We start from the raw sequence: 230686 nt of genomic DNA, 5'->3' as shown, positions 1-230686 counted from the left end.
ATAATCAATACGTTATACATGACTACTTCCTCCCCGGGGAATTTGCATTCTCATTTCCGTTCCCGTTCCCGTTTCATCCGTAAGTATGAATAATCCTGCCTGATCTCCATACAAAAGCTTCAACCGTGTGTTCAGATTTTTCAAACCAATATGCTCGCTCTCCCGTTCTTCCCATTTTTCATGGAATGAATCCAGCACCATTTTCAGCTTGTCCTCTGAAATTCCAGGTCCGTTGTCCCTGACTGTAATTGTGGCATTTGTAGAACTCGATTCGGCTGAAATGACGATCAGAATATCGCTTGATACTTTTTCCAACGCATGCTTGATAGCGTTTTCCACCAACGTCTGCACAGATAATCTCGGAATCGGCAGCTCCATCAGCGTTTCTTCCCATACCACTTCGACCCGCAGTCTCGCTCCGAACCTTGCTTTTTGCAGACCTATATACCGTTCAATGTGCTTGAGCTCTTCGCGGGCAACTACGATATCCTTGCCGTTGATGGAATACCGCAACGTTTGGGCCAACGCATCCACCATATCCGCCATGTCGAACATCTCCCGCTTTAATGCCTGCGTGGATATGGCTTGCAGGGCATTGTACAGAAAATGAGGATTAATTTCAGCCTCCAACGCCTTGAGTATGGCGTTCTTTTCGACCAGCTTCATGCGATAGCGCTCATTAATAAGTTCTTCGGTTCTTTGGACCATTTCGTTAAAATGCAGCGACAAATATGCAATCTCGTCATGTCCCTTCACAGGAGCTGCTGCTCCAAAATCTCCGGTGCTAAACCGCTGCATCTGGGTGGACAGCTTATGTAAAGGTCGGGTAATGGCGTTCGAGGTCAGTGTCACTAATATAATAGACACACCTAAAAATAAAGCCCCGATGGCATAGCTCCAATTCCGTGTTGTCGTAGCTGCTTCATAAATCTGGCGGTATGGGATGGGCTTAATGAGCTGCCACCCATCTTTTTCGCCAGTATCATAGACGACCAAATACTCCTGATTGCCACTGCTATCTGACCACGTTACTCGCCCGCTTCCTCCCTTGCCGATCTGTGCCAACACTCCGGAATCACGCATCCGCTCATATAGCGGAAAGCTGTTCACATAAAAGGGAACCCCTTTAGGGCTCATTAGCATCAATTGGTCTCCTTTGCCCAGTGGAATGTTCTGCATGATTTCGTCCACGGCGCTCGTATTGTAATAAAAGGACAGCACCGCCTGCGGATGGCGGGATGCAATCGACCTCAGCACTCGATGGTATGCCATAAAGCTGGCTTGTGGCGCCACATAACCCATATCAGAGCGGGACCCCACAAAGGATTGAAATGATTCGTTCGTGGTACTAGCCATCGCCTCTTTATACCAAGGAAGCTTGGGAATATCTGTGTTTATTCCTTTGCGCACCGTAATGTTGTACGTCTCCCTGGTAACCACATAGTATTGATGTCGGTCCGCCACATACAGATAGATCGCTTCCAGATCATTACGTGAATAAAACATGCTGCGCAAGTAATTTTCAATGACCATTCTCGAAGCATAGTCCCGGTTCTCATTGGCAATGGCGTTCATGATATCGTTATAACGAAGCTGCGGAAGGGCCAACTGCTGCATTCCCTCCAAGTAATCCTCCAAATTCTGATTGACCAGCAACAGATTATTGGTCGTGCTGGCGATGCTATGGTTAACCGACTCCTTTTCAATCATCTGATAGGAAATAATTGTGAGTGAGCCCACCACCAGAATAATCACCGAGGTAAAAAGTAGAATGAGCTTGTTCACTAATTTTTGCGTGATCCTCCTCCACATAGAGCGAAGAAACGTTCCTACACGCTCTGACATCATGATAACCGCCCCTTTTGAAAGCGTACACATTTTTACCCTCAACTGTTTTCTTAAATCCATTGGTCCGGCCCTAGGGGCTATCCTATACTTTCATTATATCTTAAACAGCTTGGAGCGAAAGAGCGGAAAATGTTGAGAAAAAGAGGTGCGTTATGCTGAAAAAAAGGGGAACTTGGGGCGACAAGGGCAGTAAACTGGAATTCGGTTTATTCACACTGCCCGTAATCCTGTGCATTACGATTGCATTTTATATTCCGTTTTTGATGACGATACGCTATTCCCTGACCAAGTGGAACGGCATATCCAAACATCCGAAATTTGTAGGTCTGGATAACTTCAAGCAAATCCTGCTTGGGGACGCCAATTTTGCACATGCAGCCTGGTTTACCGTCAAGTATGCCATTCTTTACATTGTATTGGTGAATGTGCTGGCCATTTTGCTGGCGCTCGTTCTCGATATGAAGCTGAAAAGCTCGGCTTGGCTGCGGGCGGCTTTCTTTATCCCGTATATCCTCAGTCTCGTGATTGTCGGCTTTATATGGAAATTCATCTTCATGCAAGGCTTTGAGTCACTGGGACACAGTACAGGCTGGGGCATCTTCCAGCTAAGCTGGCTGGGTGAGGAAGGGCTCGCGTTTATTTCCATTTTGGCGGTATCGATCTGGCAATCCATTGGCTTTTACATGGTCATTTATATTGCAGGTTTGCAATCTGTGCCAGAGGATTTAAAAGAAGCTGCCATTGTCGATGGCGCGGGGCCGATTCGGAGATTTTTCAGTATTATTCTACCGATGCTCGCACCTTCCATTACGATCTCAGTCTTCATGGCACTGACCAACTCGATCAAAGTGTTCGACGTCATTTTATCTCTGACCGGCGGCGGGCCAGGTGGTACGACATACAGTATTGCGTATGATATTTACCGGGACACGTTCCAAAACAATCTGTATGGCTACGGAACAGCCAAAGCATTGATTTTATTCGTTGCAGTCCTGGTCATTACGATTATTCAATTGTCTATTTTCAAACGCAGGGAGGTTGAAGCCTGATGCAACGCAGCCGTACGGGACGTATTTTGCTAGAAGCGGGCATGATTGTATTATCACTGTTATTTTTGTACCCGCTGTTTCTCGCCATTAACAATTCGTTCAAAAGCTTCGCTGAGGTCATGACCGACGTTATTGCGCTGCCCAAGCAGCTTTCGCTGGATAACTATGTATATGTATGGAAATTCATTGACTATCCACGCTTATTTCTGAATAACACCATTATTACCGTGGTCGGCCTGGCAGGTATCGTGCTGATATCTTCCATCGCCGCCTACAAACTGGCAAGAACCAAAAGCAAATGGAGTTCCGTGATTTACATGCTGTGCATTATGCCGATGCTGATCCCATTTCAGTCCATCATGCTCACTGTCTTGCGACTGGCGAAAGACTTGAATTTGGCAGACAGCACTTGGGGACTTGGCTTGCTGTACTGGGGCTTCGGCGCACCGCTGGCAGTGTTTATCTATCATGGTTTCGTTAAAGGTATTCCTGCCGAGATTGACGAAAGCGCCAAGATCGACGGAGCCTCGGGCTTCCGGCTTTTCTTTTCCGTGATTTTTCCCTTGCTGAAATCGGTCACCGCCACCATTGTTATTATCGACGTGATGTGGATTTGGAACGATTTTCTGCTTCCGCTACTTATGGTTAATGGCTCACCCAGCACCAAAACGCTTACGCTGGCCGCCTACACCTTTGTCGGACAGTATACGTCAGACTGGCAATACGCCATGACCGCGATGGTAATGGCTGTGCTGCCTTCGATCATCGTATTTATTTTTCTGCAAAAATACATTGTTAAAGGCGTCGTCGCTGGAGCCGTCAAAGGCTGAGTCAAATATTCGAAGTTTATAAAATAAAAAGCGCCTTAAGTGAGGAATTCCCCCCTCTTAGGCGCTCTTATATTATTTATGCTTAACCCATTGTGCGCTATCCACCGGCCAAAAAATCACATCCGCACGGCCAACAATATCTTTAATAGAGACAAAGCCAATAGCACGACTATCCCTACTATTATTGCGGTGGTCACCCATCACAAAAATATACCCCTCAGGTACCTTGGAATCGGTTATGGTTCCATTTGGAAAATCAACATTGTTATATAGTTCTCCCTTGGCGTGCGCATCCTGAATAGCTCCCTGAATGTATGACTCCTCTACTTTCTTACCGTTCACATAAAGATTGTCGCCTTGATACTGAATCGTATCTCCAGCCACTCCAATAACACGCTTAATAAAGTCTCTTTGTTCCTTTCTCACATGGAATACAACAACCTCACTCGGCTTGGGATCACGAAAATCGTAAATCACCTTGTTCACGACCACTCGTTCATCTGTCTTGAAATTCGGTTCCATGGATGCTCCCTCAACAATAAATGGCGCAAATAATAGCCAACGTATAATGAACACGAGCACAATGGCTACAATAATGGCCTTAAGCCAATCGATCATCTCATTTTTCACTCGTGGCTGCTTTTTCTGCAATTGTTCGACAGTTGAATCCGTCAAATGATTTCCACTCTCCATGCACTAAACCCACCCTTTCTCACAGTTTTCATTCCTATTATATGTATAATGTTTAAGTATAATCAAATTTTCCCAGTCTGGCAAAATTGCATTTTTAGTTGAAACAAAAGTGTGAACTTTTTTTCACAATATCAAAAAAACAGTAAAAAACTGTTGATGCAAACGTTAACATATATTACACTGTGCATATACTTCTTAGAGCGTTTTGGACTAATAGTAGATCAATCTGTTCCCCCAGGAGGTGTCCTGTTTTTAGTGGAAAGACAGCATGAGTCACTTTTATAGATGCTATCTTCTTTTAAAATATGAGCTCAAATAAGGAGGAAATTACATGTATAAACGAAATGATCGTCCAAAAACCGGCTTTAACGCTCTAAGACTCGGTGTTTCTTTTGTTTTTGCTTCTTCTTGCCTTATTGGAACCGCTTACGCAGATACGTTATCCAACGACATCCCTTCTTCCGCACTCACAGAAGAGGCAGTTAGTACAACCGACTCAACCACCGTCTCCACAACTTTAGCGGCAGGTGATTTGTATGTAGCGCCAAATGGTAACGTGTCCAATCCGGGTACAATATCCAGTCCTACCACGCTCGAAGCAGCACTTACACAAATTGCTCCTGGTAAAACCATTTACCTGCGCGGTGGTAACTACACCTACTCCTCAACGGTTACAATTCAGCGTGAAAATAGCGGCAATAACGGCTCACTCAAAGGGTTGGTCGCTTACGGTAGTGAAAAGCCGGTACTTGATTTCTCTGCTCAAGCCTTTGGTTCAGCGAATCGTGGACTTCAGCTTAACGGAGACTTTTGGCTGGTAAAGGGCCTTGAAGTAAAGGGTGCCGGAGATAATGGTATCTATATCGGCGGCAGCAATAACCGAATCGAAAATGTGGAAACCCACCACAACCGGGATACTGGACTTCAGCTTGGACGTTACTCCCCTAACGCTTCCACTAGTGAGTGGCCATCGAACAATTTGATTTTGAATTCTTACTCTCACGATAACGCTGATCCCGATAATGGTGAGGATGCCGATGGCTTCGCTGCCAAATTGACTGTGGGATCAGGCAATGTGTTTGATAACTGCTTGGCTGCGTACAACGTAGACGATGGCTGGGATTTGTATAGCAAAACCGAAACGGGTCCCATCGGTGAAGTAACCATTTTGAACAGTGTGGCCCACCACAACGGGCAGACCGCAGATGGAACGTCTACCGCGAACAGCGACGGCAACGGATTTAAGCTGGGTGGAGACAAAATCAAAGTCAACCATATCGTGAAAAACAGTATTGCTTTCCAGAACAAAAAACACGGCTTCACCTACAATAGCAACCCCGGCAGCATTACGTTGACCAATAATACCTCGTGGGACAATGGACAAAGTAATTTTGCTTTTGACAAGGGTGATCACGTGTTCATTAACAATCTTTCCTTTGAGGGAAGCGCCAGTGACAAAACAAGCGGTACAGATCAAGACAACTCTAGCGTTTGGTGGAAAAACAAAAAATCGACGAATGCCAAAGGTCTGGTAGTCAGTGCAGACGACTTTGTTAGTCTCACGCCTTCTATCACTCGAAGTGCAGACGGTTCCATCCAGCTAGGTGATTTCCTTAAGCTGGCCAAAGGAAGCGATCTGATCGGCTCGGGAACACCGAGCGGCACTAATATAGGGGCACGCTAAACGCCCCTTCCAACTCAGGACGCCCTGGCCCATCTACCAACTTAGACAATTCTGCATAATATAGCGACCGGTGATTGTCCTCATAACCAGACAAAATATGAGGTGAACAGATCATGGAACGAAGAATCACACTGAAACATACACTCGCCTATGGAAGCGGTAACATGCTGGGAAGTGGCGCACTTGCTATTAGCGGTGCGTGGTTAATGTACTTTTATACAACCTTTTGCGGACTGTCTCCCGTTCAGGCCGCGGCCATTTTCTCTGTTGCCAGCATCATAGATGCGGTCAGCAATCCGGTCATGGGCTTTATCAGCGATAACTTTCACCGGACCCGCTTGGGCCGTAAATTCGGCAGACGTCGCTTTTTCATCATGATGGGTATCCCGCTGATGCTCGTGTATCCGATGCTTTGGGTAGATGGGTTGGGCTTCTGGTATTACCTGAGTACGTATGTGCTGTTTGAACTGGTGTATACCTCTGTCATGGTGCCGTATGAAGCACTAGCGTCGGAGATGACCCGGGACTTCGGCGCACGCTCCAGATTGACCGGATGGAAGGCCATGTTTGGCAAAATTGCCAATTTTGCCGCCGCTTTTATACCTGGTCGCTTTATTGCTGAGTATGGCAAAGACTCTCCATTGCCTTTCTTTTATACCGGTCTCGTTTTTGCAGCTATTCTGCTGATTGCGATGGCATTCTTGTACAAAAACTCCTGGGAACGTCCAAGTGAGGAACTGCAAAAGGAACTGGAAGGTGAAGCTCCGCTTTCCTTTATAGATTCGATGAAAAAGTTGTTTGTCGACATTTCCTCTACCTTCCGAGTCAAGACGTTCCGTCATCATCTCGGGATGTACCTGGGCGGCTTTTCAGCTGAGTGGCTGTTTACTTCTGCTTTTACGTACTTTATTGTCTTCTCCTTGTTCCAAAGCTCGGAGATGGTATCCAATTTGAACAGCTTTAACTCTGTCATTCAATTGATTTCTACCTATTTCTTCATCCAATTCTGTGTGCGTAAAGGGTTCCGTATGCCTTTCATCGCCGCACTCGTTGTCGTTTGCTTTAGCGTAGCAGGTTATGGCCTGCTCTATATAACGGGAGCCTCGAATACGATGGTATGGCTATATGTCATCACACTGTTCATGGGGCTTGGTACTGGGGGCGTCTACTACATACCTTGGAATCAATACACGTTCCTTGCCGATGTGGATGAAGCGTTGACCGGCCGTCGCCGGGAAGGTATTTATGCAGGTATGATGACTTTTGCCGGAAAAATGGTGCGGGCCGTTGTTGTCTTCATTCTCGGCTGGGTGTTACAGCATTTTGGCTTTGTATCCGGGGCTGATAGTCAGCCAGTCGCTGCTCAGCACGCCATCTTTTATGTACTCGTAGTCGGTACCATCGTTCTCGCGATCATCGGTATGATTGCTTCTGTCGTGATGAAGCTGGATATTGACAGCCACAAGAAGCTGATCGCCGAAATTGACCGTCTTAAAAATGGCGGCTCCATGAAATCAGCCAAACCGGAAGCACGAAAGGTATTCGAGGAACTGACAGGTTTCCATTACGATCGGTGCTGGGGCAACAATAATGTGGGCTTTAAGAACAAACCTGTTGACCCTAAAACGCACACTCCGTCTATGTAATAACAATAACAAATGCAGATTAAACATTTACTAAAGAGGTGACTGTATCATGGCAAATCCAACATCACAACCGACAACCAGTCCTACAAAAACAGATTCTTGGGCTGTACGTATGAGCGATTCCGTTCTGCAACGGAGTCCGGAATTTTATGAAAAATGGGAATATGACCACGGTGTCATTTACAGAGGTCTGGAATGGGTTGGCGAACTGACAGGCGATCCCAAGTACATGGAATTTATAAAAAAACATATGGATCATTTTGTTGACGAAAATGGCGTTATTCAGCGCTATAAAGTAGATGAGTACAATATTGACCATGTGAATAACGGTAAGCTGCTCTTCTCTCTGTATCGTGCTACAGGAGATGAACGATATAAAAAGGCAGCCTACCAATTACGCAGTCAGCTGGAAAAACACCCACGCACAAGCGAGGGTGCATTCTGGCACAAGCAAATTTATCCGTATCAAATTTGGCTCGACGGCTTGTACATGGGTGCCCCGTTCTATGCTGAATTTATCCGCGAATTCGGAGATCCGTCAGAGTTTGACGATGTTACCTTGCAATTCAAGCTCTGCTACGAACATACGCGTGATCCTGAAACAGGCCTGCTCTACCACGCTTGGGATGAGAAGCTTGAACAGCCTTGGTGCAACCCGCAAACAGGCTGCTCCAAGAACTTTTGGGGACGCTCTATGGGCTGGTTCGTTATGGCACTCGTTGACGTGCTGGACTATATTCCAGAAGATCATGCAGATCGCCCTGCCTTGCTCGATATGCTGACGGAAACACTGGAAGCCCTGCTGAAAGTACGTGATAAAGAAAGTGGAGTCTTTTATCAAGTGCTCAACCTGGGCCATGTGAAAGGCAACTATCTGGAAGCCTCTGCTTCCTGCATGATTCTTTATGCTATTGCCAAGGGCGTTCGCAAAGGCTATCTGCCAGAGCAATATCGTCAAGAGGCAGAAATCATCCGTAAGGGAATTATCGATGAATTTATCACGATCACTGAAGAAGGACTCGTGAATCTGAACAAAACGGTGCAAGTAAGCGGTTTGGGTGGTAAAGATCGTCGGGATGGTACCTTCGCTTACTATATCAGTGAGCCGATTATAACCAACGACCCCAAAGGTATCGGAGCTTTCATTCAGGCGATGGGTGAAGCAGAGCGCATCTAAAACACGCGAACGATATACCTTAATAACAAAAAGGACGGTGGTCATCAGCCCCGTCCTTTTCTTATATATAAACATATCTCTTATTTCATAACCTTAAACTCATATCCCTGTTTTTTTAGATATTCTATAATTTGCGGCAAAGCTTTTGCAGTTTCTTCTTTACCATAGGTGTCATGCATGAGTATGATGGCTTTTTCTCGACCTTTCACTGATCTCTTAAATTGGTTGATTAGTCCAGGGGCTTTCTTGGATGCTCCCTCTGCATCCTTCGTTAATACATTCCAATCTACCTGGTGATAGTCCTTTTGCAGTAAGACTTTATCCAAAGCAGCCATCCCCTGTGGATCTCTTCTATTCCATGTCATGTGGCCCCCCGGAAACCGGATCATTCTTGTGGTGAATTCTGGCCCCAGAATACTTTTTAATACCTTATTGTTCCTCTCAATATCCTGCATAACATGGTCCGTGCTTACCCGCCTGTTAGGATATAAATACTTATAATTATGAGAGTACGTGTGGTTTCCTATCGCATGACCCTCTTTAACAATTCTTTTGATAATGTTCCTGGTATGTTCATTTTCATCGGCTTCTTTTCCTACGATAAAAAAGGTTGCCTTGACCTTCTGTTTTTTCAGAATGTCCAATATTTTAGGTGTTACCGTCACGGATGGACCATCATCAAAGGATAAGTAGGCCACTTTTTTACCATCGGCTCCATCGGGCATCTGCCCTAGCATTTGCTGCTTTAAATATTTTTCGACAAAGGCACCATCTTCTACTTCGGGGTCGCTTTTTGGAGAGACCGCTTTACCTTTTGATGAGTCCTTGGATACGGAATCTGTTTTTTTAGCAATCTCCTGTGTTGGCGCATGTGTTTTGTTATCTGAGACCTTTATTGCAATGAAAGTAATACAACCTGCCACAAATAATAAAATAGCAATCCAAATGAGTCTTTTTCTGTTCCTCTTCAAGCGGTGCTCCATTGTCCTACTATGTGAATAGCCCTTTTCCATTAGCTTATGTACCTCCATACTAAAATAAGAAAAACCACCGGATCAGGGTTGATGTACACACCTTAGAATAGACATTGGAAAAACCCTTAGGTTTAGCCGATGAAAATTTAGGGATGTGCTTCAACCAGAGGACAACCTACTCCCGGTGGCTTTCTTGTCTTGCATTTACATAATTTATGAGTATCATTGCAGTTTATTACGATTGCTTCGTTAAGGCCTGAGCCAACAAGGACGCATAAGCTTTAGCACCTTTAGGTTTTAAATGTACTCCGTCATGCTCGAAATATGAATTTTTACCAGAACTGGCTGCATACCAGTCAATCATTGTAATTCGCGAATCCTGGGACGCTGCTTCGGCAAGATGCTTGTTCACAATGCTCTCCCATGGCCGAGGTACACGGGTATTCACGAGTATAATACGCTTCGCATCCTTCAGGCTAGCCAACAGATCGGATAACTGGTCCTTGGTGAAAGCGCCGTTCGTGCCCAGCTCAATAATAACCGTCTTACCCAACTGTCCGTTCTGTCTTAGCTGCTCCAGTACGGCAGGCGCCTCCGCCATCTGACGGCCGATCCGCCCATCTACAACAGCTCCCGGGAAGGATTCCTGAATGTACGACTGTACATCCAACATGACAGAGTCTCCAATGGCGGTAACACTCGAGCCATCACCTGTCATAGGCGTAGCTTCTTTGGGTTTGTCCGAAGGTTCCGACGGTTTCGTAACATCGTCCGTAGTACCAGCCTGGACCGCCGTATTCTTAGGCGTCTGGGTTTGAGACGGGACTGGGGTCTGCGCCTTGCTGCTCTCGGCCCCTTGCAGCTTGATGGCTTGGGGCTCCTTGGAAGCCACGGATACCGTTCCGTGAAGTGGCGGCATCGCCTTTGCCTTTGCGACTGGATTCTCATCGCTTGATGCCGCCTGAATAGTTGCATCAGGAGAAGCCACGTACAGGTGGACGGCACCCACGAGAATACCTACAAACAGCACAGCCGCTGTAGTTGTAGGCATCCATCTCCACCGCGCCTGTCTACGAACCGCAGAACGGATTCCTATGATCCAGTGGCGGAATCCTCCATGGCGGATCGGCTCCTCGATATATTTAAACGAGAGAGACGCCAGCAATACGGTAGCTAGCAATTGTAAAATGATGCGCAGCACATGCACGCCATCGGTATCTACCTGAGGCGTCGTTAGCGTGATAACCGGAACATGCCACAGATACAGTCCGTAGGAACGAGCTCCAATCCAACGTAGCGGCTTGATTCCAAGCAGACGACCAAGGTGGCTTACCGGATGTGCCAACGCTGCGACCACAATAGCAGTGACTAAAGCTATGCCCAGCAGGCCGCCCCGGTACAGAGATGGGTCATATTCATTCGAGGCCCACGCCCAGTGGCAAAGCAACAGCAAGCTTATTGCACCGATGCTGTCCAGAAGCATACGCGCCTTAGCAGAAGCTTGCTCTTTCAGCTTGCCGCTTGGCCACACCAAGGCCAGTGCCGCACCAATTAGTAAAGCAAATCCACGCGTATCCGTGCCGTAATACACCCGGCTCGGGTCGCTTCCCGGTACGTAAATCACGGCCATCAGGAGCGCAGATATTAATGCCAGACAAGTTACCCAGCCTGCGAGCACAATACGCTTGGGCATGAATTTTAGCCCGAGCGCCAGCAGTAAGGGCCACAGGATATAAAACTGCTCCTCCACCGCCAGCGACCACAGATGCCCAAGCGGAGAAGGTGGGCCGAAACTTTCAAAATACGAAACCTGATGGAAAATAAACCACCAATTGCTCATATACACCAATGCGGCAGGTACATCTCCGCGCAAGGCCGTTAGCCGTGACGGATCGAAAAGCAACGAGCACAGGACAATGACAGCCACAACCGTCAACATGGCAGGCAGCAACCTTCTGGCACGACGCAACCAGAAATCTTTCATTTTAAAACTATGATATGTATCCCACTGACTCACCAAAATATCTGTAATCAGATACCCCGACAAAGTAAAAAACACGCCCACACCCAACAAACCACCCGGCAACCAATCCGGATTCAGATGATACGCAATGACTGCGATAACTGCCAGCGCTCTTAAACCATCCAAACCTGGCATATAACGACGTTGTGACGACAACCGATTAGACTTCATTTCAGCCGCCGTCCTTCTTGCAAATTCAAGCTCCCTGTCTGTTTCAATGCTCTTCTGCCCTTTCCCTCTCCTGCACATCGTCTGCGATGCCCTGTAGCCTTTTCATTCATTATATAAAACTTCATAATCGTAATGATTTCAATGAAGTTAAAATTAATGACAATGTTTTTATTATATCATTCCTTTCCACAGTTAGGTAACCACTGATAGATATACAAAAAAAGGCATCTCTTCCCTTAGGAAGAAAATGCCTTTTTATTAGTATTCTATTCTCTTAAAATTTGATGATACCTGAGGTATGAAGGAAGACCAACAACATCAGGATCGGTGCAACATACCGAAGACCGAATAACCATACGTTGAACCAGAAGGGTTTGATGTTCGCATGCTCAGCCGCAGTCTTCCAGTAATAACCTGTGAATATAACAATCAACAAACCGCCTAACGGTAAGAAGATGTTGGATGCGGTAAAGTCTACGAAATCAAAGAATGATTTATCCCCTACTTTCAGTTCAGGCACCAGCCCCATGGACAATGCAGAAGGGACGCCCAGCATCAAGCACAGGACCGATACGACGAGAACGGAGCGAACCCGGCTCCAACGCATACGCTCCATGACATAGGCTACTGGAACTTCCAGCAAGGATACCATAGAACCTAATGCAGCAACCGCCAGCAGTACGAAGAACAAACCGCCGAAGAATGCACCAAAAGGCATTGCCGAGAAAGCAGCCGGTAAAGCAATGAAAACCAGCGATGGTCCTTGAGCCGGATTAATTCCGAAGGAGAAGGTTGTAGGGAAAATAATCATACCTGCGATAAACGCATAGATTAAATCTCCGCCACCAACGGCCAGCATGGCTCCACCCAGCGATTGACGGCGATCTACGTACGCACCGTACGTGATCATAATTCCCATCCCCAGTGAGAGTGAGAAGAAGGCATGTCCCAAAGCAACCAATGCAGACTCTATACTTAGCTTAGAGAAGTCGGGATTCAGAAAGAAGGATACGCCCGCACCAGAGCCTGGCAGCATAAGAGCGTTAATCATCAACACAAGCAACAGGATGACCTTGGCAGGAATCAAAATTTTATTGAACTTTTCAATCCCGTTCGATACCCCAAGAGTTACCACGACTGCTGTAAATGCAAAAACAACTAACAGCCAAACCAACGGCGCATAGCCGGAGGAAAAAGAAGCGAACTGTCCAGCAAAATCATTATTCGAAAACAGATTTCCGCTAAATGCCTCAACGGCATAATGCAGTGTCCAGCCTCCTACAATGGCATAGAACGACAAGATAACAAACGGCACGATAACAAACATGATGCTCATCTTGCCCCAAATCGGATGACCGCCTACTTTTACCATTGCAGAAGCAGCACTTCCTCGACCTGCACGACCAAGCGCAAGCTCCGCTAAAAGTACAGGCAAACCAACAAGCAACAGGCAGACAATAAACAATAAGAAAAATGCAGCTCCGCCATATTGTCCTGTAATATACGGAAATTTCCATATGTTACCTAGTCCTGCCGCACTCCCGATCGCCGCCAATATGAATCCAGCAGACGAGAAGCGTTCATTTTTATCAGACAGGCTATTCTGCCCCTTGCTCAAATTCATTATATCCCCCTCATTCTCTCTACTTACGCATAAACATGAGCATGCGTACATAAATAATTTTTACTCATTATAGCGTAAGTAGGATGTAAGGTCATGCATAATTTTTCACTATTACCGGATTTATTTTCATAATGTTCCGTATCTACAAAATACAACAGAAAACTACATATTTTCTTCAACATCCTTCTTTATTATGGTCTCTCCCATGCGATTAGATACTTTTTGATAAATATACGAAATCGCCAACAGTACAACACCAAAAGAGAAGTAGGCTACAATCGTGCTTCCTGTCGTTAACAGATGTAGATCATACAACAGCAGCTTACCTGTCGACAGCAAGGTCAAGCCCAATCCAAATCTGCGAATGTAGACCACTCGCTTGAGGAAGCCGTATACAATATACAAAATGGCCAGCAGCAAATACACCAGACTGAACACAAGACCAGCATCCCCCAGACGGAACTGAACTCCGAGAAAGGCGGTTATGATGCCCAGCAAATATACACCCATAATGACCGGATACAACTCATTACTTCTATAATGTCGGGTCATCAGTGCATTCAGGAAATCCCTGCTGCTGACGAATACCAGCACATTAAAGGCTGCGAGTACCACCAATGCCACATAATCAGCAGCCGTATTTTGCGCATAATTTTCATGCAAGGTTGGAACCGTTACGGTGACCACCAGTGCCAGCGCGTAGCCTATGACGTACAACGCCAAGCTGTAGTATTTAATCACCCGATCATACAGCAACCTCACCTTAGGCAGGAAATAAGCCAACACCAGCGATACGCAGGTATACAACAATACTTTGTACAAGGTGTAATGAGCAAACTCGTCGGATAAGACGATGTTATACCAATGCCCTGCTTCATACAAAAGGTAGAAATACACGTTCACCAAAGCTACATATTTGAATCCTTGCATGATATGCATTTCGTACAACCGATTGTTTTTGAAAGCATTCGGACGGCTAAATTCAATCGCATAGAAGACGGTAACGATTAACATTCCCAGTGTAATGAGCGTATATTTGAGTCCAAAATAATCCGTCTCAAATCCTGACAACAGATATATAGGGAAATCGACGAAAAAGAATGCGCCCAGACACAGTAATAAAATGCCCCAGCCAGCTCGTTCCAATTCCTTCAACCGGTAACGGTGTCCATATAATGTAAGAAGAACCGCTTCGATCAGCCAGCCCATGGATAACCATCTAACTCCAAACTGGAACGGAACCATAAGGATGGCAAAGGTCAACGAAGTCGCATAAAATAATATTTTGGTTTGTTTCTCCTCTGGAATATATCGACGGACCCATTGTCCCAGACCCCCGTACACCAAGCAAAAGACGAGAGCCAGCAAGCCTTTATAATCATCCAGGCCTGCATCGCCGAACAGAGAATACAGAACGGAACAGCTCACGACTGTATTCAGAGCCAATAGGGAGAAATCCAGCCATGACAGTTTTGTTTTTAAACGGAACGGCACCCACAGCGTCATCCCGAGGTACATCGCAAATGTAATGACTGCATACATCATGCTCGCTACGGCGCTTTCCGATAACCACGCCAGCACAATCATCAAGGGCGTATTAAGCAAAAAGCTGATATATTGCACGACGACCCACCGTTTGCGGAAGGATACAAGCAGAATCAGCAAGTTTAACAGGAACAAATAGCCCATGGCGATATACACAGCGTTCCCTTCCAGCCCATTCGCTGCCATATAGGAAAACAGTGGGAAATATCCCCCTACTAAACCGAAAGAGCATATCGTTCGGGATTCATACCTTAATGACAGTAGCACAGCGGTCACCGTAACGAGTACGGATAAGCCTATGCCTGTATACATTCCTATGATTTCTAACAAAAAGTAGCTGTAAAAAATCGATCCATACAACACAGAAATACCGCCGCCCAAAATACCGAGCGCAAAGGTCTGCTTCTGCTTGCGGTACAGCCATTCCCCGCCGCCCAGCATCAACGCTCCTAGCAGAAAGAAGGCCACGCCCTTCATATTTCCTGTAAACCAGTTCGAGTATGAGTATTTAAAAGCAGCTCCCACACCCAATATAATGAGCAAAATCCCCAGCTTGTTGATCCAGTTCAAGCCTAGCTTCATTTCAAACTGATTTTGCTTCATGCGCTTCTGCATCGTTTCTTCGCTGATCTCTTCTTCTCCGAACTGCTGGAACTCGCTTGCCGTCTGATGAAGCAATTTACGCTCGGCCTCCTGAAACCGCCTGCGTTGCTCCATAATTCGGTCTCGAATCTCCTCTGAGAACAGTCGTAATCTGGCGACGATCTCGTCCTGATCTTCTTTAAGCTCATGCGTAGTTTGCTGAATAAGCTGGTCCACTCGGTTTTTAGCCCCATATTCAAAGGCTGTCAGCCGATTTTCCCCTTCTGTAGTTCTGGAAGCAAAATAGGTCTCCAGCTTTTCACGCGAAATGCGGATCATATTCGCCTTTTCACTCAGCATTTGCTCCGTCAGCGCAGTGCGCAGCTTTCCATTTTCCTGCTCAATATGTCGTACTCGCTCTTCCAAGTGAATGCAGCGAGCCTGATAATCCTCGAACTTTTTTCGCAGAACCTCATTCTCCAGAATGATATCTGAGGCTTCATAGTCCGCGATTAATGTTTGATACTCCTTGAGCAGCTTGTTCTGTTCTTGGCGGATCGTATGTAAACGATCTTTAAAATCCTCCATGTTCTCCTCCATCGCTGTCCATTTTGGTAATCATTACATTTTACATGAAATTAAAAAGTCATTATAGAGACTATAGCCCATTTTGAACGTTAAATTGGGGCTTTTACTTAAATATTCTTCCAGTTTTATGAGCGCAGATGAAGTAGAATGGATATACATATGAAATAAAGCCTACCTTTCCCCTTCGCAAACATGAAATCCGCATGGATGTGTTGCAGAGTCATGCCCTTGATTAACCTGCCGAAAATCCGTATACTTACAAAAAAGCAAACGATATTATGCCTATGAAGAGCATCCAACTCGGAGGCGTTTACGCCAAGGACCATACGTTAGCGTAGGATATGGCGATATGTACCTAAGTAAACCGGAGCCGCCCGTTACAGCGGAGCAAAGTGGATTGGAGAGTTATGACATCTGTCATGCTGTCTGGTCAATTTGGGTGGCACCGCGAGATCAAAGCGCTCCTCGTCCCATGTGGATGAGGGCGCTTTTTGTATTTTTATCCGAAAAGGAGTGCGGTGTCATGTTGGATATCAAATGGATCAGAGAGCATCAAGAACGGGTTCAGACAGCAGCAGACGGCAAAGGAATACAGGTATCGGTCGCAGAGCTGTTGACCCTGGATGATCGGAGAAAACAGCTACTTCAGGAAGTGGAACAGCTTCGACAGAAGCGTAATCAGTGTAGTCAGGATATTGGTGCGCTAATCCATGCCGGCAAGAGTGAACAGGCAGAAGGGGCGAAGCGGCAGGTCAAAGAAATTAACGGACAGCTAGATCTTCTGGAAGCCCCGCAACAGGAAGTAGAGGAACAGTTTCAACAGCTTTTGCTTCTGATGCCTAATATCGTATCGCCAGATACGCCACGGGGAAGATCGGATGAGGATAATGTAGAACTGGAGCGGGTCGGGTCGGTTCCGAACTTCGGATTTGAACCAAAGGATCATATGGCGCTCGGTGAGCTTCACAAGCTTATCGACGTCCCTCGTGGTGTCAAAACAGCCGGTACCCGTAACTACTATCTGACGGGAGCAGGGGTTGCATTGCATCGGGCTGTGCAGCAGCTTGCGGTGGATTTGCTGACTGCACGCGGATTCCAGTTGTTGGACGTTCCACTGATGGTACGTGCAGAGGCGATGCGCAGCACTGGTTTTTTTCCGCTCGGACTGGATCAGACGTACCGCATCACAGGAGAGGATCAGTGGCTTGTAGGCACTTCGGAAGTGCCGCTGGTCTCGTATTACAGCGGTGAGATCGTGGATGTTGCGGACCCGATTCGGCTGGCAGCCGTGTCCGTATGCTTTCGCAATGAAGTCGGCTCAGCCGGAAGGGATGTACACGGACTGTATCGTGTCCACCAGTTTGCCAAGGTTGAGCAGGTCGTCATCTGCGAAGCTAGCCTGGACGCTTCGGAACAGATGTTTCAGGAGATTACGCGCAATGCGGAAGACCTGCTTCAACTGCTGGAGCTGCCCTACCGCAAGATGGCTGTCTGTACAGGCGACATGGCGCAAAAAACCTACAAGCAGGTGGACATTGAGACATGGATGCCCAGTCGCCAAGCTTACGGCGAGACACATTCGTCGTCCCAGCTGCTTGATTTCCAGGCGCGCCGTTCCAACATCCGGTACCGCAATGCGGATGGCAAGCTGCAATATTGCTACACGCTCAACAACACAGCAGTTGCTTCGCCCCGGATTTTGATCCCGTTGCTGGAGCATCACCAGCAAGAGGACGGTTCGATCCGTATTCCGGAGGCTTTACGCCCATATATGCCGCGAGGTATGGAATTTTTGCGTACTCCCTTGTTATGAAAACAGGAGCGCACTTTGAAAAGTAGTACCCAATGAGCAGGATTTCCGATTGTAATCATCGAAAAAAAGACGAAGGATAAATATCCTTCGTCTTTTTTGATGTCTCATTGTGTCATTGTGCTTCTGCTTCCCATGCGCTGGCAGGGCCAAAGAATTCATAGTGGATATCTGAAGCCGGGATATTCCACTCCTTCAAAAGGCCGTATACCGATTGCATGAATCCCTCAGGGCCACAAAAGTAATATTGTGCGTTACGTTCTGGTATCACGGATTGCAACCAGGCCAGATCCAAACGGCCTTCCTTGTGAAAAGCCTGTGCCAGCCGATCCTGCTCCGTTGGTCTGCTGTAACACCAACGAACTGCAGCCTGTGCATGTGTGGCGACCAGCTTTTCTACCTCATTACGCAAAGCATGGTTATCCCCATTGACTGCTGCGTGGACAAAGGTGATAGGTCGATGCGGAGCAGATTTCACTAAGGAAGCCAACATACTAACCATCGGGGTTAGCCCGACCCCGCCGCTGATCAGCACAACAGGTCTGCGATCTGCCCGATCCAGCGTAAAATCACCCGCCGGTGCAGATACTTGGAGCACATCGCCCTCTTGCACCTGCTCATGCAGATACACGGATACTTTACCTGCCGGACGGGACTCTGCGGCATCCTCGCGCTTTACAGATATCCGGTAGTGAGGTTTGCCCGGTGCATCTGAAAGACTGTATTGACGGATGTGGGTATTATGTTCGCCCGGAATTTCCATCTTTAAGCTGATATATTGCCCAGGCTCGAATTCAGGCAGCACCTGTCCATCCTGCGGCACCAGATAAAAAGACGTAATTTGGTCGCTTTCCTTAACCTTTTTCTGCACAACAAAGCTTTTAAAGTCTGACCAGCCTCCCTGCTGCTGTCCAGCCTCCTTGTACATTTCAGCTTCCACGTCTATAAATACATTAGCGATCACACCGTAGGCCTCGGCCCATGCGGCAATGATCTCGTCTGTAGCCGCATCTCCCAGTACGTCCTTGATCGCAGCGAGCAGATATTTTCCAACGATAGGGTAATGTTCTGGCTTAATTCCCAAACTGCGATGCTTATGTGCAATCTGGCGTACCACCGGAAGAATTTCCTCCAGGCGGTCAATGTGCTGTGCAGCCGCATATACAGCATTGGCCAGCGCTCCCTGTTGACGTCCTTGCTTCTGATTCGCGTGATTGAATATATTGAGAAGCTCGGGATGGGCTTCAAACATCATCTGGTAAAAACGCTTGGTGATTGTAGTTCCGTGTACCTCCAAAACAGGTACAGTCGATTTGATTGTTGCAATGGTTTGCTCACTTAGCATCTTTGTATCCCTCTTCTCTCCAAAATAAGATAACAAAGGGTATTTCAACATATGTCCCATTTGTTAATCCTCAATTTAAAACCCAGTATACCCACATAAAGTAACCGTTTATGTGATTCCAGTCACTTTAAATTTGAAATAATGTGAACGTGTCAATGACAAAACGCACAATCACAAACACTTCCCACATAACTGACGAGCTTTCCCCAAAGTTTCAAATATCTATATACCTATTTTGTATGTAATGATCAGATTTGTCCTTTCTCCTAACAACAGTTTCACCATGCTAAAGACTTCAATTTATTCCACTTGTAGACGCTTCCAATTAGGATAAAATCGAAGATGAGGTGCCGGACAAGCCGTTTCGGCCCATCCTATCCGTGTTAAAGGAGGCAGACGATATCGTGAAGTGGATCAACAGCAGCAAATGGTTAGCCGCATGGATTTGTATCCTATTCGCAGTGGCCAGTGCGAGTTTTCAACCCTGTGCAGCACATGCCAATACAACAGGCGTTACGCAAGCAACCTACGGGACCGAGGTGAACCAAGCGCTGAATGGCTTGGACGTCGCCAATGCCGAACTATCCCTGAGCGCAACAGCAAGCACAGCCATTACGAACGGAACGGATTGGAAAGACACCGCAGGTAACCCGATTCAGGCGAACAGCGGTAATATTCTAAAAGTAGGTTCTACTTATTATTGGTACGGCGAGCACGCCGAAAACTGGAAATTTGAAAAAGTGAACGTATATACCTCAACCGATTTGAAAAATTGGTCCTTCCGCAGCAGTATTCTCACCAAAGATTCTGCCCCTGAGCTGAATTCCAGCAAAATCGAGCGCCCCAAAGTCATCTACAACAAAACCACCGGAAAATATGTACTATGGGCGCACTATGAAAATGGCACGGACTACTCACTAGGTCGTGTAGCCGTCGCTACCAGCGATACACCCGACGGAAATTTTGCCTACCAAGGCAGCTTCCGCCCACTGAATTACGAGTCTCGTGATATGACGGTGTTCACGGATACTGACGGTAGCGGCTACCTTATTACAGCTTCCCGTAAAAATGGCGGCGCCAATGATACGATGGCGATCTTCAGGCTGACAGCCGATTATACAGGTGTGCAGGCGTTCGTTGGCTGGATTTTTGAAAATGGCTATCGCGAAGCTCCTGCTGTTGTGAAAAAGAACAATACCTACTACCTGTTCACCTCGCAGGCATCTGGCTGGTATCCGAATCAGGGCGCTTACGCAACCGCCAGCTCCATGACTGGAAGCTGGTCTGCTCTGTCACCCTTCGGTGATCCGGCGGCTTACGGCTCGCAAATCCATTCCATCGCCACGATTACGGGTAGCGCAGGAACCAGCTACATCTATATGGGCGACCGCTGGAATCCGCTCAACCTGAGCGACCACAAATTCATCTGGTTGCCACTAACTCTGAATGACTCCAACAAAACAGCAACCCTGAACTGGTACAGTAGCTGGGATCTGGATGCTGCGACAGGCACAGTAATCCTACCATCCCTTGTGAATCACGCACAGGGCAAAACAGCGACTGCTAGCTCAGCCGCATCCAGTTCTCCAGCTTCACTGGCGAACGATGGCAACGCCCAAACCTCGTGGAAGGCTGCTTCCGCATCCTGGCCCGCTTGGTGGCAGGTCGATTTAGGCAGTACCAAGACCATCAGCGAAGTGGATATTTCATGGTTTATGTACAAAGGATCTGAAGCGTATTACAAATATAAAATTGAATACAGCATGGATGGAATTAACTACTCCACGATTGATCGCACAGGTAATACCACGTATGGTTTTACCAGTGACAAAGTCAATTTTCAAGCTCGCTACGTGCGAATTAACCTTGTAAATGCAGTGCTATTCAATAATCCAAACAACTGGTATACCCCGACGGTGCATGAAGTAAGATTGCTTGGCAATTAACTTTCACACTTGGAATATTGCCTTAATCCTTAAAAAAATATCGCACAGCTCTTGCGCAATGTTGTACCCATTTGCAGGAGCTGTGCGATTTGTGTTGAACCGCTATGTTCGAGTGCCTCTCTTAGACTCCTGAAGTATCACATGCCGGGCAGTGATAGTGAGTCGCAGATAATCAGATATCAAGCGCTGCATGATATCCTTGATATATTGCAGTCGTGATGGTAGATGCCTTAACGCAATCTCCGATTTGTGCGACATAAGGTGCACAATCAATTAACTCATCTACTACGTTTCTTCTTGGCCGTTGTCCAAGCGCACAAATGACTGAAGTACCTGGAACAAGATGTTCTTCACCATTTTGATCAGCGCAAACAACACCTTCTTGTGTAACACTCAGCCCTTTAAATCCTAAATGAACTTGAATGTTATTCTTTTCGATTTCTTTTAGCATAATCGGACGATGTCTAATATTAGCATCCGGAGCCAGCTCTGCTCTCATCTCTACCAGATGAACAGTCTTACCTTCCTGAGCAAGGTGAATGGCTGCTTCACAGCCTGCCAGACCTCCTCCCAATACGACTACGCTATCGCTGACCCTGTCCTGCTCCAGGTAGTAGTTATTAACAATGACTACGTTATCACCATTCAATCCAGGAATTGGAGGAACAATTGCTGCGGAACCAGCTGCTATAATTAACGCATCAACATTTTCTTTCTCTGCATACTCTTTAGTAACAGGTGTATTCAAACGGATCTCAACGCCAGCGTCTTTAGCCAGCTTTCCGAGAGTAACACCTAATTCATACATCTCATATTTAAAAGGAATCGCCTGCTCTCCCCTCAAAATACCGCCTACCTCGTCAGCCTTCTCACATAGAATAACTTTATGTCCGCGTTTGGCTGCAGTAAGAGCTGCATAAAGCCCGCCTGGGCCTCCACCGGCTACTAAAACCTTGCGTGGATTAGGGGAAGGGTAAATTTCTGTTCCATCCATCTCGCGACCAATTAATGGGTTAACCGTACAGCGTCTTGTGGATGTTTCTGCACGTTCTGCCATACAGGTGAAGCATCTCAGACATTTAATAATGTCCTCGTCGCGGTTGCTCATCACCTTTCTTGGAAGCTCTGGATCAGCAAGCAGTGCGCGAGCCATTTCAACAACATCCGCCTGACCGCTAGCAATGATTTCTTCCATTTGAGCCGGGTCATTTAATCCGCCGACCGTTGCAACCGGAACACTTACATGCTTCTTAATCTCTGCTGCAAGATAAACGTTACTTCCATGAGGCAAGAACATCGAAGGATGTGTGATACCAAAGCCTGTCTGATAAGTTCCAGCAGATACATGGAGTAAATCGACTCTTGATTCGATTAATTTAGCAATTTCTATACCTTCTGTCAGGTCATAGCCGCCTTCAAATAACTCCGAACCACTCATTCTAAACTCGATTGGGAAGCCAGAACCCACCGCTTCACGGACACTGTCCAGAACCTCCTGTGCAAAACGCACCCTGTTTTCCAAAGTTCCGCCATACTTGTCTGTTCTGCGGTTGAAATAAGGAGAAAAAAACTGATTAATCAACCATCCATGTCCGCCATGAACCATAATCATTTCATAACCTGCTCTCTTGGCCAGTCCAGCACATCTACCATAAGCTGCTACGATATCATCAATTAGTTCTTGCGAAAGTTCCTTTACTTCTCTGCCATCCGGGCGTACTCCGGGGCTGGGTCCCCACTGAGCAAGTCCTTGTTTCTTATTTTTGTCAGTCAGATAAGTTCCTGCATACTGTCCAGAATGAGACAATTCCACACTGGCAATTGCCCCGTGACGGCGAATAGCGTCTGCAGTATAGGTAAAACTAGCAAGAGAATCTACTGTCCCCAGATCCAGATGGTACATATGGGAAGCTTCCGTCTCAGGATGAACCACGACTTCGCTGACCGTAACTGACGCAGCACCGCCTTTTGCTCTTAATTCATAAAAAGCTGTAGATTTCGGTCCAATAGTGCAGTCAGCTGTAATATCTGTACCTCCCATAGGAGAGCCAAACATTCTATTTCTGAAAGTCACATTTCCAATTGTAATTGGTTTACATAGATTGGGATATTTTCTTTGCATGATCTCATGCTCCTTATCTGTATTTATTGCTATGGGTTAATTGATAGCTTTCTGATTCATATCCACAGCCATCTTCTGATTTTTTCGGGTAGTGAACTTATATACAAATGTTAGAACAAGTCCGGTTATGCCAAGTACGGCCGCAATGACAAAGGCTCTCTGATAGCTACTGTCTGTGCTGTAAACATGACTCATAATCGATGGGCCAAAGTATCCTGCTGTTGCAAATCCAATAAACATAATTCCATAATTCACACTATTATTTCTCACACCAAACTGATCGGCAGTAAATCCAGGAAATACCCCCATCAGTGCACCAAAACATAAACCAATAACTGAAATACCAATATAGAATGTCAACACACTACCTTCGCCTGAAAAATAAAGCAATGTGAGTCCTATGACCGAAAAGACAGAAGAAAAAGCCAGGGTATTGATTCGACCGATTTTGTCCGAAATATAGCCTGCAACGATTCGTCCGCCCGTGTTAAACAATGCCAATACGGAAACAACTGTCGTAGCGGCTGCCGCAGACATACCAATCATTTTCTGAGCTATAGGAGAAGCTTGTGATGTACACATGAGTCCGGCAAAAGCACCACACATTAATAACAAGATCATGATATAAAACAGAGGGCTTGAGAGCATGCCTTTCCAGTCTTTGTCGTTCTGAATAGAACGGCCAACATTTACAGTCTTGGGTGTCCATCCTGCAGGAACAAAGTCAGATGGACATTTCTCAATGAAGAAAGAAGCAGCACATACAATAATAAGAAATGCTATACCGATGATAATGAATGCTGATGTCACACCAGACCTACTGATTAAACTATTGGCAATAGGAGGTATAATAACTGAGCTTATTCCATAAGCAGCCGTTGTTATACCGCCAACTAATCCTCTTTTGTCAGGGAAAAACTTAATAGAGTTGCTAATTGTGCATCCGTAAACCATTCCCGTTCCTAGGCCGAGTACGATACCGTAAGCCAATACCAGGTAACCTACAGATGTTGCAAATCCTGATAAAATCATACCGCCTCCAAATAGCAAGCCCCCTACAAAGATCACTTTCTTGGGCCCGAATCGATCATTAATCCAGCCACCTGAAATCATCGTGATAGGACCTACCGAATTTGTAATCGTAAATGCAATAGCCAAATTCCCCGGTGTTAAACTAAGTCCTGTGACGCTGCTCAAATATTCTGCCATTGGGGCAGAAAATACACTCCACGCGTAAATTGATCCAATACACAGATTAATAAAACAGCTTGCAATCAGAATAATCCATCTCTTTTTTGTAAGTTCCACTGAGATCTTCTTCTCCCTCGTCGTTGTATTGTGAAATCATTCACATATTTCGAAATAATATTAACACGCGCTTTGCAATATATCAACAGAAACATGTATGTAGTTATATGTTTTATTAAATATGTTTTCAATAATATATCAATCTTATTGTGGACTCGCTAAATATGTTATACTTAACCAATAAACGACGAAAATGTTAGGAAGAATGCCTTATGAGAACTTTAAAATATGCCATTCTGGGCTTGTTAAATAAAGAACCTATGACTGGTTATGATATAGGTAAAGAATTCAGTAAAGATTTAGGCGAATTTTGGACTGCAAAGCATAGTCAGATCTATCCAGAATTAAAAAAACTGCTTAATGAGGGACTTATCGTCTACGAGATCCAAATTAGCGGAGAAATTTTAGAAAAAAAATTGTATTCGATTACGGAGAAAGGCAAAGAAGATTTTTTACAATGGCTAAGAAAAGCAGAGCCTATTGAACCCACTCCCAAAGATGTGTTTAGGCTGAGAATGTATTTTTCTAATCATCTGGATATAACAACCCGATTAAATTTGTTGGAACATCAGCTGCTTCAACATCAAGATAGGCTGGAACATTTACGCAAAAATAAAGAACGTTATGAAACTATTCCTCCTCTTGATAGTGATAATTTTGGCGATTATCTTGTATTAGATGGTGCTATTTTACGCGAAACTATAACCATACAATGGATAGAAAGTTTTATTGCTTATTGTAAAAAATAAAGCATCTCATTTTCCCTTAAACTTATTGTAAACACAAAAAAGCACAAGGATTCGAGAATATGTAGCTCGAACCCTTATGCTTATTTTTTTACTAATCAACGCATTCGATTCACTGTGGTAAACACAAATTTATCGTACCGATGCCGCGAGAACGAGTATTCAAATGGTATACCTGTATCCAGATAACCCACCTGCTCAATTTCCAAGATTGGATCATCCGCTGCGCAGTCCAAATGCTCCCGATCCAGTTCCGTCGACTTGGATGCCCGGATGGTACGGTGTGAACCGACAATATTAAGTCCCAACTCCTCCTTAATGTGTTTGTACACCGAGCCATACAGCACCTCCTCTGTAATACCGCTGATCAGCTTCGTAGGCATGTATGTGCGCTCGATAACATAGGGCTCACCCTCCACGACACGCAGACGAATCACATGATATACAGGAGAATTGGCATCAATAAATAGATGGGTCGCTACCTCTTCGGATGGAAATTGAACGTCAAAGGCGACGATTTTATTTTTGATTTCTTTCCCGCGCAATACGTTGGTTAACCCCAGCATTTCATTTACGACGACGTTAACAGGGCCATTGTGAACCGATTTGACGATAAATGTTCCATGTCCTCTTTTACGATTTAGCAACCCGTCCATCACCAATGTGTCCAATGCCCGCTTAATCGTCATCCGACTTACACGAAACTCTTTTGCCAGTGAGATCTCATCGGGAATCGGATCATCACTGCTATAGGTCTTATTCATAATCCGCTCTTTGACCTCTTGTGCAATCCGCTCGTATTTGTTCATCTGTCTACCACCTGTACTAAAAATTATTTTATGTCAGCATTTTACCAAAACATCGGTAGCGCTGGTTCTTTTTTGTTCTGCAGGCGGGACGTTAAGGTATTACGGTATAAGTAAGTATACCGAACATTATACTTTCTCACCAGCGGCGTACAGCACAGTTCTATGACGATGATGAAGAAAAAAAGGCGGTCCAGAGGACCACCTTAGAATCCGTTATTCTCGATCACCTGTTTGAACCAGTGCCCACTCTGTTTAACGGATCTCTTGCCACCGTTCTGAAGATCGACAGACACAAAACCATAGCGATTCTTATAAGCATTCGTCCAGGACCAGTTGTCCATAAACGTCCATAAGTGATAGCCCTTCACATTGGAGCCCTCTGAGATGGCCCGTTGGACCCATTTAAGATGCTCACGGATAAAATCAATGCGATAGTCATCGCGAATCATACCCTGTTCATCTCTGAACTTTTCTTCACCTTGAACACCCATTCCGTTTTCTGAAATGAAGCATTCAATGTTGCCATAATTTTCTCTGACATTGGTCAGAATGTCGTAAATGCCTTTCTCATAAATCTCCCAGCCCCGCATCTCATTCATCTTGCGGCCAGGCATGACGTAATAATCGAAGAAACGTTCCGGCACAAAAGGAGCATCCGGGTTCGGCAGACTTTCACGAGCCTTGACTCTGCGCGGCTGATAATAGTTAATCCCCAGCAGGTCCACAGTGCCCTGGCGTATAATCTCCCGATCTCCGTCTTCCATGCTTGGTACATATCCCTCTTGGCGTAACAGCTCCACGAGCAAAGGATTGAATTCTCCCGTCACAGATGGGTCTAAAAAGGAACGGTTAAAGAACGCATCGCATATTTCAGCAGCCTGCACGTCTGCCGGATGCTGACTACGCGGATAAGTCGGCGTCAGGTTCAAAATAATTCCGATTTTGCCCTTATAACCGCCCTCTCTGTAAGCCTTAATGACACTCGCGCTCGATAACAGAGTATGATATCCCACCTGTACAGCTTTACCGAAATCCACTTCATTCGGATAGTGGAAATCGTATAGATAGCCGCCTTCCACCGGGACAATCGGCTCGTTATGCGTAAACCATTTGGCTACACGATCCCCGAATAGCTCAAAGCAAGTGTTAGCGTAATCCACGTAAGCTTCGACCGTCTCCCGGTTCACCCAGCCTCCATTTTCCTGTAAAGCCATCGGCAAATCAAAATGATACAGATTCACAAACGGCTCAATACCCGCCTGCTGCAACTCCTCAATGACGGAAGTATAGAATTGAACCGCCTGCTGGTTTATTGCACCTTTCCCTGCCGGAAACAGGCGTGACCAGGAAATAGAGAACCGGAAAGAGTTGTGGCCAAGCTCTTTCATGAGTGCAATATCCTCTTTGTAACGGGTATAGAAACGGGACGTATCGGCAGGGCCAACCCCATCATAGAAACGGTTCGGCTCCTGCTCAAACCAATAATCCCAAATGTTCGGTCCTTTGCCGTCTCCCTCCACGGTTCCTTCTGTTTGGGTAGCCGAAGCGGAGGAACCCCACCAGAAGTCGGATGGAAAACGGTATTGAATGGTTTGCTGCTCTATATCTTTCATTTCGGTATGATTCACAGCTCTACTCCTCTCTCTTTTGCATGAATAAGCTGCTAATCTAGCAGCTTATTCACATTACATTCCAACAGTTTGATCCTTACCTGCAATGGCTGCTTGGCTAAGCTCCTCTTCCTGCTCTTTACGAACGTTCATCCGATCAATAATTTTCAGAAACGGGAACCAGATGACAAAGACGACAGCCATATTAAACAACTGCAGCACGCCACCCATCAGGGAGCCCGTAGCCATCATTCCACTAAAGAACAACGGCATCGTCCAAGGAACCTGTATTCCGTTTGGCGGCGGCACAATCCCGGTGGTCATGGCAAAGTAAGTAATCAGCGTAACGATCATTGGAGAAATAACCCATGGAACAAAAATAAGCGGATTCATCACAATCGGCAGACCGAATATGACGGGTTCGTTGACATTAAACAGACCCGGTCCAAGGGCCAGCTTACTGACCTGCTTCAATTGCTTACTCTTCAGGAAGATCAGAATCGAAAGCACGACAGCCAGTGTCATACCTGTACCACCGATACCTACGGTGTAAATATCCACAAACTGCTTAGTGATGATATGCGGTAGTTCTGCTCCTTTGGAGTACGCTTCATAGTTTTCAAGTGCCAGCGTATTCCAGATTGGGTCCATAACCGAGTTAATAATAATTTGACCATGAAGCCCAAAGAACCATAAAAGCTGAACAAAGAAAATAGCAATCAATGTAGGTATAATGCCACTGCCCAAATGCACCAGAGGTGCCTGTACAGCATGATAAATCAGGTCATGCAGGTTATTATGAAGGGTCAGTGTAACTACAACATTAATGATCAAAAATATGCCCAATGTAATACATGCCGGAAGCAAAGCAGCAAACGATTTGGCAACTGCCGGCGGAACGCCTGGAGGCATTTTAATGACAAAATTTCGCTGCGTCACCTTTCGGTATATCTCAGCCGCGATAAAAGCGACGATCATACCAAGGAACATGCCTTTGGCACCGATCCGATCAACCGGAATGACACCAGCAATCGTGGCACCGCTTTCTTGTGTCAGCACAAACGGGGTGAGCATCAAGAAACTGGCCAACGCAATCATCCCGCCGAATATGGGCTCGACCTTATAACTTCGAGATAAATAATACCCAATCCCGACGATTACAAATAAGGTCATGATATTCAGTGTGGCATTAGGCGCAATGTTCAGCAGACTGCTAAAAGTCGCATAATTGCCGTCGCCCATCCACCCTTTTAGAAACGGCAGATTGATAATAACGACGATAATGGAGCCAAAAACAGTTAATGGAAATGACAGCATAAATGCATCACGCAGTACAGTAAGATAGCGGTTGTTGTTCAGTTTACCGGCAATAGGTATCAGTATCCGGCTTAATTTTTCAAACAAAGCCTATTCCTCCCCGCGAAGTGACTTGCATCAATAGGGTTGCAAGCTTTTCATGTCCCAAATTTCACAAACTTACATGTTCCGTTATAAATTTCTGGATTTGAACAGCTCCAGCAATTCTAGAACCAGATCCTTCATGGTAACCGTGGACATCAGATGATCCTCGGCATGCATTAGAAGGAGCGAGAAAGGAGTTTGGGTACCTCCCGCTTCCTTCTTAACCATTTGAAAATGGATATCATGCGCAGCACGTAAATCCTGCTTGGCTTGTTTGAGCAGTTCGTCCGCACCTTCTACATTCTCATTTCGGTATTCGGTCAGCGCCTGAATCACTTTACTGCGAGCGCTTCCACTATGAAGAATAAGTTGGAAACTAATTTGCTCTTCCGTCAGTTCGGCTATATTGACTTTATCCATTTTTGCGTTCCACCAGCTTCACGGCCTGTTCGTAGGCTTTCTTACCGTCAACCATCCCGTATGCCATCATGTCAATCACTTCTACATGAATACCATATTGGGCTGCTTCCTTTTCCAGCTGTCCTTTAAGAAAACTCATTTGCGGGCCAATCAATACTGCGTCAGCCTTAGCCATGTCTTCTGCCGCCTGATCTTGACCTACTGCCCAAATTTCAGCCTCGTCCCCAATGGACTTAGCATAATCCTGCATCTTAGTAACCAGCAAACTTGTAGACATACCTGAGCTGCACGCCAGCAAAATTTTCTTCATGATTGTTCCTTCCCTTCAAGGTCTGATTGGATGTTAACTACTAGAAAACGTTTACAGCGTAATTATAAATCCAGTCTTTTGATTTGTCTATACATTTAATATATATGTATAGACTTTTTTTAAAATGACACTGTTTCTTCACTTTTTTTCTTGAAAATGAACGTGATCTCTTATCTTTAATCTCTCAATAGTAATCGGTTTTCACTATAAGAGGTTCTGCCAAATGATATGTTATTCGATTCTGTAAAATGTTAACATGAGCTTACGGAGTAAACTTGATAGCCCCCCTCCGTAGCCAAAGAATAGCTGAGGTGAGAAGAGATGAGTAGAGATGAGAAGAGTCAAAGTAAAACCAAGCAAGAGTTAGACCGGGTCGTGTTCATCGGCCGCACGACCACAAGATTGATGATCTGAAACGCAAAGGCCTATTGGATATTGAGCATGCAATGGAAACGCTAGAACGTGCAAAAGATAATTATGTTTGGAGCTGTTATGGAGATGTGCAAGGGCTTAGCGAGCAGCGCCATCAAGCACTCCAGGATTGCACGCAGGATATGAGGAAGCACCCAGAACGCTACGTTGCTGCGGTACTGCCGGAGCTTCCCTTTGAAGATGAACAGTTTAATATCGTGCTGTCTGCCCATTTTCTGTTTATGTATAGTGATCGACTCGACTATGAGTTTCATAAGAATACGGTACACGAACTGCTGCGAGTGGCTTCAGAGGAAGTTCGCATTTTTCCTCTGACCGATTTAACGGGAACTCGTTACGATCTGCTAGATCGTTTGATTCTTGAGCTGGAGGCAGAAGGCTTACGGGTGACAGAGGCCAAGGTTCCGTATGAGTTTATGCGTAACGGCAACTCTCTGTTAAGCATCCAAAAGATATAGGGCAGGTTTAGGTGTAAAGGGAGCAAGCGATTAGCTTGCTCCCTTTCTGGTTATTGAGATGAAAATTAGAAAATTTTAGAATATCAAGAAACATTCCTACATTTTTATCGTCTATATTATGGAAGACCTTACGTATGAGGATAAGATTTCCCGAAGCCTGAAGTTAAAAAATCAACTCACAAAGGAGCTTATGCATGTTAAAAAAGTTAGGATTAGCTGCATTGATTCTGGTTACTAGCCTCTCTGTTATTGGAACAGGCTGGGCCGCATCCAGCACAACAACCATTGAAGTTTCTAAAACTGCTCTGGATTACAACGTTGCTCGTCCGCTGAGCGATGGTGCTTTTCATGATGGATTATTAGCCGCTGAAACATCTGCTGGAAACCTCGTGTATTACAATTCCAAAGGAGAGAAAGCTTTCTCACTTCCCGCCGAGCTTAAACCCATTGGTGATTTTCATGAGCAGCGAGCTGTCGTGAAAAATACAAAAACCAATCACTATGGATACATTAACACCAAAGGGGCACTGGTCATCCCTTGCCAATATACCGAAGCCAATTTCTTTTCTGAAGGAAAAGCCAAGGTTACCATAGCAGACACTAAAGAAAATGCAATTATAGATCGAACGGGAAAAATCCTTTCTCATTTTAAAGAAAATGTGGAGTCAGAATATGTATTTACAGACGGTCTGGCCCTCGCCTACGCCCCTAACACTGGCAAGATCGGTTTTGTGAATGCCTCTGGTCAACTAGCGATTCCTTATAAATACAAATACAGTCGTGGTTTCTCGGATAGCTTGGCTATTGTTCAGAATAGCAAGGGGCTATACGGGTATATCAATACAGCAGGGAAAGAAGTCATTCCTCCTCAATATAAATCCGGTGGAGACTTCTCGGAAGGATTGGCCCCTGTGCAAAATACCAAGGGAAAATGGGGATTCATCAATAAACAGGGAAAAGTCGCGATTCCCTTTAAATTTACGGATGCCCAGGATTTTAGTGAAGGCCTGGCGAGTGTGAAAAATGCAAAAAACGAAGTCGGATTTATTGATAAAAACGGAACGCTGGTCATTAAATATCAACAAAAATATGATGTTGCCTCTCCGTTCAAAGAAGGCTTTGCTTTAGTCGGTAAACAAACACAATCATCCGTCTCAGACGGCAAATTCGGTTACATCAATCGTCAAGGACAACTGCTGACTAAACTTGAGTACAGAGCCGAATCCTCCTCCTTCTCTAATGGCTATGCTGTTGCTTTTATCAAGCCAGGCAAAGCTTTCATTGTATCTAAACATTCCGTTTCAAAATAAAAAAGACGACCCCGGAAACAGATCGAGTGGATCTGCTTCCGGGGTCATTAAATTTCCAATATATCGAATATAATTAGTCGTGTGTGTAGAATTTCACTCCAGGTAGATCTGCTGCCACCCACGAGTAGTTGATGGTATTACTGTTATAATTTTTGGTCCCCGCCTGAGCAACCTGTACCTCTTTCAAAATCGTAATCGATGAACCCTTCGGTCTGACAACGACTACATGACCATGACCATCTTCTTTCTTGATCCCGATCGTAGGATACCCGAGATTGGCTCTTTTTTGTGCATCCTGAAAGGTTACAGAGTACCAGCCCGGCGCCCTTTTATTCAGTAAGGCATCAGCCATTTGATTGGCTAAGCCACTTGGTAAGTCAGCCGACATCGCGGACATCACATCTTGAGCAAAAATATTACACTTCGTTCCACCTACTGGCGAATACTTTTTGTTCGTTTCTACCTTAAAACTGTCAATTACAGATGCATAAGTACTTGCACTTCTAGCCATTGAAATTCCCCCTGAATATAAGTTGTAGAGGAAATGAACGGAGTCGCTTGAACATCTGAATGGCTCCACATTCAATTGATGTTGGCCTCCATTCCCTCTCAACTATTAGGGTGATTTCCGGCTTACTTTAACAACGTAATACTACAAAAAATTAACTTCATTCTCATAACTGAAGGCTTTCTTCACTGATTACGGTTGGAACGATAAGCTCAGGAGTAGTCGTAGGCTTCGTTTGTGTTAAATAGTCTGCTGCCCCCACCATCAGAGCGATGCCTATAAATAGCACGATCCAATTACGATTCTTTTTCATCATTTGTACCTCTCATTCTTCACTGCGCCCGTTCAGCCACTTGAACCAATGGAGCAGATGACTGAATCGATATTCATGCTGCAAAGCATACGTCCATACTTCAGGCTCTTCACCAGGCTCCTTCCAGACGAGCATGGAAAAGTGACCTTCTTCCTCGCTCGCAACCGACAGCAGCGAAAGACGATCATCCCCGAATCGGTATGGAGCCGATTCCACCCAGTAATTCCGCATATCGCTGATCCAGCTGCGGAACTGCTCTGTACCTGCGATCCGCAGGACTTCATCAGGTAGGAGCAGATGCTCGTCGATATCCTTCCAATCCCCCGCATATCGGTACCGCGCTGCCAGCATTGGACTGAGTGGTCGGATTTTACCGGGAGCCAACGTAGGCATATAGGCGACGGGAACGACCGGACCGATACTCTGGATAGCATAAGACCGAGCTTCCTCCTCACTCATTCCGTAAGACATAGCCTCCACGAGAAAATCGTTCCGTCTTACACCAAACTGATGCTGATACTGTGACATTTCATCCTGTAGCTCCAGTACCATACCCTGTGCCGTTTCTGTTCCGATCATTCCCAAACACCTCTCATTCCAAAATATAGTCGTGCAATTCCCGTTGCGCTCGATACTTTGCCCAATTGAATTCAGGCCAAGCCGATTCTTCTCTCGTCATGCTCGTCAAACGGGCTTGTAAAAACTCATCTAGTGATCCATGTTCCTTACGGCTAAAGTCAATCAGCAGCGGAATCGCGTCCGCCGATAGCTCACTCAAATATTCCTTATCTATCACCGATGTCGTGCGATACCGTTCGAGATTATTTTCAGCTATCCGTATATCAATGCCCACATAGTTCACGACGACATAGGCGACCAGAGCGAGTACAATATAATATTTCGCCAACGGCAGTTGACGGAAATGAATGCGCATTGCTGCAATAAGCAGTAGCAAGCCCAGAAAAATCATAAACGCGTGTACCAAATAGCGGGTGTACGTATAGCCGTATGCTTCTTCGTACATAACCAGCCGGGTATATCCCGAATACAGCATCACACCCGAACAACCCACGAGTATGTACAGCAGGCCGCTGTTCATTTTTTGCACTATACCTGATCCAAATTCAGTCCACTTCAATACACTGATCATCAGCACAAAGTTAATACCTGTTACCATAACCAGCTCCCCGAATCCTCTCCTCGCATATTCGGCATACGAGGTTCCTTCGGGCAGAGCACCTTCCCATGCCCCAAACAAATATCCAAACTGCAACACGACGAACACAACATACACCAGATTCATGACAATCAGCACCGTAGCGGTAATGACAGGGTCAAATTTAATCGCGACCGGATCGTGGTAAGGCACCGTTGGTCGGTCAATCATCACTGAAGAGTGACCATCATACTCGGTGGTTTGGCCATTCGTGCGCTCATTTAACCCGTGCCATGATTGGGTCTCTCTCTGCGTATTACGCGGAGCAGGCTGTACAAATCCCCACAAATAACAGAAGAAACAGAAGGTGAAAAAGCAGGTCCAGATCAGCCGCAGCATGCCATTCCCAAAGGACAGCGTTCCGATCCATTCGGGTACTCCAGCTAACAACTTTTCGAACATCCCATCCGCCGAAGCCAGCAAAGATATGATAATGAACAGTAGCGGCAAGGCAATAAGTAAACCAATCATCACTTTGCCCAATACACGCTTACGCTCATCCTTTACATTCCGAAGGGCTACTGTCTTGACCATCCGAAAGGGGGTCACGATATGACGAAAGTTTTGATAAAACCAATGGCTTAACGCCTGACCAATAATACCGGGTTCTGACCAGCCATGCCTTTTCTCCCCAAACAGCAGCACCATATGTACGCTAATCAGAGCAGGTATCGCCAGCACATTTAACACGTACAGGACCGGATTATTAAACAGCGCGTATGTCAATGCCAGCATGAAAATGATCACAAACAGCAAACGCCCTATCCATGACCCGGGCTGGAAACGATCTCGGTTAAAGGCATACATATAGGCGTAAAACCCAATAACAAAAATTGGAATGGACACGCCCAGCCCATGTCCGTAAAACAGATATTGATGAACCAGCGCCAACACAATTGCGCCAGCAAAGGCGGACAGAAACGACGTTTTCGGCAAAGACGTTCCATTCATCTTGTCATGCATGGTAAATACCTCCACAAATATGCTTTATAACCCTTATTGTAGATGATAAAATAAGAAGATAAAGAGAAATTAATTCAAACAAAATTTCCTATTTTATAAAAGTGACTACGCTTTTAATCAAATATAGGGGAAACGGAGCAACCTTGAATGAAACTCCATGCCCAATTTTTACGGCTTCACTCACACGCAGCTGACAACAAGGACGAAAACCATACCATAGAGACGACGCTGGATGAGCTTGCGGCTATTTTTGACTGTACTCACCGCAACGCCTTGATGATCATTCAGAAAATGGAGCAGCACGACTGGATACAATGGACTCCTCGCCGAGGCAGAGGTCGTCGCTCCAGTCTGCGCTTCCTCATTCAACCGGAAGACATTGCCGTGCAATCCATGATGCAAGCCATAGACCGCCATGATATCAAACGCGCGCTGGATGAAATTCGAGTTCATTCACGCTCCTCCACCATGCAGGAGCATTTGCAAGGCTGGTTACTGAATTATTTTGGGCATCACGCGGAGGTGCGCAGTGATCAGCAGCAGATCGACACGCTGCGTCTGCCTATTCGCCAGCAGCTCTATACGCTGGACCCGTTGTATTTGAACTGGCTCGCCGAGTCCTTCGTATCCAGCCACGTCTTTGATGGTCTGGCCCGCCGGGCGAACGAAAGCGGCGAGATTTTGCCGGGATTGGCGCACGCTTGGGAGGTGGACACCACTCGTACACAGTGGACCTTTTTCCTGCGTAAAGAAGTGTTGTTTCATAACGGAAAAATACTGACCGCTGAAGACGTCGTCTATACCTTTGAGCGACTGAGTCGGGCGCCGGGAAGGAGACTTTATCATTTTATCGTCCGGCAAATTCAGCACGTCCAGGCGCTAAGTCCAACGATAGTACGCTTCGTACTAAAGGAGCCGAACGAGCTATTTCTATCCTTCCTGTGTACCAGCCGGGCTGCGATTGTGCCGCGTGAGCTTAATCAGGTGGGTGAGGCCGCCTTTGGCATCCGTCCTATCGGTACAGGGGCATTCAAAGTCACGGAAATGAACGAAAGCCTGTGTACACTGGAGGCTTTCGCACCTTATTTTCAAGGCCGGGCTCATCTGGACCGAGTGGAAATTGTCCAACTCCCGTGGGCGACTAAGCTGGAATCGTCGGATACAGAAGACACCGCTTCTTCTTTTCACATTATCCATAATCCCCTATCGGCGGGAGATACGGATACCGCATGGAGCCAGATTCACTCGGCGGCTTCGGTTCGCAAATTTATCACATGTAATACTCACAAGGATGGACCACTACGCAATCCAGAAATACGTGCCCGCATTGTAGCATGTCTGGATCATCGCCCCCTTCCTCCAGCAGTGGATTCATCTAACGATTCGTATGAACCACTGGCGGCGCTGCAAATTGCTACCATTCCCGAGTATAAAGCGGACGCAGACCGGGTTGCCGCTCAGCTTGAATCCTATGGGTATACTTGTAACATCGTGGCCGCATCTATGAACGAATTCAAAAGCTCATCTATCCGTATGGAGTCAGACTTAATCATCTTTTCTCTCTTTCGTGACCGTGATGAGCAATTACGCCTGTTTGACTTGTATCTCAATGTATCTGGGCATGTGGAGCCTCATAGCCGTGTGGATATCGAAAGACTGCTGCGTGAAATTGCACGGGAGGCCGATCATACTGTTAGGGCGCAGCAATTCGAACATATCGAAACTCGGCTCATGGATGAGCACCAGCTGCATATTTTATATGAAAAGCCCGTTCAGACGGCCTATCTCCCTTCTGTGCGTGGCGTATCTTTTAACAGTCAGGGCTGGGTGGATCTGCGTCATGTCTGGTTTCCACCTGCTCAACTTCCAGCTCCCCACTCTTGACGGCAAAAATGCTCCTTCAAATGCACTTCCACATCAAAAAAAGGCATCCTCTTTTCACAAGAGGATACCTTTTGGGTTACGACAATCCAGATCTTTTCAAGTAGATGTATCAAGGGATGAAAATGCCCATCCCCCCAACCCATGACTGTGGACATCGCTAGGATCTTCCATAGGAGGGGTAACGGGTGAAAAATTCAATAGGATAAAAACATTAAATGCGAGCAGAGAAAAAACGATCTTTTTTATCATGGATGTACTCTACCTCTCCAAGTAAGTTTTTATATTCCTCTTTGTCCTGAGAAGTGGCAGTATGTCGATACTTTTCAAATAATCCTACACATTTGATTGTGACAGGATTACCATTCAGCACGACGGAATAAGAAAGGCTCTCAAGCAAGAATTTCATACCTTTGGTATAACGATGTTTGTTGAGATCATAACAAGCCATCTCTGCCAAAAATCGTGCATAGAGATCTGCTGACATTTGCTCCGTATAAGTGCCAACCTTGACATGCTGATCTGCAAATGCCTCAATTTGTTTTTCAAAACGTTGCAGTACATGGTCTACATTAAAATCATAACGGTTGGCCGCTACCATAATTTTATGTAACCCCACGAGAATTTCGCCTTCGTTTTTTTCCAAATAATCTACATACTGTGGAATCACATCCAGACTGCCGGACATCAACTGATATAAATACCCGTTGGCCTCAGCCCAGTTGCTACAAAGGGCCTTTAAACGCCGAGCTTCTTCCGTATCCTCTTGCACCCAGCTCAAATCAGAGTATAGGGATACAAATTCCAGTGCCTTCTGATAATCCCCGCGCTCATCCCACACCCCGGCACGCAGCACGTAAGAATATACAATATACATAAACAAAGGACCCTTAGGTTCCTTGCCACGCTCCGGTCTTCTGGTATTTCCGTATTTTTGCTCGTATTGTACCTTGGCTTTTTGAGCCATTTTTTCAGCAAACCATTCTACTTTATCCCAACGCCGCAAGGAGGCATAGGTATTAGCCAAGTCCCTTAAGGCATCCAGTTGGTCTGCTTCACCCAATCGCTCCACAAAGCTTTCAAAGTGTGTGGCTGCCCATAAGTTTTCGTCCTGGTCATCGCCAACGGCAATCGTAAATAAACGGTATTGGCAGAGCGCCAGACGCTCTGAATGTTGGTACTTCTCACTTTCCGAAACATTTCTATAAATAATTGCCGCAGCCTCGAACTTACCTTCATTGAATAATTCTTCTGCTGTCTCAAACAAAGCTGGGGCGTATATGAGATAGTCCATCATAAACTCCACGACTTGCTTAATACAATCCAGTTTGTTCAGCTCTGCACAGCGATGCAAAAAGGGACGAACCCGTCGCCAATTCGGTGCCGTATTCCGTATAAATTCATCAATGTATAACTCATAGAGGCTCCCTTCTTCAAGCCCCATGCCTGCACCAATCCGATCCAACAGCAGCATCGCAATCGGACGATTACCGTTAATAATGGCACTGATCGTTCCTGCATTAATACCTGTGTTCTCCCCAAACTTACTAATCGTAATTCCTTCTCGTCTGATGTACTGCTCCAGCTCTGCGCGAATTGTGGTTGTTTCCTTCAAATCAGGCACCCCCAGGGATTACTTGCATGATTACAATACAAAAAAAGAAAATTCCCGTGAATATTCCCTTAATTATACAAAAGAAAGCCCACTTAGCCAACCGCTCAAGTAAATTTATATCAAAAAATTCAATAATTCTCCGAATTGCCGTATACTACGGGGAGGTGAGCCGAACAGCTACACCCAATCGGTACGCAGGAAAGGATGCGACAAATGGACAACACCCCTACAACAGAACAAGAGATTGCACAATGGATGGTCGCGCAGATCCGTGAAGTGGGCACCCTGAAACAAGAAGATGCAATTGCATATGTACGCTCTGAGTATGGAGAGCAGTATGTGTTTATAAGTGAGCATGGTCATGTATCTCTGGAAAAAGAAATCAAAAAAGCATTCCGCAAGCTTCATGGTGGCAGAATTGCCTGGGATCGTGACGGATTTCTCTGGGCCTGGACTTAACAAGCAAAGCATCTGCCCTAGGCAGGTGTTTTTTTAATCATTTATCCATATATCCTCTGGAGTCGGTTAATTTCTTCCTTCACAAACTGTCGGAGTGTTGCAGGCTCCACAACTTCAACCCTACCGATCCAATCCATAGCATCGCGACAAGCCGCTTCATAACTATACATGTTGACCGTTAGAATGAAATGATTGCCTTCCTGTACAGACTGGATGATTTCCATTCTTTTCGCTATAATTCCCGCTTGCTTCTTATTCGTTCGGATCAAAACGGGATAGTATTCTTTCTCTGTACAAAGCTGCTTAAACGCGGTTTCTTGCCTCATCCAATGATGTTCCAGCGAAAAATCCACCGGAACCTCAAAGACTTCCGCAGACGGCAGAACCTCCTTGATTCGCTCACATTTAAAGGTCCGAATCTCCTGCCCAACTTCACAGAAGGCAATGAGATACCAATCTCCTTTTTTCACCACAAGTCCATAGGGATGCACATGACGGGAAGAACAGATTCCGTCAGCTTTCTCATATTGAATGGTTATTTTATGTGATCCCCACACTGCAGTTCTCACGGCCTCAAGACAAGGAATTGCTATACGTTCCGTCCACCACGGCGTATCATCAAAATAAAACCGCGCTTTGGCTTTCTTAATATCGGACTGATACGGGTCTGGCATCGTCTGTTCCAGTTTGAGCAGAGCATTCTTTAACTTCAAACCCGATTCCGTAAGCCCGCCTGTATAAATGCCCATCCCTGTTAAATACAACTGAATAACATCCCCGCCATTCAACTGTTTCAGGTTTTCCGTATAACCCTCCATTAAATAAATTCCGCCCTTCGGGCCGGATGCGGTAACAATCGGAACGCCGGCTTCAGCCAGGAGATCGATGTCCCTGTAAATAGAGCGCACAGAGGTTTCCAGTGCCAACGCCAATTCTTTGGCCTTCATTCTCCCTCTAGATTCGATACATAATAAAATCGCGATTAAACGATGCAGTCTCACAATCATACCTCCACAATAGATGGTTAACCCGAATTGAAAAGATGATGCAACGATTGTTGACACCCTGTTGGCAGTAATAGGTGTGTATCATAGAAGTAAAGGGGTGTAATGGATGATGAATATTGGAATATTGGGGACGGGATTCGGCGCGTATCATGCCTCACTGTTAAACAACCATCCCAAAGTAAACAGAATCATGGTATTTGGAAGGAACGAAACCAAGCTGCAAAAGCTGAAAGAGGAGCTAAACGTAGAAGTCACACAAAATATAGAGGATATTCTGCTGGATCCAGACGTGGATATCGTCGATCTATGCCTGCCCTCCCAGCTGCATAGGTCCTATGCCGTGGATGCGCTGAAGCACGGTAAGCATGTATTTTGTGAAACACCGGTTTGCTTTGATCTCGAAGACGCTCTTCTTATGCAACAAGCTGAGAAGCAATATGGCAAAAAGATTCTGGTCAACCAGTTCATTAAGTTTGATCCCGCCTATACCTATCTGTATGAGGCATACCGCCAACAGAAATACGGGAAGCTCATCTCCTTATCTTTGAAAAGAGAAACGCCTCCTCTGTGGGGGGATCTTGGACTAAGCTCCATTCCTACTCAGTTCATGATTCATGAACTGGATTTATTGACCTGGCTATTAGGCCCCTGTGATCCATATACAGTCTGGGGTACAGAAGTTACCCATCCTGAACAAGCACAGGTTCGGGCTCACTTTCAGCATCGGGATACATTCACAGAAGTCATCGCCTCATCCCACATGCCGGGAAGCTACCCCTTCACAGTGGCCTATGAGGCTTATTTTGAAAAGGCCAAGCTGGTATTTCATGAAAGCGACGAAAACGATCTTATACCTACCGCATTATATGAGTATACCGCATCAGGACAGCAAAAAATCAACCTCGAATCTGCCAATCCATATGAAAAAAGTTTGGATCATGCACTTGAATGCTTTGGCGGACATTCGGAAAGCCTGATTCCACTGGAATCGGCTGTACAAGCGCTGAAAGTGGCTGTTGAGATTAAAAGCAGACTGGGGCAAGCCCAGCGTTAACCCCGTATTTTTTCTTATGCCTGTTCTTATCTACGGAAATCAGCTTCCTATAAGGAAGCTGTATCCGCAGGCAAGGAAACTTCGTCCGCGTAGTTCGTTGCCATAATCTTGGCTACCCCTGCCGGGTCGGTCGTCTGCCCCAACGCCCACATCATTTTCGTCACCAGCGCTTCCGTTGTCATGTCATACCCCGGAATAACGCCCTTCTCCAGTACCTTTTGCCCCACTTCGTAAATCGTCAAATCCCCGCCCTCATAAGGACATTGAGTAGTCACGACAATACTCATACCGTCCTTCATCAGCTCCTCGATTTTGCTGATCAGGCTTCTTTCTTTAAAAGGAACGCCACCCATACCAAAGCCCTCAATGACGATACCTTTATAGCCCAAGCCCTGAATGGCATCGAAAATCGCCGGATTCGTACCCGGAATCAGCCTGAGCAGAAATACCTCCGAAGCATACCCGTCGTTGTATGGGTGACGAGCGGTACCGCGATTTGCAAATACGCCCTCCGTATAGACCACCTTACCGTTCTCCACGAGTCCGATATACGGATAGTTAATACTCTCAAAAGCATTATAGCTGCGTGTTCTGATCTTCGAGCTGCGGCTGCCGTTAATAATTTTGCCGTTAAACACGACAAAAACCCCGGCCACCTTGCCACATGCGGTCAGGAATGAGTCAATTACATTTTTTTTGGAATCGCTGTGCTCCGCCAAAATGGAAACCTGCGAACCTGTCACGACGACGGGTTTGTCTACGGTTCCCAGCATGAAGCTCAAGGCTGAAGCCGTATAAGCCATCGTATCCGTGCCGTGTGCAATGACAATACCGTCGTATTGATCGAGCGAACGATGTACCATCCGGGCGATAGAAGCCCAATCCTCAGGTTGTGTATTTGTGCTATCAATGCTCATCAGATTATGGGCATCAATCTCGCAAATCTCCTTCAGCTCCGGAATTTCCGCCAAAATATTTTCAGCCGATTGGGTCGGTGTCAGGCCGTTTTCCTGATAGGAGGAAGAAATGGTCCCTCCGGTATTAATGAACAAAACCTTTTTCATATGCCAATGTTCCTTCCCGATTACATCTTCACTGTATTGTTCTTAGAATTTATCATGAATAAGTGTGATAAGCTACTTTGCAATGGAAAAGAATTGGTGATATGGGGGCCAAAAAAGCACGACAAACAAGCGCGGGCTTTCCTTCCTCCTGCGACTTGTCTAACGTGCTTTTTACTATAGGTGCAATACTCTACAGCGCTGCACATACCTATAACCCATCTACGTACTTCTTATGGGGATACAGGCTGCTCCTGTGGCGCTCTCTGTACCAACGCTTTGCCCAGAAACTGCCGTGTCCGTTCTTCCTTCGGATTGGTGAAAAACTGCTCCACGGGTCCCTGCTCCACAATCACGCCATGCTCCATCAGCACAACCCGATCCGCTACATCTCTCGCAAAACCAAGCTCATGCGTGACAATAATCATCGTATTGCCTTCACTCGCCACCTTTTGAATCACGGACAGCACTTCATCCACCAGTTCAGGATCAAGTGAGGATGTCGGTTCATCGAACAACAACACCTGTGGATTTAGTGCTAAAGCACGGGCAATCGCAACTCGCTGCTGCTGTCCACCCGAAAGCTGGGCAGGATAATAGGTCATACGATCCTTTAACCCGACCTTTTCCAGAATGCCTTCACTGATCTCTCTCGCCTGCTTACGATCCAGCTTTTTCACACTGGTCAGGCCAATCATCACATTGTGGAGTGCATTCAAATTTTTAAACAACTGATATTGCTGAAATACCATTGCCGTTGCCATCCGTAGTCCGAGAATGTCCTTTTTTCCCGCCTTGGCGGCATCGACCTTTACACCGTCAATTTCAATAACACCACTGGTCGGCTGTTCCAAAAAATTAATGCTGCGCAGCAGCGTGGACTTCCCCGATCCGCTTGGGCCCAGGATCACTACGACTTCTCCCTTGCCTACCGTCAGGTCTATGCCCTTCAACACGTGATGCTGTCCAAAATGCTTATGAATTTGATGAAGTTGAATCATACCCTTACTCACTTCTTTCGTAAATTCGAATACGCTTCTCCAGCACGACAAGCCCGCGCTCAATAATAATGCACACCAACCAGTAAATCAGAGACACCGCAACATATACCTCAAAAAAAGCCAACGCTCGCGCGCCCATAATTTTAGCCTGTCCCATCATATCGACGACACCGATCATAAAAATAAAAGACGTATCCTTCACCGTACTGATCAGCGTGTTTCCCAAATTGGGCAAAGCGACCGTCAACGCCTGTGGCAATACAATTTTGAGCATAATTTGTGTTTGGCTCATACCGATGGAATTAGCAGCCTCAAATTGTCCCCGGTCGACTGAATGAATCGCCGCCCGGAACGTCTCCGACAAATATCCCCCGAGGTTCAATGAAAATGAGAGCAACGCAAACAGCTCGGGCGGAATGACATAGACATTGAATTGCTGTAAAAATCCATATTCGCTCTGGAAATAATACAGAAACTTGGGTATTCCGTAATATACGAGAAACAGCTGCACAATGAGCGGTGTTCCCCGAATGTACGAGACATACAACGTAGACAATGGCGCCAAGACAGGCACCTTGTATATCCGGATTAAGGCCGTAGCTAACCCTATGATCCCCCCCAGCAGCATGGACACAAACGCAATCCATAAGGTCACGGGGAGATACTCGACGATCTGGGGAAGGCTTTTCAGCATATAATCAAGATCAAACAGCTTTTCCATAGGAACCCCACTTTACCCTTTACATTGTTATTACTGAGGAATAAATTCTCCACCTGTCCACTGTTCAGACAATTTTTTCAGTGTTCCGTCCGCTTTCAGCTCTTTAATAATCGGGTCGATTTTAGCTTTCAGCTCTTCGCCCTGCTTATCCTTTTTGAACACCAGGTTGATGTTATCGCTTTGCACCGGCTCACCCACAGCTTCCACCTGCAAGCCTTCCTTCTTGATTGTTGCCGCCGCCATAACCGGATCATTCACATAAGCGTCCACTCGGCCATTTTGCACGTCTTGAAGGTTATCGGACGAAGTACCTGTATCATTGTATTTCAAAATAATTTTATTTCCGTTCTCCGCATTATACTGTTCCAACAACTGTGTGTAGGAGTCGCCTACCGAGGCCGCTACCTTCTTGCCCTCCAAATCCTTGAGGGAATGAATATCCGTTCTACCCTTTTTCACAATAATAACCGACTGAGCCGAGAAATAGGACTCATCCGAGAACAAATACTTCTTCTCACGTTCAGGATTTTTGGCAACTTCATCGGCGATCATCTGAACTTTATTTGAATCTAGTGCAAGGAATATCGCATCCCAGCCCGAAGGTACAAATTCAATCTTATAGCCGTCCAGCTTCTTGTCGATCTCCTTGACTACTTCCACATCGTATCCAGTCAGCTCGTTTTTATCATTCGTAAAAGCAAACGGTGGGTAGTCATTTTGTGTGCCGACATAGATTACCTTATCCCCCGATGCCGCATCCTTCGAGGAACATCCACTCAAGGCACCCGTTAATAACACAAGAGATAGGCCAATCGCTGCTACCAAAGCAGATTTCTTCATATTATGACATCCCCTTTTTAATATCCAAGTAATTTACTATGATTTTATATTATAACGGGTTATTCAAATAATACAACAAGTAAATTTCATATTGATTATTTAGCTATATGTTGCACAAAAAAAGGACCCTTGCGGGTCCAATGTCATCCATGAAGCGGAAAACGCTCTGCTGGATGTTCCGGCAAAATGGACGAGATCAACCGTCGTACAGCCGGATGAGCAGATTCAAAAATCTGATCCTTCTCATCACAGCGCTCGATCAGTCTCCCCTGTTCCATCACAGCAATGCCATCGCAGACAGCATAAGCTGCCCGAATATCATGCGTGATGAACAGATATGACAATCCAAACGAAGATTTCAGTTCTCCCAGCAGGGATAAAATATGCATCTGGTGAACCATATCGAGGCTGCTGACGGACTCATCCAGCACGATGAGCTTTGGTTTGAGCGCAATCGCCCGTGCAATATTGATCCGCTGCAATTGTCCGCCACTGAACTGATGCGGATATTTAATCCGATCCTCCGGCTTGAGGCCGACCCGTTCCAGTAGGCTTTCGACCGTTCTTTTTTGTTCCTGCACCGATAACCGTTCGTAATTGTCCAATGGCTCCCCAATAATCTGCCCGGCGGTCATTCGGGGGTTTACAGCAGAGTAGCAGTCCTGAAATACGACCTGCATATCCCGTCGCATTCCCCTGCGGACTTGGGGGCTCGCATTATAAATGTCCTGTCCCTGGAACAGCACCTGACCCTCCTGCGGCTTCTCCAGCCCCAGAATAACCTTGCCCAGCGTGCTTTTACCGGCTCCACTGGTTCCAAGTAAGCCCAGGCAAAACCCACTCTCTATAGTAAGTGAAACGTTAGCCAACACAGGGGGGCGTGGTTCAGAACGGCCCAGCCATTTGCGCCTTCCATAGCTATGAGTTACCTTCTTCACTTGTAGCATACGCATTCGCTCCCCTTTTGAAAGTGTAACTGTCGAACAGGCGACTAACCACCTACCTGATTTATGCCCCGGAGGGACAACTTGGGTCTGACATTCAGCAGCATTTTCGTATATTCATCCTGCGGGTGATCGAATAACTGATGGACCTCGGCCTGCTCAACAATACGACCCTGCTGCATAACAGCCACCTCATCCGCCAATTGGGAAATGACGCCCAGATCATGCGAGATCAGCAAAATGGACGTATTGTATTCCGTACGCAAGCGATCCAGCTCTCTTAGCACCTGTAGCTGATTGACCACATCGAGCGCCGTCGTTGGTTCATCCGCAATAACTACTGCTGGCCGCAGGCACATGGAAATGGCGATCATGACCCGTTGCAGCATCCCGCCGCTCAACTGAAACGAATACCGCTTCATCAGCTTGGCTGGATCGGGCAGATTCATATTTTCCAGAGCCGTTATGGCAAGTTCATGGGCCTGTCGTTTGGTTAATCCGGTGTGCGTGCGGACCGTTTCCATAAACTGAGCTCCGATCGTATACACTGGCGTAAAGGCACTCATCGGATTTTGCATAATAAATGCGATTTCCTTGCCCCTAATTCGCCGCATTTCCTCGGCCGCCATTCCGTTCAGTTCACGCCCGTTCAGACGGACACTACCTTCCACATCCATCGTCTGGCGATCCAGCAATTGGAGCAACGCTTTACAAGTCACCGTTTTGCCGCTTCCACTCTCACCGACAAGACCCAGAACTTGTCCCCTTTTCAGCTCAAAATGAGTTGGCTCCAGCAGAGATACCGCCCCGGCATTGGTTTTGAGCTTCACCTGTAAGCCGCTGACCTCCAGCACCTTCGCCCTGTCGTCCATCGTTGTAACTCACTCCTGTTTTACTGACGTTTGGCAATTCCGTATCGGTCGGACAGCGCCTCCCCCAATATATTGAAGGCCATCACCACCACCAGAATCATAACCCCCGGATAGATCATTAATTCCGGGTGACTGCGGATGTATCCCGTTCCCTCATGAATCATCGCTCCCCATTCGGGAGTCGGCGGCTGAATGCCTAGACCAAGGAACGACAACGCGGAAATATCCATGATCGCCCAGCCCATTTCCAGCGTACCAATGACCACAATTGGCCGTAGCACATTCGGAATAATATGCCGGCGGATAATGGCCCCTGAGGAGGACCCACTAATCCTTGCAGCAGCTATAAAATTCCGTTCTTTCAGACTGACGACCATATTGCGGCACATTCTGGCATAATACACCCACTGCACCATCATTAAGGCAAGCATCACCTGCATGAGGCCCGGCCCAAAAATACCGACAATGCCCAGCACAAGCACCAAATTCGGAAACGCCATAATACCTTCGCAAAACCGCATCAACACACTATCGGCCCAGCCACCCACATAACCTGCTAGCGACCCGACCACAACGCCGATGCTAAGCGAGGACAGGAAAATTAATGTCGCAAAGCCGAGGGAAATCCGCGCTCCATACAGCAACCGGGATAAATTGCACCGACCCAAATGATCGGTCCCCAGCCAGTATACTTTTGAAGGTCCCTCCAGCTTGTGCAGTAAATTCACTTTAACCGGATCATGGGGAGCCAGCCAAGGAGCTAGCGCCATAATGATAAAAAGAGCAGCCAGTACGACAGAGCAGACCACGATTACCTTTTGACCTTTGAACATTGTACGCAACCTTATCATCACTGCTCTGCTCGTCCCTTCGATGAAATTCGGGGGTCCATATACAAATGCACCAGATCAACGAGCAAATTGCATACGATGAACAGGCATGCCGCCAAAAACACATAGCATTGTATGACGGGAATATCCCGGTTAAAAATCGCTTCCACAAAATAACGGCCAAACCCGGGCCATGAAAACACCTGCTCCACAATAATTGTTCCAGTCAGAAGCTTGCCCAGATTCATACCCATACTTGTAATCAGTGGAGCGATGGCAATTTTCAGTACATGCTTGAGCATGATCACCCGCTCACGGATTCCTCTAGTTCTGGCATACTGCACATACGTTTCCTGAAGCTGCTCCAACACACTGGAACGCAGCAGACGCGTATATAAAGCAATCAGAACCAGCGACAGGGTTAACGTGGGCAACACCAAATGCTGCCACGTTCCTCGCCCCTCTACAGGGAGCCAATCCAATCGGACAGAGAAAAAGAAGATTAACAAATATCCCAGCCAGAACTGGGGTATAGACGCGCCAAAATATGAAATTCCTCGACTAAGCATGTCGATCCAGCCATTTTTACGCATCGCCGCCAGCACGCCCAGCGGAATACTCACCACAATAGATAGCACCATACTGCTCACAGCCAATTCAAAAGTGGCGGGCAGCCGAACCTTGACCTCATCCCACACTGGCTTGTTGGTCAGATACGAAGTACCAAAGTCCAATTGACTGATTCTTTGAAGTGTATGCATATACTGCGTCAGCAAAGGCTGATCCAGCCCGAACTCATGTCTTTTCTGCTCCAGAATCTCTGGAGTAGGATAAATATGAGCAGCCGTCAAATAAGCCTCGGCCGGATCAACTGGTGAAATATGAATCAGTGCAAAGGTAACGAGGGTGGCAAAGAGAACAATAGGAATGACCGCTACCATTCGCTTCCCGATATAGCTGATCATGAGTTGTCCTCCTATCCTGTAAACTACCGTTACCTACCGGCTTCAGCTACTTTCCGATTTCAATTCCCTCAAACGGATTTTCATCCCGATTAGCCGGGAATACAAAGTTTGTAATCTTTTTCTGGTACACTGCCGTTTTCTTAATATACGAAATAGGCACAATGGCAGATTGCTCCTGAAGCGTCTTCAGAATCGAAGCATACAGCTCTTGGCGCTTGGTTTCATCTGTCGATGAGAGCGCTTCGTGTACTTGCTGATCCAGGTCTTTCTTCATCGGAAGGGCACTCAGCACCTCGGAAATTCCGAAGCTCTTCTTGGCAATGACATTAATAAAGGAATGCGGATCATAAGGCGCACCATAGTTGTACCAGAAGTACAGATCAAACTGGTTGGATCTAAGGCGCTTAATTTGAACCGTCAGTTCCAGTCCGGTCAGGTTCACTTTGACACCCAGTTCTCCCCATTCAGCCTGAATGGTTTCAGCCATCGCCTTTTGGATCGGATCGGTTTTATCAAAAATCAGCTCAAAATCCAGCTGTTGTCCGTCTTTTTCCCGTACTGTACCGCCTGCGGGCAGCTTCCAGCCAGCCTCATCCAGCAACGATTTGGATTTTTCCACATCATAGCCAACAGGCTGTAAGTTTACATTCGTATACGGATAGTTTTTGGATAAAACCGTATCCGCTGTTTCCTCCAGACCTGAGGTTACACCTTCCACCATTGCCTGCTTGTTAAAGCCATGTTGGAGTGCCAGACGTACCCGAAGGTCTGCCAGCTTGGGATTGGATGAGTTGAGTAACAGGCTTCTTGTACCGACAGGCTCGGACAGCGTGGTAACATACTGATTCGTGTCGCGAAGCTGTTTGAAAGCATCCAAACTAATGACACCCTCTCCATAAATCAGATCCAAGTCGCCTTTTTCAAAGGCCATTACACGGGTTTCGCCATCGGGAATGATTTTTACCGTAATTTTATCCACCTTTGGTGCAGTGCCCCAATAATTTGGATTACGCTTAAAGGTTGCATATTCATCTTGCTTGTATTCATCCAGCATCCAAGGTCCTGTACCTACAGGTTTCTTGATTCCTTTGGACGTATCTCCATCATCCGGGAACCCCGCTTCACCCAGAAAACGGAACGGGCGAACGACAGACAAATCCTGAAGCACTGGGTAGTATGGTTCTTTGAGTGTCATTCGGAAGGTGCTGTCATCTACAGCTTCAGTTTTGTCGAGAACGCCTACTATACCAAGCCAGCTGTGCGTCTTCTCATTTTTCATAATAGCGTCAAAGTTCTTTTTGACAATGGCTGCATTAAATAGCGTTCCATCCGAAAATTTCACACCTTTGCGCAGCTTAAACGTATATATCTTGCCGTCCTTGGAAATAGTCCAGGATTCAGCCAAAGCAGGCTCCAGCTTGCCTCCTTGCTTGTAGCTGACTAACGGCTCATAAACCATGGATTGTGCAAAAAGTTGGGAAGGATTGTATACGTGAGGATTCATCGTACCAATGTCACGCGGCCACGATAGCGTGATCGACTTTCCATTGGCAGCTCCGTCAGTAGAGGTGGATGCAGGTGTGTTCTCCTGCTTCGCGCAGCCCAAAACAACGGATAATAAGAGGAGCGCCACCAACATAAGGGTGGCAGTCTTGCGGTGTCGAACGGACATCAATGTATTTCCCCTTTTCTATATATGTGATAATGATTATCATAATCATATTTAGAATAGGTACCACGTTCTATTTTGTCAACAACATTCGACAAGCCGTCCTCTTATTTATTTTTAAATTTGTAGAATGACGATTTTGCAAAAATCCAATAAGCGACTTCCAATGAACAAGATATAGATCGAAATGGCCTAGTTCGTCTAGATATTGCACTTTGGAGCGCTGGAATCGAATTTTGCAAAATCCTGATAATATTAAATTTATGGATTAATTCGCCAACGTTTGAAACAGAGCACGCGTGTACTCATGCTGTAACAAGTCTTTATCCCATTCCTTAAATATTTCCACGATCTCCCCCTGAACCATAACAGCAACGCGGTCACAAAACTGACGAGTAGATTGGAGATCGTGAGTGATGAATAGGTAGGACAACTCACGCTCCATCTGCATTCTTTTGAGCATGTCCAGTACAGAAGACTGCGTTGTCGTATCCAGATTGGCGATCGATTCATCGAACAAGATAATATCCGGCTCCACCGCCAACGCTCGGGCAATACATACCCGCTGTTTTTGCCCGCCACTCAGCTGTGCTGGGTATTTTTCCAGACTGTCAGCCTCCAATCCTACTGATTCCAATAGAGACAGACAAATATCCAGCGCCTGCGCTTTTCGCTCAGGAAAATAGTTGTGGATCGGCTCCATTAAAATATCTCGTATGGTCATGCGAGGATGGAGCGAGGACGACGAATCCTGTGCGACCAGTTGGATTCGTTTGTACAGATGGATATCCTTCATCCTTCCGGTGTGAATGGGCTGGTCATCCAGCCAAATCTCTCCTGAGGTCAACGACTCCAGCCCTAGAATACATTGTGCCAGCGTGCTTTTGCCACTTCCACTTTCTCCAACCAGTCCGAGACATTCCCCCTGTTGTAACTCCAGACTCACCTTTTTCACGGCCTGCTCGCTATCTTGCGTGCTGAACCAACCTTTTCTCCGTTTGCGGATAGGGTATGCTTTGGTCACATTCTTCAATTCCAGCATCACTGGTGCATCCTTCCTTCCGGGCTCATCTCCAACACTCGATCTGCTATGCGGCTCATCCCCTGGCGATCATGTGAAATAAACAATATGGTGAGATCAAAGTCTTCTCTCAATTGTTGCAACAATGCCAGAACCTTGTCGCGGTTGATAACATCCAACGCCGTAGTAGGCTCGTCGGCAATAAAGAGGCTCGGACCGGAGCTTAACATTGCAGCCAGCAGCACCCTTTGACACATGCCTCCGCTTAGTTCAAAAGGATATGACGACAAAATATGCTCAGGATTTGCAAATCCAACCTTGCGGAGCAGAGAGCGCAAATAGGCCTCCCGTACTGGAGTAGCGTCTCCTCTGGCTATCTCCGTGGCACGGCTCAGCATCTGCCGTATCCGTGGCAGCACGCCCAGCGGGTGGACTTGCTGCGATGCAGTGTGGGATGGGTCAGCATCAGCGTGCCCCGGCTCCAACTGGTCGTGCGGCATCCGACGCCGCCCGTGCAGTCTAAGCGTATCCATCAGCTGGGCGCGGACGGTCCGGATCGGATTCAACCCGCTCAGCGATTGTTGAATGAGCAGGGCAATATCCTCTCGGCGCAGCCTTTGCCAGCGCCGTTCCTGGAACGGGAGAATGTCTTCCCCGTTATAGTAGATACGCCCTTGCGTAACACCGATACCTGACTCCAGCATCCCTGCGATTGCGTGTGCGGTCAGGCTCTTGCCGCATCCGCTCGGTCCGGTCAGGGCCACAATCTCCCCTGAATATATGGAAAAGCTCACATCACGCAGCAGTGGTTTGCTCCTGCTTCCGCTTGCTCCTACGCCTGTACGGCAGATTTCCAAATGTTCCACGTGTAACAACGGTTTTCGCTCTGCCACTTGCTCTATCGTATCCTTGCACCCAAGGGCTGTTTGATCCTCCACTATTTGGCCGCCCCCTTTTCCGAAAAGCGGTCGCCCAAAAGCTGGCAGGCAAGTACGAACAGCATAATCGCCAAGCCCGGGAAAATCATGACATGCGGAGCCACCTGAAAATACGAGGTTGCATCATGCAGCATCACGCCCCACTCTGGCTTGGGCGGCTGTACACCCAGTCCAAGAAAGGACAGCCCAGCGATCATCAGCACCACGCGTCCGATATCCCATACCGCATAAACCAACAACTGCGGCAACGCTTGTGGCAATACATAACGTCTCAGTATACGTACGTGTGAATTGCCGGATAAACGGGCATATCGAACGTAGTCCTCCTGACAGGCTTTTTGAACCAGACTACGGACATACCGGACATAGCCCGCCCACCGTACCGCAATAATAGCAAGGGTCATGTTAACAAAACCTGGACCCAAAATGCCCACAATTGCCACCGTTAAAATAATATCAGGAAAAGCCAGTACGCCGTCGATTCCACGCATAACCAGCTGATCCACGCGTCCGCGCACATAACCAATGAGCAACCCTATAGGCAGACTGAAGCACAACGTAGCTACAGTAATTGCACATGCGATTAGCACGCTCATCCGAATCCCGTAAATTAGCCTTGACAGCACATCCCGACCCAGATGATCCGTACCGAAAGGATATTTCCGACTGGGTGGTGCCAGACGGTTCAAAAGATCCACTTGAAGAGGATCATGAGGAGCGACCCATGGAGCCAATAACCCAAGCAGCACGATCAGACCAAACAGTACGCCTCCTGCCAGCAAGCTCCCTTGAAAGGAAAGCCGTATCTTTTTCATTTTCAGCTTCCCCCTTAACGCAAACGTAGCCTCGGATCTATCGCCGTCTGGACCACATCCACCAAACACTGAACTCCTACAATTAAAAATACGGCAAAAATAACATACCCCTGAATCACCGGATAATCTCGCTGTGTAATTGCATCTATAAAATACTTGCCCAACCCCGGCCATGAAAAAATGGTCTCTACGATGACATTACCTGCCAGCATAAATGATAGATTGGTACCTAGCAGTGTAATTATAGGCAGAACCGCATGCTTAAATATCTCAAAAAACAGGATATGCATTCGGGAAAAGCCTCGAGCCTTCGCTGCTTTCACAAAATTCCGGTCACCCAGCTCTAGCATTTGAGCGCGTAGTACACGGGCTTGCACAGCTCCCAAACCTGCACCAAGAGTCAGCGCAGGGAGCACTAAATGTGTCCAATCCTCCCTTCCCATGGATGGGAGCCAGCCCAAGCGAACGGAGAATAGATAGATCAACAGAAACCCAAGCCAAAAAGAGGGGATCGACGATCCCAGCAGGGCAAACAGCCTACCCAGGCGATCCAGTGGACCGCTGATTTTTAGCGAGGCAGCCAGCCCCAACCCCAGCGTAAGCACCGTCATGACGGCAAAGCCCGCAGCAGCTAGCTCCACAGTAGCAGGCAGTCTGTTCCACAGTTCGGCTAGCACGGATTCCTTGGATACATACGAGGTGCCCCAATGCCCTGTGAACACATCCCGCAGCCAGTTCACATATTGAATATGAAACGGTTCGTTTAAGCCCAGTTCCTGCCGTAGCGTCGTCAACGCCTCCTCAGAGGCAGGGACATTATGCGCGGTGAGCAAAATGGTAGCAGGGTCTCCAGGAGCCAGGCGCATCAGTACAAAAGTCAGCGTGGATACAACGAATACAATGATGAGCAGCTGCGCCACACGTTCCAGTATAAAACGAATCATAGGATACGCCGCTCGTTATTCCGCAATATCGGATTGCGCTGTAATGTAGTAATACTCGATCGGATGGGGTGTAAAACCCTCTACCCCTTTTTTCACACCAAACACATTGTCAGGATGCACAATGAACGACTGTGGCAAATCCGTATTGATGATATCCAGCGCTTGTAGTGTCACGGCATTACGCTGCGCTGTATCCTTCGCCAGCTTCAAGCTGTTAAGAATACTCTCTAGCGGTTTGGAACTATAACGGCTTACATTGGCTTCGCTTTTCGAAGAATAAAACATGTCCATAAAATATTGCGGCTCTCCTGTATGAGCAGTAAGCATACTGTACATAGCAAAATCCCAATCGTTTTTGGTCAACGCCTCGTCGATATTTTCCACCTTGCGAATCTTGACCTGGATTCCCTCTTTTAGCAATTGGCTTTGGATGACCTCAGCCATAACAGAGAGTTCCGGACGCTGAGGAAAAGTCAGCAGCGTAACCTCGAACGGCTTGCCTTGCTTAGTCCATGTCCCTTGGGCGTCCTTCTGCCAGCCATCCTTCGTTAACAGCTGATCCGCCGTTCCGTCCAGCGCTTTACGCTCAACTTTACCGAAGGGAAGAATGCTCGGGAACGGACTGCTTGCTTCCGTACCGAAGCCCCTCATGACGGCGCTCACAATCGATGTGCGTGGAATCAGGCTGTCCACCACCTTACGGTTCGCCGCATCCTTGAATACTGGGGATTCCATATTGTACACGAGCATATGGGTGCGCAAGGAGGGAGCCGACAGCACTTGTAGCCTGTCGTTCTTTTTCAGTACCTCTGCGTTATCAACCGGAATATCCGTCGCTACGTCCACCTCGCCGGATTGCAGCGCCATCAGGCGCGAATTCCCGTCCGTAATGAACTTCATTGTCGCCTCAGCCAATCGGGCCTTCTCGCCCCAGTATCCGTCATAACGCTCTACGACCAAGGATTGGTCCTTGCTGAACGCTTTAATTTTAAAGGCGCCTGTCATCGCTGGGTAACTCTGCTCATCTTTCATCGATGCCACATCCAGTACAGTCGTCGATGGATCAGCTAGATTGGACACCAACGCCGCATTCGGCTGGTTTGTCGTGATCTTTAAGGCCAGCGGGCCGCTTACATCAATGGACTTCACATTCAGTAAATCCTTCGCCAGATGGCTTTTCTCGATAGAGCGTAGCAAAGATGCTTTTACACTTGCTGCATCCATACTTTTTCCATTATGAAAAGTGACTTTATCCTGCAAGCTGAACGTCCAAACTGTAGGACTATCCTGCTTCCACTCCTTTGCCAGCCAAGCCACAGGCTCCAGCTTTTCATTCAAACGTACCAGTGTCTCACCTGCACCGGATCGCATCACATCCCAGCTATTATCTCCGTGCGGGTCAACACCTGACGGTTTCCATGTATACGCCATTACCAGCTTTTTACCTGTCGCTGTTTGTTGTGCTGACGCGTTCTCATCTTTGCCGGAGCTATTCGACGTCTTATTGCTAGTACATCCCGAAAGAGCCATAACTGCCAGTAACAGCATCACCCCTGTACATATCAACCATGAGCGCCTGCTATGATTGCTAATCATTCGATGAATCCCCCTCTATCTTGTAAAATCATATAAACCTAACGCAAAACGCGAAAAAAGCATTCCGGACCACTTGATCAGCAGTCAGAAATGCTTTCATTATAAAATGTCAAAACACACCTCGAAGCCAACTCCAAAAACATAGAAGGGATCAGATCGGTTTCAGACATTCCGTATGCAGCACGCCTAACCACCTCCCCAGCATCCCGTGGGTCTGACAGTGATGTCAAAACAGGCAGGTCTCCTGACTCCAGGCGTATCTTTCAGGCCTTCCCGGTTCTTCACAGTTCCAGTGGCTGTTCTGAAAGCTCCAGCAGTATCCTGCTGATGCCTGTATACAGTGGCGGGCCCGTGTCGGAATCAACCGAACTTCCCTTTTAAGTGAACACGCTCAACAACTATCCACATGGTCTTAACAAAACCCCGTACATAGAGTCGTCCGGCTCACACCTGTTTTCTTCCTTTATTTCTTTCCATTACGATCTTATTTTGTTGTCACGGGCTTGTCAATAAATGCTGCACAATAGTTTAAATTTGAACGATAAGGAAGAAACAAGACATAACCTTCAATTGCGTGCACGCAATTGAAGTGTTAAAATTAGGTATAGAGTAAACCACCGTGTCCGTATACTAAAAAGAGTCTTCGCCGCGCCAACGGCAAAGACTCTTAGGACTTGAAAGGCTGTGGATCACCCACGGCGCGCTGCATAACTAATGGTTAATGCAAACGAAACCCACCGTTAGGCGCCTAACCTAATTACGCGGTGGGTTTTCGCTTGTTCCGAAATTTTCGACGTAGCCAGCGATAAAGTTTACGAATACTAAACACCAGGCTTAGTAACGTAACCATCCAACGCAACACATCGTAGCACGACACAAGGTTGACCATCGGCTTCACCCCCTTTCGGGAAGCTGCACCGTGGTCCGAAAACATCCACCACTATTCAAAATCCATAATTTAGATTATACCATGCCCCTTCCTACCACTCTAGCAAATTCTTCTAGCGCATAAACTGGAAAACGCACCAAATTAGAGCTACCTATTTCATCCCGCAGCTTTATCTATATGTCCCCAGACGGCAAGGGTATCTACTATCTGGATAACTCCATGCCAAAAAGCCGGAAAAGAGGCATACGTCCTCTCTCCGGCTATCTTTATTTATTCCTAATCATCAAACCTTCTGTGGAACCTCCTGAACCGTCACGCTTTTGACCGATTCCCCTTGTTTTCTCGTCAAAACAATGTTCAAGACAATCGCTGTAATCGAACCCGAAACGATACCATTTTGCAGCAGCATTTTAGCAAAGCTCGGCAGCTGGTCGAACATTTGTGGCAGAACGGCAGAGCCTAGGCCCACGGCAATACTGCATGCTGCGATCAGCAGATTGCTTTCCTTCCGCAGATCCACTTCTGACAAAATAGACATGCCTGATGCAGCGACCGAGCCGAACATGACGATCATCGCCCCGCCCAGCACAGCGTTAGGAATCACTGTCGTTAAGGCAGCCAGCTTAGGCAGCAAACCAAGAACAACCATGATCCCGCCCGCAGCAAAAATAACGTTCCGCGATTTGACGCGTGTGAGTGAGATCAGACCCACATTTTGCGAGAAAGCTGTATAAGGAAACGCATTAAAAATCCCCCCGAGCATAATCGCAAGTCCTTCGGAACGCAGACCATTGACGATCTGCTTCTGCTCCACCTTCTGATCAATCGCCTTGCCTACTGCCAGATACACGCCTGTAGACTCAACCATACTGACAATATTGACGATAATCATCGTACAAACTGCCATCATGCTAAACTCTGGCTTACCAAAATAAAACGGCTGCGCAACACTCACCCATGAGGCCTCCGCCACAGGGGCAAAATGCACCATTCCCATTGCATAAGCGACTACAGTACCCGCGAACAGACCAATAAGCACGGAAATCGAGCGCAAGAAGCCTTTTGCCAACCGATTCACAAGCAGGATAACCAGTAATGTAACTAACGCCAACAGCAAATTACGTGGCTGTCCAAAGTCCGAACTGCCCTGGCCCCCTGCTACATTGTTCATCGCCACCGGAATAAGAGATAGACCGATAATCGTAACAACCGAACCTGTAACCACCGTCGGGAAAAAGCGTAGCAGCTTGCCATACAACGGTGCCGCTAACACCACAAATATACCAGACAAAATAATGGCACCATACGCTGTCGCTAAATTTGAGGTCGAAGCAATCGCGATGATGGGCCCTACTGCCGTAAACGTACAACCTAAAATGACAGGCAGTCTACTACCGAAAAAGCGTGTGCCCATAATCTGTAATAACGTAGCAATCCCGCAAGTGAACAGATCGGCAGCCACCAAATAAGCCATCTGGGCTGGCGTCAGGTGCAATGCTCCCCCTACAATTAGAGGTACAGCAATGGCTCCAGCGTACATCGCCATGACATGCTGGAAGCCCAGCGCGAATAACTTTTGTTTACTTAGCATCCCACATTCTCCTTAACGGGAGGAATCACCGCGCCAGCTTCCTCTATAAAATGAACCTCGCCTGGTGCCATGGAAGCGATACGCGCAAGAGAACGGACGGCAATGCCTCTTTGCTCCAACAGTCCACGGCCTTCCTGGAAGCTCTTCTCAATTACACAGCCAACCCCGGCCAGCTCCGCTCCTGCTTCCTTCACAATATCCGTAAGTCCAACCAAGGCTGCGCCAGTAGCCAGAAAATCATCTACGATCAGCACATGGTCGCTGGCATTGAGATATTTTTGAGAAATGCTCACCTGATAGGTTTCCTGCCGAGTGAACGAATGAACCTCTGCGAAGTATACCTGCTCATTCAGCGTGATGGCCTTCTTTTTCTTCGCATAAATGAACGGGACCCCCAAGGCAATAGCAGTAGCCATAGCAAATTGAATACCACTAGCTTCAATTGTAAGCACCTTGGTGATCGGAGCACTGCCGAAAAGGCGTGCAAACTCCTTACCAATCTCCAAAGCTAATGCTGTATCTACCTGATGATTCAAAAATGAATCTACCTTTAATACGGTGTCAGATAAAATTTGTCCTTCTTGACGAATACGTTCCTCCAAAGCTTTCATTATGCGAGTATCGCTCCTTCTGTACTTTAAAATAGTATAAAACCTGCCAAAACCAAAAAAGGACAGGCTCCCTTGAGTTGTTTCTCAAGTGAAGCCTGTCCTTGGGGTTGTCATCCCTGACGGATTGGCGCACAAATAAATGCCCGCATTCATCCAAAGCCGATGCGCTATCACTCATAGTCGGACGATTACAGTGGTCATCCGGTAGAAACTTTTGGGCCATATCCCCAATATTATACGAGTCATATGAAATTGATATCTTGTATACTACACCCTCTGGCGGGCGGTTTCAAGACTATTTTTCATACAGACAGCGGCATTTGGAGAACCTTCCACAATTGGAATATCGTAAAATCAAATCGACCTTTGTTCAAGGTATATATATTGTGAGGACTTTGCATTATCCTGATTGTAGAAAACAGATAAAAAAAAACAAAAATACACACAAAACAACATTTAATTTTAATTATAATTTTAAAAAACAAAAATAAAACCACAAATTATACTTCCGTTTTTGTTGACCACAAAGAAAAACGGAAGTAGTATGGAGTTAGTTAAGAAAACAAAAGGCGGACTTTCAGGCTGCCCGTATTTTATCCATGCAAGGAGATTGGATATGAATAATTATCTTGCTGTTGATATTGGAGCTTCAAGCGGAAGGCTCATAAGTGCAACTCTGCAAGGTGACCAGCTACACTTGCAAGAGCTTCACCGTTTCAACAACTCCTTTACCGAAAAGGACGGACACGATTACTGGAATATCGACGAACTATTGAATGAGATTATTCAGGGCTTGCAAAAAGCTAAACAAAAAGGGATTCATTCCTGTACGCTCGGCATTGATACATGGGCTGTAGATTACGTGCTGCTTGATCAGAAAGGTAACCGCATTCATGAGGTATACGCTTACCGGGATGCACGTACCCTCCATGCACCAGACAGGCTGCACCAGCTCATCAGTCGAGAGGCTGTGTATGAGAAAACAGGCATTCAGGAACTAAACTTTAATACCCTGTATCAACTGTTCGTCCATGATCGGGAACAGCTTGCCCAGGCGGATAAAATATTGATGGTCCCCGATTATCTGTACTATCGCCTGACAGGCATCATGATCAATGAAATGACGAATGCGTCCACGATGCAGCTTCTCAACGTGAACTCCCAAGAGTTTGATGAAGACCTGCTCTCCCTGCTCCAACTGCGACGCAATCAGTTTTCAGAGCTTGCCGAGCCTGGACGGGTTCTGGGTTCTCTTTTGCCGGAGCTTGTTCAAAAATACGATCTTCCAGACTGTCAGATCATTCTTGCGCCGACTCACGATACTGCATCGGCTGTTGCAGGTGTTCCGTCACAGCGGGAAGAACCTTGGGCTTATATTAGCAGTGGAACGTGGTCACTACTGGGAATGGAACGATCCGAAGCCTTGAATACCAAGGCAGCCATGCAGGCGAACTACACGAATGAGTGGGGCGCTTACGGTACGTACCGTTTTCTAAAAAATATTATGGGATTATGGATGATTCAGGAGGTTAGGAGAGAGGGCGGTTCCGCACATAGCTTTGCCGAATTGGCCGAACTGGCTTCAGCAGAGGCACCGTTTGTCAGTCTCGTCCTCTGTAACCAGTCATCCTTTTTAAACCCGGATAGTATGACCATTGAAATCCAGCGATTCTGTGAAGAAACAGGCCAGCCCATCCCCAGGACGCCGGGTTCACTCGCCCGCTGTATTTTTGACAGTCTGGCCTTAAGCTACCGCGATGCCTTACACGAACTGCAATGTTTAACAGACGAAACGATTACCAGATTGCACATTGTCGGCGGAGGCGCTAACAACGAATTACTATGTCAGCTAACCGCCGATCTCTTGGGAATTGAGGTTCAGGCAGGTCCTTCCGAATCTACGGCCATCGGCAATATTGTCGTGCAATTAATTAGCTCTGGTGTTCTTGAGGATCTCAAAGCTGCTGGCCGAACCATCGCCCGCTCCTTTCCGACTCGGCTATATGAGCCACAAGCGGTGGAAGGCATGCAAGAACTTTTGGATCGCTGGGAGCACCTTAAGATACAAGCAACATCCTCTATTCACATATCTCAATAAAGGAGTAAAGCCATGAACGAAGCTATTGAAGCCAGTTATAACGAAGCGAAAAAGCTTTATACCCGCCACGGTATTCAAGTTGACGATATTTTACAGAAGCTTTCACAAATCAAAATATCACTGCACTGCTGGCAGGGTGATGATGTTCAGGGATTTCTGTTCAAAGACAAACAGCTTAGCGGGGGGATTGCCGTAACGGGCAGCTACCCGGGCAGAGCAGGCACGCCGCATGAGTTGCGTCAGGATTTAGAAAAAGCTCTATCACTCATTCCGGGTAAACACAAGGTCAATTTGCACGCAATCTATGCGGACACCACAGAACAAGTGGATCTGGATCAACTGGAGCCACGCCATTTTCAGAACTGGGTAGACTGGGCTAAGCAGCAAGGGCTTGGGCTTGATTTTAATCCAACGCTGTTCTCCCATCCCAAAGCGGAAGACGGCTTCACACTGAGCCATAAGGATTCGGAAATCCGTGATTTCTGGATCACACACTGCAAAAAATCACGCAGGATTGCAGAGCATTTTGGCAAAGAACTCGGTCAGCCCTGTGTTACAAACCACTGGATGCCGGATGGTTACAAGGATACCCCTGTTGATCGGTTGGCTCCAAGAGAACGGCTGCGTGATGCTTTGGACGAAATTTTCAGCGAGAAAATCAGTGAAGAATACAACATCGATGCGGTTGAAAGCAAGCTGTTTGGCATTGGCTCGGAAAGCTATGTCGTGGGCTCCCATGAATTCTATATGGGTTACGCCCTGACACGCGGTAAATCTATCTGTCTCGACGCTGGTCACTTCCATCCAACCGAAGTCATTTCGAACAAACTGTCCTCTGTGCTGATGTTCACCGATCAATTATTGCTCCATGTCAGCAGACCGGTTCGCTGGGACAGTGATCATGTCGTGACGATGGACGACGAATTGCTAGACATTGCCCGTGAGCTGGTTCGCGGTGAATTGCTTTCCCGAACCCATATCGGTCTTGATTTCTTTGATGGAAGTATTAACCATGTGGCAGCATGGGTCATCGGAACACGCAACACGATCAAAGCGCTGCTTCGCGCTATGCTTGAACCAATTCAAGCATTAAAGCAGGCGGAAGAGGAACGGGACTTCACCACTCGTCTTGCTCTGGTCGAAGAGTTTAAATCGTATCCATTTGGTGCCATATGGGATTACTATTGCGCTCAAAACGGTGTTCCTGTTCGTGAGGAATGGCTGGCCGAAGTTAAAAATTATGAACAACAGGTACTGCTGAAACGTTAACTACTGTACTGATAATGCTTATATTCATATCATCCAAAAGGGAGAGATTATCCATGACTACTGTACTGGAGAATCAAAAAGAACGAAAATCGGGACTGGATATCCCATTTGTTCGCGAGATGGCGGAAATTACACAAAACATGTGGAAATTCGGCTGGGATGAACGCAATGGAGGTAATGTAAGCTATATTCTGGATGAAGCTGAGGTTGCAAAATATATAGATATTCATCAGGTCATTCGGACGATTAAACCTGCTTTCCCAGTGAATGAACTGGCTGGTAAATATTTTATCGTCACCGGATCAGGGAAATATTTTAAAAACGTAATTGCAGATCCAGAAGCTAACTTAGGAGTCCTTCGTGTCTCCCAGGATGGCGAGCAATTGGAAGTCTTGTGGGGCCTCAAACACGGCGCAGTGCCTACCAGTGAGTTGCCTTCCCATTTTATGAGCCACATTGAGCGCTTGAAGGTCGATCCTAACCATCGTGTTGTGATTCATAATCATGCCACCCATGTTATTGCCATGACCTTCATTCATAGTCTGGACGAAAACCAATTCACCAAAACGCTGTGGGAAATGTGTACTGAATGTATTGTCGTCTTCCCAGACGGTATCGGTGTAATCCCTTGGATGGTACCAGGTTCCAGCGAAATCGGCCGCGAAACGGCAAAAAAAATGAAGGATCATCACGCTGTATTATGGCCTCATCATGGCATTTTCGGAACGGGCAGCTCCATTGATGAAGCATTTGGCCTGATTGAAACGATTGAAAAAGCAGCGCAAATTTATATGCTCATTGCTCACCATGATATTCAGCAACGGATTACAGATCAGGAATTGGCCGATCTGGCCAAAGCCTTCAACGTTACTCCAAAAGAAGGAATCCTGAACGTATAAATATAGGCTAATCTCCATCTCATAATATAGAATTTAAAAGGCTCCATGGATCGTCTAAAACCGGCCATGGAGCCTTTGGCATACCTCGTTTTAATTATATAACCCTTAATTCCAATGAATTAACTTGTAATTATGCTTTCCTTTATATACAATAAAATCAAAATTCCCTTATCTCCACCAAAGGAGAGGTGACAAGTTATGAAAAGAGCAAAAAATGAAGATCACTTCGACATCGTGGAAGACCATTATTTCACAGCCACCGAACTGGAAAAGTCCAGCGCCGTTTGGCCTGTCAGACTAGGTATGGATATTTCGAAAACAAGCTGCCATGTCGGTCCCAAGGCTGTTCCTTATTTTTATTTGATTTTTGTACTTGAAGGTCAGGCTGAGTTTGTTTATAAGCAACAAAAGTACCGCGTCCAAAAGTCTGATTTATTCTGTTTTTTTCCGTATCTTGCCCATGAATATTACACCGATCAGGAGCACCCGTTGCAAAAGGTATGGATTGCCTTTGAGGGACCCAAGTCCCTCGCATTGCTGGAGCGGATCGGAATTAATCCCAGTACGCCATTTATGGCTAACGCAGTGAGCGAGGAAATCCTCGGACTTATCTCCAACCTGTTTTCCATCGTACACGACAACAGCAGACAGGGCAGCGATCTGGCCCGCTTGATTACACTGCACCAGATCTTCGAGGAATTGTCCCGCAACACATCTGACGTGCTGCGCAACTTTGTATGCTCTGATTATTGGCTCCAGCAGGGGAAAGACTACATTGAGATGCATTATTGTGACCGTGTTACGATTGAACAAATTGCCGAGCATGTAGGTGTGGATCGTGCGCATTTTTCACGTAAATTCCATTCCACCTTCCTCATCTCTCCCGCCAAGTATTTGCAAAACCTCAAGATTAACGAAGCCAAAAGATTACTGGAGCAGACGACTTACAATTTGTCGATCATAGCCCAGTCCATCGGCTATACCGATATGTCCACCTTTTCCAAGGCATTTAAGAAAACAGCAGGGATTCCACCGCGTGAGTATCGCTTCCGACATCAGTCCCTCTTTTTATGACCTGATCCTAATTTCCACTTGGTTCTGAACCCTTTCAACGCTATAATAGGCTTCAAACCAACAGGAAAGGCACGTGAAATCCATGCTGCGATTCAATGCGATACGTACGGGCTATCTGCTGGGCATCTCACTGATACTGGCCGCAATTATTTATTTTTTCGCCTCCAATTGGGGTGGACTGGATCGGACATTCAAGATTGTACTTGCTGCTGCGCTTATTGTTCTGTTCTACGGCTTGTCTTTTGTATTTGCACGGATACGTGCTGTTCCCGGTCAACAAGCTTTTCTGTCTAATATGTTTTTGGTGGCTGGCTGTATAGCCTTTGGCGTTTCCGTGGCATTGCTCGGTCAAATTTACAATTCCCATGCGGACAGCTACGGATTGTTTTTCATTTGGTCGGTGCCGGCTCTACTGCTTAGCTGGATTACTCGCTACAATCCTTTTTATATGCTGTCTTATGTACTAATTCATCTTGGTTTGTGGCTTTATTTTTACCCTACGATGCAAAGTGTGCCTTATAGCGAGCTGGAATCGTTGTCCATTGCCGGAATGTTCGCAATAGTCAATCTGCTGCTATTTTTATTGACGTTCCTCCATCGTATACATTCTGCTCCACTACAATATATGAGCTTTACGGTTTTCCATATAGCTATGTTAGCGATGACCAATTCCTTTGCATTTGATGAGTATGGCATGGTCATGAATGTACCACATATTGCTGTGATTGCTTTAGGATTTTATATATTTATCAAGGTGCGGCTGAATAAAACGCTACTGACCTTGAATGCATTGGCACTTTCGGCGTTTGCTGTCTTTAAATTCATAGAGCTGGCTGAGGCGTACTCCTCATCTCTATTTTTTGTTTTTGGTTTGATTTTTGTGGCGTTGCTGCTGACGGGTAACGTGTGGTTTTTCCGCTATTTGAATCGTTTGGGGAAAACACCGCCGGAAGCAGGGACAACGGACACTAGTACATCAAAGACTGAGACGACCGTCCAAGAGGAACATGGCAGTGAATGGATTAGCAAAACCGTATCCCGTGTGATCAAAGTAGTTGGAGTGCTGATCGGCAGTATATCTCTCATCGGATTGATTATGATTAGCACGAATGTAAACCACACCGAATATGTACTGTTGGTTGTGTCGTTGCTGCTTATGATTTTGATGATTGTCATACCGGAATCCAAGCTGGATTCGGTAATACGTTATACACTGCTGACCATCAGCTATATTACAGGCTTGGCGGCCATTCTATGGTCAGATCAGTCGCTGCTTTCGGTATTATTTCTGATCGTTTCCATCGCTGGATGGATTCGTTCCAAGGGGAAAAGGCAGTTGTTTTTTGCCTACACCTTTGTAAACCTGAATCTGGCGACCATTTTATTTCAGCAGTATCAGGAGTGGGATGGTTGGAACTGGACCTATAAGTTCATCATCTTCTCTCTTTTCATCGTCAATGCCGTGTTATATGGGGTAAGTTACTTTATATTCAAAACGGAGTTAAAAGAACATCTGCGGAATAGCTCATTATTTTTCAGCTTGTTGTTCCTGTTTTGGGCGACGTTTTTCGAGGATGTCGTTCCACACTCTTATATGTTCATTAACACTTTTTATTTTGTTATCGTTACCGGAATGGTCTTTGCCTTTGCCCGTCTGAAACAAAAATCGGAGACCATCATGAGCGTTGTCTTCTGGTTTATTTTTATCGGCTTCAAATACTATGATTTATTGTGGACGCTACTGTATAAATCTTTTACGTTGGCGCTACTGGGGGTCATTGCGCTCGGAATTACCTGGTGGGCGGATCGGCGAATGGCCCATAGCGGCAAAGCAGCATTCGATGCCGATCACCGCAGCTTTAGCTTTATGCGCTTAAGCCCGTTACTCATTGCCATTGTCATCGTGCTACAGCTGGGAATCATCGGCTATCAGACGGCGAGAAGTGAAACCCTGCTCGCCACAGGGGCTTCCATTAAGCTCAAACTAGCTCCTGTAGACCCGCGCTCCCTGCTGCAAGGCGATTATGTGTCACTGAATTACGACATATCTACCCCGCCTTCCAAGCCCCCTCTTCAGGAGGAGGAATGGAGCCGAGGCAAGGTCAAAGTCGTTCTCACACCAGATAGCCAAGGAGTATACGTTGCGGATCGCCTATATCAAGATGGTGAAAAACTTGCCAGTCATGAGGTCATTCTAAATGGACAATGGTATGGTTCTCGTATTCTGTACGGTATTGAGAATTATTTCATCCCTGAGGGAACCGGACGTACTGTAGAACAGAACGCACATTTTGCCCATATTCGGGTGAGCCGTAATGGGGACGCGCTGCTGGAACGTTTGGCAGAAAGCTGACCGGATCGGCGCAGGTAGTAAACAAAGCAGGCTGAACCAAGCCCCTCCGTTACTGGAGCACAACTTGGTTCAGCCTGCTTGTTTTTTTTCGGACCATCGTTTATCTCCGTTTATACATCTCTCGTCCATGATGCTATTTCCTCAATATCCAGCGGCTGAGTCCGGCAACAACCGCCAATCAGACGAGCTCCCGCTTCATACCATTGGCGGGCACTTTGTCCGAATGTCTCTGTACAAGTGCTGCCATGCCATGTCTTGGTGACCGGGTCATATTCCTCCCCCAGATTGGGATATACCACCACCGGCTTATCCGTGTGGCTGCGTATTTCGTGAATAAGCGATGGAACGAATTTCGGCAAAGTGCAATTGATTCCTACAGCAGCCACTTGCTCATGCCCATTCAGCCACTCAGCACATGCAGCGGCAGACTCACCATTGCTGATATGCTGTCCATCCTTTGCGCTAAAGCTGATCCAGGCGTACGTGCCAGGAAATTCCTTCAGCAATCGGGCGATGGCCTTGGCTTCAACCAGACAGGGTATCGTTTCACAGGCTAAAATATCTGCTCCCGCCTCGATCAGAGCTTTCATACGTGGCCTGTGAAACTCCACTAGCTGTTCCTCGCTCAGCTTGTAATCGCCGCGATACTCTGACCCATCTGCCAAAAACGCCCCGTAAGGGCCAACAGAGGCCGCGACTAGCGGCTTGGGACGATGTCGCTGACTAGCAGTAGCCGTCACGTCAGCCCAAAACTCATCACGTGCCTGCACAGCAATCCGCACCGATGATTGAATCAGCTCCAGCGCATCATTTTCGCTTAGGCCTCGTTTAACATAGCCTTCAACGGTAGCCTGATAGCTCGCAGTAATCGCACAGTCTGCCCCAGCTTCAAAATAATCTCTATGTACGCGCTTGATCGACTCCGGATGCTCATGGAGGATTTTAGCTGACCATAAGCTATCGTTCAGATCATGTCCATGACGCTCCAGCTCGGTCGCCATTGCGCCGTCCAGCACGATCAGCTGAATTTCGTCCAGTATATGTTGTATCGGATTCATGCGGCCCCTCCTGCTCGTCTTTTCTATTTAACCCACTAATCAAGTGGGTTTTAATGATTTACATTATAGCACGAATGTTGATGAGCACTCACAAAGCCAAGAAATAATCATTCCGTGAAGACGTCCCCCCTCGTTTCATTTACCATCTGATGTAACGTATAAATTTTTTAAATTAGTTTCATAAGTTAAATTAATTAGATATTGTTCTTTTTTTCACAAAGTCATTTTACTATAAAAGTGCAAACCCACACTTTGGCCAAAAGATCAGGGAATTGCATCGTCACATTCTGCATCGTCATTTATGTGAAAAAAGGTACAAGAGAGGGTTTTATCTATGTCTTTACTAGAAATGATTACAGCGACCTTAACAGATAACAAAATTGTCAGTTCTATCGCTTCCACCGTTTTTATTATCCTTCTTGGTTTCTTTTGCCGCAAGAAGGGGATTTTTAACGCAGCAGTAGGAAAGATGTTATCCAAGGTTGTTCTAACCGTGGCTCTACCAGCACTAGCCTTTAATTCTTTCATGCAGGATATTAATCCTACAATGTTAAAACAAGGAATTAATGTTTTAATATGGGGAGTTCTAATTTATATTATTCTCATCTTTATTTCTAAACCGTTCTTCCTGAGCTATAACAAGGATAAACAGGATGTTTTGCGGGTGTTAACCATTTTCGGTTCTACGACTTTTTTCGGAATTCCAATTGTGGGAGCCATTTACGGTCCTACCGGAGTGATGTACAGTTCCATTTTTAACATAGGGTACCGCATTTTCTTATATTCCTACGGCTATATCAAAATGAGCGGCTTAAAAATGGAGCTTAAAAATCTCAAAACCATGTTTTTAAATCCAATCGTTATCGCCACGTTTCTAGGCCTGTTTGTTTGGTTGTTTCAAGGTTATTTGCCACAGATGAGTGTAGCTACAGAGGATGGGGCCATCCAGCAGTTCGCCTTTCTAAGAATTGATCAAACTGCTGTCTGGCTGTTCAAGCCCATGACCTACCTTGCTGGACTAGCTTCTCCGTTAGCCTGGTTATCGATTGGCTCGACATTAGGGGAGATCAGCTTCAAGTCGGCAGCTACGGATAAGACCTCTTGGTATTACAGTATAGTTAAGGTTTGGCTTGTTCCTATTGTTAACATCGTCTTGCTGGCTTTGTTGACTGTATCTCATATTCTGTCAGTCGATTCTGTCGCTTTAGCTACTATTGTCATCATGATGGCTACTCCTACAGCTACCGTAGCCGCAGCCTATGCCATCAGTTTTGATAAGGAAGCCATATTGACCTCCAATGCATCGCTTCTATCAACTGTTACTTCTGTCGTCATGATTCCAGTGTGGATCGTTACGCTCAATGTTATTGATAAAATTGGAATTTTCTAAATCAGGGGGAAAACAACATGTTAAAAATCATTTGCTATGGTGTCCGTTCTTATGAGAAACCCTATTTTCAGGATCTCAATAAATATAACTTTCAACTAACGCTGGTAGAAGAGTTGTTAACCACCAGCAATGCAGAATTGGCACAGCATCACGATGCCGTTTTGCTAAGAGGAAACTGTGCTGCCAATCGGGAAAATATCACAAAATTTAATGAATACGGCATTCAATATGTCTTCACCAGAACAGTCGGAATCAACCACATTGATTTGGATGCTTGCAGCGAATTCGGAATGAAGGTGGCACGCGTGCCATCCTACTCTCCGAATGCCATCGCCGAGCTCTCCTTAACCTTAGCAATGATGCTGTTCCGACACACCGCTTATATGACTACCAAAAGCTCGTTCAAAAATTTTATTGTAGATGAGCATACATTCAGCAAAGAGATCCATAACTGTAAAGTTGGGATTATCGGGGTTGGTCGCATTGGTCTGACGGAGGCCAAATTGTTTAAAGGATTGGGAGCCTCTGTTATCGGCTATGATGTGTACCCATCGGACGCGGCCAAGGAAGTCATTCCATTCACAACCTTGGATGAATTACTGGCAGAGAGTGATGTCGTTAGTGTGCATGTTCCTTATCTGCCGGGACAGAACGACAAAATGATTAACGCCAGCTTTTTAGCCAAAATGAAAAAGGGATCTATTCTCATCAATACATCACGTGGAGAATTACAAGATAACCAAGCCATTTTGGACGCTTTGCTCAGTAACCATCTGGAAGGCTTCGCTACGGATGTCTTCCCTAAAGAAGATGAATTATTCTTTAAAGCCTTTGAACCATGGCAAATGCTCCCGGACCCCACGATCCAGAAGCTTGTGGAGCTGTATCCAAGAGTTTTGGTAACGCCTCATGCTGGCTCGAATACCGTTACGGCGTTATCCAACATGATTGAAACTAGCTACGACAACTTCCATGATATCGTTACAACTCATTCTTCGGATAACCTAGTCCCACTTCCTGTTCTCTCTATGAAATGATGTAAGAAGCTTGGACGCTCGTTGGATAAAAAAGAACCGCTATTTCCAGATTACAATGGAAATAGCGGTTCTTTTATATCAGGATTCAACTGATAGAGCATTAGCGGCCTGCCAACCTTGTGGTATTCTATCGATTCAACCAGGAAGCCATCGTCCACCAGGAACTGAATATATTTTTTTACCGTGATACGGGACAAGTCCACTTCTCTGGCTAACGTTTCAACCGAGAATGGTCCGTCCAGCTCTTGAATACTCTTCAGTATCGTGGTCATGGTCAGTTTGGACAAATTTTTAGACAGGTTTTTCGGTAGATTATGCGATGGATGTTCAACAGGTTTCTTCTTTTCCACACCCGTATGCTCTTCTTTATTAAAATAATGGTCAATAACAGCCTGGTTAATTCCGTTCCCTTCCTCCATCACCGTGGCCAGACGCTGGATTTTCTCAACAGCCAGTCTAAAGCGTTCGAATGTAAAGGGTTTAATTAAATAGTCTGCAACACCATAAAAGACAGCTTCCTTCACCGTCTGAATATCTTTTGCAGCCGTAATTAAAATAACTGAAGCATGATACTGATGCTCCTGCATATGTGATAATAAAGTTAATCCGCTTTTCCCAGGTAAATAAACGTCCAGTAATACCAGATCCGGTGACCATTTTTGAAGGCAGTCCTGTGCTTTCTTGACGGTATCTGCCTTACATACAACGTCCAAATTGTCCATGCGCTCGATAAACTGTTGATTGAGCTCAGCAACCATCGGATCATCCTCAACAATTAGAACTTTCATTCATTTGTCACCTCCAATGTACAGGGCAACTCTACATATATACTTGTTCCGAGACCCGGCTGGCTATCAAGCTCAATGATTCCTTGATGATTTTCCACCATGGTTTTAACCAGATTCAAGCCGTAGCCTCTGTCTTCTCCTTTGGTTGAAAAGCCATGCTCGAATATTCTTTTTTGCATCTCAAAATCAATCCCCAACCCATTATCTTTCACTTTCAAAATAAATACATTTCCCTCACACTCATAGTTCAATTTCAGCTCAATTTTGCCGGGTTCTTTTTTTTGTAAGATGGAATCTATGGCGTTGTCAAAAAAATTGCCCAGGATGTGTATGACATCATGAACGATATCCTGCATCTCCACATTAGAGACATCCGAGCTTTCTGCAAGAAGAACCGAAATATTCTGTTCGCGTGCTTCGTTGATTTTACCCATAATAAAACCTGCTAATGCCGGAACTTTAATTCTCTCAGTCAGAAATCCTACCTCATCTTGATACCGGTGATTTAGCTGCTGAATATATTGACTGACCTCCGCATATTTCCTCATTTCAATCAGCCCGGATATTACGTGCATTTTGTTCATAAATTCATGGGTCTGTCCGCGAAGGGAGTTAATATAATATTTTGTACCACTTAACTGGTTACTAAGATGGATCATCTCGGATTGGTCGCGTAACGTTGCAACCGCCCCAAAAAACTCATTTTCAATATATATAGGGGTTACTGTCGCAATGACTTCTATACCATTCACATAAAATGAGCGATCCTTGATCTTCTTCTTATCATCAAACACTCTCTTGAAGAGCACGTTATAAAAGTTGGTATCTAGCTGCTCGCCAATCGGGGCTTTCATCTCTTGGTTTGCCAGTTGATACTTGGCCTGAGCTTCTTTGTTCATGAGCATAATTTTCTTGTCAGCCGAAATGGCTATAATTCCTTCAGCGACCTCATTTTCAATAATTTCTTTTTCGCGCAATCGTGTTGCTATCTCTTGCGGCTCAAGCCCAAATAAAATCGTTTTGATTTTCTGAGCCAGAATGATCGCGCCCAAAACTCCACTAAAGAGTCCCAGCATCAGCCCCCCAAAAATGGTATACTGCGCCTGCATCAAATCATGATTTAGGGTCCTCATGGTCAGCCCTACACATACAACGCCAATGACCTCATGCTGTTGATTAAATATCGGCGTAAAATATCGGTAACCTTTGCCCAAAATACCTATATTCTCAGAAAAATGTCCCTGACCGGATAGCGCTCTTCTGGCATCATTCAAATCAGAGAACGGTTTGCCAACCATCGTTGCATTCGGATGAGATAGCCGAATTAAATCGTGGTTCAAAATGACAACAAAATCCACATTAACGTTATGCATGACTCCAAGCGAGTAGTCTTGGATCTGCTTCACAGGAGTTCCCTGCTCGACATTACGAATAACATCGTTGTCACTCGCAACCATCTTGGCAATACCCGAAAGTTTTTCCTTCGTATTATCAAAATGTTGGTTAATTACGAAATTACGAATGAGAAGCAAGGATATAATTAAGGAAATAATAATAACTAAAACAACCAAAATAATAATCATGAATTGTAGCGAAACCTTGAATTGTCGTCTCGGCTTCGACTTACCTATTAACTGCAACCCCATCACCCAGCTTCTTTGTCAAGCTCTCCATTAGGAAAAAGAGCCTATCTCTTTCCCTATAATCCCTTGTTATTCGACATCGTTTGACAATTTCCTTCTTATTTTGCAAGCTCTGCGCGCTCCACCGACAACAAACGTAGCCTTTATCTGAAATAAAACGATATGCTGAATAAGGAAAGATCAATTCTCCATAATAAGGACGTATACCTAATGAAATGGAGGATATCGGATGATTGACAATCTCGAAAGCAATTACAACTGCGCTAATGCAGGACAAGACCTTCATCAGCTCAAGCAGGAACTCGCTGCGCTTCAGGAACAAGGTGCGAACGACCAGGCGTCCGAGGAAGCCATTCATCGGCTGGAAAATCAAATTTCGTTCATCTTGAACAAGTGCGATATTAACCATTAGTCGAGTTTGGCTGTTGAGTCAAATAAAAAAGATAACTTTTAGCTACGACCTTTTCCTGGTACTCTGCCGAGAAAAGGTCGTTAATTTTTTCAGGAATCGCTCCTGGTTAAACAGTAAACTGCAAGATCGTCATCAAGTGTCCAGTTTAAAATTGATCTGACATAAACAATATCTTCTTTCTGTAAATAATGTATTGAATACATCTTAATCCATACAGTAAACTCTAAGTTAAAAGCTTGTTAAATCCACCATTAGACTAGGGTATCCCCTTAATAATCAGCTATTAATGCCAGTAATATGGAAATGAATGAAGGATAAAGGTTAGAGTTTACTTTGATGACTGGAGGAGAAAGTGATGTCCACGATTAAAGAAATTTCGGAGAAAACTGGAATTACCCCATATACTCTTCGGTTTTATGAACGGGAAGGAATTCTACCATGCGTCAAGCGCGATTCGAGTGGCAATCGATTGTATGACGAAGAGAGTATGGACTGGTTGAATTTTGTGTTGGCGCTGCGGGCGACGGGCATGCCACTTGCCGAGATCAGGAAATATGTAGATTTATACCAAAAAGGCGAGAACACGCTTAAAATACGTAAACAAATGATGCTTATGCACAAGGAAAAAGTGGAGAAGGACCTCTCGGAAACTATTAAATATTTGGAGCAAATCAATTACAAGCTGGCATTATATGACATGCAGGAAAAAGGATTGGCCAAGATGCTGCCCTAGATCGTCTTTTTGCAACATTTCACTCTAAGTGGAGCGCGTTCCCCGGATGGAGAACGCGTCTTTTTTAGCGCATATATTAGAGTAAACTCTAATATATTTCATGTAGTTGTTTTCCGTTTTTTCCTATTTATTATTCTTCATTATCTAAAAAACCACGGATTTGTGGGGATTTTGCCTGTGCGAATTATTAAATCATTGAAGCTTGACTTATATTAAACTCTAATTGATAACCTGGAATCAAGCCAACGATTACTGGCTAATATAAGAACAAAGGGGAAGTACACATGAATACAAAAGTAGCAATCATCACAGGTGCAAGCAGCGGAATGGGAGCGGCAACGGCTAAACTTCTCGCTCAACACAACATTAAAGTCATGCTTGCTGCTCGCCGGGAAAACCGATTACAGCAACTTCAAGAAGAAATCCGTAACGCTGGAGGTGAAGCCAGCTACAAGGTGACTGACGTCACCTCGTTTGCCGACGTGGAAGCATTGGTAGATGAAACCATTAAAGTCTATGGACAAATCGACATTTTGATCAATAATGCTGGGATAATGCCACTTTCGTTCTTCAAAAATTTGAAAGTTGACGAATGGGAGAGAATGATCGATGTGAACATTAAGGGCGTCCTCTATGGGATGGCGGCAGTGTACAAACATATGGAAGAACGTAATGAGGGACATATCATTAATTTCTCGTCCATTGCGGGACATATCATCTTCCCTTCAAGCTCTATTTATAGTGCGACTAAGCATGCCGTACGGATTTTAACAGAAGGTATGCGAACCGAATTAGGACCCATGCAAAATATTCGGACGACTCTCATCTCCCCTGGCGCGGTGGAGACCGAGCTGTACGATACCATCACCGACAACTCGATTTATCCGGCATTGGAGAAATTGGGCAGCCAGGAATGGAGTCAACTTGACCCTAGCGACATTGCGAGAACCATACTGTTTGCGATCCAGCAGCCGACTAACGTAACGATTAACGAACTGATTGTCCGCCCCACGTCTCAAAGCTTATAAAGCTGTCGCTACAGCCGTAGCGGTTCCAATCTTCTCCTCTAAAAGATAGAGAAATTACAAGTAATTCCTCTGAGGAAGGCCAGTTTGTACTGATGTTGTCCCGACACTTGTCGAGGACAAGAACATGGTACCGTTGAAAGTCGCTATTAGGTCATATTCCTGTAAAGTAACAGGGCTAAAAGACACTTTTGAGCAGCATCCGTTTCTCGGTATTCAACCGGGGAACGGTTGTTCATTTTCCTGGAATCCACTTTGGTTATACAATGAGATATATTCATATACCTGTTGTTCTGCCTCGGCTAAGGTTTCAGGTTTGCTTATCTGTGCAGGCATTGTCCAGACAGTTTCCTCACCTGGAATGGCATTCGAGGATTCCGAGCTTTTCCCTCTCCAGATTTACATCCTTACTTAGTGTGTCTAGTGTTTCGTTAACGAGGAAGATTGTTTCGTTGTGAAGGACGCCAAGCGACGATTTGCTTCTAAAATCTCAGAGTACTGACGAAAGGCTTGTCTTTTTTGTCCATGAAGAAACCCCTCCGTTCAACAAGATTAAATCCATCTATCTTACCAGATGTCTTTTTTCTCTTGTCTACTTAAAGGGGATAATACCAGTTTTGTATGCTTTTGTTTATGCATAAGCAGATACCAAATTACAAAATTCCTCGTATCTCATCCAATGACTGCACCTTTTCCAGCTGCATCCATTGTTCAAGGCCATGTACCAGCTCAGCCCCTGCATGTAAATGAACAAAATTGTACGTTCCCACCTGAATGGCAGCGGCCCCTGCCATGGTGAATTCAATAATATCCTCCACCGAGCTAATCCCACCCATCCCGATCACCGGAATCGACACCGCCTGTGCCACCTGGTGAACCATGCGCAAGGCAATCGGTTTAATTGCCGGGCCGGAAAGACCTGCATACGTGTTGGCGAAGACACTGCGACGCTGGCGTATATCTATTTTCATTGCAGAAAATGTATTGATCAGCGAAACTCCGTCTGCGCCTTCTTCCTCGCACATAACCGCCATCTGCGTGATGTTCTCAGCATTGGGAGACAGCTTGACAACCAACGGAAGCGCCGTCACATTGCGCACCTGACGCACAACCTCCCGCGCTACCTCCGTCTGGATACCAAATTGCATTCCACCCTGCTTCACATTGGGACATGAAATGTTCAATTCCAGCATATCAACGCCTCTGCGGTTCATCGTGCGACGCTTTTGTGCGTTTTCCGTAATCATCGCTACGGCCTGAACATATTCCTCCAGATTGGAGCCGCCCACATTGGCAATAACAGCCGTGTTCCAGCGTGTCATGTCATCCAGCTCATCCTTCAAAAAAGCGGCAACACCCGGATTCTCCAGCCCCACACTATTGAGCATGCCGGATGCTGTCTCATGTATTCGTGATCCTGTATTACCAGCCTTCGGATGCAGGGTCAGTCCCTTGCCGACGATACCACCCAATAATTCAGGAGAATAAAATTCCGCATATTCACGTCCGAATCCAAACGTACCGGAAGCCATGATGATCGGGTTCTTGAACGGTACACCCGCAATATTACACGCCATGGAGATCATCAAACTCCACCTCCTCCACCGGGAATACAGGCCCTTCTTTACATACCCTACGATTGCCTCCACGGGTACGCATCGTACAGCCCAAACATGCGCCAATACCACAGGCCATGTGTCTTTCAGTTGAAATATATAAGCGGGATGACGTATCCACCGTTTTCATGGCGAGTGCTTGCAACATCGGAGTTGGCCCGCAGGAGAACATATTTGCATAAAGCGTCGGATCGACCTGTTCGACGATGCTTCCCCCTACCTTGACCTGTACAGATGCCGCCACAGCTTCGAACGCTTCAACCCCGAAGGCTTGCTGTGCAAACCCCAGATAAACATGCGCATGCGGGTAATACTTTGCAGCCAACAGCAACGGAGCTGTACCCATGCCACCGCCGATCAAAGCCAAACTACCCTCTACCTGCGGAAAACCGTTTCCGAAAGGTCCTTCTAACTGAATGTCCTGACCAGGCTGTAATTGGGAAAACAAATTGGTCCCCTCTCCAACAACCCGATACAAAAAGGAAATACTCTCTTCCCCGATATCATAAATGCTGATGGGTCTGGGCAGCAGTGGGTAACCTGTCCCGCTGCGCAGCATGTAAAACTGCCCCATGTTCCCTTTAAACTTTCCCTCTATTTTCATCACATAAATGCCCGGAACGAGCGCCACATTCGAAATTACGTTAGCCATATAACCCCTCCACTAACCACTCACTATAACGTAAAAGCAGCAACTATTACGTGACTATTTTCACATTTTCGGGTAACGTTTCGCCCTGCGGCTCGCGATATAAAAAAGCGTACTCCTGTTAGAGAGTACGCTTGTGTATTTAACTAATGGCTTCGCGCTCCGTATTGCGGCTACCCTTGGCATCCTTGCGGATTTGCTTGCTGCGTAGCTGTCCGCAAGCTGCGTCAATATCGACTCCATGCTCCAGCCGAACACTACAGCTAATGCCTTGTTTTTTCAGCACATCATAGAAGCCCGTAATCGACTCCGACTCACTCCGCTGGTATTGGCTATGCTCATCCACCGGATTGTACGGAATCAGGTTTACATTGGCCAGATTACGACGATGGCCCACCAGCTCAGCCAGTTCGAGTGCATGCTCCTTACCGTCATTAACATCCTTCAGCAAGATGTACTCCAGCGTAATCCGACGATTTGTTTTGTCCAAATAATAATCAATCGCCTGCATGAGTTTCTCAATCGGAATCGCCCGGTTGATCTTCATAATGCGAGTACGAATCTCATTATTCGGAGCGTGGAGGGAGATCGCCAGATTGACATGCAGGTCGGAATCTGCAAATTCAATGATTTTATCAGCCAGTCCACTTGTGGAAACGGTAATATGCCGCGGCCCAATCGCTAGCCCTTTGTGATCCTTAATGACCCGAATGAAATCGGACAGGTTCACGAAGTTATCAAACGGTTCGCCAATTCCCATCACAACAACATGACTGACCTGATCGCCCGGGCGTTCCTGATCCAGATACAGCTGGACCTTCATAATTTGCTCTACAATTTCACCGCTGGACAGGTCACGGCTCTTTTTCAACAATCCGCTCGCACAGAAGCTGCACCCAATGTTACATCCTACCTGCGTAGTCACACATACAGATAAGCCAAACTTATGCCGCATCATTACTGTCTCAATCAAATTACCATCCTGAAGACGGAACAAGAACTTGACCGTCCCGTCTGCTGACTGTTGCTTCACGTGCTCTTCAAGTGTTTCAATGGAAAAATGCTCGGCCAACAGGCGAGTACAATCCTCATGAACCTCTGCCATCGCTGCAAAATCAGTAACCCGCTTCCGGTACAATGCGTCCCATACCTGCAATGCCCGGGATTTCTTATGTCCATGCTCGATGAGCCATACTGTCAATTGATCTAGCGTTAATCCATAAATGGATTCTTTTTTCATGTTCGATCCTCTTTTCAAAACATTCAAATTCGTCTTCCTCTATATAAAACTAAGCACGCACCATTCGTCTCAACCATCATTGCATCATAGCATGTTTAAGCAATCTGCGCTATTTAAACGCCTCTTCCATTGTCCCAAATTTTAATTATGAACACAAGGGGGCAGGCACATGGTTTCTCCAAAATTTTAGCGTGAAATTATGTCTTGAAACAAAGTACAAGCCACATTAAACTAGGCGCAGAACCTGTTCAACAAGAGCACGCAAAGACAGGATTACAGATACTTCTAATGATATGATTACAACCAAGGAAGGTGATGCGGTTGGAATGGTTGCTTCGGATCAAGAACGCACTGGATCTGATGGAAGAGAGAATGCAGCAGCCACTCGATATCGATGAAATTGCAAAGGCAGCCTATTCGTCTCCTTTCCATTTTCAGCGTATGTTTCATATGCTAACCGGCGTCACGGTTGCAGAATATGTGCGCAAACGTCGATTGACCTTGGCTGCTCAGGAATTGAGTCTTTCTTCCGCCAAGGTGCTGAATGTAGCGTTCAAATACGGATATGATTCCCCCGAATCTTTTTCTAAAGCGTTCCGAAAGGTACACGGTATTTCTCCCTCTGAGGCCAGAAGCCCTGGGGTAAACCTGAAAGCCTTTCCACGCATCACCTTCCATCTATCGTTGAAGGGAGATCAGGAAATGGATTACAAAATTATAGAGAAGGCGGCCTTTACGGTCATTGGCAAGTCCATTCAAGTCACCACTAAGAACGGCGATAATCTTCGAGAAATCCCAAAATTCTGGAACGAACTGAATGCGGATGGTACATCGGATCAGATTCATGCCTTGGGAACAGGCGACGATATCCTCGGTATTTGTTTGGACTTCAAACATGGAGAAGAGAAATTCACGTACCTGATTGCTGCAGAAGGCAGCGAAGACGTAGCGACCGCGAATGGGCTGGAATCCAGAACCATTCCGGCTTCAACCTGGGCAGTATTTACATCCATCGGCCCTATGCCTCACTCGATCCAAAAGGTATGGCAAAGAATTTTTCAGGAATGGTTCCCTGCCAGTAATTATGAGCATTCAGGCGGCCCGGAACTGGAAGTGTATACTATGGGCGATTCACATGCTGAAGACTACCGAAGTGAAGTTTGGATTCCGATTAAGAAAAAGTAAACAACGAACCGACTGCCTATTGCAGTCGGTTTTATACCGTACTGCATTTACATCATAAGGTGGCAGAAAACACAACTCCCTGCATACTTGCTACTCTAGCTTAATGCTCCTAGGCAACTCCCCAAGCTCCTGCTTCAACAGAGAGTATAGCCTTGAACCTGCCGGCTTTAGCGGATAGTCTGTTGCTTTGCAAAGAAGGCCGAAGGTCATATCGATCAGGCTGCCACTTAACTCCCTCACCGCTGTTCCTGTCGGGACAGAACTGACCAGAATTTGTGGCACAAGTGCAATACCTAAATCGCTCTCCACATAAAATTTCAGAGCCGTCATGCTGCCAATTTCCATCGTGTTTAATATGGTTATTCCATATTCCTTCATGACCATTTCAAGTTTGCGACGATATGGACAGGTGGCCGACGTAATAAGCAACCGCTGCCCCTGTAAATCCTCCGGCCCAATGTTTTCTTTTTCCGCAAGCAGGTGATTTTCAGGCATTAAAACTACAAATTTCTCCCTAAATAAAGGTTCAAAATATAGCTCTGTGCCCAAATCCGGTGCGGAACACAGCGCTAAATCAATATCCCCCTTGAGAACACGCTCGCTTAGAGTAGGGGTATTCCCAAACTCAATAGAAACTCGAATGTTCGGATAATGGATTAAGAATCGTTTTAAAATTTCTGGTAGTCGGTAACTGGCAGTCGGTTCGGTCACTCCTATACGAAGGTCGCCTGCGGTTCCTCTTTGCAGATTGTCCATATTTTCCTGCAATTGCTCCATATTCTTTACAATATGTAGACTTTGCTCGTAAAACATCCTGCCCGCTTCAGTTAATTTTATTTTCTTGCCCCGTTCGATCAGTTGAATTCCCATATCGGACTCCAGCTTCTGTATTTGCATCGTCACGGTAGATTGTGCATAATTCAACTCTTCCGCTGCACGCATAAAACTCCCGTAATTCACAATCATTTGAAATGTTTTGAGCGTTTTAATGTCCATTTCCAGTCTCCTATATGCACAATTAATTCAATTTTATTGAATCGTAAATTCAGTTAATTCAATTATACAGAACAAAATACATCCTCTACAATGATACATATCAGATCATATTATTTTCAGACGCAAAATGAACTGGTTGGAGAAGGAGCGAATATATATGGATTTACATCAAAAAGTAGCACTGGTTACAGGTGGAGGTACAGGAATTGGGAGAGCCGCATGTATGGCCTTGGCAGATCGAAAAGCTACGGTTGTCGTAAACTATTCCCGCTCTAAAAACGATGCTGAGGAAACTGTACGTATGATCCTTGAAAAGGGTGGACGTGCTATCGCATTACAGGCAGATGTTTCCCGAGATCAGGAAGTTCGAATTATGGTTGACCAGATTGTCCAGCAATTCGGTACGATTGATATACTTGTGAATAACGCTAGCATTACGTATCACATTCCTATGGATGATCTGGAGGCAGCCACGGAAGAGATATGGGATGATCTATTTAATGTAAATGTAAAAGGCATGTTTTACTGTGCCAGAGCCGTAGCTCCTTTTATGAAGCGTAGTAAGCAAGGAGCTATCGTCAATCTTGGAAGTATAGCAGGACAAACAGGGCTAGGTTCCTCGCTTCCCTATGCGGTATCCAAAGCGGCCGTTCACGGGCTGACCAAATCTTTAGCACGAGCACTGGCACCGGATATTCGCGTCAATTGCATCGTGCCGGGAGCCGTAGCAACAAGATGGTGGGCAGGCCGGGAAGAACAAATGAAGCAACTGTTTCCTCATTTGCTCCTACAGCGCATTTCCACGCCCGAAGATATCGCCAGCATGATCTGCTCTGCTTTGGAACAGGAAGCCATGACAGGCCAGATCATTACGGTGGACAGCGGACAAACGCTGTAAAGATACTGGGACTTCTGCGTAAAAACAAGCCGCCTTCTCAGACAAAAGGCGGCTTTTGAGCTATCGTATACCGTCGTTGACTACGTTTTAGTTTAAAGATACCGCAATTCGTGTTCCTTTCACGAATTTAGCAAATAAGTACCGAACAAGCGGCCCTACAATTAAAAGCTGCAGAGGGAAAGCAAAAATAAAATTCTTAAAAACTAAAGATAAGTAATTTTTAAATAATGAATCTCCCGAAAGACCATTAAAAAAGTAAGCTGTCCCCAATCCATAAAGTGACATACAAAAAACCATTCCAATGACCATACTGCATGAAAGGGACAGAATCACAAATACCTTTTTAGATTTGTCGTATGGTAATGAGAAGGCTATTTTCTTTGCTAGTGGACCGACAATAAATAATTCCAATACGAAAGCAATGATAAAACATAAAATAAATTGAAGAAACATTACTTTTAGAGATATTGTGCCAATCAAGTCATTTGTATATAGATTATAAAATGTCATGAATACGACCATCCCCAAGCACATCATTAAACCAAAATAAAAATCTTCTTTCTTCGTTGTTGGCAATTCCATCATCCCTTCTGTGTACCTTGGTAATTATATAAATAGTCAAAACCTCTACATAAGTGAACTTTCTGTGAACTTTATAGTAAGCGCTCCCTTTTTTGTATATAAGAAATAGGCATCGTTCATCTCAACGATACCTTGGAATACTGCGTCATGTCCCTCAATGATCTGCTTTTAAATCTAAGCCAAATCTCTTCAGCTCAATAAAAACACCTTCCAGTCGCTTCCCTTTTTCCGTTAACGAATATTCAACACGCGGGGGAACCTCGGCATATACCTTTCTTTCTAACAGGCCGTTATCTTCAAGTTCCTTCAGGCGTAGGGAAAGCGTTTTGGGACTAATCCCTTTCATGGATTTCTGAAGTTGGCTGAATCTCAGTGTTCCTTCGATAAGCAGGTCACGGATGATTAAAAAAGTCCATTTCGTTCCGATCAAATCAAGTGTTTGGGCAATAGGACACGGCTTGCCTGGTATTCCTTTGGTCAATTCAATAGGTTCTTGGGCGTGCATAGGAACTCCTCCAAAAAAATATCTGTTAAACCCAATGGTATCACAATAGTTCCTTTTAAGAAACTATATGAATTAAATATCACTACTTCCCTAAATGAACTTACTACATATACAATATCGCTGTAGCAACTAACGTTTTCTCTAATACGAGGAGGTGAAGAGATGAAAAATATACTAATCATTAACGGTCATCAAAAATATGATTCGTCTGAAGGGAAATTGAACCAAACATTGATGGACAATATGGTGCGTCTCTTAAGTGAAAAGAACAAAATCAAAACAACGTCTGTTCAAGATGGCTATACCGTCAGCGAAGAACAAGAAAAATTTTTATGGGCGGATATAGTCATTTACCAAACCCCCATCTATTGGTTCAGCGTTCCTGGATTATTAAAGACTTATATGGATGAAGTCTATGCTTACGGTGTATTCTTCACGGGCGCTCATGAATATGGGAGCGGAGGTTTATTAACCGACAAGAAATATATGTTCTCCACGACTTGGAATGCTCCGGAAAAAGCATTTAATGATCCAACTCAATTTTTTAATGGCGCTAGTCTAGAAGCCGCACTCAGGCATTTCCATTCTGCACATACATTTCTCAGTATGGAGCCTTTGAAAAGCTTTGCATGCTACGATGTTATTAAAAATCCAAATATACCTAAATTTATTGCTGATCTCGATATACATCTACAAGCCGTATTACATGATTAACAATCCAGATGAACACTAGGAGGGGATCCATTTGCAAAACCAAAAGATTGTCATTATTGGTGGAAGCTCAGGTATCGGTTTAGAAACAGCTAAGCAAGTCATTTCGCTTGGAGCGGAAGTGGTAATCGCCAGCCGCTCGGAGGATAAATTGCACAAGGCCAAAGAAATGCTGGGCCCTCGTGCTGCAATATATGTGCTGGACACGTCAGATGAGCAGCAGGTAAAATTTTTCTTCGAAAAAGTCGGTTCCTATGACCATCTTATCGTTAGCGCGGCAGAAACATCAGGTGGGTCATTCCTTCAGTTGGAGACGGATCAAGCCCGCAAGCTATTCGAAAACAAATTTTGGGGCCAGTATTATGCAGCTAAATACGGAGCTTCCCAACTTTCAACCGAGGGTTCCATTACCTTATTCTCAGGAGTGGTGGCATATAAGCCGATGATTGGCTCCTCTGCGCTCGGTGCTGTGAATGCAGCGGTTTCGAATCTTGGTCAAACCTTGGCGTTAGAGCTTGCTCCCATCCGCGTGAATGTCGTCTCACCCGGCATTATTGATACACCTTCACGCAGCAAAATGCCTGAAAATATGCGCAATCAATTCTATGATACGGTCGCGCATAAGCTTCCTGTAAAGCGAGTTGGACTTGCGGAGGATGTTGCACGAGGTGTACTTTACTTGATTCAAAATCAGTTTGTGACCGGAACCGTCCTTCATGTGGATGGCGGACATATTTTAACATAAAAGCTTCGTCTTAAATCCGTCAGTCATTTAACAAAAAAAACGGAGAACGCTCCCGCATCTTTGCTTGGGCGTTCTCCTCCTTTTCTTATCAATGAATGATTTCAAAAACTTTATCCTAGTGATGAATACGACGTTTGTTTCTCAAAATGTTGCGAATCATCTTGTGATTGGGGAGCTGCCTGAACAACATATGTCCGGGATGCGGATTGGCCTCGATAATCCAGATTTGACCGCTCTTTTCAATAGCAAGATCGATGCCCAACTCGCGAACCGGATGATTTTTATCTATCGTGTCGGCAATGATTCTAGAAAGCTCGGTGATCTGGTCCAGAATCTCTTTCATTTTTATTCTGTCATTTTTAAAGACCCTTAAAAGCACTTTGGACAACGGCGCCGCATGTCCTCCCTTCCGATAGTTGGTAACGACTTTTCGAGGTGCAGCGACACGACCGGTTATTCCTGAAATGACCCATTCCGATTCCGGCTTCTGCATATACACTCTGGCATCAAAAATCGAACCTTTGTACTTGGCTAACTTAAGTCCTTGCTGTACCAAATAACGACGATGAGGTCTCCGATAGGTTCTAACTGCTCTTCTTACGGCGTGGGATCTAACGACTCTGCGACTGGAGCCACAACGAACCTCATATTTCCTCCCCAGCTTTTTCGCACGTATGATGCCAGTTCCTCCACTCCCATAATTAGGCTTGATGAAGACTGTGCGATAGGTATCCAGCATCCGTAAAGTCCTTGCATTACTGATCCAGCGGGTTTCGGGCAAGTGAGAACGTAAAATGGGATGTTGTCGCATTTCCTTGTATTGAATCATCTTTCCAATGGGCACGAATATCCCTCGATTCTGTTGGGTTTTTGCACACATTACATGAATATGCATCTATATTCTATCTTGGTAACGGCGAATGCCACAGTTTGCTATGAAAGAGGCAAATCTCCTACTTTCTTTAAGGCGAGTCTTCTTTGATTTCAAGAGAGAAATGGACAATGCGTTCTTTGCATGACGAAGTTATTGTAAATACCTATAAAGTTGATTCCAATAATATATTAGACCAATAAAAATTCTGGTTATATGATGTATTAAAAAATAACGTGAGGAGGAACGTTAATATGTCTATTTATGATTTTCAGGCAACCTCAATTAACGGGAAACCGATTGAATTCTCAGACTACAGAGGAAAGGTTCTCCTCATTGTAAACACAGCCAGCAAGTGTAGCTTCTCCAGTCAATTCGCTGATCTGCAGAGGCTCTACGAAAAACGGAGGGAACAAGGCTTTGAAATCCTCGCGTTTCCTTGTAACCAATTCAATGAAAAAGAGCCAGGTAGCCATTCGGAGGTTCAGGGATTCTGTCAAATTAACCATGGAGTAACCTTTCCGCTCTTTGAGAAGACGGATGTAAGAGGCTCATCTCCTCATCCCTTATTTCAATATCTGACCCAACAGGCACCGTTTCAAGGCTTCGATACCCAAACCAAAGACGGTCAATGGATGGAGGATTTCCTGCGGGATAAGTATCCGGAAATATACGCTGGCGACGGTATCAAGTGGAATTTTTCTAAATTCTTGGTCGATCGCGATGGCCAGGTAAAAGGAAGGTTTGAAGTAACAACGGAACCCTGCGCCATTGATCCTGTCATCGAATCGCTATTGTAATTTTTCCGTTCACTTCTTTGGATTCTTAAAAAAAGAGTGTCAAATGACAAAAATGAATATTTGTCATTTGACACTCTTTGTGTTATCCTGACTTCAAGGAGGTGACTCACACGGCACTTGACCGTGTCCCTATGGAAAAATCCTCAGATGTGCTAACCAAGGAACAGATTCTCATCGCTACAGAAGACACACTTAGACGTTTTGGTGTAGCCAAAACCTCCGTGACCGATGTTGCCAAAGTACTGGGAGTAAGTCATGGCACCATTTACCGACACTTTAAAAGTAAAGCCGAGCTTCTAGAAGGCGTGACCGAAAAATGGCTGAATGAAAAGATTATTGGCCCGTTAACGGAGGTCTGTCAGAATTCATCTATACTGGGAGCGCCACATTTAAAACGATATATACAGACCTTGGTCGAACTTAAGCAGCATTATGCCCGCGACGACGAGGAAATGTTTGAGATGTATACGAGGGTCACCGAGCAAGCCGCTGATTTAATCGACCTGCATATCACACACATTGTGGATCAGCTCGCTGATATTATTGCACGCGGGGACATCACATCGGATCAGCCAGCCCAACTGGCGCGTACCCTCTTCTATGCCACAGCCCGTTTTCATCATCCCGCTCATGCTTACGAATGGAAGAGTCCCGTGATTAATCAGGAGTTTTCGGATGTGTGGATGCTTTTAGAAAAAGGAATCACTTAAAATAGATATGGAAAGAAGGACAAAACACATATGAAGCATTTGGACGGAAAAACAGCAATTGTCACCGGGTCCTCCAGAGGGATTGGACGTGCCATTGCCGAGCAACTGGCTGGTCTGGGCGCTAATGTAGTCATCAATTATGCCAGCAGTCCGGACAAAGCCCAAGAAGTCGTGGAGAGCATTCTTCAAAAAGGCGGAAAAGCCATAGCACTTCACGCTGATCTGGGCAAAATGAGTGATATTGAAGCATTATTTACAAATACGATTGCTGAATTCGGTAAAGTGGATATTCTGGTTAACAACGCTGGGCTGATGATCACCCAACCTCTGGCTGAGGTAACCGAAGCAGATTTTGACAAACAATTCGCACTCAATGTAAAGGGCACTTTCTTTGCATGTCAGCAAGCCATGAAATATATGGAGAACTACGGAAGAATCGTGAACCTGTCTACATCCGTGATCGGACAAATGTTCCCGGCCTATAGCGTATATGCAGGTACCAAGGGCGCAGTGGAGCAATTTACCCGTCAGCTAGCCAAGGAGTTTGGAAGCAAGCAAATTACGATCAACGCCGTGGCTCCCGGTCCTGTGAACACCGAGCTTTTCCAAGCAGGAAAAACCGAGCAGCAAATCGAAGGCATGAAAAAAATGAATGCTATGGGTCGGCTCGGCGAACCGGAAGATATCGCTGATGTGATTGAGTTCCTGGTCAGCGCCAAATCACAGTGGGTTACCGGGCAGACGATCCGCGTCAATGGCGGGTTCATCTAAAAGCTGGAATACATGGAATGGAGGCTGTTTACGTTCATGATATTACACAAAGGCGAGACCTTATTTCGACAAGGAGAATCCGGCCCTTTATATCACTTAAAGAGCGGCTTGTTAAAAATTGTCCGAGTCCATGAAGACGGCTCGCAAATTTTAGTTAATGTGATTGTGCCCGATGAAATCATCCCGCACCACTCCCTGATCAGCCCCAACCCTTATTATGGTACAGCGGTGGCGTTGGTAACCTCTGAGGTTGAGGTTTTGTCGCAAAAAGAATGGTATCAGGCGCTGGAGCAAGACCCAACTCAATGTCGGGCTATCGCTTTGCAGCTACAGGACAAGTTGCGCATGATGCAGCAACGAATTGACCAGCTCACCGAGGTGTCACCTGCCGAGAAGCTTCGGAAGCTTCAACGCTGGTTCCACTCCTACATCGCACCCGCCACGTTAACGGAAGTGCTGACGCAGGAGGAAATCGGCCAGTTTATAGGGCTGCGTCGGGAGACGATTAATCGGCTATTGCGTGCTTCAAGCGCTCCTTCTGCAAGAGATGATGACGATAATGCATCTCGATGAGCGAAAACCACTCTCCAGCATTCAGCGCGCCGAATCTGGGATGACAGACGGTAGACGGCCCTGTTGATTTCCGAACGGTTGGCTCAATCTCTCTCATCTTGCGGATCACGACGTTTAATCCCTCCACAATTTCTTCTTTGCTAGTGGGCTGTGGGGGAGTGTACTGCGGGGATGGTGGAACTTGGATACGCATTGGCGGAAAGCTCCCCAGATTAAAAATGGCCGTGCCTGCCTCCGTTTTAACTCCTGTCTCCCCATTAGGCTGTAGACAAAGGTCAATGTTCTTAAGATGCATATACAGTGCAGATTTCACCAAATGAAGATACATTTGTCCAAGCGACCATTGATCCTCCTGAGGTGTGTATTGCAGTTCCTCCAAGCTAAAGCTGTCCAATTCAAGAAGATAGTGTTGTGCCGTTTCTTCGAAACGCTGCAATGTTTCACTTGTATTCATATATTGTAATTGCTCCTCTCTATCAAAGTAGCTTTACTATACAAAAATGCTACTGACAGCATTATGTCAGTAGCATTTCAACATTTTTTCCACTTCCACACGTATCCGCTCCCTGAGCGACTCAGGCTCCAGCACAACCACATCCGCGCCCCATCCAAGTACCCATTGCAGTAATTCCTCCGGCTGTCTGACGCGGAAGAGTATATGCAGTCCATCTGCACGCTCCTCTATGGCCTCCATATAAAAGTTGTTCGCTTCCTTCACCTTATCTGCGATATCCGAACGTGCTAGTATGCGAACAGTTACATGACGGTCATCGGTTTGCTTGTAATCTTGCAAATGAAAATCGACAGGCAACTGAAACCTGTCCTCCAGCACGATAAGCTCGTCCATACGTGACAGACGGAAATGGCGAAGTTGCTGCCTCAATTCACATTGCCCAATTAACACCCAAGAACCACGGAGCAGGACAAGACCATAAGGAGCGACCACACGCACACTTTGACGATTCCCGTCAGCCTCTGGCATTCTTTTGGAGTAGCCAAACTGTACTTTCCGTTTTTCCAATACAGCGAGACGCAGCGTTTCCAAATAGGTTTTCTCTCTATTGTTTGCTCCTTCACCCACCGCGAGCAGTCTGATGGTCGTACGCACCCGGGAGACTTCCCTGCGGACGCTCTCCGGTAAAATGGCTTCAATCTTCCTGCGGGAGGTTTGCGCCTTGATGCCGTAGTCTGTATCAAATTTTTGTTCGACAAAATCCGTTCCGATTAGCAACGCCACAGCCTCTTCTGCGGTAAAGCTCAAGGGGGGCAGGAAGTACCCCTCCATCAAGGAATATCCAATGCCCGGTGCTCCTACAATCGGTACGCCCGATTCACTTAGAGCCTGAACATCCCGATAGATGGTCCTCACACTCGTTTCGAATATGGCTGCCAAATCCTCGGCTCGTACAATATCCTTACGCTGCAACTCTAGCAAGATCGCTAGCATACGATCTGTTTTATTCATGCCACGGCCCCTCTCTGGAAGGATCAAAAATGCAGAAATACAAAAAAGCAATAAGGACAGTACAGTCACTGCGACTTATTGCTCTTTTTTCATATGGAAGTTACTCCATTACTTAAAAAATACTTTTTCGACGTTATATTTAGCCTTTTGTGAATTGATGATGTAGGTTTCATAAATTTCTCGCTCTACAGCATCTTCCACAATACAAACCTCAATAATCGCTACTTCGTTCCGCTTGTCCTTGATCGGCGATACGGTATCTTCAAAATGCTTTTTGATTCTTTGTCTCAGCTTTCTTGCTTTACCAACGAACAGCAATTCCTCCTGTGTGTTGTAGAACATAAAGATACCAGCCTTATCTCTAGGGATCAGGTGAAAGTCGGTAAATCCGTAAATATGGCTGAGCTCAGGGTTAACCTGTTTGGTAATCGTGATATCCGGAGTTGGAATTGTTATATTAATCACTATGTCACTTCCTCATTCTATATAGGTGTAAATATTATCACAAATCCCGTGGTAACACCATTTAATAATCCTTACCCATCCCCTAAGCAAAGATACTCGAGGATTGAAATAAAACCCATTCCAACCCAAAACAAGATGGTAGAAATTTTATGAATTACCTACTATGCGTGTACGTCGGTTTCCGTTACAATATGTCAGTGTGATTCTGGCATCGGCAGATTGACGCGTACTTGAACATTATTGGAGGCTTCTATTTTTTCATGCAAAATGAATCTCATTCTAACGTAAAAATCATAACGGCCGATCCGAGTGCGATTGGCCTGTTTGGCTTGGCTATTGTAACGCTTGTGGCTTCATCCCAAAAGCTTGGTCTCACTGACGGCTTAAGCTTCATCATCCCTTGGGCTATATTTCTCGGTGCTTTTGCGCAGCTGTTTGCCTCCATTCAGGATGCGAAACACAACAACACCTTTGGCATGACGGCATTTGGTGCTTACGCCTTCTTCTGGTTAGCCGTAGCTAGTAGCTGGATGATTAAAATGGGCGTATTCGGCTCAGAGCTGGCATCCGCTGTAGATGGCAAACAGCTCGGCTTTGCCTTTGCGGGCTATCTCATCTTTACGCTCTTCATGACTATTGGAGCGATGGAGACGCATAAGGTTCTATTCTTTATTTTTGTGTTGATTGATTTTCTGTTCCTCGGTCTTAGCTTCGATGCATTCGGCGTTGCACCAGAGATATTCCATACCATCGCCGCTTATGCTGAAATGGGCATTGGTCTACTCTCACTGTATGGTACAGGAGCTGCCGTTCTGAATGCTCATTTTGGCCGTACATTCCTGCCTGTCGGACGTCCTTTCGGCATTTTCAAGCCACGTCCTTAGCTGTATATGTAAACCTACAAAGCCGCCTTTCGCGCCGATCCGCGTTAAGGACGGTTTTGTTTCTTTTCCATCACTCCCTCCGTATCAAAAAAATACTAAAGAGAGTCGTTTAGTGAATATAAAAGCCCACAATGATAACAATATACATAAATTGTAATCAAAGGGGTATTTGTAAAAATGACACAAGGCGAATCTCGTACCACATTTCCGCAATTTCCCGAATCATATTGGTTAGCTTCAACTGACATCCCCAACTTTCCCAAGCTTAGTGAAGATATTCAGGTGGATGTTGCCATTGTAGGTGCGGGGATTACTGGTATTACCACTGCTTATTTACTTTCTAAAAAAGGACTAAACGTCGCAGTCGTCGACGCAGGGCGGATACTTCATGGAACAACGGGCCATACGACCGCCAAAATTACCGCACAACATGATTTGATCTACAGCGAGTTTCTTTCACATTTTGGCAAGGAAAAAACCCGGCTCTATTACGAAGCCAACCGTGATGCTCTTCAATTTATCAAGCAAACGGTAGAAGAGTTTAATATCGATTGTCAATTTACAGAAGAAGATGCCTACGTTTATACATGTGCGGATACGCATGTGGAAAAAATCAACGACGAATATAAAGCTTACAAGGAACTTGGCATCCCGGGAAGTTATGTCGAACAAACGCCTCTGCCCTTTTCAACTAAAGCAGCTATTATGATGGAAAACCAAGCTCAGTTTAATCCGATTCCTTTCTTAAGGTATCTAGCCAATCAAGTCATCCGGCAAGGCGGGAAGATTTATGAGCAGACCACCGTTGTGGGTGTGGATAAGGGAATCCCCTCCATTATTAATACAAGCGACGGGCACAAAATCACCTGCAACTATGTCGTATCCTCCTCGCATTTTCCGTTCAATGATCCAAACAGTCTTTATTTTGCGCGATTGCATGCCGAGCGGTCTTATGTACTAGCGGTCAAGACGGACAAAACCTATCCGGGTGGTATGTACCTAAGTGCGGAAACCCCCAAACGTTCGCTTCGCTCCGTAATGGTTAACGGAGAACCGATGGTTATCGTCGGTGGGGAAGGCCACAAAACGGGACAAGGAATCTGTACTTTCCAGTACTATGAAGCTTTAAAAAAGTTCGCAGAGCAAACATTTGGATTAAAGGAAATTGTTTATCGCTGGTCGGCTCAAGACTTGTATACGCTAGACAAACTCCCTTATATTGGGCAGGAACTATCTAACACTTCTAACATCCTCGTTGCTACGGGGTATAGAAAATGGGGGATGACCACAAGTGTAGCGGCAGCTTTATTAAATACGAATCTGATTACCAGAGAGGAAAGCCCGTATCAGGATCTTTTCTCCCCTTCAAGATTTCATATGGACCCCGACATTAAAACATTTGTGACTCAAAATGCGAATGTGGCTAAACATTTGATTGCTGGGAAATTGGGGATCAACTACAAAAAAGCCGAAGAACTGCAGCACGACGAAGGGGCGGTCATTCGGGTGAACGGCAAAAGAGCGGGCGCATACCGAGACCCACAAGGAGCATTACACCTAGTGGACACAACATGCACCCATATGGGTTGCGAAGTCGAGTGGAATGAGGCGGAAAGAACATGGGATTGCCCTTGTCATGGCTCACGCTTTTCATATCAAGGCGAAGTCATTGAAGGTCCGGCCAAAAAATCGCTTGGCAAGGTTGAAGGGGAATAGCACCAACCTTTGTATGCTTAAGGAGACTCAAGAGCACAGGCCTTACTGGAATCGCTCGCTGTTCTTCCAAAAGAGTCCCCCTCGTTCGGTAACCCAACCTTTTCATAGCTCTGAATAAACATAGTTACGCTGGACAACATACCTTTGAGAATCATAAAAGAAAGGTGATCCTATGATAAGCCAACAGTCTGCATTAGCGGCGCATGAGTCCCTAGAGATCCACGAAGCGCTTAATTTTAAAACGTTATGCTTAGCTAAGTCCAAATTAATGCAGGGCTTGGTATTCGATCAAGAGCTAAAGGATTTAATGGAAAAAGATGTTCAGCAATCTATACAAGCTATTGCCGATTTGCAAGCATTGTATGTTAAAGCACCGTTTCAGGCACCTGTTCCAGAATTCCGACCAACACCAATTTTAAATTGAGGTGAAATGATGTGACATTAAATCAGACCCAGTCCGCAAGAATGGATTATGTGGATCCAAAAAACTCATTAAATATGCCGGAAATGGCAGACATGACATTTGCGATGGACTTTCTGATTCGCGTCAAGGAAGGGGTTCGGAACACAGCCGTAGCCCTGACAGAAACCGTCTCTCCAGATGCCAGAACCCTGTTGCGCTATCAACTGCATCAAGGCATCGCACTTCATCAGGAAATTACCGATCTTATGGTACGAAAAAAATGGTTTCATCCCTATGATCTGCAAAAGCAGTATCAATTGGATCAACTATCAGCCAACAAGACGGTGGACATTAGCAAAATGGAACTGTTCCCAGACGATACCACCCGCAAAGGTATGTTTGATCGCACGCCGGACGAACATATGGGAGGAAACCAGGCATGAAAGCAGTGACCTACCAAGGTATCAAAAACGTGGTGGTTAAAGATGTTCCGGACCCGAGTATTCAAAAAGCCGACGATGCGATTGTCAGACTGACGACAACCGCTATTTGTGGTTCAGATCTGCATCTCATTCACGGAATGATTCCGAACTTACAAGAAAATTATGTAATCGGTCATGAACCGATGGGGGTTGTAGAGGAAGTCGGCAGCGGCGTAACCAACTTGAAAAAGGGAGACCGCGTGATCATTCCGTTCAACATAGCGTGCGGTGAATGCTTTTATTGTAAAAACCAATTGGAAAGCCAATGTGATCATTCTAATGAGCACGGAGAAATGGGCGGTTTTTTCGGCTATTCAGGAACAACTGGTGGATATCCGGGTGGACAAGCTGAATATTTACGTGTGCCTTTTGCCAACTTCACTCACTTCAAAATTCCGGAGAGTTGTGAACATCCTGACGAAAAGCTCTGCTTGATCTCTGATGCCATGACCACTGCGTTCTGGAGCGTCGATAATGCAGGGGTGACGGACGGGGATACTGTCATTGTTATTGGCTGTGGGCCGGTAGGTTTGTTAGCGCAAAAGTTCGCCTGGTTCAAAGGGGCAAAACGAGTCATTGCGGCAGACTATCTGGATTATCGTCTGCAACATGCGAAGCGTACAAATCATGTGGAGATTGTTAATGTGGAGTCGCAAGAAAACATCGGCAACTACCTGAAGGAGATGACGAAGGGAGGCGCGGATGTAGTTATTGATTGCTCCGGCATGAGCGGTAAAATGTCTCCGCTGGAATCCTTGGCTTCTGGTCTCAAACTTCACGGTGGAGCTTTAGGAGGATTGGTCATAGCCACACAGGCTGTCCGCAAAGGCGGGACCATTCAAGTTACAGGTGTATACGGCGGACGATATAACGGTTTTCCTTTGGGAGACATTTTTCAGCGAAATGTTAATTTACGTACGGGACAGGCTCCCGTTATTCACTATATGCCATATATGTATGAGCTGATTGATACGGGAAAGGTGGACCCCGGAGACGTTGTTACACACGTCATTCCGTTAAGCGACGCCAAACGTGGATACGAAATTTTCGATACCAGACAAGACAATTGCATCAAAGTGGTACTTAAACCTTAACTATATATTTAGAATGGAGGTAAACGTCATATGGTGTATGGCCTGCATGAAACCCTTGAAGTCCATGAACTGTCAGCGTTCAAGGCAGTATGTCTTACCAAGTCCAAAACAATGCAAGCATTAATCTCTGATCCGACTCTCAAAGCTATATTACAGCAGGATGTTGACTTATCAACCCGCCAATTACAAGAACTCGGCACCCTCTTAGATCAAGCCATTTCACAGGAGGTTAAGCCATGAATACACTGTTGGAGCATTTGACCGGACTGCATACCTTAACGGACCAAGTCATTGCAGCTGATTTTCTGAACGCGGCCAAAAGCGGTGTGAGAAATTACGCTATGGCCGTAACAGAAGCGGGAACTCCAGAAATTAAGGCGATTCTTACAAAGCAGCTGGATGAAGCTATTGATACGCATGAGCAAATTTCCACGTACATGATTGAACGCGGCTGGTATCACCCTTGGAACGTAAAAGAGCAGCTTTCGGTGGATTTGCAAAATATCAATACTGCATTGCAAGCTCCCGTTTTGTAAAAAGAAAAAGTACGTTCTTGCTTATCTATGAACCCAAAAGCCTTCTTTCACGCCGATCCGCGTGAAAGAAGGCTTTTGGGTTTATCTCATTATCTTCATTATTCAGCTTGCCAATTCGGCATCCGCTCTGCAGGATAGCGAAGGCCTGCTGCCATTCCTTTGGGGATGATTGCGTTAATAGTCTCCATTTCTTCTGCGGACAAAACCACATCGACGGCTCCTGCATTTTCCTCTAGATACGTAACCCGCTTGGTTCCTGGAATCGGTACAATTCCCTCTTGCGCAAGCAGCCATGCCAACGCCAGTTGAGAAGGTTTGACCCCTTTTTGGGCAGCAAGGTCCTTAACATGCTGCACGAGATCCAGATTTTTCTGGAAATTCTCAGGTTGAAAACGTGGCACCGAGCGACGGAAATCATCTTCTGCAAAATCATCAAACTTCTGAATTTGCCCGCTCAAAAAGCCGCGTCCAAGTGGACTGTAGGCCACAAATTCGATGCCCAGTTCCTTACACGTCGGTATAACTTCATCTTCCGCTTCCCGGCTCCATAAAGAGTATTCCGTTTGCAGGGCTGTAATCGGATGTACCTTGTGAGCGCGTCGAATGAGCCCAGGAGAAGCTTCGGACAGCCCCAAATAGCGGACTTTTCCCGCCTGAACCAGGTCACTCATCGCACCCACCGTTTCCTCGATAGGTACATTCGGATCGACACGGTGCTGGTAGTACAAATCAATCACATCTACTCCTAGTCTTTGCAGGCTGCGGTCACATGCCTCTTTTACATATTCGGGACGACCGCTTACCCCCATAAATGCGCCATCTTCCCCACGCATAATGGAAAATTTAGTAGCTAACACCACTTCGTCACGGCGGCTCCGTAAAACTTGGCTAATCAGTTTTTCATTTTTCCCCACACCGTAGACATCGGCAGTATCCCAGAAGTTTATCCCTAGCTCCAGCGCACGATGAAGCGTTTTGATCGACTCCTGATCATTTAACTCACCGTAATATTCGGACATACCCATGCAGCCCAGACCCAGTGCAGATACTTGAAGGTCACTGTTACCCAGTTGTTTCTTTTTCAATTTGTATCACTCCTCAATTGTCAGAATAGTCATCGCATTTCCTAATCACTACGTCACATTCCGTATGTTACTACTTAAAGTTAACTTGAAGTCAAGCTTTGTCTGGTTTTGAAAGGGGAATTATTATGTATGAACAGAAGCGCTTCAGTAGCTTCTGGACGGTAGGGGAATTCATTTACAAAGCTAAGGCTTCTTCCGTAATCTTTTTGATATCAATGGATGAGGGCGTTTCTTCCTTGACCATATCGGGCAGGATATTTTCCAAAAAATAATTAACGCAGTGTAATTGAATATTCTTGATTTTCACAAGTGCATTACGGTACATGACTATAAATTCCTTTTCCGTATTTCCCCGCTGAAGCTCAGCAAATGCCTCGTACACCTGATCCATTTTGTCCGCAACTTCAAGGATTAACCCTTCTACAGAATCATCTTTACCTTCCCTTAGCTGTTTGCGAAAAATGGCTTTAAAATCCTCGGGAATATTCTCTTCAATAAAATACTCAACCATACCTTCTTCGACCTGCTGGATTAATAATCGTAGTTCCTTAGAGGAATGCTTAACTGGCGTTTTGATGTCCCCAATAAAAATTTCCCCGTAATCGTGACTGCTCGTAATCTCGTATAGCTTTTTCCAGTCAATACGGACACCATTTCTTTCTTCAATATCAGCCAGCGTTTTGGCATATTGCACCACTTTCCAGGAATGAGCCGATACGCTGTGTTCCTCAAATTTAAACTTACCTGGACAACGGATGATTCTTTCCAGCTCATTTAGCGACCGAAAATACGTGTGAATTCCCATCTTTGCATCCATCCTTTAAAATATATGAGATAGTCAATATAAACCCACTATAAACCTCAACTATTAACAGTAGATTATCGCTATATCAAGTTGAGTCCACCATGTAGCACATACACAATTTTTGCTATACACTTTATAAAAGAGGAGTTTGCAAAATCCAATAAGCGACTGGAATCGAATTTTCCAAAAACCAAAAAAAAGTAAAAAGTGGTGAAATCGTTGTTCAAAATCTTACTAATTGAAGATGATGAAACTTTGTTCCATGAAATGAAGGATCGGTTAACTCAATGGAACTATGATGTGTATGGCATCCAGGACTTTAATAAAGTCATTCAGGAATTCACAACGATAAAGCCTGATCTGGTCGTGATAGATATTCAATTGCCGAAATTTGATGGGTTTCATTGGTGTCGAATGATTCGATCCCACTCTAACGTCCCAATCCTTTTCTTATCGTCACGGGATCATCCTACGGATATGGTGATGTCGATGCAGCTTGGAGCGGATGATTTTATCCAAAAACCGTTTCATTTTGATGTACTCATTGCAAAATTACAGGCGACACTCCGCCGCGTATATAATTACAATACAGAACCCGTCTCCCTGAAAACATGGTGTGGAGCGACGGTCGATTATGAAAAAAATGTAGTAGCCAATGAGACTGGCTCCATCGAATTAACCAAGAACGAGATTTTTATTTTGAAGTTGCTAATCGAACAAAAAAATAAAATTGTCGCACGAGAGGAATTAATTAAAAGCCTCTGGGATGATGAACGTTTTGTCAGCGACAATACCCTGACCGTCAACTTGAACCGCCTGCGTAAAAAATTAGACGAGCTGGATTTGGGCCGTTTCATTGAAACGAAAGTCGGGCAAGGCTACATGGCTACAGAAGAGGCACCTTCCTATGATTAAAAAATATCTTATAGAGAGGCGGAGCTGGATTCTACTGTTTGTATGCCAGCAATTTCTGATCCTGTTCATTGCTTATGTGGATGCAGCAATTCCGTTAATGCCCATCCTTTATATCGTCTTCTTATCCATGATGATTTTCTTGGTTTTTTTAATCATTCGCTATCCCAAGGAAACCAAATTCTATATAACACTAGAAGAATGGAGGAGCCCTCTTGAACTAACGGGTATAGGCGAACCGGAGAGTCCGTTTGAGCAAATCATTGAACAAAAAATCACTGACCAGACCGAACGGTTACAACAGATCATCTCGCAAAATCAATTGACACTTGAACATGAAAAAGATGAACTATTATCCTGGATTCATGAGGTAAAAACGCCTTTGACCACCATGCATTTGATGATTGAGCGGTTGGACGATAAGCCCCTAAAAGCTCAGTTAACCTATGAATGGCTACGAATCCACTTACTGCTGGATCAGCAGCTCCATCACAAACGCATATCCTTTATTGAAAATGATCTGTATGTCGAGCAAGTGAATTTAAAATCTCTGGTTTTTAATGAAATCAAAGCATTACAGTCATGGTGCATCCAAAAAGGGATCGGTTTTGACATCCAATTGGAGCACATGGAAGTGCTGAGTGATGCCAAATGGTTGGCCTTTATCATCAGACAGCTCTTAACTAATGCCATCAAATATAGCGATGCCAGTGATATTATCATTCACAGCTATGAACAGAGGGATCGAATACAGCTTGAGATCCAAGACTTTGGGCGCGGTATTGATCCGAAGGATATACCCCGTATTTTTGAGAAAGGTTTTACCTCCACAACCCAACATTCTGATCATACTTCAACGGGCATGGGGTTATATTTAACGAAAAAGGCAGCCCAGTCCTTGCTCATACATATAGATGTGCACTCCAAACCGAACGTGGGTACAACCTTCACTTTAATTTTTCCCAAACGAAATGATTTCGTGAGCATGGTGAGCATGTGACAGAGATGTCACATGCTTTTATGCATTGTTCGCCCAATCAAAGGAAAAACATCGGCTCTATTTTTATAATAAGGCTACAAGAACAATAAGGAGTGCATCGAAGTGAATATTTTAGAAGCCCATAAAATTCATAAAAGCTACGGTAATAAGTTAAATATGCAGGAGGTTTTGAAGGGAATTGATATCGTCATTGAAGAAGGGGAATTTGTCAGTATTATGGGAGCCTCCGGCTCAGGTAAAACCACACTGCTGAATGTTCTTTCCTCTATTGATAAAGTGAGCCAAGGGTCCATTAAAATCAATGATATCGAAATGACGAAAATGAAAGAAAAGCAACTGGCTGAATTTCGCAAACAGCATTTGGGCTTTATTTTTCAAGAGTATAATCTGCTGGATACGCTAACCGTGAAGGAGAACATCCTCTTGCCCTTATCCATCACCAAAACGCCTAAAAAAGAGGCCAACCGAAAATTTCAGGAAGTAGCTACAGAACTGGGAATTTATGAGCTCAAGGACAAATACCCCAATGAAATCTCGGGTGGACAGAAACAGCGTACATCTGCGGCCAGAGCATTTATTCATGAGCCCAGTATTATTTTTGCCGATGAACCTACGGGTGCGCTGGATTCCAAGTCTGCTTCCGATTTATTAAATAAGCTGGGCCAGTTGAACCAAAAACGCAAGGCGACCATTATTATGGTCACGCATGATCCTGTCGCAGCCAGCCATTGCAGTCGGGTCATTTTTATTAAGGATGGGCAGATGTATACGCAGCTTCATAAAGGCGAGCAGGAAAGACAAAGCTTCTTCCAGGATATCATGAAAACCCAAGGGGTCTTAGGCGGGGTCCAATATGAACATTAATCTGCTCATTCTAAAGAATTTGAAAAAAAACCTGAAAAATTATTACCTTTATGTTTTTGCTCTCATTTTTAGTGTTGCGCTCTATTTCGCTTTCGTCACATTACAATACGATCCTTCCATGGACGAAGTGAAGGGTTCTGTTAAAGGTGCAGCTTCCATAAGGGCAGCTTCCGTTTTACTGGTCGCCATTGTCTGCATCTTCCTTTTATATGCTAATAATATCTTTATAAAAAGGCGCAGTAAAGAAATTGGCCTATTTCAATTGATCGGAATGACCAAAAATAAAATTTTTCGCATCCTGAGTGCTGAAAACTTAATTCTATACTTCAGTTCCCTGTTTATTGGAATCGGAGTTGGATTTTCCTTTTCCAAATTAGTGATCATGATCTTATTTAAAACGACGGGCGTCGAAGCCATTGCCACTCTATATTTCTCTAACCAAGCACTTATTCAAACACTCATCGTTTTTTGCATCATCTACCTGTTGATCATGCTCATGAATTATTCCTTTATCAAAAGACAAAGTATTTTGTCTTTGTTCAGAGTGAACTCAACCACCGAAGGGAAAATCAAGAAAATAACGATCTATGAGATGATCATCGGGATCATTGGCATCTCTCTCATCGCTTTAGGTTACTATGTTTCCTCCAAATTATTTGGCGGAGACTTTACATCCATGAATGAATTGTTTATGGCTATGGTGTTTATTTTGGGCACTGTCATCATCGGAACACTACTTTTTTATAAAGGATCTATCCGCTTTATTTCCAATATCATCAGAAAAAGTAAAGGCGGCTATTTGAACATTAATGAGGTGCTATCTCTCTCATCCATTATGTTCCGCATGAAATCCAATGCTTTGTTGTTGACCATTATTACAACAGTATCGGCACTTGCCATCGGTTTACTTTCCTTAAGCTATATCGCCTATTATTCTGCGGATCAATCAGCTGAGGACAATGTACCTTCCCATTTTGCAATGACGAATGAACCGGATGCTGAGAAATTCAAAACGTTACTTCAGGAGCATGATATAAAGTATCGTGAAAAGAAAATTGAAGTGATTCAAGTCAGTGTGAAGACAGCGCAAATTATGGAGACTCCTCTGGAACAATTAAATGAGGGTACGGATTCCATGACACTGCCTGTCGTAAGCGACCAATCTGTGGAGGGTACGGATGTATCTCCAGGCCAAGCGGTTTTAACGGGCTATAATGATATGTTACAGAAATTCATGTCCTTGAAAGACTTTGGACCCTTAGATTTGAAAGGGAAAACAGAAGTCATACCTCAACAATATTTGGGTCTAAAAAAGGAGTATGTGATTCCCTACTATTTTACAGCCGGGGGACTACCCACTGCCATTGTAGACGAAACCATATTTGAGCGGTTAAAGAAAGATGTAAATCCTGAGATTCAAAAGAAATCATCCTTATATATTGGAATTGATATGATAAATGCAGAACAGATTGAAGAAGCGAATCGTCTCTTTGCAGCTGCGGATTTTAATGATCAACAAACATCACGCCTTGAAATGAGCAGCAATCAGAAGCGGAACATGGGAGTGATCATGTTTGTAGTTGGATTTTTAGGACTCACCTTTCTCATTACATCAGGCTGTATCCTTTATTTTAAGCAAATGGATGAGAGCGAAGACGAAAAAGCCAATTACACCGTGTTAAGAAAGTTAGGGTTCACTCAAAGTGACCTGCTTAGAGGCATTAAAATAAAACAACTCTTTAACTTCGGCATCCCATTAGTGATTGGCCTTTCACATAGCTATTTCGCCGTCCAATCCGGCTGGTTCTTGTTTGGAACTGAAATTTGGATGCCTATGATCATCGTTATGGTGCTGTACACCGCCTTATATTCCATTTTTGGGATACTATCCATCCTGTATTATAAAAAGGTCATTAAATCAGCATTGTAATTGGTAAAAAGCAAAAAAGTCCCAGGCGAAAGTGCTGGGGCTTTTTCAAATATTTGAGCATTTTCGTTCCTACATGTACAATAAAATAACTATCATCGTAACCCCAAAGGGGGAGAGCTTATTTTATTATTAATCATCAATGGCATCGGCATCTTAGCCAATATCATACTTGGTTCCTCTGTAGGCGTGGCTATTTTTATGGGAATCGTTTTTTTCCTGATTGGCTTGCCTGAGTTTAAAAAATCGCCCAAGCTCACCAGAGAGGCTAAAAAGGATATCACCTATATTATGTCCACATTGTTAACCCTTGTTGTATTCATGGTTATCGTTTTCTGGAATATCCGTGCCTCAGGTGATTTGATGCTAGCAGGTCCGCTAACACCGCAAATGAAGTTTCACTGGGGACAAAAGGTGTTGATGCTAGGGTTACTGGAGGGCTTATGGTCTGTCATCACCCTAAAATGGCTATTACCCATCTTTTTTGATCCGCTGGATCTCAGTAAGAAGCAAATCCTTGTTTTAGTAAGCGGGATTGTATTTAGTGTGGGTTCAGGTATTTATGCCATGCTTGAAGCAAGTTAAAAATGCTTAACGCAAAGGTTCAAAACCCTCTGCTTGCTTCAGAATTCGCTCAATTACCGCGCATGTCTCCGGTTGCAGCGTCACTTCGACTGCTTTCACATTCTCTTCAATTTGTGCCGGTTTAGTAGCCCCAATAAGTGCAGCGCTGATACCCGGTTCTCTCAGAATCCAAGCAAGCGCGAGCTGTGACAGGGTAACACCCAAGTTCTTCGCCAGCTTATCCAGCTCCTGGACACAGTTCAGAACGGTATCGTTCATGTAACTGCTAATGACATTATTGACAGAGGCATCAGCCCCGCGGCTACCCGCCGGTAAAGGTTGTCCAGGCTTGTATTTCCCCGTGAGGATCCCTTGGGCCAGAGGCGAAAATACAATTTGGCCGATGCCTACCTGCCCGGATACCGGAAGTACTTCATGCTCGATATAACGCTCGAACATATTATAGATCGGCTGATTGGCAATCAGCGGGCGCAGATTCAGCCTTTTTCCAATCCCATAAGCATCCATGAGCTGGGCAGCACTCCATTCACTGACAGCAGCGTACAGAATCTTACCCTGAGCCTGAAGGTCATCGAGCGCTCGCAGCGTCTCTTCCAAAGGAGTATCCGAATCATAACGATGACAGAAGTACATGTCGATATAATCCGTACCAAGACGCTTCAGACTCGCTTCGCATTGCTCCATAATGTGCTTGCGTGACAGTCCCCTGTCATTGGGACCGGAATCCATAGGAAAGTACACCTTGGTAGATAATACATAGCTATCTCTTCGATAAGGCTTCAAGGCAGCTCCCATAGCCTTCTCGCCTTCTCCCCGGTTATACGCGTTCGCGGTATCAAAGAAATTAATCCCGAGTTCAAAGGCTTTGGCAATACAGGTATGAGCTGCTTCCTGCTCGGCGGCTGTACCGTACGTCAACCAGCTCCCCAGACCGATTTCACTAATTTTAAGACCACTGTTGCCTACATTTCTATATTTCATATCTACTCCTTCTTTCATAAGAAGATCATATTTTTATATTTTAACATGTAAACCCTTTCATTAAAATCATTAATGAAGGATTCTTGGAGTTATATGAAGGATATCTACCACCCTGACTGTTAGGGTGGTAGATGCTTTAGTCTCACAATCTCAAATCATGTCTACTTGCTTCCTACAGGAAAAAGCGCATCATATGCAGGACAAGGCAGTTTATCGAGGAACTCCTGAAGCTGCTTCGGTTTATTTTTGTAAATATCCTTTAGGGATGTTCCATTATAAATATTGCCGATGACCACAGGATGGCATAGCTCACAGATCAGGATGTCCCCGTTCCCGTGAAGATGGAGCTGTTTTTTACCATCAACACAATTGGAAAAATAAACACCCGGCTGCTCCTGGAAGCCCAGCGCTTCTGCAAAACGATCCATGCAGGTAAAATACAATACAGTATCATCTTTTTTATGTGCAATCAGGTCATGAACGGAACGAACGAGCGCTTCCTTGGTAGAAATAGCGTTCCAGTTGGTATGATCCATCACAATGCTGTTTTGGATTTCATGAATGCGCACACCGAGTTCATATACCTTTTCGCTGATAGCTGGCATGTTGTTCTGCGTCTCCGCAAACAGCAACGTCTCCAGCACCGTTTCCAGCTTGGCCTCGGTACATAACCGGATATTTTGGACGATTTTCTCATACATGCGAGGATGAACATGATAATAGGCTGCATATTTATCGGCATCCGTGAAGTTGAAGGAGATATGAATGTTGGAAAGACCTGCATCACGCAGTTTCTCAATTCGTTCAGGGCTGAGCAAGCTGGCATTGGTATTGAGCTGGGTAGCGATTCCTTTGCTCGAACAGTGAGCCACAATGTCCAGACAATCCTCATACTTCAAGGTCACTTCTCCCCCGGACAGTCGCACACGTTTTAACGTTGGAATGTCATCGATAATATCAATGACTTCTTTGCTGCTAATGCATTGCCCATCGTTCCGCTGATACGCGCAGCAGTAATCACACTTGAAGTTGCAATTAGAGGTGACCCCGACTTCCAGTCCCTCCAGCTCGTAGATGCCCGGCTTTTCCAGTTCAAGTGCTTTATATTTGTTCTCTATACTCACTTTCTCATGATCCTCCCAATCTCAGGCTTAAGTCTTGAATCCCCTTGAGATTATACAGAATAGGAGCGGTTTGTAGATATGACATTGGTAACGGCGGGGCCAAACAGATACAACAGCGATAGCGACCTTGGAATCCGCCTATCAGAGCTAAAAAAATTAATTTGACAAGCACTGCCGAACTTTAGTAAATTCATATTAGTTAAGCACTTAACTACATTTATGGTGGTGATCGTTTGAAAGATCTACAGGATTACGTACTTGATTTGCCGCTGCATTCTCTGGTTTTCTTTTCACTGGTGGAAACGACAGCTGGATTAGTTGATGTCTCAGAAAAATACTGGCATTCGAAGGGAACCAATGGAGCCAGAATTCGAATTCTGGTTGAAATCATGAAGGAAGGAGGCACAATTCTCCCATCTGTGCTCGCCCAAAGGATCGGTGTCACCAAATCAAATATTAGCCTGCTGCTCACCCCGCTCGAAAACGAAGGGTTCATTCGCCGGGAAGGCCATCCCATGGACGGCAGAAAATCAGTAATTTCTATCACAATCGAAGGGCAAAGCCTCCTGTTGCGTAATTTACCCGAAAACCGGCAGAGGATTGAGGAAAAAATGCAGGTGTTGAATGATCAGGAATTGAAGCAGCTCCTTTCCCTGCTCAACAAATTAAAGAGGACGTAATACAGCTTTTTTACTCAATTTGTTAAGCCGTTAACTAAAATCTCATTTGTATAAAAGGAATGATATTCCATGTCGATCGTTATTACTGGAGCCAATGGTCAATTGGGGAGCTTAATCATACAACAGCTCCTGCAAAAAGTCTCACCTCATGAAATTACCGCTTGTGTTCGCCACCTTGAAACCGGAAAACACTATGAGGCACAGGGAATTACAGTACGCTTGGGTGACTACGATCAACCTGATTCACTTGAGCAAGCATTCGCGGATGCTTCCCAACTGTTGTTGATTTCAAGTTCACATCCCGACGATACGATTCGTATTCGTCAACATACCCATATCATAGAAGCAGCTAAAAAATGTGAAGTAGAACACATTTTATACACCAGCTTTGCCTTTTCTGAAGCCAGCTCCATCCCCCTCTCCAATCTGCATTTGGCTACAGAACACGCCATTTGTACTACCGGAATTCCTTACACTTTTCTACGGAACGCTTTGTATACCGATTTTGTCAAAACTCTCGATCTAAACACCGCCATAGCGAAGGGCGCACTCGATATCTACCCTGGGGACTGGAAGTTTAACACTGTCACGCGTTGGGATCTTGCCAGAGGGATTGCAGCAGTGCTATCCGATCCAGACCACCATAAGAACAAGAAATATGAATTGACCTCTTCCAGTCCCTGGGCCTTTTCAGATTTGACAGCAGCTTTGACCGAGCTTACAGGCATATCCGTCTCCCTCTGTCATAACCCCCAAATCAAAAATTGGATATTTGGGTTTTTAGGCAAAATAGATACGCGCTCCACGTCGGATGATTTGGAACAGTTGATCGGTGGTCCGCTCACTTCACTGAAAGAAAGCATCCGGCCCTTTATCTCCATATGAAAAGCAACGCTAATTTTCTTGCCAACACCCACTCCATAAATTGTGATCAATATGTGAACTGGGCATAGTTCTCATTCCGAAATCCATACTGAATATATCTGTTGGTAATGGAGGCGGGAATTGTGGATAAAAGGATGAATCTGCTTATGTTCAGCGGCGATTATGATAAGGCAATGGCTGGACTGATCTTGGCGAATACAGCTCGGGAGCTGGATGTGGATGTGACGATGTTTTTTGCGTTCTGGGGATTATCACTGGTTCGTGATCCCGAGAAGATGACGCTTGAGGATAAGACGATTTACGAGAAAATCATGGGCTGGATGACTCCAAAAGGACCTGAAGAGCTGCCATTATCCAAAATGAATTTTAGCGGCCTTGGCAAGCTGATGCTGACGGAAATGATCGAAGATAATGAAGCCCCGAAGCTCATTCATTTCTTGAAAGGAGCGCGAAAGAAAAATGTAAAATTTTATGCCTGTAAGCTATCAGTCGAAATTATGGGTTTTAAACCGGAAGAATTTATACCTGAACTGGAAATTATCGAGGCCAAAACGTATCTAAAAGATGCGCTCGAATCCGATATGCAGTTGTTTATATAGGATAGACTTGCGCCTTATCCGGCTATTGGATGAGGCTTTTATTGTGACTAAATGATGACACTCGCCTATTTTTTTTAACCCATTCGGACCTACCTACGTACCCTAAGAAGACAGAACGACTTGGGAGGCGCCGTATGCTCATGGCTCGAATTGGAAGCAGTAATTGTAGGTATCAGCCTTCTAACGAGGCTTATTTCCAAAGGTATCGCGAAAGTACAATCGGATATCACCAGACCTTTGAATCTCCATATGGGCAAAAAAAGCTGATTTATGCGGATTGGGCAGCCAGTGGCCGTCTGTATGGACCCATCGAGTCGAAAATAGCAAAAGAATTAGGCCCTTTTGTGGCGAATACGCATACGGAGTCTAATTTGACAGGAACTCTGATGACCCAAGCCTATGAAGAAGCGAAACAAATCATTAAGGGCCACGTTCATGCCAATGAACATGATATCATCCTGTTCGCCGGGTCAGGTATGACAGGTGCAGTGAATAAGCTTCAGCGGCTGTTAGGATTGAAAATACATGAAAAATTAAAGCCCCTCTACCCCATTGCCGAAAAAGATCGCCCCGTTATTTTCGTTACACATATGGAGCATCATTCCAATCATATTTCCTGGGCAGAAACCATTGGAGACGTTGTGTGTCTTCCTCCAGGTCCCGGCGGAATTGTCGATCCAACTCATCTCGAACGACTGCTGCTTCAATTCCGGCATCGCCCTATCAAAATCGGCGCCTTTACCGCTTGCTCCAATGTTACAGGGTTCGAGGTACCGATTTACCAGCTAGCCCGCAAAATGCACGAACATGGTGGCGTTTGTTTCGTTGATTTTTCGGCAAGCGCACCTTACGCCGAGATCAACATGCACCCCACAGATCCGCTTGAGAAACTGGACGGGATTGTATTTTCACCCCACAAATTTCTTGGGGGTCCCGGTACAAGCGGCGTTTTAATTATGGATTCGAGGCTGTGCCTCCATTGTGCTCCAGATCAGCCCGGAGGGGGCACAGTTAGCTGGACCAATCCTTGGGGTGGATACGAGTATAAAGATAATGCTGAAGCCCGTGAGGATGGAGGGACGCCTGCCTTTCTACAAGCCACTCGAACCGCGCTCTGCATTCGGCTAAAAGAACAGATGGGACAGAAGCGTCTGTTGGAGCGCAAAAAGGAACTGACATCATTATTACTAAAGAGCTTGAGTACCATACCAGGGCTACACATTTTAGGAGGAAGCAGCCAAGAACGAATGGGAATCGTTTCTTTCGTTGTCGGCCATATTCACTATAACCTGATTGTAAAACTATTGAATGATCGGTTTGGCATTCAGGTCCGGGGCGGTTGCTCTTGTGCCGGCCCCTACGGACATTATTTGCTGGGCATCGACCCACAAACATCTAAACAAATGACAGACCTAATCCATGCGGGAGACTTATCTCGAAAACCGGGCTGGGTGCGTCTGTCGCTCCATCCCATGATGACGAATCAGGAGGTCTCCTATATCGCCTCTTCCATACGAGCAATCGTGGAAAACATCACGACCTGGCAAAAAGATTATATCTATCAACCAGATACGAATGAATGGCAATCTATGAATGAACATCACAAAATAGACATCAGCAAATGGTTCAATTTTAGCGATTAAGAGACTCCTGTCCATTCCCTTCTTTCAAAACTCTCATAGGATACACTGTAAATTACTATATGAGGAAAGAAGTGACGACAATGGGTCTCAATTTTCGCAACAGTACTAATGCGGCTATCTTTGTAGTCTTTGCCTACCCGGACTTCAGCTGTACTCCTGTTAACTACTCTAAAACAGGCTGGTACCGCGTTAACCCCGGACAGACTGTTCAGTTGTGGAGCGGCTACGCAGGAGGCAATACATTCTTTTATTACGCAGAAGATGATTTTGGACGCGAATGGAGGGGGACATACTTCACTCAAGTTCCTGAGAATGCCTTCAATTGGTGCTGGGATACAGGCTGTACCACTTGTAGAAGCGTGGGACTGCGGAGAATCGCAGTTAGCCCGTTCGTCTTCGACTATACTATCAACTTTGTAACGAGCAGCAGTCAAAGAAAACCTGCATCTTCCACACTCCGCATGACATTGCCTTCCAAAGCAACCCAAGAGAAACCTATTTTGCGCAGAGTTCCTGCAACACCTAAGAGACTAAAACAAGGCAAGCCTCAATTACAGAAACGCATCACGCATAAAAAACGGACAAAATAAAAAACGATCTATCAGCTCACATATAGTTTTTTAGAACCCAAAAAAGGAGCGACCTCACCCCCATGGCCTGCTCCTTTCTCTTTTATCTATGAGGTAACCCGCTTATTTACTCTCGGATTCCCACTTGGATATCTCTTCACGCACCCGTGGTGCTACCTCTGTTCCCAATAGCTCAATAGCTCTCATGACATCATCATGCGGCATCGTCCCGACGGGTACGTGGAGCAGAAAACGTGTAATGCCTACCTGTTTACGCAGATGGATGATTTTCTTGGCAACCGTGTCGGAATCGCCTACATACAACGCTCCTTCAAAGCTGCGTGCGGCATCGAAGCTGGAGCGAGTGTAAGGACCCCAACCCCGTTCACGCCCAAGCACATTCATGCTCTGTTGGGTGGAAGGGAAGAACTTATCCGCTGCCAGCTCAGTCGTCTCTGCGATAAAACCATGTGAGTGTGATGCAACCGGAAGCAGCGATGCATCATGACCAGCATGCCTAGCGGCTTTTTTATACAGTTCCACCAACGGGGCAAACTGTACAGGACTACCCCCAATAATCGCCAGAACCAGCGGCAATCCGAGCAAGCCTGCACGAACCACAGATTCCTGATTGCCCCCACTTCCAATCCATACGGGCAACGGATTTTGAACTGGACGCGGATACACGCCCAAATTGTTGATTGCCGGCCGATGTCCGCCTTTCCAGGTAACTTTCTCGGATTCCCGTATTTTCAATAATAGCTCCAGCTTTTCATCGAATAACTCATCGTAGTTATCCAAATCATACCCAAATAACGGGAACGATTCGATAAAAGAACCCCGGCCTGCCATAATCTCAGCTCGTCCATTCGAAATGCCGTCCAGTGTAGCAAAATCCTGAAACACACGTACGGGATCATCCGATGAAAGCACCGTAACTGCACTGGTTAACCGAATTCGTTGGGTCTGCGCAGCAGCAGCAGCGAGGATAACAGCCGGAGCAGATGCTGCATAATCTTTACGATGATGCTCCCCCACGCCGTACACATCCAGCCCTACCTGATCTGCAAGCACAATCTCCTCGACAACTTCACGTATTCGTTGTGCATGACTGATGACCTCACCCGTTTGGGGATCCGGCGTTGTTTCTACAAACGTGCTTATCCCTATCTCCACTTGTTCTACCCCCTATTTTCATGCCCTACTCTCATACGGCTGCTTTCGAAGCCAATCATTTTAAAAACCGATATCTTTATATTGAACCTTTTTTGCATCTTTTTCAAGCTCTCTTTTTCTGAGTCTGAAAACCAGCCAAGGGAAGTGTCTAGATTCGCCGCAGGAAAAGAAGTCTCTTTGTCGAATATTGTATGGAATAAAGAAGATTCCCATCCCACAACATGAATACAACAAGGAGGCACATACATTTATGGCTTTTGTCATTAACAATTTAAAGGATAACAGCAATGTTGCCATCACTGACCAATTAGGCGGATTTACGGTACTGGAATACATAACAGATTTGAGTTCTACCTCGGTGGAGGCTGCGAAAAACAATTACTATATGAGCAAAAGTAATATGCGCCGCAAACAGCTCATGATCGAAATCAACAATAGTGAGATTATGATGAAGGCGGGAGCCATGCAATATACTGTGGGTAGCATGGAAATGACTACCGGTGTAAAAGGCGTTGGAGGCTTAATGCGAAACTTGGTGTCCGGTGCTGTAACCGGGACAGGTGCCATTAAACCACACTATAAAGGCACGGGTACCATCATGCTGGAGCCTACCTACCAATATATTTGGCTTATTGATGTGGACAATGATGATATTGCCATCGAAGACGGCTTGTTTTTGGCTTGTGACACGACGCTAGACATATCCGTCGTTGCACGTAGTAATCTTTCCTCTGCTGCACTGGGTGGAGAAGGGTTATTTAATTTAAGCGCCCGCGGAAAAGGAGTGCTGGCACTTCAAGCGCCGATCCCTTCCGAAGAAGCGGTCGTTATAGAATTGCAAAATGATGTGCTGAAGGTGGATGGTAACTTCGCCCTCATGTGGTCCAATACCTTACAGTTCACCGTCGAAAAATCCGGGAAAACCAAAATGGGCTCGGCTGCTTCCGGCGAAGGGCTAGTAAATGTGTACAGGGGAACAGGAACCGTATGGTTAGCACCATTATAAACATAAGAAAGGAGAAGCCCTCGGCTTCTCCTTTCTTGCATTTTAATTCTTTTTTACAAACTCCGATTTTAGCTTCATTGCTCCAAAACCATCAATTTTGCAGTCAATATCGTGATCGCCATCCACCAGACGGATGTTTTTTACTTTGGTACCGATTTTCAAGACGGATGAGCTTCCCTTCACTTTAAGGTCTTTAATGACCGTTACAGAGTCACCATCCTGCAGAATGTTACCATTCGCATCTTTGACGACCTTTACGTCTTCACTACTTGCTTCTGACTCGGTAGACCACTCATGAGCGCATTCCGGGCAAATGAAAAGACTGCGATCCTCATAAGTGTACTCTGAATTACATTCAGGACAATTTGGTAAATTAGACATGGTATTATGTACTCCATTCATTTTCAAATTCTACTGCTATGCTAAACTTCCTTGATAGACCAAGCCTGCTCCAAGTCTCCCTTGGAGTTCCCTACAAGTATATTGGATAAACAGTCACGATTCCACTCATGGATAAAATTAATCTGAGTTTTGTACCGATACATAAGCGCCCTGCCTCTGAAAATACCCCGAGGGTGAACATGTAACTAAAACGGATGCTGACCTCTCTAGGCAGCATCCGTTTTAGTCATAAGCAGTATCATATGTTGAAATTGTACTCTACGGTACGTTTATTATGCTTGGGTTTGCTTGATCAGTTCACTCATTCCTTGGCTAAGCGGCGTAAGGGGGCGTTTCAACAGCTTCTCGAAATCGTCGCTTACGACATCCAAGGCTCCTTCACGAATCGCTTGTTGAATACCGACCACAATAGGGATTGCACCTTCCGGGACTCCCGCACCGAGCATAACCTCGGCATACGTAGCATCATCCACCTGCTGTACAGGAACGTCTTTGCCCAGAACCTCAGCAAGTACCGCTGCAAACTCTTCTTGGGTAATCGGCTTACCGGAGAGCTCGTATATTGTATTCTGATGCCCTTCGCCAGACAAAACGGTTGCAGCTGCTTGCGCATAATCTGCGCGGGTAGCCCAACCTACTTTACCGGTCCCTGCCGAGGTTAGCCAAGGAGCCCCCGCGAGTACGGATTGGATCGTGCCTGCCTCATTCTCCAGATACCAATTATTACGCAAGAAGGAGTAAGGAATACCTGACTCGCGAATGAACTCCTCCGTGATGCGATGTACGGGCGCAAGGAATAGAGTGCTGTCAGCGGCATTGGCAGCGCTAGTATAGGCGATGAAGCCTACTCCAGCACGTACAGCAGCATCAACAGCCGCTTTATGCTGACGGATTCTAGTATCATTATCCCCGTCTGCGGATATAATCAGCAATCGGTCTACTCCAGCAAACGCCTGATCCAGCGTCTCCGGTTTATCAAAATCGCCATGACGAACGTCAACACCACGAGACCGTAAGTTCTCTGCTTTTTCTGGATTTCTTACGCTAACAATAAGGTCGTTTGCGGGGACGGATGTAAGCAACGTATCTACCACGATGGAACCCAGTTGCCCCGTTGCTCCTGTTAATGCGATTTTCATATGAAATCCTCCATTCAAATTGTATTCACTTTTATATAGTAACTAAAAATATAACACATGTCTAATTTAGAGTCTAAAGGTCTGCTTTTCGGGTAAGAGTGGGTAACCCAAACTTTCCCCAGAGAAAGGAACCTGTATATGAAGAAAGCTATGATCATTGTAAATCCCTCTTCTGGCAAAGAGGAATCCCTCCAACATGTCAGAAGCGTAGAAGAAATTCTACGTGATCAAGGATACGTTGTTACGGTTAAAGAGACGGCAAAGGAACTGGACGCCACCCGTTTTTGCGTTAATGCGTGTGAGGAAGCTTGTGACCTAGTCGTTTCCATCGGTGGGGATGGCACACTTCACGAAACCATCAACGGCTTCATTGATCAAGACCACCGTCCAAGGCTGGGTGTCATCCCCCTTGGGACAGTCAATGATTTTGCCCGTGCCTTACAAATTCCGCTAAGTCCTGAGCTGGCGATCCGTACACTGACTTCTGCCCGCGTGAAAAACGTAGATATGGGCCTCTTAAACGGCCGAATGTTTGCCAATGTGGTTGCCACAGGTTCGCTTGCTGAATCGCTCTCAGCTGTATCATCAGACGATAAATCCATGTTTGGCACGTTTGCCTACTTCAAAGAAGGCATGAAAGAGCTTATCAGCCATCCTGCCCACTCACTTATCGTCCGCTATGATGACAAGAGCTGGGAAGGGAAATCTCCACTCCTTTTGGCTACGTTAACCAACTCAGTTGGCGGATTCGAGAAACTGGCGCCCGATGCGGCTGTTGACGATGGTCTGCTTCACTGCTTTATTTTCAAAAACCTCAATATATTGAACACCGTGACGGCCAGCATATCCTTATTTTTAGGCAACCTGAAGGATCATAGTGATATCGTTTACTTTACCGCAAAGCATGTAAGTGTCAGCTCCGCAGAACCGGTCAGTACGAATGTAGATGGTGAGGAAGGGCCGTCTTTGCCTATCGAGCTTGGTATTTTACCGCGTCATATCGAGGTAATTGTGCCGGAAGAGGTTTAAGTAATGCGGTGCTGGTCCTCAAGCTTGAGGATCATACTCGCTCAATTTTCCCTCGTAGATCAAATGGAATCGACCACTTTGACGAAAATCATCTGGCGTAACAAGAGCGGGCAGTTTGTTCCATATTTTTATGCCGGATCGCTGTAAAATTTCCGCAACGAATTGGGAACAAAAATAAGAATTGCTGAACTCGACTGGTTCTTTGAGTGCAATACCAATCAAACCCAGTAAGTTATACATATATTTTTGGCGACTTCGGATAAATACATGTAAAACTCGCTTCATTTTTTCAACTTCACGGTCGGTTACCTGAAGCTCGTAGATAACACATGTTGTATTCGGAAATCTGCTGTATGTACCTGTCTTAATATCCTCTTTCACGAAACCACCATCCAGAGGGTTATTCGGGGTCTTTCTCCCGAAGCTGTATAACTCCGAAAGTTCCCGGTTGAAGGAAATGGAGGCGTGATTGTATGGCGCTCTCGTATAGCTTTTAATGACTCTCGTAAGAAACGTTCCCGTATTCGTAAGCAAGATAAAGACGGATTGATCTGCTACCATTTACGAAATTTCCCCTTATCAAGTTTGAATTATTCCTTCATAATAACATAGGAACCCTAATGGAACCCTATTTCGCGATAAGTTGGTGAGTGGTAATGGACAGTTCGCTATTTACGTTAATCCTTATTTTTACAGCCTTATTGGTCATCCATCTGATTTACATAGTAGTAGTCAAAACACAGCCAGACAAAGACTATACAGCTATTGGGCTTCGCATCAAGACATGGTGGGGTATGTTCTTTATCTTTTGCTTGGCAACTCTTTTCAATCCGATTGTTTCACTGCTTTCCCTGATGGCACTCACCTTTTTTGCGCTAAAAGAATACTTTTCCATGATTAGATCCAGAAAAGCTGATCGCAGATTGTTTCTATGGGCATACTTGGCGATTCCCGTACAATTTTATTGGATTTATATCGGGTGGTACGGAATGTTTATTGTCTTTATCCCTATCTATGTATTCTTGCTGCTACCGCTTCCGCGATTGATCAACAAAGGAACGGTTGGTTTTTGCGCAGTGTCAGCTCGACCCAATGGGGACTCATGCTGATGGTTTTCGGGTTGAGTCATCTGGCCTATTTTCAGTTTGCTACTCCGCAATACGGAGCAAAACTTGTACTTTTTCTAGTGGTACTGACGCAGCTCAATGATGTCGTACACTATCTAGCATCACTCTATTTCGGAAAGCGGAAAATCGTCCCGACATCCAATCCCAATATAACTTGGGAAGGCTTTGCACTCGCTTTTCCCGTAACTATAGCGGCTTCCTATTTCATCTATCCCTACCTGACGCCGTTTGACCTGAAATTTGGAATTATTTTCGGTATGCTGATCAGCTTGAGCGGTTTCTTCGGCAGCTTAACGGTTTCCGTACTGAAGCGGGATTTATTAATCGGTGATGATGATAAGTTCGATGCTTTGAAAAAAAGCTATTTAAGCCGGGTGGATAGCTTGACCTACACCTCGCCCGTCTTTTTTCATGTAATCCGTTATTTTTTTGACTTTATGTAGGATTACATGGCTCAAACCTCGTATGAACAGTGATCATGGAACACGATATCTTGTTATGAAAAGGGCAGCCTATCCTCACCTAAGGATAGGCTGCTTTTGAGTGTACTACCGTAGCAGGGCATTCCTAATCCTGCTAACCCCTTCACGAATTTCATTTTCCTTTAGATGCCCGTAGCCCATTAGCAGTCGATTCCCTTCGAGCTGTGCCGCAAATACATTTTCGCTACGGAGATGTTCTAGCAAATTCTCTCGGAGTGGGAACTGAAACTCTGCTACCAAATGTAAACCAGCCGATCGGCCACATATCCGGTATTGCCCTGTAAAATGCTGTTCCAGGCTATCAAGCAGGACCTGACGACGCTTGGCGTACACTTTTTTCATCTTATGTACATGCTTATGAAGGAGTCGCTTCCTGATATACCGACTCAACACAATTTGTTCCAGGCTCGCTGTCTGGTAATCCGCCAGTTGCTTTAAACGGATAAAATCAGCGACTCGTGACGAGGGAAGAACAATATAGCCGATCCGCAGCGCAGGGAACAATATTTTGCTAAACGTCCCGACATATAGCACCCGTTCTGGGTCCAGACTCTGCAAGGAGTGGACGGGCGCCCCGTCATACCGGAACTCACTGTCATAATCATCTTCGAGCAGAAGACATCCTGTCCGGGCTGCATACTGAATAAGCTCGATCCGCCTTTGGATCGGCAAGATACCCCCCAGCGGGAACTGGTGCGAGGGTGTCAGATATGCCAGTTTGGGGTGTCTCTTTTGCGGCAGATCGGCTGTTATAACTCCCGAATCATCAACAGGCATACTCCGCAATGTGGCTCCTGTGGCCGCCAGAATGCTTTTTAAATCTTCATTTGTCGGTTCCTCTACCAGGGCTTCGTCTCCAGCTGACAGTAACAGACGGGTGACAAGCTGAATCGCTTGTACTGCTCCGCTAGTGATTACAATATGTTCCGGGCTGGCTTTCACTCCTCTGGTGTGAACCAAATAGTCGGCCAGCTCCCTGCGTAACTCAGGCTCTCCAGCAGGATCGCCATAACCTAGTGCCAGATCAGGAGCCTCTTTGCATACGCTCTGAAGCAAGTCAGCCCATGATTTGCGCGGAAATAATTCCAATGCAGGAAGGCCTGTCCGGAAGGAAATTACCGACATCTCATTTGAATATGCAGATTCCACTGCAGACGCAGACGCCTCGATAGGCGGTGCGGATACATAACCTGGAAGGACGGCCCCTTCCGCTACATAGGTACCTGAACCCGAGCGCGCAATGGCTAAGCCTTCGGCTAGCAGCATTTCATAAGCTTCGAGGATAACATTCCGGGAAACATTCAACTGTAAGGCCAGCACCCGAGTCGAAGGAAGTTTATATCCTGCATGCAGTTCTCCGGCTAAAATACGGTCCCGTATCGCTTGATACACCTGACGCAGCATCGGAACTGTCACATTCTTATCGATAGATAACCACATAGGTCGCCCCCTCAAGCGGTACTGTCAAAAACCTCTTCAACTGGATCTACAAGTGCCCCGTTTCTATTGCTACAGTATATATCAATATCTGTACAAGAGGTGAGATAAAATGAACAAACCAACCTTTTCGACTTACATGGAATTAGTGATCGCAACCTCCATTGTTGGCAGTTCTGTGGTAGTCGGTAAACTGGTCGTGATGCGGCTGCCTGTTTTTTTATCGCAATCTGCCAGTCTGGCCGTTGCCCTTCTGTTCTTGGTACCCATTGTATTCATTAAGAAATATTCACTAAGGATCGGCAAACGGGATGCCTTAATCCTGTTCATTCAGGCCCTGATCGGCATGTTTCTCTTCCGCGTCCTAATGCTGTACGGGCTGACCTACGCCTCTGCTTCCGAAAGCGGAATTTTAACTAGCTTAACCCCAGCTATCGTTGCACTTCTTTCGTATGTGCTGCTGAGAGAAAAGATTACGCTCCGCCCCGGTCTCGGGATTGCCTGTTCTCTGATCGGTGTTTTGTCGTTGCAAGTGCCTCACATATCGGCGCTCTGGTTCAATGCTCCCAACGCAACCTCGTTCATTGGCATGTTGCTTGTTCTGTCTGCTGTGTTCGGAGAAGCGGCACTGACAGTGTTACGCAAGATGCTATCCAGCCATGTCTCTTCCCTGCTTGGAACCATGTATATAACACTCTTTTCATTCTTCATGTTCCTGGCTTGTTCATTTGTGGAGGCCCAACAGTTCAACTTTAACCACGTTGGTGTAGGAGAGATGGGGCTAGTCTTATATTATGGTATCTTTGTCACCGCATTAGGCTACGTATTATGGTTTCGGGGTGTATCAAGAGTACCGGCTAGTACAGCAGCTGTATACACGGGTTGTATTCCCGTCAGTACATTGCTGCTGTCCTATATCATCCTCCGTGAATCCTTCTCATTTGCTCATCTGGCTGGTGCAGGCTTTGTGTTTCTGGGCATCATGCTCATGTCACGCGGTGAACGCCGCTGACTTACGCAAAGACCTTCTCAAAAAAGAGGCTCCCGGCTAAAACTTCGGGAGCCTCTTTTTTTTGATTCAAGATCTTATCGCATGAATTAATGCACCTGATCCAGCAATTGATATGCTTCTTCCTTCGTTTTAACCGCCAGGAGCGCTTCTCTGAAATGATCATCCATCAGCTTACGCGATAACATTTGCAATACTTTCAGATGCGCATTTTCCTTGCTGTTGCGCGGTACGGCAATCATGAAGATCAGTTTTGCTTCACTTCCGTCTGCACTATTCCAGTCAACACCGCCCTGCTTGATGCCGAAGACCACGCTTGGCTTCAGGACCGCTTCCGATTTGCCATGAGGAATGGCAATATTCATTCCAATGCCTGTGGAGCCTTCTTCCTCTCTGGCTAATATCGCCTGTTTGAAATCACTGGCAGAGCTTACGGCTCCATTTCTCTCAAGTGCTCCGATCATTTCATCAACCACAGCATCTCGTGTCGTTCCTTCCAGATCCAAATTAATCAGATCCATTGTTACAATATCCGTCAGTTTCTCAATGTGAATGGCTTGCGAAGATACGGCTGGCCCGTTATTTGTGACAGTTGTTGATGCAGATGACTCCGCAGCGGCCGTTGTAGTAATCGCAGATTGTCCAGCTTCCCCAGCAACATCTGGAGTTACAGTTACTGCAATATCTTTTTTCAGCAGGCTCACCAGGACAACCGATACAGCTACGCCGACAATAACGGCGATGAAGAACATAAGCACATGGTCCACTGCACCAAGTACAGCTACAATCGGTCCACCGTGAGCTACCTTGTCACCTACATTCCCCAACATCGCAATGACTGAACCGACCATGGATCCTACCATGATACTAGGAATAACACGCAGTGGATCTTGCGCCGCGAATGGAATTGCACCTTCGGTAATACCGAACAACCCCATTGTGAATGTTGCCTTCCCAGCCTCGCGTTCCGCAGGTGCAAATTTACGTTTGTTGATCATCGCTGCAAGTCCCATCCCAATCGGCGGAATACAAATCGCAACGGCAATTGGCCCCATAATTTCATAATTTCCTTCGCCGATCATGGCCGAACCGAATAAGAAAGCGACTTTGTTCACAGGGCCGCCCATATCAAAGGAGATCATCGCACCTAGAATCAATGCCAGTAGAATTGAGCTTGTACCTTGCATACCTGCAAGCCAACCTGTTAAAGCTTCAAACAATTGTGCGACTGGAGCACCGATTACAAAGACAAAGATTAATCCAACAATTAACGATGCCAATACAGGGATAATAATTATAGGCATGATCGGCTGTAATGCTCGGCCAACCTTGATTTTCCGAATCCCAAGTGCAACATAACCGGCCAGGAAACCGGCGATAATGCCGCCGATAAATCCAGCCCCCGCCTCACTTCCATAAAAGCTGCCGTTCGCAGCAATGAATCCGCCAATCATACCCGGTGCAAGCCCCGGTCTATCTGCAATGCTCATCGCGATAAATCCGGCGAGGATCGGTATCATAAAGGTAAACGAAGCCGAACCGATATCCTGAACCGTCTTCCAGAATGAACCGTCCGGTATAACCAGACCGCCTGGTGTCTTCTCACCGCCAATCGTCAACGCAATGGCAATGAGCAATCCCCCAATGACGATGAAGGGTACCATATAGGATACACCGTTCATCAAGTGGCGGTAGATGGGATTTTGTTTCGGTTTGTTCTCCTGTGAGCTACCTTCGGCAGAACGTGACTCTGCTTGGTACACAGGTACATTACCCTTCATCACCCGCTGGATCAATTCTTCTGGACGGCAAATGCCATCCTGTACGCCAACGACCAGTAGTTTCTTACCGACGAAGCGGTCTTTAACCACCGTTTTATCCGCTGCAATAATAATGCCATCTGCCTCACGGATCTCCTGCTCGGTCAGTTGATTTTCGACTCCAATGGAGCCTTGTGTCTCGACCTTCATCTCGACGCCCAGTTTTGCTGCTGCCTTTTGCAGATTCTCAGCTGCCATATACGTATGTGCAATTCCGTTAGGACATGAGGTAATCGCCAGTATCTTCATAGTCATTCCCCTTCTCTCTGTTGTTTCCGCTTACATTGATAGTATAAACGCCTATCTTGCTGTTATCGGACGAACTTTTTACCGGAACTTTCGGAAAAAAGGAATTATACCGGCAAAAAACAGGACTTATCTATAAGTCCTGTTCCAGAGCACAGCTTTTTAGTTTATCCCTTCATTCTCCCTAATAATCTCATCGCATTGGTCTCTTTAGATAAGGCATGAACCAAAGCAGGTTGCTCACTGATCAGGGACAATTCCTTAAATAACTGGCGCATTTCTTCCCGCCCATCCTGTTTGATCGCAAGCAAGAACACAAGCTCTACTTTCTCGGTTCCCCAGGTAAGCGGCTGCTTCAAAGTAGCGATTACAATAGAGGACTGCCTTATCCACTCAGAACCGCCATGCGGGATGGCTATGCCTCCCCCAATCGTCGTGGCCGACATTTTTTCTCGCTCCAGTACGCTGTCCACATAACCAGGCTCCACATATCCTTTGTCCTCCAGTATTTGCGCCAGCTTGGAGATCAATTGTTCCGGATGCTGCACTTCCTGCTGGGGAAAGACCAAAAAAGGTGTTGTATATTTAAAAAATACCGATTCTTCTGCTGCCCTATGTTCCGGCTCATCCAGTCGTCGGATCACTTGCTCCAGTCGACGTTCGTCCTTGGCATCCAGCAAGGGAGAGACGAGAATGTGCGGAATGTTCATCTCTGGGAGATCTACAGTGGTAATGACGAGATCCACCTCCTGGGCTGCCAGATAGTCCTGCACTTCTGCTTTGGAAAGGGTTGTCTCCACATGTACAGCCGGAAATTTACGTTCCACCTTGGTGCGTAGCAGTTGGGACATACCGATGCCCATGTGACACACGATGATGGCTCTCTGGGGATGACTCTCTTTCTGGTGCAATCGCTCCACAGAAGCCTGAAAATGCAGCGTTAAATACGCCGCTTCCTCCTCGGGGAAGGATAGCCGGGTCCATTTCCCCACCTCTTCCAGTGTAATAATAACTCGGTCGAACATGTAGGGGTACATCTTCTTGATCTCGGCCAGCATAGGATTGGACACGGTCAACCCATATTGAAGACGGTTCAGGGTCGTATATAAATGGACATTCAACCCTTTCAACAACATCTTGTCCTTGGAAAAGGCAATCATATTCAGCTCGGACATCCGCCGGACTAACTGCTCAATCAACTCAGGTAAAAGCGGGTGGCTATCTACCAGCTCACCTTGTTTTCCCGTTCTTTCCTCTTGCTGGTAACGGAACTTCCCGCTAAGCAGGTGCAGAGTTAAATACGCCGTCTCTTCCTTGGAAAAAGGCACAGCAAACAACTTTTGCAACTGATGCAAAAAAGACGTAGCCCATGTAAATTCGCGTCTCTCCTGCAAAAAGGCAATGTCCTGCTTGGAGAGCGAAATGGGTTGTCCCATCTTGGTTCGTTTGACCATTAAGAGGATATGCAGCATTAGAGCTTCGAAAGCTTCGTCAGTAAAGCTGAGCTCATAGCGTTTTTGAAATGCTTTTAATTCATGATTTATGGTTGTAATCTCGTGCGATTCAAACTGTTTGCGCATCATCTGTCCTGTTAACTCAGGACTGTCAATCAGCTGGTTCATCCGCGCCAAAGCGATTCGCTTATTTTTCTCAGAGCCTTGAATGGTCAATCCAACGCGCTGCTTGGTAATCAAGGCCAGATCAAAGCTGTGCAGTCAGCCATCGATCTTCTCCATATCTCTACGGATCACCGTCTTGTTCACATAATACTGTGAAGCTAGATCCTGGATGGTCACAGGCTTGGCATTCATCAAGAGCCGATAGGCGAGATGCAGCACCCTTTCCTCATCCGACTCATGTTGGGCTGTACTCTCGTCCGCATACAGTCGATGGAACAATTCATTCTGATCCGCTTCACCCATCTCCAGATAAATGCCGCGTCCCGGCCTTCTCACCAGATTGGCATCAGAATGCTTAACGATATAATCTTCAATTACTTTCAGATCGTTGCGGATCGTCTTTTCAGAGCAGTCGGTCAGATCCGCCAGATCCTGCGCTAACCACAACCGGTCCGGTTCAGTTAACAACATGCGTAAAATTTCCATTTGCCTTTTATTCATTCCATTCTCCCATCTTCCAAAATAAAGAATGTCCAGGGCATTTCGAGCTATATTTTTGCTGGTTTTGTGTTGACTTTAAGTATACTCCAAGTAGTACATTTAAAGCATGGTGGCCGCCAAATTTAAGAATAATGAAAAGAGGAATCGCTCATGACCATTGGGAAAACAGCTCTTATTACTGGGGCCAACAAAGGCATCGGGTATGAAACAGCCAGACAATTGGGGGGTATGGGTCTTACAATCCTGATTGGCTCACGGAATGAGCAGAGCGGCCGGGAAGCGGTGGCTAAGTTGGCTAATGAGGGAGTAGAAGCCCGATTGATTTTGTTAGACGTGACGAATCAAAGTACGATTGATTCCGCAGTCCAACAGATCAAACAAGAATTCGGTTCCCTTGATGTACTCATCAACAATGCCGGCATATCTTTGGGAGGAGCCAATCCTCCAAGTCAGTTCTCTTTGGACGATTTAAGAGAAACGTATGAAACAAACTTTTTCGGTTTGGTCGCGGTGACGCAAGCTATGCTGCCTTTATTGCAAAAATCTCCTTGTGGTAGAATCGTTAATTTGTCGAGTGGCCTTGGTTCGTTAACCTATAATAGCGATCCTGAGCATGAGCATGCACAATTTAATTTGCTTGCCTACAATAGCAGCAAAGCAGCGGTTAATATGTTCACCGTCACCCTTGCCAAAGAATTCAAAGACTCACCTCTCAAAATTAATTCGGCTGACCCTGGCTTTACCGCTACTGACTTAAATAGCTTTACAGGACCAGGTTCGGTACAACAAGCTGCTGCTGTCGTTGTTCGTTTAGCTACTTTAAATAGTGACGGGCCGTCAGGAGGGTTTTTCGACTCGAATGGAGAAGTGCCTTGGTAATCGTTACAATTAAGGAGTGGGATACTTTGCAGGAAATTCCGGAGACCATAACCTCTATTAGTCAAGCTGCAGAACTAACAGGTTTAACAGAAGATACTATACGCTATTATGAGCGAATTGGCTTACTGCCTTGTGCTGAACGAAAGGCTAACGGACACAGGTTCTACAGTAGAGATCAGATTCTGGGGATTATCTTTTTAACCCGATTAAAAGCCACTGGAATGACTATAGAGGAAATGAAGCATTATCGAGAACTTTCGATGCAAGGCAACAGCACCATTCCGATCAGACACTCCTTACTTGAGAAACATAATCAGAAGATTCAACAAGAAATTTCCAGACTGATGGAAACCCAAAAAATTATTGAATATAAGCTCAACCATTATCGTGACCTCTCTACCAATCCTGATCTTAGCGACACGAATTGCAACCCTACAACACACAGCACCAATCCCCTTTTTTAAGGGGTTTTTTTATTTCAGCAGGAGATTGATGGAGCTCCCTTAATTCCCTATAATCCAAATATAGTATGAATTTCTAGGGGGAATAACGGTGATCACCTATGTGAGATGCAATGACGTCAGTATGGAACACATTTTTCAAGCATTTTCGCTTGGGTTCTCGGATTATTCCATTCGCCTGACCATGGATCAGGACGATTTCGCAGCACGTTTTTTTGGTCCAGAGGGTAATACACGGAATCACTCTTTCCTTGCCATGGATGAGGATCAACCGATCGGCTTAATTCTCGGCGGTGTCCGGCAGTTCGACGGGTACAAGACCATGCGTTGCGGCACGCTATGCATCGCTCCGGCTTACCGCGGTCAAGGGATTAGCAACAAGTTGCTGGAATTACATAAACAAACAGCCATCTCCGCGGACTGCCAGCAGCTATGGCTCGAAGTCATCAAGGATAATCATCTGGCCGTTAAATTATATGAAAAGCAAGGCTATCAGCCACGCTATACGCTGAAATACTACAACGGCACTCTGCCCTCCGCCCCACCCGCTGCCCTCTCATCTTCGTATATTCTTAAGGAAGTTACATTTGATGACATCGCAGCTTTTCGTAAGACCCTCACCGACTGCCACATCCATTGGCAAAGCGACACACCTTATTACGCCACCAGTACACAGGAAGCTTTTCTCGGCATCTACGAAGTGAATCAAACGTGCCTCGGCATGGTGAGCATGAGTGCTAAGGGTAAAATCAACTTTCTTTGGGTCGATCCTAAGCATCGCAACCAAGGATTAGGATGCGCCCTCCTTCATAGAGCAGCAGAGACCCAAAAGATTGAGAAGGTGTACATCTGTCTGTCTGACAATGACTCTCTTGAAGGCTTTATCCAAAAAATAGGTCTCTCGAAAGACCCCATTGAGCAATATGAAATGGGTATGCCGCTGAAGGTCGATCATGTTGTACAATGATCAACCTTCTTCCTATCCATGCTCCCCTGATTGATTCACCTACATCTATCATTTCTGAGAACGATTGATATACTCTGATTTGACCAATGCGCACATGTAAAGATCATCATATTTCCCTAACGTAAATTCATATTGGGAGAGGAGCCCTTCTTGCCGAAAGCCTGCTTTTTCAAGCAACCGCAAGGATTGGGCATTCTCTGGCTCTACTAGCGCCTGAATGCGGTTCAATGAGAGGGTATTAAACCCATAGTCGATTACAGCTGCAAGTACCTCCGGCATTAGCCCTTGGCCCCAATAGGCTCTGGACAATTCATAGCCCATTTCTGCCCGGCGATGACGTTGATCCCAGTTATGAAATCCGCAAGAACCGATGATTTTACCTTCATTTGTTTGAATAGCCCAGCGGATTCCCTGATCTGTCTCAAAAATCTGATCATACCAACTAATCTCATCCAGCGCATCCTGTTCAGACTCAAACGGGCTCAGTCCATAAAACTTCATAACCTGCTCATCTGAAAAGTATTCCAACATGTCCTTGCTGTCCGTCGCTACCATTTTTCGTAATATGAGACGTTCAGTCGTTATAACCGGAAACTCACCTTTCACATTCTCACCTCTTGCTGCCTTATTCGCTTTTGCCAGTTCTTCTTGCATACCCATGCCTCCTGAGTTCAATATTCGCTTATCGTTACTTTCTTCTTCCAATTATAGAGTAAATGGGAGGAAGGGATATTTATAATAATTTCTTTGTTTATAGAATGTTTTCCTAAACATGGATTATAAAATGACCGTTAATATAAGGAGTGTGTTTTTAATTATTAAGAAGAGGTGTATTTTTTGGACGAACAGCACATATCACACAATCCGCAGGAAACTTCAAGACAGACGTACATTCAGCATGGTCAAAACTATGGGGTAGATCCAAACAGGATGGCGGCGTTATCAAAAACATACGGGAATTCTACGCTGTTTAGACGGTGGGGAGCAACGGTTTTTGACTGCATATTCTTTGTAATCGGATATATTTGTTTTTTTATTTCTGTCATTCAAATAACGGACAAGTGGTTTTTGCCTTTAGCGATTGCAACTCGTTGTATTCTGCTTATTGCTTTCTTCAGCTATTATTTACTTTTGGAAGGTTACACAGGCTATACGCTGGGTAAGTTCGTCTTTCGTATTAAGGTGGTTAACGGGGAAGGAAGGCCTCCCGGTTTTCTTAAATCACTCATTCGTACGCTGCTCAGGCTAATAGACACCAATCCATTGCTAATGGGTGGGATACCTGCTGGTATCAGTGTGTTAGTAACTGCATCAAGACAACGAATTGGTGATTTAGCTGCAGGTACATATGTTGTAAAGGTACGGGATTTAGAGCCCATTAGCAAAAAGACAATGAAACGTTCGCTCTTTATATTTTTTACCACAATGGTGATCTTGGGAGCCTCGTTTGTAAATGCTATTTTTATACTTGCAGACAGTTACGTACCTCCTAAAGTTCCGGTGAGCAAGAAAGAGCAAAGCTATGTAAGTAAAGATGGACGGTTTCAAATCACGGCCCCGCTGGACTGGTCAACAGACCCGGACCGTGAAGGAAAGGCAGAGATTGCAATATTCAATCCGTACATTCAAAAATCCGTTGTGGTACTATCCCACTCAAAAAAGCAATTGGGCAATATAACTCTCCAACAATATGGTAAGAAAGCTGAAAATAACTTAACCAAAGAGTGGAACCTGTCCAGTGTAGGACCTGTCTCTAACATAACCATTCATGGATATCCTGCCCTCGAGTTCGTGATTAAAGGCAAGAAAGATGTGGACAAATATGTCACCCATGTAGCGATTATTGAGACCGAAAGTAATTACTACCAGGTGCTTGGATATGCACCAGCGTCTAAAGATGCCCGTTTAAAGAAAGAACTACACGACATTACCTATAGCTTCCGCGAGGTTCGTCATTAGACAGCGTGGCTAGCAATAAAAAGGATAGACACAAAAAGCAGGTGCTCCTTAGAGCCCTGTTTTTTGACACTTGTTACCTGATATATAAACTAAACTTTAAAAATCACATGGGAAACTGAGCAGGTGGGATAAGTACTGAATGAGGTTGCCATTTTACTTAAAATTAAAATTAAATATTGGTAATCCCTGCGTATAATCAACTTCTATAGATACACTTTCAAAATCGACTATATATTTCGAATCTTTTTTTAAGGTTTCTTGTGTTGGGCGTTCTAATTCTAATGCATAGGAAAAAAGCTCTAAAAAATCTGCATCTAAACCATGACCGTTCGATTTATATTTTATATGATCTACATCTTCCTTTTTAACAAGTATAAAATCTGAATTATTGATAGTTTCTACAATACGTTTTTTTTCTACATGGTTAACTAAATTATCCTCATCTCCTTGAAAAGATAAAACCTGCGTATTTCCATTAAAATCTTTATAAAGCGTCTCTAAGTTTAAGTCTTGCTTATTTTGCACTATTTTCTTCGCAAAATAGTCAAATTCATAAGCAAACGTTGAATTTCCCATAGTCTGATATAGAAATCTACTACTGGATAAATATATCGGTTCTATCCAGGCTGAGTTATCTATCAAATATGAAAATAAAGTAGGTGCTAACCTATTGCTTAAATGTAATAAATACGCTCCATGAGAGTGTCCGTATCCAATAATTCTATTAGAATTAAATAGTAAATCATTTCCACTCAGTATGATTTTAACCGACTCTACAGCGCTGATAATATCTATTGCCTGCATATAACTCATATCATTAAACTCTTCTATACTTTCATCTATATTAGCAATCACAGGAATCAGGATGTTTTTTTCAGACAATATATTTAGTAAAATAGAAGAGTCTCTATTTATTCTCTCCAATTCATCTACCGTAAGAATAGTTTGTAAAATTTGAGGATCTTTAAACTTGAAATGATTAGCTGATGATTGCATATATGAACTACCAAAATAATTACACTGAATCGTTACCATATTGTATTTGTCAGCAAATAGTTCCCTCATTTTTATGTAAACTTTAGAATCAATATTACCGCCGAACCCAGGGACGAAAATAATCAATCCTGTGTTTTCATTAACTCCATTTTGTGGGATAGAAAAGTCAATTCGTAGTTCTCGATTAGACTTACCTGTGTATATATTATGATGTGCCGGAATATTAATACTATGTTGTTCTGACATACTTATTTTTTCCCCCATATAAATATTAAAAGCCCATTTCATCAAATAATTTCGACCAATAGGTACATCAGCATATCAAGACAAAGATTTTCTGATTAAATCCCCATATCGTATTCTTTTAATATTCTGATTAAAACATAAAAGGCCCACAAGCGGGTCATCTTTTTTTTCAAAATGTCCTTTTTGTGGGCACGGTTATACTTTTGCGTTGCAATTTCACATCTATGATAAAATTGACTGACATATTCGGTAATCCGCCTTATCATATTGTTCAGATGCACAATGAATTGAAAACCCTTTCATTAAGTTGGTACATTAAAATACGCTATATCACTATAGATAAAGGAGGAATCCGGATTTTGTTTCAGCTCTCCGAAAAACAAGCCCAAGACATCGTAGACAAAATGATGAAGGATATTCCATACAATATCAATATAATGAATGAACGAGGCATCATCATTGGCAGCGGCGAGAGTGAACGAATCGGAACTATTCACCAAGGCGCTGTTCAGGCGCTCGAAACCGGGAAAATGATTGAAGTGTGGCAGGACGGCCACTATGAGAAAAAGGGAACCAATGAACCGATTGTCATTCATCATGAGTTAGTTGGTGTCATTGGTATTTCAGGCAATCCCGATGAAGTGCGTCCTTTCTGCAATATTGTTAAAACTACGGTGTCTCTCCTGATTGAACAGCGCATCTCGTTGGAGCATCTGGCCCACGAAGCCAACCGCAAAAAGTCTGTGCTGGAAATGTTGTTAAATCATCAGGGAGCTTACACGCAAAAAATAAAAAAAGAAGCAGCTCAATATCACATTGATTTGCTTCTAAAAACTTCGGCTGTATATGTAAAATATCTGCCTACTGATCCAGCTCATTTAGCCGATTTGTCCAATATATTCATGCAGCATCCATCCTTTCGCATGGAAGAAGACTGCTATCTCATTCTAATACAAAATCAGGAGCCGACAGACAAACTGCTAGAGCCACTTGTGCGCAGTCATCCCGATGTGCTGATTACGGTCAGCAGACAAGAGCACAACATTGCGGATGTTTATATGCAAGCCAAGTCAGCTATGAATGTTTTACTGGCTTTGCGCCCGCCTGTGCAAAAAATTTCTTTTGCGGAAGTCGAATTTCTGGTCAAATTGAGTCAAACGAACCTGACGAACACGATCTATCTGGTTAGCAAGCTGGAAGATACTGTGGATTTGCTGGATACGCTGCGAAGCTTTATTAACCATAACGGCAGTGTCTCCTTTACCGCAGATGAATTAAATATTCACCGAAATACGCTGCAATACCGCCTGAAGCGCATCCATACCTTAACCGGTAAAGATCCCCGTAATCTCCTTCAGCTTTTTGAGCTTACGCACGGCTTATTGGCACTGTATCAATGAACTGCTGTATCACGCCAGACCATGCGCCAGTAATATCATATTTCCGCTCGCCGTCACTCCCAAATTTCTCAGTCAATCCGGCTTTGGCTAAGTTCGGGATTACAGGCGAGCGCTCGTATTATTCGGTTCATTTCTCGCTGAATTGAAGTACTCTTGCGATATTCTCGCACGTACGCTCTACGTTTTGTGGCCCTTCGGCCAGCAGCTTACCGAGCTCCGAGGCTCCCGGCACGATGCCAAATACCGCATCTATCCCTTCCTTGTACAACGTGTCGATCCCTTCCCCGATATAACCTGCGACGGCAATGACCTTTTTACCAGACTGTTTTGCCGCCTGAGCTACTCCATAAGGAGTTTTACCGAATTTGGTCTGAAAATCAATACCGCCTTCCCCCGTCAAAACGATATCGGCAGTGGCGAGCTTTTGTTTTAAACCGGTGTATTCAATCACAATTTCAATGCCTTTTTGCAGCGCTGCCTGAGTGAAAATTAATAGGCCCGCACCCAATCCACCTGCTGCGCCTGCGCCTGGGAAATCGCGCACATCCTTGCCCAGCTGCTGCTTCACCACATCGGCGTAATGGGCAAGATTGGCATCCAATTGCTGCACCATCTCCGGGGTTGCCCCTTTTTGTGGCCCGAATACTTGAGATGCCCCATGCTCTCCACACAGCGGATTTGTCACATCACAGGCTACAATCAGTTGTACCTGCTGCAAGCGGTCATCCAGTGATGAAATATCAACACTGGCCAGCTCGCCCAGACTACCGCCGCCGCGCGGAAGAGTATTGCCTGTTGCATCCAGAAATCTGGCGCCCAGCGCTTCCGCCATTCCTGTACCGCCATCATTCGTCGCGCTTCCGCCAATGCCGATGATAATTTTTCGAATTCCCTGATTCAGACATTCACGGATTAACTCCCCTGTGCCGTAGGTTGTTGTCTTTAACGGGTTTTTGTTATCCTTGTTGACCAGATGGATTCCACTAGCAGATGCCATCTCGATTGCCGCCGTGGTGCCGTCTCCCAGCAAGCCGTATGCAGCAGTTACAGGTTCTCCAAGCGGTCCTGTCACCTCGATATAACGAATCTGCCCGCCTGTCGCATCCACCAGTGACTGCACCGTTCCTTCACCACCGTCCGCCATCGGTACGTGGACATAATTCGCCGCCGGATAGACCTTGCGCAGTCCTTTCTCCATCGCGATACACACTTCTTTAGCCGTCATGCTTTCTTTAAAAGAATCTGGTGCCAGCACAAATGTTTTCTCTCTCATCTTCTCACCCCATCGTGAATATTAAAGTAAAAATCCATACATGATTGTCGCTACAATTGCCATCGTTCCACCCACAATAGCTTCGTAAGGAATCAATCCCATCCGTTGTTTAATGCTCATTTTCATGCTGTCTGCCGTGACGTGAAAATAGTTGCCCTGCGGCAAGGAATCAATGACTGTAGCTCCTGTATGCACCATCACAGCTGCAGCGAGTGGGGCCGTTCCCATGTTCAGAATGGCTTCCCCAAACGAGCCTGTCGCCAAAATAACTCCAGTCGAGGTGGACGCCGTAGCAGCTGCCATCAGAATACCTGCAAGCGGTGCCAAAAATGTACCGGAAACTCCCGAAGCTTCAATCAGGCCAACCACCTGAGCAGACAAGTTGGAGGCAGAGATCAGACCCGCAATCCCTCCTGCACCGATCAAAATCAGCACGGTCGCCGTCATTTTATTCAAACCGGAGGCCGAATACTTCAGGATATTGCGCCCTTGTCCCATGGCCAGCATACCCACAATCCCAGCGATCGGCAAAATGTACATCGCATCCACCTTGAAATTCGAAAGTGCTTCAATACCAGAGATGGAACCAATCGGGTTAATCATCAGCAAAATAACAGCTACCAAAGGGGCTACAATCGCCCGTCCCAACGCCGGGTATTTCGATGTATCGACATCACTGTCCATGATATCCTGGTCGGACACCTTCACACCTTTGGTTTTCAGCATAGATGCCACCAAAACAGTCATGATTAAACCGCATATCGCAGGAACCACACCCGCCAACATCACGTGGCTTAAATCCAGATTAAATCCGCGCGCCGCCGCAATCGTATTAGGATTGGGAGAGATGATGTTCCCCGCTTTTCCGCCTCCAGATAAAGCCAACAAGAGCGCCAGCTTGGAAATCCCCATTTTGTTACCGACCGACAATGCAATAGGTGCCACAATCAACACGGCAACGGGAATAAATACACCTACCGCCGTAATAATCATCGTCGCCAAGGCTAGTGCGAGAATCGCTTTACTGCCGCCGAACTTCTTTACAATAGCCTGCGCAATCGTCTCCGCTGCCCCGGATTCCATCATTACACCTGCCAATACACCTGCGGCAAGCACACGAATGACCGTCCCCATCACACTTTGCGTACCGCTTATTAACACGCTGATCGTCTGTTCCAAATTGGCTCCGCCCAATAAAGCGCCTACAATAGCTCCCAAAAATAAAGCGTAAACCGGATTCAGCTTTCTTAATATCAGAATAATTGCAATAGCCAGCCCTGCCAGAGCTCCTATCCAACTGATCGTCAATCCTTCCATCTGTCTAACCCCCCGGGCAATTTTTGATTACGCTTTCATTATATCGATTGCCGCACGTTAAAAATATTGAAGAACAGACGAAATTGATTGTGCATTTGAACAAAAAATCCGAACAGGATCTATGTCTTATTATGCAATTTTCATTTTATGTATCGAGGCGTTACAAAACAAATTTAATGTATACGCTTGCAAATTTAAAATTTCAGATTATAATACCTGTATACAAGTATACTTGATTAATTGAGAAGGTGAAATGATGGTCGAATCAGAATTCCTATATCCCTCCAAATGGCTTTTAAAAGCCTCTGCTGGTGATCGCGTAACATCCGAGCTTAGAATGCGCATTATTTCTGGCGGGATTGAAAGCGGTACCATATTATCTGAAAATAAACTAGCTGCTGATTTCACTGTAAGTCGCTCACCCATTCGTGAAGCGTTAAAAATACTGGCATCCGAAAATATCATTCGATTAGAAAGAATGGGAGCCGTTGTTATTGGTTTATCAGAAAAAGAAATAGAAGAAATTTATGATGTCCGTCTGCTCATAGAATCCTTCGTATTTGAACGTCTTGTAAAGATGGACACTAATGATTTGGCGAAGGAACTTAGTAAAATTCTCGAAATGATGAAAGTCGCCGTCAAATATAGTGATGCTGATGAGTTTTCATATCAAGATGTCTTGTTCCATGAAACGATTATTCGTGCAGCCAATCATTCGCATATTCTGATGATCTGGAATAATTTAAAGCCTGTTATGGAAAGTCTCATTCTTTTGTCGATGCGTATGCGTTTCACAGAAAAGTATGAAGATTTTACACGGATTATAAACAATCACGAACTTTATATTGAAGCAATCAAAGCAAAAGATAGAGACCTCATGATCAAGTCTTTACATGAAAACTTTGATGATGTTCAAGGTAAAGTAGAAGACCTATGGATGTCACAACAAATGCTATCTAAAGGAGTCGTGCAACAAAATGACTAACTATATGTTAGGTATAGATATCGGAACCACAAGTACGAAAGCCGTTCTATTTAGCGAAAAAGGCGAAGTCATCCAACAAGAGAATATTGGATACCCGCTTTATACACCGGATATAGCGACAGCTGAACAAAACCCAGAAGAGATTTTTCAGGCTGTCCTGCAAGCCACTTCGAATATAATGAAACATCACTCACAAAAAAAGCTATCGTTTATTTCATTTAGCAGTGCCATGCATAGTGTCATTGCGATGGATGAAAATGACCGCCCACTGACGTCTTGTATCACTTGGGCAGATAATCGAAGTGAAGCATGGGCACATAAAATAAAAGATGAGCTGAATGGCCATGAAGTCTATAAACGAACAGGAACACCTATTCACCCCATGTCACCCTTAACAAAAATAGCTTGGATTGTGAATGACCTTCCTGAAACCGCTGTCAAGGTTAAAAAGTATATCGGAATTAAAGAATATATTTTTAAAAAGTTCTTTGATCAATATGTAGTGGATTATTCCCTAGCTTCTGCCATGGGTATGATGAATCTAGAAAAATTAGATTGGGATGAAGAGGCATTAAAAATTGCTGGTATAACCCCTTCTCAATTATCTGAGCTTGTGCCAACAACCAGGATATTTACCAACTGTAATTCAGATTTAGCAAAAAAGATGGGGATCGATCCACAAACATCGTTTGTCATTGGAGCTAGCGATGGAGTCCTTTCTAATCTAGGTGTAAATGCGATACGAAAAGGCGAAGTTGCCGTCACAATCGGGACAAGCGGTGCCATTCGAACCATTATAGACAAGCCTCAAACAGACGAAAAGGGAAGAATATTTTGTTATGCCTTAACAGAAAAGCACTGGGTTATTGGGGGGCCGGTGAACAATGGCGGGATGGTCCTTCGCTGGATCCGTGACGAACTTGCCTCATCAGAAGTAGAAACAGCGAAAAGACTAGGAATTGATCCATATGATGTACTAACCAAGATTGCTGAACGTGTAAGACCAGGATCTGACGGATTGTTATTCCATCCATACCTGGCTGGTGAACGTGCGCCATTATGGAACCCAGACGTACGTGGCTCATTCTTCGGTTTAACGATGTCACATAAGAAAGAACATATGATTCGCGCAGCCCTAGAAGGAGTCATTTACAATTTGTACACCGTATTTTTAGCATTAACCGAATGTATGGACGGTCCTGTGACCCGAATTCAAGCTACTGGAGGCTTCGCAAGATCAGATGTTTGGCGGCAAATGATGTCTGACATATTCTCATCTGAAGTCGTCGTTCCAGAAAGCTACGAAAGTTCTTGTCTAGGAGCTTGTATTTTAGGCTTGTATGCCACCGGACAAATCCAGTCCTTTGAAGTCGTTTCTGAAATGATTGGCAGTACCAACAAACATACACCAAAAGAAGAAGCGACCAAGGAATATAGGAAATTGCTGCCGATTTTCATTAATCTATCCAGAGTATTAGAAGACGATTATACACGGATTTCCAATTATCAAAGAAGCTTAATTAAACACTAAAAAGATAAAAAGCAGGGGGTAATTACAATGCCATTAGTTATCGTAGCGATTGGAATTTTAGCATTATTAGTTTTAATAATGGGCTTCAAATTGAACACCTTTATTTCATTAATCATTGTATCGTTCGGCGTCGCTTTAGCACTTGGAATGCCATTAGAGGAAATTGTCAAAACCATCGAAGCCGGATTAGGCGGAACCCTTGGTCACTTAGCGTTAATCTTTGGACTTGGAGCGATGTTGGGTAAGTTGATCGCCGATTCTGGTGGTGCTCAACGAATTGCCATGACCCTCGTAGACAAATTTGGTGAAAAAAATATCCAATGGGCAGTCGTAGCTGCTTCATTCATTATCGGTGTGGCGTTATTTTTTGAAGTAGGATTAGTATTGTTAATTCCAATCATATTTGCCATTTCAAAAGAATTAAAAGTTTCTATTTTATATCTCGGGATTCCGATGGTTGCAGCTTTATCCGTAACACATGGTTTCTTACCTCCACACCCAGGACCGACAGTTATTGCTGGTGAATATGGTGCGAACCTTGGTGAGGTTTTACTGTACGGTTTCATTATTGCCATTCCAACCGTTATTTTAGCTGGACCTGTGTTTACTAAGCTTGCCAAAAAACTCGTACCTGCATCATTTACGAAAACGGGTAATATTGCCTCTTTAGGTGAACAAAAAGTATTTAAATCCGAGGAAACTCCGGGATTTGGTATCAGTGTATTTACTGCAATGCTTCCTGTTATTTTAATGTCTATTGCTACGGTTATTACTTTGCTTCAAAAAACAATGGGATTTGAAGATAGTAGTTTACTAGCAGCGATCCGTTTTATTGGTGATGCATCAACTTCCATGTTAATTTCCTTACTGGTAGCTGTCTATACCATGGGAATAGCAAGAAAAATTCCAATCAAAAATGTAATGGCATCTTGTACAACGGCTATTACTCATATTGGAATGATGCTCTTAATCATTGGGGGTGGCGGAGCCTTCAAACAAGTACTGATTAATGGCGGCGTAGGTGACTATGTAGCTGAATTATTCAATGGAACTACATTATCACCCATCTTACTTGCCTGGATTATCGCTGCAATATTACGAATTTCCTTAGGTTCTGCAACTGTTGCAGCTTTAACAACCGCTGGTTTAGTTATTCCGATGTTAGGACAATCCGACGTTAATCTTGCTTTAGTTGTGCTTGCAACGGGAGCGGGTAGTTTAATAGCTTCACATGTTAACGATGCTGGTTTCTGGATGTTTAAAGAATATTTTGGTTTAAGCATGAAAGAAACATTTGCAACATGGACATTACTTGAGACCATCATTTCTGTAGCTGGATTAGGATTTATTTTAGTACTAAGTTTATTCGTATAAACCATGATTCCCGGGCGGTAGATCCCCCACTTATTTTTCTTAGAATCTTCTAAGCCTATAAGTGAGGATCTACGGCCTATTCATTTCAAATAAAAGGAGTAGAAAAAATGTCCAACACAATTGGTGTCATTGGTTTAGGGGTAATGGGCTGTAATATCGCTTTAAACATGGCTGGTAAGGGTGAGCAAGTCGCTGTCTATAATTATACGAGGGATTTAACGGATGATCTTGTTAAAAAAAGTGAAGGTCACTCCATTCATCCCTACTACGAAATTCAAAATTTTGTTTACTCCTTAAAAACTCCAAGGAAAATCTTCCTTATGGTAACAGCGGGCAAACCGGTCGATTCGGTAATAGGTACATTAGTACCCTTCCTTGAAGCAGGCGATGTGATCATGGACGGTGGTAATTCCCATTACAAAGATACGGAACGTAGATATGATGAATTGAAGTCAAAAGGAATCGGTTATTTAGGAATCGGTATTTCCGGCGGCGAAGTCGGGGCTTTAAATGGACCTTCGATCATGCCTGGTGGAGATAAAAACGTATATGAAAAAACAGCTCCTACTCTAACAAAAATAGCAGCCCAAGTGGACGGAGACCCTTGCTGTGTTTATATGGGTCCAAAAGGGTCCGGTCACTTTGTAAAAATGGTACATAACGGAATCGAGTATGCAGATATGCAATTAATCGCAGAAACCTATACATTTTTAAGAAAAAGGTTACGTTTATCTGTGAATGAAATTGCTGATATCTTTGAAATATGGAATCAAGGGGAACTGAAAAGTTATTTAATCCAAATCACAGCAGAGATTTTACGGAAAAAGGATGATGTAACAGGCTTACCACTAATCGATGTGATTCTTGATAAAACAGGGCAAAAGGGCACAGGTAAATGGACAAGCATTCAAGCAATTGACAATGGGATCCCATCATCCATTATTACAGAGTCATTGTTTGCCCGTTACATCTCCTCTTTAAAAGAAGAACGAGTTTATGCAGAAAATATTTTAACAGGACCAGGGATTGATCAGCGAAGTTTAGATAAAGATGTGTGGATTGAGTACATTAGACAAGCTTTTTATATGGGTAAGATTTGTGCCTACGCGCAAGGATTTATACAATATAAAATGACTTCTGAACTTTACGGATGGAATTTACCTTTAAAGGATATAGCCCTTATTTTCCGTGGTGGTTGCATCATTCGTGCTGAATTCTTAAACGTAATAAGCGAAACATATCAAGAACAGCCGAATTTGGCTAATCTATTAATCGCCCCGTATTTTGCTGAAAAAGTTAAAGAGTATCAAAAAGGATTACGAAAAGTTGTCTGTGAGGGTATTAATTCTGGCACTTCGTTTCCATGTTTAAGTGCTTCACTTACTTATTATGATAGTTACCGGACAGGCATTTCGAATGCTAACCTTTTGCAAGCACAAAGGGATTATTTTGGTGCCCATACTTATGAACGAAGTGATGCAGCAGGGTCCTTTCACACAAACTGGCAGTGATCGATAGTGGTAGTAAATCTCCAGTGCCCTAATGAAGTGGTTTTTCCCTTCATTAGGGCACTCCTTTGGAATACATTTTCTCTACGATGTTCTTGTGTCTATACTATTTCATCTCATTTTTGAACGATTGAACTCGTTGCTTCTGTTGTTCCTTTTGCCTCACCATGTCCTGCACCAAATAGGTTCAGTACCACCACGCCAATAACAATTAAAGCAATACCTGCGATACTTCCTGTATTAATTTTTTCTTTCCAAATCAATACTGAAATAAGCGTTGTAGCAACGGCTCCTACACCTGACCAGATGGCATAAGTCATATTTAAGGGGAGCGTCTTAAGGGATAAGGAGATAAAGAAGAAAGAGATCACGAACGCCACAATTGTGAATAGAGTCGGATACAGTCTGGTGAAACCTTCTGAAGCTTTAAGCATTGAAGTTCCAACAAGTTCACCAACAATAGAGATTGCCAAGAAAAGATAAGCCATTGTAAGCTTAATTGAGTTGGATTAGGTTTTGATACGTTAGGTTTAAGCTAAATAAAAAGAAGCCTTGGGCGTATAACATTTCAGCCAAGACTTCGTCAAATAAACATCTACCCAGCCCAGACATTTGGCAAAAGTTCGCATCTATTGGGTTTTAAGTGCCACCTATAGTTTAACTCTGCACATATTGTCTCAGCCATTGGAGCGCGGGACGTTCCGTGCCGTTAGAATTCAGCAGATGTGTGTTCGGCTTCCAAGTTTGTCCCTGGATATACCCCCAGAGCGTAACTCCCTTCACCGCAGAATGCTTCCATAATACCGGAAATTTCTCCTTGTATCTGGCAAGCTGGGTGTTGTCGTCACCAGTTATATCCAGTTCCGACACATAGATTGGCAATCCTGTTGCCGCCAGCTTGTTCAGTACAGTGTTCATCGTGTTAACTGAAACAGTGTCCATGCTAAACTGGTGGCATTGAATACCAATTCCGTCAATCAGGCCTCTGCTCTTGAGCTGATTAATAATATTGACATATTGGTCGGTTAACGAGGGATCGTTGATAATTCCATATTCATTAATCATCAGCTTGGCATTGGGAAAAGCTTGTCTTGCCTGTTGGAACGACCATATGACCCAATCCCATCCGGTCGATCCGTCACCGCCTATGGCATTGCGGAAGGATGGCTTCTGATGCAGGGGCTCATTCACCACATCTATAAACTCCGCATTCGGATAGCGTTGACCTGCTGCTTTAATCCACTGGGTTACTTCCGCCTTCTGATCAGCAGCCGACAGTCCGCTAATCCAACCTGGCTCCTGAGCACCCCATACCAATGTATGGAACTTGAACGGGAAGCCATTGTTACGGGCATAATTGTAGGCGGTATCCGCCTGCGACCAGTTCATGTTGTTACGGCTGCCTTCAACTGACCCCCATTTGGTCGAATTCTCTGGCGTCACCTGGTTCCAGTATGTTCCAAAACTTGCAGGGACACTTCCAGCAATGATATTCCCGAGGAATTTACCACCGTTCGCCATACTGGCACTAGCCGGGTTTATCAGAACTGATGATAACAACACACCCGCCAACGCCAAGCTGCTGACCAACTTGCCCACTTTAAATTTCGACATACAATCTCCTCCTCATACATATAGTTTTTAATATTCCTACCTCTAAATAAATCGCTTACATTTCCAATTATAAGAATGAAAGGTTATTGTCCGCTACATGTAAAAGTAAAGATTTTACCCGAAAAACTTTACATCATTGCGGGGCGACTGAACACCTCGTGCTCCTTTAACACATCGTTTCGATTAGAATCTAGTCTCGTATCAAACGACAAAAAGATTACTGCAAAAAGTGATATACTCCCCTTACAGTAGCAAGTTTTATTATTTAACCTGTCTACTTTTTTGGAAGCATATCACTTTGGAGACTGCCTATTGAATAGTTTAAGGATTAAGGGCTCTTGCAATTGCGTCTACATAACTTTGGCTAGCACGTTGGCTTACTTCTGCTTGCGGAACCATCCCCTCAAAGTTGTGGAATGTGCCGGGATACAGATGGAATTCGACGTCCACCCCCGCTTGGGCAAGGCGTGCTACATATTCGATCGTCTCATCTCGGAACAGATCGAGCTGGCCTATGCACGTATAGGTCGGCGGTAGCCCAGCCAAGCATTCCGCTCTCGACGGCACAGCGTATAGGGACACCTCGGTGTCTTCAGTACGATCCCCCAAGTACATGTTCCAGGCCGCCAAGTTGTTCTTCCGGTTCCATGGTGCGTTATCGGCCGTAATTTCATGACTTGACGCCGTAATACTGCGGTCATCGATCATCGGATACAGCGGCATTTGGAAAATGAGGGCTGGCCCGCCTTTGTCACGGGCCATTAAAGCAAGTGCTGCAGTCAGACCGCCGCCCCCACTTGCTCCGGCAATTGCGACCCGGTCTAAGTCGATGCCCAGTAGCTCAGCTTCGTCGGTCATCCACGTCAAAGCGGCATAACAGTCATCGATGGCAGCTGGGTAGGGATGCTCGGGAGCAAGTCGGTAATCGACCGATACGACGACGCATTTAGCAGCCTGCACGAAGCGTTCGCACAAAGCATCGTCCATATCAGGATGCCCCATCACATAGCCTCCCCCGTGAATCCACAGCATGGCCGGAAGCTTAACGTCAGTTCGCTGGGCAGGTTCGTAGATTTTGACTAATATCTCGCCTGCTACGCTCGGAATCATCCGGCTTGTTGTGCGTATGTGCTTCGACTGCTCAATGGGAGGACTCGACAAATAGCTTCTACTCAGTTCTAAATTTTCTTCCAGTTGAAAGCCAGGAAATTGTTCTAATATCGGCCTTAATTCTGGTAATAACCGACTTTCAAAATCCATTCAAATCACTCCTATAATTGAATTATGATCTTTTTTCCGTTTCAGCTTCCCACTTGGTTATTTCCTTCCGAACTCGGGGTGCTACCTCTGTTCCTAGCAGCTCAATGGCTCTCATCACCTCGGCATGCGGCATCGTGCTTAACGGAACATACAGCATAAAGCGTGTAACACCTACATGTTTGCGAAGGTGAATGATCTTCTGGGCAACAGTCTCAGGATCGCCAACATACAGCGCACCTTCAAAGCTGCGCGCGGCATCGTAGCTAGAACGATCATAATGCGCCCAGCCCCGCTCCCTGCCTAATCTATTCATACCTGCCATCGTAGAAGGGAAATATGTATCTGCAGCTCGTTCATTATTCTCTCCGACAAATCCTATCGAGTGCGATCCAACCTTAAGCTGTGATTCGTCATGACCAGCGTGCGCTGCTGCTTTCTTATAAAGCTGCACGAGCGGTGCAAAATTCATCGGATTTCCACCAATGATCGCCAGCATCAAGGGCAGTCCTAACAGACCTGCACGGATAGCAGAATCCTGCCTGCCCCCGCTGCCAACCCATATCGGTAAAGGATTCTGAACCGGCCGTGGATACACACCCAAATGGTTAATCGCTGGCCGATGCCCGCCCTTCCAGGTTACTTTTTCGGACTCCCGTATTTTAAGGAGCAATTCCAAATGTTGTTCAAACAGCTCATCATAGTCTTCCAAGTCATAGCCAAACAGAGGGAAAGATTCAATAAAGGAACCTCGGCCTGCCATAATCTCCGCACGTCCATTCGAAATACCATCCAGCGTAGCAAAATCCTGAAAAACGCGAACGGGATCAGCTGAAGAAAGCACTGTCACTGCACTGGTCAGCCGAATCCGTTTCGTCTGCGCTGCAGCCGCTGACAGCACAACTGCTGGTGAAGATGCCGAATAATCCTGCCGATGATGCTCACCTACCCCAAACACATCAAGTCCCACTTGATCAGCAAGAATAATTTCCTCGACAACTTCGCGCAATCGCTGTGCGTGACTTATCACTTCACCTGTCTGAACGTCAGGCTTTGTTTCTACAAACGAAGTAATACCTATCTCCATGGTCCATCTCTCCTATTCTAATAGCCTTCTTTGTATGACAATCAAATACCGATAAAATATCATACTGATCGGTAAAATATTTTTCCCAGTAAATATAACTCATCAAAAAGAATACTGTCAATAAATATAGTAAAAATTCTTTGATTCATCATCATACTGATATCTCCTTGGTGCGATAAACCAACCTGCATTTGACAATCTAACGGGCAAATTATAAGATAATAACATACTAATTGGTACGCAAATAAAGACTCCTGTCAATTATGATCAGAGCTATTGAGTTAAGAATAAAATTACGAGCAATGAGAGGTATTGATTATGGGACGAATCCGCGAATTTGACGAAGATAAAGTATTAGATGCAGCTATGCAAATATTTTGGGAAAAGGGATATGAAGCTACTTCATTGAGTGATTTAACTTCCAGAATGGAAATTCAACGACCTAGTATATATTCCACTTTTGGGGGCAAAAAAGAATTGTTCGAAGCTGCGCTGCGCAAATACATGATGTCCCGCGCTTCTCTGATCCGAACCAAACTTCAAAGCATTCCATCTGTAAAAGAAGCATTTCGTACTTTTTTTGAGGATGTAGTTGAAGAGGAATATGCGGAAAACCCTAGAAAAGGATGCTTTTGTATCAATACAATGGTTGAACTTGCGCCCCATGATGAGAAATTTGAAATTCTTACAAGGGAACATCAAATGTACCTATCAGTTATATTTCAGGAAACCATTGAACGAGGTATACAATCAGGTGAACTTGAAATCGGGCTCGATGCGAAGGCTGTATCTCAGGCGCTAGTCGTATCGTTAATTGGACTGACCGTAATGATAAAGTCTCGTCCAGAACGATCATTTATTGATAACACGATAGAGGTGACACTTACACTTCTTAAGTAATTCGGAGTAATTCATTTTTAACGAATGGGTGTATCTCGACGCACATGTCCCTCAGCGCAACAAAGGCTGCCGGATACATTTTCTCGGCAGCCCTTGTTGCGCTCATATTACATACTTCTTCGCATTTGCATGAGTTCAAACGATTCCTTCACTGATCTTAGTATTGCATATATATACTTAATGATGTATATTAATTCAAAACTAATGAAAAGGGAGTACATCTAATGTCATTTTTAATAAGAAACGCTAAGCCTGATGATTTAAGCAGTTTGACCGAGTTAATGTATGAATACATCGTTGGTTTTTATCAAAACCCTAGGCCACCTATCGAAAAAATTCATAATTTGATTCAAACCCTTTTTGAGCAGCAAAACGGTATACAATTTGTGGCGGAACAAAATGGAGAATTAATCGGCTTTGCTACATTATTCTTTACCTTTAGCACGATGAAAGCAGACAAAATCATAGTTATGAACGACCTATTTGTAATGGAGCCCTTTAGAGATACAGAAGTAGAATCACAGCTTTTTTTAGAATGTCAAAAGTACTCACAAAATCATGGATATGCTCATATGACCTGGATAACTTCTACTGAGAATAAACGCGCTCAAATTTTCTTTAAAAAGATGGATGCTGTCCAAGGGAGAGACTGGGTTCACTTTTCATCGTAACAATACTTTTGATACGGTTCTCCGCGCTAACGACAGTTTAAAGGGCACCCAATCGGGTGCCCTTTGTGCGTAACACATGTTTTCACATATGCTGATATAAAACATGCGTAACAATTGTGGATAAGGATGGAGGTTTTATTAATGCCCGCGATGTTTTTCTTTCGCTTTTTTCTCCTTTAATTCCCTTATCCGTGCCTTCATGGATTCTCTTTGCTGTTTAGAGTAAGCATGTTTCTCCAGCTTGCGCTTCTCATACTCTAACTTTAGGGCCTCTTGTGCATAGGAGGAGACCCCCTTCTGTCTTAATTCATACGCTGCCTGCCTTGCTAGCCGCTTCGGATTGACCTTCTTCGTTTCAGACCACTTTATAGCCACCTCTTGTGAGAGCCGACCAACAAGTTCCCACATTTCCTCACGGATAAAATGGAGAATTTCCTCGTCCTTAGGCTCTGTACCAAAGATATGCCTAGCTGCCTTCAATTTCCCTTGGTCCTGCTCTTCCACGACTCCAACCCAATACTGTCCATCATGATAAACTGTAAGCTTCATTTTAAACCCCCTCATTTTAAATCGAAACGATGGACATCCCGAGGGGGGAAGGTTACTGACATGGTACTCTTGGAATCTGAGAGTCATTCATGCGTCTGGACTACCAACCAGACTGTGTTTTTTCGTCCCAGAAAAAGTATAGTTGCCTTACTGGAAAACAGCAAGATGAAAAGATTAATTCTGTATGATATTGTAAACCGCTGATATGTATTAGAGTGAACCTGGATATAGAGTATACTATATGAGTATAAGTTCGATACACGATGACATTATATATGTAATGGTATTCAAATACAGCGCAGAAGAGGTTGAAAATGAGTCAGAAGCATTTTACAGATTACGCATTAAGTGAAGAAATTGTAAGAGCGCTGAGTAGCTTGGGCTATGAGACGCCAACAGAGATTCAGACGGAAGTCATTCCAGTTGCGCTTGAGAAGAAGGACCTTGTCGCCAAATCGCAAACAGGTAGCGGCAAAACAGCGGCATACGGTATTCCACTTTGTGAGCTAGTAGATTGGAATGAGAATAAGCCCCAAGCTTTAATTCTGACGCCAACCCGTGAACTCGCGTTACAGGTCACCGAAGACATCACGAATATTGGACGCTTTAAGCGGATAAAAGCAACGCCCCTTTATGGAAAACATCCTTTTCATATCCAAAAGGCCGAGTTAAAACAAAGAACACATATGGCTGTAGGTACGCCAGGACGTGTACTGGACCATATTGAACGAGGCACGCTATCGTTAGATCGAATGGCCTACCTCGTGATTGATGAAGCTGACGAGATGCTGAATATGGGCTTTATCGAGCAAGTTCAGTCAATCATTCAGGCCCTGCCTAGTGACCGGGTTACCATGTTATTCTCCGCTACTTTTCCTGAGGATGTAGCCAGACTGTCACACAAGTATATGAAGGATCCTGTTGAAATTGAAATAAAAGCAACCGGTATAACGACCGCTACAATTGATCACTCTCTTATTCAGGTAAAGGAGTCAGACAAGCTGGCACTACTGCAAGATTTGCTCATTGTTGAGAATCCTGACAGCTGCATTATTTTCTGTCGTACGCAGGAGAATGTAGATACATTATTCAGAGCATTGGCTGATCTTGAATATCCATGTGATCGCATTCATGGTGGCATGGAGCAAGACGAGCGATTTGAGGTAATGAATGCATTTAGAAGGGGTCAATTCCGTTACTTGATCGCGACAGATGTTGCCGCCAGAGGGATTGATATCACGAATATCACCCATGTCATTAACTACGATATTCCCCTTGAGAAGGAAAGCTATGTTCACCGCACAGGACGTACGGGACGTGCTGGCAAAACGGGTAAAGCCATTTCCCTCATCACTCCTAAGGATGGCCGAAGATTAGCTGATATTGAAGCATATATTGGGTTCGCGATTCCACAGGTAAAGGCTCCCTCAGAAGAGGCTGTTGACCTCCGTAGAGAAGATTTTGAGCAGAAACTGCATGTAAAAACCGCACTCAAAAATGATAAGCGCGAGCAACTAAACCAACAGATTATGAAGCTGAACTTTAACGGCGGTAAGAAGAAACAACTTAGAGCTGTCGACTTCGTGGGGACCATCGCTAAGCTTGACGGGGTCACCGCAGATGATATCGGGATCATTACGATTCTGGATTATGCGACAGATGTTGAGATTCTGAATGGTAAAGGTCCCCTGGTGCTTGAGATTATGAAGAATACAACCGTAAAGGGTAAGCTGTTAAAGGTACGCAAAGGGAATAAGTAGAAGATACGCTGCACTAAAGAGGGTGAGGCAATCCCGCCCAGCATAGCCGATGGTTTTCGTTAGCTATACGGGCGGGATTGCCGAGTTTATCTCTTGATCGTTTAATTCATCTTTCCATTTATCGATATCATAAATGACTTTAAATTTTTCTTTCAACTGAGTATCATCTTCAATTGGCACAAAGCTGTCCAATTTCATATGGAAGTCCAAAACATCTTTTTTATGGTCATACATCTCTTCTAGAATCTCAATGATTGTGGAAAGTCTAGATTTAAATGATAACTTACAATCCTCTTTGTCCTCGAATATATATATATTTTCTACCTCTCTAAAAAAAGAGTTTCCTTCGAAATATAGCTTGTTACAGGTCATATGGATCTGCATCAGTGGTTCGCATATTTGCCAATCTGCTTTCAGCATAGCGTTTTTGAGCGATATATGTGCTCCACTAATATAATAATAATCTCGATAAAAACACTTTGTACAAGAGGCTTTCATTATTTTAATTTTAGAATCTACAGCAGGATACCCTAATACAAATCCTTCAGCTAATAATTTCTTGGAAAAGTAATCTAACGATTTGATAAATAATTGATATCCAAGTTCCTTTCCTTCCTCATCATCTTTATGACAACAATAATGAATAATATCTTCATCCACTTGTTTATTTTCGTATTTATATCCCATTCCAGCCTGAATATGATCAATATGAATTTCGACTCCTGCAAATAGGTCATTTAAACTTGTTATTCTAGAATGATTGCCTTTCAAATGAATATTCAAGTCAGCAGTATATTCTCTGTAGAGTATACAGGTGTCTTTGATATTCAATTTAATGTGTTGTCTTTCCATAAAATCAATGATTCTCTTAAGATGCAAGTAATCATTCCCTATTAAAATTATTTTCTTATATTCAATTGATCTATCATCAGCCTGATTCAAATGAAGAGCAATACAAACATCCTGATCGTATTTTATTAATGCTTCAATACTTTCAATAATCCTATTTCGTAACGCAGTTTGTTGAGGAAAAGGCATTGTTAATCCCATGTATTTTGATTCTAAGTTAGGTAGTAACTCCATTTGATCATTAAGATAACGTATCATATTATCAAAATTATATTTCTTAGTACTTTCATTCATAAGAAACTGTATCCTCTCATATTTTTTTACGAGCTGGCCACTCTTCTTGGAATATCTCCTTCATATTTTCTATTTCTCGATGAGTAACTTCCGTGCGATTTTGAAAAAACACTCCCGAATCGTTTCAGAGATTACTTACTATTGCGACGTCTAAACTTATTAAAAATGTAATGTCTAAATAGAACAATTAAAATTTCACGGGTAGTAATACAGTAAATATGTATAACAATATAATGAATGGTAATGACGAAATGAAAGTTTCAGCGCCCTGGTCTGTTTTCACACGTTCAACTAGCAGCCACCACATAGGTACGGATATAATCCACATCAAGACATTAGAGATGATTACATAAAAAGTATTTTTCCATAACAGGATATAAAAGTGCAACCACCATCTGGACTCCCCTATTATCATAAAACCCCATTTCCCATCTCCTTTTTTCTTTACAATCTATTATCACTTTTTTGATAGGTATATTTTATCATTCTATTTATTTCCACAATAAAAATCCAAGCTCTATGAAATCAACAACGTTGGTGATAATTGTTCTGCTTTATCGTATTCTCTTAGAGGGTTGATTTAATACTTAAAAAATTTTAGAAAAGATGTCCCTTTGGTTCATCTTCATTTGTTATACAGATATAGTTTTCTTTTTAATCAGAGGGGGTGCCTAAATCCTTGAATGAGGAAATCGAATATAGAATTAAACGGGTCCAAGCTGGCGAGATCCAGGATTACGCCTACATTGTAAAGGAGTATCAGCGTCAGATTTTTGTGTACTGCTGGCGACTATTAGGCAGTGAGCAGGAAGCGGAAGAGGCTGTACAGGATATTTTCGTTAGTGCTTTCGAGAAAATCAGTATGTACAAACCCACAGTGGGCTTCTCCTCCTGGCTGTATAAAATGGCTTATCATCACTGCCTGAACCTGATTCGCAGGAAAAGTCTACAGCGCAAATTTAAAATTACCCTGTTCAACTCAACTAACATGACTTCAGACAGCGCTGCGCAGGTTATGGAACGTCAGCTTTTCAGTGAACCGCTAAGCCTGGCATTGGGCCAACTGAATGCAGAAGAACGAAACCTGCTGGTGCTGCGCATTTTTGAAGAAAAATCGTTTGGAGAAATCGGGGAGATTATGAACAAAAGCGAGGAAGCTATCAAGAAAAAATACGGCAGAACAAAAACAAAGCTCAAAAAAATGATGGAGCCCATAAAGGAGGACCCAAAATGCGTGAATTACAAGACAGAACTCAGGAACAAGGTCTGAAATACACCGATCTGAAAGACAGGGGCTTAAAAAATATGGATATGCTGACGGAGCCAGAGAACGTCTTAAAAATCCAAGTCTTTGACGTCTCGGACAAAGTGATGGAACAGGTCTACCAAAAGTCGAAACCCAAAAAGGGGTTCATTGTAAAAATGCGTCTTCGGCCGCGCATCACCGCTCCTATCATGATCTTGCTCTTTGTATTGGGCGCCTCTGTGACTGGATACGCCGCTTCGCAATATCTGGAATTCCGTAACAGTAAAGGCGATGTCGTATTAAATACCGCCAAAACACCTGCCGAAACTGACGCTTCCCAAACATATACCTCCACCTATACACAGTGGAACGAGAAGGTGATAGACCGTTTACAGCCCGGAGAGTATGCCGCCTATTACGTCAAGGACGACTCTATGATTCAAAGAAACTCGTCTAATCCCGTCCTGTTTGCCTACAAACCGACTGAACTTTCTAGCTTCAGCAGTCTGCAGGATGAAATCAAGCGGACAGAAGCTCCGTTATTCCACAATCCCACTCATCTGCCGAACAACTACCGATTTGATTTCGGATACGTCTATCCAGTCGCTGCATATCCTGGGATGATGAACAAAGAGGAATATAGAGCTTTAACGGATAAACTGACGCAACAGGCCAAAGCTGCACCGGAAGGTGAAAATCTGTTTATTCAAAAGCTGAGCTGGGACAAGTCAGACTTCACCTTTGCCCGGTATACAAGAGGAAATGACTATGTAAACATCACCGTCACCAAATACGCTCCTGAGGTCACAAAGACGACCGTGATGCAAAATGAACAGGATTCGGCTGAGGAACTGATGATTAAAGGAACCAAGGCCTATTACATCAGAGCAAGCGAAACAAGCAAGCCCTTGGAGGTAGGAAAAAACCGACTGGGATGGCTCGATGAAAAAAGACGTTTACACTACAACATATCTGATAACCAGGACAGCCCGCTGAGCAAAGAAGACCTGGTAAAAATAGCCGAAGATTTGCTTAACGGTTCACCGCAATAGCTATAAAGGAAAAGCTTTGAAGAGAGACCACCCTTAAAAAAGGATGGTCTCTTTTTGAAGAATAGTCCGTATACCTTTTCCTCACAAACTATTACGGCATGTTCCACAATCTTTTTACCTCAACTAATTCCTGATCATTGAATTCCATTCTGTATACGTCTGGTTTGGATGTGTGTAGTAAAAAATTCAAATCGTACTGCTTGTCATAATACCCCATCATTAAAGTCATTACAGCTCCATGAGTGCCTAATGCGACTTTCCGTCCTCGGTAGATTTTTAACAATTCCTTTAAGACCGTTATACTTCGGTTCTGACAAACTGCATTAGACTCTCCTCCCGTTAAAGCAAAGTTGGGATCAGAAAATGACTTATCTAACAAAGGGAATAATTCATCATCGGGCATTCGGTTGTCTTCACTAGAAAAAATTCTTTCTTTACCTTTTGCTAGGGTGGTTTTCTCTTGTTTCTTATTGCATAAATTTTTCTTGAAGGTGACGTTACGTCATTTGCTATACTGACTGAGAACGACATGCTAGAGCAATCAATTGGATGTGAGCAATGGATGGACAAAGAGAACTGTCTGACGACAGGACAGCTTGCCAAACGTACAGGGATAACGGTCAGGACATTGCGATATTACGATCAAATTGGACTTCTGAGTCCAGGAGGTCACCGCACTGGATCCATAAGACTGTACAACATGAAAGATATGGAAAGATTACAGCGAATTCAGATGTTGAAGTATCTAGGGTTATCGCTTCAAAAAATAATGGACATTTTAGATGCAGAATCGCCATCCAACGGAGAGATCAGACATTCGTTGCAAGCACAACTCGATGTTTTACAAAAGAAAATTGCCCATACGGAGCACGTAGTGCATGCAATACGTGATGCTATGGAAATGTCGGCCTATGGCTCCGATTGGAACCATTTGGCGGATGTTATCCAAACCGTGCAGAGTGAGCAAAATTGGGGGGAGCAATATCGGACGGCGAACCGTCTGCAAACGCGGATACATCTTTACGACAAGTACAGTACAAATCCCCAAGGCTGGCATCGTTGGATCTTTGAACAACTGGAGGTGCAACCGGGAGCCCATATTCTCGAGTTGGGCTGCGGCGACGGCACCTTTTGGATAAGAAACGCCGAGCGAATTCCAAGCAGCTGGCGTATCACGCTTACCGATATGTCAAGCGGAATGGTGGAAGAAGCACGTTGCCGCTTGGGAAGCAACAATTCGCAGTTTAAGTTTTTATCTGTTGACGCGCAACAGATCCCCTTCCATGAAGAGCAATTCGATATGGTTATCGCTAACAACATGCTGTACCACGTGCCGGACATCCCTAGAGCAATCCGCGAGATGCACCGTATCTTAAAGCAAGGAGGTATAGTATGCGCCTCTACAATGAGCACTCAACACCTACAAGAGGTCGAACACTTGGCGGTTTCGTTCGATCCTGAGCTTCATGTGTTGGATCATGCTATTAAACGGTTCCACCTGGATAACGGAGGGGACTTGCTGTCTTCTTGCTTTTCCGATCTTCGGTTGCTTCGATACGAGGACTGTCTGTTGGTCGACGAGGCGGAACCCCTGATCGAATATATAATTTCGACTCCGATGAACGCAAGAGAGCGACTTGTCGGATCGGCGATTGACAAGTTTCGAGACCACGTCAATCGGCTTCTGCAGCAGAACGGAACTCTCGAAATGACTAAAGAGAACGGAATCTTTCTAGGGAGGAAATGAGATGAAGGCACAACAGTATCACCCAAGAGTACGGATCGTAAAAGAGGAGCTTCTATCGGATAACTGGTACATCTTAAATAAGGTCACATTCGAGTTTGAAAAAAATAATGGACAATGGGAGACACAATCCCGTGAAGTGTACGATCGTGGCAACGGCGCAACGATCCTGCTCTATAATCAGCACAAACAAGCCGTTGTACTGACCAGACAGTTCCGAATGCCTACTTATCGGAACGGTAATGAAACTGGAATGCTTATCGAAACCTGTGCAGGATTACTCGATAAAGAAACACCGGAAGAAGGTATACTTCGGGAGACGGAGGAGGAGACGGGATACCGTATCGACCGTGTGCAGAAAGTTGGCGAGGCCTATATGTCACCGGGCTCCGTTACCGAAATCTTGCACTTCTATGTAGCCGAGTATAGTGAAGATATGACAACGGGTGGCGGTGGTGGCCTTGAGGAGGAGCAGGAAAACATTGAAGTGATAGAACTTCCGTTTGCTCGAGCGCTAGACATGGTCGAAAGCGGCGAGATTCGTGACGCCAAGACGATAATGCTGCTCCAATACGCTCAGATCCAGGGCCTCTTGAAAGTGAAATCGAAACCGCTTCATATCCTTATCGCAGGCCCTTATCGATCTGGAACGAATGATGATCATGTATTAATCGAAAAGAACGTCAACTACATGAATGAAATTGCTCTTCAAGTTTACGAGGCTGGTCACATGCCGGTGCTGGGAGAGTGGTATGCTTTGCCCCTTATCGCGACAGCCGGTTCCACTGCTCTGGGAGATGAGACCTTTAACAAAATCTTTCACCCGTCTTCCATTCGCCTGCTTGATTACTGTAACGCCGTGCTTCGGGTTGGAGGACCCTCTCAGGGTGCCGATGAAATGGTAAGGGTGGCGAAAGAGAAAGGATTGTTGATTTACGAACGGCTCGACGAACTTCCGTTGGTGTGATATATCCTCTTTGAGCAGACCCAAGACAACTTGCCTCTGGGAATTCCCCACGGATCACCCGAAGAATCTCTCAATCAACTGAGACACTAAGGGAATTGCGCAAATGTTTAACATCACTCATCGGTGGACGCCCAAACATGCGTCCATATTCCCGGCTGAACTGCGAAGGGCTCTCATAGCCAACGCGAAAGCCTGCATTGGCGGCTTCCAATCCCTCCGAGAGCAGCAAGCGGCGTGCAGTCTGCAGTCGAATGGCCTTCTGATACTGCAGAGGACTTATAGCCGTTACCTTTTTAAAATGCTTGTGTAAGGAAGAAGGGCTCATGTTTACTTCCTTCGCCAATTCCTCAATCACAAGAGGCTTAGAGTAATCGCGGGTTATCAGATGGATCGCTTGGGAGATGCTATGTGCATAGCTACCAACTACGGCAAATTGCCTGATTAAAGCCCCCTGCTCACCTTGTAATACACGATAAAGGATCTCGTGCGTGATAAGCGGCGCAAGAAATTGAATATCCGCAGGCGTATCCGAAAGTCTGACAAGCCGAAGCAGCGCATCAAGCAGCAGAGGGTCAAATTGGCTCACTAGTATGCCGCGTCCAGTCTTTACGGTACATCGAGGAGGACTCTTCTTGATAATGTCCAGAATGACGTCTGGGCTAATGGATAATTGAAGACTTAGATAAGGAAGCTCCGACGAGGCCTGAGTTATTTTACCAATTACAGGAAGTTGAACTGATGTGACCATGTAGGTTGTTGGATCGTACACATAGTTTTCTCCAGCCAGCATTGCTGTCTTTGAGCCTTGTGCAACCACGTACAGGGAGGGCATATGGACCGTATGATTCAGCTCGGACACATGGCTTGCACGTCTGAAATAAAGTCCTGGCACAGACGAGACAAACGTCCCATCCGAAGACGCATGTTGATGAATTAGATGAATCAGTTCTTGTAGATTCGTAGAAATATCAAAGGGGGGAAGAGACGAAATCATTCATGCTTCACCTTCCTTTCCGTTGAACGCTAATATTGATGTGCTAATTATATGCGCGCCGAATAGGATTAGGCAAGAATTGGACTTGATCGGTCTACCTGTCTCAATCGAATTCTACTTAAAATTTACTTGCAAGGCCAACAGAGGGCCTAAGGCAAATAGATTAAAGGAAGAAGGATTGGGCTATGCATTTGGAAGGAAGAATAGAGAACAAAGTCGTCGTGATTACAGGTGCAAGCAGCGGAATTGGAGAAGCAACAGCACTGTTGCTTGCCGAGCGTGGAGCAAAAGTCGTGCTTGGAGCGCGCGGAGCGGAGCGCCTTGAAGCGCTGGCGACACGCATTTCCAATCGAGGTGGCGAAGCTGTTTATGCACGCACTGACGTGAGACGGCGCGAGGATCTGTGCAATCTCGTTAATTTGGCTTGCGAACGGTACGGGAAGCTGGATGTTCTCGTCAGCAACGCTGGCGTTATGCCTATTTCCCCTCTCGAAGATCTGTGTGTCGAGGACTGGGAGGACATGATTGATGTCAACATTAAAGGCGTTTTGTACGGTATAGCCGCAGCGTTGCCTATCTTTCGCAAGCAGGGTTCCGGACATTTCGTGAACATCGCTTCTGTAGCAGGACATAAGACTGTGCCGAACCAGTCGGTCTACTCTGGTACGAAGTTCGCCGTGCGCGCCATCTCAGAGGGATTGCGCCAGGAGGCTGGCGACAAGCTGCGCGTGACCATCATTTCGCCTGGTATTGTGCAGACGAATTTCACGGAGGGTATGACCAATCCAGCATTGAGAGATCAACTCGCTGCCATTCGGGATAAACTAGCCATGACACCTGACGCGGTAGCCCGTGCAATTGGATTCGCAATTGAACAACCGGCCGATATTGATGTGAACGAAATCGTAATCCGTCCAACCGCACAAATGTAATATAAATAGATAGGGGCACCTCCTCTTGTGAGTGCGCCCCTATCTATTTATGCACAAAGCTTTACCACGGAAGCTGATCATCCATGTAATAGAATCCGCCCGTTGGACCATCCTCCGGCGGGTCGCTAGTCGGACCGCCGTTTTCACTCCATCCTCCACTGACAGCTCTGCCTTTTCCCCGCCCATCTGCGTTTGGACCAAGCCGGGGTAGCAATCCGCTGCACCCGTTCATTGGACAACTGGAACTGAATAGAGTCTATAGGGCGCTACATAATTACTATGATCACTGTGCAGACACAGAAAATGTAGAAGGATTGCAAAATTTTGTATTGTTGCTTATTCGACTTTAAAATATATCGTAAGATTACTGTACATATTATTAAAAAGTAGTGGGATGATCCAGTTACCAGCCATGCAAAAATTAACGATGAAGCGGTTCTTTTTCGCCCAGACCCAGCACCTCCGTTGTGGAATTGTAAATTTCTTGGTAAAGCTCTGGGTTTTCCGCTAGTGACACCCCATAAGAAGGAATCATCTCTTTGATTTTTGGTTCCCACTCTTCCATATGTTGTGGGAAGCATTTTTCCAATACTTCCAGCATAACGTGAACAGCAGTAGAAGCACCCGGAGAAGCGCCGAGCAGTGCAGCTACCGAACCATCAGCGGCACTAACCACTTCCGTACCAAATTGAAGTGTTCCTTTTCCACCCTCCGTATCTTTGATCACCTGCACACGTTGGCCTGCTACCACGATCCCCCAGTCCTCGATTTTGGCGTTCGGAATAAACTCGCGTAATTCTTCCAGACGCTTTTCATTCGATAACATCACTTGCTGGATCAGATATTTGGTCAATGCCATCTCTTTTGCGCCTGCGGCCAACATCGTAATGAGATTATTGGGTTTTACAGAACCGATCAAATCCAAATTTGAGCCCGTTTTCAAGAACTTCGGTGAGAAGCCGGCAAACGGTCCAAATAGCAGTGCTTTTTGGTTACCGATATATCTTGTATCCAGATGCGGAACAGACATGGGAGGAGCACCAACCTTAGCTTTACCATATACTTTTGCATGATGCTGGGCGACAACCTTAGGATTGTTACATACCATAAATAGTCCACTTACCGGGAATCCCCCGATATATTTGGACTCAGGAATACCTGTTCTTTGTAGCAAAGGTAGACTTCCACCCCCACCACCGATAAAGACAAATTTGGCATTATGGTATTCGATTTTACCGTTATCCAGATTATGGACTTTGACCTTCCACGAGCCGTCGCTCGCACGTTTAATATCCTTTACACTATGTTTGTAATTAATCTCGACGTTTTTACTTTTTAAATGCTCAAACAACATGCGTGTTAAAGCACCAAAGTTGACATCTGTTCCAGAGTCGATTTTGGTTGCCGCGATGGGTTCATTCAATGTACGGCCTTCCATAATCAGCGGAATCCATTCCTTCAGCTTTTCAGGGTCGTCGGAAAATTCCATGCCTTGAAACAGAGAAATAGTTGAAAGCGCTTTAAACCTTTTTTTCAAAAAAGATACATTTTTCTCTCCTGTTACCAAACTCATATGAGGTATTGGTTTGATAAAGTCCTGTGGATTACGAATCAAATTGCTGTTTACAAGAAAAGACCAAAACTGTCTTGAAAGCTGAAACTGCTCATTAATGTCTACAGCTTTACGAATATCTATAGATCCGTCAGCTTTCTCGGATGTATAGTTCAGTTCGCACAGTGCAGCATGGCCTGTACCTGCATTATTCCATTCGTTAGAGCTTTCTTCTCCCGCGTTTGCGAGTTTCTCAAACACTTGAATTTCCCACTCCGGTGCTAACTCTTTCAGCAATGATCCCAGAGTCGCGCTCATGACTCCGGCACCAATTAAGATAATGTCTGTTTTTTTCTGAATGCTATTCATAAAAACCTTCCTTATCTCTTATATTTGCAAAAAAGAGCAGGCCCTCCTGCTTAGGTGATACAAGAAGCAAGGCTCCACTCAGGAACATATATTTTCTGTCTCTATTATAACTAAAATATAATCTTTTAAAAATTATATTGTCTATTATCTGATAATTATAAATCATTTCTGCTAAAAAGTGAGAATTTTCTTTGCAGAAATAATAAGAATGGATCTCAACACGCTGTATTATTTGGGCTTCACTTACTAGCAGTAATAACAGACACCAAAAACGCGTTTAGAAGCAAATGATGTAGAGTAACAAATTTCCAATGATTGAATCAACAGTCCATGTATATGAATAACTCGGTAAAATATGTCTTTACGGGATAGGCCCTTATAAATACTTCATTATGATATTCGAAACGGTCTGTTGTTGATTCCCCCAATCATAATCGGAGTTATCCATAATAAACGATTGAAAAGGAAGTTGCTCAATAATTTGTAATTCTAGCTCTCGTCGATGTTCAAGGAACTGAATATATCCCTCATACCCGTAAAGCCCCTTGTTCTTTCCATAATCTTGCTCCGTATGGTACCAAATCGCGAAATCTAACCATTCTTGAGATCTCATTGTTTTAACTCGCTCAATCGTCTCATGCACATTCGGTTGCTTCAAATAGAACAAAATTGGATTTAACTCCTGAATTTGCTCCGCAATCTGTAATACATGCTGAATAAAACGATCCTCTCCAGCGTTATGTCGGGCGAGTAGTGAACACCCCGGGTTCTGTAAAAAACAGCATTCGAGTATTATCAACTTTTCTTTTTCTCGCTGATCTTTAACAAAAGACTTCCAACGTTGAATCATCAACTCGCAGTGCTTTTCTACGGGTACTCCATCGTAAATTTCATAACGCCGAATTTCCTCATACAAACTAGAAGGGATTCCATTTGGAGCTGATTGCTGCGCAAGTGCATATGCGATTAAAGAGTCATTGCCATTCACAGATACAAACGGATCAATGTAATGAAACACCTCAGAATAGATAGATCGGAGCCGATCAAGTTCTTCGTTCGGCATACATGCAACCGATTCATAATCAGCGGGATGTCGTAAGTTGCCTTCTAAAAATAGTTCCGATTCTATTTGATGTGTGTTTAACATGTCATGTATGTGTCTAGATAATGTGGATTTGCCAGAGCCAGGTATGCCTTCAACGATAACCAGTTTCGTTTTCGTAGCTGGTACATTCGCCATAGTATCACATCCTTATAAATTAAATGATTACCTTAAGGAGAAACCAATTATCCCGTTATAATGCCAGATAGCATAGGAAGCTTCCCATATCTATACATTCTTAGAAAACTAATAAAAAGCACTGGGTCCTGAGGACTGACCCAATGCTTTTAGTAGATGACTATCTTCTAGTTACTTAATAATTACGTATTCCAGGTTAACCAGTTTTGCATAAGTAACAATTTGGTCTGTGGTTAGATTCAAGGAAACCACGGTATGGTGACCGCCGCCGTTCTCAATCCATGCTTTAACCCCATCTTGGAAGTTTGGCTTCACATTCCACAGTACACGGGCCACTGGAAGATTTGGAGCAGGAACTGTCGGTTCAAATGCAGTAACCTCATTGATCAACAGTTTATAATGCGTGCCAAAGTCAGCCATGGAAACAACTACACCGTCTCCTGCCTTGCCGTCAAACACCAGACGAGCTGGATCTTCACGATCGCCGATACCTAACGGAGAAACGATGATTTTAGGCTTGTTGCTTGCCAACGTTGGGTCAACTTCAAGCATATGGGATTGAAGGATCGATTCCTGACCAGCCGCTAATTCATAGGTGTAGTCTTCCATAAAGCCAGTGGATTGGTTATGGCTCATGACTTTAAGCAGACGATCGAGCGCTGCAGTCTTCCAATCTCCTTCACCGGCGAAGCCGTATCCTTGTGCCATCAAACGTTGAACGGCAAGACCAGGAAGCTGTTTCATACCATAGAGGTCTTCGAAGTTCGTAGTGAAGGCAGTATAGCCGCCATGATCCAGGAATCGTTTAAGGGCAATTTCATAGCTCGCTTGCACTCTTACGCTGGCTTCCCAAGCTTCCTTGCTGTAAGTACCATAATCAAATTCATAGAGTTCGGAGTATTCCGCGAACAAAGCATCAATCTCTTCTTCTTTCACAGCATTGACGTACTGAACAAGGTCGCCAATTCCGAAGTAGTCAACGGTCCATCCAAATTGAATTTGAGCTTCCACCTTATCGCCTTCCGTGACGCCAACGTTACGCATGTTGTCGCCAAAGCGGGCAACTTTGATATTGAAGCTTTCGTTATAAGCAACCGCTACATCCATCCACTCTGCGATTTGCTTCTGCACTTCCGCACGTTCCCAGTACCCTACAACCACTTTATTTTGTTTCTTCAGACGGGCATTGATGAATCCATATTCACGGTCACCATGAGCTGCCTGATTGAGGTTCATGAAGTCCATGTCAATCGTAGCCCAAGGAATGCTTTCATTGAACTGTGTAGCCAGATGAAGCAGTGGTTTCTGCAGCAATTTAGTACCGCGAATCCACATTTTTGCAGGCGAGAAGGTATGCATCCAAGTGATGACACCAGCAACCTCGTCACGATAGTTGACTTCTTTCATGAGATTGGTGATTTTGTCTGCACTAACCGCCAGATCCTGCAATACAAGCGGATAAGGCAGAACGCCACTCTTATTTAAGGCATCGGTCATTTCTTGTGCGTGTGCTTTAACTTCTGCTAATGCTTCTTCCCCATACAGATGCTGTGAACCTACGACAAACCAGAACTGTTTTGTACCTACTGTTGACATCATTCATCCTCTTTTCTTCATTTTTTAGTTTATATTACTTTTGCCCGTAGTACGCGTCTTTCCCATGTTTGCGTAAATAGTGTTTATCTAGAATGCGCTGCGGCAATTCTTCAGCAAAATGATTCAATTCTCGTGCGAATAAATTCATTTTCGAAACTTCTTCCAACACGACACTATTCATGACTGCCGATTTTGCATCTTTGCCCCAAGTGAAGGGAGCATGACCCTTAAGCAGAACACCCGGCACTGCTAAAATATCCAGCCCGCGCTGCTCAAAAGTTTCGATGATGACACGGCCGGTTTCCGCTTCGTAACCACGATCAATCTCCTCTTGTGTCAAGAAACGGGCACAAGGAACAGAACCATAGAAGGTGTCTGCGTGAGTAGTCCCCATTACAGGTACATCCAGGCCTGCTTGAGCCCAAATCGTTGCCCAAGTCGAATGCGTGTGTACAATACCGCCGATCTCTGCGTAATGCTTATAAAGTACGGCGTGAGTCGGTGTATCTGATGAAGGTCTCATTTCTCCTTCAACAACATTGCCATTAAAATCAACAACCACCATATCGCTAGGTTTCATCGTGTCATAACTAACACCACTAGGTTTGATAACGAATAAGCGGCTCTCACGATCAACAGCGCTTACGTTACCCCAGGTGTATTTCACGAGTCCATGTTTAGGCAAATCCAGATTGGCTTGATATACTTCTTCTTTCAGTTGCTCTAACACGTCAATTCCTCCAGTTTTCCACTAGATTATCTACAGCAGCCTGTTCAATCGCCAGGCCTTGTGTGTAGCGTTCCATGAATGCTTCAAATCCCTTAACGTCGGAACTGTCGGGAGAAATTTCTTGCCCCTCAGCATCTCTAAATACTTTTTGGTCGAGGAAGTCTTCCAGACTTTCTTGTTGATCCTTGTTCATCATGTAAGAAGCCAGAATAGCAATACCCCACGCCCCACCTTCTCCAGCTGTTGACATCACTGATACCGGGACATTCATGGCAGCCGCAACAATTTTTTGTCCGACGATAGGGGTTTTAAATAAACCACCGTGAGCCAGAATGCTGTCAATTGCGACATTTTCTTTCTTTGTCAAAATATCCATTCCGATTTTCAAAGCAGCAAACGCAGTGAAAAGATGAGTCCGCATGAAATTGGCCAAATTGAAACGGCTTTCAGGAGAGCGGACAAACAATGGCCGGCCTTTCTCTATTCCGGTGATATTCTCCCCTGACAAATAGCCATAGCTGAGTAAACCGCCGCCATCTGGATCTGCTTCCAAAGCCTTGTTCAGCAGCACACTGAACAATTGATTCGGATCCGCCTTTTGCCCCATTGCCTCAGAGAATTCACGGAACAATCCCAGCCAAGCATTGATATCACTTGAACAGTTGTTGGCATGAACCATTCCGACCGGATTACCATTGGGTGTAGTCACCAGATCAATTTCCGGATATACCGCTGAAAGATCCTTCTCTAATACAAGCATGGCAAAAACCGAGGTTCCCACAGAGACGTTGCCAGTCCGTTTTCTCACACTATTCGTAGCGACCATCCCTGTTCCCGCATCACCTTCTGGAGGACAAAGCGGAATACCTGGTTGTAAATCTTCGGATTTATCTAAGATTTTAGCTCCCGCGGCGGTTAGTACACCTGCCTGCTCGCCTGAAATATAAACTTTAGGGAGAATTCCTTCTAGCTTCCAATCGTAACCTTTGGCTGCAATGAGTTCATCGAACTGCTTAACCATCGATTCGTTATAATCATGTGTAGTCTCATCAATTGGGAATATGCCCGAAGCATCCCCGACACCAATAGCCTTATTGCCAGTCAGCAGCCAGTGAATATATCCAGCTAACGTCGTCATAAAATCAATCTGAGGGACATGTTGCTCTTCGTTCAATATAGCTTGATACAGGTGAGCAATACTCCATCGCTCAGGGATGTTGAATTGGAATTTATCAGTTAAAACTTTTGCTGCGGCACTGGTTGTCGCATTCCGCCAAGTCCGGAACGGAACAAGCAACTCACCCTTGCTGTCAAAAGCCATATAGCCGTGCATCATTGCAGAGAATCCTATAGAACCAACGGTACGAAGGGTAATCCCATATTTTTGTTCAACCTCTTGCTTCATTTCACTATAAGCCTCTTGCAGACCCGTAATAATACTCTCTAAGTTATACGTCCAATAACCGTCCACCAAGAGATTTTCCCACTCATAGCTTCCAGATGCGATGGTTTCAAAATGATGATCAATCAGCACTGCCTTGATACGTGTGGATCCAAATTCGATACCAAGTGAGGTTTCTCCCTTAGTAATCGCTTGTTTAATGTCTTGATCCATGCTCACGTTACTCCTCTCTCTGAACAACTGTTATAATCGCAATAATTGAAAGAAGGCGCTTTCTTTTGTTTACAGCCTTAGTATATTTTTTGTTCGTACATTTGTCAACACGAATACATAGTTATACCTACAAATATTCTTATGAACCGAGTGTTTCTCTATTTTCCCTTTAGTATTAATGCATGTTGGGCAATGGATTATAATAAACTCATAATTATGCTAAAATATGTACATACAAATATTATGGATGCATCAATTAGTCTTAGAACAACTTGGAAAGAAGGAATAAAGTGAAACCAAAGTATCAGGTCATCCTTGAGGATATAAAGAGCAACATTCTATCAGGAGCATACAGCGTAGGAGAACAAATTCCAACGGAGTCGGCTTTGCAGGATATATATCAAGTTAGTCGCCAGACGGTTCGAAAGGCTATTTTAGAACTATCCAACGAAGGTTTTTTAAGAAGTGAAAAAGGATCTGGCACCTATGTCAGCAACCAATTCCGATCAAAAACCGGTGGGAATTCCAGTAATAAAACCATTGGAGTCATCACGACCTACATCTCTGATTACATCTTCCCTTCCATTATTCGCGGGATTGAAGCCAGATTAAATGAAGATAATTATTCATTACTATTAGCGAGCACCAATAATGATGTCGCACAGGAAAAGAAAGCTTTGGAGATGATGTTGTCCTTTGGTGTCGATGGTTTGATCATTGAGCCTACAAAGAGCAATCTATATAATCCCAATATTGCTTACTACCTGACGTTCAAGGAACAGGATGTTCCATTCATCATGATTAATGCTTATTATGAAGAGTTGGAGGTTCCCTTCTTTTGCCTCGATGACGTACAATCCAGCTATCTGGCAACCAAAGAATTGATCGCTAACGGACACACACAGATTGGCATCATTGCCAAAATGGACGATTTACAAGGAAAGTATCGAATGAAAGGCTATATCAAAGCACTTGGAGAAGCCAAATTACGGTTTCACCCCGAGCAAGTGCTCTCATTCTATACAGAGACAAAGCAGGACCTGTCCACCAACTTGAAGAAATTTCTGACCGAACAAAGAGACGGGTTAACCGCAATTGTCTGCTATAACGACGAGGTAGGATTAGAAGTTGTACATGTATGCAGACAACTTGGTATATCTGTTCCCGAAGATTTGTCCATTATTGGTCAAGATAATTCCTATATTTCCAAAAATGCGAACATCAAACTCACGACATTGACACACCCACAGGAACAAATGGGACGTGATGCCGCCGATTGGGTTATTAAGAAACTGCAAGGGAAAAAGGATCTACGCAACCACACCTATTATCAACCTGTATTAATTGAAGGGGAAACGGTAAAGAAGAGGCTGCAGTGAAAGGGGTTCAATATTCTTTGTAAGAAGCCTAATTGTCATATGACACTTTGGAGTGACTTGGTAATGGTGGGTGATGAAATGTAACTTGTTGGTATGACAAGTCCTTTGCCATACTTGGTTTTGCCAGACGCTATAAGGCAAAAATACATTTCAAGGAGAAACCATTCATGGAAAAAATGATTTACACCATTCTCGCGGTTCTACTATTATCTACTACGATAACTACCGCATGTATGGCACCCAACGGCGCGTCAGTTGCCGCACCCGTAAACGTACCAGTTGCATCTGAAAAGGCTAGCTTGGAGGGACCGCGAGATCCCCAGGAACTAGAAGCTTTTGCAGATGGTGTTTTTGCGGACAAGATGAAGAAGTTTAATACAGTTGGTTCTAATTTTGTGGTCGTCGCAGGTGGGAAAGTGATGCTAAGCAAAGGTTACGGTTATGCCGACAAGGGCAAAAAAATTCCTGTTGATAAAAATACCGTTTTTCAAATCGGCTCTGTTACAAAGTCATTCACTGCATTGGCAGCTATGCAGTTGGTCGATAAGGGGAAAATGGACTTAAAACACGATATCCAAGAGTATTTAGGAGGAATAAAGGTTCCGAATAAAACAGGAAAAAAACTGACGATGTTTGATCTACTTACATATTCAAGTGGATTTGATGAACCAGATATTCTCATGGAAATGCATCCAGAATACGCGGACAAATATTTTCCAATGAAGAAGTACATTGCATCAAATATGCCAACTGTTGTCAGGCCTCCAGGAGAAGCGTACACTTATGACAATTTTGGTTTCATGCTAGCGGGATATGCAGTAGCAAACGTAACGGGCATGTCATATTCCAAATATATGGAAAAGAATATTTTCAAACCGTTAGGCATGAATTCGACGAGTGTGAGGTTTACCCCCCAATTGTTAAACAGAATGGCTGCTCACTATGGGCCAACAGGTGAACTGATACCCTTGGATGGGTTTAAACCAACGGAAAAACCTGAAGGCGGTATCGTTTCAACAGCAGATGACATGGCGAAGTACCTCATGATGCACCTGAACAAAGGCAAGTACAAAGGTAAAGAAATGGTGAGTCCAAAGAGCATAGAGCAAATGCACACATACCAATTATTCCCCGACAAGGAGTTCCCGGTTACAACAATTGGATTCGAGGGCTACTTCAAAGAGAAGATGAATAATCAGCATGTGATTCTAAAAGGAGGAAATGTTACAGGGCATTCTTCCTTGATTGTTATTCTGCCTGAGAAGAATACAGCGATGTACATGTCCTACAATAACGACTCCATGATGAGTCTTGACGTGTATGAAGAATTTATGAATCATTATTATCCGAGAAAAGCAGAAGTTCCAAAGTCAACCTACGCGACAATAAGTGAACAGCAGGCCCAAGACTACGTGGGATTATACCAAAACACGCGTATCGCTGCCTTAAGGACGAAGGTTTCGTATTCGGACGGGAAATTAATAATGGAGACAGGAACATCAGGCAAACATACACTAAAAATGATCCACCCTTTATTATTTGAAGATGAATCAGGTAATAAACTGACGTTTAATAAAAATGAAGCAGGCCATATTGCATATTTGTATTACATGCAGCTCCCAGACCTCGTTGCTTATGCGCAAAAAATAAACATTGATTCACCATTTTCTGATGTACCTGCGGATAGTAAATATATCCCATATATAAACAACCTTAATGCTTTGAAAGTCATGAGCGGAAAGTCAGCCAACCTCTTTGATCCGAAAGGAACGATGACTCAGGGAGAATTCTCAGAAGTGCTGCTGCGCGCTCACGGGTGGTATAAACAACCTTTCATGATTGAACTGAATAAGAAGCAGATGATGGCCGGACTACGTAATTATCAGCCTAATTCTCCTATCACTAGACAAATGGCGGCGGTAATGATCCAGAACCTGAAACAGGTTGAGCCTGGAATTAAGGTTAAATTGAGTGGCGAAACGGATGCTTGGGCAGTTAAAGCAGTCACAGCTCTGGTTTCCCAAGGTATCATGGACCCGAATACCAAGATCAATTTAGACGGCTCCATAGACTTCCGCTCCAAACAGCTTTTGAAGCGTCAAGAAGCCAGTGCCTTATTAGATCAATCATTTAATTACTATACGTTGCCAATCAGTCACTAATTCAAAAGGTTAACCAGAAAAAGTAACATAATGATACTTTATATAAGGTTTCCTGAACCTCCGATCAAACTGGGGGTTTCTTGTACAATAAGAAACAAGCGGCTGCTGATGCTGCCGCTTGTTTTTAGTTTTTTCCATATCCAACGGAAATCCTCATCGAGCCGTAAGTTTATTCTAGAAGCCCTGCCTCCCGGGCTTTTTGCACCGCTTCCTCCCGGTTGCGAACCCCCAGCTTCAGATAGACCGATGACGCATAGTTTCTAACCGTACCATCAGATAAATACAATTTGGAGGCAATGGTTTTATATCGCAGTCCTTTCGACACGGACTGTAAAATTTCAAGCTCCCGTGGAGTTAAATCATAGGTCGCGGCCACTTGCGTTGTCGACGGATCTTCCCCGCTCTTGGCGGCTTCCAGCTGTGCAAACAATTTGTGCGACATCTCCTGATCGATCAGCGTGCCTCCGCGATAGACCGTGCGTATTGTTTCGGCGAGCTCTACCGGCTTCATCGACTTCAATAAGTATCCGTCCGCTCCGCTTCGCAGCGCTTCCAGAGCCTGTCCAGTATCTTCGAACGTGGTGAGAATCAAGATGCGGATGTGGGGCCACGTTTGTTTTATGGTACGGGATGCGGAGATTCCGTCCAGGTTCGGCATGTCCAAATCCATGAGCACCAGCTGAGGCTGAACCTGCCTGCACAGCTCGATGGCTTGCTCGCCATCTTCTGCCACCCCTACGACTTGCAAATCTTGCTGCTCCTCGAGAAGAGTCCGCAGACTTTCACGGATAAAAGGCTGGTCATCGACGACCAACAGACGGATGACATCATCCTTAAGCTCCGTTTGTCGTGGCAGGGTGCAGGTAACGAGGGTGCCTTCGCCCGGTTGGGTATAGACGCCAACATGACCTTGCAGATTCATCGCTCGCTCTTTCATGGCGTTCAAGCCGAAGCCATCCTGTCCATGTTCCATCCCGCGGCCGTTATCTTGAATTTCCAGCCTCGTCTGCTGAGGCTCGAATTGCACCAAAACCGTAACCTCCGTCGAGTGTCCATGACGCACGGCATTCGTCAATGATTCTTGCAAGCAGCGATACAGAGCTATCTTCGCTTGCTTCGTTACAGGGTATTCCTCTCCGAAGGCCTGGAAACGAACCGACACCTTAGCATGCTCCTGAAACTCCTCTACCAGCTTCCGCAAAGACTGAAGCAGTGGGAGTTCTTCATGCGGCGATTCGATTTGATGCACATAGCCTCTCACTTCATCCATATTCTTCCGGGCCAGGTTCAATAGGGAATCGAGCCGTTTCGTTCCTGTATCCGTCTCTAGCTCAGGGCGCAAGGTTTCCAATCCCATAATGAGGGAAGTGTAGGCATGACCGACAGTATCATGAAGCTCTTTGGAGAGCCGATTCCGTTCTTCGGCCAGCGTGATGCGCTCGATTTGGGACAAGTACTGCTCCAGCACCGCATTTTGCTCGCGTATAATTTCGCTTTGACGATGATTGACCATCAATAAATGGAAGGAAAATCCGAATGCATAAGCCGTCCCGAATTGAATGGTCATAACCCAAAAATCAGTCTGCTCTACAAGCAGCTTAATTATAGCGGGTAGGAGCAATACCGATAAAGGACCTGACCAAAGATATGTTCTTTGTTTGCTGTTAGCGGCAATTAAAAATGGATACAACAGGAATGTAAGGTAGGCTTCCGGAAAAAACGAAGCTAAATACAAGCACAGCCCGCCCGGGATCACAATCTCGGTAAGCAGGTAGTATCTATAATTGAGCTGCAAGCACAGCCAGGGAACGGAAAAAGCAATAAGCTGCCAAAACACAAGAACCCAAAGCGGCAGCGTGAAATGAGCTTGCCGCTCTATGATAGTGAGCAGGAGAGAAGTACTGCAAATCAGGCGGATCATAAGCATGAACCAGTCGTACCAGAACCACTGCTTTACCATATCGAACAAAACCATCAACCCCTAAGAACTATCAGTATGACATTACGTAACTATTATAGAGCAGACCATCATTTAACAATACTTTTAAATCCAGACCGGGACATTCCGGTTAACGGTTCACACTCTTGATCATAAGACGGGTGTAGCCTCCTAGCATGCGCGTCAAGCTGTTCGCAAGCCTGTAGCTCACCATAGTGAATATGACTCCTGAGGCCGAAACCAGTATGGATTTTATCGCAGTATCTACAAGAAAACCCATAAAATAATAATTAAAAAACGGAAAGAGGAGCGGGGTCGCAATCATTGCGAGTGGAGTTATATAAAGCAAGGCCGCACTAATGAGGCTTAAAATCCCCACCGGAAGCTTCAGCATCAGCCAGCCGATAGCAATCCAGTTGCGCCGATTTAGCAGCTCCTTCCTTGCTTGAATCCAGATAGAGGCATCGGTGTTTATTGGTTTAACGTAAAGCTCTGTGGTAATATCCGTATAGATCTTGGTCTGTGTGCGTTCAAATTGCAGGAAGGCGTATGTAGTTCGCAAAATGCGAGTAATCAGAGGAACGCCCGCGACGGTAAACGAAAGACTCAAGCCTAATGTAAGAGCGACCAGATAAAAGCAAAAGTAAAACAATCCGGTAGCGAAAGTAAGCAGTAGGAAATAGCCATTTTGAATAAAGCTGACGACGGTTCTTGTCATCAAAGAGCCCACATCCTTTACAAGTAGTAGTCGTATCCTACGGCTCTTGATGTCAAATCTACCAGTGCCATAATGTCATATGACACAAAGCGAAAGCGGTCTGCAAACCTAATGAGGAAAAACAACTGGTTCTTCGCCATTTTTTAAATATCGCATAGTAATGGTAATCGTCTTTGCAGAGTCAAGCAGCTTTTGATCCAATCCCACTGCGATGCATGAGAAGACACAAAGCATGGTTTCCGGTAAGGAGAGCTGATTTCTGCCTAAAAGTTTTATTTTTGAGAATCAAGAATAAACATAGATGCATCTTGTGCCATGAATATTTTACTTCCATTATAAAAAGTTTTGGATTGAATATCTCTATACCCTATTTTAGTCATAACGTCAGTCAGCTCTTCTTGATTAAATCCGTTATGAACTATATCTGAAACTACTTTTTCATTTTTATTAAAATCTACGATTAGTAAATGTCCTCCTTCATTTAGAACATCAAATAGCCTTGATAAAACGAATTCAACATCATGAATATGGAGTAGAACCTGAGCCATAAAAATATAGTCAGCATGTAAATCCGTTAGACCTTCCTTTTCAAAATCAAAACATAATGTATCTGCATTCTGAATATGAAGATCAGTAATTTTTTGCTTTATTTGATTAATCATGTTTTGTGAAGTAGCCAGAAAAAGCATAGAATTAAAATCATTTAACAAGCTCATTCCGACAAGACCCGTTCCACACCCAAAATCAATAGCATTCTTACTATTAGCGTCAACCACATATTCACGAATGGCATCAGATGATACCTTTGCAATGTGAATTCTCTCAGAAGTGTCATATATATTAGCTATCTTTTCAAACTTATCCGTATTTCCCATGATTACCTCTCCAATCCGCCTTAATAAAATCCTGAATACAACAATATAGAATGATATTCTATCGAAGCATTAGCATTTAGTCCACATTCTTATTAGTAAGCTCTTAGTCTTGGTTCGTTTCTGTACAATTTTGCTTCAAAATTTTCGCCCTTATTTGTGATACGGTTCACCACTCTACCTGTAACGGCAAGTTTAAAGACCACCCCGCTAAAAGGATGGCCTTGAGGATCGCTAATCTATTCTAATTGCCTCGATATAAAGCTCGATTCTCACTTCATTTCCGACAACAACCCCACCTTTTTCCAGAGGAGAGTTGAATGTCAAGCCAAATTCATTGCGTTCGATACTGGCTGTTGAATGAAGTCCTACACGTTCCCGGCCGCGAGGGTCTTTGTTTAGTCCTTCAAAAACGGTATGAAAATTGATGGGTTTGGTTACTCCATGCAGAGTTAGATTGCCCGTAAGCTCATATTGCCTTTCGCCAGCAAGGGCGCAGCTGGTGCTTTGAAACGTAATGGTTGGATACTTGGCTGCATGAAGGAAGTCGTCACTCTTCAGGTGTTCATCTCGTTGCGATTGGCGAGTTGTGATACTATTTGCATCTATGGAAGCCTGAATACCCATGGTTGTTAAATCGTTGGGGTCAAAACTCAAGATCGCTTGGAAATGCTCGAATACTCCTTTAATTCTACTAATCATTAAATGCGTCACCGAAAACTCGACGGAACTGTGGTCCGGATCAACTTCCCAATTGATATTGCTCATAAATAAATTCCACCTCTATGATAAGATTTTGAGAAAGGTCGCCCCATCTCCAAACACTGCGCTATTCGCATACTCCTAATGTACAAAAAAGCTACTGACAACGGGATGTCAGTAGCTTTTTTTCATTTTTTTGGTTTCCTCGTAAATCCGATTTCGGAATGTTCAGGCTCCGCCACGTCAAAATTAAATCGATTCAAGTACACCTTCCTCACAATTCGTCTTTATCGAAATAATCATCTGGCAAATGCAGTTCTCGCAAACAACCGATAAATTTTTCTCTGAAATTCGGATTGCTTTTGTATTCCGGCCATACCGCCTTATAGTAAGGCAGCAACTTCTCATGTGGAATAATGCCCCAGTATAAAATCGAGTTACTCAGAACCTGCGGGCCGCCCCCCATCAACATCTGTTCAATGATCTCCCAGCTTCCCAGCTTGTTTTCGCAGCTGCGCGCGGCATAGATGGCAGTGGTTTGCATTTTCGGGTCGGCGTGACACAAGAAAGGCGCAAAGTTCTGGAGAGTAATCGCACCGTAATCCTCCAAGATATACCCTGCATAACGCAACGTTTCCGGGTCGTGAATCCTGTCAAGCCTTTGCAAGATCACTGGAATAAACTCCGTTAAATTCGCAGTTTTACTGGAAGTATGTAGAATCTGTAAAGCTTGCAGAAAACCCTCATGCCCATCCGATTGCAACAGCTCCAGAAGATATTTTCTACCCGCGTCAAAAGAAGTTTTGCAGATGAGCCAAATGGCTATGGTCCGATTCTTTGGGCTTTGCTCCGCAATATTCTTCAAAAAACCAAGGGTTGGCTGAGAGACTTTCTTAAACTTGAACATTCCATTAAGCGCTTTGGCTTGGATTTCTTCATTTGGAGCGCTCTGATAAATCTGGATCAGCGCATTCTCATCACCTGGCATTCGACTACCAAACCACCCGATATCATAATCTAGAATAATTTCATCCAGCCAGCGCTCGTACCAGTCCAGAAAGCTGTCTTCATAGACAAAGAAAAAAGGATGATCGGGATGAAAATCGGAGGTGTACACAATTCTCCCCCTGTATTTTCCTTCAAGTACGAGATACATGTCGTATTCGCAGCCTTGTGTGCCTATGCACAACATGCCGCCCAGCACCTTATTACAGGTGGCGTCGTATTCCTCATCGGGAATGTCCTCGTCCTTGGTCAGGGGCTCAATCAGATGGTTCCATTCCTCTTTGGTCATCCCGGGATGCAGAACGGATTTTGCAAGGAGTGCCTGGCGCTCGGTGTAGGAAGTTGCCTTTCCAATTGAATAGATTCCATAATAGGGTCCGGCGCCTCCGTTGCCGACTTTCGTTAAAAACAGCGCGTAAGGCTCAGGAAGTGTAACCTGATTGTGGGCTTGCCAGTCCGCCAGCTCTTTTGCTGTAAGCTTCTCTTTAACCCTATATTGATGTGAGGATGCTCCAAACACTGAGAAATCCGCGTCTTTGTGCATAGCTTGACTCAGTTTGTTTTTTATTCGATCCAGTTGCGTTTCTTTCTTCCTAAACCACATATTTGAACCCTCCTGTTGACCATAGCCAGGTTTCCTTTGTTTGCTTATCCAGCAATTTTATTATTTTTTCTATGGGTCGTACCTCTTTAAAATGATATGTATCTAGAGTACCACAGGAAAAATCCATATGAATGAAACCTATATGTGGATTAGACTATAATCACCTTGTTATTCATGTAGCCACTCCTCATTTCATGGAAATTAACGACATAATTACTTAATTAAACTCCTTAAATGCAGTTCATTTTAAACAACATATAGTGAGGGAGAAAGTAATGAAAAGCCAATTAAGAAATATTACGGTCGACGGTTATACCTTCGTTTATTGGTACTCAGGCGGGTCTCGCTTCATCCTAAACCTATCTCCCAAAGAGAATAAAAACATCAAAATCACGCTGATCTTTCAGGCCAATCCTCCTGAAGAAGAACCTCATACTTTTTGGTCCTTTTATGACATTTCAGCCCAAAATAATGAAATAGAAACTGTCATCCATCTGGGTAAACCCAAGCATATTGCTGAAATCATCTCTTACTTGATGGCAAAACGACAAGAACTTTGGGTCCAGGGGAAGCCTCACGTTCTGGATAATGCCTGGGATTTACTAAAGGAAATGGGCTATTCCGAGTTAAAACCGATTTGGATTAGACAGTGGTAGTGATAATGGTTTGTGGACTAGCCCCCTTTGACCACTCAAAGGGAGCTTAAAGTTCACAGATATACGATTATTCGTTATCCGGCGTAGCCGGACTGGCCGGGGGCATCAAGCCTTTAACGGCGCCGAGAAACGGGCGAATGGACTTGATCATGCCGTAGCCCATCTTCACGACCGGGACAAATTTCTGGATCATGCCGAACAGCCGCAGGCCGCCGCCGAGCATACCGCCAAGCCCTCCTGCGCCCGCAGTGGAGCCGCCCAGGCCGCCTAACAGCGAGCCCATCATCGGCAGGAATGCCGACACCTTGGCGTCCGGCTTGCGGGAGCGCGAACGGCCAGACGGCTTGCGCGCGCCGCTTTTTCGGTTGCCGATACGGACGCCCGGGGCATGCGCACCAGCTCTGCGTTTGAAAGATCGGGAGCCTTGCTTCCCGGAAGAAGCGCGTGGAGGAGCTCCAGCACTGGCAAGTACCAACCCGCCGTAATTAACGTCGGTGATGTAGCCGACGTAAGTCTCTCCGCTGTGCAGGGTGACACAGACCGGACTGCCCTGAAACTTCTTAGCCCGTGCACGCATCTCTTTCGATTGTGCCATGGAAGTTCACCTCGCTCACTGATTATAATTCAGTTTACGCCAGGGGCGGGCTGCCTGCTTGTGCTAATAGGACATATGCACGCCAAAAATCGCCTGATGATCTCGCCGCCATCGGGGGTTTAGCCTGCTCAAAACGTTGGAAGCAACACTAGCCGTTACAGGTAGTTCGACTGCTTATTGTGTTCTTCTCCCCATTCATGCAACACTTCAAATATCGAACTCAGTGTCATTCTATATTCCGTATTTTATAACAGACTTTAGGCGGTATTTCTGAATATACCGTTCGTTCAACGAGACTGTCAGTAACAAATTCTTTCAACGCTTCTGACAGCACCTTATCCAGACGTGCAATACAATACACTCCTTATCTTCATGCTTTTTAAACACAAAATGCATATCATTATTTAAATCGTTAATTTGAGTTGTAAATGATTCTACAAAAATCTATTTATTTCATCAATTTTTAGTTGTTTATTAAACAGTGGAGTTAAATGACCAACAATTTCACGAATTTGGGTTATATTTAGATAACTCTTGTTATCTCTTAAAGATACAACTAAACATCTAAGGGCAGTATCTACAATAAAAAACGAGTATACACCATCTTTAATAGTAGGAATATGTGAGGCTATATCCAACAGTATCCCATCTAATGTTGTTCCAGTTGCAAATCTCAAATTCCCTCTTATATAGTAATATTCATCTATAGGTGTATGTTTCAAGCAAATAACAATTGATTGGTATAAAGATACTAACTCTTTTGCTGTCAACCAGCCGCTTTGAGATCCCCTAGTATGATAAAAATACTGCATATTGTTTACTAATTCTAATAAACCCTTAATGGATAAAACATCTGAAAGGTTAACTTTCTTTCTAACCTTATAGTCAATGAAATAATCTTTAATTTTAAAAGTTTGTTTAAAATCCTCAAAATCGTTTCTTTTAAATGCAGTAGACAATGGGTTTCTTTTTTTTAACTTATTGTAATATATGACATACGGAATTAATTCATTAGTAAACCAACTATATGATTTCTCAGCATTCCATAGATACCGATCATTAAAATTTGTTAGTGACTTTTCGTTCCCAAAATCATTTAGAGGCTTCCATACAATTGAAACCTCGTCATCTGAAAGCTTAAATGAAGAATAAGATTCATTTGGTACTTGTTTTGGATAAAGAATTACATGATGCCCTGCATCATATCTTTCATCTGATTTTTTGCTATATAATTTAATCATCGTGGAATTTGAATCAAAAATATGCCAACTTGTGTCGCCTTTTTCATAATCATGCTCTTGTACAAACTCCATTATTTTATTATATAGTCCACGCTTAATCTTTAAAATTGGAATTCCTTCTTCGATATCTAAAGACTTTTCAAAGGAAAAAGTACCAAAACAATCTTCTATGTTTCTTAAAGCATCTAAATATACTTCTGAAAAATCATCTATTATTTCACATAATTGTGAAACTTCCATTTCATTTAAGGGGAACCGATTATTTCCTAATTGCACATAATATATATGTTTTTCTTTGTTAATGGCTACAATAAACTGTCGTAATTCATAGACTGCCTCAGTGTATAACCCTTGAAATAAATCGCGCAATATGTCTTTATAATTAAAAGTGATCATTATATCCGGAAAACGGTTAAATGTTATTAGGCAACTCCCCATAGTGTCAGGATATGTGGGTAAAAAAGCCTGCAAACTTACTTTTTCTTTTGTAAAAAGGTATGTACCCTCCGTCTCCTTTTTTTCCGTCTTAAAATTCTTTTGTTCTATATTTACCTGAGTTGAAGTTAACTGTGTAATTATGTCCTCAAAGTTATTAGCAAAACGATGATATACCGTAACTAAAACCGAGTTCTCTAACTCCTGAATTTTGGGTTCAACAAAACCAGATTTCTTCAATTCTTTATATATAGTGTTAAACCCATCACCAATATCATGGTTGTACATTTCGGGTAATTGATCAAGTAATCTTTCAATTATGGGATTTCTCGATGAACGTCCAACTAATAGGTTACCTGTTGTCATATTCCCATGCAATCTTCCTGGGCTTTCAAACTCTAACCTATCATTAAAAATTCTAATATGTATATCATCATTAATACTGTAGTCCCTGTGGATTATCGCATTTACAATAATTTCATGGAGCGCTACCCATGGATAACTATAATTCACATATTTGTTTCCTATCTCAATCATACTCTTTTGAAGATATCCTGCTATAACCTCCTTTGAATCAATAATTTGAAGTTCTATTGGTCCTCGAATACTTCTAGGTTGTTCTTCTAAAAAATCTCTATCATATTCAACTTGTGAAGTCTTTAGTCTATATACTTTAATCCCACATTTAGTGTTAAGGCCAAATTGAGGATCATCACTAAAAAAAAGTAGGCAACTAACCGTTGGGGCAAATTTTTCCCCATCTCGTTGTATAAGCTTTAATTTTTCAAGAAAACTGAGCGGTTTTTGGGAACTTTTTATTCTATTTAAGTAATCATTTAAATAAACTCCGTTTATAATCTCATCTACAGTAACATGCTTTTTTATCACAGTCTCATATGAATATACCCCTTTTGAAAAAGCAAGTTCAGTTATTTTCGCTCCTTTTATTTCTTTAGTACTAGCGTTTCTTCTTATGTAGCATCTATAATCAGAAGAATAATGAACCCGTGGGCTTTTAGGAATTGTTACATGCAGTACATATCCCTTTTCACAAAAGTCAATAAATTCAACAGAATAATCAATTAGTGGAGGGTCTGTTTTTTCTGCAAATGTATTTATTATTTCATTAGCTTCCTCTTTTGTTCGAAAACCGACTAATCTTTCCCCAATACTTCTTTCATCCTCTATTCCAATATAAATTTCACCACCATCTGTATTAGCAAATGCTACAAAGTGTATATGTAATTTATTGGGCTTTATTCTACAGCTTTTTACATCACAAAAATGGCCTTCTTCAAGGTTTAAAAGTTTGGTTTCTTCGTTTTTAATTGGTTTACGAGTGCTTATCATATATCCAATACCTCCTATATACCTAAGTTTGATTTTACAACTTTTTATTTAACAATACTCCCAATATAGGTATTTCATCTAGCTTTAACTATCCGTTGCACACTATATTCAATCTGCTTTATATAAAGATCTCAGAATATTTTGAAACTAGTTCAGCGCCAGTAAAATAGTTATAACTCTTATATCTAGCAGGTTGAAATTAGAATTAGAGTTAGATATACGATTAATATCAAAGAACTTCAATGAAGCATATTATATCACGTCTGTTGAATAACATAGGAAAAAGACCGCCTTTTCTATAGAATCGGTTGTACCACAAAGCGATTCAGAAAGAGGGCGATCTCATGAAGAGCCCTAACATTTTTTACATCTATCCCTCAATCTACCTTGACTTACGAAGAAGTATAAATGATGACTGAAGAGGTAGAGTATGAAGACAAAACTCGCAAATTAACCATGACCCGCTACTTCGATATTGGTGTGTTTCCGTTTTGGAGAACGGAACAGTTATACGCCCCGGCCTAGATTTCGCAGTTTCTAATGGCTTGCCTGTCGTTCATTATTCACGGCTTTCTACCAAAGCAGCGGAAATCCCCTTTGCTATATTTAAAGAACCTTTTCATTGCGTCATTCATAAGTGTAGCCGAGAAACATGCCGAAAATGGATGCCCCGTTTAAGTGATCAAAATATTGGGCTCTAAGCATGACAGTCCTACATGTGAAGCGCTGGCTCAACCGGACTACATTTTGGTGATGGAGCGTGCTTATGGGAAACTGGAGCGTCTGGACGACTTCAAAATCCAGAAGCAATCCTTTGTCATTCGGCTTCGCGACAACATCCCAAGGGTTCCCATGCTAAATCAAGAGAATTGCCAAAAACCTGCTACTGGATGTTGTATCTCAGTCGTCCCCACGTTGGCGAATATATATAGTGACCCAAAACCAAAAGGATAATTGTAATCCTCTTGAAGCAACGTTTCAGGATAACCATCTTCATCTACCTGAAATAAAAAAGAGAATGACTCCTCCTTGAGCTTCGTAAAATAATAGTCTTCATTTTGAATAAGTCTCGGGTTTCCGCCCACTTTGATCAAAAAAGGCTGATCCATCGATTTTTCGTCATGGCTTGGTTTCCCTTCTGAAATTGCATGCTTTACAAGCCCTGGGTTAGTAAACATATCTTTGGCGCTTTCAGTTGAAGTGGGATGCTCAATCACCTTGACCGAGCAATTAGGATAAATGTTGTTTTCTAAATACTCCTCATAGTCTTCAGGGATGAAAATCGAAATCATGCTCTCCGGTTTAAAGGGATGGACGAGGCTCAAGTAAAAAACATATTTTTGGTTACCTTCGTGAATGAGATCTGATTGATCATCAAAGAAGTCGGGTGCATTCCCGCCGATCCAGCCTGCACTATGTTCGTTCGATAGGGCCGATCCCGCATAATAAAGAATACAATCTGTTCTCTCAACTAAGATATTCGTTTGATTTTCATTAGGCATTTTACAACTCTCCCTCAAGAAACGCGAATGCCCTTACTCCGCTGCTTCCACCAGCCATGCTTGCATAGCCGGAGACTCCGCCCGATTCAAACGTAGGGCGATTTCGGTATTGATCTCATCCGGCGGCATGACCTCGACAAGGACGCATACAGCCTCTCGCGGTTGATTCAAGGCAAACACGCCTTCATCATCGAGCATTTGCATCGCCAGCTCCATGGCCTTCAGCCTCGAATCAAATTCACGATTCCATTCGTCAGCTTCAAGCTCCGCAATAGAAGGACGCCTCATAAACAATTGTTTAACATCATCGAAGTCCTCATCCCTGAAACAACAATAGGGTGAATCGGCATAGGACCATTTGATGAGTTCCGCAATCGTTGACCCCGGCATGTCACTTTCTTCTCCTTGCCTGGCCGCTTCCCTCTCCAAGGCCTCCCATGACCAGGCGGAGATGCTTGGCGCATGTCCCTCTCCAGTAGTAAATAGCGTGCAGTAATAGTAACGTTCGCCATTTTCAAAAAGAGTGCGAAAGGACGTCCTAGCCACATCGGCAATCTCTGCCGCCAGCGCCTCTATTCCTTGCGTCGGTTTCATGACATTCGCCCCTTAGCCCTATAAAATATACATCTTATTTCCATTACAAGGATTGTCCGTCCTAAATCTACCTAATTCTCACCTGAATCCTGGAAATATGGGCGATTAAGGTTCTAATTCAAGGTGCATCTTGGCTTCCGCCTCATCCCATGGCACCGAGTAACCCGCCCCCTTGGCGCAAAAGATGGAGGAGGATGTATACAGTGGGTCTGCCCCTTTGCGGTAGCCCATCCGCTCTATGACTTCCTCCGTATTATGGCAGCGATCGTAGCCGCTGAACACGCAGCGGATACTGCCTCGTCCATGCGTAAAGGATGCAAATTCGGCACTGTAGTTCATGAAAGTCGACACGGGCACCCTGCCCGTGACCACCGCTTGCGTTCCGGTTGTCTGCGGCGGATTAAAAATACCTGAAGCACGCTGAATATCGGACAGTACCCTGCCCATTTCATCGATAGCGACCTTGATTTTGAAATCGTAATAGGGCTCCAGCAGCACGTTGTCCGCCTTCTCCAGACCCTGCCGTAGTGCTCGAAAGGCAGCCTCACGAAAATCGCCGCCATGGGTATGTTCTTTATGCGCGCGGCCCCTCAGTAGCGTAATGTTCACGTCGGTGACCGGCATACCGGTCAGCAGTCCGTGATGCTCCCGCTCGTAGAGATGATTCCGAATCAGATTCTGATAGCTAACATTCAGATCATCGGCATGACATCTGCTATCGAACAGGATGCCGTTGCCCCTTGCTCCCGGTTCAATCAGCAGATGCACTTCCGCATAATGCCTGAGCGGTTTGAAGTGGCCGTACCCTTTCACAGCCGATTGAATCGTTTCCTTATACAAGATTTCCGGTTGTCCAAAAGAGATAGCAAAGCCAAACCGCTCTCTAACAAGCTGCTCCAGCACTTCCAGTTGAATCAATCCCATGACGCGGATAGAAATCTCCTGCAATTTCTCATCCCAAACGACGTTCAGAGACGGCTCCTCTGCCTCCAGCGTGCGAAAAGCACCGAGCACCTTCTGTACATGTATCGAATTGTCGAATAATACCTTCGATTGTAACGTCGGCTCCGAGTCGTAAGCTAACTTGTCTGATATCGACCCAAGGCCTTGTCCAGCTTCGGCGGCGGACAAGCCGGCAACCGCAAACAAATCGCCGGCTTCCACCTGTTCCACCGGGTGCGATTTAAGGCCGTTAAACAAGAAGATCCGCGTAATTTTTTCGTCATATTGAACCCCGCCGCTCTCGTAACTAAGCTGTTCTCTCACCTTCAGCCGACCACCCAGCGCCTTAATGAACGTGAGTCTCGCTCCGCCTGCATCGTGCCGAATTTTATAAACCCGCCCCTGGAACGAAGCATTCTCGTCATAAGTGGTTGTCGTCAGCAGATGCAGCTGATCCAGAAATTCAATGACGCCTGTATCTTGAAGCGCAGAGCCGTAAGCACAAGGGAAGAGAAGACCCGCCGCTATCATCCTCTGCAAGGCCTCCAGCCAGAAGCCGGAATCCTCTCTCCCCTCCAGGAATGCTTCCAGCAAGGCTTCGTCCCGCTCCGCCATGGCCTCCCGCAGCGGCTCACCGACTATGCCGTCAGCGAAGCTCTGTGTAATGCAGCATACTTCCCCCGTCAACTGCTGACGGATATCCGCCTCGGTTCTGCCTGCATCCGCACCGATCCGATCCGTCTTGTTGATAAAGAGGAACGTCGGAATCCGATGCTTGCGCAGCAGCTGCCACACCGTCTCCGTATGGCCCTGGACACCTTCAACTGCGCTTACAATCAGGATGGCATAATCAATGACCTGAATCGCACGCTCCATCTCCGGGGAGAAATCGACGTGTCCGGGCGTGTCTATTAAATAATAGCTGTCTCCTTTATATTCTATTAACGCCTGATCTGCGAACACCGTAATACCCCTTGCCCGCTCGATGTCGTGGCTGTCTAGAAACGCATCCTGATGATCCACCCGCCCCCGCGACCGGATACTGTTCGTATGGTACAGCAGCTGTTCCGCAAAAGTTGTCTTACCTGCATCCACATGGGCGAACAGGCCAATCGTTAATCGCTTCATAGAATCCCACTTTCAACGCTTCTTGTTGATACTGCTCATTTTATTAAAGCATAGAAATCGGGAGAGTGGGTAGGAGTTGGTTTTGAGAGAGGGTCTTTTGTCATAGATAGAAGATAAAGGCAACGAGTTACATTTATGTTGAGTGATTTCTCCAGATTAAAATATAATTAATATACTATTGCTTGAACGGAACCTTGAAACTGATTTACCGCTGAAGAAGACTTCCCTTCAAATCTACTTTCAATCTGCATTAGTAATGTAAAAGAAAGACGGCAGTCAACGAAAAAGTCGAAGACTGCCGCTTTTTATAGTCCTGATAAATTTCGCAATTTCAAGTTTCCCCCTACTTATGGTACGGTTCCCCCCGATTAATCTTCACCGCCCGATAAATCTGTTCCACCAGCACCAATCGCATCAGCTGATGCGGCAAAGTCATCCTTCCGAAGCTCAGCTTCTGCTGGGCGCGACGGAGGACTTCGTCAGAAAGACCGTGGCTACCGCCAATGACGAAGACAACATGGCTTGTGCCGTAGGTGCCGAGCTTGTCCAATTCCTCTGCGAGTTCTTCCGAGCTCCACAGTTTGCCGTCGATGGCGAGTACAATGACGTGTGCTTCGCTTTTCACATGAGCAAGGATGCGCTCTCCCTCTCGCTCCTTGACCTGTCGAACCTCCGCCTCGCTCAGTGTATCGGGAGCCTTTTCATCGGCTACTTCGATCATTTGAAACTTAATGTACGGGCCCAGCCGTTTAGCGTATTCCTGAATGCCCATGACCAAATACTTCTCTTTTAACTTCCCCACACCTATAAGCTGAATAAACAAATTCCATACCCCTATCTATGTCGAATGATAATGTAAAATCGCCTTTACGATCCCAAACATGAAAGATACCTTTAACATAGTTATTTTAGCACCTGAAACGTCTCTTACCTATCTATTTCCTCTCCGCTACGAGCCTATTCCCTGTTCAGGTCATAGCGGATTATCCATTACGCTCTTCACAATGAAATGCCTATCCGTTTCGTATTCATCAAGACTCTGCATTAGCATCTGTCGGTATTGGCTGATTTGTTCCGCTGTCGCTGACTCCCGTAATGATTCAAACAATGCCGTACATTTCTTGAAATTACGATCATTACCCGACTGATCGGCTAGTTGCATCGCCTGCACAGTAAGTCCCACTGCATCCTGTAATCTGCCGCACTTCCGATAGTACAAAGCCAAGTGATAGCAGTAGCTATAATAGTAAGATATGTTCTCTGCGTCTTCATAACTCCGAATTCATCAATCTGCTCTGCAAACGTATGTAAAATATCTCCTACATCCAAATGATACATAAGCGCTGCCTGTAATACGGTATTCAGTCCCGGTAATATTTCCTCTAGATTATCCTGCAAAAAGCCTACGTATTCCTCGACCAGCTCTATATTTCCAGACAAAATATCTACTGCATATAAATTAGTTTTGGCTAAAAACCTGAACTCCTCGACAACCTGAATGTCTTCTTCCTTTAGATCCTCCATCCACCCCAGCTCAGCATACTTATAGATACACTCCCTTGCCTGCTCATATGTACCCTGGTTCTGGTGAGCCATTCCACACATCAGGTGACTGAGCCCAAAATAATATACCAATGGACGTTCTAAATTGACATGCGGAATGGGTAATTCCATTGCTTTATGATACTGCCGTTCTTCGTAGATGCGCTGTACACATTGGTACAAAATATCCGCCGTCTCCATTACCTTTTTCCAATTTTCAAAAGCCCCAGCCATCTCTAACATTTCAACAATGATGTCCGGTTTGAGTGATTTCAGGATAGAAGTTCTCAAGAGTAGCCCCTCCTTATATTTCCATTCATAACCAATTGTATAGAAAGTGAAAAAGGAGGTCAATATAAAAAGTACTTAAGAGTACAGTTTTATATTTATTTATTTTGTATAAGATGGTCTGTAACGATATTCTCTCCTCTTCTAACCTTAAGTGGAGGTGATTACATGAGTTTACCAGAAAGTGTCGGAAACCGAATACGAGAACTAAGAAAAGCTAAAGGATGGACACAGGAACAACTGGCAGAAGCAGCAGGACTTCATTACAGTTATATTGGCGGAGTTGAACGTGGAGATCGAAATATTTCATTGGAGACGTTGGAAAAAATAATTTTAGCATTAAAAGTTCCAGCTTTTGAACTTTTTCAGTTCGATGAATCTACGGATCGAAAACAAATCATAAATGAACTTATGTTACTCATAAATTCAAGAGAAACAACTGAGCTCGAAATTCTTACTACTATAACTAAAAATATTGTTGGTTTAGTTGAGTTACAACAAAAAAGAAATGAATAATTGTCTTATACCTGACTTTTACACTTCATGTTCCATAAGCTTGTTATGAGGTGGTTAATATGACAAAATTACGGAATTCGATTGGAGAAAGAATTAGAGCAATTCGGAAGGCTAAAGGATTAACACAGCAACAACTTGCGGAACTTTCAGGATTAGATGATGCATATATCGGATCACTAGAGCGTGGCGAAAGAAACTTTTCGATTGATACCTTGGAGAAAGTGTTAACTGCCTTAAACGTGTCTATCAGTGAATTGATGTTTTCCAAAGAACATATGACTACAGACGAAACTATTCGACAAGAGGCAATAGATGAGTTTGTTGCGTTGACCAGCAGATTGAATGAAGAACAAATCGGCATTCTCAGACGAGTTAGTAAAGAAGTTTCACGCGCGTTCGAGTAAGCCATTCCACCCTAAAAAAGCCTTGAATAAAACCAAAAAAGAGCACCGCACAGGTGCCCTCCGTAAATCTTCACAAACATACTCAAGCGTACAACATAAAAAAGCTCACTTCATGTCCCAGTTGCTTCAGATAATTATAAATCTGCGAACGATGATGGAACACATGGGTCACAGTCTCAATCTGCCATTGAACCTGTAGATGTCCGTGTTCCATATAAAAGGCCTTCGTCGAACGGTTCAGATAATCGTCTTCGCTAAGCGAAAGAATGTAAGCCTTATAGGCTTCAAAATTCTGCCTGAAAGTCGCTGCCAAGCGCTCGGGATCTTCCACCCCGGATAGGCTGGTTTCAATGCTTCCCACTTCACCCTCAGACTTCTCCTGCATAATCGCAAGATCCGAAGCAGGAATAAGCACAAAGTGATGTACTAACTCCAGTAGTGAGCGGAAATTGTCCTGTGGGCGAAAGTTCCAATCCTCTGGACGTATTTTACGGATCAAGGCTTCCCCCGTCCGTACTCCCGTCTCCAGCTCATTCAGCAAATGATCTCGAACTTGCAGCGTTCCACCCATATTCACATCTCTCCTTTGCCATTCTTCTTTATATTTTGAGTATAGTCGATGCCTCTAGGCGTGTATTGTAAAAATCGGACAACTTCCGTAAATCCTTAGCGGCAGTAAGCGGAGAATCGCCATAAAACCTGCGAAAATCACGGATTAAATGCGCTTGGTCGAAAAAGCTGTGCTTCAATGCCAGCTCCGTCCAATCCAGACCCCCGCCGCTTTGGATACTATGCAGAACACTCTGGAAGCGGACGACTTCACTGAACTTTTTGGGGCTGATTCCGATCCATTGTCCGAACTTGCGGTTAAGCTGTCTTTCACTGATCGCCTCGCACTCCGCAAGCTCCTTAACCCCCACACTCCCAGCGCTCACAAAGATGCGATGCAGCAAGTTTTTCATCAGGTCACAACCGTTCGTGCGTTGGCGCAGCAGAAGCTGGTTAAGATACTCATCCATTATGCGCACCCGTTCATTAAAGTCTCGTGCCTCAAAAACACGTTCACTCATGATCCCAATGCTCTCAGGCCATATATCTTCCAAGCGATAATTACCGCCTGTAAACAAATGAGTCGGCATGCCGTGAAAATAATGTGCCCCACCGGGAAAAAATCGCACCGCAAAAATGCGTGTCTCGGACCCTGCTTGTCTGGCAGACACAAACGGTTGCGTAAATGTCCCACAGTACGAGAGTTCCTGACGCTTACTCACCGGATCGTATTCTAATAGAATATCCGTACAGCCGTCAGGTAATACCCGCTCCATGGTTTCTTCATGCGGCAGGCTTAACGAAGCAGTGTCTTCGCACGAAGCTGCTAGATTCTCTTCTACTACCCTATTAGCCGGACCGGACTCCCAATAACAGGCCACGTAAGCTTTCAGCGCAGCAGACGGCTTTTGTTCGATATAATACGTGGACAGATCACTTCCATTGACTTGAAGCGGACGAAATAGTGAATGCAGCAAAGGGTCCATCTATCGTTCACTCCTGTCTCAGTACGTGGTGGGAATAAATATAGCTCTATGTATGGGGTATTTTTGCAATAAATCCTGGTATACAAAAAGGACGTTTCTGCCCGAAACGCCCGTGCTTGTTTTTTAGACGACCAAAAACTCTGCTTTCTTCTCACATTCCTTGCACTTCACTGGAGGGTCCCAATCCGAAAATTTCGTTTCCTTAAGATCGACGACATCCGGTGCATCCTCGTATTCATCGACGAACATATCAATTGCCAGTTCCACATGCTCTTTACATACCACGTACATTCCAGTTGCATCCCTTTCCGTTTGAAGCTCTTCCTGTTGTAGGTGTGTCAAAACTGCCTTCTTTTGTTCTACCACACTTGACGGGGAAAGGAAAGGGCTTGCTTTTTACCCCAGGCGTCTGGTTGTAAAAATAAGAAAATTACTGACATTCAGGTCCTCGTGAAAATGGGGATATTTCTCCAACATTTCGGCAGACGGCTTGGGTTCGATCATCCCTTCCAACAGCAAACCCGCCTCAATAATGGTCTGTACATAGCTGCCCAGCGTACGGTGAAAGTACAAAAACTTTTCTTCCTGATCATAAGGGATCGCTTGCTCCAATGGGCCTTCGTTGAAATATTGATCCACTTTCCAATACAGCTTTTTGCCTGTCTCATCCTTCACCCAACCACTCTGCGGCGTCTGAAAGCATGGATGCAGAATAGAAAAAATAAAGCGGCCCCCTGGAACTAATAATCGCTGCATTTCGGCAATCGCCTGCTCATAATGGCCCAAGTCCTGTATGACCATATTGGACACGATCAGATCAAAGCTCTGGTCCCCGAACATCTCAAGCTTTTCCAGATTGCCATGGTGATATGTAATTCCCAACGCTGACGGCGTCCGCTCTTTGGCTAGCCTCAGCATCTCTGTCGAGTAATCGACAGCCTCTACCAACGCACCCGCCCTGGCCATTTTACGGCTTAGATAGCCTTCGCCACAGCCGGCATCCAGCACTTTTTTGCCCCCGAGAGGTCCCATACAGGCTTGCAATGCCGGGTTTAGCAGTACTTCGCGAGATCGATCTCCTTCCTCCGTGTACTTGGCAGTAAAGTTTCCTGCATGCATATCCCAGCGTCGAATGGCCTCTTCCGTGTCCCACTTATTCATATTCATCTCCTTCTTTCTTTTGTATTTACAGATCCGATGCTATACTACAATCCACGTAGGGCCATAGATTCTACACTCATTTCTGTATTTTTTCAATAATAACGCTTACAAAATTAAAATATCTAATTAACACATGATTTTTACATGAATTATACAGGTATTCCATATTCAAATAGTATGGTAGTGTTTTATAGGAAAGCGCTTTCAAAAATAACTTTGTAAAGGGGCCTGTTATGTTAAAACGAAGACCCGTTTCATTGCTGTCGTTGACGCTTGCCATCACCTTATTGTTATCTACGTTCGCATCCGTTGCCGCTGCTGCCGAATCTGACGGACAAGCACCACAAGCTGCGGCTGTGAGCAGCATGCAATCGTATGTAGAAGCCATGCAGCCCGGATGGAATTTAGGAAATTCTCTGGATGCTGTCGGCGCGGATGAAACAGCCTGGGGTAATCCGCGCATTACCCAGGCGTTGATCCAGCAAATTGCCGCCCAAGGGTACAAAAGCATACGCATCCCCGTCACCTGGGATAAGCACATTGGAGCAGCACCAAACTATACCGTTGAGTCTGCCTACATGAACCGTGTGGAAGAGGTTGTTCGCTGGGCACTGGATGCTAATCTGTACGTCATGATCAATGTCCATCATGATTCATGGACGTGGGTAAGCAGTATGGAGCCCAAACATGATGAGGTGCTGGCTCGCTATAACGCATTATGGACACAAATTGCCCCACGCTTTAAAGACCAGCCTAACAAGCTGATGTTCGAAAGTATTAACGAACCCCGTTTCTCCGAAGGAGGGACTACGGATGAAGCGAAAATGAATCAGATGCTCCAAGAACTGAATGTATCCTTCCACAAAATTGTCCGCGCCTCTGGCGGTAAAAATGCCACTCGTCCCCTTGTTCTGCCTGGCTTGGACACCTCACCTGCTCAGGCCAAAATCAACGAGCTGTACAACACGATAACCAAGCTGAATGATCCCAATCTGATTGCCACCGTCCACTATTATGGTTATTGGCCTTTCAGTGTAAATATTGCGGGCCATACTACTTTTGATAAAGATACTAAAAACGATATCATCCAAACTTTTGATAACGTCTATAACACCTTTGTAGCCAAAGGTATTCCGGTTATTGTAGGTGAATTCGGTCTACTCGGCTTCGATAAAAATACAGGCGTTATTGAACAGGGCGAAAAGCTGAAATTCTTCGAGTATTTAACCTATTACATGAAAGAGAAGAAAATAACAGGCATACTCTGGGATAACGGCCAGCATTTTAACCGCACAACGTACAAATGGTCTGATCCTGAGCTCTTTAATGTTATTAAAGCCAGTCTAAAAGGGCGTTCCTCCAATGCGGCCAGTGACCTCATTCACTTGAAGAAGGGCACTCCTGCTCAGGATGCCAAGGTCACCTTAAACCTGAATGGCAATCAGCTGAAAACACTCAGTGTCAACAACAGGCAACTGACACAGGGCACCGACTATACGCTGAGCGGAGATACATTAACCTTAAAAGCCAGCTTGCTCACCAGCCTGACCACTTCCGGTAAATATGGCGAGAATGCAGTCATTACGGCTAAGTTCAACAAAGGGGCGGATTGGAATTTTAGAGTCGTCGTGTATGATACACCGAAATTTAGTGCTGTCGAAGGGACTACGCAAGCCTTTACCATTCCAACGGACTTCCGCGGTAGCCAGCTTGCCACGATGGAAGCCGTTTATACCAATGGTGGCAATGCCGGTCCACAGGATTGGACACCTTATAAGGAGTTTGGCAATACCTTTGCCCCTGCCTATGATGCCAATGGCATCAAGCTATTGCCTGAATTTTTTAATAGTGTAAAAGATGGTGACGTCACGCTGAAGTTCCATTTTTGGAGCGGCGATGTGGTGACATACAAAATCACCAAGAGCGGAACCCGTGTAACAGGAACGACATCTTAAACTAAGGCCCAGCAGAAGACCGAAAAAGGCGTTCCCGGAAATGAGCCGGAGAACGCCTTTTTATAGTTAAGCCTATAATCATACCTTAGCCTTCCGGCTTATCTGTTAATTTTAACATCACCGATTCTTCCTTGCCTGCCCGGTAAAAAGTAACTTTCAGCTCATCGCCAATCTTCTTGTTATCGTACAAGTAGCGACGTAAATCAAGCGTTGAGTTAATCGGTTCGCTATCAAACGCTGTAATGACATCGTTCAGCTTCAAGCCACCCTCCTTGGCAGGACCGTGGGCTTCCAGAACGACTGCCCCATTTTTCACGCTGTCCGGCAACTTGAGCTCCTTGCGCTGAGTTTCATCCAGCGGTGCATATTCATTATTGAGGTCCACCGTGTATACCCCCAGATAAGGGCGAGTGATCTTGCCGTCCTCAACCAGTTCATTCACCGTCTTCATTACCTCATTGGCAGGAATGGCGAAGCCAAGTCCCTCAACACCAGTATCAGCGATTTTCATCGTATTGATGCCAATCACACGTCCGTCCAGATCGACCAGCGCGCCGCCACTGTTTCCCTCATTAATCGCCGCATCGGTCTGGATGACATGTTGCTCCCAGTCATATACGCCATCCTGATTAATGGAAATCGGAATGATGCGATTCGTATAGCTCACAATACCGGAGGTAAGCGTGTCTCCCAAGCCGAGCGGGTTGCCAATAGCAATGACCGTCTCACCCAGACGAAGTTTGCTGGAATCGCCGATATCCGCTACCGTGCTAATGCCTTTATCGTCCACCGCGAGTACAGCGATATCACTAATGCGATCCTTTCCGATCAGCTTTGCCTCTTTTCTGACGCCGTCTACCGTTACAATATCCAGATCATCTGATCCTTCGATCACATGATTATTCGTCATAATGAAGGCTTTGCCCGAACTCACCCGGAAAATGACACCCGATCCAAGCGCGGATTGTTCCGTGCTTTTACCATCTTCCTCTTTCAGATTCACGATGCTGACGACGGCTGGGCGGACCTTGGCTGCCGCCTGCACAATCCGATCATACGGATCACCCGCTGCTTGCCGCAAGGGATAGTGACTGGCTCCGGTTACCGCTGTAGTGGAGGGCAGACCTGTAATAAAGCTGAACAACAGCACAGCAACCACTGCACTGACTGCACCGCTAATGACAGCAGCTTGCACCGGACTAACTCCACGCTTCCTGTGTGGCCAACGTCCCCGTCCTCCACGGCGCGCCTTAAATGCCATTTTTTTAGCCGCGCGTGTGGATACCTTTGTTGAATAAAAATCGTCCTCAAACAAGCCCATGCTAATCCTCTCCCCTTCGTTGTCATGCACCGACACTCACTAAAAAATTAGGGCTATTCGGGCTTGCGCCAACCTATGCTACAGAGAACCTGCTCCGTTGAACATCTCAAATGGATTGAATATCCCTTATCATCGGAATCCAGCAACCAATCGTTCCGGCCTACTTATTAATCACCACAAATGATGCCTTCCTAAGCAACCGAATCTCATAAATTAGCATACACGCCGAATCTGGCTCCGAATAGAGGAAAAAAGAGGAATGATTTCCAAACCAATGGACTACAATAGTAACAAGTCTTCTATTCTATTACAAAATGATCGTCTCATAGAGACGTTCTGGCCTGTTCCCGTCCGCTTAAAGCCGCCTATACTTTCGATGAGAGCCTTCCTTCAGAAAGCTTTCCGTTGTTAGCTTTATTGTATCACAGCACCCAACAAAACCACAGGCAGAACCAAGCTCATTGCACGCCATTTCTAAAATATTTTTACAGGAGGAATATATGATGAATTCACATCGTTCGGCTATGGATGAAGTTCGCATGGCTGCCAAGCTTGCGGATTTGAAAGACGAGCATTACCGCAATACACTGGCGCTAAGTACATTGATTGAACTACTGGTGGACAAAGGCGTAGTGACCCGTGAAGAGGTAGAACGCAAAGCCGCCGAGCTGGACAGCTTTATGGCTCACTTACCTTATCCCAAGGTGTAGGACGATCATAGTACGTATCGCACAATCGAAATTCACTGTCCTTGTAAAAACAGCCGCGGTCTTCCATCGCCCCACGTACAGTCAACTTCGCAAGTTCCATCATATTGTGGTCGCGGCTCAAATGTGCCAAATACGTTCGCTTCGTACGACCTGTCAGCAGCTCGCTAAGAATCGCACCCGCCATCTCATTGGATAAATGACCGATATCACTGAGAATACGGCGCTTGATGTTCCACGGATAACGACCCATACGCAGCATTTCCACATCATGATTAGACTCCAGCACCAATACATCCGCGTCTGATATCGCCTGTTTCACTTTGTCGCTGACATAGCCAAGATCGGTCGCTACACTGAGCTTCTCTGCCCCATCATAAAAGCTATATCCTACAGGCTCAGCCGCATCATGGGATATGCCAAAAGACTCCACGCGTAATGACTCAAATTCCCGCGTTGCGCCTGTCTCCAATATTCTGCGGTTATCGTCTGCAATTTGCCCAACAGCATTGCTGATGGCAAACCATGTCTTCTCGTTAGCATATATAGGTAAATTATATTTACGCGCCATGGCGCCTAGTCCTTTAACATGATCGGAATGCTCATGCGTGACCAAAATACCATCCAACTCTTCTCCGCTCAGATCGCGTTCTTTCAGCAATTCGTCAATACGCTTCGCGCTGAGACCTGCGTCGATGAGCAATGTCGTGTCTTCGTTCCGCACAACGGTAGCGTTGCCGGTCGAACCGCTCGACAGCACGGTAAATGAAATCCCCATATCTGTTCAAGACCCTTCTGTATGTTCTGTCTTTGGACTAATGACATCTCCGTTCATCTGCACATAATACACACCTTTCCCGTTGTCCAGCATAAACCGCCACACGGGGGCAGCCACCTGGCTATCGGAGTTAAAGGTCTGTCCGTAATAACCGAGCCGGATATCCTTCACAATCGTATCACGCGGCAAATAACCGTCGATCAGCCTTGCCAGTGCTTTGGACGCAGGCAGCATTTTTTTTGCCTCATCCGAAGGCTGGAGATCGACCTTAATTTTGCGATACCCTGTAATCTTCTGATTGCTGTAAAACAGAGCCAACTTCACATTAAATAGCGGCCATTTGCCCTGAACCAGCGGATGAAGTACAAAAGCATCTGCTTGTCCGGATGCCAATTCCTCCTGAACATCCAGCGGATCGTACTGAAAGTTATCGATATCCTTGATTTGTGGCTCCAATGCCTCAACTAGCGCGTCATGGGTGAATACCAGTTTGCTGTCCACCGGCTTCACCAGCTGCACACGATCATCCTTTTCTCCACTATGAACATATGTGTAAGAAAGTTTAGGCAGTTGCGGGGTATCCCCGGGAATCGGAGCCAGCACCTGAATGCTTTTCTCTTCCATTAAACGCTGCGTATTTTCATCCAATGAAGTAAAATCCAGATTTGGCCCTGCCGTTTCCTGCGCATCATGCCACAATTGGTAACCCAATACCACATTGAGCAGCAAAAATGTACAAATCAATACGTTCTTGGCGCGGCTCCAATCCATTCCCGTTCCCCCTTCCTGTCACCTCTTTGTCTCCCGGTCTGGCTTCGTTTGTGTTGTGTTGGATGCTGTCGTTACAGGAACAGCATGAATTTCTGCAACAGAACCGTCACTGAGCGTAACGCGCCACTCAGGAGCAAGCTTCAATCCATCATTGGTCAGCTCCGGCTGATATACGGGAGTCAGATCACGAATCGTCTTCCCTTTTGCTACACTCTCCAGTTGCTTCTTCAAGGGCTCGCCACCCGGCAGCATAACCTTCTTCGAGGATTGCTCTCCTCCCTTGAGATACAGTAGCGAACGTTCATAGACAGAAGCCGTTTCTTGCTGGATTTGCAGCGAAATTGTACCAAAGCGGAACGATGGTGTGTCCAGCACCGGATAAGCACCATAATACTGCTGAAACAACACAGTCGTTCGATTTTCATCGCTGCTTCTTAATTTCATTTGGTACGAAGCATCCCAACCGCCATGCTGATTCACAAAATCAACTGCGGCCAGCACATCCCTAATTGGACTGCTTCCACTTGCCCCTGGCGCACTGGGATCGGTATAGCTCATCCATCGTTGCTCCTGCTTGATTTGCAGACTACGCTTGCTGTCCGTGTAAATTTGTGAGCCGTCCTTCTCCTGAATATTGCGCGTAATCCCCGGATCGAAGAACAAGTTCCGCTGCATTTGCTCTGTCGTAAACAACCCGGCATACACCACAGGCTGCACAGTTTCCAGGTCATTCACGGGAATGTAGTACTGATTATCCACCAGCTCGTACAACGGGGCATTTTCACCGAAATTCACATGCTGCCGAATGTCCTCTACCGTCATGTCGAACTGGTTCGCCTCATACACCACATCGCCTCTAGCACTGAAAAAAAGCGCGTGTGGCTTGGCATTTTTTTCGTCTATATAGATCCAAATGCGGTTAATCGTCTCTCCCTGAAACACCGAATCCGGCGTCAGACGCATGACCCGTTCCAGTAATGAAACCGGGACTCCGCCTGAAAAGGATAATTCGAGGCCTTCATTTTCGCTGCGAATCTGCGCCCAGTCCGCCGATTGGATACTTCGACGTTGGAAGTTGTTAAAGCTCCGGCTTTCCAGCCGTGTATAAATTAAATCGTAAAAAGTAACACCCGGATAAAAAACGGTATGCTTCTTCTCACCTTGGTGAATGAGCATTTTATCAGGAAACACAAGGTTCTCAATCTTTTTCTCCTGCCCCATGCTTTCGGTTTTGACATAGTTCGTTTCTGAAGTGAGTACAGAATCACTGCCTGGAAGGCGGTAAATCAAAAAATAAGTCTGTACCAGGCTGGAAGCAACCAGCAAAATAAGCGTCCAGGACTTCAAACGTTCCTTCACTGTGCTTCCCTCCCTTCACTCGACATGGGTAGCGTAAAGGTCGTGCAGGTTCCCTGACCGTATTCCGACTCCAGAAAAATCTGGCCCCCATGCGCCTTTACAATTTCCCGGGCAATCGACAGCCCCAGTCCCGTGCCACCCATATTGCGCGATCTCGCCTTGTCTACACGATAAAACCGTTCAAAAATCCGGTCCAAATCTTTTTTGGGAATACCAATTCCGGTGTCTTGTACCGAAATGGACAGCATTCCCTCACTGTTGCGGCGAGCTTCAATCCGAATACTCCCGCCATCTGGCGTATATTTCAACGCATTGGACATCAGGTTATCCAGCACCTGCTCAATTTGGTCCCGGTCGATCACGACTTTACCGATTCCCTGCTCTACGAACATCCCTGAGCGAATGTGCTTTTGCTTCATTTGAAAAGAAAACCGATCTGCGACCTCGTCCAGCATCTCCATCACATCGGCAGGCTGCATCCGCAAAGGTGCCTCATTGGAATCGAGCCGTGACAGATGCAGCAAATCCGTAACCAACCGGATCATACGCTCTGTCTCGTTGCGGATCACGCCTACAAAGCGCTCCGCGAGCTGCGGTTCAGCCATCGCGCCGTCATCCAGCGCCTCAGCATAGCTGCGGATGGTCGTCAACGGAGTGCGCAGCTCATGTGATACATTCGCTACGAATTCCCGGCGTGTCGTCTCCATCTCCTCCTGCTCCGTCACGTCCTGGAGCACGGCAATCGTTCCCGTAATGCCAAATTCCCGCCGATGAATCGGCGTGAATGTCACACGGATGACGATGGGTTCATCCTGACCGGCTGGCTCCAGCTGCAAGAGCGTGGAGGCCGAAGATCCGCTATACAGGGCCTCGGTTTCTTCCGGGTCGATCCCCAGCAGTACCGCGATATGCCTGCCGGTCATTTCGTTTTCGTTCACGCCCAGCATGGCGCTGGCCCGGCGGTTGACCAGAATGACCCGGCCATTGTCATCAGTAGCGACCACACCGTCGCTCATATTGGTCAAGATGGAGGAGAGCTTCTCCTTCTCCTCTTCATTTTGAGACAGTGCCTCACGCAGACGGCCTGTCATATAGTTAAAGGCCACGCTGAGCCTGCCGATCTCATCATCCCCAAATACAGGCATCTGCTGATCGAATTTGCCTTCGGCAACCTCTGTTGCATGACGTGTCATCACCTTAATCGGATGCGTAATCGTGTGGGCCAATACCACGCCCAGCACAGCCGTTAGCGCCAGCGCAATGAGCATACCTGAGAGAAACACATTGTTAATGCGTTTCATCGTATCGTAGAGCTCGGTCATCGAAGCGGCGATGTACACCGCGCCGACAATCTTGCCTTGGCTGATAACAGGCTTGGCGACGACCTTCTTGCGGACATTATCCTCGTCCACCATGTATTCCTCGTTATCACGGATACCTTGGAGTGCGCGGCTGACCACTGTCTGCGTATTTTTGCGTCCGACATAATCGGCGTGTGAGCCTTGGGAAGTAATCAACACTTTGCCGCTGGCATCCAGCACCTGAATTTCCGCACCGCTGAAATCAAACAAATTATTCACGCGTGCGCGCAGGCTTTCCACGCTGTCTTCTTCCATTTTGCCATCACTGCCACTCAGATCCTGCTCCGCCAGCACGGACAGCATTTCCGCCCGTGCTTGCAGATCCTGCGTAAAATTACTCGTGAGAGAGTTCTTCATCGAGCTGACAAAATAGACCCCAATCAGCTGCATAGCCACCAAGATTAGTAACACATAGATAATAATCAGCTTTGCATGAATGGTACGAAAGAAAGACAGCCATCTCATGCCCGCAGGCCACCTTTGCCCCCGCTCACGATATATCCAAGACCACGGCGCGTCAGGATGGTCTCCGGCTTGCTCGGGTTCTCCTCAATCTTCTCGCGCAACCTCCGAATGGTCACATCTACTGTCCGCACATCCCCGTAGTATTCGAAGCCCCATACCGCCTGGAGCAAATGTTCCCGCGTCATGACCTTTCCGGCATTCTTCGCCATGTAGTGCAATAGCTCATATTCGCGGTGCGTCAGGTCAAGCGGTGTTCCGTTTTTGTAAGCTGTATACATATCCGTATCAAAAAAGAGGTCGCCCACGCGCAGCCCCTGCTTATCCTCCTGCGGTCGGCTTTCCGACGCATCTGCCCTGCCGCGTTGCTGTCTGCGCATCTGTGCCTTCACCCGTGCCAGCAATTCCCGTGTGCTGAACGGCTTTGTCACATAATCGTCCGCGCCCAGCTCCAGCCCCAGCACTTTGTCGATTTCGCCGTCCTTGGCGGTCAGCATAATAATCGGCGTCTGGAGCTGATGCCCACGCACCTCGCGGCATACGTCCATGCCATCCATGCCCGGCAGCATCAGGTCCAGCAGAATCAGGTCAGGCTGCTGCTTGACCGCGATATCCACCGCGCTGATTCCATCGAAGGCGCAAATCACCTGGTAGCCCTCTTTTTCCAAGTTAAATTTTAAAATATCAGCGATGGGCTGTTCATCATCCACTACCAGAATCGTTCCCTGCATATAGCGTTCACCTCTCTTCATGGATCATAATCTATAATTAACTTTCGTTTGTCAGTACCTATAAGATGTTTATTCTATTCTATCATACCCGTGCACCATTCCATTACTTCTCCAGACCCTTTTATTTACGCAGAAAAAAACCATGCCTGCACCTACTGTTAAGCATGCAGAAAAACATGGCCTTTCCCCTTGATCCTCATAAATCATGTAACTCTCGATATAAACATCCAGCCTATCTTAAATACGTCATTGGATTGCGTGGCGTATTATCTTTACGAATTTCAAAATGCAGATGCGTTCCAGTCGAGCGTCCCGTGTTCCCCATGACCCCGATCGATTCGCCTTGCTGAACCACCTGTCCTACATGAACGCCAATGCTGCTCAAATGCCCGTACACGGTTTGGTAGCCGTTGCCATGATCGATCATAATGACATTACCGTATCCATTCTGCTGACCTGCAAATGTTACCACGCCTTCATCTGATGCGCGAATGTCAGCACTACCGACCAAATCGACACCCTCATGCATACGTCCCCAGCGTGCGCCAAAGCTACTTGACATCGATGCGCCGGACACCGGCCAAGCGAACTGTCCTGAGCCTTCTCCCACGACCTTCGTTCCTCTAAGAACCACCTCAGTAACAGACGGCTGCAGCACCTTTTGACCGAGCCATTCCTCTTGCACGACCTCACCGTTCTCCTTGGTCAAACGATAGTCCATCTCTTTAAGACCTGCTTGTCCCGGTCTGACCACTTTGGTAACTCCTGCCTTCAGTTCATCGCTCTGGCGAATCTCAACCTCAGGCTCGATGGCAATCTGTTCGACGACCTTCTCTACTGTTCGCACCGTAACCGGAGCCTTCGGAGCAGTAAGCTTCAATTCGTCTCCAATTTGCAAATACAGCTCACGCGAGCCGGGATTGTTCTGCTTAATCTCCCAAGCGGTCATATTAAATTTAGTTGCAATCGACGACAAAGAATCGCCTTCTTGCACTGTATACGTGATAGGAGCCTCACGCCCCTCAGTCAACACTTTGACTGCTTCAGCCTCGGTCAGCACCTTGTTCGGGTCTGCTTTCACAGGCTCATAAGCGATTTTCTCACGGATACTGGCAGACTCCAGCCATGCCTTAGGGGTTTTAGTACTAGCACTCGCATGACTACTGCCCACAGATGTTTTGCGAACCAGCCCCTTGATGCCTGTAGATGTACCCTCACCCACAGGTGTGTACTTCTTCTGTACTTGCTTTAAAGCCGCCTGTGCAGTCGCTTTATCCTTTACAATGCCAACCGTCTGACCGTTGACCTTCACTTCTACCCCTTTGGCATACGCTGTCAACATACCATCCAGCTTCTTCAGCGTAGCTGCGCTGTCGATATCCGCTTTATATGCCTTCTCAATGTCTGTCGTTACCGTGCTCGTATTGAGCACCATATCGACGCCGGGATACTTATCCTTATACTGTTTGCTCTTCGTTGCGTATAGCTGTTTAAGTTGTTGCTCATTCAAGATATTTCCGACCTCGACGCCTTTTACATACACTTTATAATAAGGAACTGTGTTAGCCCCGACATACTGATTACTCGCAAAAATAAGACTGCCTGCAATCACCACACCGCCTGCCGTCCAGCTCAGCCATTTTCTCCGACCGCTCAACCACTTTGCTATTTTCCCCGCTTCCACAGCAGACTTATCTGCAACGTTTGAAGCTGCATTCCTGCTGTCTGGTGAATCCTGCTCCTTCAAAACCTTCATGACTCTCTCCTTTTCAGCATATCTTATCTCTATATAAATGCGTTCATTATTGGTCTTTCACACTATGAATCTAGCCTGTATTCACAAGTATCTATGATATTAGTCGCTATCTACCATTGCATAGTTGCGTAAAAGGTTTCAAAAATTTAACCTTTTCACAACACTGTTTACTTTAACATAGCCTTTACAAAGAATTCAACTACACCCCAATTACTTCCTGACACGCAAAAAAATCCGCGCATGGCGCGGATTCTACAGTCCTATTTGGAGCATAAGCATTGCCCCTGAATTCATCGTTATTTATTCAGGATTTTGCAAAATACTCATTTAAGCAAATCCATCAGCTTGTTATATTCCTCTTTGGTCAAATACTTCGCAAGCACCTGCTGAATATCCTGAAGCTCCTGCTCGGTGAGACCGCCTTCCATCGCAGCTGATATCTTCTGCATCTCCTCCGGCGGCAGCTTATTCATCAGAATCGCAAAAATCTCCTGCTTCTGTGCCGCTGGTAAATTGTTCTTCTTCTCCGTCAAATGGTCGGGCGTAATAACCAAATCATGGCCTTCAATACTTGTTTCAGGTGTAGCTGTTGTACCTTCTGCCTGCTTCCGAGACTCATTGCCTGATGTTCCCGCCGACGTGGCACCCTCCTGAGATGCCTTGCCATTGGCTGCGCCACCAGCCTCACTTCCGCTTTCTTCTAAGCCCTGTCCCATGACAGGCAACGCATCATCAGGCGGTGTTACACTTCCCGAGCCACTTCCTGTCGTCTTGTTCTTCCCCGTGTCTGTGCTTTGGTCAGTGCCAGCGCTGCCTTTTAGCCAACCCAATCCCCATATGGGCTGATGATCAAGCTGAATGTTAAACTGCCGCAGCAGCGATTGAACATAAGCATTAACGACTACACCTGTCACTGCCAGCGTTAGTGCGCTAACCAACACGACCGTCATTCCTTTTTTGAGCAGCCATCCAAACCACCTCATATCCCGTTACCTCCTTATACGCATCCTGCCATGTGTGTATCATCATGAAGTGCATATAGATCAGTATTGACGAGATATGACGATTTTTAACCCATGGAATATGTAAAACTAGCACAATTCAATAGGAGATGCCACCTTCTGATTGAATCAGCGCGTACGACGCACCCAGAAACGGAAAATGTCACTGCGGACATAATCCAGAGAATACAGCACCTGCCTGTTCATTTCATCATAGTGAAGCTGCTTCAATAGTAATACCGTAGCCTGCGGATGCTTCAGCAGACGTGTCATATGTGCGTCGTCATAGTTGGGAACGGTAAGCTCGGAATACGCTCCGACGATTCGCACCCCCGCCTTGAACTCAAGACTCTGAAAAAGCGAGCCTGAAAAAGAGTCACCTTCCAGAATGGGACCGGCTAATTTCTCTGGCATCCAGTTTATAGAGTGGGCTACAGCCTCTCCGTTGGCAGTGCGTGTACGCTCTAGAGCAATCATGGGCTCATTCTCGGAAAATCTCATCTGTTCGGCAATATCAGGAGGACAAACCGAAATTCTCTGAATGGATTCCAGCTGCTCGTCTTCCCGTAGCCCTGCCGAACGAATCATGTCCCCGATGCTGTACAGGCGGTCCAGCGAGCTTGGAATACTCGGCAGCGGGCAAGTCGCAAACGTGCCACTCCCGTGTTTTACTAGTAGCTTACCTTCCGATTCCAGTTGGCGAATAGCTCCCCGTAGCGTCGTACGCGAGACACGAAACGATTGGGAAAGTGCAGTTTCCGACGGCAGACGATCCCCCGGACCCATTTGATTAACCTTCATATATTCTTCTATACGCTGCTTTATGTTCTCTTGTTTTGTTGACACCGTCCGAAGCCCAGCCTTTCTATTGTGTTAATCCATATAAATCGGATTCGTAAAAGCAATCATCATCACGCAGTCTTCCATGCAGCCGTAAAGCTCGGCTCGTATCCAGCCCTTTCCTAGCGGATCTTGCAATGACAGCGTATATTCTCCAGTTTGAGCAGGGATCTGAATCTCGGAGCATATTCCAAGACTACTTGTCAGCAGAAGACGAAGATTCTGAGGCTTGAGGTTGTAATGGGCTGCTCTTGCTTCCACATCCAATTGAACCGTCACCGATAGTGAATCCTCTACAGTCAGCTCTATACATTCGCCGATGTGATAACGATGTTCTCTGCCCTTAATCTGTGCCCACATCGTCAGTAACGGTCCCATCGTAACTGACACTGAACCTTGGCGAATCGCCTCAACTGACCGGCCTGCTAAACCTTCTCGCTCTTCTGCTTCATCATGAACCCCCAGATACGTAACAGCCGGAAGTGCATCATCCGGTTTAGACACATGCCAGTCCCGACCGCTTACCGCAGTGATGCGATACCCTTGATTCAACAAATCGGTCCACATGGCAAACGCCCGCTGGCTATCTCGCTTAATAGGTGGCATCAGCGTTGACCAGACCTCTATATAATCCACCTCATGCCAATCCTGAATCGTGTACTCCCAAAAGCACCCCGTACAGATCGGACTTCCGATCCTGAACGGATGGGCAATCCCTGCAATGCCTCCCTGCTCATGCACCTGCCGAATCCCCTCATGAATGTCATCTGGCCCCAGCACACGCCAGTCGATAAAGCGATCAACCCCAAGCGTCAGCATATGCCCGTAAAAGGTCGTCCACTCCATCCCTGGAATGATCGGGAGACCGAACTGCCGCTGAACCCTTTCCTGATCCGCAAGTGCCGATTGCGTGTTGTGATCTGTCATAGCGATGCATTCAAGCCCCAGATTCACTGCGCTTTGAACAAGCTCCTCCAACGTTTGCTTTCCGTCGCTGTGAAGCGTATGGGTGTGAAGCTCAGCTGGAATCCACTTAAGCATATGTCGCTTCCTCCCCCAATACATGAATTTGGTAGGCAAGCGTCTCGGTCACAACGGCATGCAGACTGACCGTAATCCGCCACATGCCCGCCGGATGATCTCCTGCGAGGAATCCCGGCGAGGCCGCAGACGAACCGAGCCAATGCTCCTGCTGCATCTCGGGACGGTGTGCATTTCCCCGGTGACGGAGAGGATCATCGACAGACAGCGTTAATAAATTTTGCAGCGGTACATACTTCTTCCATAGATCGGATGAATGCCCCGGCTCGTCGTATCCGTACTTGCTCATGCTTTCCTCAATGATTTCTCGTGCTTGCTCTTGATCTTTCAATAACTTGGGCGTGTAAGAGAAGTGAATACGGATCGTTTCCGTCGGCTGTGGAATATGGAAAGAGTACGTAATATGGCTCTGGGTGCAGGTTCTGTCGACCGTTCCCTCCACATACAGCAGCCTGCTCATGACTGCTCATCCTGGCTGGACGGTTCATCCACAACTTGCTTCACCATATCATTCAAAGGATGTTCTTCATCACCCGACACGTCCTTGTCGGCTGTCCATAAAACACCCACGGGTTGAAGCCGCGTCAGCTCAATTACCCGGTCTGTACGAATACCCGGAAACTGCGGCAGATTATCCTCGTTTAACGTAAAAGCACACAGTCCGGCCACTTCCATGCTGTCCGCACCGCCTTCCAGCAATACGGCTCTGATTTCAGCTATATCCTCAAGCACAGCCTCTCCAGATAGCTTGATCGTGGTAGAAAAATGTGACTCTGCCCCCTCATAAGCGGCTCTAAATTCCCCGAGTCTCAGATCATGATGGCAGGATGAATACCACTGCTCCGAGCCGTGAAGGCGAAGCTGAACATCGACACAGGCATCTTCCTCACGCCGATTGAAGCCAGGCTTGAACCCTGGAGACAATTCTCTGTCCGAATCCCGCAAGGGACGTTTGGAAGTCTGGATAAACACATAGCTACGCTGGTGTGCAAGTGTAATGGAAGACGCTTGTGATGGCATTTCCAGCTCCTGCTGACGTTCCATCTCCCACCCAGTGACCTGATAGGCAAAAGGAAAACGGCTCATGACCGCCTCACGTGGCTCTTCCTCTGGTTTCCACTGGAAAGCAGGCGGCAACATAAAACGATAGTCCGATGTGATGTCATCCTTAAAGTTTCCGTTAGTTGTTGCGGATTGGAGAACAGGATGCCCACCCAGATCATAATTGCCATTAAACGCAGTCGTAATATGATGTGCCCCTTGGAAAACAGCTTCCAGAACATTGCCCCCTGCATCCAGCTCGACGCGGTACATCCATTCGATATCGGTGGTTCTTCCCCATTTGCTCATAAGCAGCGGCGCGGGCGTTCCCTCATCTTCATGGCTGAACATCATCTGGTATTCGATGACCGTCTTCCCCTCGTTCACTTCTATGGAATAGAACAAAACAAGCGGTGTATCCGTAAAGCGATTCTCATAGGGATGTGACAGATTGCGGCCATATAAAAGCGGGGTATGGCGGTAAATCAGCGATCTTGGAGAGGAATCAGCCACGCAGCGCAGTTCAACCCCGTCGATCCATGCTCGAGATACAAGCGGAGCCGATTCCAGTTCGCGAAATTCAGCATAGACCTCGTAATCGCCTTCTTTTAGATATCCCAACAAACGGGTATATACTCCCTGATTGCTGCCATAGTACAAAATGACATCTTGATTATAGGCTTCATTCAGGTAGAGGCGTACGAAGGCAGATTCTCGATCTGTCGCAGCCCAGTCACTGTCTGATCTGGCGAACAGATCAAGCTCCGCGTATCCGTCTTCTGGCATGGAGAACCTAAACCGGAACCCGTTTCCCGGACTGAGCTCAACCTCCGCCTTGTGTAAGGCAATCCGATAACCGCAATCCAGCAGATCCTTTTCCCACACTCGCCCACTAAACCCGGTAATTTGCACCTCTGCTTGGCTGTTCATCCCTGTAACCTCCTTAGTTATAACGGCGGTCTAGCTGGCATCCGCATCCTTCACCATTGTCCGAATATAAAAGTAGCCCATAAAAGAACACAGTAAAAACATAAACACCGCCATTGCGCTGGCCGTATGCGTCTCCTGATAGCTGGAAAACACCTGCTGCATCGCAACACCCAGCACTTGTGGTGAGTTGGCACCGATCAGGAAGGGAGCCGTAAAGCTTCCCATGATTCCCATGAAAATGAAGGTCACCGCAACCCACATCGTTTTGTAGGAAAGGGGTAAAATAAAGCGACCAAACAGCTGCATCGTGCTGGCTCCGGCATCTCTGGCACTTTCGACGACAGCGTTTGGAATACTGGCAAGTGCCGAGCTCAGCAGCATGGTTGCGAACGGAATGTTGAACCACAAATTAGCCAGCACCAGCCCTTTGTAGTCATAAATAATCCTCGGAATCGTCTCAATGCCGAGCGGCAGCAAAAGACGTGCGGCCCAACCGTGATTGCCATACATTGTAATGATCGCATACGTTGCAATTACACCGGGAACAAACATCGGAATAAAATACAAGCGGCCTATCCACTTCACGACAACTCCTTTGCCGAATCTCAGATAAATCGCCAAAGCATAGCTGATGACCAGAGTAAGGGCCGTCGAGACTAACGTGACATTAATGGTATACATGATATTTCTACGCATGGCAGGTTCCGTGAACAGCCGAATATAATTGGCCAGACCGTAGCCCGTTCCATATTGATCAATCAAGCTTTCCTTCACGGCATAGAGAATCGGAATAATAACGACGACCAGCAAAATGAGAAAAGACGGGATGACCAGGGCAAGCCCCAGCATCCCCCTTTTAGACAATGAACTCATGATCAACCGCCCGCTACTTCACTTTGCCAGCGTTTGTAGATTTCCTGCTGAAGCTCTCCGCTGTTAAAGCTGCGGTATCCAGAAGATACACTGTTGAATTTCTCTTGCAGCTCCGTTGGCATCAGATTCCACTTAATCCCTGGATAGCCATACATTTTATTAATAACCACCGTTTGCGCTTCAGGCGTCAGTATATAATTCAAGAATTCCTGGGTTGCTTCTTTTTTGGAGGAAAGTGAAGGAACCATCAGATAAGAAGGTCCACCTGTAAAGGCAGGGTCAATTTGTGTCAGCTTCACCGTGTCTGGAAGCAGCCCTTTAGCCAGTTGTTCGAGCGCCATATCAGACCAGGCTGGGACCATGTCTACCTCTCCACTTGCTAAAATATCAAGCGTGCCTTGGTTCTTCTTAGGATAGACTCCTTTTTGGTACATTGAAGGGCCCAGTTCCTTGAGCAGTGAGAAACCTTGATCCCATTTTTTCATATTTGCCGGATCATCACTGTTCATCGCCTCTGGCGGAAGGAAATTATAGATAACCGTGTTCACAAACGAGCTGCCTGACCCACCCGTGGACGGATCGTTATAGGCAAACTTGCCCGGATGCTGGCGAATCCACGTGTACAACTCGTCGGCTGTTTTCGGAGGTGTTGCTACTTTTGCACTATTATAGGCAAGGACAACCGAAGAGGCACGGTATGGAATGGCCTGATTGTTGACTTGCTTGAGATACGTTTCATCCACATTCTTCAAATTTGGAACTTTGGCAGCGTCCACCGTTTCCCACAGTTTCTCGCCTACCCCTTTAGTGATGTCATCCAGACTGCCTTCGTACAGGTCGATATCTGTATCGGTTTGTCCGCTTTTCTTGGCTGCGATCAGACGGTCCAGTGTAGATGCACCTCCGGTTCCTGCTGGCAAATACACCAGTTTGACCTTAACGTGATCATTTTTAGCTTCAAAGTCCTTGATTAACGTTTCCCACAGCTCTTTAACGTTCAGAGACCCTCCAGTGTACAAGGAAATTTCCGTTGTTCCCGTAGCGGCTCCCGCTTTGGTAGACTTGGCTTCCCCTGTAGCCGTGGCGGCATTACCGCCGTTTCCACAGCCAGCCAACAACGATAAACTAAGTACCCCTGCCAAAACCAGACCCATATTCTTTTTCCCAAACACGTTGTTGCCTCCTTTAGATAGTTGCACAAGTTCGCAGCATCACCAGATGATGCGTTCGTGATGGACATTGATGCGATATAGAGGTTGATCGTGAATCTTCACTGTGCTGCTGGAAAAGTAACAATTTTACTGAAGCTGAATCTGATGTGCTCTCCACTGCGCAGCTCGGTCGCTCGTTCACGCGGCACAAACATTTTCAGATGATGGGTACCGCTATCCAGCGAAACTTCCGCATAATGCCCGAGAATCATCACTTGTCTGATCGTTCCGGCTAGAGAACCTTTTTCTTCCGTCGTCAGAACAATATCCTCTGGCCTTACACCAACCATGGATTCACCCGTGTATTCATACTCTTGTGCAAACGGTATTCCGCTCACAGAGACACTGCGACCTGTACTCACCCCCTTTAATAAATTGATCCGGCCAATAAAACCTGCTACAAAAAGTGACTGTGGCTTGTCATAGATCTCCTGCGGTGAAGAAAGCTGCTCAATCCGGCCCGCATTCATAACGACGATGCGGTCGGAAATGGACAGCGCCTCCTCCTGATCATGGGTGACGAACACCATCGTCATCCCCGTCTGGGTCTGGATATCGCGCAGCTCCTCTCTCATCTCCATACGCAATTTGGCATCAAGCGCGGAAAAGGGCTCGTCCAGCAGCAATACATCAGGCTTTAGCAGCAAAGCCCGAGCGAGTGCTACCCGCTGCTGCTGACCTCCCGAGAGCTGTCCCGGCGTTTTACGCTCTGCGCTCTCTAGCCGAACCAGCGCTAGCGCTTCCTTCACCTGACGGTCAATCTCTGTCTTCTTCACCTTTCGAATCTTCAACCCGAAAGCCAGGTTGTCATACACGGTCATATGCGGCCACAAATTATAGCTTTGGAACACCATAGCCGTCGGACGCTTTTCGGGCGGCAGCTTGAGTACGCTTTTACCCTGAATCTGAATGTCGCCACTGTCCGGGTCCAAAAAGCCGCCAATGGAGCGAAGCACGGTTGTTTTACCACAGCCGGAAGGTCCCAGCAGTGTCACCAGCTCTCCCTTCATCACGTCAAGTGAAATGCCTTTGACTCCGTCTCCTGTCTTGAAGCGCTTGGTTAACTCTTGAATGGATAATTGAATGGGCATTAGCTTAGGCTCCTTTTTCAGGATTTTACAAACTCCTCTTTTGACCAATTACGTTATTTCACCTGAAATCCGCCTGCCAGTACATCGGCACTTACAAAACGCTTGGCTGCCAATAGCAGAATGATCGTTGGTAGGGTAAGAATGACTGAGAAAACAGCGCCTGTTGTGCTCGGATAATCAGCAATGATGGAATACATGATGACCGGCATTGTTTTATAGTCCGGCGTTCCGACAAGGAGTGTCCCCTGTGCTTCATCCAGTGAAGCAAGAAAGGTAAAAATGGAGGCGACCACAATGCCGGGCAGCGCCATAGGAAAGGTGATTTTCCAAAACACCCGAAATGGTCCGGCTCCGGCATCCCGCGCTGACTCCTCCTGTGCACGATGTACGCTGCGGAAGGCAGAGGAAGGAATCCAGGTCATATACATGAGCGTGTTTACCATATGGATAAGCACAATGCCTGCAAAGGTGTTCATCAACCCGAATTGGTAGAATAGTACGGCAATAGACACATACAAACCCATTTTCGGAAAAGCATGCGTAAGTAGGAATGAGAAAAGGAACCACTTACTGAACGGGAAAGAAATTCGTGCAAAGGCATAAGCAGCAGGAATACATACGATAATGGAGCAGACCGTAACGGTAATCGCAATCAGGAAGGATAGAGAAATCGAGCTGAGTACATCATCCTGGGTAAGTACAAACTCCCACCATTCCAGTGACAAGCTCTGCGGGAGCGGTGCAGGATACTGCCATTTTCCCGAAACCGCCAAAAGGAGAAGATTGGTCAGAGGCCCCAGAAAAAAAATGACGAAAATGACAAGCACGATGAACTCCACAATTTTGCGTGTGCCGAGTGAGCGAAGATACCAGTTCATAATTCATCCCTCTCAAGACGTCTAGACGTCCGAATCACTTTTCTATTTGGATTATAGAGAGGGTTTGTTATCACAAATCGACAAGGAAGATAAGATTATGTAAAGGGGGAGTAACCATTTAACACTTCACAGAATAAAAAAAGAGAGAGGCTGCTAACAGCCTCTCTCTTTGAACGTGTATCAATAGCTATATCATTCTTGTCCTACAAATAAATCGGAAGCACCTGATTCGTTTGATCGCGATTACGCCCAACCGAGAAAATAGCGATTGGGATACCCGTCAGATCAGACACGCGTTGTACGTAATTGCGTGTAGTCTCAGGCAGTTCCTCCAGCGTTTTCACGCCAGTGATGTCTTCGCTCCAACCTGGCATTTCTTCATATACCGCTTCGCATTCCGCCAGCATTTTCAGGCTAGCCGGATAATGCGTAATCACCTCGCCGCGGTACTTGTAACCTGTGCAAATTTTCACCGTTTTCAGGCCAGTCAATACGTCCAGCGAGTTCAGGGAAAGACCCGTTAACCCACTGACACGACGGGCATGACGCACAACGACGCTGTCAAACCAGCCAACACGACGAGCACGACCTGTAACCGTACCGTACTCATGACCTGTTTCACGAATGTAATCGCCGACTTCATCGTTCAGCTCAGTTGGGAAGGGTCCATCACCTACACGAGTTGTGTACGATTTAGCTACACCGATGACTTGTTGAATCTTGGATGGTCCCACACCGGAACCAATACATACGCCGCCAGCCGACGGGTTAGAGGACGTAACGTATGGATACGTACCTTGGTCGATATCGAGCATAACGCCTTGCGCACCTTCAAACAGTACCTTTTGATTTGCGTCAATCGCATCATTCAACACGACAGACGTATCGCCTACATAAGGACGGATAAATTCAGCATATTCCAGATACTGTTTCAGTATTGCTTCTACATCCAATGGCTCGCCGCCATATACTTGTTCAATCACTTGATTTTTTTCTTTCGTTTGATGGCGCAGCTTCTTTTCGAATTCCTCTGCATCCAGCAAATCAGCAATACGAATACCGTTACGTGCAGCTTTATCCATATAAGCAGGGCCAATCCCTTTACGGGTAGTACCAATTTTGTTAGGACCTTTGCGGTCTTCTTCCAGCACATCCAGCGTCATATGGTACGGCATAATCACATGTGCACGGTCACTAATGACCAGATTTTTCGTGGAAAAGCCATTATCATGAATGTAAGTAATTTCTTCAATAAGAGCGGCTGGATTTACTACCATGCCGTTGCCAATAACACACTTTTTATCTTCATAAAAAACGCCGGATGGAATCAGGCTCAGCTTGTACTTTTTACCGTCAATGAGAATCGTATGACCAGCATTGTTTCCGCCTTGGTAACGGGCCACCACTTCAGCGCTTTCCGCCAGATAGTCCGTGATTTTACCTTTGCCTTCGTCTCCCCATTGTGTTCCCACAACGACTACAGTTGACATGTTTCATTCCTCCGTGGAGTGCCCACAGACACTCTGATTTTGAGCTGACACACTACGCATATCAGACTTCAACCGCCTGAGCGAGCAGATATGGAGCGTTCTCGGACAGCAGGAAAAAACGTCCGTCGCAGACATTCCGTAGGTTCGGAAAGTCCCGGGCGTAATGATCTCCCCACTGCGTTGAAGCAGCACTATAAGTGTAACAGCACCATTTTTTAAAGTCAAATAAAAAGCGAACATTATATTACATGAAAATAGTATTGTTCGTAATTGAGAGTTTCATTCCTTATATGAAAATACGTGAATTCTATAAAAAAAGACCCTTTCGAGATCGCGAAATCCGCGTCGAAAGAGCCTTTTCTAATGATACTAATATGTTATCCGGCGAACGCATCCGAATGGGCACGCTCGTAATTAGCGAATTTATTATAATTTTTGAGAAAGACCAACTCTACCGTACCGACCGGGCCGTTACGCTGCTTGGCAATGATAATCTCAATAATATTCTTCTTTTCTGTTTCCTGATTATAGTAATCATCCCGGTACAGAAACGCCACGATATCAGCATCCTGCTCGATAGAACCCGATTCCCGCAAGTCACTCATCATCGGCCGCTTGTCTTGACGCTGCTCCACACCCCGACTCAGCTGGGAGAGGGCAATTACAGGCACTTCAAGCTCACGAGCGATTTGTTTCAATGTCCGTGAAATTTCCGATACCTCCTGCTGCCGGTTCTCGCCTGCTTTGCCTCGTCCGTGAATAAGCTGCAAGTAGTCGATTACGATCATACCCAGTCCCTTTTCCGCCTTGAGACGGCGGCATTTGGCACGGATATCAGCCACAGTGATGCCGGGTGTATCATCGATATAGATTTCCGCCTCTGACAAGGCTGCAATGCCCATCGTCAACTTCGCCCAATCGTCGTCGCCTTTAAATTCACCTGTCCGCATGACGTTCGCGTCCAGATTGGCCTCGGCGCAAATCATCCGCTGCACGAGCTGAGCGGCCGACATCTCCAGACTGAAGATGGCTACTGTCTCTTTTGCCCGAACTGCAACGTTTTGCGCAATATTCAGAGCGAACGCTGTTTTACCTACGGATGGGCGGGCGGCCACAATGATCAAGTCATTGCGCTGGAAACCCGCCGTCATCTTGTCCAAATCAACAAATCCAGACGGAATTCCGGTCGTATTGCCCTTGTTCTGATGCAGCAATTCAACGCGGTCAAACACTTCCATCACGACATCGCGGATGGCAATAAAGCCACTACCTGAGCGCCCGTTGGATATCTCCATAATCTTGCGCTCAGCATCGCTCAGCATACCAGCGACATCCTCGCCACTGCTATAGCCTTCGCTCACAATCTGCGTAGCTGCACGAATCAAGCGACGAAGCATCGCTTTTTCTTCAATGATCTGGGCATAGTAATCCACGTTAGCCGCTGTTGGCACCCCGTGAGCCAGCTTCGCCAGATAACTGACACCGCCGATATCCTCTAGCTGTCCCTTGTCCTGAATTTTCGAGGTCAGCGTAACCAAGTCAATCGGCTGTCCGGATTCACCCAGCTCAATCATTGCTTCGTAAATCATCTGATGAGCCTTATCATAAAAGTCCTCGGTCTGCACCCGCTCCATTGCGGTAATCAGTGCTTCAGACTGGAGCAAAATAGACCCGATAACCGCCTGTTCAGCCTCCAGATTTTGCGGAGGAATCCGATCAAAAAATTCGCCGCCCATAATTATTCTTCAGTCACCTGTACTTTCAGCGTAGCTTTGACCTCAGGATGAAGCTTAACGGTCATTTGAGTCACGCCCAACGTACGAATCGGTTCTTCCAGCTCAATTTTGCGTTTGTCCAACTTGATGCCAGTTTTAGCTACTGCCTCCGCGATTTGCTTGCTTGTAATCGCGCCGAACAGCCGTCCACCTTCACCAGCTTTCGCCTTGAGCTGAACCGTTGTCTCTTCCAGCTTTTTGCCGAGCGCCTGCGCCTCTTCCTTTTCCTCTTGCTTGCGTTTTTCCTCAGCAGCATTCTGATTTTCCAGCGTCTTCATATTTCCTTCTGTCGCTGGGCGGGCAACACCACGCGGCAACAGGAAATTCGCTGCATAACCGTCCGAAACTTCCTTAATTTGCCCCTTCTTGCCTTGGCCCTTCATATCTTTAATGAATATCACTTTCATTCAAATAACCCCTCTTCCCCATCAATTTCGGCCAGCACGTCGACCACTCTGCGCTTAGCTTCCTCCAGCGGGCAATCCAGCTGAACCGCCGCATTCGTCAGATGTCCTCCGCCGCCTAGCCGTTCCATGACGACCTGTACGTTCATGCGTCCGAGTGAACGGGCGCTGATCCCCACCAGGCCGTCAGGACGTTCACTGACCACAAAGGAGGCCAGTACATCCGTCATATTGAGTAATGAATCCGCCACCTGAGCAATCAGGAGCTGCGGTATTTTCTGTCCGGGCTCAGTTACCGCAATTGCGATATGCCCATATATCATTTTAGCATGCTTAATAATTTCCGCCTTAGCAATATATTCATCCAGGTCCTCTTTTAACATGCGCTGGATCATAACTGTATCTGCCCCGCTACGCCGTAAAAAGCCTGCTGCCTCAAATGTACGCGAGCCTGTATGCAGGGAAAAATGCTTAGTATCCACCGTAATCCCTGCCAACAGTGATGTTGCCTCCAGCGGTGTCAGTTGGACCTTCTCATGGATATATTGCAGCAGCTCGGTCACCAGCTCACAGGCCGATGACGCATAGGGCTCCAAGTAGATCAGAACCGAATCGTTAATAAATTCCTCGCCCCGACGATGATGGTCGACAACCACCACCCGACTGGCCGTCTGCACTAGACGCGGCTCAATCGTCATGGAGGCCTTGTGCGTGTCCACCACGACCAGCAGACTGTGCTCAGTCATTAGCTGGAGCGACTGCTCTGGCGTCAGGAGCGCTTGCGATAACTTCTCATCCTTGTTTACCTGCTCCATCATTCGGTCGATAGACGGATTAGATTTATCCAGTACGATATGTGCCTCTACATTGTAAAGCGCCGCAGCCTTCCACACACCGATGGCCGCTCCCACTGCATCCATGTCCGGTATTTTGTGTCCCATGATCAGCACGCGGTCGCTCTCCTGCATCAGATCACGCAACGCATGTGCAATGACTCGGGCACGCACTCTGGTACGCTTCTCGACAGCATTGGACTTGCCTCCGTAAAAGGACAGGCGTTGTCCCGCCTTCACTGCTGCCTGATCGCCTCCACGCCCAAGCGCCATATCTAGACTGGATTGGGCCAGCTCCCCTAGCTCCTTGATGCTCTCTGCACCAAAGGATAAGCCAATACTCAGTGTCATCGGTACTTTCAAATCCGCTGTCATTTCCCTTACGGTATCCAGAATGACGAATCGACTTTGCTCCAGCTCCTGAAGCGCTTTATGATTTAGCATAATGAGATAACGCTCAGAAGATAATCGACGCAAATAAATATTGTACTGATTAGCCCAGGATGTAATCTCGCTTGACACCTTCGCAATAAGCGCGGTACGCTGCTGATCGTCCATCCCCTGAGCAGCCTCGTCCATATTATCGAGCATGACGATACCGAGCGCCAATCGCTCGTTTTCATACTGCTTGCGTAGCACCGCCAACTCCGTGACTTCATACAAATATATCAGACGCTCATCGGGCACAATCAGAAACTGATAATGACGCTCATCATGCTGTAGCTCCACCTTCAGCTCACGAGCAGGCTCCTTTGTTTCCTTCTTGGTGCTTAGAGCACCTGCGAGTTGAGGAAACAAATCTTGAAGAGATTCACCAATCAGTGATTGCTCCTCGAACATCTCCCCGGCAAACCGATTGTGCCATTCTACCGTTCGATTTTCACTGTATAAAATGATGCCGAACGGCAATGCACTAATCGCTTCCCCTTCCACCCGCTTGATCCGGAAGGAAAGACCGCTGATATATTGATTCAGTTCCCGACGAAAATCCAATTCCGTCTTCAGCATCAGCCCGCCGAGCAAGAACGACAGCAGCAGTCCTATCACACCCAGTTCCCAGTTGTACATGGAAATACATATGACAAGCACCAGCAGCAGTAAAAACGCCCAGACCGTCTGATAGCCGTGCCAGCGTTTTTGTAGAAATTTAGGCATGACTGTTCACCCTATTTCTTTGATCTTGTAATAGCTTCACGCAGCGGAAAGGCCAAATCAATAATACCTATAATGCGGAGCGGCTGGAACACCAGAACGACGAGCGACAGCAGCAACGCAATCACCGGGCTCATTTTACGGCTATGCGTCCAGAAGTATACAAAACCAATTGTCTGGATAATAAAACATGCATGGATCAGCGGCAGCATACTAATGGAAACCATTTGAATCCAGCTGCTATCAGAAGACCCTGCTATCCATTCAATTACAATTGCCAGCAGATAATACCAGATCAGCGCGCGTGGTAGCCTCCACTCGCGGGCAGGCTTCATTTTGCGTACCGGTACGTCGAGACTGCTCAATGCCGGACGTGCCAAAGCATGCGTAATCACCGCCAATATGAACGAGGTCACGATCAGCACATACGGAATTTTTCCAATCAGCATTGTGCCGAGTTTCTGCGTATCCTCTGCCGTCCAATTCATGTTTGAAAACATCGGATTAGCACTCAAAACCTGCTGTACAATACTTGCCGATATCGCAGCCTGATCACGAAGGTACTGCGAAAGATCAAATCCAAAGGAATACGTAGCGATAAACAGAACAACCAACAACTCGGCTAAAATAACGCCCATCCCGGTCATCAACGCTTGAAAAGCAGGTCCTCCCTTTTTATAAATCCGTCCCATCATTATTGAAGGAATCAGAAAATAAATGGCAGGGAGCAGCGAATACACATCGAGTAGCGCTATAATTAACAGCACCGGTATGACGTGGACCAGAAATCCTTTGAAAGGCAGCGATGAAAACAATACAGCGCCAGGCACAATCAGCAAAAATACGGTAATGATTCTTAATGGTGTCAATAGAGTCAGCAGCAGAAGCAAATAAATGACGCTCCATGCTACAGTTGCCAAGCGGAATTTCAACGTTTTCACCTCTTACGCATATGTTCTTCCAGTGCGGAAATGTCCTGATACCAATCCTCCAGCTGGTGTCCTTCTTTTCTGTGCTTTCTTAGCTTGTCGATGAGTAGATCATCCAATTCACGGTAAGACACTCCAAGGCGCCTCCCCAAAATATAACTGCTCATCACCAAACTCGCCAAACAATCACCGATGCGGGCTGTACTGCCTTCCCACATCGCCTTAAACAGACGGGAGACTTGGTCAAGCACCTCTGTTTTAAGCCATTCAATAACCTTGGCCCGTTTAACTACATCCATTTCTTTAGGCATATGATGAAGAGTCACACCCCTCTGAAAAAGCTTTATTCTCCATTATAGCATATCCTATTCTGAAAATAAGTGTTACCCCGTAGGGTAAATCGTTATTTTCGGACCAGCTTTGCTGCTTATTTTAGCTTGAAGTATTAAGCGATTCCCTGGACACAAATTTTTCACAATACTCAATAATCTGGCTGCGACGTACAATGCCAATAAACCGTTCCATATCATCTACAACGGGCACAAAGTTCTGCACCTTCGCCAAATTAATTAAATCCTCCATGTTCGCGTCAATGGATACGGGCTTCATCGTAACCCGCAACGGAACGTCCTTAAGCATGAACTTAGAAGCGTTTTCAAAGGTGATTTTCCCCTCGGACTCTTTCATATGCCACAACAGATCACCTTCTGTAACCGTACCTGTATATCTACCTTCTTTATCCAAAATAGGAACCGCTGTAAAACGGTGATATTCCATCCGTTCCAACGTTTGCCGTAAAGTAGCATCTGCCGTTACACAAGCAACTTCCTGTTTGGGAAGCAAGAAAAAAGCGATATTCATGAGAAACGAATCCCCCTCAAAATCAAATATAAATCCATTGATTACTCACTGAATGTCCTGCTTGTCGGGAAGCCTCAGCGTCTGCGGGGTTGTATCAGAATCAAGCCAGTTCGCAATGATGAGTCTGGCATATTCAAGTTCCTGTTCATTAGCCCGGTCATAATACAGGCCCTTCTTCTTGAACCCTTCCCCCGTAATCGTAAAACTTGAAATTTGTGGATTCCCCTGCGAAATAGCTTGCTTGCCAAGTCCAGTAATAAAAGTAGGTTCCATATCGGTTTTAAAATTGGCTCCCATAATATCGAGCAGCTCCGGGATCTTGGTAATTCCGTTGATATTCAGCAGCTTATCCGCCATAGCGTTTAAAAATATTTGCTGCCGTTTTGTGCGGTTGAAGTCGCTATCTTCCCGATATCTAACATAATACATCGCTTCCTCACCATTATAAAGCGGCTTGCCCGCCTCAATACGGAACTTGATATGCAGCGGGTTCTTATTCTCAATGGGCTTGTCGATGGGAAGCACAACTCCACCCACTGCATTCACCGCCTCCTGAATACCCTGGAAATTAATCGTAGCATAATAATCGGCCTTATGCTCCATCAACTTCTCTACTGTAGCCATGGACATATCTGCGCCTCCGAACGCATAAGCATGCCCCAACTTATCAAAATCATCCTCGCCATCGCGATTCGGATCATGTCCGACAATCTGTACGTACGTATCCCTTGGAATGGAAATCAAAAGCAGACGCGATTCTGCGGGCCGTACTACTGCATACATAACCGTATCCGAACGACCACGCGCCTTTTCATTTGGCCTTTCATCTGTACCCAGTAACAGCACCGAAAAGGGCTCCTTACGGTAAGCTACTGTCTCTTGCTGCTGCTGTTCACCGGATTGTCGCGGCTGATAGGATTTCTCCAGCTTGCTCTCCAACGTCGGTGATACAAACCAATCAAAAGCCACCAGTGTCAGCTGTTTGCGGAATAGGTAGCCTCCCACTGCAATCAAAAATAAAACAATACATGAAATATATAGAGCGGTAAACCTCTTTTTCTTTTTGGGCTTTCCACTGGTCCTTCTCTTATGTCTTCTCTCCATAACAGGTACCTTCCTTCTTTCCGTCACAAATCCCATCTCTTCATTAAACCGAATTGGTCCCACATGAAGCGAAAACTTCCCCTCAAAGCATAAAAGGTCTGCTACCCTGTTGTCAAAAGTATCATGGCGTGGTCAGCTTCTCAAATTCATGCCAAAAAAGGCTTCGACCTCACGGTCAAAGCCCCAATTCATGTTTATATCCGTATCCTATGTAGCTTTCAAAGTCATTTTTCGCCTTAATGTGGAGCCAGTTTCACCAAATTTTGCAGTCTCACCGGGAAAGAAGTCGACAGGGAAAAACCATAATCGAACAACTTCCGTGTCTGCTCAAAACGCTCTTCCTTGCTCGGTGCACCCAGCACCACAGCAACTAGCCGTCTTCCATGCTGCTCAGCTGTGCCCGTGAAGCAGTATCCAGCATCGCTTGTGTACCCTGCTTTCAGTCCGTCCGTTCCCGCGTAAGAGTACGGTCCAGCCAAGGAAGGCAGCATCCAGTTCGTATTACTAATGTAGATGCCTTTATCCTTCAACTCCATTTGCGTACGACTGGACGTTCTCAAAATCTCCGGGTGTGACGTAATCAAATAGGAGGCCAACTTTGCCGTGTCGCTTGCTGTCATTTTCGTTTCTCCCTGAATATCCTCAGGGTGATTCGGCCCCAGTTCACTCTGACCTGCCCCAGACGCATTGCTAAAGCGACTATCGGATGACAACCCAATTTGGGCAGCTTTTCCATTCATACGCTTCACAAAAGCTGATTCATTCCCTGCTGAACGCTCCGCTAACGCGACAGCGGCATCATTCGCTGAATACACAACCATACTCTGGAACAATTCGGATACGGTCATCCTTTCACCATACCGGAGGGAGAGATTTACACCGCCCACCGTACTCGCGTAACGGCTAATTCGCACTTCATCATTCCAGCCTAACCGTCCGGCCCGAATATCCTCCAGCACCAATAGCTCGGTCATGAGCTTGGACATATTTGCGGAAGGCATAGGCGTATCGCCGTTCACATCCATCAGTAATTCCCCAGTATGCATGTCCATCAGCACCGCAGCCTCTGCATCCACATTCGGCTTTCCGATCAACAGGCGGGGCCCAAGCGTAATAAAAATCAATATAATAAGTACCGGGACGACAATAGCCCAACGTAACCAATGTTTTTTCATCATCGTAATAACCTCCATACTTTATTAGACGATGAAAAATCCATTTTGTCTGCAATTTTTCGAAAAAAAGATACAATTTTTTTACCTTTTTTATTCCACGCCAAAATATCCGTCAATTCTGCTTTCAGAATGACGGATATTTTGCTTCCTAATTATTATATTTTAGGCAAAGTGACAGGCTACAAAATGCTGATCGCCCGCATCGCGGTATACCGGAGTCTCTGTTTTACAACGTGCTTCTGCCATAGGACAACGTGTATGAAACTTGCATCCTGAAGGCGGATTGGCCGGAGATGGGATGTCTCCTTTCAACACAATCCGTTGTCTCTTGATCGTGGGATCGGGAATCGGTACTGCCGATAGCAGCGCCTTCGTGTACGGATGAAGCGGATTACTGAACAGTTCCTCCTTAGAGGAAAGCTCTACCATTGAACCCAGATACATCACGCCAATCCGGCTACACAGATGCTCGACTACACTTAGATCATGCGAGATGAACAGATAGGTCAATTGGCGTTCCTGCTGCAAATCACTTAACAAGTTAATGATCTGGGCCTGAATAGACACATCCAGAGCAGATACCGGCTCGTCAGCCACAATAAAATCAGGATTCAAAATCAAAGCCCGTGCAATCCCGATCCGCTGGCGCTGACCGCCAGAGAACTCATGCGGATACCGATCATAATGATACGAGGACAGCCCGCAAATGTTCAGCGTTTCATTGACCTTCTTCCGCAGCTCACTACGATCAATCAACCCGTGATCCAGCAATGCCTCTCCAATGGCTTCACCGACCTTAATTCTCGGATTCAGTGAGCTAAAAGGGTCCTGAAAGACGATTTGCAACTTCGGACGAAGCGCACGGATCTGCTCTTTGTTTAACGCGTGCAAATCCTCGCCTTTATATCGTACCGATCCCTCTGTCTTATCCATCAATCTGAGAATCGTACGTCCAATCGTACTTTTGCCGCAACCCGATTCTCCTACCAGACCGAAGGATTCACCCTTATGAATGTTAAAGGATACGTCATCGACTGCTTTCACATGTCCGACAGTACGCTGAAAAATTCCGCCTGTGATCGGGAAATACTTTTTCAGCCCTTCCACTTGAATCAAAGGCTCGCTCATATCCGTTGCCCTCCTTCTTTCTCATATAGCCAGCAGGCAACCTTATGACCATTCTCCTTTTCATTCAAGGGAGGAGCCTGATCCTTGCAAATTTGCATACAATGGGCGCACCGATCATGAAAATTACAATTTTCTCCTAGCTCAATCGGGTTTGGAACCTGTCCTGGGATGGAATAGAGTCGATCCATTTTCTGATTAATGACGGGCTTCGCCTTTAATAAGCCTTGAGTATATGGATGTTGCGGATTTTTAAACAGCTCAATGACAGGCGCCTCTTCAATGACGTTTCCAGCATACATAACAACTACATAATCAGCCATTTCTGCCACGACGCCCAAGTCGTGCGTGATGAGCATAATGGACGTTTTAAGCTTATCCTTCAAATCCCGCATTAAATCCAGAATCTGTGCCTGAATCGTAACATCCAGTGCCGTTGTTGGTTCATCCGCAATCAATAGCTTCGGATTACAGCTTAATGCGATGGCAATCATGATCCGCTGGCGCATACCGCCACTCAATTCATGAGGATAGGAATGAAATATTTCCTCTGAACGTGAAATCCCCACCAAATTAATCAGCTCAATTGCCCGAGCATGTGCTTCTTTTTTACTCATTAATGTGTGCATCAGCAATGGCTCCGTGATCTGTTCCCCAATCGTAAGCACGGGATTCAGAGAAGACATGGGCTCCTGAAAAATAATCGAGATGTCATTGCCGCGAATCTGCTGCATTTGACCTTTATTGAGTTTTAGAAGGTCCTTGCCCTCAAACCAGATTTGTCCGTCTGAGGTGTGGGGAGAATCAATCAACCGCATCATCGTCATCGCTGTTACACTCTTACCGCAGCCTGATTCTCCTACCACACAGAGCGTTTCACCCTCACGAATTTTAAAACTGACGTCATTGACCGCTTTGACAGTTCCGTTAGAGGTATGAAAGTGGGTTTTCAGGTTACGAAATTCAATCAAAGCATTTTCCATAAACGTTCGTCTCCTACTTCTTCATTTTAGGGTCCAGTGCGTCACGCAAACCGTCACCAATCAGGTTAATCGCTACAACTGTAATGAGAATACACATTCCCGGTGGAACCCATATCCAAGGCCGTTTGCGGAAGTCAATTAGGTTATTCGCAGCCGATATCATGTTTCCCCACGAAGGTGTGGGCGGCACAACGCCAATCCCCAAGTAACTGAGCGCAGATTCTGTAATAATTGCACCCGCTACTCCAAGCGTAGCCGTAACAATAATGGTAGGAATCGTGTTCGGCAGCAAATGTCGGAATATTTTGCGACGGTCTCTCAAGCCTAGCGCTTCCGTCGCCTGCATAAACTCCTGTTCACGCAGCGTAAGAATCTGCCCTCTGACCAGACGGGACAAGCTCGTCCAGCTCAGAATCCCGATAATGAGCATCAGAAAATAAATGCGATTCGACGGATCGACCTTCAAATCCGACAGAACAGCACCTAAAATAATAAGCAGCGGTAATGTAGGGAGTGCCATGAAAATATCGGCAATCCGCATAATAACCGTATCCACGCCTTTACGATAAAATCCTGCCAACGCACCCAGCGTCGCCCCGATCATGACCGAAATAAACGTGGCAACTAGCCCCACCGTCAAGGAAATACGGCCGGCCAGCATCGTACGCAGCAAAATATCTCTACCAAACTTATCCGTCCCAAGCCAGTACTTAGCATTAGGCGATAAATTTTTGTCAGCTAGCTTGTAATCGTCTAAATGATAAGGTGAAATCATCGGTCCAAATATACAAATGGTAACCATCAGAATTAATATAACGAGACCAGCCAAAGCCAGACGGTTTTGGTTAAAACGGCGAACGGCGATTCTCCATGGAGACGCTTCAGGACGGATCGCCGCCTTTTGATTCTTTTCAATCGTGACTGTTTCTGCGGACAATAGTATCCCTCCTACTTCAAGCGAATTCTTGGATCTGCCATGCCATACAATACATCAGAGAGCAAATTACCGATAAGCGTAAGTACCGCTAGGAAAATCGTGAAGCCCAACATAAACGGATAATCCCGCATACTGATCGACTCCAGATAGACCTGACCCACACCCGGCCACACAAATACCTTCTCCAGAATCATCGCCCCACCAAATAAGGCCGGAAGCTCGAAGCCGAGTAGTGTGATGGCTGGAATCAGTGCATTGCGCAGTGCGTGCTTGAAAATAACCGTACGTTCCTTCAGACCTTTGGCGCGTGCGGTACGAATATAATCCTGACGAATGACCTCCAACATGCCTGTACGGAAATACCGGGTCAGACTTCCTGTGCTCAGCATCGTAAGTACGAGTGTCGGCAGGAACATATGCTTGAGAACATCTACAATATAAGCCCATGAGCCTGGCTCCATCCCTGCTGTGGTCATGCCCCCAACCGGGAGAACCCCCCACTCCAGGGCAAATATTTTGATGACCAATAGACCAATAAAAAATGAAGGCAGCGACATACATAAGAAAATGAATAATGTGACAAACTTATCGAATAACGAATATTGGAACTTGGCTGAAAATACCCCTGCAATAACCGCAATCAACCAGCTAAAAATAAGACTAAAAAAAGCGATAATAAATGAGTTCCATACATAATTGCCAATGACCTTCGTTACCGGCTGCTTATGCTGTAATGAATCCCCCATATTCCCCTTTAACATATTACCGGCCCATATAAAATAGCGTTGGTATTCCGGTTTATCCAGCCCGTAGATATGTCGTAGCTGCTGCGCCTTTTCGGCCGTCATATTCGGGTTCTGCTTGGCTGTAATATAATCACCCGGCACCATGGCTGAAATCGCAAATACGATAATGGATATGCCAATAAGTGTGGGGATGAGTTGCAGCAGTCTTCGAATAATGTACTGCTTCATATTCATTCCTCCAGACGAATAAAGTGATATGCCCAGCTCGTGAGAGCTGAGCATACGATTGGCAACCCTTATTGAGCGATCTGAGCGTTATGCAGAGTGAACTCAAAATCTTTGTATGGTGTAATTTCCAAGCCGGTTACACGTCCATTAACTGGCCACATATCTCTGCGTTGGTACATAAAGATAGTTGGCAGATCTTTGTTTAGCTCTTGATAGAGCTGTTTGTAAATCTGTTTGCGTTTCTCTTGATCCAGCTCATGCTTACCAGCAAGCGTTAGTTCATCGACCTTCTTATTGGAATAGCCGATATCATTTTGTGCACCATTCGTAATAAAAGTCGTTGTATCCGGGTCTGGAGTTAAGCCCCAAGCCGCGAAGAACATATCAAACTTGCCTGTGTCCTTTTTATCCATAATGGCGTTAAAATCTAAAGTTTCGGAAGTCAGCTTGATGCCTAGCTCCTTATAGTTATTGGACATGATCGGTAGCAAGGCCTCTACTACTGGATTATCAGCAGTCGCAGAGAAGTTAATGGTCAGCTTTTCTCCGCCCTTTTCGCGGATTCCGTCAGCACCAACCTTCCAGCCTGCCTCATCCAGCAAAGCCTTCGCCTTAGCTGTATCAAATTCGTATTTGTTGATGCCTTCATCCGTATAAGACCAAGATTCTGTAGATTGTGGAATGTTAATAACATTCGCATATGGACCATACACGCCCTGCACAATCTCCTTGCGGTTTAACCCAATAGTTAAAGCCTGACGTACTTTAGGGTCCTGAAATTTCTTTTCCTTGTGATTAAACGCAATGTATCCATAGCCGTTCGTTGGCATAATATTCACGTCTAAGAAGCCCAATGCCTTTAATTCCTCTACATTGTCTTCCGTAACTGTGATGTTGTCCATGTCCGTTTCGCCCGTTTGCAGCATAGACAGGTTCGTTTCTTCTGTTGTTGTTTTAAAAATAACTGATTTCACCTTTGGTGCGCCTTTAAAGTAGTTTGGATTCGCATCCAATACGACTTGTTGACCTGGGGAGAAGCTCTTCAGTACGTACTGACCAGAGCCGATCGGCTTATTATTAAGCGCCTTGATGCTGTCCAGGTTACCTTTTTTAAATCCTTTTCCGTAATAAGCTTCTGGCATAAAGTATTGCTCACCCAGAAAATCCTTCGTATACGCTGTTGCTTCTGTAACGGTGACCTCTACTGTATTATCATCAATGACCTTGATCCCCGAGATATCATTTGCTTTGCCATCGTGATATTCTTTACCGCCTTTAATTTTAAAAGACAATACATCGGTTTCTCCATCATAATTCGGATCATGCAGCACTTTGAGTACAAAAGCATAATCCTTCACGGTTACTGGAGTGCCGTCACTATACTTCACACCTGGTTTCAGATGGAATGTGTATTTTAGACCATCCGGCGATACATCAACCTTTTCAGCCAAACTATTTTCATATGTACCATCCGCCTTAACCTGTAAGAAGGAATCAAATACTGTTCTGACTACATATAAATCGTAAGTCGTTTGCCAGAATAGCGGGTTGAATACCCCTTTTGGTGATGTCATACCTACTACAATATTATCTTTCCGATTAGTCGCTCCCGGAGGGTTTTGCGACAGATCAGTTGCTTTAATAACGCCCTCCGTAACAGGTGCACTTGCTTCATTTCCCTCTGTTTTATTGCCCGCATTGCCTTGCTGTGGCTGTGCCTCATTGGCACCTCCGCTACATCCTGCAAACAGAACACCAACGATCGTAAGCATCATAAGCAAAGAAACCCATTTCTTCGTCTGCATCATCCTGTTAATCCCCCTTAGTCGGTTCTTTATTTAACAGCCTGTCTCATTCCTGCGGTGATTCGTTAAAGCTTGAGGTTTGAAAATGAAGTTTGCACATCCTCCTTACTATCTTTAATAGCGTAAACACGTGTTTTAGACCTCTGGTCAATTTTGTGCGTTAACAACCATTACATTTTTATTAAGGTTTATCTTAAGTGTAAAATAATATCACGTCAATATCTTTTTTTATGTAATATAAAAATGCAAAATATCCATTTATGTAAACTTTATGAATTTTACTTGTGGAAAATGACAAAAAACAAGATTACATGTAATATAAAATAACATTCCGGGAGGCTAAATTGTTTACTCTGGCGAGTTGAGGAGCTTGTAATTTCACAAGCCATTAAAAGGTATACTATGGTTTATGGGTAAACATGGATTGTATTATTAGTAAGTTACAATAGATGGCACTTGTTGTCAATATAAAAGATCACAAAAAAAGACATTCCCGGGATCGGGAACGTCTCTTTTTTCCACCCACTACTATTCAGTAGTGTAAGGAAGCAATGCGATTTGACGGGAACGTTTAACAGCGATTGTCAACATACGTTGATATTTCGCGCTTGTTCCAGTCACACGACGAGGAAGAATTTTTCCACGTTCGCTGATGAATTTTTTAAGCAGGTCTGTATCTTTATAGTCAATGTGAGTAATTTTGTTCACAGTGAAGAAACATACTTTACGACGTTTGTTGCGACCACCACGACGAGCTGGTCTTTTGTTATCGTCTCCGCCTTCTCTTTGTCTGAAGCCCATTCTTTGTCAGTCCTTTCCCAATTAAAATGGTAAATCATCATCCGAAATATCGATCGGTTTTCCGTCATCGGAAAAAGGATCCTGATTGTTTCGCGAGTTATTATTCCCGCGTCCACTATTGCTGTTACCGCCTCCGAAAGGAGACTCCTCACGCGCAGCTCCACCGCTATTGCCGCCACCGTTACCGCCATCGCGGTTAGATTCCAAGAAACGCACATTATCAGCTACAATTTCAGTCACGTATACACGTTTTCCTTCATTGTTCTCATAATTACGCACCTGAACACGGCCTTCAACAGCCGTTAAACGACCTTTGCGAAGATAGTTAGCGCATGTTTCAGCAAGCTGACGCCAGGTTACGATCGGCAAGAAATCCGCTTCCCGTTCGCCGCCTTGACTCGTAAACGGACGGTCTACAGCCAGGGTGAACTGGGTTACTGCTACACCAGACGGTGTATAGCGCAGCTCTGGATCTTTGGTCAAACGACCGATCAAAATGACACGGTTCAACAATCCAATCCCCTCCTTTGAGCGTTGTTCATTACATAATCACGTACAATAATTAAGCTACGTCGTTCGTAATGAGATAACGAATTACTTCGTCAGAAATTTTCATGATACGCTCAAGCTCAGTAACAACAGCAGGTTCTGCTGTGAAGTTTACCAGAACGAAAGAACCATCACGGAATTTCTTGATCTCATACGCAAGACGGCGTTTAGTTACATCGTGACTCGTAATTTCGCCACCGCCGTTAGAGATGATACCTTGGAATTTATCGACTGTCGCTTGAACAGCTTCTTGTTCAATGTCAGGACGAATAATATACATCGCTTCATATTTGCGCATTCTTTACACCTCCTTATGGACATAAGGCCCTCAATCTCAGTTGAGAGCAAGGAACGAGCCTAAGCTCGCACTAAAACAGTTTACCAAATCGAGCAACTGAATGCAACCTACAAATTCAATACACAAGCCTAATACGGCTAAATACACTGCATATCATTAGCTTTATACAATTTTATATAACATCAAAAATTTCGCATATATAAAGGAAATCATTTGATTCACTGAGTATCTGTATACCCGGTTTCGCATGTTTCTGTTCAAGACAGCGCACAATAACCGTTGCAGTTCAAATTCATTTATCTAAGGAGGTAACACCGTATGGGTGAAAAGACTGAGTTCGAACCAGGGGATAAGGTCCCAAACGACGGCGTATACATGGAGGTCGGAGAAAAGAGCTTCCATACTGAAATCCAAAATCCGCAGCAGGTAACGCTGGAAAGAGGCGATTCTTTTCCGGAGACCGCCAACCATAATCGCAAATGGAAGAAAAAAACGAAAGCTCGTGTCCACTAATGTATATTTTCTCGGAATCCTGGCCATATTATGATTAGGCGATACAACAGAGAGGTGTGGTTCCGTTGGACGACGTAGCCGGACAAACTGTTAGGAGATCCATTCCGGGCATTAGAAGCGTTAGGTTTGTGTAAAAGGACACTGTCTTTTCAACACGGTATTGCTGGTCAGTACACCGAGTTTCATGATGTGATTGGACAGATCGTATCCTGTTAAAAATGTATCGCCTACGATGGAGGACCTTTGTGGTCCTCCTTTGTTGCATTATCGGACTTTTTGCATATCCTGGTAAAATGCAGATTAATTCAGCTCCTTCTGCTAGAATATATCCAAGTACAAAGACCTACTATCTACGGAGGTTTAAAGATGAGCTATTCTCGAATATTAAAGTGGATATCAGGTATATTCGAATTGGTGCTTGCCGTACCGATTGTGGGGGGAGCTATTGTCATGGGGACCGGCTACTCGGCTCTGGGATTTATGCTTGTCCTGCATGCAGTAACACTTATCCTGTCGTTACGCAATCAGGAGGCGATCTACGGCTCCGTATGGGGAGTACTCACTTCTTTGCTGGCCTGGATACCCTTTGTAGGCTGGGCTCTCCATTTGATTGCAGCGATCCTTCTGATGATCTCTGGCTCAAAAAAAACAAAACGCTATCATTACCCGCCTAACCAGCTATAACAAAAGAGTGCTCCTAACGGCAATAATTTCCCCGCTGTCAGGAGCATTTTTTTGCTATAACGCCTTATTCATCCCAATAGATTTGTAATTGTTTCTTCCTTTACTCTCATGGTTTATCTTAGTGCTTTTCACTTTATCACAGTCTGTTGACCTTTTATTCCACAAACAAAAAATCCCCTACGTCACAGACGTAAGAGATTGGTTTATTTAATGAAGTTAGTGGCGGAAAGAGTGGGAGTCGAACCCACGCACGCCTTGCGACGCCTAACTGATTTCGAGTCAGCCCCCTTAGACCTCTTGGGTACCTTTCCGCAGCAAGGATAATTATATCATCATTGCAACTGTGACGCAAGCTGATTCTGGTTCATCACCATTCATCTTTCTTGGCTCAATTTGCTTCTGTGTTTTGCTCGTCGGCATTAGCCTTTGATCGCAGCACTTTCTTCATATTCTTTTCGAACTTGGCACGCGGAATCAGCACACTATGCTGGCAACCCACACATTTGATTCGAATATCCATCCCCATGCGGATAATTTCCATTTCATTCGTTCCACACGGATGAGGCTTCTTCATCTGTACAATGTCCCCTAGTTCAAATGACTTACGCTCCACCCTTCTCTCCCCCTTTTCTTCCTTGTTCATCTTCTTTTTCTAGGGTTATCGCTGTCTCCAAGGCTGCCTGACGATGTTCCTCATCCTCTAGGGCCTTCTTGATGTTATTCTGAATATCACGCTCTACCACGGCCCCTGTATTCGGCATACATTCTGCCACAACACGCACAATATACTCTGAGGTAGTCATGGACTGAACCCCTAACACATCCGGTATATTAAGTATCTGTACATTGGACTCTTCAATACCTTGGATTGCCTGTTTTACCAAACCAACTGCTTCCTCCAGGCTACGCTCGGCCTTCATTGGCACATCCACTACCGCTAACGCGTTGGACATAGAGAAGTTCGTTACCGTTGTAATTGAGCCGTTTGGTAAAATGTACACCTCACCTTTCCAGCTCACCAGTCTGGTTGTGCGCAGCCCGATCATTTCCACCGTACCCTTGAAAGTACCTGTCTGAATGACATCTCCTACGGCAAATTGATCTTCAAAAATAATAAAGAATCCGGTAATTACATCCTTAACCAAACTCTGTGCCCCAAAACCAACAGCCAATCCAAGCACTCCAGCTCCAGCAATCAGAGGGCCGAGATTAATGCCCATTTGCGATAGCACCAGCATAATCAAAATGAAATTAAATACAATATTGGTTACATTTTTCAGTAGTTCCCCAACAGTCGTTAACCGCCTTGTATTCAATCGAAACCTGCCGTTATCTCCCTTTTGTTGCATCGACTTATCTATAATTTTATTAATAACTCGAATAAAGATACGTGTGATGATAAAAATAATCGCGATTTTCAAAATTACAAACAAAAAGGTCGACCACATCGCACTATCAGTAAGCCATTTCCATACAGCATCCTTCCAGTGAATCGCATCTTTCACTACGTCATCCGTACCTACATTACCGGCTAACCAATGTATAAAGGTCATGCTGTACTCCTCCTTAAACAAGGGAACTACTCTTCCTGCTTCCCGAATTCTATTTCCTACTATATAAGCTTATCTACTGACTTCAAACATATGGCTATGAATAATCTACTTCCTTCGAGTATAAAAGCACAAGTTTATCCATATACTAGCTACTATCTTGAGCATAAATGTTACCCACAGGCTAATTGTTATTCTCCAAGGTACAGCGAGCATAACCCGCACACTCCATTACAGAACGAAAGGAAGATTCCATGACTCATCCATCTGACTTCATTCCGGGGCAAGAACCCCTAAGCCTAAAAATATCACACACAGACCCCGGGATCCAATCAGCCATCATCCATCGTCTGCTGTTCCATCTGCACCAGGCGCCGAGTCTGCAAAATATCGTCATTATTTGCATCGGCACCGACCGTTCTACTGGAGATTGTCTGGGCCCGCTCGTAGGTACGCATTTATCACGTTACAAAAGCCCTCTGTTTAACCTATACGGTACATTAGAGGAGCCTGTACATGCCATGAACCTGCAAACGACGCTGAACGGCATACAAGACCGATATGAACAGCCTTATATCATTGGCATAGATGCATGTCTTGGACAAACCTCCAGTGTTGGATGCATTCAGGTTTCAGAAGGCCCTCTCAAGCCGGGAGCAGGTGTAAATAAAGAATTACCGCCGGTCGGCGATATCCATTTGACTGGTATCGTTAACGTCGGCGGCTTCATGGAATACTTCGTGCTGCAAAACACGAGACTAAATTTGGTAATGAAATTATCAGATATTATTGCTGGCAGCCTATACTCCGCGATTAAGGAGTGGCATTACCGTTCTGTCCTGCTTGCTGCGCAAGAGTAACGGCTTCTTTTTCTTCAGGTGATAAGGAATAGGTGGATTGTCCCGCCTCCAGAGGCTTGGCATACACATATGAACCATCTCGGTTATAAATGCCGGTTAATACCATACCATCCTGATTGTCGTCTACAATAGCCAGAGAAAAGCTTAAATCGCTTCCTCTCTCACCAAAGGCATTATAGCGTTTAATGCCTATATGTCCCTTCAAGCCAGTCAGTTTGCTGCGTAGTGATTTCATACTTGCACGATGGGTTTCCTGCTCATCCTCAATCGTATCCATCTGTACCTTCAAATCAATCAGCAGCGTTTCCAAATTCTCGACACCGCTGCCTGCCATCATGGTTTCATACTTTCGCCGCATCTTCTTCAGCTTTGCACCCTGCACGATAATAACAATCAACAGGATGAGCAAAATAAGCACGATCCCTGCAACGATTCCGGCAAGCTGTTCCATGATTAGTCCATTCAATTCAGCCATATGCTTGCTTCTACTCCTCTACCTCAAAAATCATGTACCTGCATACTTATATTTTATATGTTTGAGAACAGCGAAACAAATAACACAAGGCTATTAGTTTATCCATCAAAACCATTCTAAATTCCTGCAATTCCAGACAAAGCAAAGACATATCTCACTTTCCATTTTGCTCAAGGAGACATGTCCATATTTCAACAAACTACTGTAATAGCTCCAGTAATCTTTCCAAATCCTGCTGGCTGTAATAATTCAATTCAATTTTGCCTTTATCCTTATTGTGCTTGATCTTTACAGTTGTTTTAAAGCGTTCACGCAGGGACTCTTCCATATGGTCAATATAGGGGTCCTTTTTTCGTACCTTTATTTTGGCTTTCGCCTCACCAGGCTTATGATCCAACTGCTGTACAGCTTCCTCCAGTTCGCGAACACTCCACTGCTGTTCAATACATTGCTGTGCTAACTGTTTCACCATGTCTGGATCTTTGAGCCCAACAATAGCTCTAGCGTGTCCCATAGACAATGTTCCACGTGAAACATGATCTTTAACTTCTTCAGGCAATGCCAGCAAACGAAGGAAATTGGCAATATGAGAACGTGATTTTCCCACTTTCATGGACAACTCTTCCTGAGTTAAAGAAAATTGATCCATCAATCCCTGATAAGCTACTGCCACTTCCATTGCATTCAAATTCTCACGCTGCAAATTCTCAATCAGGGCAATCTCCATCACCTGCTGATCCGTAAAATTGCGAACAACCACAGGTATAGTCGGATTCCCACAAAATTGAGACGCCCGAAACCGCCTTTCCCCGGCTATGATTTCATATCCTCGCAATACACTACGTGCAATAATAGGTTGGATAACACCGTGCTGACGAATGGACTCGGCTAATTCCTTAATGGACTCTTCATCAAACGTTTTTCGAGGCTGGTACGGGTTCGCACGCAACTGGCTGAGCGGAATGTCAACAACCTTATCCTCTTCATTGACCATAAGGGAGGGAATGAGTGCATCAAGTCCTTTTCCCAACCGTTTACTCATAAGATACCACTTCCTTTGCCAACTCAATATATACCTCTGCCCCACGGGAACGGGGATCATACGTAATAATGGACTGGCCATGTGATGGTGCTTCGCTGAGTCTCACATTGCGTGGAATAATCGTCTGATAAACCTTGCTTTGAAAATACTTTTTCACTTCTTCAATCACCTGAATACCCAAGTTCGTGCGGGCATCAAACATGGTTAACAACACACCTTCAATTTGCAGTGAGGTGTTCAGATGTTTTTGCACTAATCGCACGGTATTCAACAATTGACTTAATCCTTCTAATGCGTAATATTCACACTGGATTGGAATAATGACTGAATCGGAAGCCGTCAATGAATTAAGCGTCAAAATACCCAGCGATGGCGGGCAATCAATTAATATATAATCATAATTATGCTTAACGAGTTGAAGCGATCTTTTTAATCTCAATTCGCGAGAAATGGTCGGCACCAGTTCAATTTCCGCGCCTGCTAACTGAATGGTTGCCGGAATAATATCTAATCCCTCAACCTGTGTACTCATAATAGCTTCGCTAGGATCAACCTCGTTAATGAGTACATCATAAATGCAATTTGCCACGTCCGCCTTATTGATACCCACACCGCTGGTTGTATTACCTTGCGGGTCGATATCCACGAGCAATACCCTTTTGCCGAGGGAAGCAAGTCCGGCGCCCAAATTAACGGAAGTAGTTGTTTTGCCTACTCCGCCCTTTTGATTGGCTACGGCTATTATTTTTGACACTTCATTCACCTCATAATTTAATCGGAATCCTGCTACACTCCATAACTACAAAACGCTCTATGGAGACGTTACTTAGTCCTTAACTTACGGATAACGGCAATTTCAGAATAGAATTGAGTATGCTGCGGTTTTATTCGGCGTTAGACAGAAAAAGCGGCAATTGCTGCCGCCTGTACGCTTCATCCCTTACTTACGTTTGGGAATTTGAATGACAATCTCATAGTGATCCTCATGATCAGATTCCTTGGTTTTGATATCCAAGCCTGAGCCAGACACCATATCAATGGATTGACGAATCGTATTCAGCGCAAGCCGGACATCCTTGGTAAAGGAAATCCGCTTCGATTTCTTATTGGTGGATACTTGTTTATAAAAGGCAACTCTTGCCTCTGTCTGCTTCACATTGAGTTCCTTGGCAATCACTTCATCTAAAACCTTGTACTGTAGTTCTTCGGTCTCTAATGACAATAATGCACGAGCATGACGCTCGGACACCTTCCGTTCCATTAGAGCCTCTTTCACTCTCTCCGGCAGATGAAGCAGCCGTATCTTGTTAGCAATAGTGGATTGGCTTTTGCCAAGTCGTTGAGCGAGGCTTTCCTGGGTGAGCTGGTGTAGATCAATCAGCTTTTGGTAAGCTACAGCCTCTTCAATCGCAGTTAACCCTTCCCGTTGAAGATTCTCAATCAACGCGATGGATGCAGCTTGTGAATCATTAAACTCACGAACAATGGCTGGAATAGTTTCCATACCCAGCTTGGTGACAGCTCTCCAACGACGTTCCCCTGCTATAATCTCATATTGTCCATTACGGAAACGAACGACAATCGGTTGAATTACACCATGCGTCTTAATGGTCTGGCATAGCTCATCAATCTTCTCATCGTCAAATATGGTACGGGGCTGATAAGGACTGCTGACAATATCCCGAACTGGAATTTGTTTTATTTCGTCCCCAGTAGATCGCTCCGTCAAACCAAATAGCTTGGAAAATTGTTCTTTCATTCCGTATAATACCACCTAATTTCATAATAGCACCATACTAACAGCGCTTCGTGAAAAACAGTTCCTTACGCGGATCGTAGACCCTTTTATATGAAACAGCGCCGTAAGCGGGTACACTCCACGTACACCCCTGACATTTGTTGTCCCACTGCCCTATATGTATATCTGAATTCATGGGTACGGGAGCAGTCAACTTACATTAAAACGATTATCTCTATTCTATCACTTTTCCAGCCATAATCCTATCGTCTCTATCAGCTTTTCGGAAGGATCAGATAATAAATTATGCATCCTCTTTGACAACTATCTATCCATATTCTTCCCTCATGAAAACAAGAACGCATGTTAGCAAAGTGTCTTTTATGTAAAGAGTCTGTCAGCCATAAAAAAAGTGAATGTTTCACGTGAAACATTCACTTTCTTTCAAACAATTACACTAACGGCGTCTTCAAAGGAGTACCCGGCTTACGTGGATATTTCCGTGGTGTCGCCGCTATTTTTTCAATAATAATCATATGTCTGGCTGCATCTTCAACAGGTAGCTGGAAAGCCTGAACATGTTTGATTTTTCCTTTTAGCTCCTTCAAGCTGTAGGAAGCTTCCTTGATTTCCTCCGTAGGATCACTACCCTTCATCGCGGCAAAGTGTCCCCCTTCACGGACAAACGGCAAACAAAATTCATTCAATACGGCGAGACGAGCAACCGCTCTGGCTGTCACTAGATCATAGCTATCGCGGTATCCTGGTTTACGCCCCAATTCCTCTGCCCTGCTGTGAACCAGTTCAACATTTTCCAAACCCAACTGCTCTACTACATGGGCCAAGAATTGTATACGTTTGTTCAATGAATCTACAATAGTCAACTGAATCTGCGGAAAGCATATTTTCAAAGGAATGCCTGGAAAACCTGCACCTGATCCAATATCAGCCAAGCTTCCCACATCATTTAATGGAACATAAAAGGCCAGGGAAAGAGAATCATAAAAATGCTTGGTGTACACTGCATCGCGCTCAGTAATACCCGTCAGGTTCATTTTTTCATTCCACTCAACCAGCACACGGTAATATGTTTCAAACTGATCTAACTGACTGTCATTAATCACAATACTATGCTCTGCCAGCCGCTGCTTAAATTGCTGTTGTATCGCGTCCATTATGATCCCCTTGCTGCCGTTACGCGGTTATAATGCTCCAGATAAACCAGCAAAATGGAAATATCCGCAGGAGTTACACCCGAAATACGGGATGCTTGACCAATCGACATCGGACGGATCTTTTCAAGCTTCTGCTTGGCTTCAATGGCCAGTCCTTGAACTTCATTGTATACAATATCCTCTGGGAGCTTCTTCTTCTCCATCTTTTGCAGACGCTCCACATGCATCAATTGCTTTTCAATGTAGCCCGCATACTTAATCTGGATTTCCACCTGCTCCTGTTCTTCCTCAGTAAGAGCTATAGGTGAAGGTGAGATTTGTGCTACTTGCGCATAACTGATCTCTGGTCGACGTAGCACCGTTAACAAATTACTGCCATCCTGTATTGGTGCAGATCCGCCTTGCTCCAGCATCTCATTTATATCAACCGGACGAACCTTCGCCAAGCGCAAACGCTCAATCTCTTGCTCTACCTTTTGCTTTTTATCCAAAAAGCGCTCGTATCGTTCATCCGTAATTAGGCCAATATCATGCCCGATCGGAGTCAATCGCAGGTCCGCGTTATCATGACGCAATAACAGACGGTATTCTGCACGCGACGTCAGCAGACGATAAGGCTCATTCGTCCCCTTCGTCACCAAATCATCGATCAGAACCCCAATGTAGCCTTGCGAACGGTCCAATACGACGGGCTCTTTGCCCTGCACCTTACGAGCTGCGTTAATCCCTGCCATAATTCCTTGGCCCGCAGCTTCTTCATAACCAGAGGTACCGTTAATCTGACCTGCTGTGAACAAGCCAGGAACTTTCTTCGTTTCCAAAGTAGGCCATAACTGCGTAGGTACCATTGCATCATATTCAATAGCATAGCCATTGCGCATCATCTCTACCTTTTCCATCCCCGGAATTGAACGCAGCACAGCTAATTGCACATCCTCTGGTAAGCTGGTCGACAAGCCCTGAACATAGTATTCAGATGTGTTTTTACCTTCAGGCTCCAAAAAGATTTGGTGCTTAGGCTTATCACTGAAACGTACCACTTTATCTTCAATAGATGGGCAATAACGCGGTCCCGTTCCTTCAATCAGACCAGAGAACATGGGCGCACGGTGCAAATTATCATTAATAATCTGATGTGTTTCTACTGAAGTATATGTCAGCCAGCAAGGAAGCTGTTCATTATCCGAAGACTTCGTTTCATAGGAAAAGAACTTCGGTTGATCATCACCCGGTTGTATTTCCGTTTTGCTAAAATCAATCGTGTCCTTGTGCACACGTGGTGGCGTTCCTGTCTTAAATCGAACCAGATCAAAACCCAGTTCTCTCAAATGCTCAGACAATCTCAACGAAGGCTGTTGATTGTTCGGACCACTCTCATACATCAGCTCGCCCATAATGATTTTTCCGCGCAGATAAGTGCCTGTGGTCAGGACAACTGCTTTACTTCGATACTCTGTGCCCGTCTTCGTAATTACACCTACGCAATGACCGTCTTCCATAATCAGCTCTTCCACCATACCTTGGCGTAAGGTTAGATTCGGTTCCTTTTCCATCGTTTCCTTCATCGCATGCTGATAAGAAAACTTGTCTGCTTGTGCACGCAATGCATGAACCGCCGGACCCTTACCAGTATTTAACATTCTCATTTGGATAAATGTCTTATCAATATTCCGACCCATTTCGCCGCCCAGTGCATCAATTTCTCGCACTACATGCCCTTTTGCAGGACCGCCAATAGACGGGTTGCAGGGCATGAACGCGACCATATCCAGGTTAATTGTAATCATCAACGTGCGGCAGCCCATCCGTGCTGCTGCCAAGGCTGATTCTACGCCCGCATGGCCCGCGCCTACGACAATTACGTCATAGTCGCCTCCTTGGTAACCCATACCTTTCTTACCTCCTTATACATTCCGGTCTTCACACCGAATATGCTCTTGTATATCTATAACGATAGCAGGCTTATACCAGCCATACTTGAATGTTCTATTTGCCCAGACAAAATTGTGAAAATATTTGATCTATTAGCGCATCATGCGCAGTATCGCCTACAATCTCGCCCAAATGCTCCCATGCCAGCCTTACATCAATCTGGATCATGTCGATCGGAACAAATTGATCAGCGGCTTCATAGGCATCTACCAGCGATTGGTGCGCCTTCTTCAACAAAGCAATATGCCGTACGTTGCTGACATATGTCATATCCGCTGATTCCAGCTTGCCACTAAAGAATAACTTGGATATCGCCTGCTCCAGTCGGTCCGCTCCCTCATTTTCCTTCACAGACATCGGTACGATAAGCTCTTCGGGAACATAACGCAGCAACAAATCCCGGTCTACTTGGGCCGGTAAGTCCATTTTATTCATAATCACAATCGCTTGTCTACCGCGGATTTGTTCCATTAATGCCATTTCATCCTCATGCAGTGGTTCGTTGGCGTTAATGACGATGAGCAGCAGATCTGCTTCACTAACCGCCGTTCTCGAACGTTCTACTCCGATCCGTTCCACTACATCCATCGTTTCACGAATCCCTGCTGTATCCAGCAACTTGAGCGGAATACTATTAATCGTCACATATTCCTCAATAACGTCACGAGTTGTGCCCGGAATATCGGTCACAATGGCCCGCTCGCCCTGAGCCAATGTGTTCAGCAGTGACGATTTGCCCACATTTGGCCTTCCAACAATCGCTGTAGTCAGCCCTTCGCGCAAAATCTTTCCCTGCTCCGCCGTATGCAGCAGCCGATCAATTTCCGTCATAACCTGACTGCTTTTATCCTTGATTAAGTCAGATGTAAAAGATTCGACATCATGCTCAGGATAATCAATGTTCACTTCAATATGAGCAAGTGTCTCCACCAAGACATGACGCAGACGACGAATATTCTGGGACAGTTGTCCATCTACCTGCTTCAAAGCCACCGAAAAAGCTTTATCTGATTTGGAGCGGATTAAGTCAATGACACCCTCTGCCTGACTCAGATCAATACGACCATTCAGAAAAGCACGTTTCGTAAATTCACCTGGCTCAGCCAGACGTATATTTT

The 230686-nt window shown here is 45.2% G+C and carries 213 protein-coding genes, 1 tRNA gene, 4 pseudogenes and 2 riboswitches (2 of these 220 running past the window's edge); of the genes and pseudogenes, 79 read left to right on the top strand and 139 right to left on the bottom strand.

All coding sequences use genetic code 11. The features are described 5' to 3' along the window. Both MHB46_RS15375 and MHB46_RS15370 read right to left on the bottom strand, forming a co-directional pair. Window positions 1-20, bottom strand: the start of a protein-coding gene (locus tag MHB46_RS15375; protein WP_341162765.1) for a response regulator. The gene continues 1627 nt to the left of window position 1, outside the view; 20 of the gene's 1647 nt are visible here — the first part of the coding sequence; its start codon is at window positions 18-20; its stop codon lies beyond the left edge, outside the window. Then, window positions 13-1878 (bottom strand): cache domain-containing sensor histidine kinase, encoded by a 1866-nt coding sequence (locus MHB46_RS15370; RefSeq protein ID WP_341163755.1) that lies wholly within the window; start codon window positions 1876-1878, stop codon window positions 13-15. The genes MHB46_RS15375 and MHB46_RS15370 overlap by 8 nt, the downstream gene beginning before the upstream one ends. 122 nt (window positions 1879-2000) lie before the next feature. Here MHB46_RS15370 and MHB46_RS15365 point away from each other — a divergent pair, with 122 nt between their 5' ends. Together MHB46_RS15365 and MHB46_RS15360 are read left to right on the top strand one after the other, a co-directional pair. Next, window positions 2001-2897 (top strand): carbohydrate ABC transporter permease, encoded by an 897-nt coding sequence (locus MHB46_RS15365; protein ID WP_165178073.1) that lies wholly within the window; start codon window positions 2001-2003, stop codon window positions 2895-2897. Further along, window positions 2897-3727, top strand: coding sequence for a carbohydrate ABC transporter permease (locus MHB46_RS15360; protein ID WP_013312583.1), 831 nt, complete (start codon window positions 2897-2899; stop codon window positions 3725-3727). Before MHB46_RS15365 ends, MHB46_RS15360 begins: the two co-directional genes overlap by 1 nt. A gap of 72 nt (window positions 3728-3799) precedes the next feature. On the opposite strand, the gene lepB is transcribed toward MHB46_RS15360, so the two are convergent. Further along, window positions 3800-4420 (bottom strand): signal peptidase I, encoded by a 621-nt coding sequence (gene lepB, locus MHB46_RS15355; protein WP_341162764.1) that lies wholly within the window; start codon window positions 4418-4420, stop codon window positions 3800-3802. Between the two features lie 331 nt (window positions 4421-4751). Here lepB and MHB46_RS15350 point away from each other — a divergent pair, with 331 nt between their 5' ends. From MHB46_RS15350 to MHB46_RS15340, 3 genes are all read left to right on the top strand, one after another. After that, window positions 4752-6104 (top strand): right-handed parallel beta-helix repeat-containing protein, encoded by a 1353-nt coding sequence (locus tag MHB46_RS15350; protein WP_341162763.1) that lies wholly within the window; start codon window positions 4752-4754, stop codon window positions 6102-6104. 113 nt (window positions 6105-6217) lie between these two features. Beyond that, window positions 6218-7750: an MFS transporter gene (locus MHB46_RS15345; protein WP_025719365.1), complete on the top strand. Its 1533-nt coding sequence runs from the start codon at window positions 6218-6220 to the stop codon at window positions 7748-7750. A 49-nt stretch (window positions 7751-7799) separates the two neighbouring features. After that, a complete protein-coding gene (locus MHB46_RS15340; RefSeq protein ID WP_341162762.1) occupies window positions 7800-8927 on the top strand; it encodes a glycoside hydrolase family 88/105 protein in 1128 nt (375 codons plus the stop codon). Window positions 8928-9007: 80 nt separating this feature from the next. Here MHB46_RS15340 and MHB46_RS15335 read toward each other — a convergent pair whose 3' ends face one another. From MHB46_RS15335 to MHB46_RS15320, 4 genes are all read right to left on the bottom strand, one after another. Next, a complete protein-coding gene (locus tag MHB46_RS15335) occupies window positions 9008-9940 on the bottom strand; it encodes a polysaccharide deacetylase family protein (RefSeq protein ID WP_341162761.1) in 933 nt (310 codons plus the stop codon). A 196-nt stretch (window positions 9941-10136) separates the two neighbouring features. Further along, window positions 10137-12095, bottom strand: a complete 1959-nt coding sequence (locus MHB46_RS15330; RefSeq protein ID WP_341162760.1) for an acyltransferase family protein — start codon at window positions 12093-12095, stop codon at window positions 10137-10139. Between the two features lie 274 nt (window positions 12096-12369). Beyond that, window positions 12370-13719: a sodium-dependent transporter gene (locus MHB46_RS15325; protein ID WP_061829525.1), complete on the bottom strand. Its 1350-nt coding sequence runs from the start codon at window positions 13717-13719 to the stop codon at window positions 12370-12372. A 162-nt stretch (window positions 13720-13881) separates the two neighbouring features. Next, on the bottom strand, window positions 13882-16434 hold the full coding sequence (locus MHB46_RS15320) for a DUF2339 domain-containing protein (protein ID WP_341162759.1): 2553 nt from the start codon (window positions 16432-16434) through the stop codon (window positions 13882-13884). A 523-nt stretch (window positions 16435-16957) separates the two neighbouring features. Here MHB46_RS15320 and serS point away from each other — a divergent pair. Continuing rightward, a complete protein-coding gene (gene serS / locus MHB46_RS15315) occupies window positions 16958-18247 on the top strand; it encodes a serine--tRNA ligase (RefSeq protein WP_341163754.1) in 1290 nt (429 codons plus the stop codon). A 112-nt stretch (window positions 18248-18359) separates the two neighbouring features. Here the strand turns inward: serS and hmpA are convergent, their stop codons facing one another. Beyond that, the gene (gene hmpA, locus MHB46_RS15310) at window positions 18360-19589 is read right to left on the bottom strand and encodes an NO-inducible flavohemoprotein (protein WP_341162758.1); all 1230 of its coding nucleotides are present in this window, start codon (window positions 19587-19589) and stop codon (window positions 18360-18362) included. A gap of 404 nt (window positions 19590-19993) precedes the next feature. On the opposite strand from hmpA, the gene MHB46_RS15305 reads away from it, so the two are divergent. Continuing rightward, window positions 19994-21535 carry a family 43 glycosylhydrolase gene (locus tag MHB46_RS15305; RefSeq protein WP_341162757.1) on the top strand — a complete coding sequence of 514 codons (1542 nt, stop codon included), beginning with the start codon at window positions 19994-19996 and terminating at the stop codon, window positions 21533-21535. Between the two features lie 172 nt (window positions 21536-21707). Here the strand turns inward: MHB46_RS15305 and MHB46_RS15300 are convergent, their stop codons facing one another. Then, a complete protein-coding gene (locus tag MHB46_RS15300; RefSeq protein ID WP_341162756.1) occupies window positions 21708-23657 on the bottom strand; it encodes an oxidoreductase in 1950 nt (649 codons plus the stop codon). A gap of 36 nt (window positions 23658-23693) precedes the next feature. After that, on the bottom strand, window positions 23694-24965 hold the full coding sequence (locus MHB46_RS15295) for an L-lactate MFS transporter (RefSeq protein ID WP_023990960.1): 1272 nt from the start codon (window positions 24963-24965) through the stop codon (window positions 23694-23696). A gap of 212 nt (window positions 24966-25177) precedes the next feature. On the opposite strand from MHB46_RS15295, the gene MHB46_RS15290 reads away from it, so the two are divergent. Further along, window positions 25178-25714 (top strand): PadR family transcriptional regulator, encoded by a 537-nt coding sequence (locus tag MHB46_RS15290; protein WP_341162755.1) that lies wholly within the window; start codon window positions 25178-25180, stop codon window positions 25712-25714. Between the two features lie 95 nt (window positions 25715-25809). On the opposite strand, the gene MHB46_RS15285 is transcribed toward MHB46_RS15290, so the two are convergent. The 5 genes from MHB46_RS15285 to MHB46_RS15265 all read right to left on the bottom strand — a co-directional run bounded on the left by MHB46_RS15285 (window position 25810) and on the right by MHB46_RS15265 (window position 30261). Next, entirely contained in the window at window positions 25810-26520 is a 711-nt protein-coding gene (locus tag MHB46_RS15285; RefSeq protein ID WP_023990962.1) for a GntR family transcriptional regulator, read from the bottom strand. Window positions 26521-26723: 203 nt separating this feature from the next. Beyond that, on the bottom strand, window positions 26724-28133 hold the full coding sequence (locus MHB46_RS15280; RefSeq protein ID WP_341163753.1) for a glycoside hydrolase family 1 protein: 1410 nt from the start codon (window positions 28131-28133) through the stop codon (window positions 26724-26726). A gap of 72 nt (window positions 28134-28205) precedes the next feature. Further along, window positions 28206-29534 (bottom strand): PTS cellobiose transporter subunit IIC, encoded by a 1329-nt coding sequence (celB, locus tag MHB46_RS15275; RefSeq protein WP_023990964.1) that lies wholly within the window; start codon window positions 29532-29534, stop codon window positions 28206-28208. An 84-nt stretch (window positions 29535-29618) separates the two neighbouring features. Continuing rightward, the gene (locus MHB46_RS15270; protein ID WP_013312602.1) at window positions 29619-29951 is read right to left on the bottom strand and encodes a PTS lactose/cellobiose transporter subunit IIA; all 333 of its coding nucleotides are present in this window, start codon (window positions 29949-29951) and stop codon (window positions 29619-29621) included. After that, entirely contained in the window at window positions 29944-30261 is a 318-nt protein-coding gene (locus tag MHB46_RS15265; RefSeq protein WP_013312603.1) for a PTS sugar transporter subunit IIB, read from the bottom strand. Before MHB46_RS15265 ends, MHB46_RS15270 begins: the two co-directional genes overlap by 8 nt. Before the next feature lie 446 nt (window positions 30262-30707). Between MHB46_RS15265 and MHB46_RS15260 the strand changes: the two genes are divergently transcribed. Together MHB46_RS15260 and MHB46_RS15255 are read left to right on the top strand one after the other, a co-directional pair. After that, window positions 30708-31151, top strand: coding sequence for a hypothetical protein (locus MHB46_RS15260; protein WP_341162754.1), 444 nt, complete (start codon window positions 30708-30710; stop codon window positions 31149-31151). Between the two features lie 194 nt (window positions 31152-31345). Further along, window positions 31346-32461 carry a WG repeat-containing protein gene (locus tag MHB46_RS15255; protein WP_341162753.1) on the top strand — a complete coding sequence of 372 codons (1116 nt, stop codon included), beginning with the start codon at window positions 31346-31348 and terminating at the stop codon, window positions 32459-32461. A gap of 73 nt (window positions 32462-32534) precedes the next feature. Here the strand turns inward: MHB46_RS15255 and MHB46_RS15250 are convergent, their stop codons facing one another. From MHB46_RS15250 to MHB46_RS15235, 4 genes are all read right to left on the bottom strand, one after another. Beyond that, the gene (locus tag MHB46_RS15250; protein WP_328801247.1) at window positions 32535-32972 is read right to left on the bottom strand and encodes a hypothetical protein; all 438 of its coding nucleotides are present in this window, start codon (window positions 32970-32972) and stop codon (window positions 32535-32537) included. Window positions 32973-33135: 163 nt separating this feature from the next. Next, a complete protein-coding gene (locus MHB46_RS15245) occupies window positions 33136-33285 on the bottom strand; it encodes a hypothetical protein (protein ID WP_180984554.1) in 150 nt (49 codons plus the stop codon). Between the two features lie 9 nt (window positions 33286-33294). Next, window positions 33295-33861 (bottom strand): hypothetical protein, encoded by a 567-nt coding sequence (locus MHB46_RS15240; RefSeq protein ID WP_160788297.1) that lies wholly within the window; start codon window positions 33859-33861, stop codon window positions 33295-33297. A 13-nt stretch (window positions 33862-33874) separates the two neighbouring features. Beyond that, window positions 33875-35461, bottom strand: a complete 1587-nt coding sequence (locus MHB46_RS15235; RefSeq protein ID WP_341162752.1) for a DUF4153 domain-containing protein — start codon at window positions 35459-35461, stop codon at window positions 33875-33877. 147 nt (window positions 35462-35608) lie between these two features. Between MHB46_RS15235 and MHB46_RS15230 the strand changes: the two genes are divergently transcribed. Further along, complete coding sequence (locus MHB46_RS15230; protein WP_341162751.1) at window positions 35609-37345, top strand: ABC transporter substrate-binding protein; 1737 nt, start codon at window positions 35609-35611, stop codon at window positions 37343-37345. 211 nt (window positions 37346-37556) lie between these two features. Here the strand turns inward: MHB46_RS15230 and MHB46_RS15225 are convergent, their stop codons facing one another. After that, window positions 37557-38957 (bottom strand): transcriptional regulator, encoded by a 1401-nt coding sequence (locus MHB46_RS15225; protein WP_341162750.1) that lies wholly within the window; start codon window positions 38955-38957, stop codon window positions 37557-37559. Between the two features lie 213 nt (window positions 38958-39170). On the opposite strand from MHB46_RS15225, the gene MHB46_RS15220 reads away from it, so the two are divergent. Next, window positions 39171-39416, top strand: coding sequence for a DUF6953 family protein (locus tag MHB46_RS15220; protein ID WP_013312611.1), 246 nt, complete (start codon window positions 39171-39173; stop codon window positions 39414-39416). A 41-nt stretch (window positions 39417-39457) separates the two neighbouring features. Here the strand turns inward: MHB46_RS15220 and MHB46_RS15215 are convergent, their stop codons facing one another. Beyond that, window positions 39458-40363: a helix-turn-helix transcriptional regulator gene (locus MHB46_RS15215; RefSeq protein ID WP_445667613.1), complete on the bottom strand. Its 906-nt coding sequence runs from the start codon at window positions 40361-40363 to the stop codon at window positions 39458-39460. A 166-nt stretch (window positions 40364-40529) separates the two neighbouring features. Between MHB46_RS15215 and MHB46_RS15210 the strand changes: the two genes are divergently transcribed. Beyond that, window positions 40530-41477 (top strand): Gfo/Idh/MocA family protein, encoded by a 948-nt coding sequence (locus MHB46_RS15210; protein ID WP_341162748.1) that lies wholly within the window; start codon window positions 40530-40532, stop codon window positions 41475-41477. 47 nt (window positions 41478-41524) lie between these two features. On the opposite strand, the gene MHB46_RS15205 is transcribed toward MHB46_RS15210, so the two are convergent. From MHB46_RS15205 to MHB46_RS15130, 16 genes are all read right to left on the bottom strand, one after another. Further along, window positions 41525-42541 carry an asparaginase gene (locus MHB46_RS15205; protein ID WP_341162747.1) on the bottom strand — a complete coding sequence of 339 codons (1017 nt, stop codon included), beginning with the start codon at window positions 42539-42541 and terminating at the stop codon, window positions 41525-41527. Between the two features lie 230 nt (window positions 42542-42771). Continuing rightward, window positions 42772-43539 (bottom strand): amino acid ABC transporter ATP-binding protein, encoded by a 768-nt coding sequence (locus MHB46_RS15200; protein WP_029518797.1) that lies wholly within the window; start codon window positions 43537-43539, stop codon window positions 42772-42774. 4 nt (window positions 43540-43543) lie between these two features. Next, window positions 43544-44260: an amino acid ABC transporter permease gene (locus MHB46_RS15195; RefSeq protein WP_013312615.1), complete on the bottom strand. Its 717-nt coding sequence runs from the start codon at window positions 44258-44260 to the stop codon at window positions 43544-43546. A 30-nt stretch (window positions 44261-44290) separates the two neighbouring features. Further along, complete coding sequence (locus MHB46_RS15190) at window positions 44291-45100, bottom strand: transporter substrate-binding domain-containing protein (RefSeq protein WP_039271912.1); 810 nt, start codon at window positions 45098-45100, stop codon at window positions 44291-44293. 143 nt (window positions 45101-45243) lie between these two features. Then, a complete protein-coding gene (nikE, locus tag MHB46_RS15185; protein WP_039271913.1) occupies window positions 45244-46053 on the bottom strand; it encodes a nickel import ATP-binding protein NikE in 810 nt (269 codons plus the stop codon). A gap of 38 nt (window positions 46054-46091) precedes the next feature. Further along, a complete protein-coding gene (locus MHB46_RS15180; protein WP_341162746.1) occupies window positions 46092-46916 on the bottom strand; it encodes an ABC transporter ATP-binding protein in 825 nt (274 codons plus the stop codon). Window positions 46917-46936: 20 nt separating this feature from the next. Continuing rightward, a complete protein-coding gene (gene nikC / locus MHB46_RS15175) occupies window positions 46937-47767 on the bottom strand; it encodes a nickel ABC transporter permease subunit NikC (protein ID WP_341163752.1) in 831 nt (276 codons plus the stop codon). Then, a complete protein-coding gene (gene nikB, locus MHB46_RS15170) occupies window positions 47767-48711 on the bottom strand; it encodes a nickel ABC transporter permease subunit NikB (RefSeq protein WP_071558037.1) in 945 nt (314 codons plus the stop codon). Before nikB (MHB46_RS15170) ends, nikC (MHB46_RS15175) begins: the two co-directional genes overlap by 1 nt. A gap of 46 nt (window positions 48712-48757) precedes the next feature. Then, entirely contained in the window at window positions 48758-50383 is a 1626-nt protein-coding gene (gene nikA, locus MHB46_RS15165; protein ID WP_341162745.1) for a nickel ABC transporter substrate-binding protein, read from the bottom strand. Between the two features lie 265 nt (window positions 50384-50648). Next, window positions 50649-51425, bottom strand: a complete 777-nt coding sequence (locus MHB46_RS15160; protein ID WP_341162744.1) for an ABC transporter ATP-binding protein — start codon at window positions 51423-51425, stop codon at window positions 50649-50651. Beyond that, window positions 51422-52339, bottom strand: coding sequence for an ABC transporter ATP-binding protein (locus MHB46_RS15155; protein ID WP_341162743.1), 918 nt, complete (start codon window positions 52337-52339; stop codon window positions 51422-51424). The genes MHB46_RS15160 and MHB46_RS15155 overlap by 4 nt, the downstream gene beginning before the upstream one ends. Further along, on the bottom strand, window positions 52339-53154 hold the full coding sequence (nikC, locus tag MHB46_RS15150; protein ID WP_341162742.1) for a nickel transporter permease: 816 nt from the start codon (window positions 53152-53154) through the stop codon (window positions 52339-52341). The genes MHB46_RS15155 and nikC (MHB46_RS15150) overlap by 1 nt, the downstream gene beginning before the upstream one ends. 14 nt (window positions 53155-53168) lie before the next feature. Then, entirely contained in the window at window positions 53169-54098 is a 930-nt protein-coding gene (gene nikB / locus MHB46_RS15145) for a nickel ABC transporter permease (protein WP_039271928.1), read from the bottom strand. 15 nt (window positions 54099-54113) lie between these two features. Continuing rightward, window positions 54114-55694: an ABC transporter substrate-binding protein gene (locus tag MHB46_RS15140; RefSeq protein WP_341162741.1), complete on the bottom strand. Its 1581-nt coding sequence runs from the start codon at window positions 55692-55694 to the stop codon at window positions 54114-54116. A gap of 217 nt (window positions 55695-55911) precedes the next feature. Further along, window positions 55912-56115: riboswitch (cobalamin riboswitch) on the bottom strand. A gap of 751 nt (window positions 56116-56866) precedes the next feature. Beyond that, window positions 56867-58174, bottom strand: a complete 1308-nt coding sequence (locus MHB46_RS15135; protein ID WP_165178129.1) for a nucleobase:cation symporter-2 family protein — start codon at window positions 58172-58174, stop codon at window positions 56867-56869. Next, window positions 58168-58785, bottom strand: a complete 618-nt coding sequence (locus tag MHB46_RS15130) for a xanthine phosphoribosyltransferase (RefSeq protein ID WP_165178131.1) — start codon at window positions 58783-58785, stop codon at window positions 58168-58170. Before MHB46_RS15130 ends, MHB46_RS15135 begins: the two co-directional genes overlap by 7 nt. A gap of 157 nt (window positions 58786-58942) precedes the next feature. After that, window positions 58943-59046: riboswitch (purine riboswitch) on the bottom strand. Window positions 59047-59401: 355 nt separating this feature from the next. Here MHB46_RS15130 and rhaB point away from each other — a divergent pair. From rhaB to MHB46_RS15105, 5 genes are all read left to right on the top strand, one after another. Continuing rightward, the gene (gene rhaB / locus MHB46_RS15125) at window positions 59402-60883 is read left to right on the top strand and encodes a rhamnulokinase (protein ID WP_341162740.1); all 1482 of its coding nucleotides are present in this window, start codon (window positions 59402-59404) and stop codon (window positions 60881-60883) included. 12 nt (window positions 60884-60895) lie between these two features. After that, window positions 60896-62152: an L-rhamnose isomerase gene (gene rhaA / locus MHB46_RS15120; RefSeq protein ID WP_341162739.1), complete on the top strand. Its 1257-nt coding sequence runs from the start codon at window positions 60896-60898 to the stop codon at window positions 62150-62152. 53 nt (window positions 62153-62205) lie between these two features. Continuing rightward, on the top strand, window positions 62206-63051 hold the full coding sequence (gene rhaD / locus MHB46_RS15115; protein ID WP_029518813.1) for a rhamnulose-1-phosphate aldolase: 846 nt from the start codon (window positions 62206-62208) through the stop codon (window positions 63049-63051). Between the two features lie 198 nt (window positions 63052-63249). Beyond that, window positions 63250-64125, top strand: a complete 876-nt coding sequence (locus MHB46_RS15110) for an AraC family transcriptional regulator (RefSeq protein WP_341162738.1) — start codon at window positions 63250-63252, stop codon at window positions 64123-64125. Between the two features lie 82 nt (window positions 64126-64207). Beyond that, window positions 64208-66478 carry a GDYXXLXY domain-containing protein gene (locus MHB46_RS15105; protein ID WP_341163751.1) on the top strand — a complete coding sequence of 757 codons (2271 nt, stop codon included), beginning with the start codon at window positions 64208-64210 and terminating at the stop codon, window positions 66476-66478. A gap of 110 nt (window positions 66479-66588) precedes the next feature. On the opposite strand, the gene mmuM is transcribed toward MHB46_RS15105, so the two are convergent. Continuing rightward, entirely contained in the window at window positions 66589-67536 is a 948-nt protein-coding gene (gene mmuM / locus MHB46_RS15100) for a homocysteine S-methyltransferase (RefSeq protein ID WP_341162737.1), read from the bottom strand. 334 nt (window positions 67537-67870) lie between these two features. On the opposite strand from mmuM, the gene MHB46_RS15095 reads away from it, so the two are divergent. Together MHB46_RS15095 and MHB46_RS15090 are read left to right on the top strand one after the other, a co-directional pair. Beyond that, window positions 67871-68926, top strand: a complete 1056-nt coding sequence (locus MHB46_RS15095) for an AEC family transporter (protein ID WP_341162736.1) — start codon at window positions 67871-67873, stop codon at window positions 68924-68926. Window positions 68927-68943: 17 nt separating this feature from the next. Beyond that, the gene (locus MHB46_RS15090; RefSeq protein ID WP_341162735.1) at window positions 68944-69963 is read left to right on the top strand and encodes a 2-hydroxyacid dehydrogenase; all 1020 of its coding nucleotides are present in this window, start codon (window positions 68944-68946) and stop codon (window positions 69961-69963) included. Between the two features lie 50 nt (window positions 69964-70013). On the opposite strand, the gene MHB46_RS15085 is transcribed toward MHB46_RS15090, so the two are convergent. Both MHB46_RS15085 and MHB46_RS15080 read right to left on the bottom strand, forming a co-directional pair. Next, window positions 70014-70751 (bottom strand): response regulator, encoded by a 738-nt coding sequence (locus tag MHB46_RS15085; protein WP_341162734.1) that lies wholly within the window; start codon window positions 70749-70751, stop codon window positions 70014-70016. Next, window positions 70748-72397 carry an ATP-binding protein gene (locus tag MHB46_RS15080; protein ID WP_341162733.1) on the bottom strand — a complete coding sequence of 550 codons (1650 nt, stop codon included), beginning with the start codon at window positions 72395-72397 and terminating at the stop codon, window positions 70748-70750. The genes MHB46_RS15085 and MHB46_RS15080 overlap by 4 nt, the downstream gene beginning before the upstream one ends. Window positions 72398-72623: 226 nt before the next feature. Here MHB46_RS15080 and MHB46_RS15075 point away from each other — a divergent pair, with 226 nt between their 5' ends. The 3 genes from MHB46_RS15075 (at window position 72624) to MHB46_RS15065 (ending at window position 74567) form a co-directional block, all read left to right on the top strand. Next, entirely contained in the window at window positions 72624-72806 is a 183-nt protein-coding gene (locus MHB46_RS15075; RefSeq protein WP_013312637.1) for a hypothetical protein, read from the top strand. A gap of 355 nt (window positions 72807-73161) precedes the next feature. Further along, window positions 73162-73539: a MerR family transcriptional regulator gene (locus MHB46_RS15070; RefSeq protein ID WP_341162732.1), complete on the top strand. Its 378-nt coding sequence runs from the start codon at window positions 73162-73164 to the stop codon at window positions 73537-73539. A 284-nt stretch (window positions 73540-73823) separates the two neighbouring features. Then, window positions 73824-74567 carry an SDR family oxidoreductase gene (locus MHB46_RS15065; protein ID WP_165178154.1) on the top strand — a complete coding sequence of 248 codons (744 nt, stop codon included), beginning with the start codon at window positions 73824-73826 and terminating at the stop codon, window positions 74565-74567. Between the two features lie 650 nt (window positions 74568-75217). Here MHB46_RS15065 and MHB46_RS15060 read toward each other — a convergent pair. From MHB46_RS15060 to rlmN, 3 genes are all read right to left on the bottom strand, one after another. Further along, window positions 75218-76150 (bottom strand): dihydroorotate dehydrogenase, encoded by a 933-nt coding sequence (locus MHB46_RS15060; protein WP_341162731.1) that lies wholly within the window; start codon window positions 76148-76150, stop codon window positions 75218-75220. Further along, window positions 76131-76832: a dihydroorotate dehydrogenase electron transfer subunit gene (locus MHB46_RS15055; protein ID WP_341162730.1), complete on the bottom strand. Its 702-nt coding sequence runs from the start codon at window positions 76830-76832 to the stop codon at window positions 76131-76133. Before MHB46_RS15055 ends, MHB46_RS15060 begins: the two co-directional genes overlap by 20 nt. A 139-nt stretch (window positions 76833-76971) precedes the next feature. Then, entirely contained in the window at window positions 76972-78069 is a 1098-nt protein-coding gene (rlmN, locus tag MHB46_RS15050) for a 23S rRNA (adenine(2503)-C(2))-methyltransferase RlmN (RefSeq protein WP_341162729.1), read from the bottom strand. A gap of 315 nt (window positions 78070-78384) precedes the next feature. Here rlmN and MHB46_RS15045 point away from each other — a divergent pair, with 315 nt between their 5' ends. Continuing rightward, on the top strand, window positions 78385-79254 hold the full coding sequence (locus MHB46_RS15045; RefSeq protein ID WP_341162728.1) for an AraC family transcriptional regulator: 870 nt from the start codon (window positions 78385-78387) through the stop codon (window positions 79252-79254). Window positions 79255-79344: 90 nt separating this feature from the next. On the opposite strand, the gene MHB46_RS15040 is transcribed toward MHB46_RS15045, so the two are convergent. Then, window positions 79345-80250 (bottom strand): LysR family transcriptional regulator, encoded by a 906-nt coding sequence (locus tag MHB46_RS15040; RefSeq protein WP_341162727.1) that lies wholly within the window; start codon window positions 80248-80250, stop codon window positions 79345-79347. A gap of 157 nt (window positions 80251-80407) precedes the next feature. Here MHB46_RS15040 and MHB46_RS15035 point away from each other — a divergent pair, with 157 nt between their 5' ends. Next, window positions 80408-81148, top strand: a complete 741-nt coding sequence (locus MHB46_RS15035; RefSeq protein ID WP_341162726.1) for an SDR family NAD(P)-dependent oxidoreductase — start codon at window positions 80408-80410, stop codon at window positions 81146-81148. An 87-nt stretch (window positions 81149-81235) separates the two neighbouring features. Here MHB46_RS15035 and MHB46_RS15030 read toward each other — a convergent pair whose 3' ends face one another. Further along, window positions 81236-81724 (bottom strand): hypothetical protein, encoded by a 489-nt coding sequence (locus MHB46_RS15030; protein ID WP_341162725.1) that lies wholly within the window; start codon window positions 81722-81724, stop codon window positions 81236-81238. 160 nt (window positions 81725-81884) lie between these two features. Further along, a complete protein-coding gene (locus tag MHB46_RS15025; RefSeq protein ID WP_013312645.1) occupies window positions 81885-82235 on the bottom strand; it encodes a winged helix-turn-helix transcriptional regulator in 351 nt (116 codons plus the stop codon). A 162-nt stretch (window positions 82236-82397) separates the two neighbouring features. Here MHB46_RS15025 and MHB46_RS15020 point away from each other — a divergent pair, with 162 nt between their 5' ends. Continuing rightward, the gene (locus tag MHB46_RS15020) at window positions 82398-82949 is read left to right on the top strand and encodes an NAD(P)H-dependent oxidoreductase (RefSeq protein ID WP_341162724.1); all 552 of its coding nucleotides are present in this window, start codon (window positions 82398-82400) and stop codon (window positions 82947-82949) included. A 31-nt stretch (window positions 82950-82980) separates the two neighbouring features. Further along, complete coding sequence (locus tag MHB46_RS15015) at window positions 82981-83691, top strand: SDR family oxidoreductase (RefSeq protein ID WP_341162723.1); 711 nt, start codon at window positions 82981-82983, stop codon at window positions 83689-83691. A gap of 115 nt (window positions 83692-83806) precedes the next feature. Here the strand turns inward: MHB46_RS15015 and MHB46_RS15010 are convergent, their stop codons facing one another. Continuing rightward, the gene (locus MHB46_RS15010) at window positions 83807-84535 is read right to left on the bottom strand and encodes a YheC/YheD family protein (protein WP_341162722.1); all 729 of its coding nucleotides are present in this window, start codon (window positions 84533-84535) and stop codon (window positions 83807-83809) included. Between the two features lie 281 nt (window positions 84536-84816). Between MHB46_RS15010 and MHB46_RS15005 the strand changes: the two genes are divergently transcribed. From MHB46_RS15005 to MHB46_RS14990, 4 genes are all read left to right on the top strand, one after another. After that, window positions 84817-85362 carry a glutathione peroxidase gene (locus MHB46_RS15005; protein ID WP_341162721.1) on the top strand — a complete coding sequence of 182 codons (546 nt, stop codon included), beginning with the start codon at window positions 84817-84819 and terminating at the stop codon, window positions 85360-85362. Window positions 85363-85493: 131 nt separating this feature from the next. Further along, entirely contained in the window at window positions 85494-86072 is a 579-nt protein-coding gene (locus tag MHB46_RS15000) for a TetR/AcrR family transcriptional regulator (protein WP_341162720.1), read from the top strand. Between the two features lie 30 nt (window positions 86073-86102). Further along, on the top strand, window positions 86103-86843 hold the full coding sequence (locus tag MHB46_RS14995; RefSeq protein WP_341162719.1) for an SDR family oxidoreductase: 741 nt from the start codon (window positions 86103-86105) through the stop codon (window positions 86841-86843). Between the two features lie 36 nt (window positions 86844-86879). Further along, window positions 86880-87416 (top strand): Crp/Fnr family transcriptional regulator, encoded by a 537-nt coding sequence (locus MHB46_RS14990; RefSeq protein WP_341162718.1) that lies wholly within the window; start codon window positions 86880-86882, stop codon window positions 87414-87416. On the opposite strand, the gene MHB46_RS14985 is transcribed toward MHB46_RS14990, so the two are convergent. The 3 genes from MHB46_RS14985 to MHB46_RS14975 all read right to left on the bottom strand — a co-directional run bounded on the left by MHB46_RS14985 (window position 87349) and on the right by MHB46_RS14975 (window position 89346). Next, window positions 87349-87870 (bottom strand): DinB family protein, encoded by a 522-nt coding sequence (locus tag MHB46_RS14985; protein ID WP_341162717.1) that lies wholly within the window; start codon window positions 87868-87870, stop codon window positions 87349-87351. The genes MHB46_RS14990 and MHB46_RS14985 overlap by 68 nt on opposite strands. Window positions 87871-87936: 66 nt before the next feature. Further along, a complete protein-coding gene (locus MHB46_RS14980) occupies window positions 87937-88881 on the bottom strand; it encodes a helix-turn-helix transcriptional regulator (protein ID WP_341162716.1) in 945 nt (314 codons plus the stop codon). Window positions 88882-88989: 108 nt separating this feature from the next. Continuing rightward, window positions 88990-89346, bottom strand: coding sequence for a nucleotide excision repair endonuclease (locus tag MHB46_RS14975; RefSeq protein ID WP_023991017.1), 357 nt, complete (start codon window positions 89344-89346; stop codon window positions 88990-88992). Between the two features lie 260 nt (window positions 89347-89606). Here MHB46_RS14975 and MHB46_RS14970 point away from each other — a divergent pair, with 260 nt between their 5' ends. From MHB46_RS14970 to MHB46_RS14940, 7 genes are all read left to right on the top strand, one after another. After that, a complete protein-coding gene (locus MHB46_RS14970) occupies window positions 89607-90230 on the top strand; it encodes an acetate uptake transporter (protein ID WP_341162715.1) in 624 nt (207 codons plus the stop codon). Window positions 90231-90407: 177 nt separating this feature from the next. Continuing rightward, window positions 90408-91946 carry an FAD-dependent oxidoreductase gene (locus MHB46_RS14965; RefSeq protein ID WP_341162714.1) on the top strand — a complete coding sequence of 513 codons (1539 nt, stop codon included), beginning with the start codon at window positions 90408-90410 and terminating at the stop codon, window positions 91944-91946. A gap of 172 nt (window positions 91947-92118) precedes the next feature. Then, window positions 92119-92370 (top strand): hypothetical protein, encoded by a 252-nt coding sequence (locus MHB46_RS14960; protein WP_061829797.1) that lies wholly within the window; start codon window positions 92119-92121, stop codon window positions 92368-92370. A 41-nt stretch (window positions 92371-92411) separates the two neighbouring features. Continuing rightward, window positions 92412-92792, top strand: coding sequence for a spore coat protein (locus MHB46_RS14955; protein WP_341163750.1), 381 nt, complete (start codon window positions 92412-92414; stop codon window positions 92790-92792). Beyond that, complete coding sequence (locus tag MHB46_RS14950; protein WP_341162713.1) at window positions 92789-93925, top strand: zinc-dependent alcohol dehydrogenase; 1137 nt, start codon at window positions 92789-92791, stop codon at window positions 93923-93925. Before MHB46_RS14955 ends, MHB46_RS14950 begins: the two co-directional genes overlap by 4 nt. 30 nt (window positions 93926-93955) lie before the next feature. After that, window positions 93956-94165, top strand: coding sequence for a hypothetical protein (locus MHB46_RS14945; RefSeq protein WP_061829795.1), 210 nt, complete (start codon window positions 93956-93958; stop codon window positions 94163-94165). Then, window positions 94162-94461, top strand: coding sequence for a spore coat protein (locus MHB46_RS14940; RefSeq protein ID WP_254326305.1), 300 nt, complete (start codon window positions 94162-94164; stop codon window positions 94459-94461). The genes MHB46_RS14945 and MHB46_RS14940 overlap by 4 nt, the downstream gene beginning before the upstream one ends. A gap of 98 nt (window positions 94462-94559) precedes the next feature. Here MHB46_RS14940 and MHB46_RS14935 read toward each other — a convergent pair whose 3' ends face one another. Together MHB46_RS14935 and MHB46_RS14930 are read right to left on the bottom strand one after the other, a co-directional pair. Continuing rightward, complete coding sequence (locus MHB46_RS14935; RefSeq protein ID WP_341162712.1) at window positions 94560-95546, bottom strand: aldo/keto reductase; 987 nt, start codon at window positions 95544-95546, stop codon at window positions 94560-94562. 175 nt (window positions 95547-95721) lie between these two features. After that, window positions 95722-96351, bottom strand: coding sequence for a YfbR-like 5'-deoxynucleotidase (locus MHB46_RS14930; protein WP_341162711.1), 630 nt, complete (start codon window positions 96349-96351; stop codon window positions 95722-95724). 219 nt (window positions 96352-96570) lie between these two features. On the opposite strand from MHB46_RS14930, the gene MHB46_RS14925 reads away from it, so the two are divergent. The 5 genes from MHB46_RS14925 (at window position 96571) to MHB46_RS14905 (ending at window position 101639) form a co-directional block, all read left to right on the top strand. Continuing rightward, window positions 96571-97266 carry a response regulator transcription factor gene (locus MHB46_RS14925; protein ID WP_341162710.1) on the top strand — a complete coding sequence of 232 codons (696 nt, stop codon included), beginning with the start codon at window positions 96571-96573 and terminating at the stop codon, window positions 97264-97266. Further along, window positions 97259-98263, top strand: a complete 1005-nt coding sequence (locus MHB46_RS14920; RefSeq protein WP_341162709.1) for a sensor histidine kinase — start codon at window positions 97259-97261, stop codon at window positions 98261-98263. Before MHB46_RS14925 ends, MHB46_RS14920 begins: the two co-directional genes overlap by 8 nt. Window positions 98264-98365: 102 nt before the next feature. Continuing rightward, window positions 98366-99127 (top strand): ABC transporter ATP-binding protein, encoded by a 762-nt coding sequence (locus MHB46_RS14915; RefSeq protein WP_341162708.1) that lies wholly within the window; start codon window positions 98366-98368, stop codon window positions 99125-99127. After that, window positions 99117-101057 carry an ABC transporter permease gene (locus MHB46_RS14910; protein ID WP_341162707.1) on the top strand — a complete coding sequence of 647 codons (1941 nt, stop codon included), beginning with the start codon at window positions 99117-99119 and terminating at the stop codon, window positions 101055-101057. The genes MHB46_RS14915 and MHB46_RS14910 overlap by 11 nt, the downstream gene beginning before the upstream one ends. A gap of 198 nt (window positions 101058-101255) precedes the next feature. Then, window positions 101256-101639, top strand: a complete 384-nt coding sequence (locus tag MHB46_RS14905; protein WP_341162706.1) for a hypothetical protein — start codon at window positions 101256-101258, stop codon at window positions 101637-101639. 6 nt (window positions 101640-101645) lie between these two features. Here the strand turns inward: MHB46_RS14905 and MHB46_RS14900 are convergent, their stop codons facing one another. Further along, window positions 101646-102620, bottom strand: a complete 975-nt coding sequence (locus tag MHB46_RS14900; RefSeq protein WP_341162705.1) for an aldo/keto reductase family protein — start codon at window positions 102618-102620, stop codon at window positions 101646-101648. Between the two features lie 161 nt (window positions 102621-102781). Beyond that, entirely contained in the window at window positions 102782-103744 is a 963-nt protein-coding gene (locus MHB46_RS14895; RefSeq protein ID WP_341162704.1) for a radical SAM protein, read from the bottom strand. Between the two features lie 233 nt (window positions 103745-103977). Between MHB46_RS14895 and MHB46_RS14890 the strand changes: the two genes are divergently transcribed. The 5 genes from MHB46_RS14890 to MHB46_RS14870 all read left to right on the top strand — a co-directional run bounded on the left by MHB46_RS14890 (window position 103978) and on the right by MHB46_RS14870 (window position 108141). Continuing rightward, window positions 103978-104424, top strand: a complete 447-nt coding sequence (locus tag MHB46_RS14890; RefSeq protein WP_165178206.1) for a MarR family winged helix-turn-helix transcriptional regulator — start codon at window positions 103978-103980, stop codon at window positions 104422-104424. A 69-nt stretch (window positions 104425-104493) separates the two neighbouring features. Then, a complete protein-coding gene (locus MHB46_RS14885; protein ID WP_341162703.1) occupies window positions 104494-105309 on the top strand; it encodes an NAD(P)H-binding protein in 816 nt (271 codons plus the stop codon). Between the two features lie 122 nt (window positions 105310-105431). Further along, window positions 105432-105908 carry a DsrE/DsrF/DrsH-like family protein gene (locus MHB46_RS14880; protein WP_341162702.1) on the top strand — a complete coding sequence of 159 codons (477 nt, stop codon included), beginning with the start codon at window positions 105432-105434 and terminating at the stop codon, window positions 105906-105908. A 134-nt stretch (window positions 105909-106042) separates the two neighbouring features. After that, a complete protein-coding gene (locus MHB46_RS14875; protein WP_341162701.1) occupies window positions 106043-107551 on the top strand; it encodes an aminotransferase class V-fold PLP-dependent enzyme in 1509 nt (502 codons plus the stop codon). Window positions 107552-107631: 80 nt separating this feature from the next. Beyond that, entirely contained in the window at window positions 107632-108141 is a 510-nt protein-coding gene (locus MHB46_RS14870; protein WP_341163749.1) for a DUF1036 domain-containing protein, read from the top strand. A gap of 102 nt (window positions 108142-108243) precedes the next feature. On the opposite strand, the gene MHB46_RS14865 is transcribed toward MHB46_RS14870, so the two are convergent. Beyond that, entirely contained in the window at window positions 108244-109296 is a 1053-nt protein-coding gene (locus tag MHB46_RS14865; protein ID WP_134902742.1) for an LLM class flavin-dependent oxidoreductase, read from the bottom strand. 250 nt (window positions 109297-109546) lie between these two features. Between MHB46_RS14865 and MHB46_RS14860 the strand changes: the two genes are divergently transcribed. After that, a complete protein-coding gene (locus MHB46_RS14860) occupies window positions 109547-110302 on the top strand; it encodes an AIM24 family protein (RefSeq protein WP_068939217.1) in 756 nt (251 codons plus the stop codon). A gap of 42 nt (window positions 110303-110344) precedes the next feature. Here the strand turns inward: MHB46_RS14860 and MHB46_RS14855 are convergent, their stop codons facing one another. Together MHB46_RS14855 and MHB46_RS14850 are read right to left on the bottom strand one after the other, a co-directional pair. Further along, window positions 110345-110683 carry a zinc ribbon domain-containing protein YjdM gene (locus MHB46_RS14855; protein WP_013312677.1) on the bottom strand — a complete coding sequence of 113 codons (339 nt, stop codon included), beginning with the start codon at window positions 110681-110683 and terminating at the stop codon, window positions 110345-110347. A gap of 293 nt (window positions 110684-110976) precedes the next feature. Continuing rightward, window positions 110977-111843, bottom strand: coding sequence for an SDR family oxidoreductase (locus MHB46_RS14850; protein WP_341162700.1), 867 nt, complete (start codon window positions 111841-111843; stop codon window positions 110977-110979). A 138-nt stretch (window positions 111844-111981) separates the two neighbouring features. On the opposite strand from MHB46_RS14850, the gene MHB46_RS14845 reads away from it, so the two are divergent. Further along, window positions 111982-112872 carry a diacylglycerol/lipid kinase family protein gene (locus tag MHB46_RS14845; RefSeq protein WP_341162699.1) on the top strand — a complete coding sequence of 297 codons (891 nt, stop codon included), beginning with the start codon at window positions 111982-111984 and terminating at the stop codon, window positions 112870-112872. Between the two features lie 18 nt (window positions 112873-112890). Here MHB46_RS14845 and MHB46_RS14840 read toward each other — a convergent pair whose 3' ends face one another. After that, window positions 112891-113433, bottom strand: coding sequence for a hypothetical protein (locus tag MHB46_RS14840; protein WP_341162698.1), 543 nt, complete (start codon window positions 113431-113433; stop codon window positions 112891-112893). A 233-nt stretch (window positions 113434-113666) separates the two neighbouring features. On the opposite strand from MHB46_RS14840, the pseudogene MHB46_RS14830 reads away from it, so the two are divergent. Beyond that, window positions 113667-114442, top strand: a pseudogene (locus MHB46_RS14830) (phosphatidate cytidylyltransferase). 105 nt (window positions 114443-114547) lie between these two features. Here the strand turns inward: MHB46_RS14830 and pdxR are convergent. Continuing rightward, window positions 114548-115921 (bottom strand): MocR-like pyridoxine biosynthesis transcription factor PdxR, encoded by a 1374-nt coding sequence (gene pdxR, locus MHB46_RS14825; protein WP_341162696.1) that lies wholly within the window; start codon window positions 115919-115921, stop codon window positions 114548-114550. Between the two features lie 109 nt (window positions 115922-116030). Here pdxR and MHB46_RS14820 point away from each other — a divergent pair, with 109 nt between their 5' ends. Then, window positions 116031-116930 (top strand): DMT family transporter, encoded by a 900-nt coding sequence (locus MHB46_RS14820; RefSeq protein ID WP_341162695.1) that lies wholly within the window; start codon window positions 116031-116033, stop codon window positions 116928-116930. A gap of 86 nt (window positions 116931-117016) precedes the next feature. Here the strand turns inward: MHB46_RS14820 and MHB46_RS14815 are convergent, their stop codons facing one another. Together MHB46_RS14815 and MHB46_RS14810 are read right to left on the bottom strand one after the other, a co-directional pair. Further along, window positions 117017-118996, bottom strand: a complete 1980-nt coding sequence (locus tag MHB46_RS14815) for a PTS fructose transporter subunit IIABC (protein WP_341162694.1) — start codon at window positions 118994-118996, stop codon at window positions 117017-117019. Between the two features lie 164 nt (window positions 118997-119160). Then, window positions 119161-121113 (bottom strand): annotated as a pseudogene (locus MHB46_RS14810) (BglG family transcription antiterminator). Window positions 121114-121263: 150 nt separating this feature from the next. On the opposite strand from MHB46_RS14810, the gene MHB46_RS14805 reads away from it, so the two are divergent. The 3 genes from MHB46_RS14805 to MHB46_RS14795 all read left to right on the top strand — a co-directional run bounded on the left by MHB46_RS14805 (window position 121264) and on the right by MHB46_RS14795 (window position 123420). After that, a complete protein-coding gene (locus MHB46_RS14805; protein ID WP_341162693.1) occupies window positions 121264-121992 on the top strand; it encodes an SDR family oxidoreductase in 729 nt (242 codons plus the stop codon). Beyond that, window positions 121986-122456, top strand: a complete 471-nt coding sequence (locus tag MHB46_RS14800) for a MerR family transcriptional regulator (RefSeq protein WP_341162692.1) — start codon at window positions 121986-121988, stop codon at window positions 122454-122456. Before MHB46_RS14805 ends, MHB46_RS14800 begins: the two co-directional genes overlap by 7 nt. 88 nt (window positions 122457-122544) lie before the next feature. Further along, entirely contained in the window at window positions 122545-123420 is an 876-nt protein-coding gene (locus tag MHB46_RS14795; RefSeq protein WP_165178242.1) for a GNAT family N-acetyltransferase, read from the top strand. 48 nt (window positions 123421-123468) lie between these two features. On the opposite strand, the gene MHB46_RS14790 is transcribed toward MHB46_RS14795, so the two are convergent. Then, window positions 123469-124026 (bottom strand): GNAT family N-acetyltransferase, encoded by a 558-nt coding sequence (locus MHB46_RS14790; protein ID WP_341163747.1) that lies wholly within the window; start codon window positions 124024-124026, stop codon window positions 123469-123471. Between the two features lie 231 nt (window positions 124027-124257). On the opposite strand from MHB46_RS14790, the gene MHB46_RS14785 reads away from it, so the two are divergent. Next, the gene (locus MHB46_RS14785; protein ID WP_341162691.1) at window positions 124258-125379 is read left to right on the top strand and encodes an RDD family protein; all 1122 of its coding nucleotides are present in this window, start codon (window positions 124258-124260) and stop codon (window positions 125377-125379) included. 153 nt (window positions 125380-125532) lie between these two features. Here MHB46_RS14785 and MHB46_RS14780 read toward each other — a convergent pair whose 3' ends face one another. Then, on the bottom strand, window positions 125533-126621 hold the full coding sequence (locus MHB46_RS14780; RefSeq protein ID WP_341162690.1) for a DUF2920 family protein: 1089 nt from the start codon (window positions 126619-126621) through the stop codon (window positions 125533-125535). 359 nt (window positions 126622-126980) lie between these two features. Here MHB46_RS14780 and MHB46_RS14775 point away from each other — a divergent pair, with 359 nt between their 5' ends. Further along, entirely contained in the window at window positions 126981-128021 is a 1041-nt protein-coding gene (locus MHB46_RS14775) for a CdaR family transcriptional regulator (RefSeq protein WP_341162689.1), read from the top strand. Window positions 128022-128148: 127 nt separating this feature from the next. On the opposite strand, the gene MHB46_RS14770 is transcribed toward MHB46_RS14775, so the two are convergent. Together MHB46_RS14770 and MHB46_RS14765 are read right to left on the bottom strand one after the other, a co-directional pair. Next, complete coding sequence (locus tag MHB46_RS14770) at window positions 128149-129294, bottom strand: glycerate kinase family protein (RefSeq protein ID WP_341162688.1); 1146 nt, start codon at window positions 129292-129294, stop codon at window positions 128149-128151. Window positions 129295-129315: 21 nt separating this feature from the next. Further along, a complete protein-coding gene (locus MHB46_RS14765) occupies window positions 129316-130611 on the bottom strand; it encodes a GntP family permease (protein WP_028540931.1) in 1296 nt (431 codons plus the stop codon). Window positions 130612-130864: 253 nt separating this feature from the next. On the opposite strand from MHB46_RS14765, the gene MHB46_RS14760 reads away from it, so the two are divergent. The 4 genes from MHB46_RS14760 (at window position 130865) to gnd (ending at window position 136012) form a co-directional block, all read left to right on the top strand. After that, window positions 130865-131596 carry a GntR family transcriptional regulator gene (locus MHB46_RS14760; RefSeq protein WP_341162687.1) on the top strand — a complete coding sequence of 244 codons (732 nt, stop codon included), beginning with the start codon at window positions 130865-130867 and terminating at the stop codon, window positions 131594-131596. Beyond that, window positions 131589-133127, top strand: coding sequence for a gluconokinase (gene gntK / locus MHB46_RS14755; RefSeq protein WP_341162686.1), 1539 nt, complete (start codon window positions 131589-131591; stop codon window positions 133125-133127). The genes MHB46_RS14760 and gntK overlap by 8 nt, the downstream gene beginning before the upstream one ends. A 27-nt stretch (window positions 133128-133154) precedes the next feature. After that, on the top strand, window positions 133155-134501 hold the full coding sequence (locus tag MHB46_RS14750; protein ID WP_023991059.1) for a GntP family permease: 1347 nt from the start codon (window positions 133155-133157) through the stop codon (window positions 134499-134501). A 107-nt stretch (window positions 134502-134608) separates the two neighbouring features. Next, entirely contained in the window at window positions 134609-136012 is a 1404-nt protein-coding gene (gnd, locus tag MHB46_RS14745) for a decarboxylating NADP(+)-dependent phosphogluconate dehydrogenase (protein ID WP_341162685.1), read from the top strand. Between the two features lie 113 nt (window positions 136013-136125). Here the strand turns inward: gnd and MHB46_RS14740 are convergent, their stop codons facing one another. From MHB46_RS14740 to MHB46_RS14725, 4 genes are all read right to left on the bottom strand, one after another. Then, entirely contained in the window at window positions 136126-136497 is a 372-nt protein-coding gene (locus MHB46_RS14740) for a DMT family transporter (protein ID WP_069290722.1), read from the bottom strand. A gap of 169 nt (window positions 136498-136666) precedes the next feature. Continuing rightward, a complete protein-coding gene (locus MHB46_RS14735; protein WP_160788349.1) occupies window positions 136667-137623 on the bottom strand; it encodes an endo-1,4-beta-xylanase in 957 nt (318 codons plus the stop codon). A 321-nt stretch (window positions 137624-137944) separates the two neighbouring features. After that, entirely contained in the window at window positions 137945-138883 is a 939-nt protein-coding gene (locus MHB46_RS14730) for an alpha/beta hydrolase (protein WP_341162684.1), read from the bottom strand. A 22-nt stretch (window positions 138884-138905) separates the two neighbouring features. Continuing rightward, the gene (locus MHB46_RS14725; protein ID WP_341162683.1) at window positions 138906-139967 is read right to left on the bottom strand and encodes an LLM class flavin-dependent oxidoreductase; all 1062 of its coding nucleotides are present in this window, start codon (window positions 139965-139967) and stop codon (window positions 138906-138908) included. Between the two features lie 318 nt (window positions 139968-140285). On the opposite strand from MHB46_RS14725, the gene MHB46_RS14720 reads away from it, so the two are divergent. Together MHB46_RS14720 and MHB46_RS14715 are read left to right on the top strand one after the other, a co-directional pair. After that, window positions 140286-140867, top strand: a complete 582-nt coding sequence (locus tag MHB46_RS14720; RefSeq protein WP_341163746.1) for a TetR/AcrR family transcriptional regulator — start codon at window positions 140286-140288, stop codon at window positions 140865-140867. Between the two features lie 224 nt (window positions 140868-141091). Continuing rightward, window positions 141092-141538, top strand: a complete 447-nt coding sequence (locus MHB46_RS14715) for a GNAT family N-acetyltransferase (RefSeq protein WP_069012318.1) — start codon at window positions 141092-141094, stop codon at window positions 141536-141538. Between the two features lie 138 nt (window positions 141539-141676). Here MHB46_RS14715 and MHB46_RS14710 read toward each other — a convergent pair whose 3' ends face one another. Further along, window positions 141677-142087: a YjdF family protein gene (locus tag MHB46_RS14710; protein WP_069012319.1), complete on the bottom strand. Its 411-nt coding sequence runs from the start codon at window positions 142085-142087 to the stop codon at window positions 141677-141679. 314 nt (window positions 142088-142401) lie between these two features. Between MHB46_RS14710 and MHB46_RS14705 the strand changes: the two genes are divergently transcribed. After that, entirely contained in the window at window positions 142402-143847 is a 1446-nt protein-coding gene (locus MHB46_RS14705) for a DEAD/DEAH box helicase (protein WP_341162682.1), read from the top strand. 63 nt (window positions 143848-143910) lie between these two features. Here the strand turns inward: MHB46_RS14705 and MHB46_RS14700 are convergent, their stop codons facing one another. Further along, window positions 143911-144990: an elongation factor G gene (locus MHB46_RS14700; RefSeq protein WP_341162681.1), complete on the bottom strand. Its 1080-nt coding sequence runs from the start codon at window positions 144988-144990 to the stop codon at window positions 143911-143913. Between the two features lie 679 nt (window positions 144991-145669). Between MHB46_RS14700 and MHB46_RS14695 the strand changes: the two genes are divergently transcribed. Together MHB46_RS14695 and MHB46_RS14690 are read left to right on the top strand one after the other, a co-directional pair. Then, window positions 145670-146260 (top strand): RNA polymerase sigma factor, encoded by a 591-nt coding sequence (locus MHB46_RS14695; protein WP_341162680.1) that lies wholly within the window; start codon window positions 145670-145672, stop codon window positions 146258-146260. Then, entirely contained in the window at window positions 146221-147288 is a 1068-nt protein-coding gene (locus MHB46_RS14690) for a DUF4367 domain-containing protein (RefSeq protein ID WP_341162679.1), read from the top strand. Before MHB46_RS14695 ends, MHB46_RS14690 begins: the two co-directional genes overlap by 40 nt. 91 nt (window positions 147289-147379) lie before the next feature. Here MHB46_RS14690 and MHB46_RS14685 read toward each other — a convergent pair. Next, a pseudogene (locus tag MHB46_RS14685) lies at window positions 147380-147727 on the bottom strand (histidine phosphatase family protein); the annotation flags it as partial. A gap of 123 nt (window positions 147728-147850) precedes the next feature. Here MHB46_RS14685 and MHB46_RS14680 point away from each other — a divergent pair. After that, a complete protein-coding gene (locus MHB46_RS14680) occupies window positions 147851-149035 on the top strand; it encodes a MerR family transcriptional regulator (protein ID WP_341162678.1) in 1185 nt (394 codons plus the stop codon). A 1-nt stretch (window position 149036) separates the two neighbouring features. Next, window positions 149037-149999, top strand: a complete 963-nt coding sequence (nudK, locus tag MHB46_RS14675; RefSeq protein ID WP_341162677.1) for a GDP-mannose pyrophosphatase NudK — start codon at window positions 149037-149039, stop codon at window positions 149997-149999. Window positions 150000-150069: 70 nt separating this feature from the next. On the opposite strand, the gene MHB46_RS14670 is transcribed toward nudK, so the two are convergent. Next, on the bottom strand, window positions 150070-150993 hold the full coding sequence (locus MHB46_RS14670; protein WP_341162676.1) for an AraC family transcriptional regulator: 924 nt from the start codon (window positions 150991-150993) through the stop codon (window positions 150070-150072). A gap of 185 nt (window positions 150994-151178) precedes the next feature. Between MHB46_RS14670 and MHB46_RS14665 the strand changes: the two genes are divergently transcribed. Next, window positions 151179-151925 carry an SDR family oxidoreductase gene (locus MHB46_RS14665; protein WP_235306783.1) on the top strand — a complete coding sequence of 249 codons (747 nt, stop codon included), beginning with the start codon at window positions 151179-151181 and terminating at the stop codon, window positions 151923-151925. Between the two features lie 61 nt (window positions 151926-151986). On the opposite strand, the gene MHB46_RS14660 is transcribed toward MHB46_RS14665, so the two are convergent. The 6 genes from MHB46_RS14660 to MHB46_RS14635 form a co-directional block, all read right to left on the bottom strand. Next, window positions 151987-152139: a hypothetical protein gene (locus tag MHB46_RS14660; RefSeq protein ID WP_341162675.1), complete on the bottom strand. Its 153-nt coding sequence runs from the start codon at window positions 152137-152139 to the stop codon at window positions 151987-151989. A gap of 207 nt (window positions 152140-152346) precedes the next feature. Then, window positions 152347-153846 (bottom strand): malate:quinone oxidoreductase, encoded by a 1500-nt coding sequence (locus MHB46_RS14655; protein ID WP_250267040.1) that lies wholly within the window; start codon window positions 153844-153846, stop codon window positions 152347-152349. 376 nt (window positions 153847-154222) lie between these two features. Then, on the bottom strand, window positions 154223-155086 hold the full coding sequence (locus MHB46_RS14650) for a hypothetical protein (protein WP_341162674.1): 864 nt from the start codon (window positions 155084-155086) through the stop codon (window positions 154223-154225). 171 nt (window positions 155087-155257) lie between these two features. Next, complete coding sequence (gene araA / locus MHB46_RS14645; RefSeq protein WP_103047096.1) at window positions 155258-156682, bottom strand: L-arabinose isomerase; 1425 nt, start codon at window positions 156680-156682, stop codon at window positions 155258-155260. Window positions 156683-156716: 34 nt separating this feature from the next. Beyond that, window positions 156717-157412 carry an L-ribulose-5-phosphate 4-epimerase gene (locus MHB46_RS14640; RefSeq protein ID WP_341162673.1) on the bottom strand — a complete coding sequence of 232 codons (696 nt, stop codon included), beginning with the start codon at window positions 157410-157412 and terminating at the stop codon, window positions 156717-156719. A 1-nt stretch (window position 157413) separates the two neighbouring features. Further along, window positions 157414-159027, bottom strand: coding sequence for a xylulokinase (locus tag MHB46_RS14635; RefSeq protein ID WP_341162672.1), 1614 nt, complete (start codon window positions 159025-159027; stop codon window positions 157414-157416). A gap of 290 nt (window positions 159028-159317) precedes the next feature. On the opposite strand from MHB46_RS14635, the gene MHB46_RS14630 reads away from it, so the two are divergent. Beyond that, on the top strand, window positions 159318-160406 hold the full coding sequence (locus tag MHB46_RS14630; RefSeq protein ID WP_341162671.1) for a GntR family transcriptional regulator: 1089 nt from the start codon (window positions 159318-159320) through the stop codon (window positions 160404-160406). Between the two features lie 167 nt (window positions 160407-160573). After that, complete coding sequence (locus tag MHB46_RS14625) at window positions 160574-162568, top strand: serine hydrolase (RefSeq protein WP_341162670.1); 1995 nt, start codon at window positions 160574-160576, stop codon at window positions 162566-162568. Between the two features lie 169 nt (window positions 162569-162737). Here the strand turns inward: MHB46_RS14625 and MHB46_RS14620 are convergent, their stop codons facing one another. The 5 genes from MHB46_RS14620 to MHB46_RS14600 all read right to left on the bottom strand — a co-directional run bounded on the left by MHB46_RS14620 (window position 162738) and on the right by MHB46_RS14600 (window position 168408). Next, window positions 162738-164537, bottom strand: a complete 1800-nt coding sequence (locus MHB46_RS14620) for a hybrid sensor histidine kinase/response regulator transcription factor (protein WP_341162669.1) — start codon at window positions 164535-164537, stop codon at window positions 162738-162740. A 100-nt stretch (window positions 164538-164637) separates the two neighbouring features. Beyond that, window positions 164638-165225, bottom strand: a complete 588-nt coding sequence (locus tag MHB46_RS14615; RefSeq protein ID WP_341163745.1) for a sensor domain-containing protein — start codon at window positions 165223-165225, stop codon at window positions 164638-164640. A gap of 272 nt (window positions 165226-165497) precedes the next feature. Continuing rightward, on the bottom strand, window positions 165498-166100 hold the full coding sequence (locus MHB46_RS14610) for a class I SAM-dependent methyltransferase (protein ID WP_341162668.1): 603 nt from the start codon (window positions 166098-166100) through the stop codon (window positions 165498-165500). A 231-nt stretch (window positions 166101-166331) separates the two neighbouring features. After that, window positions 166332-166865, bottom strand: coding sequence for a YceI family protein (locus tag MHB46_RS14605; protein ID WP_341162667.1), 534 nt, complete (start codon window positions 166863-166865; stop codon window positions 166332-166334). A 208-nt stretch (window positions 166866-167073) separates the two neighbouring features. Beyond that, window positions 167074-168408: an SMI1/KNR4 family protein gene (locus MHB46_RS14600; protein WP_341162666.1), complete on the bottom strand. Its 1335-nt coding sequence runs from the start codon at window positions 168406-168408 to the stop codon at window positions 167074-167076. 275 nt (window positions 168409-168683) lie between these two features. On the opposite strand from MHB46_RS14600, the gene MHB46_RS14595 reads away from it, so the two are divergent. Further along, window positions 168684-169064 (top strand): hypothetical protein, encoded by a 381-nt coding sequence (locus tag MHB46_RS14595; protein ID WP_341162665.1) that lies wholly within the window; start codon window positions 168684-168686, stop codon window positions 169062-169064. A 67-nt stretch (window positions 169065-169131) separates the two neighbouring features. Here MHB46_RS14595 and MHB46_RS14590 read toward each other — a convergent pair whose 3' ends face one another. The 8 genes and pseudogenes from MHB46_RS14590 to MHB46_RS14560 all read right to left on the bottom strand — a co-directional run bounded on the left by MHB46_RS14590 (window position 169132) and on the right by MHB46_RS14560 (window position 178684). Further along, window positions 169132-169659 (bottom strand): hypothetical protein, encoded by a 528-nt coding sequence (locus MHB46_RS14590; protein WP_341162664.1) that lies wholly within the window; start codon window positions 169657-169659, stop codon window positions 169132-169134. A gap of 226 nt (window positions 169660-169885) precedes the next feature. After that, window positions 169886-169993: a winged helix-turn-helix transcriptional regulator gene (locus MHB46_RS26230; protein ID WP_445667612.1), complete on the bottom strand. Its 108-nt coding sequence runs from the start codon at window positions 169991-169993 to the stop codon at window positions 169886-169888. 100 nt (window positions 169994-170093) lie between these two features. Further along, entirely contained in the window at window positions 170094-172685 is a 2592-nt protein-coding gene (locus MHB46_RS14585; protein WP_341162663.1) for an RNA-binding domain-containing protein, read from the bottom strand. Window positions 172686-173545: 860 nt separating this feature from the next. After that, window positions 173546-174187 (bottom strand): hypothetical protein, encoded by a 642-nt coding sequence (locus MHB46_RS14580; protein ID WP_341162662.1) that lies wholly within the window; start codon window positions 174185-174187, stop codon window positions 173546-173548. A gap of 33 nt (window positions 174188-174220) precedes the next feature. Then, a complete protein-coding gene (locus tag MHB46_RS14575) occupies window positions 174221-174781 on the bottom strand; it encodes a DUF4303 domain-containing protein (RefSeq protein ID WP_341162661.1) in 561 nt (186 codons plus the stop codon). Between the two features lie 105 nt (window positions 174782-174886). Next, window positions 174887-176851, bottom strand: coding sequence for a translation factor GTPase family protein (locus MHB46_RS14570; RefSeq protein WP_341162660.1), 1965 nt, complete (start codon window positions 176849-176851; stop codon window positions 174887-174889). Between the two features lie 343 nt (window positions 176852-177194). Further along, window positions 177195-177674 carry a 23S rRNA (pseudouridine(1915)-N(3))-methyltransferase RlmH gene (gene rlmH, locus MHB46_RS14565; RefSeq protein ID WP_013312768.1) on the bottom strand — a complete coding sequence of 160 codons (480 nt, stop codon included), beginning with the start codon at window positions 177672-177674 and terminating at the stop codon, window positions 177195-177197. 150 nt (window positions 177675-177824) lie between these two features. Then, window positions 177825-178684 (bottom strand): annotated as a pseudogene (locus MHB46_RS14560) (DNA-binding protein). Window positions 178685-178849: 165 nt separating this feature from the next. Between MHB46_RS14560 and MHB46_RS14555 the strand changes: the two are divergent. Together MHB46_RS14555 and MHB46_RS14550 are read left to right on the top strand one after the other, a co-directional pair. Continuing rightward, window positions 178850-179197: a helix-turn-helix domain-containing protein gene (locus tag MHB46_RS14555; RefSeq protein WP_341162659.1), complete on the top strand. Its 348-nt coding sequence runs from the start codon at window positions 178850-178852 to the stop codon at window positions 179195-179197. Between the two features lie 59 nt (window positions 179198-179256). After that, window positions 179257-179601, top strand: a complete 345-nt coding sequence (locus MHB46_RS14550) for a helix-turn-helix domain-containing protein (RefSeq protein ID WP_341162658.1) — start codon at window positions 179257-179259, stop codon at window positions 179599-179601. Window positions 179602-179683: 82 nt separating this feature from the next. Here MHB46_RS14550 and MHB46_RS14545 read toward each other — a convergent pair whose 3' ends face one another. The 4 genes from MHB46_RS14545 to MHB46_RS14530 all read right to left on the bottom strand — a co-directional run bounded on the left by MHB46_RS14545 (window position 179684) and on the right by MHB46_RS14530 (window position 182297). Beyond that, complete coding sequence (locus MHB46_RS14545) at window positions 179684-180172, bottom strand: DinB family protein (RefSeq protein ID WP_341162657.1); 489 nt, start codon at window positions 180170-180172, stop codon at window positions 179684-179686. A gap of 28 nt (window positions 180173-180200) precedes the next feature. Further along, the gene (locus MHB46_RS14540; protein WP_341162656.1) at window positions 180201-181136 is read right to left on the bottom strand and encodes a helix-turn-helix domain-containing protein; all 936 of its coding nucleotides are present in this window, start codon (window positions 181134-181136) and stop codon (window positions 180201-180203) included. A gap of 123 nt (window positions 181137-181259) precedes the next feature. Next, window positions 181260-181427, bottom strand: a complete 168-nt coding sequence (locus tag MHB46_RS14535; RefSeq protein ID WP_013373879.1) for a CxxH/CxxC protein — start codon at window positions 181425-181427, stop codon at window positions 181260-181262. A gap of 105 nt (window positions 181428-181532) precedes the next feature. After that, a complete protein-coding gene (locus tag MHB46_RS14530; protein ID WP_341162655.1) occupies window positions 181533-182297 on the bottom strand; it encodes a class I SAM-dependent methyltransferase in 765 nt (254 codons plus the stop codon). A gap of 233 nt (window positions 182298-182530) precedes the next feature. Between MHB46_RS14530 and MHB46_RS14525 the strand changes: the two genes are divergently transcribed. Further along, window positions 182531-184252 (top strand): cellulase family glycosylhydrolase, encoded by a 1722-nt coding sequence (locus MHB46_RS14525; RefSeq protein WP_341162654.1) that lies wholly within the window; start codon window positions 182531-182533, stop codon window positions 184250-184252. Window positions 184253-184337: 85 nt separating this feature from the next. On the opposite strand, the gene MHB46_RS14520 is transcribed toward MHB46_RS14525, so the two are convergent. After that, complete coding sequence (locus MHB46_RS14520) at window positions 184338-185573, bottom strand: S1C family serine protease (RefSeq protein WP_341162653.1); 1236 nt, start codon at window positions 185571-185573, stop codon at window positions 184338-184340. 503 nt (window positions 185574-186076) lie between these two features. On the opposite strand from MHB46_RS14520, the gene MHB46_RS14515 reads away from it, so the two are divergent. Beyond that, window positions 186077-186283, top strand: a complete 207-nt coding sequence (locus tag MHB46_RS14515; RefSeq protein WP_025723164.1) for a hypothetical protein — start codon at window positions 186077-186079, stop codon at window positions 186281-186283. Here the strand turns inward: MHB46_RS14515 and MHB46_RS14510 are convergent. From MHB46_RS14510 to rpsF, 32 genes are all read right to left on the bottom strand, one after another. Continuing rightward, on the bottom strand, window positions 186252-187058 hold the full coding sequence (locus MHB46_RS14510) for an MBL fold metallo-hydrolase (RefSeq protein WP_023991120.1): 807 nt from the start codon (window positions 187056-187058) through the stop codon (window positions 186252-186254). The genes MHB46_RS14515 and MHB46_RS14510 overlap by 32 nt on opposite strands. 6 nt (window positions 187059-187064) lie before the next feature. Beyond that, the gene (gene yycI, locus MHB46_RS14505; RefSeq protein ID WP_028540969.1) at window positions 187065-187829 is read right to left on the bottom strand and encodes a two-component system regulatory protein YycI; all 765 of its coding nucleotides are present in this window, start codon (window positions 187827-187829) and stop codon (window positions 187065-187067) included. An 18-nt stretch (window positions 187830-187847) separates the two neighbouring features. Continuing rightward, entirely contained in the window at window positions 187848-189188 is a 1341-nt protein-coding gene (locus tag MHB46_RS14500; protein ID WP_341162652.1) for a YycH family regulatory protein, read from the bottom strand. Further along, window positions 189185-190939, bottom strand: a complete 1755-nt coding sequence (gene walK / locus MHB46_RS14495; protein ID WP_416145706.1) for a cell wall metabolism sensor histidine kinase WalK — start codon at window positions 190937-190939, stop codon at window positions 189185-189187. Before walK ends, MHB46_RS14500 begins: the two co-directional genes overlap by 4 nt. A 71-nt stretch (window positions 190940-191010) precedes the next feature. Further along, window positions 191011-191742, bottom strand: coding sequence for a response regulator YycF (yycF, locus tag MHB46_RS14490; RefSeq protein ID WP_029518933.1), 732 nt, complete (start codon window positions 191740-191742; stop codon window positions 191011-191013). 232 nt (window positions 191743-191974) lie between these two features. Continuing rightward, window positions 191975-193498, bottom strand: coding sequence for a M23 family metallopeptidase (locus MHB46_RS14485; protein ID WP_341162651.1), 1524 nt, complete (start codon window positions 193496-193498; stop codon window positions 191975-191977). Window positions 193499-193821: 323 nt separating this feature from the next. After that, on the bottom strand, window positions 193822-194481 hold the full coding sequence (locus MHB46_RS14480; protein WP_341162650.1) for a hypothetical protein: 660 nt from the start codon (window positions 194479-194481) through the stop codon (window positions 193822-193824). A 147-nt stretch (window positions 194482-194628) separates the two neighbouring features. Next, on the bottom strand, window positions 194629-195345 hold the full coding sequence (locus MHB46_RS14475) for a GntR family transcriptional regulator (protein ID WP_165178314.1): 717 nt from the start codon (window positions 195343-195345) through the stop codon (window positions 194629-194631). A gap of 27 nt (window positions 195346-195372) precedes the next feature. Beyond that, window positions 195373-196380, bottom strand: coding sequence for a CehA/McbA family metallohydrolase (locus MHB46_RS14470; RefSeq protein ID WP_341162649.1), 1008 nt, complete (start codon window positions 196378-196380; stop codon window positions 195373-195375). Beyond that, complete coding sequence (locus MHB46_RS14465) at window positions 196373-196840, bottom strand: hypothetical protein (RefSeq protein ID WP_341162648.1); 468 nt, start codon at window positions 196838-196840, stop codon at window positions 196373-196375. The genes MHB46_RS14470 and MHB46_RS14465 overlap by 8 nt, the downstream gene beginning before the upstream one ends. After that, window positions 196837-198351 (bottom strand): hypothetical protein, encoded by a 1515-nt coding sequence (locus tag MHB46_RS14460; RefSeq protein ID WP_341162647.1) that lies wholly within the window; start codon window positions 198349-198351, stop codon window positions 196837-196839. Before MHB46_RS14460 ends, MHB46_RS14465 begins: the two co-directional genes overlap by 4 nt. 30 nt (window positions 198352-198381) lie before the next feature. Continuing rightward, entirely contained in the window at window positions 198382-199224 is an 843-nt protein-coding gene (locus MHB46_RS14455) for an ABC transporter permease (protein ID WP_165178318.1), read from the bottom strand. A 2-nt stretch (window positions 199225-199226) separates the two neighbouring features. Continuing rightward, on the bottom strand, window positions 199227-200396 hold the full coding sequence (locus tag MHB46_RS14450; RefSeq protein WP_025723151.1) for an extracellular solute-binding protein: 1170 nt from the start codon (window positions 200394-200396) through the stop codon (window positions 199227-199229). 98 nt (window positions 200397-200494) lie between these two features. Beyond that, on the bottom strand, window positions 200495-201526 hold the full coding sequence (locus MHB46_RS14445) for an ABC transporter ATP-binding protein (protein WP_341162646.1): 1032 nt from the start codon (window positions 201524-201526) through the stop codon (window positions 200495-200497). Between the two features lie 53 nt (window positions 201527-201579). After that, window positions 201580-202404 (bottom strand): ABC transporter permease, encoded by an 825-nt coding sequence (locus MHB46_RS14440; RefSeq protein ID WP_341162645.1) that lies wholly within the window; start codon window positions 202402-202404, stop codon window positions 201580-201582. A gap of 203 nt (window positions 202405-202607) precedes the next feature. Then, the gene (locus tag MHB46_RS14435) at window positions 202608-203894 is read right to left on the bottom strand and encodes an adenylosuccinate synthase (protein ID WP_029518946.1); all 1287 of its coding nucleotides are present in this window, start codon (window positions 203892-203894) and stop codon (window positions 202608-202610) included. 377 nt (window positions 203895-204271) lie between these two features. After that, window positions 204272-205630 carry a replicative DNA helicase gene (gene dnaB / locus MHB46_RS14430; RefSeq protein ID WP_013373892.1) on the bottom strand — a complete coding sequence of 453 codons (1359 nt, stop codon included), beginning with the start codon at window positions 205628-205630 and terminating at the stop codon, window positions 204272-204274. Window positions 205631-205632: 2 nt separating this feature from the next. Then, window positions 205633-206076, bottom strand: coding sequence for a 50S ribosomal protein L9 (gene rplI, locus MHB46_RS14425; RefSeq protein WP_013312788.1), 444 nt, complete (start codon window positions 206074-206076; stop codon window positions 205633-205635). Next, entirely contained in the window at window positions 206073-208061 is a 1989-nt protein-coding gene (locus MHB46_RS14420; RefSeq protein ID WP_039272108.1) for a DHH family phosphoesterase, read from the bottom strand. Before MHB46_RS14420 ends, rplI begins: the two co-directional genes overlap by 4 nt. Before the next feature lie 11 nt (window positions 208062-208072). After that, on the bottom strand, window positions 208073-208990 hold the full coding sequence (locus MHB46_RS14415) for a DUF2232 domain-containing protein (RefSeq protein WP_165178320.1): 918 nt from the start codon (window positions 208988-208990) through the stop codon (window positions 208073-208075). A gap of 5 nt (window positions 208991-208995) precedes the next feature. Continuing rightward, window positions 208996-209298 carry a MazG-like family protein gene (locus tag MHB46_RS14410; protein WP_013312791.1) on the bottom strand — a complete coding sequence of 101 codons (303 nt, stop codon included), beginning with the start codon at window positions 209296-209298 and terminating at the stop codon, window positions 208996-208998. A 121-nt stretch (window positions 209299-209419) separates the two neighbouring features. Further along, window positions 209420-209848, bottom strand: coding sequence for a CBS domain-containing protein (locus tag MHB46_RS14405; RefSeq protein WP_013312792.1), 429 nt, complete (start codon window positions 209846-209848; stop codon window positions 209420-209422). 45 nt (window positions 209849-209893) lie between these two features. Continuing rightward, entirely contained in the window at window positions 209894-210952 is a 1059-nt protein-coding gene (locus tag MHB46_RS14400) for an LCP family protein (protein WP_341162644.1), read from the bottom strand. 236 nt (window positions 210953-211188) lie between these two features. Beyond that, entirely contained in the window at window positions 211189-212130 is a 942-nt protein-coding gene (locus tag MHB46_RS14395) for a D-alanyl-D-alanine carboxypeptidase family protein (protein WP_061830438.1), read from the bottom strand. Between the two features lie 159 nt (window positions 212131-212289). Next, on the bottom strand, window positions 212290-213255 hold the full coding sequence (locus tag MHB46_RS14390) for an ABC transporter ATP-binding protein (protein WP_039272116.1): 966 nt from the start codon (window positions 213253-213255) through the stop codon (window positions 212290-212292). Next, window positions 213252-214235, bottom strand: coding sequence for an ABC transporter ATP-binding protein (locus tag MHB46_RS14385; protein WP_341162643.1), 984 nt, complete (start codon window positions 214233-214235; stop codon window positions 213252-213254). The genes MHB46_RS14390 and MHB46_RS14385 overlap by 4 nt, the downstream gene beginning before the upstream one ends. Window positions 214236-214248: 13 nt before the next feature. Then, on the bottom strand, window positions 214249-215172 hold the full coding sequence (gene opp4C / locus MHB46_RS14380; protein WP_341162642.1) for an oligopeptide ABC transporter permease: 924 nt from the start codon (window positions 215170-215172) through the stop codon (window positions 214249-214251). An 11-nt stretch (window positions 215173-215183) separates the two neighbouring features. Then, window positions 215184-216146 (bottom strand): ABC transporter permease, encoded by a 963-nt coding sequence (locus tag MHB46_RS14375; RefSeq protein ID WP_341162641.1) that lies wholly within the window; start codon window positions 216144-216146, stop codon window positions 215184-215186. A gap of 68 nt (window positions 216147-216214) precedes the next feature. Beyond that, window positions 216215-217954, bottom strand: coding sequence for an ABC transporter substrate-binding protein (locus MHB46_RS14370; protein WP_341162640.1), 1740 nt, complete (start codon window positions 217952-217954; stop codon window positions 216215-216217). Window positions 217955-218479: 525 nt separating this feature from the next. Further along, the gene (gene rpsR / locus MHB46_RS14365; RefSeq protein WP_013312800.1) at window positions 218480-218752 is read right to left on the bottom strand and encodes a 30S ribosomal protein S18; all 273 of its coding nucleotides are present in this window, start codon (window positions 218750-218752) and stop codon (window positions 218480-218482) included. A 21-nt stretch (window positions 218753-218773) separates the two neighbouring features. Continuing rightward, on the bottom strand, window positions 218774-219265 hold the full coding sequence (gene ssb / locus MHB46_RS14360) for a single-stranded DNA-binding protein (protein ID WP_013312801.1): 492 nt from the start codon (window positions 219263-219265) through the stop codon (window positions 218774-218776). 49 nt (window positions 219266-219314) lie between these two features. Then, the gene (gene rpsF, locus MHB46_RS14355; protein WP_013312802.1) at window positions 219315-219599 is read right to left on the bottom strand and encodes a 30S ribosomal protein S6; all 285 of its coding nucleotides are present in this window, start codon (window positions 219597-219599) and stop codon (window positions 219315-219317) included. A gap of 318 nt (window positions 219600-219917) precedes the next feature. On the opposite strand from rpsF, the gene MHB46_RS14350 reads away from it, so the two are divergent. Both MHB46_RS14350 and MHB46_RS14345 read left to right on the top strand, forming a co-directional pair. Next, window positions 219918-220112 carry a YjzC family protein gene (locus tag MHB46_RS14350; protein ID WP_013312803.1) on the top strand — a complete coding sequence of 65 codons (195 nt, stop codon included), beginning with the start codon at window positions 219918-219920 and terminating at the stop codon, window positions 220110-220112. A 366-nt stretch (window positions 220113-220478) separates the two neighbouring features. Then, a complete protein-coding gene (locus MHB46_RS14345; protein ID WP_013312804.1) occupies window positions 220479-220796 on the top strand; it encodes a hypothetical protein in 318 nt (105 codons plus the stop codon). A gap of 220 nt (window positions 220797-221016) precedes the next feature. Here the strand turns inward: MHB46_RS14345 and MHB46_RS14340 are convergent. The 3 genes from MHB46_RS14340 to MHB46_RS14330 form a co-directional block, all read right to left on the bottom strand. Continuing rightward, window positions 221017-221107: transfer RNA gene (locus tag MHB46_RS14340), tRNA-Ser, on the bottom strand. A gap of 77 nt (window positions 221108-221184) precedes the next feature. Then, window positions 221185-221409 (bottom strand): DUF951 domain-containing protein, encoded by a 225-nt coding sequence (locus MHB46_RS14335; RefSeq protein WP_025723137.1) that lies wholly within the window; start codon window positions 221407-221409, stop codon window positions 221185-221187. Continuing rightward, window positions 221399-222349 (bottom strand): mechanosensitive ion channel family protein, encoded by a 951-nt coding sequence (locus tag MHB46_RS14330; protein ID WP_341162639.1) that lies wholly within the window; start codon window positions 222347-222349, stop codon window positions 221399-221401. Before MHB46_RS14330 ends, MHB46_RS14335 begins: the two co-directional genes overlap by 11 nt. 251 nt (window positions 222350-222600) lie before the next feature. Here MHB46_RS14330 and yyaC point away from each other — a divergent pair, with 251 nt between their 5' ends. After that, complete coding sequence (gene yyaC / locus MHB46_RS14325) at window positions 222601-223206, top strand: spore protease YyaC (protein ID WP_103049709.1); 606 nt, start codon at window positions 222601-222603, stop codon at window positions 223204-223206. Here yyaC and MHB46_RS14320 read toward each other — a convergent pair. From MHB46_RS14320 to mnmE, 7 genes are all read right to left on the bottom strand, one after another. Beyond that, window positions 223160-223681 (bottom strand): DUF4446 family protein, encoded by a 522-nt coding sequence (locus tag MHB46_RS14320; protein ID WP_013312808.1) that lies wholly within the window; start codon window positions 223679-223681, stop codon window positions 223160-223162. The two genes, yyaC and MHB46_RS14320, sit on opposite strands and share 47 nt — an antisense overlap. A gap of 199 nt (window positions 223682-223880) precedes the next feature. Next, window positions 223881-224723 (bottom strand): ParB/RepB/Spo0J family partition protein, encoded by an 843-nt coding sequence (locus tag MHB46_RS14315; RefSeq protein WP_341162638.1) that lies wholly within the window; start codon window positions 224721-224723, stop codon window positions 223881-223883. After that, window positions 224716-225477 (bottom strand): ParA family protein, encoded by a 762-nt coding sequence (locus MHB46_RS14310; protein ID WP_013312810.1) that lies wholly within the window; start codon window positions 225475-225477, stop codon window positions 224716-224718. The genes MHB46_RS14315 and MHB46_RS14310 overlap by 8 nt, the downstream gene beginning before the upstream one ends. 186 nt (window positions 225478-225663) lie before the next feature. Beyond that, entirely contained in the window at window positions 225664-226482 is an 819-nt protein-coding gene (gene noc / locus MHB46_RS14305) for a nucleoid occlusion protein (protein ID WP_013312811.1), read from the bottom strand. 431 nt (window positions 226483-226913) lie between these two features. Next, complete coding sequence (gene rsmG, locus MHB46_RS14300) at window positions 226914-227636, bottom strand: 16S rRNA (guanine(527)-N(7))-methyltransferase RsmG (protein ID WP_341162637.1); 723 nt, start codon at window positions 227634-227636, stop codon at window positions 226914-226916. Next, entirely contained in the window at window positions 227636-229525 is a 1890-nt protein-coding gene (gene mnmG / locus MHB46_RS14295; RefSeq protein ID WP_103049706.1) for a tRNA uridine-5-carboxymethylaminomethyl(34) synthesis enzyme MnmG, read from the bottom strand. Before mnmG ends, rsmG begins: the two co-directional genes overlap by 1 nt. Window positions 229526-229622: 97 nt before the next feature. Continuing rightward, window positions 229623-230686, bottom strand: the 3' portion of a protein-coding gene (gene mnmE / locus MHB46_RS14290; RefSeq protein WP_341162636.1) for a tRNA uridine-5-carboxymethylaminomethyl(34) synthesis GTPase MnmE. Its footprint extends 313 nt past the window's final position; the window shows 1064 of its 1377 coding nt (coding positions 314-1377); its start codon lies off the right edge, out of view; it ends in the stop codon at window positions 229623-229625.

It is taken from the genome of Paenibacillus sp. FSL H7-0703 (assembly GCF_038003485.1).
GTDB lineage: Bacteria > Bacillota > Bacilli > Paenibacillales > Paenibacillaceae > Paenibacillus > Paenibacillus polymyxa_B.
The sequence above is the reverse complement of the archived record's forward strand: the minus strand, read 5'-3'. Positions and strand labels throughout refer to the sequence as shown.

Bases quoted from the DNA above. Each gene is read 5' to 3' on its own strand.
- MHB46_RS14770 (WP_341162688.1), bottom strand. From the start codon at position 129,294: ATGAGAGAGAAAACATTTGTGCTGGCACCAGATTCTTTTAAAGAAAGC.
- MHB46_RS14345 (WP_013312804.1), top strand. From the start codon at position 220,479: ATGAGCTATTCTCGAATATTAAAGTGGATATCAGGTATATTCGAATTG.
- MHB46_RS15210 (WP_341162748.1), top strand. From the start codon at position 40,530: ATGATGAATATTGGAATATTGGGGACGGGATTCGGCGCGTATCATGCC.
- araA (WP_103047096.1), bottom strand. From the start codon at position 156,682: ATGTCAACAGTAGGTACAAAACAGTTCTGGTTTGTCGTAGGTTCACAG.
- MHB46_RS14970 (WP_341162715.1), top strand. From the start codon at position 89,607: ATGCAAAATGAATCTCATTCTAACGTAAAAATCATAACGGCCGATCCG.
- MHB46_RS15190 (WP_039271912.1), bottom strand. From the start codon at position 45,100: ATGAAGAAATCTGCTTTGGTAGCAGCGATTGGCCTATCTCTTGTGTTA.
- MHB46_RS14555 (WP_341162659.1), top strand. From the start codon at position 178,850: ATGAGTTTACCAGAAAGTGTCGGAAACCGAATACGAGAACTAAGAAAA.
- MHB46_RS14485 (WP_341162651.1), bottom strand. From the start codon at position 193,498: ATGAAGGTTTTGAAGGAGCAGGATTCACCAGACAGCAGGAATGCAGCT.
- MHB46_RS15250 (WP_328801247.1), bottom strand. From the start codon at position 32,972: ATGGCTAGAAGTGCAAGTACTTATGCATCTGTAATTGACAGTTTTAAG.
- MHB46_RS15320 (WP_341162759.1), bottom strand. From the start codon at position 16,434: ATGGAGGATTTTAAAGATCGTTTACATACGATCCGCCAAGAACAGAAC.
- MHB46_RS15070 (WP_341162732.1), top strand. From the start codon at position 73,162: ATGTCCACGATTAAAGAAATTTCGGAGAAAACTGGAATTACCCCATAT.
- MHB46_RS14615 (WP_341163745.1), bottom strand. From the start codon at position 165,225: ATGACAAGAACCGTCGTCAGCTTTATTCAAAATGGCTATTTCCTACTG.
- serS (WP_341163754.1), top strand. From the start codon at position 16,958: ATGTTGGATATCAAATGGATCAGAGAGCATCAAGAACGGGTTCAGACA.
- MHB46_RS14570 (WP_341162660.1), bottom strand. From the start codon at position 176,851: ATGAAGCGATTAACGATTGGCCTGTTCGCCCATGTGGATGCAGGTAAG.
- MHB46_RS14690 (WP_341162679.1), top strand. From the start codon at position 146,221: ATGCGTGAATTACAAGACAGAACTCAGGAACAAGGTCTGAAATACACC.
- MHB46_RS14590 (WP_341162664.1), bottom strand. From the start codon at position 169,659: ATGGCACAATCGAAAGAGATGCGTGCACGGGCTAAGAAGTTTCAGGGC.
- dnaB (WP_013373892.1), bottom strand. From the start codon at position 205,630: ATGGGCGGCGAATTTTTTGATCGGATTCCTCCGCAAAATCTGGAGGCT.
- MHB46_RS15260 (WP_341162754.1), top strand. From the start codon at position 30,708: ATGGAAACGCTAGAACGTGCAAAAGATAATTATGTTTGGAGCTGTTAT.
- MHB46_RS14750 (WP_023991059.1), top strand. From the start codon at position 133,155: ATGCCATTAGTTATCGTAGCGATTGGAATTTTAGCATTATTAGTTTTA.
- MHB46_RS15290 (WP_341162755.1), top strand. From the start codon at position 25,178: ATGAGAACTTTAAAATATGCCATTCTGGGCTTGTTAAATAAAGAACCT.
- MHB46_RS15135 (WP_165178129.1), bottom strand. From the start codon at position 58,174: ATGCTAAGTAAACAAAAGTTATTCGCGCTGGGCTTCCAGCATGTCATG.
- rpsR (WP_013312800.1), bottom strand. From the start codon at position 218,752: ATGGGCTTCAGACAAAGAGAAGGCGGAGACGATAACAAAAGACCAGCT.
- mnmG (WP_103049706.1), bottom strand. From the start codon at position 229,525: ATGGGTTACCAAGGAGGCGACTATGACGTAATTGTCGTAGGCGCGGGC.
- MHB46_RS14765 (WP_028540931.1), bottom strand. From the start codon at position 130,611: ATGGAAGGATTGACGATCAGTTGGATAGGAGCTCTGGCAGGGCTGGCT.
- mmuM (WP_341162737.1), bottom strand. From the start codon at position 67,536: ATGAATCCGATACAACATATACTGGACGAAATTCAGCTGATCGTGCTG.
- rhaD (WP_029518813.1), top strand. From the start codon at position 62,206: ATGACTACTGTACTGGAGAATCAAAAAGAACGAAAATCGGGACTGGAT.
- MHB46_RS14720 (WP_341163746.1), top strand. From the start codon at position 140,286: ATGGGACGAATCCGCGAATTTGACGAAGATAAAGTATTAGATGCAGCT.
- MHB46_RS15300 (WP_341162756.1), bottom strand. From the start codon at position 23,657: ATGCAAAGAAAATATCCCAATCTATGTAAACCAATTACAATTGGAAAT.
- MHB46_RS14710 (WP_069012319.1), bottom strand. From the start codon at position 142,087: ATGAAGCTTACAGTTTATCATGATGGACAGTATTGGGTTGGAGTCGTG.
- MHB46_RS14515 (WP_025723164.1), top strand. From the start codon at position 186,077: ATGAATTCACATCGTTCGGCTATGGATGAAGTTCGCATGGCTGCCAAG.
- pdxR (WP_341162696.1), bottom strand. From the start codon at position 115,921: ATGTGGTTATCTATCGATAAGAATGTGACAGTTCCGATGCTGCGTCAG.
- MHB46_RS15325 (WP_061829525.1), bottom strand. From the start codon at position 13,719: ATGAATTTGAGCAAGGGGCAGAATAGCCTGTCTGATAAAAATGAACGC.
- MHB46_RS15065 (WP_165178154.1), top strand. From the start codon at position 73,824: ATGAATACAAAAGTAGCAATCATCACAGGTGCAAGCAGCGGAATGGGA.
- MHB46_RS14680 (WP_341162678.1), top strand. From the start codon at position 147,851: ATGGACAAAGAGAACTGTCTGACGACAGGACAGCTTGCCAAACGTACA.
- hmpA (WP_341162758.1), bottom strand. From the start codon at position 19,589: ATGCTAAGTGAGCAAACCATTGCAACAATCAAATCGACTGTACCTGTT.
- MHB46_RS14545 (WP_341162657.1), bottom strand. From the start codon at position 180,172: ATGGGTGGAACGCTGCAAGTTCGAGATCATTTGCTGAATGAGCTGGAG.
- MHB46_RS15205 (WP_341162747.1), bottom strand. From the start codon at position 42,541: ATGAAAAAGGTTTTGTTCATTAATACCGGAGGGACCATTTCTTCCTCC.
- MHB46_RS15090 (WP_341162735.1), top strand. From the start codon at position 68,944: ATGTTAAAAATCATTTGCTATGGTGTCCGTTCTTATGAGAAACCCTAT.
- MHB46_RS14330 (WP_341162639.1), bottom strand. From the start codon at position 222,349: ATGACCTTTATACATTGGTTAGCCGGTAATGTAGGTACGGATGACGTA.
- MHB46_RS15005 (WP_341162721.1), top strand. From the start codon at position 84,817: ATGTCTATTTATGATTTTCAGGCAACCTCAATTAACGGGAAACCGATT.
- MHB46_RS14700 (WP_341162681.1), bottom strand. From the start codon at position 144,990: ATGAATGAAAGTACTAAGAAATATAATTTTGATAATATGATACGTTAT.
- MHB46_RS15365 (WP_165178073.1), top strand. From the start codon at position 2,001: ATGCTGAAAAAAAGGGGAACTTGGGGCGACAAGGGCAGTAAACTGGAA.
- MHB46_RS14965 (WP_341162714.1), top strand. From the start codon at position 90,408: ATGACACAAGGCGAATCTCGTACCACATTTCCGCAATTTCCCGAATCA.
- MHB46_RS14855 (WP_013312677.1), bottom strand. From the start codon at position 110,683: ATGTCTAATTTACCAAATTGTCCTGAATGTAATTCAGAGTACACTTAT.
- MHB46_RS14705 (WP_341162682.1), top strand. From the start codon at position 142,402: ATGAGTCAGAAGCATTTTACAGATTACGCATTAAGTGAAGAAATTGTA.
- MHB46_RS14395 (WP_061830438.1), bottom strand. From the start codon at position 212,130: ATGATGAAAAAACATTGGTTACGTTGGGCTATTGTCGTCCCGGTACTT.
- MHB46_RS14535 (WP_013373879.1), bottom strand. From the start codon at position 181,427: ATGTACGTGGTATGTAAAGAGCATGTGGAACTGGCAATTGATATGTTC.
- MHB46_RS14850 (WP_341162700.1), bottom strand. From the start codon at position 111,843: ATGAAAATCGCATTAACAGGAGCAACGGGGCAACTGGGTTCCATCGTG.
- MHB46_RS14930 (WP_341162711.1), bottom strand. From the start codon at position 96,351: ATGGGAATTCACACGTATTTTCGGTCGCTAAATGAGCTGGAAAGAATC.
- MHB46_RS14715 (WP_069012318.1), top strand. From the start codon at position 141,092: ATGTCATTTTTAATAAGAAACGCTAAGCCTGATGATTTAAGCAGTTTG.
- MHB46_RS15180 (WP_341162746.1), bottom strand. From the start codon at position 46,916: ATGGACGACAGGGCGAAGGTGCTGGAGGTCAGCGGCTTACAGGTGAAG.
- MHB46_RS15235 (WP_341162752.1), bottom strand. From the start codon at position 35,461: ATGCATGACAAGATGAATGGAACGTCTTTGCCGAAAACGTCGTTTCTG.
- MHB46_RS14670 (WP_341162676.1), bottom strand. From the start codon at position 150,993: ATGATTTCGTCTCTTCCCCCCTTTGATATTTCTACGAATCTACAAGAA.
- MHB46_RS15130 (WP_165178131.1), bottom strand. From the start codon at position 58,785: ATGAAAGCTTTGGAGGAACGTATTCGTCAAGAAGGACAAATTTTATCT.
- MHB46_RS15215 (WP_445667613.1), bottom strand. From the start codon at position 40,363: ATGAAGGCCAAAGAATTGGCGTTGGCACTGGAAACCTCTGTGCGCTCT.
- MHB46_RS14610 (WP_341162668.1), bottom strand. From the start codon at position 166,100: ATGGGAAATACGGATAAGTTTGAAAAGATAGCTAATATATATGACACT.
- MHB46_RS14510 (WP_023991120.1), bottom strand. From the start codon at position 187,058: ATGGGGATTTCATTTACCGTGCTGTCGAGCGGTTCGACCGGCAACGCT.
- MHB46_RS14550 (WP_341162658.1), top strand. From the start codon at position 179,257: ATGACAAAATTACGGAATTCGATTGGAGAAAGAATTAGAGCAATTCGG.
- MHB46_RS15140 (WP_341162741.1), bottom strand. From the start codon at position 55,694: ATGATTAGCAATCATAGCAGGCGCTCATGGTTGATATGTACAGGGGTG.
- MHB46_RS15370 (WP_341163755.1), bottom strand. From the start codon at position 1,878: ATGTGTACGCTTTCAAAAGGGGCGGTTATCATGATGTCAGAGCGTGTA.
- MHB46_RS15240 (WP_160788297.1), bottom strand. From the start codon at position 33,861: ATGATCGGAACAGAAACGGCACAGGGTATGGTACTGGAGCTACAGGAT.
- MHB46_RS14960 (WP_061829797.1), top strand. From the start codon at position 92,119: ATGATAAGCCAACAGTCTGCATTAGCGGCGCATGAGTCCCTAGAGATC.
- MHB46_RS14540 (WP_341162656.1), bottom strand. From the start codon at position 181,136: ATGGACCCTTTGCTGCATTCACTATTTCGTCCGCTTCAAGTCAATGGA.
- MHB46_RS14805 (WP_341162693.1), top strand. From the start codon at position 121,264: ATGACCATTGGGAAAACAGCTCTTATTACTGGGGCCAACAAAGGCATC.
- MHB46_RS14840 (WP_341162698.1), bottom strand. From the start codon at position 113,433: ATGGTAGCAGATCAATCCGTCTTTATCTTGCTTACGAATACGGGAACG.
- MHB46_RS15360 (WP_013312583.1), top strand. From the start codon at position 2,897: ATGCAACGCAGCCGTACGGGACGTATTTTGCTAGAAGCGGGCATGATT.
- MHB46_RS14860 (WP_068939217.1), top strand. From the start codon at position 109,547: ATGGCTTTTGTCATTAACAATTTAAAGGATAACAGCAATGTTGCCATC.
- MHB46_RS15045 (WP_341162728.1), top strand. From the start codon at position 78,385: ATGCGGTTGGAATGGTTGCTTCGGATCAAGAACGCACTGGATCTGATG.
- MHB46_RS14940 (WP_254326305.1), top strand. From the start codon at position 94,162: ATGAATACACTGTTGGAGCATTTGACCGGACTGCATACCTTAACGGAC.
- rhaB (WP_341162740.1), top strand. From the start codon at position 59,402: ATGAATAATTATCTTGCTGTTGATATTGGAGCTTCAAGCGGAAGGCTC.
- MHB46_RS14385 (WP_341162643.1), bottom strand. From the start codon at position 214,235: ATGGAAAATGCTTTGATTGAATTTCGTAACCTGAAAACCCACTTTCAT.
- MHB46_RS14445 (WP_341162646.1), bottom strand. From the start codon at position 201,526: ATGCCCATTCAATTATCCATTCAAGAGTTAACCAAGCGCTTCAAGACA.
- MHB46_RS15110 (WP_341162738.1), top strand. From the start codon at position 63,250: ATGAAAAGAGCAAAAAATGAAGATCACTTCGACATCGTGGAAGACCAT.
- MHB46_RS15080 (WP_341162733.1), bottom strand. From the start codon at position 72,397: ATGGGGTTGCAGTTAATAGGTAAGTCGAAGCCGAGACGACAATTCAAG.
- MHB46_RS14910 (WP_341162707.1), top strand. From the start codon at position 99,117: ATGAACATTAATCTGCTCATTCTAAAGAATTTGAAAAAAAACCTGAAA.
- MHB46_RS15025 (WP_013312645.1), bottom strand. From the start codon at position 82,235: ATGCACGCCCAAGAACCTATTGAATTGACCAAAGGAATACCAGGCAAG.
- nikB (WP_039271928.1), bottom strand. From the start codon at position 54,098: ATGATTCGTTTTATACTGGAACGTGTGGCGCAGCTGCTCATCATTGTA.
- MHB46_RS14815 (WP_341162694.1), bottom strand. From the start codon at position 118,996: ATGAAGATACTGGCGATTACCTCATGTCCTAACGGAATTGCACATACG.
- MHB46_RS15340 (WP_341162762.1), top strand. From the start codon at position 7,800: ATGGCAAATCCAACATCACAACCGACAACCAGTCCTACAAAAACAGAT.
- nudK (WP_341162677.1), top strand. From the start codon at position 149,037: ATGAAGGCACAACAGTATCACCCAAGAGTACGGATCGTAAAAGAGGAG.
- MHB46_RS14990 (WP_341162718.1), top strand. From the start codon at position 86,880: ATGATATTACACAAAGGCGAGACCTTATTTCGACAAGGAGAATCCGGC.
- nikA (WP_341162745.1), bottom strand. From the start codon at position 50,383: ATGTCCGTTCGACACCGCAAGACTGCCACCCTTATGTTGGTGGCGCTC.
- MHB46_RS14885 (WP_341162703.1), top strand. From the start codon at position 104,494: ATGTCGATCGTTATTACTGGAGCCAATGGTCAATTGGGGAGCTTAATC.
- MHB46_RS14905 (WP_341162706.1), top strand. From the start codon at position 101,256: ATGGGAATCGTTTTTTTCCTGATTGGCTTGCCTGAGTTTAAAAAATCG.
- MHB46_RS14875 (WP_341162701.1), top strand. From the start codon at position 106,043: ATGCTCATGGCTCGAATTGGAAGCAGTAATTGTAGGTATCAGCCTTCT.
- MHB46_RS14665 (WP_235306783.1), top strand. From the start codon at position 151,179: ATGCATTTGGAAGGAAGAATAGAGAACAAAGTCGTCGTGATTACAGGT.
- MHB46_RS14740 (WP_069290722.1), bottom strand. From the start codon at position 136,497: ATGGCTTATCTTTTCTTGGCAATCTCTATTGTTGGTGAACTTGTTGGA.
- rplI (WP_013312788.1), bottom strand. From the start codon at position 206,076: ATGAAAGTGATATTCATTAAAGATATGAAGGGCCAAGGCAAGAAGGGG.
- MHB46_RS14585 (WP_341162663.1), bottom strand. From the start codon at position 172,685: ATGATAAGCACTCGTAAACCAATTAAAAACGAAGAAACCAAACTTTTA.
- MHB46_RS14980 (WP_341162716.1), bottom strand. From the start codon at position 88,881: ATGAATAAAACAGATCGTATGCTAGCGATCTTGCTAGAGTTGCAGCGT.
- MHB46_RS14655 (WP_250267040.1), bottom strand. From the start codon at position 153,846: ATGAATAGCATTCAGAAAAAAACAGACATTATCTTAATTGGTGCCGGA.
- MHB46_RS14950 (WP_341162713.1), top strand. From the start codon at position 92,789: ATGAAAGCAGTGACCTACCAAGGTATCAAAAACGTGGTGGTTAAAGAT.
- MHB46_RS14600 (WP_341162666.1), bottom strand. From the start codon at position 168,408: ATGTGGTTTAGGAAGAAAGAAACGCAACTGGATCGAATAAAAAACAAA.
- MHB46_RS14650 (WP_341162674.1), bottom strand. From the start codon at position 155,086: ATGGCGAATGTACCAGCTACGAAAACGAAACTGGTTATCGTTGAAGGC.
- MHB46_RS15285 (WP_023990962.1), bottom strand. From the start codon at position 26,520: ATGAACAAATACGAGCGGATTGCACAAGAGGTCAAAGAGCGGATTATG.
- MHB46_RS14955 (WP_341163750.1), top strand. From the start codon at position 92,412: ATGGATTATGTGGATCCAAAAAACTCATTAAATATGCCGGAAATGGCA.
- MHB46_RS14595 (WP_341162665.1), top strand. From the start codon at position 168,684: ATGAAAAGCCAATTAAGAAATATTACGGTCGACGGTTATACCTTCGTT.
- rhaA (WP_341162739.1), top strand. From the start codon at position 60,896: ATGAACGAAGCTATTGAAGCCAGTTATAACGAAGCGAAAAAGCTTTAT.
- MHB46_RS14410 (WP_013312791.1), bottom strand. From the start codon at position 209,298: ATGCCTAAAGAAATGGATGTAGTTAAACGGGCCAAGGTTATTGAATGG.
- rlmN (WP_341162729.1), bottom strand. From the start codon at position 78,069: ATGAAAAAAGAATCCATTTATGGATTAACGCTAGATCAATTGACAGTA.
- MHB46_RS14725 (WP_341162683.1), bottom strand. From the start codon at position 139,967: ATGGAGATAGGTATTACTTCGTTTGTAGAAACAAAGCCTGACGTTCAG.
- noc (WP_013312811.1), bottom strand. From the start codon at position 226,482: ATGAAAGAACAATTTTCCAAGCTATTTGGTTTGACGGAGCGATCTACT.
- MHB46_RS14605 (WP_341162667.1), bottom strand. From the start codon at position 166,865: ATGAGCAATATCAATTGGGAAGTTGATCCGGACCACAGTTCCGTCGAG.
- MHB46_RS15330 (WP_341162760.1), bottom strand. From the start codon at position 12,095: ATGAAGTCTAATCGGTTGTCGTCACAACGTCGTTATATGCCAGGTTTG.
- MHB46_RS15040 (WP_341162727.1), bottom strand. From the start codon at position 80,250: ATGGACATTAAAACGCTCAAAACATTTCAAATGATTGTGAATTACGGG.
- MHB46_RS14320 (WP_013312808.1), bottom strand. From the start codon at position 223,681: ATGGCTGAATTGAATGGACTAATCATGGAACAGCTTGCCGGAATCGTT.
- MHB46_RS14455 (WP_165178318.1), bottom strand. From the start codon at position 199,224: ATGAGTTCATTGTCTAAAAGGGGGATGCTGGGGCTTGCCCTGGTCATC.
- MHB46_RS15020 (WP_341162724.1), top strand. From the start codon at position 82,398: ATGAAAAATATACTAATCATTAACGGTCATCAAAAATATGATTCGTCT.
- MHB46_RS14405 (WP_013312792.1), bottom strand. From the start codon at position 209,848: ATGAATATCGCTTTTTTCTTGCTTCCCAAACAGGAAGTTGCTTGTGTA.
- MHB46_RS14730 (WP_341162684.1), bottom strand. From the start codon at position 138,883: ATGGATTTTGAAAGTCGGTTATTACCAGAATTAAGGCCGATATTAGAA.
- rpsF (WP_013312802.1), bottom strand. From the start codon at position 219,599: ATGCGCAAATATGAAGCGATGTATATTATTCGTCCTGACATTGAACAA.
- walK (WP_416145706.1), bottom strand. From the start codon at position 190,939: ATGCAGCTGATTGGGGTCTATTTTGTCAGCTCGATGAAGAACTCTCTC.
- MHB46_RS14820 (WP_341162695.1), top strand. From the start codon at position 116,031: ATGAACAAACCAACCTTTTCGACTTACATGGAATTAGTGATCGCAACC.
- MHB46_RS15280 (WP_341163753.1), bottom strand. From the start codon at position 28,133: ATGAAAGATATAGAGCAGCAAACCATTCAATACCGTTTTCCATCCGAC.
- MHB46_RS14635 (WP_341162672.1), bottom strand. From the start codon at position 159,027: ATGGATCAAGACATTAAACAAGCGATTACTAAGGGAGAAACCTCACTT.
- MHB46_RS14470 (WP_341162649.1), bottom strand. From the start codon at position 196,380: ATGCTTAAGTGGATTCCAGCTGAGCTTCACACCCATACGCTTCACAGC.
- MHB46_RS14420 (WP_039272108.1), bottom strand. From the start codon at position 208,061: ATGCCTAAATTTCTACAAAAACGCTGGCACGGCTATCAGACGGTCTGG.
- MHB46_RS14400 (WP_341162644.1), bottom strand. From the start codon at position 210,952: ATGGAGAGAAGACATAAGAGAAGGACCAGTGGAAAGCCCAAAAAGAAA.
- MHB46_RS14995 (WP_341162719.1), top strand. From the start codon at position 86,103: ATGAAGCATTTGGACGGAAAAACAGCAATTGTCACCGGGTCCTCCAGA.
- yycF (WP_029518933.1), bottom strand. From the start codon at position 191,742: ATGCAGGGAACGATTCTGGTAGTGGATGATGAACAGCCCATCGCTGAT.
- MHB46_RS14465 (WP_341162648.1), bottom strand. From the start codon at position 196,840: ATGAGCAGGCTGCTGTATGTGGAGGGAACGGTCGACAGAACCTGCACC.
- MHB46_RS15220 (WP_013312611.1), top strand. From the start codon at position 39,171: ATGGACAACACCCCTACAACAGAACAAGAGATTGCACAATGGATGGTC.
- MHB46_RS14525 (WP_341162654.1), top strand. From the start codon at position 182,531: ATGTTAAAACGAAGACCCGTTTCATTGCTGTCGTTGACGCTTGCCATC.
- MHB46_RS14390 (WP_039272116.1), bottom strand. From the start codon at position 213,255: ATGAGCGAGCCTTTGATTCAAGTGGAAGGGCTGAAAAAGTATTTCCCG.
- MHB46_RS14945 (WP_061829795.1), top strand. From the start codon at position 93,956: ATGGTGTATGGCCTGCATGAAACCCTTGAAGTCCATGAACTGTCAGCG.
- MHB46_RS14370 (WP_341162640.1), bottom strand. From the start codon at position 217,954: ATGATGCAGACGAAGAAATGGGTTTCTTTGCTTATGATGCTTACGATC.
- yycI (WP_028540969.1), bottom strand. From the start codon at position 187,829: ATGGATTGGAGCCGCGCCAAGAACGTATTGATTTGTACATTTTTGCTG.
- nikE (WP_039271913.1), bottom strand. From the start codon at position 46,053: ATGCGTATGCTACAAGTGAAGAAGGTAACTCATAGCTATGGAAGGCGC.
- nikC (WP_341163752.1), bottom strand. From the start codon at position 47,767: ATGATAAGGTTGCGTACAATGTTCAAAGGTCAAAAGGTAATCGTGGTC.
- MHB46_RS14375 (WP_341162641.1), bottom strand. From the start codon at position 216,146: ATGAAGCAGTACATTATTCGAAGACTGCTGCAACTCATCCCCACACTT.
- MHB46_RS15095 (WP_341162736.1), top strand. From the start codon at position 67,871: ATGTCTTTACTAGAAATGATTACAGCGACCTTAACAGATAACAAAATT.
- MHB46_RS14900 (WP_341162705.1), bottom strand. From the start codon at position 102,620: ATGAAATATAGAAATGTAGGCAACAGTGGTCTTAAAATTAGTGAAATC.
- MHB46_RS14315 (WP_341162638.1), bottom strand. From the start codon at position 224,723: ATGAGTAAACGGTTGGGAAAAGGACTTGATGCACTCATTCCCTCCCTT.
- MHB46_RS14460 (WP_341162647.1), bottom strand. From the start codon at position 198,351: ATGAACAGCCAAGCAGAGGTGCAAATTACCGGGTTTAGTGGGCGAGTG.
- MHB46_RS15270 (WP_013312602.1), bottom strand. From the start codon at position 29,951: ATGGATAAAGTCAATATAGCCGAACTGACGGAAGAGCAAATTAGTTTC.
- MHB46_RS15075 (WP_013312637.1), top strand. From the start codon at position 72,624: ATGATTGACAATCTCGAAAGCAATTACAACTGCGCTAATGCAGGACAA.
- gnd (WP_341162685.1), top strand. From the start codon at position 134,609: ATGTCCAACACAATTGGTGTCATTGGTTTAGGGGTAATGGGCTGTAAT.
- yyaC (WP_103049709.1), top strand. From the start codon at position 222,601: ATGACTCATCCATCTGACTTCATTCCGGGGCAAGAACCCCTAAGCCTA.
- MHB46_RS15055 (WP_341162730.1), bottom strand. From the start codon at position 76,832: ATGGCTAACGTAATTTCGAATGTGGCGCTCGTTCCGGGCATTTATGTG.
- MHB46_RS14735 (WP_160788349.1), bottom strand. From the start codon at position 137,623: ATGTCGAAATTTAAAGTGGGCAAGTTGGTCAGCAGCTTGGCGTTGGCG.
- nikB (WP_071558037.1), bottom strand. From the start codon at position 48,711: ATGATCAGCTATATCGGGAAGCGAATGGTAGCGGTCATTCCTATTGTT.
- MHB46_RS15345 (WP_025719365.1), top strand. From the start codon at position 6,218: ATGGAACGAAGAATCACACTGAAACATACACTCGCCTATGGAAGCGGT.
- MHB46_RS15035 (WP_341162726.1), top strand. From the start codon at position 80,408: ATGGATTTACATCAAAAAGTAGCACTGGTTACAGGTGGAGGTACAGGA.
- MHB46_RS14580 (WP_341162662.1), bottom strand. From the start codon at position 174,187: ATGCCTAATGAAAATCAAACGAATATCTTAGTTGAGAGAACAGATTGT.
- MHB46_RS15350 (WP_341162763.1), top strand. From the start codon at position 4,752: ATGTATAAACGAAATGATCGTCCAAAAACCGGCTTTAACGCTCTAAGA.
- MHB46_RS14985 (WP_341162717.1), bottom strand. From the start codon at position 87,870: ATGAATACAAGTGAAACATTGCAGCGTTTCGAAGAAACGGCACAACAC.
- MHB46_RS15105 (WP_341163751.1), top strand. From the start codon at position 64,208: ATGCTGCGATTCAATGCGATACGTACGGGCTATCTGCTGGGCATCTCA.
- lepB (WP_341162764.1), bottom strand. From the start codon at position 4,420: ATGGAGAGTGGAAATCATTTGACGGATTCAACTGTCGAACAATTGCAG.
- gntK (WP_341162686.1), top strand. From the start codon at position 131,589: ATGACTAACTATATGTTAGGTATAGATATCGGAACCACAAGTACGAAA.
- MHB46_RS15195 (WP_013312615.1), bottom strand. From the start codon at position 44,260: ATGGAAAAGCTGTTTGATCTTGATTATATGCTGAAAAGCCTTCCCCAG.
- MHB46_RS14870 (WP_341163749.1), top strand. From the start codon at position 107,632: ATGGGTCTCAATTTTCGCAACAGTACTAATGCGGCTATCTTTGTAGTC.
- MHB46_RS15200 (WP_029518797.1), bottom strand. From the start codon at position 43,539: ATGATTCAACTTCATCAAATTCATAAGCATTTTGGACAGCATCACGTG.
- MHB46_RS14845 (WP_341162699.1), top strand. From the start codon at position 111,982: ATGAAGAAAGCTATGATCATTGTAAATCCCTCTTCTGGCAAAGAGGAA.
- MHB46_RS14435 (WP_029518946.1), bottom strand. From the start codon at position 203,894: ATGTCAACTGTAGTCGTTGTGGGAACACAATGGGGAGACGAAGGCAAA.
- MHB46_RS15265 (WP_013312603.1), bottom strand. From the start codon at position 30,261: ATGAAGAAAATTTTGCTGGCGTGCAGCTCAGGTATGTCTACAAGTTTG.
- MHB46_RS15060 (WP_341162731.1), bottom strand. From the start codon at position 76,150: ATGATCTCCATGGCGTGTAATATTGCGGGTGTACCGTTCAAGAACCCG.
- MHB46_RS14760 (WP_341162687.1), top strand. From the start codon at position 130,865: ATGATGGTCGAATCAGAATTCCTATATCCCTCCAAATGGCTTTTAAAA.
- MHB46_RS15000 (WP_341162720.1), top strand. From the start codon at position 85,494: ATGGAAAAATCCTCAGATGTGCTAACCAAGGAACAGATTCTCATCGCT.
- MHB46_RS14780 (WP_341162690.1), bottom strand. From the start codon at position 126,621: ATGTCAGAACAACATAGTATTAATATTCCGGCACATCATAATATATAC.
- nikC (WP_341162742.1), bottom strand. From the start codon at position 53,154: ATGAAAAAGATACGGCTTTCCTTTCAAGGGAGCTTGCTGGCAGGAGGC.
- rsmG (WP_341162637.1), bottom strand. From the start codon at position 227,636: ATGGACGCGATACAACAGCAATTTAAGCAGCGGCTGGCAGAGCATAGT.
- MHB46_RS14480 (WP_341162650.1), bottom strand. From the start codon at position 194,481: ATGAGGTGGTTTGGATGGCTGCTCAAAAAAGGAATGACGGTCGTGTTG.
- MHB46_RS14520 (WP_341162653.1), bottom strand. From the start codon at position 185,573: ATGGGCTTGTTTGAGGACGATTTTTATTCAACAAAGGTATCCACACGC.
- MHB46_RS14530 (WP_341162655.1), bottom strand. From the start codon at position 182,297: ATGAATAAGTGGGACACGGAAGAGGCCATTCGACGCTGGGATATGCAT.
- MHB46_RS14440 (WP_341162645.1), bottom strand. From the start codon at position 202,404: ATGAACTGGTATCTTCGCTCACTCGGCACACGCAAAATTGTGGAGTTC.
- MHB46_RS15255 (WP_341162753.1), top strand. From the start codon at position 31,346: ATGTTAAAAAAGTTAGGATTAGCTGCATTGATTCTGGTTACTAGCCTC.
- MHB46_RS14625 (WP_341162670.1), top strand. From the start codon at position 160,574: ATGGAAAAAATGATTTACACCATTCTCGCGGTTCTACTATTATCTACT.
- MHB46_RS15335 (WP_341162761.1), bottom strand. From the start codon at position 9,940: ATGGAAAAGGGCTATTCACATAGTAGGACAATGGAGCACCGCTTGAAG.
- MHB46_RS15230 (WP_341162751.1), top strand. From the start codon at position 35,609: ATGAAACTCCATGCCCAATTTTTACGGCTTCACTCACACGCAGCTGAC.
- MHB46_RS15085 (WP_341162734.1), bottom strand. From the start codon at position 70,751: ATGAAAGTTCTAATTGTTGAGGATGATCCGATGGTTGCTGAGCTCAAT.
- MHB46_RS15245 (WP_180984554.1), bottom strand. From the start codon at position 33,285: ATGATGAAAAAGAATCGTAATTGGATCGTGCTATTTATAGGCATCGCT.
- MHB46_RS14350 (WP_013312803.1), top strand. From the start codon at position 219,918: ATGGGTGAAAAGACTGAGTTCGAACCAGGGGATAAGGTCCCAAACGAC.
- MHB46_RS14920 (WP_341162709.1), top strand. From the start codon at position 97,259: ATGATTAAAAAATATCTTATAGAGAGGCGGAGCTGGATTCTACTGTTT.
- MHB46_RS14575 (WP_341162661.1), bottom strand. From the start codon at position 174,781: ATGAAACCGACGCAAGGAATAGAGGCGCTGGCGGCAGAGATTGCCGAT.